We start from the raw sequence: 230,686 nt of genomic DNA, 5'->3' as shown, positions 1-230,686 counted from the left end.
CTCTTCGAGGAAAGCCGTCCGACAGTGGCAAGCCGCGTACCGTTCACCCTGACCGAGCGGCCCGGAGATGACTTTGACTCGAAAGTCGGAGAGGAGGCGTTAAAGCACCACTTGCAGGTAGGATCGTTGTCAGCCTTTGGTTTCGATGGGCATTCTCAGGCTGTTGGAGCAGCGGGAGCGTGTCTGAGATACGCACAGGCGACACAAAGGGCCGGAGCGGGCCATATCTCGGAAATCACCTATTTCGAGACAAGCGACTTCATGGTTCTAGATGCGATCACGCTGAGGAATCTCGATATTTTCGAATGTCGCGGCGAGAAATCGAAGAATACTCTGTTTGGCGTTTTGGACGAGACCGTCACCGGTATGGGATCCAGGTTGTTACGAGAATGGCTGAGGCGTCCCTCGCTAAAGCAAACCGAGATCCAGACAAGGCTTGCGGCGGTCAGCGAGCTTTCTGACACGATATTTCGGGAGAAGCTTCGGTTGCTGATGAAGGATGTTAGCGACCTGGAACGCCTGATAGGCCGGCTCAATCTCGGGACGGCGACACCGCGCGACCTCGTCGCGTTACGGCGTTCGGTCGGACAGGTCCCGAAAGTAAACGCTGAGCTTTCAGATGTTAGATCGCTGCTGCTGCAGGTGCTGTCCGAGAATATCTTCGAACTGCCCGAGCTTTCGGACCTGATCGATCGGGCGATCGTTGATGAACCGCCTGTACACCTAAGCGAGGGTGGAGTCATTCGAAGCGGCTACCATCCGGAGCTCGACGAGATAAGGACGGTCTCGGTCTCGGCCAAGCAGACGATCGCAGCCTTTGAGGATCAGGAGCGAGAACGGACGCAGATTGGAAACCTGAGGATCCGGTTTAACAACGTCTTTGGCTACTATATCGAGGTATCAAAGGCGAATAGCACGCGTGTCCCCGACGATTACGAAAGGCGACAAACCCTCGCGAATGCCGAGCGTTACACGACACAACAGCTTAAGGAATGGGAGCATAAGATACTTGGGGCGGACGAGCGGATCACGCAACTCGAAGCTGAGTTGTTTCAAGTGGTGCGCAATCGCGTCTGCGAAGAGACGCGCAAGCTGCAATCCACAGCGCGGGCGTTGGCGACACTCGACGCTTTGTGCTCCCTCGCAGAGACAGCCGCGAAGCACAATTATGTCGCGCCAGAGCTTTACGAAGGGGATGCGATCGAGATCAAGTCCGGCCGGCATCCTGTTGTCGAAGTTTCACTCGGCGGCTCCTTCATTCCGAATGATCTTCGGATGAATAATTCGACTGATAGGCTTCTGATCATCACCGGCGCTAATATGGGTGGCAAGTCTACCATACTGCGCCAGATCGCATTGATCCAGATAATGGCCCAGATCGGATCGTTCGTTCCCGCAGCCTCGGCGCGGTTGCCCATTGTTGATCGGATATGGACACGTGTTGGGGCATCGGATGACCTCGCGTCAGGAAGATCGACCTTTATGGTCGAAATGACAGAGACCGCGGCCATCCTTTACGGGGCTACTGCGAGGAGCTTGGTACTGCTCGACGAGATCGGTCGCGGAACGTCGACCTTCGACGGTCTTTCTATCGCCTGGGCGGTCGCCGAGCATCTGCACAACTCACCTGAGCATGCGGCGAAAACACTCTTTGCGACGCATTACCACGAACTGACCGAGCTAGCCGAGATGCTGCCGGGCGCTAAGAACTATCAGATCACTGCGACCGAGGAGGACGGCGATGTACTGTTCCTGCACAAGCTACAGCCTGGCAAGGCGTCAAAATCCTATGGCATTGCGGTCGCGAAACTCGCAGGGCTACCCGCAGACGTAGTCATGCGAGCGAAAGAAGTTCTCGCAAAGCTCGAAAGGTATGAGCTTGCCGTTTTTGCTGACGAAAGGCCGACGGGTCTCGCTCGGGCGGCTGCCGGGCATGCCGCGTCGCAATATTCCCTGTTTGCTATCAGCAATGAATCCACGATCGAAGAACTCCGCCAACTTGAGGTCGCGACACTCAGTCCGGACGAATCGAAAGCATTGCTCACGAAGATCAAGGAGCGCATCGTATAAGGTGACCGACCGACGTACATTCCTCAGAACCTCACTCTTCGGCGCTCCGTTTCTATCGCTAGTCGTTGACGCCGCTGCCGAGAGCGGTGCCAAACCTGTAATTGTCTCAACTTGGGACAGCGGGATACGTGCTAATGCCGCCGGCTGGCCCACGCTTTCTTTGGGCGGCAGGGCGTTGGACGCCGTCGAGAAGGCGGGGATCGCCATCGAGGACGAACCGAGTTGCTGCGTCGGTTTGGCGGCCCTACCGGACCGCGATGGTTTTGTCACCCTTGACGCATGCATTATGGATGAGAGTGCGAACATCGGTGCTGTCTCTTTCCTCGAACGGATCAAACATCCGATATCGGTCGCCCGCGCAGTGATGGAAAAGACACCGCATGTGCTGCTGTCGGGCGAAGGAGCTCTTAAGTTCGCCCTCGAGCAGGGTTTCAAGCTGGAATCGGGGGTGCTTTCCGATGAATCTCAGAAGGCCTGGAAAGAATGGTTAAAGAAGAGCAACTACGAACCGCAGATAAATGTCGAGAACACCCGGTCAACGGGACGCAAGGTGACAAAACCACCCTACTTCTTTGAGGATGGTTCGCCTAATCACGATACGATGGGGACGCTCGCGATGGATATGAGGGGCAACCTCGCGGGTATGGTCACGACGAGTGGAATGGCGTTCAAGATGCGTGGGCGCGTCGGCGATTCGCCGATAATCGGTGCCGGGCTTTTTGTCGATAACAAGGTCGGCGCGGCGACTAGCTCCGGTATCGGCGAAGAGGTCATCCGCATCTGCGGAACTCATACGGTCGTTGAGCAAATGCGGCTTGGTTTGACTCCCGAGTTGGCCTGTCGTCGGGCTGTAATGCGCATTGTTGAGCATGATCGGGTGAAAGCGCAGAGTCTACAGGTCGGATTTGTCGCGATCTCAAAGGCCGGTATGATCGGGGCCTTTTCCATCCAGAAGGGCTTTAGCTATTCCGTCACGAGCGCCAATATCAACAAGACGTTCGCTGCTCACAGCTATTTCAATTAGTCCTTACGATGCTGCCATCACTGGAATCACTATCTTTAGAGCAGAAGATCGGCCAGCTATTTTTTGTTGGCATTTCCGGACCAGAACTGGACGCATCGGCCCGCAGCCTGTTGAGCGAAGTTCCGGCGGGCGGCATTTGCCTCTTTTCACGCAACATCCGTGATGGGCTTGGGTGCCGCGAACTCCTTGATGCCCTTCGCGGCTTCTTGCCCACGGTGCCGCTTCTAAGCGTCGACCAGGAAGGTGGCCGCGTAGATCGCCTGCGTCGGATCATGTTGCCAATGCCGGCTGCCGCCCGGCTTCGGAACGAAGAGGATGCCCGCGTCCTCGCGCGCATCATTTCAGAATCGTTGCGGATACTTGGGTTCAACATGAATTTTGCACCGGTCGTAGATGTGATCGACAAGTCTCGGGCGGCGAACAACAATGGGCTTTTCTCGCGTGGATTCGGTGCGTCGAGCGCGGATGTCGTGCGGATGGCCGGGACTTTTCTCGATGTACTGCAAGGCAACGGGATAATCGGTTGCCTGAAGCATTTTCCCGGACTGGGTGCATCGGTAGTGGATTCGCATGAGGAACTTCCGTTGGTCGAGATCGATGACGACACTATGCGATGCGTAGATCTGGCCCCGTATGTCCAGATACCTGACATCCGAGCGGTTATGGTCGCTCATGCGGCGTATCCGCAAAGCCGTTTGCAGGAGGCTGGTGAAAGTGGGAAACTCTTACCTGCATCTCTCAGTCATAAGGTCCTTACGGGCCTGTTGAGAGATGAGTTAGGCTTTCAAGGCCTCGTAATCACCGATGACCTCGAGATGGGAGCGATTGTCCGCAATTTCGGTATAGGTGAGGCCTGCGTGCTGGCGCTTGATGCCGGCTGTGACATGCTCGCGATCTGTGCCGACGCGGATGCAATCAGGCGAGGTTTCGCAGCGGTTTGCGCCGCCGTCAACGAGGGGCGAATATCAGATGAACGCATCCATCGATCCCTAGCGAGGATCGCACGGATCAAAAGGATGCTTGCACCGTCGCCGGAGTTCGATCTCGAACGGCTTGACGAACTCTGCCATGAGATCACTACGTTGGAGGCGAAGCTGTCAATCACACCTGGGGAGAAATGACGAATCTGCGTAAAACCGTATTTTGGATGTTGCTGTTGGTGTTGTGTGTAGCGTCGGCAACGTGCCGCCGAAAGAATTCAGGATTCGTGACGGTTGCCATCCCTGAGAAATTCACGACACTCGATACGCTGACGACGACCCAGTCCGATTCGGCATCTGAGCGCATAAAGAACCTAATGCTCAATACGCTGGTTCGCAAGGATGAGAAGTTTGATTATGTTGGCGAACTTGCTAGCGACATCACAACATCGCCTGACGGCCTGACGTTGACCTTTACGTTGCGGGATGGAGTTAAATTCCATAATGGAAAGGTGCTGAGTTCGGCCGACGTCAAATATACCTTCGACGAGTTATTCAAAGCCGACGGAAACAAGGCGAAGGCCTTTTACGATACGGTTCCCGCGGACGATGCGAAAATGGGCAAGCTAGCAGCTCCCGTTGAGGGATCTGACGCAAATACTACCCCAAAGGCCGAGCCCAAGACGAAGTCGGTACCGCACATTACCTCGATCACGACACCCGACGAGAGAACGGTCGTATTTGTCATAGCCAAACCGGGCCTGCGGACACAGTTGTTGGCGAACCTGGTTGCCGTCCCTATCATCCCGGAGGGCACTGTCGGACAGCAGAAGGATAGCCCCGTTGGAAGCGGCCCCTTCAAATTCGTCCGGCTTGATGCATCTCAAGGCGTCCTTGAACTCGAGGCATTCCCGGACTACTGGGAAGGAGCTCCAAAGATCAAGGAACTAAGGGTCAAATCGATTACCGATGCGACCGCCCTGACCGCCGAACTCCAAACGGGCGAGGTTGATATCGCTCCGAATCCAACGAACCTTCCGCCCGACATCCTGAAATCCATTCAGAGTGCCGGACAACTCAACCTTCTTCAAACTGACGGATCGAACATTCAGTACCTCGTTTTCAATGTATCCTCGGGCCCGTTGGCGAATGTTAAGGTCCGGCAGGCGATCGGCTATGCTCTCGATAGAGAAAAGATCGTTAAAGAACTGCTTTCGGATCAGGCGAGAACCGCTTCGTCGATCCTTCCGGCTCAATCTTGGGCTTTTGCACCCGGAAAAGAATATTCTCATGATCCGGCCAAGGCCCGACAACTTTTGCTGGAAGCCGGCTACAAGAATGAGCCGATAGTATTTAAGTTTAGGGCAAACAGCGCCGCCGTGTCTCAGTATGCTCAGGCCATCCAGAGTTCGCTAAACGATGTGGGCCTCAACATTCAAATCGAGACTCTCGACGGACCAACTATCCTCCAGCACCTTAGACAGGGCCAGTTCCAAATGTACACAGGCATTTGGATAGGTGGCAATCAGGACCCGATATTTCTGCGCGACCTCTTTAGCTCGACGAAGATACCGAGCACTACCGTTTCGTGCTGCAACCGAAGCAGATACTCCAATGCTGAGGTTGATAAGCTTGTCGAAGATGCCCTCAACGCCACCGACAAGGGCGTCGCGAAACAACTCTATGCCCGCGCGTGGGACATTGTATCGAACGATTTGCCGCTGATCCCGCTCTGGTATCCAGCTAATATTGTCGTGTCGAATAAGCGCATAGCCAACGTCCAGATCAGTCCCAGCGGCGACTGGACGTTTCTAAAGGACATTACCGTTTCGCCCTAGTTGTTCGGGCGCGAACCGGCTTGACAATTCAGTGCCAGACGGTAGAATTATCATTTGCCGCGGGAGTAGCTCAGTGGTAGAGCGCGACCTTGCCAAGGTCGAAGTCGCGAGTTCGACCCTCGTCTCCCGCTCCAGTTTGTAGGGGCCAAGGCTGAAGGATAAAGGCTTGATCGTGCCTTTCTTCTTTAGCCTTTCTCCTTTATCCTTCCGTTCATGGCGGCGTAGCCAAGTGGTAAGGCAGAGGTCTGCAAAACCTTTATTCATCGGTTCGATTCCGATCGCCGCCTCCAACTCAAATCTAAAGAAGAACGTATTTATCCGCCAGATGCGAGTTCCAATGTAGTTCTGCCCATGCTCTCATCCAGGTAGGGGTCATTATATGGGATCAGTCTGTCCGGATGCAGATTCCTGATAAGGAAGCTCACAAAAAGTGCCGTGAAGCCAAGTAAGACCGCGATGTCGACCCAGCCTATCATTGGACTGCCAAATATGGGCGGAAAGATCATCACGTAGAGGTCTATCCAGTGTCCCAAAAGGACGATGCAACAGGCCGCCAGCATCCATCTTGTGTTCATCTTTACTTGGCGCGGGAGGAGCATTACAAACGGAATAACCCAATTAAGGAAGAGGTTCACGAGAAAGACAGCCATCCACCCGTTTGACGAGGTACGCCGATAGTAGTAGATCGTTTCTTCTGGTAAGTTCGCATAGTAGATCAGCAAATACTGAGAGATCCAGATATAGGCCCAGAATGTAGCAAACCCCAAAACGAGTTGTCCCAGTTTGTGCAGATGGCTGTCTCCAACAGCCGCCAAATAGCCTCGCTGTTTTAGGAGGATGACGATGACTGTAATCGCAGCAACGCTGCTCGTAAGGGTGCCGGCGATCACGTAGAACGCGAAGATCGTACTGTAGAACAGGGGCTCGATTGACATGATCCAGTCAAACGATGCGAGGGAGAACGTAATGCCAAAAATGACAATAAAGATCGACGAATAGATCTTTCGCTTTCTTGTATGAGCCAGATTGCCGTCGATATCCTGCTGCGATGACGTTCTACGGATCAAGTAGATCAGGCCAGACCAGATTGCCAGGAATAGGATCATTCGAATGAAAAAGAATGGCACACTTAGCCAAGCGTGCTTGAAGCCGAGTTCGAGGCCAGCCTCGTGTGCCGCGGTGACCGGACGCGTCCATTCGTAGATCGCACTTCGGCCGAAGAACACAAGCAACATACTGACCGCGCCGATCGGCACATAGGCCATCATCGCTTCCGGTACCCGGCGCAGAGCGGTTGCCCAACCAGCATTCGATACTGCATTGATCGTGACAAAGAGGGCGGCGCCGAGAGCGAGCGTTAGAACAAAAAATGCATTTTGCAGGAAACTGAACCAGAAACGCTCACCCGAGAGGAAACCCAACGTGCCGCCGACCAAACCAATGAGCAGAATTACGAGGAGGATGTTCTGTTCCCGTTTATCAAGAAATGCATTCTTCGCCATAGTTCACTTTCCTTGCAGACTTCGAATAAAAAGAATCACTTTCCAACGGTCTTCTGCCGATACTTGGGCCGCATGCGGCGGCATGTTGTTCCTTCCTAGCGTGATAATGTGAAACATCGTCCCGTCGGCCAACGCCTTGGAGGCGTCGGTTTGGTAGGAAGGTGGATTTGGGTACTTTGGAATGACGGACCCGTCGCCCGCGCCCGACGAACCGTGACAGACGGAGCAGGTGTTCGTGTAGATGTACCGTCCCCGTTCAAGATTTTCCTGAGTTGGCTGAAAGGGATTGACCAGTTCCCTTCCGGCCCGCAAGGCTTCTTCTGGGGTCGCTTGGTAGTGAAATGGCATAAATTCGCGCGGCACAGTTCCCTCTACCGGCGGCTGCAAAGTCATCCCATTCGGCAAGACGGGATTTACTGTTTGTGACAGGTACGCAGGAGAATACTGCATTTGTGTAGGGATCTCGCGATTGCGCCTTGTGATGTCACGACGCAATACGATCATTCCACCGATCACGACCACCGGCAGAAGGATGAACAAGATCACGGTCAAGGATTTCTTCATACAAACCTATCACCTTCCATTACATTAATAGCGTGATACTTAGTAAACAGACGCGCTGCCTTCTCGGCGTCGAACGAGGCATCCTCCTGTCTTAGGACCAATACGAACCGATCGTCCGTTACGCGTTCAAATATCTGCTTCTTGCTGAAGATCCATAGCCGATTCAGCATGAAGAGAACGCCGATCGAGATCAGGCCGGAGAAAAGGACCGTGAGTTCGAACATGACCGGAACAAAGAGCGGAAATGAGTTGAAGGGCTTGCCCCCGACATTGAGAGGCCAGTCATAGGCGGAGGTCCATACCTGCAGAAGAATCGCCGAGATCAACCCCAGCGCACCGGCTATAAAGGCTATCCACCCTAATCGCGAGCGTTTCAACCCAACCGCCCTGTCCATTCCGTGGATTGGGTACGGTGTAAAGACATCCTGTATGACAAAGCCTCGAAGTCGAGCCTCTGCCGCGATCCCCATTAGATCGTTCTCGTTGTCGAAAAAGGCTGCAGCATAACGCACAGTCTTTTCGCCCGGTTCAGTCGCGCGCATAATGCAATACCCCCTTGACCTCGTTGATAGAAATAGCGGGAAATAGCCTTAAGAAGATCAGGAATGCCGTAAAGAACAACCCGAAACTTCCGACCAAAAGGCCGACGTCCGTCAATGTAGGTATGAACATAGCCCAACTCGATGGTAGATAATCTCTGTGCAGGCTCGTAACGATGATGACGAAGCGTTCAAACCACATTCCGACATTCACAAGAATACACAGCATCAATATCAGCGGGATCCTTGTCCGGAAGGCCTTGAGCCAAAAGAGCTGCGGTATAAGCGCGTTGCAGCTAAACATCACCCAGTAGGCCCATGCGTAGGGTCCAAGCATGCGGTTAACAATCACCGCAATTTCATTCGGATTGCCACTGTAGAACCCGGTAAAAAGTTCTGTCAGGTACGACAAGCCTACGATCGAGCCGGTCAACAGCGTGATCTTGCACATGTTATCCAGGTGCTGGATAGTGATGTACGCTTCAAGGCGCATGACCTTTCTTACCGGGATAAGCAGCGTTGTGACCATCGCAAAGCCTGAAAAGACCGCGCCTGCGACAAAATAGGGCGGAAAGATCGTGGAATGCCAGCCCGGTACAAGCGAGGTTGCAAAGTCAAAACTGACAATGCTGTGGACGGAAAGCACCAGTGGCGTCGCAAGTGCGGCGAGCACGCCATACACCGTCTCATACCGTGACCATGTCCGGTTCGAACCGTTCCACCCCAAACTCAGGATCGTGTAAAAGGTTTTTCGCAGCTTACCTTTTGCTCGGTCTCGCGCTGTCGCCAGATCAGGCACTAGTCCCAGATACCAGAAAACGAGCGAGATCGTAAAGTAGGTAGAAATGGCAAAGAAATCCCAAAGCAGCGGCGAACGAAAATTCACCCAGAGTGATCCACGGGTGTTGGGATAAGGCATTATCCAATAAAAGAGCCACGGGCGGCCCATATGCAGGATCGGAAAGACACCGGCACACATCACCGCGATCAGCGTCATTGCTTCAGCGGAACGGTTGATGGACGTACGCCACTTTTGTGCGAACAGATACAGAATTGCAGAAATGAAGGTTCCGGCATGGCCGATGCCGATCCAGAACACAAAGTTCGTTATGCCGAATGCCCAACCAACGGTTTTGTTTAGCCCCCAAGTCCCAATACCGACGGTTACTGTGTTGATGGCGGCAACAACCCCGATCGTCAAAAGCGTGACCGATATACCAAACAGTATCCACCAACCGGTGCCGGGAGATCGTTCGAAGAGGGCGCAAATATCCCCAGTAACGTCTGAGTATGACTTATTGTCATCAATAAGAGGCTCTCGAAGGCGAGAATACACCGTGTGGGCCGTGATCTTGTCTATCTCGGTCCGAACGCGATCCTCTTCGTCTGATGTCTGACGCCCAATGTCTTTCAAGACTGCTGCCATGCCAAGGTTATCCCTCCAGGTTCTCGCCGTCGTTGCGCACCTTAGCCAGATAGGTAAGGCCGGGGCGGAGATTCAGTTCTTCGAGTAAGATGTAATTCCTTCTTGTGCGATTGAGGGCCGCAACCCCACTTTGCAGATCTTTCAGATCACCAAACTCAATTGCGTTCGCAGGACAGCTTTGTTGACACGCCGTCCGGATCTCGCCGTCCTTGATCGGACGGCCTTCGTTGCGTGCACGGATCTTGCCCTCTTCGATGCGCTGAACACAGAAAGTGCACTTTTCCATGACCCCGCGTGAGCGGACGGTCACGTCCGGGTTAAGGGCCAAGTTTGCGACAGGATCGTCGTGAGCGTAAAGGAACCAGTTAAACCGCCGAACCTTAAAGGGACAGTTATTCGCGCAGTACCGCGTTCCGACACATCGGTTATAGGCCTGCATATTCAGTCCTTCGCTGCTGTGGACCGTTGCGAGAACCGGGCACACCGTCTCGCACGAGGCATTGTCACAGTGCTCACAGGTCATCGGTTGGAAGCGGGTTGTTGTTCCGTCAGGCCTTTCGTCGTAGTAGCGGTCGATCCTCATCCAGTGCATTTCACGCCGACGCCCCACCTCTTCTTTCCCTACGACCGGAATATTGTTTTCCGCCTGGCAACTTAGCACACATGCGTTGCAGCCGACGCAAGCGTTTAGGTCAATCACCATTCCCCATTTGTGTTCGGGAAAATCGTGCGGGGCCCACAGGTCCTTGTATTCCTCGTTCTCTTCGTGCAGGTGGCCGCTGATCATCTCGGCCAGTGAAAATTCTTTGATCAGGGGCCGTCCTTCGGCTGAATCGTGTGTTTGGGTCTTTGATAAAGCAACACGATTCGTGGTCGGCTCGATCGAGACACCTTGCACCTGATACTGAAATGTACCGTTCGAGAACTCTACGAACGGAAAGGCATTCGCACCGACATTGTTTCCGACCTTCCCGGCCTTGGACCGCCCGTAGCCGAGAGCGACCGCGATACTATCGTCACTCTGCCCGGCTTGGATGAGGACCGGGACTTCTATCGCAGCCGTGTTCTTTCTCAGTCGGACGATCTGTCCTTCGGTGAGATCCAGCCTCGCTGCCGTCTGCGGCGAGACGCTCGCGTAGTTGTCCCAAGTCGCCTTACTGACAGGGTCAGGGAGTTCATGGAGCCACGGGTTGTTCCCGAAACGGCCGTCACCCAATGTAACCTTTGGATATAGGGCAAGGGCCATCCCTTCGGTTGAACCCGGCAAAGCGGTCAAGCGAGTGGCGGCCTCTCCCAAGCCTTCACCGTTGAACGCCGGTGTCGGGCTTTCTGCCTTTGGGGATACATAGACACCGTCGTGAAGGGCCCGGTCCCAGAAATCATCAAACGTCTTGAACTTACTCTGCCCGGGGAAATAGCTGGTTTGCCACCGAGTACGCAGAGCCTCGTAGTAACTCCGACTATCACCGCTCCAGCGCATCAGGCTTTCCTGGTATGCACGAGTTCCAAAGAGGGGTGCGATGGTCGGCTGATTCAAGCTGAGTATCCCGCTCACAGCCTCGGCGTCATCCCATGCTTCAAGGAAATGATGTGTCGGGCATACAACGTCTGCTAGAGAAGATGTTTCGTCTGCCGTAGGACTGAAGGCGACCTTGAGCGGAACTTTGTCCAACGCACTTGCGAACTCCGCGCTAGCAAAATAGTCGTAGCTCGGGTTGGTATTCAGCATGAACAGGGCTGAGACGCTTCCCTCCTTCATTTCCCGGAGAAGCGTTTGCATGTCTTCGTCCCGGCTCTGGCCCTGCAACACTGCTAAACCGACGTCTATCGTAGCTCCATAATTACCAAGTGTCTGATTGATGAAATTGACGATGTGCTGCTTGTCCGTATCATTTGAACCGCACAGTACGATCGACGCCCCCTTTGCCCTGACGAGTTCATCGGCAACCTTGTCGAGGGCCGACTTAGTGTGTTCAGAGAGTTTGGTTGACTGGTGAGTTGCGATCTCGGCCGGAGTACCGCTACCGATTGCAGCTTTGGCGGCGATGAGCTTTGCCAAGTGGAGAACTGCGTCGGCCTCCTCCGCGAATGTTAGCTTAACTCGCTTGTCCGCGTTTGCGCCGGTTAACGACAATCTTGACTCGAATTGAATGTGACGCAGCATTTCGTGCCTACCGCCCTTGAGGTCCCGAGCCTGCGAGTAGGCCCGAATAAAGGAGGTAGGAGATATCCACGTTCCTAAAAAATCGGCACCAAAGCTAACAAGCAGTTTTGCCCTTTCGAATCTGTAATCCGGAACCCCTTCGATTCCGTGGGTGCGCTTATGGGCAAGTCGAACGGCCGACGTTGAGATCGGTTCGTAAACTATGTGCTTAGCATCCTTGAATTGAGCCAAAAATGTGTTGACAGTATCAAGCGCGGTTGGGCTAATGATCGTGTTGGAAAGAAAGCGGACCTTTGCACCGGAACTCTTGATCGATGTGAGTTTCTGCAAGACCGTTTCGTCAATTTTGGTCCACGTTGTCGGTGAGCCCCCAATGAGAGGCTGTTGCAGACGCTCGGAGTCATAGAGTCCGAAGATCAATGAATGCGATACCGGACAGAGTCCGCCTCTGCTTACGGGGTGTTCAGGATTGCCCTCCAATTTGATCGGGCGGCCGTCACGAACCTTCACAAGCGTTCCGCATCCCGCGCTGCAGCCCCCGCAGGTTGACGCGTACCAATTTGCAACGCCCGGGGTCAATTCGGGCGGCTGCTTCAAAAACGGAACGATCTTTTGCTCCGGAGCGGTACAACTTGTCAGTGCAATGGCAGCCGTTGTATAGCCGATTAACTCCAGAAACGTGCGGCGCGACAGGCCAGTGTTCGCCTGCAGCACCGGCAGGCTGCGCTCACCTTCGTCTACAAATTCTTTCCAAAGCTTCTCTTTCATAGCCTTCACGTCAGTGGTGACAAACCGAACAATCAGTCGAAGCCATCAGTCGCTTCGGAGTATTCTCTCTTGAGATCTGTGGCCGGCCGGTCTCATCCAATGTCACCTCGCGATGCGAGCGATGGCAGCTGACGCAGTCCCCCATCGTGAAGGCGTTCTGCTGTGAGACGCGCTCCATAGTTTCGATCGGACCATGGCAGGCCTGACAGTTGATCCCCGATGTCACGTGCCGACTGTGATTGAAAGTGGCCAGGTCAGGAAGATCGTTCACCTTGACCCATTCGATCGGTCTGTTCTCGTTTAAGGCCGTTGTGATCTTCTGGATCTCTGGCGAATCCGGCAGGATCTTTGTGTGGCAGTTCATGCAGAGCGATGCACTGGGTATACCCGCGACCTTAGACTTGTCTGCCGAAGAATGACAGTAGAGGCACGAAATCTTGTTATCACCGGCGTGTAGCTTGTGTGAAAAGTTGATCGGCTGGATCGGTTCGTAACCGAACTGGTCTCCAAAAACACTAAAAGTGCTCGTCTGCCACACGAAGACAGCACCTATGACGGTTATTAGGATCGACAGGATCTTAAGCGTTCTGAGACTCATGGATCACCTCGATAAAGACGCCGGATACTGGGCCCGTGTCTTTCGCCGATTCCAGTTCCAAATTACGACCTGATATGGCCGCCACAGATAAGTCAGCGGTATCGAAACCATGTGGACAAGTCGCGAAAATGGGAAGATCGCAACAAGCAAGAACGCATTGATAATGTGAAGCCTAACGACAAGGGGCATCGGCAGAATGTTGGCGAGATCAGGCTGAAAGAAGAACAGCGAGCGAAGGTATGGTACAAGTGAAGCTGCGAACCAAGACGAACCCCAACGATAGAAGAGCGCCGTGTAAACACCAAGCACTACCTGTGCAAACAGAAGTATCAATACGACCGTATCGACGGCGGAGGTGACCGACCGAACTCGGGAAGTTGTGATCCGCCGCCACACCAGCGCGACGATGCCTATCAGAGCCAACAAGCCAAAGACGAATCCCGTAGTTTCGAGTACATAAAGCCGAAGCGGAACGCCGTTGAACCAAAGGACCTCTTTCGGAAAGAAGAAACCGATGACGTGACCCGTGAGAGCTCCTATGATGCCGATGTGCCAGGGAACGGACCCATAGAAGAGTTCGTCCCCTTCGAGAAACTGTGAGGACAAACTTGAATACGAGAACTTGTTCGTGACATATCGATAGATCGACACGACGACAAGCAGAGTCACAGCGATGTATGGAAGAACAATGAAGAAAAGATAGTCCATCATAGCTTTACCTCGACCGGCTACGCGGCAGCACGCGGCAGTCTGTTTGCGATTACCTCCTCAAGCGTTGACAGCAACGCGCTGACCAATTGCGCAAATGGGTTGTGCTCCTTGAGGGCGGCAGCTACCTTTCTAAGCCCGGGAATCAGACAGTAGCCTGCGAGGGAACCTCTTAACTCGTCATCCTCAAGATAAACGAGCAATCTGAGCAATACCGGCAAGTAGTCTGGCAACTGTCGCTCCTGTCCAAGCTCAAAGGCACTTTCGGCCTCACGAAGATTTGCAAGGAATGCGCCCCGTTTGTAGTCTTCTCCAAAAAGGTGATAACCGATCTCCAAAGCGCAGTTCGGATTGAGGTCAAATGACTGGGCATAAAGCTCTTGGAGTTCGATCAGTGACATCGAGCCTATCTTCAGACAGAACCTCTCAAAGGAGTCATATCGGCAAGAGGTGCCGGACAAAGCTGCGGATAGGGCAGCTACTCGTTGGGGCCAGTCATCACCCGGATACTCGAAGATGTCGGCGAAGCTCGCAGGCAGGCGGACGGAGTCCCTCGAAAGAAAAAAATCCGCGGAGGCATCGGCCGACTGAGATTCAGCGTACCGAACCGGATCGGCGACATGTCTTTCACGGGTGATCTGGATGGTTTCTTCTCTCACGCGTCTCCTTTATGCTCCTCTGGCCGGGGCTTCGCGGAAGCCGAAGCCGGCCGAACCTTTCTGTTCCCACATGTTGTCGTCGAGCATTGCCATGGCTTCTTCTCGATGCGACGGCGGAATCACAACCCGCTCGTCCATGGTCGGCAAAGAGGTGAGCCGATAGATCGCCTCAGCTTCAGCCTCGTCCATTCCGCACTCGGCCAAGGCTTGCCTAACTACAGCGGTGTCAACATCGCCAACGGTCTCTAAGCGTTTGAACATCCGAACCGCATATTGCTTTCGGAGTGCATAGCTGACGTGGTCGGTGTTTCCCGCCGAGAAGAGGCTTGCGAGATACTGTATAGGCAGACGAGCCTTGTCGATCGGACTGAATAATTCTTCGTTCGCCGCATCGTAAACGCCGTCCTCCGTCTTAGCCATTACCGGCAACAGAGGCGGAACGTAAAAGAGCATGGGCAGCGTGCGGAATTCGGGGTGGAGCGGCAGAGCCAATTTCCATTCCTTTACATAGCGATACACCGGTGAGCGCTCGATAGCCTCTAAGGTTCGTTCATCGATTCCATTCTTTTTTGCGTTTGCCCGGACAACCGGATCTCGTGGGTCGAGGATCAGGTCTCGATGGGCGTCGACAAGGTTGGTATCGTCCACCTTCAGTGAATCCACGAGCCTGTCGGCATCGTAAAGCAATCCGCCCAGGTAGCGGATGCGTCCTACACACGAATGGAAACAGGCTGGTGCCTGACCGGTCTCGAGCCGCGGGAAGCAGAGGATGCATTTCTCACTTTTGCCGGTCGACCAATTGTAATAGGTCTTCTTGTAAGGGCATGCCGAGACACACATGCGCCAGCCGCGGCATACTTCCTGGTTGATCAGGACAACGCCATCTTCGCCACGCTTGTAGATCGCTCCTGATGGACAAGCGGCAACACAGCCCGGATTTAGGCAATGGTTGCAGATTCGCGGCAAATAGAAGAAAACAAGACGCTCGACGTCGAATAGCTCCTGTCGCTGCTCGGGCGTGAGGCCTTCAAGATTAGGGTCATTTTTGGCGTACACCGGTGACCCCCCGAGGTCGTCATCCCAGTTTGGCCCGGCCTCGATATCCATGAACTTGCCGGTGACCATCGATATCGGACGAGCCGTCGGTTGGTCGGCCCCTTCCGGTGAATCGAAAAGGTCCTCATATTTATAGGTAAACGGTTCGTAGTAGTCATCCATTCGCGGCAGGGCGGGGTTGTGAAAGATATTCAGTAGCCTCGATGAACGCTTACCCATTTTGAGTTCGGGTTTGCCACCGTTCTTTTGTTCCCATCCGCCTTTATATTTGCCCTGGTCTTCCCATGCGGTGGGGTAGCCGGTCCCTGGCTTTGTTTCGACATTATTCCACCACATATATTCGGCACCTTTGCGATCGGTCCAAACATTCTTACAGGCGATAGAACACGTGTGACAGCCAATGCACTTGTCCAGATGGAACACCATTGAGATCTGTAGTCTGACGTCCATAATATTGTCCTTGTCTACCAGTTCAGCTTGTCCAGCTTCTTCACCAAAATAAAAGTGTCGCGGTTGACGCCCGTCGGTCCCCAGTAATTGAAATGGAATGTGTATTGGCCGTAGCCACCCATCATCAAGACCGGTTTCAGTCTCACTCGAGTGAGGCTGTTATGGCCGCCTGCTCTGCGATTTCCACGCATCGGCGATTTTGGAATGCTGATCGTCCGCTCTGGTGAGTGATACTGAATACAGACGCCGCGAGGTATGCGAGCGCTGACAACACAGCGAGTGCAGACGACACCGTTATCGTTATAGGCCTCAACCCAGTCGTTATCGTTGAGCCCCATTTCAACAGCATCTTCATCGTTGACCCACAACGGCTCAATGCCGCGCGAGAGCGTCAGCATTCGGTGGTTGTCATAATAGGTCGAGTGAATATGCCACTTGCCATGTGGCGTCAGATAGTTCAACGCAAGCGTCTTAGCTCCCTGAGGACTGAGTTTGATATCGCCAAAATCGGTCGGTTTCGGTGAAGGCTTATAGGTCGGCAGGTTCTCGCCGAACGCGACATAGCCTTCATGATCTTGATAGTAATGCTGTCGTCCCGTGAGCGTACGCCAAGGGACCATTCGTTCGTAGTTGTACGTGAACGGTGCGTAGGCCCTTCCGTCGCTTGTAAGGCCCGACCAGATCGGGCTATTGAGTAGTCGCCGCGGTTGCGCCTGCAGATCCTTGTACGTAACACGAGCGTCACGCGCCTTCTCGGCGAGATCAGCGAGCGGAAGTCCGACCTTCTTTTCGATATACTGATACGCTCGATACGCCAACTCGCCGTTCGTTTCAGGCGCGAAGAGCAGGATCATATTAGCAGCCTCTTCGGCCCGCTTGAGCGATGGATACTTCTCGCCGTTCCATTCCACGATCGGATAGGAACGAGAATTCACGACCTCGTCATAGACATCGGCGATCTCATACTTGACGCCGTGTGCTCCCATCCCATTATTCCGGGCAAGGGGGCCAAGCGAGATAAACTGGTTGTAGAGATTGGGATAGTCTCGCTCAACGACCTTAAGGTGCGGCATCGACCGGCCCGGGACGGGTTCGCATTCTCCCTTTGACCAGTCCTTGATCTCCGGCTGAGTGATCTCATCCGGCGAGTCGTGCGACAAAGGGACAGCTACCAGATCCTTCACTGGCGACGGCAGGTGCTTCTCGGCCATCTCACTCACCTTCTTGGCGAGCCCCCGGAAGATCTCCCAGTCGCTACGCGACTCCCAAGCTGGCGGCACTGCTTCTGAAAGTGGATGGATGAATGAATGGAGGTCAGTCGAGTTCAGATCGGCCTTTTCGTACCACGTCGCAGCTGGCAGGACAATATCTGAATAAAGAGCTGATGTGTCCATTCGGAAATTCAGATCTACAACCAGATCCATCTTTCCCGGGGGCGGCTCGGTCTCAAACATGATGTCCTTGACCGACCCTTCCGCGCAGGGCTCGGATATCTTGTTGTTATGAGTGCCCAGGTAGTACTTAAGAAAATACTCATGTCCCTTCGCACTCGACATAAGAGCATTGCCGCGCCAGATGAACCAGACACGGGGGAAGTTCTCAGGCGCACCCGGATTTTCAACCGAAAAGCGTAGTTTCTTTTCTTTAAGGTCGTTGACCACCCGGTCAATCACACCGGCGTCGTCCTGACTTCCGTCGGCCGCGGCTTCCGCGATCAAATCGGTATTCTGTTTTTCAAACTGCGGATAGAATGGGAGCCATCCATTGCGAACAGCCTTCACTTGCACATCAGCTGCGTGAATGTGAGCGATCTCACCGGTTTTATCGCTCACTGCCGTGTTGTCGGGCACGGTGTGATACTCCTTGAACTCTCTCTCGTAGCGCCACTGCTCACTCATGATGTAATGCCACGAGGGAGCGTTCTGTAGCCGCGATGCGGGAACCCAATCTTTAGCAAAGGCCACCGTCGACCACGGTGCTACCGGGGCGAGTTTCTCCTGCCCGACATAGTGGTTAAGACCACCGCCGTTCTTGCCGACACATCCGCACAGCATTAGGGCCGTGATAGCCGAACGATAGATCAGATTGTTGTGGTACCAATGGTTGATACCGGCGCCGATAATGACCATGCATTTGCCTTCGGTCTTCTCGGCGGTTATGGCCCATTCGCGGGCGAATTTGATCACGGTATCCCTGCCGACACCGGAGAACTTCTCCTGCCATGCGGGTGTGTACGAATGGGCCTCGTCGTCGTACCCCTTTGGGTAGTCGCCGCCGAGACCACGGTCAACGCCGAATTGGGCCATGAGGAGATCGTAGATCGTCGTCACCAGGACTTTTCCGTCTTCGGTATCGATCGTGCGGGTGGGCACGCCTCGCTTGAAAAGGGCATCCGTTCCAAACTCCCGACAGATCACCTCGGTTGCCTCGTCAGGTTCATCGATCAATGACAGTTGCGGAAGAATGTCGTCACCGTTTGCCGGATCCCTGAACTCCAGGTTCCATCTTCCGCCTTCTTTCTCCCACCGCTGGCCGACCGTGCCGCCCGGCATCCGCGGCGAGCCTGAAAGCTCATCCCAGACAAGGAACTTCCAGTCGCCATTCTCCTCATTCTTGTACCGCGACAGCCGATTTGCCCGGACAAGCCGTCCAGCCTCATAGCCATTTTCTGTTTTGACGAGTTCGATAAGGAATGGAGAATCAGTGTAGCGTTTCGAATAATCCAGAAAATATTCGGTTTGCTTCTCGTGATGAAATTCTTTCAAGAGGACATGATTTACCCCCTGCCAGAATGCCCCGTCCTGCCCGGCGTGGACAGGTATCCACTGATCCGCATATTTTGAGACCTGGCTGAAGTCCGGGGCCAGCACGACCATCTTTGTGCCGTTATGACGTGATTCCGCTGCAAAGTGACAATCGGGCGTGCGGGTCATGTTCAGGTTAGACCCCATAACCGCTATGAATTTCGAGTTATACCAATCGGCACTCTCACAGACATCGGTCTGCTCACCGAAGATCTCCGGTGAAGCCGGCGGCAGATCGGAGTACCAATCGTAGAAGCTGAGATTTACGCCGCCTAACAGCTGCAGGAACCGCGATCCGGCGGCATACGAAAGGAACGACATTGCAGGTATCGGTGAGAAGCCGAAAATACGATCCGAGCCGTGCTGCTTGATCGTGTAGATCAGCGAAGCTGCTATGATCTCATTCACTTCATCCCAACTTGCCCTGCGAAATCCACCCTTACCGCGCGCACGCTGGTAACGGGCTCGCGATTCGGGATTTTGAACGATCGACGCCCATGCCTCGACAGGATCGGCGTGCTTCTCTCTTGCTTCGCGCCAAAGATCCTGAAGAGCTCCGCGGAAGTACGGATACTTCACCCGGATCGGGCTGTAGAGATACCAAGAGTAAGAGATTCCCCTCTGGCAGCCCCTCGGCTCATACGGCGGTAAACCATCTTCCAGCAGTGGATAGTCCAGCGCCTGCATCTCCCAGGTAACAATTCCCTGTTTGACGTATATGTTCCAACTGCAGCCGCCCGTACAGTTCACGCCGTGCGTGCTGCGGACGATCTTATCGTGCTGCCAGCGATTGCGGTAGAATTCTTCCCACGACCGTGTCTTGGGACTAATGAGATCTTTGATCCAGTTCATATCTTCGACCTCCGAACAAGTTGTTTTCTAACCCCATGAGATCGTTTCCGCCACATCAGATTCATGCCTATGAGAGCGAGCGTGGTCACGCCGAAGCCGAGGATCAGGAACCGTGGCTCGATAGTCGCCGCCGGCTGCGTGGGCACAACCCTTGCCTCCGGGTTCGTTTGCTTCAGATGCTGTAAGTAGGCGAAGACCTGGACGACCTCCTCGTCCGTGAGCTTTCGGTCCTTAAAAATGGTGTTCATTGTCGGAAAATTAGGATTCTGCAAGATCGTTATCAACTCCGGATCACGGTACTTTACATTAGCTGCGGTCAGGTCGGGGCCGAGCGTCCCGCCCCCAAGGGCCCCGGTTCCGTCCACGCTATGACAGGAGTTGCAGGCCGCCGCGCCGTTCGCAAGTCTTACTTGCCCGGTGAAAAGTCTCTGGCCAGCCGGAATATCGTCAGGGACTATGTCCCTCGCCAATTTCGCCCCGGCCGGAACAAACATCTCATTCTTGGTCGAGAGGTCTTTGATCAAAGCGATCAGTGCTGCGAGTTCTTCGGGCGTTAGCGACTGGTCGGGCATTATCGTCGGAGAATACTTCTGAAACAGTTCAGCGGCCACAGGATCCTTACCTTTCATGGTCACCGGTGACTTTGTGAATTCTCCTATCCATTCGCTGGTGCGTCTGTCGGTGAGCCCTTTCAGGTCGGGCCCCTGTTTGTCGCCGCCGCCGATGTTATGGCAGCTATAGCATCGGCTTTCAAACAGCTTCTGGCCGTCAGCTTGCCCCCAATTCGAATCTGCGAGACATAGAACCGTTCCCATCACGAGAGCAGTGCGGGACAGTCGCATCATTAATGCTAGCGTCCAATGTCGATCGACATGCCTACCTATGAATTTCATTCTTTTGGCCTCATGCGTTTCCATAGATCTCCGACTCATGAATTTTTTGCACACGGTTCTGCGTTCTCAGCGTGTCCGCTATCTGAGCGATGGTCGTCGTCTCCAAAAGGTCGATGTAGTCCTCTCGGATCTTCTGCCATTTCTCATGCAGACCGCAGGCCTCGCCTGGCTGACAAAGTCCGAGGCCCAGGATGCATTCATCGAAATATGGATCTGGTGCTAGTATCTGGTTTACTTGCCAGACGGTAATGGTCTCGGGTTTTCGCGAGAGTGCATATCCGCCATGCACGCCCTTTATCGAGCGCAGGAGACGATGCCGTCTTAGTTCACCCAGGACCTTTCGCAGATAGATCGGAGGGATAGCTTCGGTTTCAGCGATCTCCTGAAGTCCGCAAACACTCGCATCATCCTTTCCGGCAAGATATGCCAAGGCTTTCACTCCATAACCGGTGGTTTTGGACAGGATCATCAGCGAAACTCGGAATAAGCTATATTTTTGTCCTAAAATAATCTTTGGCTAAGGGTGAAAATTCGGCAATGGTGGTTTAGTATCATTTTTATAGTGGAGATAGGTGGTGCGTCTTAGAGGTATCCAGGAGCTTGTAAAGGGAACGGCTGATGCCGCCTTCGCGACGGATAGCTCGGGATACGTCGTCGCATGGAACGAATCGGCGAACGCCCTCGTCGGTATAGGTGCCGCAGAGGCAATCGGAAAACAGTGTCATCATCTGATCAAGGGTATCGATGAATGCGGCAAGGTATGTTCGGAAAACTGTTCTATTAAACAAGCTGCCAGCAAGCGGCATCCAGTTCATCACTTCGATCTTCAGGTCGACACCCCTGACGGAAGGCGTTGGTGTAATATGTCCGTCATCATTGCCTACGAAAATGGCTCCAGAGACCCATTCACGGTCCATATTCTGCGACTAATCGATGTCCGGAAGCGATTAGAGCTAATGGTCAGAGATTTTCTCGTAACTGAAGTCAAGATCCCCCAAGATGAAGCGGTTTCGCTGATCCATCAGAGTCACTCGGCCATCATTGAGACCGAGTTAACCGCACGGGAGCGCGAGATTCTCAAGTTGGTCGGCGTCGGAAAACCGACGCGGGCCATCGCCGATTCCCTGCACATCAGTCCAAATACCGTTGATAATCACATTCAGCATATCCTCAAGAAGCTCAATGCACACTCGCGCCTCGAAGCCGTCCGTCGTGCCGAACTATCGGGCTTGATCTGAACCAAAATAATCCCAGGCCTCGTATTTGGATCGGCCTTTCGCGGCCTGTTGTGGTGCACTTTTCGAACAAAAAGCCCTCAGGAACCACCCTTCTTTGCTACCTATGACCTAAGTCATATTCTTACGTCGCTTTCGAACCTAATGTTGTTATTTCTGTTTCCCATTTCGGCCTGTGCGTACCCATACTTCCGAGATAGAAATGGTGAAGCGTTCAAATGCTCAGGACACACGATTGATGGCGGACGACCATGTATCAATTAAGCCCGATGTAGCGGCCGCGATCTCACAGCCACGGCAAGTCCCGAAGTCAAAGATCGCTCGATGGCGCGCCGCGGTCCTGATCACACTCAACCTGCTCATGATCGCCCACATCGTCCAATGGCGAATGATGGGTGAGACCGTCGCGCCGATAGAGCCGGCTGAGGCAATGTACACGCTACAGCGAGGTGCAATCAACGCAGGGCTCATCTTCTTCTCACTTGCCCTCCTCACAACGCTTGTCGCAGGTCGCTTTTTCTGTGGATGGGCATGTCATATGGGCTCGCTCCAGGACCTCTGCACATGGATACTGGGAAAGCTTGGCTTAAAGCCAAAGCTGTTTCGGTCAAGATTGCTCGTCTGGATTCCACTGATGGCCGGCCTCTATATGTTCGTCTGGCCGACTGTGCTCCGATATTTCACAAAACCGAAGGCCGAACCGCTGATACCGCAATTTACGAATCAACTTATCACCACGGAGTTTTGGGCAACCTTCCCGCCCGTCGCCGTTGCCATTCCTTTCCTGTTCATATGCGGTTTTGTGACCGTCTATTTTCTTGGATCTAAAGGCTTTTGTACCTATGCGTGCCCGTATGGCGGGTTTTACACGCTTATTGACAAGCTATCTTTCGGTAAGATCCGCGTTACCGATGACTGCGATCAATGCGGCCACTGTACAGCCGTTTGCACGTCAAACGTGCGTGTCCACACCGAGGTCAAGCGATTTGGGATGGTAGTTGATCCAAACTGTCACCGCGGCATGGATTGCATAAGCGTGTGTCCGCAGGACGCTCTATATTTCGGCTTTGGCAAGCCCGCGATCGCCGGCCCGGGATCAAATCGTTTGAAGCAGGCATATTCGCTTACCTGGCCGGAAGAGATCCTTGGTGCCGTCGTCTTTTTTGCAAGCCTGCTCGCTGTTTGGAGCGTTTACCAACTCGTTCCGATGTTGATGGCCCTAGGGATCGCACTTGTCACGACTTATCTCGTGTTGCGAGTATTCAGGCTGCTTCAGGTTAGCGACCTTTCCTTCTACCGATATAGCTTGAAAACGTCCGGCAGGATAACTAAGGCCGGATGGGCATTCCTTGCCTTCGCCGCCTTGTGGACGGGGCTTAATGGACACAGTGGATGGATACATTATAATGAACGAGCTGGTGCCAACGCGTTTGAGAGTATCAGGGTCCCTGACGAGTTGGCCCTCGCCGAGGCCGATCCTCGTCAGTGGCTGTCTGCTGCCGATCTCAAGAGTATCGACAACGGACAAGCGTATTTCGACCGTGCAGCGGCGAGTGCTCTGTTCGTGAACAAAGAGTCCATCTCAAAGCGGGCATGGCTCGAATATCTGTCCGGTGACGCGACGCGGGCGGTCGAGCTATTGGCGGAATCCGCCGAACGGCTTACTGGACGAGAAAGGGCCCTTATCCTTCATTATCGCGGATCGATCCTCAATCGTCTCGGCCGGCCTGAGGAGGCATTGGCGGACCTCGTCCAGGCGCTTTCCGAACGTCCCGATCTCGCGGTCGCCCGCGAAGAAAAGGGCGAGGCCCTGTGGCGGCTTGGCCAAAAGCAGGCTGCCGTGGAGGAATGGAACTCTACGATCGAATCGAATGAAGGCCTTGTATTGGCCCACCTAATGCTCGCCGGGGCCGCCTCCGTGGCAGGTGACGAAGAGAAAGCGGACGTTCACCGGAGGGATGCGGCAGGCAAAACGCCAAACGACCCTCGTTTCCACTGGATGCTCGGCCTTCGGCTTAACAACCTCGGGATGAAGGACCTTGCAAACATCCACTTCGAACAGGCCAGACGCTTCGATCCAAAGTTCCGTTTGCGCAAGAATCCGGCCTATTAGTCCAAAGAACGTAAAATTGTCAAAGATCTAGCGAAAATCGTGTGACACGACCTCGGTCGCGACCTCATTGACCGGCGTGAAGTGCAGAGCCTTCAGCATTCCCCGCTCCTCAAAGATGCCGCGGATCATCAGAAAGTCGTTCGTGTTGATGACCGAGCGGTATTGCTCGAATTTGTCAGGCATAACGACAAAGTTGGCAAAGCCCGTCTCATCCTCTAGCGTGATAAAGACGACGTTGTTAGCCGTCATAGGCCGTTGGCGGATGATGACCGCTCCAGCGACAGAAACGACCTGATTCTTTTTGAGGTTTAACGACTGAATGGCCGTTATAACGCCGCGCCGCGTCATCTCATCTCGAACGAACGCCATTGGGTGCTTGCCGATCGAGATGCCTGTCTTTCTCAGGTCGGCATCAACGAGGTCGATGCCCTCCATGCGGTGAAGAAACGGCGTGTCAGTAGCCCGACCGTAAGGGAGGGCTCCGCTGCGGATCGCAGGCCGTTGCTTATGCCCTTCATCGCAACATGTCGGTTGTACCTGAGCTCCCGCTATTTGATCGGCGCCCTCCCTTACGGTCGGGCTACTGACACGGCCGCTCTCGAAGAGTTCTCCACTCGGCTGTATCTCCAACTCCGATTGCCACAGAGCCTCGCGACGATGGACCGTGTTGTCTAAATTGAGCGCACCGGCAATGCTGAGTGCTCGGATCTCCTTCTTATTGATCTCAGGCACGCGTTCTATGAGGTCGGCGATGGAGGTGTACCATCCGCATCGGCACTGCGGCCCTGCCGCTCCATTTGCGGAAAAGCTATGCTTTTCCGGGGGCTGATCTATAAGCCTTGCGGCTATGCCGCTGCTGTTCGCGGAGAGCGGCGGCGTAGCCACCAAAGAATTGGTAACATCGCCGGCGAAGCAAGCTTCGCCGCAAATAGAGCGACGAATCCGCGAAGGGGCCTGCCGTTCGGCCACGATCGCTTCACCGATCTCTTTACGTAATCCCCGAACGAACTTCAGCCCGACACGTACATCGCCTTCTTCGTATTTGAAGATATAGTCCGACCGATTTATGTCCAATGGGCGAAAGTGCAAGCCGTGCCGCTGCGCGTCTTTGACGAGCGTTGCTGCGGAGTAGAAGCCGAGCGGATAGTTATTCAGCATCGCGGCCATAAAGCACGCGCGGTAGTGGATGATGAAATACGCCGAGGCGTATGCGAGCAGGGCGAAGCTGTAGGCGTGCGATTCGGGGAAACCATAGTTGGAGAAAGCTTTTACATAATCGACGATCTGCTCCTGAACCTCTTTAGAAATACCGTTTTTGGTCATTCCGGCCCGCAGATTCCGGCCGATCTTCTCTAGCTTGATGTCAGGCCGCTTAAAGCCCATCGCCCGCCGCAGTTCCTCGGCCTCAGAGCCTGTGAAACCGGCGATGTCCATCGCCATTTTGAGCAATTGTTCCTGAAACAGCGGCACGCCCATCGTGCGTTCGAGCACGGGCTTTAGCGATTCGTGCGGATATGTGACCGGCTCCAGGCCCTGCCGACGCTTGATATATGAATGCAGCATATGCCCGACGATCGGGCCCGGCCGAATGATCGCGACCTGGACGACAATGTCGTAAAAGTTTGCAGGTTTCGATTTTGGCAAGAACGCGATCTGCGCTCGGCTCTCGACCTGAAACATTCCGACCGTGTCGCCTTTTTGCAGGGCATCGAAGACCGCAGGATCATTGTATGGCAGTCTGTAAAGGCTGAGGTCCTCGCCGTGATGTTCCTTTATCAGCGTGATCGTGTCGCGGAGGACGGCCATCATGCCGAGCCCCAAGAGATCGATCTTGACGATCTTTAGGGCCTCGCAATCGTCCTTGTCCCACTGGATGATCGAGCGGTTTTCCATCGACGCAGGCTCGATCGGCACGATTCCGTCGAGGCGCCCGAGCGAGACGACCATGCCGCCTGAGTGTTGGCCGAGATGTCGCGGAAAATCGAGGATTCGCTGATATATCTCGGCAAATTTGCGTAACGCCTGATCGGCCGTCGGGTCAAAGCCCGCCTCCTTTAGCCGATGGTCCAACTCCTTGCCTTTAAACGTCTCATAATGCGAATTGAGTTTTGAGAGACGCTTCAGCACGTCGTCGCCAAAGCCAAACGTCTTGCCGACCTCGCGGACAGCCGATTTGCCGCGATAGCAGATGACATTCGCCGTCATCGCCGAGCTGCGGCGGCCGTATTTGGTGTAAACGTGCTGGATAACGCTCTCGCGGTCGTCGCCCGACGGCAGATCGATGTCGATGTCGGGATATTGCTCGTATTTCTCTGAGAGAAAACGCTCAAAAAGCAGTTTGTTGCCGATCGGCTCGACTGCTGTGATGCCGAGAGCGTAGCAGACGACCGAATTAGCCGCCGAGCCGCGCCCTTGCGAGAGAATATTACTCTCTTTGCAAAAATCCGAGATATCGCAGACGGTGAGGAAATAGCCCGCGAGCTTTTTCATCTCGATCACGCGAAATTCCTTTTCCAGCCGGGCCCGGACCTGCGACCTCAAATGCCATGTCTTGTCGCGATACCGCTCGAATGAACGTGCGATGGCCTTCTCACGCAGCACGGCATCGGCCGTTTCGCCGGCGGGCACAGGATAATCAGGAAAGTTGTAGGACAGCTCATCCATCGAGAAATCAATACGTGAGACGATCTCGTTCGTGACCTCGACAGTTTCAGGCATGTCGGCAAACAGCCGCAGCATCTGCTGTTCGTTCTTGAGATACCGCTCACTGTTCTCGCTCAGTAATTTGCCCGCCTCGTATATCGTCGTGTGATTCTTTATGCATGTAAAAACGTCAAAAAGCTCGCGGTCATGCTCGTCGGCGTAATACGCTCCATTACTCGCAAAAATGGGAAGTTTCAGCTTGTGCGCGTAACCCAGCAACGTCTGATTGATATGCTCTTCGTGACGAAGATGATGCCGCTGCAATTCGACATAAAGCCGCTTTTCAAAGACATAATTGAGCCACGCAAGGTCGGTGAGTCCGCGGCCTTGTTTGATGCTGTTGTGGATAAATCCATCGGCTCCGCCTGTGAAGCACAGTAATCCGGCCGAGTGTTCCTCAATATCATCTCGCGTCGCAAAATGCTCACCCTTTTTGTGACGGAGCTTGATCGTGGTGATCAATTTACTGAGATTTTGGTAGCCAGTGAGGTTCAGCGGGACGAGCGGAAGCAGGCTGCCGTCGTCCATCGTGATCTCGGCGCCGATGATCGGCTGGATTCCATGTTCCTTCGCCTCGAAATGAAACCTCACGGCCCCGGCGACCGTGTCGCGGTCGAGCAGTGCGACGGCCAGAATTCCCAACTCAGCGGCGCGCGTCACTAATCTCTGCGGCTGCGAGCCGGAAGAGAGAAAACTAAACGCCGAGCGAGTGTGCAATTCCGAAAACATAACCTGCCAATTCCCTGTTGTATCAATGTTTTATCGTCATTTCTTCAAGTTTTACCTTTGCCCTGCTGTCCCGCAGTGTCCCGCACCCCCACAGGACACTCTAAACTCCCTATCTAAATGAGTTATCAGCGTAATTTGGGTCTGTCCCGCCACTTTTGAAGAAAAATTCTCAGTCATATAACTTCCCCTCTGCTGACGTTCGGTGTCCCGCTAGTGTCCCGCACCTGTGTGGGACAGTCTAAACCTTGCATCTAAATGAGTTATCAACGCATTTTGGCTCTGTCCCGGTATTTTCTGAAAAAAACTTTTTTAGTCATATTCACCCGTCAAAAACCACTCATCTCTTACCTTGCAAAGGCGATAAACGCCTTGTCCTTCGACCTCGATGTCCCATTCCAGTGTCCGCCACGGCTGGTCCCACCATCGTGAATTCCCTTTCCAGACGCCGCTGTAATTGACTATATGAGCGGCAAAATGGCGTGCTTTGACGAAAACCAGCCGTTTGTCTCTAACGAGCACTTCGGCGCGGACTGGCGGGCGATAGTGAATAAAGGAGATGGTGGATACTAATGGCGTTGTTTCTCGCGGCTTTGCCGCTCTATCTGCGGAAAAGCTCTGCTTTTCCGAAGGCTGGTCACTATTTCCTGCGGCTATGCCGCCGTTTTGGTGAGGCGGCGGCATAGCCGCGAAGGAAGTGGGTCGCTCCCGGAAAAGCGGAGCTTTTCCGCAAATAGAGCGGCCGAGCCGCATTTCTCTGCTTCGTTTACTCGAAATGTCGGTATCTACACCGGGAATAGCCTCGGCATCCAATATAAACGGCTTAGCTGCACGCTGATCGAGTAATACAGGCACTCCGACATTCTCCTCGCCGACAATCTTTCGCAGTTTGTTGACCGTCAGCAGCAGGTTTTCAGGCTCAGGGCGTGAGACAGCATACAAGCCGCGTTGCGCGGGCCGCGCGCGCGTGAAATGGACCACGACATTGACTGTCGTGATCGATTCTTCGGGCGGATCGAGCGCCGCACGCAGGTTTATTAGCTTGAGCCAGAAGCTGCGCTCCATTGTCGGGAAAGACGTTTTTATCTCATAGGACCTTTCTGTCTTATTTCGCAATTTGAACTTGAGATCGAGATGCTCGGTGCTGAAGCCGGCGTGATCGACTTGTGTAAACAGCTGTTCGATGCCGTGATTGAGCAGGAAGATCAATTGCCCAAAATCCTCAACCGGATTGTCCAGTTCAAAGCTCCAGGACACACGATTCTCTTTGATATTCGGCGTAATGAGCGAGCGGCCTTTTTGTTCGAGCACATCGATGACATCGGTAAACTGACGGCCGTATCGTCCGACGAGGTCGTTGTGAGGCACCGCAAGCAGGTCGCCGGCGGTATGTAAACCTAACTCGCTAAAGACGTTAATCGTATCCTGCTCGATCGCGAGATCTTTTAATGGCAGTTGAGAAAATCTGTCTGGGGTATTCAGAACTTTAGCCTGTTTTCCTCCTTGCCGCGCCAGCAAAACTGCCGTATCGACCGAGTCCGCCACGGCGACACAGCCCGAGACATTCGCAGCTTGCATCGCTGCGAGTATTCGCTGCTCGATGCGGTTCCGCTTGCCCATCAGCCGCTCAAGGCCGCTGACGTCGAATACGATGCCGTCGTCGGTGGTCTGGATCGTATGAGCAAACTGTTGAGCAACGGCGACGAGGTCACGTTTGTCGTTGGATGAGATTATGCAGCTGTACAATCTGGACATATTCTTTATCAATTGCCTCCAGGTTCTCGGCCCAGAGCGGCCGAGTGCTAAAGCCGTAGCTGGAGGTTAAAAGCTCATCCACATCTTGGCTTTAGCCAAATTTTTGGGCTAAAGCCCGAAGTCAAGTAGGACATTTACCTCCACCTAAAGGTGGAGGCAATTCATAAGGACTAAACTTCCGAATAATCCATTTCTATCCGTGTCGTCAGCGGACAGCCGATCTCATTGCGCGAGTAAAGATCGAGGTGCAATTCCCGCAGCAGCTTGAAATTTCCCGTCCCTGACCAAAGCGTGTTTGTGCGTGTTGCCGTGAACGACCGCTGTGACGCCGAGCCCGTAAGGTGTTCGGCAGCGGTTACCAGTAAGATCGTCGGCGTTTCTTTGATCCGGGTGCGGTAGCGGAACCAGTAGCTCTTTGGCACCATGCGAAGAGTGCGTTCAGAGAGGCCGTTGAGATTGAGCCAAATCGCCCCGAATCCTTTCGCCTGCACCAGATGATCGGCAGCCATGAATGCCCTTTCGACATCGCCGCCGCAGCGGATCCACAATAGATTCTGAAGCTCGACGCCCGCTAAAACCGCCGTTGTCGGATCGAATCCGCCGCATGCATCGACGGCGGCACAGACTTCGCCCTCGGCCGTGAGTTTTGCAAGCAGCGACAGCGCGACGCTTACTTTGCCCGTGCTTGGCCCGCCCGAGACCTCGGTTATCGCCCCACGGACAACGGCCAGCCCATACGCATCGAGCGATATTTCGTCCCAATGCCGCTGTTCCTGCTGCAGTTGAGAGGTACTTTTTACAAGGGCAAGTGTGGTCGGCATACGTTATGCAACATACGTTGCAACACTGCAACGTATTGAATAGAATAGCCCGCCTGCCGCGATAAAGCAAGCATTCATCTGTGAAATAAGGTGAAAGTCTACTTGTCGGAGTTTTTGCCGCCGTTACGGATGTAGAACATCTCTTCGGCGGGCCTCAGCGGGCGTGCCAGCCACAGTGGCCGCCGCAAGCCGTCAGGGCCGGGAGCGGGACGAGTCATCGCGAGCCATTCTTTGTAGATCTCGAAAGATCTGTTCGTATCGACAAACACGTCGCCGTGCTCATCGCCCTCGTGGGCGAGTTCGACGGTGACCTTTTGGTGCCAGCAATGCATTCCTGAGACTGGATCGGGATGGACAGGAAAAGTAATGTTCTGATGTACGCCGCCGTCGGTCCAGAAGATGCGTGATGTATCCGGGTCGGCGCTCTTGTAGGGGCCGATTCCCTCAACCACGTGCATCTTCCACTTGCCGGGCTCCTCTTCGTAAACCTTGACCTGATTGGTGGACCAACGGTTTGACGGAGCATCCTGTTTACGTCGCCATCGGCCGATGTGGTGCGAACACGCTACAACTGACGGGCGCATTCCTTCGGTTACCCAGGCGCGGTTTACAAAATAGCCGATATCTGTCGAGATACGCACCAGATCGCCGGTCTTTATCCCAAGCCGTTCGCCGTCGGACGTATGCATCCAGAGTGGGTTGCGGTTTGATATCTCGGCGAGGTATTTTGCCTGGCCCGACCGTGTATGGATCAGCGTCGGCAGACGAAATGTCGGCACTAGGACCATTTCGTTCTCGTTGAAATGGTCGGTGTGGATGTGGCTCTTCACGTATGTCGGGAACGCGTATTCCGGCCAGCCCCAATCGACGGTGGTCTGTGAGAACAGCTCTTGCTTTTTCGAAGGTGTATTAAATCCAACGCGCGGTTTGTCATCAACTATTGCCGCGATGATCTTGCCGTTCTTACGAGCATCGCCGCGTTCCGCGTCAATTTCGGCGTCGGCCACCGCGTTTTGCGGGACGAGGTCCATGTGTTTTTCGAGAACGGCCCTTTCGACCTCAAACGCGCCGTATTTGCGCATGTAGTCGAGCGGCGTAAGCCCTTCTCTCCCTGCGACTTCGGGCAGGCCCTTTGTGTTCTCAAAGATGAACCGATAATACTCGTCGATAGTGATCTTCTCGCCCGGCCGATACGGCGACATGAAGTGCTGCCTTATACCAAGCGAGCCGTCCGGATCGATCCGCCACGACAGTTCGAACCAAAACTCGTCCTCTTCCCAGACCTCACCGGGGTTTGTCTCGTAGGTAAAGGCCGTCTCGCGGCCCTGCCGTCGCGCAGCTTCTCGTAAAACTGGCTGTCGAAACGATATCCACATTCCCGAATGCGTTTCATAACTTGTCAGGTCGTGCCGCTCGCTGCCGTGGCCCATGGGCAGGACGTAATCGGCGAAATAGGCGGTTTCGTTCCACGTCGGCGTTAGTGCGCAGTGCAGCTCGATCTTGGACTCGTCCGAAAGGGCCTCGATCCAACTAAAGCCGTCCGGATAAGTCCATACGGGATTGAAGACGCGTGTGAAATACGCCGCTAACTTCCCTCTTCCGTCTTTCAGGAAATGCGGCAGCAGAAAGCTCATTTCGTAATGAGCGAGCGGATACTCGTTGGGAAAATGCAGTTCGTTCCAAAACTTCTGCGCGGGCGGCGTCGAAAAGCCCGCCGGCTTGAACTTGTTCCAGGCGCTTGGCAGCGTGCCGCCCTCTGTGCCGACGGCACCGACAAGGACGCTGAGGAAATGTATACATCGAGCAACTGCCCAGCCGCCCAGATTCCCGGCACCGGCCGAGCGCCAGTTGTGGCAGGAGAATCGAGTTCCCGCTTTGCCGATCTGCCGCGCGACCTCGATGATCGTCTCGGCCTTGACACCGCTTTCCTGCTCGGCGAATTCCGGTGTGTACTCCGAATAAAAAGCATCGAGTTCCGCGATAAAGTCTTCGAACTCGGATGGAGCGCGGACACTCTTGTCCGCATCGCCGGTTCCTCCGGCGAGACCCGACGTCGCACCCGGAGCGCTAGTCTTGTTTGATGACTTCGGCTCTTTTTCGTGCTTCGCACTCATGCGGACAGGAGTGCCCGCACTCCGAAATGCTTCAAGCGAATCCTGCCAATTCACCCAATCGCGCAAAAACTTTTCGTTGTATAACCGCTCGCGGATGATCACCGATGCCATCGCCAGCAAAACCGCCGCCTCGCTGCCCGGATACGTCGCCATCCAGTAGTCGGCCATGGATGCAGTGTTAGACAATCTCGTGTCCATGACGGCGAGTTTGGCGCCGTTCATCATTCCCTCGATGATGCGTTGGGCGTGTGGGTTAAAGTAGTGGCCCGACTCGAGGTGAGACGAGATCAATAAGATAAAACGTGCATTCGCATGGTCGGGCGAAGGCCTGTCGTAGCCCTGCCATATCGCGTAACCGAATCTCGCTCCCGCCGAACAGATATTCGTATGGCTGTTGTGTCCGTCGACGCCCCACGCCTGCAGCACGCGGTCGATAAAGCCCTCGTGCCCCGGCCGCCCGACGTGATAGACAACCTCGTTGCGTCGGTCCTCGACCAGTGCCTTGCGAATCTTCGCCGCAATGTCGTCGAGCGCCTCGTCCCATGTCACGCGTTCCCAATCGCCGTCACCGCGCTTCCCTTTTCGCCGCATCGGATAAAGAATGCGGTCCTGGTCGTTGATCTGATTGATCGTCGCCGGCCCTTTCGCGCAGTTTCGCCCGCGGCTGCCGGGATGATACGGATTGCCCTCGAATTTGCGCACACGCGAACTTTCCTTGTCCACATACGCGAGCAGCCCGCAGCCCGCCTCGCAGTTAAAACACGTCGTCGGAACGATCTGATACTCACGCTTCTCCCGCCGCTGCCCGCTCGTCGCCTCATACTCGACCCAATCGTCCCACCGCTCCGGCGGCGGATAATCCGTCAAATTCCCCGCCTCCCGAATCGGCGGAATATCATCCTCACCCGCACCATGAAGGCTCGGTATCAGATGAAGCGTCTCCGCCAGCCGTTCGATGAATGATGGTGTGTGTTTTTGCATTGAATGTTGTTACGACAGGTCGCAAGCGTTCCTCATCTGTTCCTCGAAAGCCACTCGTTTGTTTGGATAACGTCCCGGATACGCATAATGCCAAGTCTGAATGACAGGTATTCCCGAACCTGCAAGCGTAAACTGAAGCAGATCGTGAACCTTCTGTCCAAACGTTATGATTCTCGTCGGTTGAACGATTTCAAGCTCTCGATCAAAAAACGCACGGTCAGCGCGGATGTCATCGGGATACGGAGCACCGACCTTGCCGCGAGATTTGATCACATCGGTCAAATGAGCGTTTGCCGCGCCGTACTTCTCCATTAACGCATACAGCAATTGGTCAGGAGTCCGGAAGAACGTTCCTGTTGAAGGTCTCTCCGCAACGATCATGATCGGCCCAGTGCCCAGAAAGCCTTGCACCTTACCGTTTGACGGGAAAAGCCAAGCCTTTTCTATCGTCGCGTAAATCTCTTCTTGAAGCTCTTCCAGCTTCGCGCGTTTTTCCGTGTCCATTAAGCCATTCTACGCGGCCTTCTCGGTTTCCGCCAACGCTTTCTCGACCGTCGCCAAAGACTTTTCGAGGTCCGACAGCGGCGTTTCGAGACGAGCCGCTCCAATAACGAAACCAGCCGATCAAATATCACGTTCCGATCAACAAAAATCGCGGCCCGACGAACGAACCGCGACGTTTGACAGAGACTTTTCAGGCCCGGACAAAGGCCCAACGAGTTAGCGTTTCTTAAATTCGAGGCCGGACACTTGGTCGTATTGCGGCGACGACGCTCCGTAGAGCGATTTCACATACTTTTTGACAAGGCCCGCACGGTCGCAGAGGTTGTCTTCGTTGGCATAGAGAACGGCGTTGCGGTCGATGCGCGAGTTGCTGAGCGGCACGGCTGAATCGGTAACGTCAGTGTTGGCGGTTTCCATCGCGGCGAGCTTTGCCTGAAGCGTGGCGATCTGCAGATGCGTCTCATTCGGCGTGTAAAGCGGCTCGGCTTCGGCGATCTCGATCATCTGGCTGAACGCCTCGGCGATCTGGACATAGCTCTGATGCGAAACGCTGTTGCCCTTGCTCTCGTCCTCGGGCGTCGAAGGGTCGTCCGGCGGCAACGCCTTTGCCCTCGCACCGTGCACCTGACGCTGGTAGGTCTTCATATTGTCAACCTTGTTCGCCGACGCGCCCGACGCCTCGAACGCCGCCAACACCTGCGTCGTCAACGGCCTGATGCCTTCGTAAATATTCTCTCGGTCGGCCACCTTGTTCTTCCACGGCGCGAGCTTCGTCTGCACATCATCCAACGCCGCCTGAGCCTGCGCCAACAACGCCTGCAAATTCGGCACCGTGATCAACGCATTCGAAGGCTTATAGTCACCACCATAACCCTCGCAAAACGCGATCAACGTATCAAAATTAGCCACATTCCGCGCATGTCCTGTCTCTGCCATATCTATTAAGCCCTCCCTTGATGCGTAAGAAATATAGACTTGGATGTCCAAAAAATCAAGCTGATGTTTTGTGTTGCACCTGCGGAAGATTGGGTGTATAACGCTCGATATCCGTTTTTTGCAGCTTGGAGGAAAAATGTTAACCGTAACTCGTTACCTATCCTTTGGAACACTAATATTCGCGATTGTGGCTCAAGTTCAAGCCCAACGCGTCCAACCGACCGCCCCGATCGAGGCCACTGTCGGCGGGTATCTACGTATCCGAGTACAGTCCGAATCACAGGGGGCCTTATCGTTGTCCAGTTTTCAAAAAACTAACGGCTATGCCACGGCATTCAATTTATACACAATAGAATGGCAAGCAGACATAATTGCAACGCGGGATTGTTATAAGGCCGGCGATCCCTTCGAGGGGATTTGGCGCCACTTTGGGGTCGTCTACCAACCTGTTGGTGGTTTGGACACGTTGATTGCACGTACGGAGCTTCTCAGAAAAGGTACGCGAGTACGCCTCCGAGGAACGTCCGCACTACGTAACACAGAAAAGGGGTGGCGAATCGAGGATTTCTCTGTAAAAACTTGGCAATCGTTCGCTCCGGCACCGCCACCTGTTCCGCTCGAAACCCAGCTAGGTACAGCTGCCGAAAAAGGCGACCTGACCACGGTACGGCGCCTGCTTTCCGGACGCGTGAACGTCAATGCTACCGACAAATTATCTGGTCAAACTGTACTGATGAAAGCGGTTTCTGGCAACCACCTTCATATCGTTAAGCTTCTCCTTGCAAAGGGCGCAAAGACAGAGATAGGCGTTGGGGGCGACGGAGAGACACCGCTCATTGTCGCGGCTCGCGACGAACATTTAGATATCGTCCAAGCACTGCTTGCCGCAGGAGCTAAGGTCGATGCGGTCAATGCGAAAAGTTACTCGGACGGCACAGCCCTATATTGGGCTGCACAACGAGGAAATTTGCCAATCGTGCAATTGCTGATTGCAAAAGGAGCCGACGTGAATGGAGGAAGAGGCCAGCCACCGCTCCTAGGTGCGGCGATGGCGGGGAGCTACCCGGATAACGCGAATAGGCCTAACCACCTGAATGTAATCAAGTTTCTGCTTGATAACGGCGCAGATGTTAGCAAGCGAGGTATAGATCAATCAACATCGCTCATTTATGCAGTCGCCCACCAACCATCCACGGTACATGAACAGACTGCCCTGTCAGGAACCGACGAGGCACCAGGCGGTTCGTTGCCGATTGTTCTCTTGCTGTTAGAAAAGGGCGCAGATGTGAACCTAAGCAATGACATTGGATGGACAGCGCTGATGTACGCCGCAAATCATGGCCATTTGACTATCGTTGACGCACTACTCGTGAGAGGAGCAAGCATTGCAGCAAAAGGCGATGGCGGTTTTACACCTTTGATGCTTGCGGCCGAGGGCGACCGAAGTGCGGTGGTTAAACGCTTGCTTGAGAAAGGAGCAGATCCTAACGTCAAAAATGAAGAGGGAAAGACGGCGTTAGATATAGCTCGAATTGCCGGGGCAAAAAGGACTATACCGATACTAAAGAATATTGCCGGTTATCGTCAGGAATCTTTTGGCTCCCTTGTCGTTGGCAGCTGGCAGGACGAGAACAGCCTATGTACATACCGTGCCGACGGGAGTTTCGTTTGCAAATACAGGAACGGCGCAATCAACGGGTCTTGGAGAATCGAAGATGATGTCCTAATCAAGAGGAATATAGTCGAAAAGGGTAAGTCAGTACAGTATTCTCAATCGATCCTCATGTTGAACGAGGCCAACCTGATTCTTCGAAGTGAAGATCGTCGAGAATGGACTGCGGTTCGTGTTACCACTGCTCCGTCCGCGAACGAGAAACCATTTTGGCAATCGACTAACTTCAAAGTTACCGTGGAATCACTGTCAAAGACGGGTAGCGGATACGTTGCGACACTCACCTTCGAAAACCTGACTAGTAAATCGCTCAAGATCGGATGGGAAGAAAAGAATCGCCTGCTGTCGACCGCCGTCGGCCCATATCTGATCGATGAGAATGGTGCTAGGTACTTTGCTGAAGGATATGACTCCGCCAATATCATTCGAAATAGCATGATAATGGGCACAAACTCTGAACAAATTGAAATTCCGCCCAAGGGGACGGTGAGGTCTCGTTTTGTATTCTCGGGCAGCGGTAGTGGCACTGTCTTCCAATTGAATGCAGAGGAAATTCATTGGCCAGCGGGCACGCCCGTAAAGATCGACGGTTTACGGCTCAACTCAGCTGAACCGATAGCTACAATCGGGAGTGTCAGTGGTCCGACAAGAGTCGAGAAGATATCCAGTGAACCGAGACGAGTTCCATCTCAGCTACCTTGGAAAAATTCCGGGCTGCCTTATGGATCGAACGAACTTCTTTACGGCAAGAATGTCGACATGCCTGTTGGAGGTCTGCAAAACCTAATTGACGACGTTGAGGCCGGCGAAACGATTACTATTCCGATACGACTTAATTCAGGTGCAGGCATTAACAACATGGTAAACGCTGCGGTCAGCGTAACGAAAGGAAACTTGTCGTTTTCAGCAAGTTGTTGTTGGGGCGATTTTACTGTGTCATATGACAAAGTTCTCGATCTAAAAAAGGAAGTAGAGGGAAATCAAGGAAGACCCATCTTTCGGCTTCGTCTTAAGGTCTTAATCAAGAACAAAAAAGGTGATAAAGAGGATAAGAAAGACTTCTACTTTTACAATACGGCGGCGCAGGTACAAAGTGGAACTGGTGGCTACGGCCCGATAATTTGTGCTGGCTGTGATGATTCGTTGGATGTGCTGCTTGCTATCATAATGCGCTTTCGCAATATTTAGTGCGAGATCAAATGATAATATTCACCTAACTCAACGGCACCAGTTGCGGGGCTTTTACCCAGATGTGTTCGCCGACGAAAATTAATTGAGAAGTGAGATGTGAAAATTAAGAATTTACGACCATCTTCCGTCTCCTAACTCAATGGGATCGTTTGAGGGGCTTTCACCCAAATATGCTCTCCAAAATACAACCCTATCAGAACTAACATTCCTGCCGGGACCGTCGCAACTTCGGGACCAAAAATAAAGAGCAGCAGCGGCATGATGTGGCCCGTTAAGATCGTGCCGAGCCAGAACTGGCGGCTGAATTGGCCGCGGGTGATCATTTTGGCGACGGTGGCGGCGTCGTTGGTGGCGTGGGTTGTCGTCAACTCGATCGTGGTGGCGATTAGGTTGAGGATCAGGAAGAGGCCGGTGAACATCTTTAGCCCGCCGATCCATGTGCTGCCCCAATTGAAATAAAGATCCGAGACGATAAATGCCGCTCCGCCGGCGATGAGCGAATGCAAGACCATATGGATCGCGAGCATCGGCGATTGCCAGAAGTCGCGGCCCTTGGCCTGGGCGAAAAGGAACGCGGTGTAGACGGCGGTGAGCAGGGCGAAGGCGACGCCGAGCGGTTCGATGACGGTGAGAGCAGTTTGCCAGCCGAGATAGTTTGCCGCTAGCCACGCCGTGAGCAAGCCGCCGTAAACGGTGATGATATAGCCTCCGCGCGTGAGCCACGAATTCCATTGCGGCCGAAGAAGGACGTAGAGAAAGCGTTCCGGGCGGCCAAGGTCTTTTGTGAGCAAGCCGCCGGTGATCGCTAAGAAGACAATCGCCACGAATGCACTAATGAGTTTTAGCTGCTGCGGAACTTCCGTGAACCATCCCGCAGCGACCGGCAGGACGAACGCGCCGGCCGCGATCGCCTTTGTCCAGACATAGGCCGAGACCTCCCAGCCCCAGAGCACGCCTTTGTTGGGAGCGTCGTAAACACGGCGTGGAGCGCGGACACTCTTGTCCGCAAGGCCGTCGGCTTCGGCGGCCTGATTCCTCCGACGTTGCTCGATCTGGACGTACCGTTCGGGCTCCGCCCCCATGCGGACAAGAGTGTCCGAACGCCTCCGTTGGCTCGACCACATGTAGTCGCTGTCGGGATGGGCGGCGTTCGGGTCGAGCGAGGCTTTGTCGCCGTCAATGTAAAAGAGTTTCGGGTTGGTTCCTTTTTCGGGTTTGCGGACGGAGACGGTTTCGCGCGCAAGTAGCTGCGAGATCTCGGACGAAGGGTTGTCCATATCGCCCGAGATAATCGCGTGTTCGGGGCAGACGTTGACACAGGCTGGTTCGAGACCGATGTCGACGCGATGTGTGCAGTAGTTGCACTTGGCCGACGTGTGATCGTCGGGGTGCATGTAGATCGCATCGTAGGGACAGGCTTGCGTGCACGCTTTGCAACCAATGCAGCGGCGGTCGTCAAAATCGACGATGCCGTCCTTGCGTGTAAACAGCGCCGTCACCGGACATATCTCCACACACGGCGCGTCCGCGCAGTGATTACACCGCATCACGCTGAACAGCCGCCGCGTATCGGGAAACGTCCCCTTCTCGATGTACTTGACCCAAGTGCGGTTAACCCCGACCGGCACCTCGTGCTCGGCCTTGCACGCGACCGTGCACGCGTGGCAGCCGATGCACTTTCGGTTGTCGATAATGAAGCCGTAGTTCATTGAACGGAGTATTTTCCCACGAAATACACGAAAGACACGAAACAACAACATGACTTTTGTTTAGTGTATTTCGTGTGTTCGTGGGCAATTCTTGTCCTATCGATGTGATCTAGGTCATTTTACACATTTAGTGCCCCGAGCGACACTGGCGTGTATGCATAACGTTGACATTGAACTTGTCGATATGACGCTGGATGTAATGAAATTTGCCATCCAGCGCATCACGAACGCCGATCCGCCGCTTGGAATGCCGAGGACTGAGGAGGAACTCAAGGCGGACTGCGGAGATACCATCACGCCGACGGGCATCACGGGCGAGAGGGCATTCAAGCTGTTCCGCGAGGTTCTGCTGCCCGCAAGCATTTCAATCGATCATCCGCGGCATTTGGCTTTTGTCGCCGCGGCACCGAGCCGGGCCGCCGTGATGTTCGACCTTGTGACCTCGGCGGCAAGCGTGCACGGCGCGTTCTGGCTTGAGGGCGCGGGCTGTATCTTTGCCGAGAACGAAGCGATCAGGTGGCTGGTTTCGCTGACGGGATTGCCCGATGGAGCCTTTGGGGTATTTACAAGCGGCGGCACCGAGGCAAATCTCTCCGCAATTGTAGCGGCCCGCGAGGCATGGCGAGAGCGACAGATCGAGGGCGGGCAAGAGAAGGGACTGATCTTGACATCGTCGGGTGCCCATTCGTCCGTGAGTGCGATGGCACGTGTCGTCGATGCCGAGTTGCGCACGATCCCAACGGAGAACCGTTTTGAGGGCGTAATGCTGAGGGATGAACTCGATGGCTTGAGCAAAGAAGACCGTGACCGACTGTTCGCCGTCATCGCCACCGCGGGAACGACGAATGCCGGGATCATCGATGACCTCGAGGGCATAGGAACGATGTGCCGTCAAGAAGGGATCTGGTTCCATGTGGACGCCGCCTACGGCGGCGGAGCTCTAGCATCGCCCAAGCTGCGGCCGTTATTCAAAGGGATCGAGCTCGCTGACAGCGTGACTATCGATCCCCACAAGTGGCTGTTTTCACCGTACGACTGCGGCGCGATCATCTACCGTGACCCTGAGATCGCCCGACGCGCGCATGCCCAGAGCGGATCATACCTGGACATCTTCTACGATAAGGCCTATCAGGGCTTTAACCCGGCGGATTATCAGATCCAACTAACGAGGCGTGTGCGGGGCCTGCCGTTGTGGTTCTCTCTCGCTATGCATGGAACGGACCGCTACGCGAAGGCCGTCGAGGATGGCGTCGAACGGGCACAAACCGCTGCCCGACTAGTGGATGAGGCCGATCATCTCGAACTCGTTCGCGAACCCAGTCTCTCCTGCGTGCTGTTTCGACGCACAGGCTGGAAACATGAGGACTATGTCGCATGGACGCTCAAGAACCACCGCGACGGACTGGCGCTGGTCGCCCCGACGAAATGGTCTGTTCGAGGCGTTGAAGAGTCGGTCGCGCGGTTCTGCTTTATCAATCCCGACACTACCGAAGACGACATCCTACGGATACTCGCGACGACCAAATAGACCTCAGCGACACGGTCATGCCGACTCCGGTGTGGCCCTTCGGCGCGAAAAAGCTCGCAAGACCCCAAGGGTTTACGTAATTTTCCGCGCATGATCGCAGGTATGTAGCCGGAAGGGCCTTTGGATCACGCAGGAATAGAATTTGCGTCGATCATAGGCGAAGCACTTCAGACAGGAGGATCGGAAATGAAAATATTGATAGCCACTGACGGTTCGGATTATAGCAAAGCAGCGATCGAAGCAGCATGTGAAGACCTGGTTCGGCCTGAGAGTTCGGAAATCTTGGTCGTTTCCGCATTTGAGGACGCACCCCCGATCACGGCCGAGCCATTCGCCATCTCGGCCGAATACTATCAGAAGATCGAGCAGGCCGTCATGGATCAATGCAAGACCTTTGTCGAGGAGGCAAGGGAGATCATCGAGAACCATTTCGGATCCGTCAAGGTTTCACTTGCAACAGAGATCCTCCGAGGATCACCTGACCATCAGATCGTCGAGAAGGCCAAGGAATGGGGAGCCGATGTCATCGTTGTCGGTTCGCACGGCCGTGGCTTTTGGGGACGTTTGCTAGGCTCAGTGTCGGACGGCGTTGTCCACCATGCACCGTGTTCAGTTTTCGTTGTCAGGAAGTAGCAGTCGGCCCTTCGCGAAGATGCGGCCAAAGCATTCGATCAATGCCCTGGCCGAGTAGGGCTTGAGCAGGCACTCATCAACGCCGAGTGATGTGAGTTCAGCCGTCTGCGTGTCAGTGATCAAGCCGCTCATGACAACGATCCTAAGGCCGGGCCTCAATTGTCGAAGCTCTGTTATCAGGGCAAGACCGTCCATGCGCGCCATTGCGAGGTCGGTCAGAACGGCTGCGATCTGTGTGGCATTCTCTTTGTAGATGCGGAGCGCGTCGGATCCGGTTCCTGCCTGCAGCGTACGGTAACCAAATTTGGCGAGAGTAGCCTCGGCGACCGAGCGGATGTTTGCTTCGTCGTCAACGACGAGGATCATCTCCCCGTTACCTCGGGGAAGGACATCTGCCGCAGTGCTCTCATCAGAGTCGCTCGAATCCTCAGCGGATGGGAGGTAGATCGAAAAGCGAGTGCCAAGGCCAGGATCGCTCTGGACACCGATGAAACCGCCATGGCTGGTGACGATCGTCATAGCCGTCGCGAGTCCGAGGCCGGTTCCCTTTCCGATGTCCTTAGTTGTAAAGAACGGGTCAAATATCCGCTTCAGTATCTCGGGTGGCATACCGGTCCCTGTGTCGCTTATCGTGACGAGTACGTAGTTCCCCGGTTCGGCATCGAAGCCGGGTGGCGCATTACCTTCGTTGATCGTTGTATTCTTGGCGTGGATAACGATCGTTCCGCCCTCCGGCATCGCGTCGCGGGCATTGATCGACATATTCAGAAAGACCTGATGGATCTGTGTCGGATCAGCCGATATTGTCCAGAGTTCGGGGTCGACCGAGTATTCCAGGGAGATCGATTTTGGGAGCGTCTCGGTGAGGACGGCGACAAAGTCCTTTAGAATGTGTTTCAGGCGGACCGATACATGTTCACCGACCATGCCCCGTGCGAAGGTAAGCACCTGCCTGATAAGGTCTGCACCGCGTTCTGAGTTCTCTCGGATGATGCCAAGCCAGCGTTCAGTCTCACGATCAGGCCCGCTCAGCTGGAGCATGTCAACCGCCATCATGATCGGCGAGAGGATGTTGTTCAGATCATGAGCGATACCGCCGGCAAGGGTGCCGATCGATTCCAGGCGCTGGGCACGAAGCAGATGCTGCTCTGTACTCTTCCTCTCCGAGATGTCCGTGTTGGTGATCAGGTAGTAATCAGGAGTTCCGTCATCAGCGCAAACAAGCGCCCAGCGGCTTTCGACGACGATCTTGTCACCGTCACGAGTGTAATTGATCGCCTCGGTCTGCCATTCGTCGTGATCGGAGAGATAAACGCTTGCTTCGATAATGAACGCTGGATCGCCGCCGCATAACAGGTCTGCCGCGAGACGGCCAAATGCCTCTTCTGCCGACCAGCCATAGATTCTCTCGGCGCTCTTATTCCAGTAAAGCACTTGGAAGTTGAGGTCGCAGACGAAGATGGCGTCGCGGGCTTTATCGAGTAATGAGGCCTGCTGCCTGATTCGATCCTCGGCCAGCTTCCGGTCCGTGATCTCATAGCGGATCGCGACATACTGGATCGGACACCCTCTTTCATCCAGAAGCGGGATTATCGTCGTATCAACCCAGTAGAGTGTCCCGTCTTTCGCTCGATTTCGGATCTCTCCCCGCCAGACGTCACCGGCGCTGATCGTCGCCCACAGGTTGCGAATGAATGATTTCGGATGGTATCCGGAGTTGATGATCCTGTGGTCACGGCCGAGTAGCTCCTCACGGCGATACTTTGAAACCTCACAGAACCTATCGTTGACGTAAGTGATCCGCCCGGTGCGGTCCGTGATGGCAACGATGGCAGATTCATCGAGGGCCCGCTTAAGGTCAGTGAGTTCCTTGAGAGCACCTTGATCTTGGGACTCTTCAAGGGAGCTTGGCTGAGACGCCACTCTCATTCGACCTCCATATGCGACGAGTCGATACCCGCCTTCTTGAGCTTGTAACGGAGTTGGTCACGCGAAATATCGAGCAGCTTGGCGGCACGCGTCAGATTGCCGCTGGTGCGTTCTACAGCTTGACGACAGAGTTCTATCTCGACCTGACCGAGAGCGACACCGTTCTTGGGCAGATGAATGGCTCCATGGCGACAGGAAGGGGCCGAATTCTCGTCGTCAAGCATGTCGACAGGCAGGTGCCTGAGCGAAACATGATCGCCATCTTCGAGTATTGATGCGCGCTCGATCACATTACGCAATTCGCGAACGTTGCCGCTCCAGCGGTAACGACGAAAGGTGTCTTCTACCTCGGGCAAAAGCCCTTTTAGCGGTTTTCCGCGGCGTTTAAGGTTAACGGCACGGATATAATGCTCCGCAAGCTCCAACACGTCATCTTCCCTGTCTCGGAGCGGAGGTATATCTACCTGGATCACGGACAGGCGAAAATACAGGTCGAGCCTAAAGAGTCCTTTCTCACTTTCTGCCTTGAGGTTGCGGTTCGAAGCGGCGATGATGCGGGCGTCGAAGCCAATGTCCTTGAGGCCGCCCACCCGCCGAAACGAACTCTCCTCAAGCACTCGTAAGAGCTTTGCCTGTAGCGACAGTTCCATCTCGCCGATCTCGTCCAGAAATATTGTTCCACCTTCGGCCTGCTCAAGAAGCCCTTCTTTTCGTTGCTTGGCATCGGTAAAAGCGCCTTTCTCATAGCCGAACAACTCCGATTCGATAAGCGTCGCGGGCAGCGCGGCACAGTTGATCGCCATGTACGGAGCATCCGCGCGATCCGAAGAAAAATGGATCGCGCGCGCGAAAAGATCCTTGCCGGTGCCGGTCTCTCCGTTCAGGAGGATCGATGTGACATCGGAAACGGCAACGCGTCGGGCGAGTTCCTTGGCGGCACAAAGACTTTCGGAACTGCCGATAATCTCATCGAAACTGAAGCCCCGAGACCGCTCTGACCTTGCATGCATGACCTCTCGACGAAGTTCACGCGTCTCGAGCGCGTTTCGCAGGGTAATGCGCAGCTCCTCAGCCCGAACGGGCTTGCCGATGAAGTCATGTGCACCGCCACGCAGGGCCGCGATCGAGTTTGAGACGTCAACATTCCCGGTGATCATGATGACGATGGTATTAGGTCCAGAGGTCTTTATCCTCTTTAGCAGATCAAGGCCGGAACCGTCAGGAAGATCGATATCAAGCAGGATAACACTAGGTTCGTCTCTGGAAATGGCCTCTTCGGCCGTCTTGATCGAGTCCGCCTGGATCGGTTCGTATTCCCACGTTCGCAGGGCTTCCGAGAGCGCCATCCGGACGTACCGGTCGTCGTCCACAATGAGTATTCTGGCGGTTGGTTTGGTCATTCTAACGCCGACGGATCAAGCTTAACCGAAGTGTAGCAATTTTGGTTGCGGCACCGCAAAAAACCTGTGACTCAACGGGCGTATGTGGGCCGATGCGTGTGATTTCTATCACAGGTTCCTGCGAGGGGAGTGCGCTATCATTCAATCGCAACTCCAGTGAAACTTCGGCGATCGACTATAGCTTTAGTTATCCGACTGTTCATTGTCGGCACGATCGTGGTTTTCGCTGCGGGAATCCTAATGGATGCTTCCGTGACTTTGGTCGTCGGGGCGCAGAGGACGGGCCAGCGTTCGGTTGGAGCGGCATCGAGACAATACGACGCCTTTTCGCACACAACCGATGGCCATCGAAAAGAGTGTGCGTCGTGCCATTCCTTTCCTTCGAGCAATTGGAAGACCATTCGGTCGGGTGACGGAGCGTTCCCCGACGTGACCGACTTTCCAAAGCACGAATCCTGCTTGAATTGCCATCGGCAGCAATTCTTCAGCGGGCGTCCGCCCCAGATCTGCTCGATCTGTCACCAGATGACGTCGCCCGAGGGAGGTATAAGATACCCGTTTCGGAATCCGAGGGAACTTTACGATAAAGGGCCTAAGGCGTCGCCGCGCGAATCTGCCTTCGCGGTATTCTTTCCGCACGACAAACATGTAGGGATCGTGAGCGAGAGCGGAAAGCCAGCGTTAAATGGTGTATTTCTGAGTGCCCGCCTTGGGCCGGACGAGACATCGTGCGCCGTCTGCCATAGTACGATAGGGATCTCAAGCGATGCAGATGATGGGTTTATCTCTGCACCTCCGAAGAAGTGGGGTGCGCGGTATTGGCCGAAGGCCGGTACTCTTAAGTCCTCACCTACGGGCCACCAGCAGTGTTTTACATGTCACACACCTGAGTCTGGCATGTCACCTGTACCGGCGGATTGTGCGGTGTGTCACAAGCCGAGAGGGCCGATGCCACGTTCAGATATTGATCCGCAATTGCCTGCAGATATTGCCGGATTCGATCGTGAAATGCGGCTAATTTCGGGCAGGCGGATCGCCTCGGGAAAATTTAGGCATGGGTTTGCAATGCACGCCGACCTACCCTGTTCGACGTGCCACGCGGTCGAGTCGATAAAGACGTTAGAGGCGGAAGCCGGCCGTGTGACGATCGCTGCCTGCGTGATGTGTCACGTGACCGGGACCGCGGCAGACGGTGGAGGATTGAATACCGAGAATGCAAGGCGTAAGGGGGACCGTAAGTTCGATTGCTCAATGTGTCACATCTCATTTGGCCGTCTGCCTGTGCCCGAATCTCACAAGTTGGCGGTTACCGGAAACTAAGATCTGATGCGTTCACGAATCACGAATAACCGGCGCCGGGGCAAACTACTGATCGCGGCGCTTGCTTTGCCGGCCTTTCTCGCGGGATCTCTGTCCTCCTGCACGAGTTCAGTCACCGAGAAGAAGGAATCCGAGAGTCCGTTCAAGCCTCTGCCTGAAAACATGGTATCGACGGACGAGATGGAAGACGTCGATTTCTCGAGGTTCCGCCATGACAATGAAAGGCACAGAGACATTCCATGTCTTCTGTGTCATCAGCAGAGGGACGAGGCGTTCCGTCCGCGGTTCGCGTCGCATACGCCGTGTGCGGGCTGCCATACGCCGCAATTCGAAAACAAAGATCACCCGATCTGCTCGACCTGCCATACGGGGCCCGACACGCCGGAGCTTAAGGCGTTCCCATCGATCAGCAGCTTTCGGACGAAGTTCGACCACACGTCTCACATTCGATTGGCGTCCTGCTCGACCTGTCACTCGACCCAAGGCGACGGTATGACGGTGCCGTCCGGTGGCGATGCGCATGCGTCGTGCATGTCCTGTCACACGGCCGACAAGGTCGTCGGCGACCGAAATATCGGCTCGTGCTCGACTTGCCACGAGATGGGCCGGGCGGATCGCATAGTGGATACGACCGCGCGGATCGGCTTTAACTTTAACCACGCAAATCATGCCCGGATCTCGTGCGACAACTGTCACAAGCCTTTGGGCGGAAATAGGATGTCCGAGATCGCGGTCTCGGAACACAAGAACCTGGCGAATAGCTGCGCGACTTGTCATAACTCGAAACGAGCGTTCGGGCCGGCACGAATGGCCGACTGCAAGCGGTGCCACACTGAACTTCCGTCATCCGGGCGGTTTGGCGTGCAGTTCAGCCACGCCCTTCATGCCAAAAACGACTGTGCCTCCTGTCACAAGCCCGGCAGCGCCAATTTTGCTGTGCCGAACGGGCAGAACGCCCACACGACGTGTTTTCAGTGTCACGCACCGGGCAAGGAGGCTGCGGCCAAGAGCACTTGCTTCTCATGTCACAAGATCGGCGGCGGCATCGATATAAAGCCGTCGCGTGCGGTCATTCCGGGCAATTTTGCACATTCAAAGCACGATTTTCTCGGCTGCGACTCGTGCCATGCCCCTTCCGGCGTCGGGATGACGGCACCAACGGTCAGGATGCATAAGGCACCTGGTGCGGGAACGAACTGCGCGACGTGCCACGACAACCAAGGTGCATTCGGTGAGGAATTTGCCAACTGCAGGAGGTGTCACACCGGCGGGCAGTTTGGCCGGTAGATAAAGGGAGGCGTTATGAACAACAGCCTGAAGCTCGGATCCGCGGTCGCGTTTCTCGTCATTTTGGCAGTCTTGTCTCTCACTCACGGTGGGCTTTCGACGGCCCAGAACGGGCCGACCGCTACGCCACCGACGCAATTTTCCCATACGGTAAAACTTGAGTGCTCCGGCTGCCACGGACCGGGGACGACGCTGCCCAAACTCGGCGAGGGCGAGCAGTTTCACAAGGATGCTCACCGGCAATACTTGTCGAGCATTCATGCCAAGCTGCAGGAAAACGGTAAGCCCGCCGCGGTTTGCACCGATTGTCACACGGTAGGCGGCGACATGACGACGGACTTTCCGCCGAGCGATCCGCGGTCCACGGTCTACGCGACAAAACAGGAGCAGACCTGCGGCAAATGCCATGAGAACGCGTACAACTCATTCCACGACAGCATTCACGGACGTCTTCTTGCCGAGGGCGACACGCGGGCGGCGTCGTGTTCCGACTGTCACGGACGGCACACGATCCAGTCAACAAAGGCCGACAATTTCCGGCTCGACAGAAACCGTCTCTCAAAGGTTTGCAACACCTGTCACTCGGGCATCGTGCCGCAATGGGAGACGAGCGCGCACGGCAAGGCGTTCAAGGAGGGTAATACCAAAGCTCCCATGTGCATCGATTGTCACGAGGCCGTCTCTCACAAGCCAGCGCCGGCGACGACACGCGATTTCGCGATGCAGATGGTGAACCGATGCAGCGAATGCCATGAGAGTCAGAAGCCGACGTATCGCGATACTTTCCACGGCCAGGCGACCGCCCTTGATTACAGACTTGCCGCCACCTGCGCGGATTGTCATACGCCGCACCACAACTTGCCGGCATCCGACCCGACGTCGTCAGTAAACCGGGCAAATGTGGTCCAGACGTGTGCAACCTGTCATCAGAATGCCACGGCGAACTTCGCGTCGTTCAACCCTCACCCCGAGCCAAACGATCCGGCGAAGGGCTTTTGGACGTATGCGATCAATACGTTCATGAAGTGGCTGTTGACGCTGGTGTTCGGCTTTTTTGGCCTCCACACGGCCCTTTGGCTTCAGCGTTCGATCGTTGCGATGATACGCGGCGAGACGCATAAACGCATTCGTGAAGAAGAGGACCAATGGGTCGAGCGGTTCTCTCGACGCCACCGCATAACGCACCTGCTGATCATCCTCAGCTTTCTCGCTCTGGCCGCAACGGGGCTGCCGCTGATGTACTCGTTCACCGACTGGGGCAAGTGGCTAGTTGAGGTCCATGGCGGGCTCGACGTTACGCGTTTTATTCACCGGTTCGCCGCTGTGATCACATTCGTTTACGCTGGCTACCACTTGTTCTTCGTGCTCAAAAAGGCATTCGTTGAACGCGACTGGTCAGCGTTCAAGGGCCCGACAACCATGATCCCAAGGTGGCAAGACGTTATCGATGCGTTGCAGATGTTTCGCTGGTTCCTATACCTCGGACCAAAGCCCAAACTCGACCGGTTCACGTATTGGGAAAAATTTGACTACTTTGCGGTGTTCTGGGGCGTGCCCGTGATCGGACTCTCGGGCCTCATGCTGTGGTTTCCCGGTTTCTTCTCATGGTTTCTGCCGGGTGAGGCGTTGAACATCGCCATGATCGTACACAGCGAAGAGGCACTGCTGGCAACGGCATTCATTTTCGCCTTTCACTTCTTCCACAATCATCTTCGGCCCGAGAATTTCCCGATGGACATTGTCATGTTCACCGGCCGCGTTCGGCTGTCGTGGTTCAAAGAGGAGAGGCCGGTCGAATATGAGCGGCATCTGGCCGCGGGGACGCTCGATACGATCATCGTACCGCCCCCTTCGAAGTCATTTAGGGCCGTTGCCCGCATTTTCGGATTCGCTGCTTATTTTATCGGGCTGTTCCTTGTTATCGCGATCTTTGTGACTTTATTCACGGTCAAGCACTGACTCGTGCGGGATTTTTCGCGCCGGGTAGATGCTGAGAGGCGGCGCCACACGAAAACCTGACCGTTTACCGCCGGTTATTCGAAGTTGGGATGGCATATCGATTGCTTATAGATAAACTGAAGGCGTGGACCCAAGACGCCGCAAGAAACAACTTTGATTCAGGAGAATCTCATGAAAAGCAATCGTATAAAGTTGATAGCGATCTTGATCTTTGCTGCATTGGTAGGACTGTTGATGTTCTTCAGGTCAACACCGGTGCGCGGTGCCGCGATGCCCGACACCGCGGCCGACCTTTACAAAGCCAAATGCGCGATGTGTCATACTCCGGTCGCGACAAAGTTCTTCGACCCGGCGAAAGCAGACGAGGAGCTTGTGAAGGCCATCTTGACTGGGAAGAAGGCCGAGAAGCCGCCAAATATGCCGTCTTACGGTGACAAGGGCGTTGACGAAAACATGGCCAAAGCTCTGGCCGCGTATATGAAGGACCTGCGACAGCCAAAGTAGTCCGCCGTTTATCGGCACACGGCTGATCGGCAGGGCTGCCAGTTGGTGATCCACCTGGCGGCCTTGCTGCATTTGCAAAAGGAGCGATCTATGAGCGACGAAGCAAAACCTCACGGATATTCATCAGGGCTATTGCGCAACTACATCAGTTTCATCGGTCTCGCAGTCGCAGCGGCGGCTTTCACCAGCTTTCTACTGCTGTTTTTGATCGAAACTGTAGGCGGGACAGAAAACCCTTATGCGGATCTGATCACCTTCATTTTTGTTCCTTCGGTGCTGGTCTTAGGCTTGGCGGTAGCAGGCGTCGGTGCCCTAGTCGAACGCCGACGGCGCCGTACACGTTCACCCGGCGAGGTGCGTCCATATCCTGTGCTTGATCTGAACGACCCACGCCGCCGTCGGCGACTTGTCGTAGTTGTTTGTTTCGGGTTCTTGTTTCTTTTTATGAGTGCATTCGGCAGTTATCGGGCGTTTGAATACACCGAATCGGTAACATTCTGCGGACAAGCATGTCATAGCGTAATGAACCCCGAATACGTCGCTTATCAGGCATCGCCTCACGCGCGCGTTCGATGTGTGGAATGCCACGTTGGCAGCGGTGCGGATGCCTACGTCAAGGCTAAGTTCTCGGGTGCAAGGCAGCTCTTGGGAGTGGTCACCGGACACTATAATCGCCCTATCCAGACGCCCGTTCACAACATGCGATCCGCGACGGAGACCTGTCAAAAGTGCCACTGGTCGGAAAAATACCACGGCGATGTGCTAAAGGTCTTTAGCCACTATGCTTACGACGAGGGTAATTCCCTCAACCGGACGAGTATGTATCTCAAGGTCGGCGGTGGCGATCCAGATTCCGGTGCCGTCGGCGGCATTCATTGGCATATGAATATCTCAAACGAGGTTACCTTCGTTGCCGCCGATGAGAAGCGGCAGATCATTCCGTGGGTGCAGATGAAGGATGCGACGGGCCGCATTGTGGAGTACAAAGCAAAGGATTCGGCAATGTCAGCCGGTGAGATCGCAAGTGCTCCGAAACGGACGATGGATTGCATCGATTGTCATAACCGGCCGGCCCACATTTACCTGTCGCCGAGCGAGGCTATTGATCGATCCCTGGAAGCAGGACGCCTCGATCAGCAGCTTCCCTACATAAAGGCACGGGCCGTTGAGGTCCTCGCGACACCTTACGAAACGAATGAGCAGGCGGTAGAAAACATTTCCCATCGGCTCGATGAGTATTATCGTAATACTTATCCTGACATCTATTCCGAACGTTTGGCGTCGATACGCTCAGCGGTGGCTGAAGTGCAGCAGATCTATCGGACGTATTTCTTCCCCGAGATGAAGACCGACTGGCGCGCCCATCCGAATAACATCGGGCATTACAATGCCCAGGGATGTTTTCGCTGCCATGACGGGCAGCACTTCTCAAATGACGGACAAGTGATCCGAAATGAGTGTTCGGTCTGTCATACGACGGTCGCCCAGACCTTCAATGGTAGGATCGTGAACCCAGCGGACGGCCTATTCCGGCACCCTGTGAATCTCGGTGACAAAAATACATGGCAGTGTGCATCATGCCACCGAGGTGACCGGCCCTTTAGTCACCCAATGAATCTTGGTGATATCTCCCAATTCCAGTGTGCCGAATGCCACAAGGAACCTCTTCAGATGGGAAACAAGTGAATGAAAGCCGGCGGCCCGAGAGCCGCCGGCCGGCGAGGACGATCGTCTTCTGCTATCGGTCTAAGGCACGAGAGCCGAAATAGACCTTGACCGAAGTATAAGGGAGGTGAGCCCGATAGTTCTGCACAGGTGTTTGAACGTCCTTAAAGTTGTAGTACTGATAACCGATATTCCAGTCTATCCTGTCGTTAAGGCGAATGGCAGCCCTAATCTCAGGCGTATCAAATCGCATCGGATATGAGGTAATGACCTGCTCGATCACCGAGGATGCTCTTGATCCCTGGCCGAGGTCGCGGTTTACACGATAGGCACCGAAAAAGGAAAGCCTGGAAGAGACCTTGGCGGTCATTTCCGCAAACCCATAATGATCGCGAACGAAGAACTGGCTAAAGCCCTGTCGGAGCACGTTGCTGACAGGGACGATAATGGGCGTATAACTTGTTAGATATCTATAGTTATATCCGCCACTAAAGCCAAACCTGCTGTTCGGCGTCCAGTCGAGCGTTCCCGAGACGTTCCTATGTCTGATCCGAGTGACAAAGTCGACGGTTGGTGCCACGATATTGAACGTCGGGTTCGTGTTGTCCTTGGTCATCGCGGATACGTTGATCGTAAAGTCATTTAGTGTCCAGCGGCTCCTGGCCCGAAAGTTCGTATAGTGGTAGTTCTCAACACGCGTGAATACGTTGTCCGCGCTTCCCTTCTCAGCGTCGGCAAAGATCACCCAGTTCTTGGTAGGCTTGATCTTCACACCGCCTATGCCCGCGTGCGTCGTGTTGTGCTCCTCAAAGTTGATCAGAAGCGGATTTGTTGGCGATGGAGCTGAGGTTAATACATTGTCAACGCCGGCTCCCTCTACATTGCGTTTCGTATACCGATATCCAACGTGAAACCCGAGGCGGTTGGAAAACTGATAATCAAACTCTGCCGTATTGGTCAGCCGCCGATAATGCTTCAACCGGTATCCGGTAGAACGCGTGACCACTGTCGCAAGTGGATTTCCCGCAGCATTTCGACGGTAGAACGCCTCCTCAAAGTTCTCATCGCCGCTAATCGAGAACCGGTCGAATGTTGTGGTATTTGAGACCCGGGCTGCATCGGTGATCATGAACGTAAACCCGACGTCCGAGCGAAACTGGATCCGTTTCGTTTTGGCGAATATGGCGAAGCGGTCAAGATCGACGAAATTATTGCTCTGGTCACGACCGGTTATTCTCTCGATCATTTCCATTTCTGAGCGGCTGACCGAGTAGATGGCGCGCGCCGTAACATCGAATCTCTTGGAGAATGTTCGATGGAGGCGGGCATTCGTATAGGATACCCTGCCGTTCGTTGGAAAAACGCGACTGAATGTGGCGAGGGCTGAAGTATTCGCAGGGTTATTCCCCGGTGTCGGAGCAATAATACTGAACTTCGATAGATCGCCGAAATCCCTAAGGCCTTGCGTGACGCCCCAGTTGAATCCCGCTAATGTCCCCTCTGCACCGAACCGATAGTCGTTACTTCTGATCTTCGCATACGTATCGACCGGAAATTCGTCCCCGTATGCACGGGTCGTATAGACCCCGGGGCCGCGACTCAATCCGTAGGATGTACCAAAGAGAAGCCGAAACGTCTCACTTTGCGGAAAAAGTGTGATATCCAGGTCGGCCATCGTGCGGCGCGTATTCTGTGTATGCTCATTCAGTACATGATTCGCCAAATTATTAAAGTACTGGATCCGCCGAACCGTAAGATCGGCTTTGTAAACGCCAAATTTGTCGAGCTTGATCCGTGTAAGCCCAGTGGGGTCAGCCCCCCAGCCGCTGACGGACACAAGCATTGAGTCGAACGGCTTCCCTTTCGAGTTCTCGGTCTCCAGGAGCAAGTTACTGTCGAAGACCCGAAAACCGGATTTATAGTTCAGATCGCTGCGGAACTTATTCTCGCTGCCATTTAGGTCTTTTCCCCTAAAACCAAATTCGCTCGACGATGTGACCTTATATCCGGCGAAGCTCGCGTCCGACCCATTGGGAGACGGGCTCGGTGATTGTGCCGGTATGTTCACGGATGCGGTGGCCAAAATGGACGCCGCTATCATCGTGAGGCGTAGGAGACTAGCGTTGAAGATCCTGCAAACATGTGCTTTTTTCATCTCAGTTAACCTCCATTACCTAAAGAACGCCTTGTGGGCGTTTGAGCCGTGTATTGCCGCATGACAGACCGTACAGTCCTTCCATCGCACGTTGGCCTGATCATGAAATGACGGCGTGCCCGGCACCACTTGGGCAGTGATCGTACTGTGACACTCCATGCACAGTTGGCGGGCCGAACTCCGGTTGAGCAGCTTTGGATTGCTCGTCCCATGCGGCGTGTGGCAAGCCATGCATCCCTCGGTTTTTAACGGTGCATGTTCGAAAACGAACGGCCCTTGCCTGTTGGAATGACAGCCAATGCAGGATATGTCAGCCCCGACGGCGAGCTTTGTCTGTTTCGCTTCAAAGCCACCATGAGCGTTGTGACAGCTGCTGCAGTTCATCGCGCCCTCCAACACCTTATGATGGAAGGGTTTTGTGAATTGAGCTTTTGTCTCAGTGTGACAGCCGATGCAGAGTTGCGGCTCGTTCTGTCGCAGCATAGCGGTATTGGCGACGCCGGGATTCTGGTTTGTCGCCTGCCCAACTAACGTCAGTGAGCCGGGACGCGAGTCAGGCATGGGCGACCCGTGCGCACTATGGCAATCGGTGCACCCCACATCGGCCCGCCAATGTTCGCCACGTCGATAATTGCTGTGGGCCTCCTTGCCGGCATGGCAGGCAAGACAGGTCTCGGATATTTGTTTAGAACTCTTGTTCCTGAATGAGATAATGCCCTTTGGATTGGTTGAGTCCTCAACGTGCAGGCGGCCCGGCCCGTGACACGATTCGCAACCCTGGGCCTTATTCTTCCAACTCGCGATCTGCCCGAGCTTGGCATGCTTCGTGCCCGTAAAACCCTTGGATTGATCTTCGTGGCACGCTTGGCAGGCCTCGCTTCCGACATAATCGTCCGGATTGACACCTGCGGGAAGCGGAAACTGCTCGGCGGACCAGTTGGCCGCATCGCTCCTTTCAAGTCCGTGCATCACCCAGCCCATGAAAAGGAGTGAGAACAGCACTAGCAGGGCAAGCTTGATACTCTTGTTTGAAGCTATCATATCGCCTCCTAGATCTAATGTGTCTATCGAACTACGTGCCAGTCTAGCCTAAGCGTTTGTGTTTTGTCTGTGAGCAAAATCACAGCTTGATCGCATTTTTTATGCCGCATCGGAGCCCGGTTTTGCGATGGCTGCAAGCCTCGCTCTGTTGTGGATCACAAGAGATTGCCCCCTGAGCGTCGCTACATTACTTTCCTTGAATCGCTTAAGGGTCCGCGTAATCGTTTCTCGAGAAACCCCGAGAGTTTCTGCAAGGATCTCGTGAGTGAGGGGCTGATCCATGCTGAGAGCCAGAGTCTCCTGGTCCCGATTTTTATCGAGATCCAATAGCAGACGCGCCAGTTTGTTCGCTACGGTATCCGAGGCAGCAAGGGAGCAGATCCGCTTGACCGCACTCTGATAGTTCTGACTTGTCTGACGTAATGCGTTCAGACAGGCGGCCGGGTGTGTCAAGAGAAACTGACGAAGTTCATCGCGGGCGATAAAATTCACCTGACAAGTCTCAAGCGCCTCGGCGGTAACCTCGTACTCGCCATCAGAGATTGCAGCACTCAATCCGAGCATCTCACCCGCAGTCGCGGTTCCGAAGCTCACTATTCGTCCGTCAGCAGAGGAATTTCGCAATTTTAAGCGTCCCTCGCATAGAATAAAGGCACCATCAGCGCGCTGCCCCTGAACAAAGAGTGTTGTGCCGGCCGGGCAAATCCGTCTGAATCTCAGATCGTCTAGATCGCTCAGGTCCGAACTCCGAAGTTCACAAAATGACTCCGTCTGACTAACACTGCAATGAGTGCAACTCGTCAAGGCATACCCATTTTTTGTCGTGTCCATATTAACCCCGCATCTACCACTCTGCTTCCACAGCAATCGGCGTTCCACTCAGCGTCCTGAGGAAACCCATTAGTTATCGGTATAAACGGCAACCAGGGATAGCAAGAGGACCCTACTTTCAGCTAGATATTCAGGTCGATGCGAAGAAGTTCGCGCTTGTCGCGGATTTTACACGTTATCAGGATCTCTTGCGAATACACTGCCGAGACGCTCTTCCAGTAGTTTTGCTGAAACTGTCAAGAAATCATGTGCGGTAACGAGACCCACAAGTCGTCCATCACGGATCACGGGCAAGCAGCCGATATTCTGTTCGCGCATAAGCTCCAGAGCCGTCAATGTGGGCGTTTCGGGTTCGACGGTAACCAGGTCCGTCGTCATGATATCCCTGACCGATATCGGGCGCCTGCTGTCGAGGTATCCTGATGCCATCAGCTTTATAAGGTCACGATGCGAGACGATGCCAAGGAGCCGACCGGCATCGTCCTCAACGGGTACATGGCGAACGTGTCGCCAGTGCATTAAACTGGCCGCCAGATCCAAGATGTCTTCGGGCCTTACTGTAAAGAGGTCAACGGCCATGAACTGTTCGACCGTCTTGTAATTATCTATCCACTCGGACCTGTCCGGTATCTCGGCCAGGGGCCATTCGTGCATCGGCTTGCCGCTTTCTTGCAAAGATTTCATTGCTTTCGTGAGTGTGCGCATTCGAACGTTGAGTTTTGCTCGCGGGTCCATGCTAGCGACCGAATCCAGCATCCACCGGGCGCCGGTCCTTTCGGCCGCGACGCGTCGCTCAATAACGTTGAGATACCGGTTCTGATCACAGGGGTCGATCCCGGCCCGCTCAAGACCTTTGCGTGCGCGAGGAAGCAGCTCCTCAAGGATAATTCGCCCTACGCGTCGGCTTTGTCCGTCGAATCCGCGGATCTGGCCACCCAATCCGTAACGTGCTGCGTTGAAGAAATTGTTCTTCGCATCGTCGAATGACATGAACCGCGTTATGTCACCGAACTCCTCAGGAAGCTCGACCATCAGCCCGAAAAAGAAGGCAGCATTCGCCATCTCGTCAAGGATGGAAGGGCCGGCAGGCAGGTAGCGGGCCTCGATCCGCAGACTTGGTTTTCCTTCAACTATCCCATAACAAGGACGATTCCAACGCCATATCGTACCGTTATGCAGCCGCCATGCGGCAAGATCAGGGATCCGACCATTTGCGAGCGATTCGAGTGAGTTTTCCCCAACCTCCTGTGTCAGCAGAACTCGAAACCGGACCGCGTCCTCCCGCAGGATCTCGATGATCGAACCATCGACCCACCGGTCGCCGAAATTCACACGCGGCGGTTGATTGCGCTCCTTGTGTGCTTGTGATCGAGTGTCCGTCGCGTGCTGAAACAGGGCGAGCCGCGTCTCATGCCAAAGACGATGATTGAGCAAAAGCGGTGAGTTGACCGCCGACGCGAGGACCGGCGCCGCAATGGCTTGGGCCCAGTTGTAATAGCGGACAAAATCCTCTGCACTGAGTTGAAAGTGGATCTGGAAACTCGTATTCGCAAACTCGGTGAATGTGTCCTGCAAGGTAAGCTGAAGTTCGTCGAGCCCCTTGATCTGGACAACGCGGTTCTCGCCATGGAGCTTCGTTACAACGCGGTCGATCTCGTGATAACGAGGTAGCGGCGTGAGGTTCTCGCGCGTGAGGTCAGACGCCTGTATTGTCGGAAGGATCCCGGCGAGGACCATGCTCGCATTAGACCTTGCTGCTGCAGTTCTGACGATGCCGGTGAGTTCGCGGAGTTCGTTCTCCATTTGACGGAGACAGCCGCCCGTAAAGACCTGAGGCGTCAGGTTCGCCTCAAGGTTGAACTTTCCAATCTCAGTTGTAAGCCGGGTATCGCCGGCCGCCTCGATCACATCCAAAGCGACGCCCGCGGGATGCATGGCCTCGTCGACAAGGAACATCTCTTGCTCGGCACCGATCCGAAGGACGTCATCGAAGAGGTCGGCGTCGAGCATACGTTGAAAGGCCTCGAGGTCGTTCAGCACCGCGAGCGTGAATGCCCGCATCTGTTCGTTGTCGTAGCCAGCGTTGATATGCTTTTCGCCCATGATACTTAGTCGACGAATGGACTCTTGAAGTCGTGTCGCCGCCGACTCACGACAAGATCATCGCCGTGCCAACGACGTTTTCTGAAGCCAAGTAGGTGGAATATCTGCAATGGAAACAACCGCGCAACGCGGGTGTTTACCTCAAGCGTATAGGGATCACCTTCCTGCCTTTTCACGCCGGGAAGCAGCGGCAGGGCCTCGGCTAGGCGGAGCCTGCGCAACAGGCCGGACAGCCAGAGCCAAAACGTCCTTACCTTCCTAACAAGAAAGTAGCCGTCTTCACCTTGCTTCTGATACAAAGGCATCAGGATCGCCCCTGACTCTGGCGGTTTGATCGGGCCGGTGCGGTCATTGGCAATTATCTCGTGGCGTCTGATGCGGTCGAAGTTGCGGTAGCCTGGACGCATCTCGAACTTATCATCGATGGTAACGGGATGCCGATAGCGAACCTCATAGATCTTGCGGCCCCCCGTATTCTGTCTGAGCAATTCCCTATACCGCTCAGCTTGTAATGTCTTGCGCCGAACAATCCCGGCGTTCTCAAGCGCGAGCATGGTGAGAGCTTCGTGGTTATCAACGGTTTCGGGGGCCAAGTGCTGGCCTCCCTCAAAGCCAAACGTCACCGCGCCGAGACTATTCAGGAACTCAAGCATGGTCCCATCCAGTTGTTCCTCGATCCCAAGGACAATAGTGACAGGAAACCTACGAGCGAAAGCGCGATTACGCAGCGTATCGCCAACAGTTGCGAACGGCCTCCCTCCCGCCGATGTCGAATGCAGGTCAAGAACATAGACCTCGTCTTTAGCAGTAATGAGAATGTGATCGAGAATCGCCTGCAGCTCTGCAAGTTCTGAACTCTCAATCGGTGCCGATGACCTTGTACCTTCGGCTTTTGATAGATTAGAGCTCGTCCAGATACGGTTGAGATCAGCATCGATATAGCGGACTCGCTCCGTGAGCGCTCGCGTATTTCCCGCAAGTAGATACACCCTTCCGTTCAATTCGTGATGGGCGCAGTCCAGGAGCTTTGCGACGCGCAGCAAAGCGTCGACGCCGGCCGGTTCATTTCCGTGAAGTCCGGCGACAACGATGAGTGTCGGCCCTGTGCTGTCACAAGAGAAAGCAGCGATCAAGTGCTGTCCGTGGACTATTTCTCCGCCGGAAACCGGCAGGCTGGGCCGTTGTACTCCGTTCACCGTTTCAGATTGCATCGTTGTTTCCACGCAATTGACAGCAAACCTTATGCCGAATCCGGAGCGTGCGATTTTAGGATACACGAGTTCGTCGAGTAGGGAGAAAGTGTAGGACAGCGGGGAATTTTCTTGCCCTGTGCGAAATACTTCGCACTTTTGTCCTCGAAAATGAAGTTTTCGCTTGAATTATTGGTGGCATACTGTTTGCCCACAGAATTGGCCGTGAGGCTTTTTCGGGTTCGCTCCCCATGACTGGCCACAATGCGGATCTTACTTTGCTACAACGGTTCGAAAACCTCAAAGGCTGCCGTCCAGAGCGTTGGCCAGATGGGTCTTTGCAAAAAAGATTCAGTAATTGTGATCTCCGTCACAGACATGCATAAGGCCTCCGGTCAAAATAGAGATGTAAGCATGCTGGCCGCGAGGGCGGCCGACGAGTTGCGAAAGGCTCTTCCCGTATTGGAAGTTGCCACTCTAACGGCTCAAGGCTCGCCTTCGGACGAGATCGTCGCTGCAGCCAGTGCCTTCGATATTGACATTATTGTGATCGGTGGGTGCGGGGGTCGCATTTTCGGCACTCCATCGACTCTCAGCCAAACCGCACAGAGAGTACTGAGTTCGGCTGAGTGCACGGTCCGCATCGTGCGCGTTCCGTACCGGGCGAGTGACCATATTGAACGCCTGCTCGTAGCGTTTGACGGGTCGGTGGGCTCAGTCAACGCTGTCAATAGTATTGTCGAGCGAAGCTGGCATTCTCCGGCGACAGTGCGGCTGCTGGCAGTCGCTGACAGTTCGGTTCTGGGTTCGATCGGTCGATTTATGCCGCAGATGCGTGACTCGGCCGTTAGAGAGCAGTTTGCTGAACAATGGGCCGAAACCCTCGCTTCGGCGTCATTGAGACGGCTCCGCACAGCCGGCATTGAGTCCAGTGTCTGTGTTCGGTTTGGAGATCCGAGGTCCGAGATCATCCGTGAGGCCGCTGATTGGCACGCCGATACGATATTTCTCGGGCCGCACGCACGATCGGGATCGGCCGAGAGATTGGTTATGGGCAGCGTGTCGACGGCAGTTGCGTCCGGGGCCCATTGTTCAGTAGAGATTGTCCGCAGCTAGAATGTTCCCCATGCGGACATAATGCGAATAGCACGCCTTGCCCCTCCGCATTACGTGCTATTCGCCTTTTTGCGCATCACACTAACGCAGAGCCGAGTTGAGCTTGCTTAAGGCATCCGAGCCGGGACAAAGCACATCCTGAGAAAGCGCATTGAGCGGGAGATCGGACGTATTCAAAAGCGAATGCAGGTCGCTCGATCCCTCATCGATAAAGAGTAAACCGGTAAGGATCTCGCCCTTTACCTTTGCGGCGTGAATCGCATTGATGGCCGACAGTCGGTCCATCGGGTCCCAGTCCTTTTCAAGTTTGTGAAGGTGGAGCATCGAGCCGTCGTGCATCTCAAGCTCTCTGATCGAGCCGGCTTCGTATGTGGTCAGGATCTCTTTGGCTATGGGCACAAAATCGACTGTAGAGATGGCTTCCATATGCTCGCGGACGTAATCATATGACTTGGTCGAGCCGGCGTTGTTGTTGAACGTCACGCAAGGTGAGATGACGTTCAATAATGCGAAGCCTTCGTGCTTCATTGCCGCTTTGAGCAGCGGGACAAGCTGCTCCTTATCGCCTGAGAAACTTTGGCCAACAAAGGTCGCTCCCAGCTCAATTGCGAGACCGGCAAGGTCGATGGCCTCGAACAGGTTCACGCTTCCGGCTTTCGATTTAGAACCAGCGTCCGCCGTCGCGGAGTCCTGCCCCTTCGTCAGGCCGTAGCAGCCGTTGTTCATCACGAGGTAAACCATGTTTAGATTTCGCCGCACGACGTGGACAAACTGTCCCATTCCGATCGACGCCGTGTCGCCGTCGCCCGAAACGCCGAAATAGATCAAGTCACGGTTCGCCAAATTCGCACCCGTCGCCACGCTCGGCATACGCCCGTGGACCGAATTAAATCCATGCGAGTTAGACAAAAAATACGCCGGCGATTTCGACGAGCACCCGATGCCCGAAAGCTTCGCCACCTTATGCGGCTCGATATTCATCTGCCAACACGCCTCGACGATCGCCGCGTTGATCGAATCATGCCCGCACCCCGCACACAACGTGCTCAAGCTGCCCTCGTAATAGTCGACCGTGTAGCCGAGATCATTCTTCGGCAACGCCGGGTGTCTAAATGTTGATCTGACGTAGGTCATTTAAGCTTACCCCACTGGTCGACCGTTATAGCGCGATCTAGGATCGAGGCGACTTCTCGCAACATCATCTTCAACTGCGGAACTGAATACTCCGCATTCGATGGAACAGTCAGGCGATGATTCTTGAAAACAAGAAATTGGTGTCTCGAACCCGAATACGGCCCATCAAAACCAAGTCGTCGAAGCCTTTGAATGAAGTCCGCGCGTTTACACGGATGCCACTGGCTCATATGTTGGGGCGCGGTTCAGATTAATATTCGAGAGGACCGGTAATTCGTGACCGAGTTTAAGACCGACGAGGACCCAATCTTCAAGTGTAGAGCGCAACTCGCTCTCACATTCTCGTAACGTCGCCGCGAATGCCACGACGCCTTTGCACGACGGGATTCGGCCGGCAAATGTGCTGTCCTGTAGCTTGTCGTACTCAGCCTCTTGCAAGGCCAATTCGACATAATCGCTCAATATGTAATTCCCTGACATATCGTTATTCTAGCACGCCTCGACGCTTCGCCCGTGACGTGAATCATGCCCGCACCCCGCACACAACGTGCTCAAGCTACCCTCATAATAATCCACCGTGTAGCCGAGTTCATTCTTCGGCAATGCCGGATGTCTAAATGTTGATCTAACGTAGGTCATAATTAGCGATTGAGTCCGAAATCCGGATGTTGTTTGTGATGACGAACCGTCGTCACTCGGAGAAGAGTTTTGTTCACAATTCGGTAAACGATACTGTAAGGAAATCGGTCAAGTTCTACGCTCCTAAGACCTTTAGCGACAATTCGATACCACTCGGGATTTTTCTTTATCTGCGCGAGTTTTGCTTCGATCCGGTCGATAAAATCATCGGCAACGTCGGCTCCGGCCTCTCTAAGGTAATAATCTAGGGCTCGCTTAACGTCGCGTTCAGCAGCCGAACTTAATACGGCTCTCATTTGCGAACATACTCTCGCAGCGACGTAAAGAATTGTTCTTCGGTAAGCACGGTTTCAGGTTTTTCGTCCATCTCTCGGTCTCTGCGCAATGCTTCCTCTACCCAATCTTCGTCCTCAGCGACAAAAGGCGAAGGAAGCGAACGTATCATCTTACCAATCAATTCTGCGCGCTCCTTTTCCGAGAGACTGAATACCAATTCCTCTGCTTCGGCTACCGTTGACATTCCTTTACCTCACTGAAGAGCTATTTTACCACGAATCAAAAGCCGCAATCAGGAATTCGAGATCCGCAATCAGTTCGCCGCAGCCGTCGCCACCAAGGCAATCAGCATCCCGACGATCCCATACAAATTCCCCCGCCGCGCCGTCTCCTGCTGGCTCAGCCCCCCCCAAGGCTCAAAATAAACAACGCACTCGCGGCGATGTATGCGATTGTGATCAGGCTTTGTTGCATTTAATAAGTTTCGACCGCCGCGAGCAATGCAGCAGCGAAGTCCGCAAATAATGAGCGTGGATGCAGCGTGTCCGTTGGCGACGTGAATGAGCCGTCGAGTTTACCGGACTCGCGGTTCGACAGTAGCAAGCATCCGGACGTATACCACTTCTCGGATAACAATCTTTCGATCAATAGTCGATATCGCTTGGCGTAGGATGAATCTACAAATTCCGGAAAGATCTTGAAATGAGATTCGTCAACTCTTACACGGCTCGTCGAAGCGGGGCATTCCTCAAGCAACATCAAGTAACCAAGAAAAGGCGGTTTGCTGTCTGAAAGTTGAAAAAGTCCTTCTTGTTCGGGCACACGATACCCGCTTTCGCGATGCGCCGTCCAAAAATCAACCGCAGAACCTATCGATTCTTCGGAACGATTGTTGAAGTTGTTTCCGAACGATGGGCCGACCTGTGACTTTAGCTCAAAGGCGGCGACAAGATGACGCTTGTAAACGACCAAAGCGTCCCACATCTTCGTAGGTCGAAAATAGCCGGGAATAGTAAGTTTTGACTTGCCCGTAACAATGATGTTCTCGGAAGGAATACCTGCATAGAGCGCTACGTCACGGATCAATTCTGAAAAACCATCAAGGTTTTTTCCGGCGATCACCGAACCTCGACCGCCCTCTTGAGTAGTTATTGACGAACTAAGCCGTCCCGTCCAAAATTGCTGAACGGCTCGGCTCACTCTTTCATCAAAATCAGGCGGCAACAGTTTGCTCATGTGGTACCTTCGCGTAGTTCAAATAGATCGTCTCGCTATCAAACATTCCGAATGCTTTCTCGAACCGCTGACGGGCTTGTTCAGCATAAGTTTTATCAACCTCTATTCCGATAGAGTTTCTTCCAACTTTCGCTGCGGCGAGCATCGTAGTGCCTGAGCCGAGAAAGGGATCAAGAACGGTATCGCCGACAAAGCTGAACATTCGAATAAGTCTGTGCGCGAGCTTTTCGGGAAAAGGTGCCGGATGGCCTTTTTGTGTTGAAGCGCCTGTTAAAGTCCAGATCTGTTGGAACCACTCGTTAAATTCCGGTTCGGAAATCACGGATAGACGACGTTGCTCGGGAGTCGGTGTTCGGTAGCCGCCACCTTTCCTTAGCATAAGGATATATTCAAGGTCGTGTTTAATTACGGCGTTTGGTTCATATGGCTTGCCCAAGAATTTACTATTTCCTTTGACCTCAAAGCTTGCGTTGGCGATCTTGTGCCAGATGAGAGGCGCCAAATTGTCGAAACCGATCTTTTCGCAACGAACTTGAATGTCAGCATGAAGCGGTACAACCTTATGACGACCATGTTCACGCCTCGATCTCAACACGTCCCCCACGACCACAACCATTCTTCCACCAACTGCGAGCTTCTGATAACAGCCCCGCCAGACCGAATCAAGTTTTTCAAGAAACGTCTTATAATCGTCAATGTGACCGAGTTGCTCTTCGTGGTCGTTGTATTCCTTCAGATTCCAATAGGGCGGCGATGTGAGAACAAGATGGACCGACTCGTCGCGAATGAACGAAATGTCCTGTGAATCGCCAACAAGAATCGAATGAACTGTTTTTTGCGTAGCGACTTCTTCCTGAATCCGTTTCAATTCAGCTTCGTCCCGCGCTAACTTCGGGATTAGTTTGTCTAGTTCGGGTGAACTTAATACACTCATTCGCTCTTTTACCTTATCCATTTCGCAACCTACGGAGTTGGTGCCTGTTTCTTTGGTGCTTTTTCGACGAGGCTGGCAGATATCCATGCGGCGAGTTTGCCCGGATCGTTGGCGTAAACGTTGCGGACGATGCCGTCGAGGATGCGGACCGTGACCATGCCTGCCTGGATTTTCAAGGACGTGTCGGCGGTTGCTGATTGTTCGATCACGCCAAGCTCGCAAAGACTGCTGCGTGCGCGGCGAGTGTCCGTTTCACCTTCAACGGCAGTTCAACCATATGAAAACGATCTGCGGCAAAAGCATAATCTTCCCCGCTCTCGTCTATAACGCGCAAATAACCTTCCTTTTCCGCTGCCTTGTCGCGAATGACCGGATAAACCTTGCCGACTTCAAGCGATGCCTTATAGCCATCGTTGTCTAAACAAAGTGCTAAAAACTTTCCTTTCATATCAATCTAAGAACGGCGGCTTTAATTTGAATTCCTTCTTTCCGATGCCGTGAGCTTCATACCAATGAATTTCAGCTAGCCGTATTCTACCACTTAGCAATCTTACTGACGCAGTCCCTTTCAATTTCCGCCAACGAGTTCCACCATATTGCTTTTTCAATCTCGCTCGATCGCGAATGCCGGTTCCGCTCGCTATTGTTTCGATGTCAGTTATTTCGCTGACGATCTCAAAATCTATCACGACTTTTCCTTTATCTGCCTATAAATATTATCCGCTGTGATCGGCATGCCGTCGTAGTTGAGGACGGAGATTAACTTGGCGGCGTCGGTGCCGAGTTCGATTATTATCAGGCTGCGGAATTGGGCGTCGCGGTTTTGTTCGATGACGAAGATGCGTGAATGCGACGCGACAAACTCGCGGAACGATTCGCCAAACGGAAAAGCCCGCGGGCGCATCGCGTCGAGATGGAAGCCGTCAGCTTCGAGAAGTTCTAGAGCTTCTAAAGCGGAATCCGTAGTTGTACCAAAGAAAATTACACCGTCCTTGTTTGTAGTGAGAACCACCCCGTCAGTCGAAGCGGCTGCCACCCCTTCGTAAGGAGGGGAGCTGTTGTAGAACTCCGGCTCAGGAACAAGCTTCTTCGCGGTTTCCCATTTCTTCGCCAATCTATCGACGTTTCGTTGATATGCAGCTCCGTCTTCGGTATAAACGCCGTACTCGTCGCGGGACGAACCGCGTGTGACAAACGCTCCGCGTGTCGGATTTGTGCCGGCGATCGTGCGGTACGGAATGCCGTCGTTATCAATGTCGAGGTAACGGCCCCATTTGCCGTTGAACTGATCGAGGAATTCTCCTGCATGCTCGGCTTCTGCGTCGGGCTGCGATTCGATATGGGCGCCGTTTCCGTTGCCGTTCGATATCGCTTTGTAGATGCGATCGAGTTGCACCTGTGTCAATATCTTGCCGCGATCGTACTGCCTCGAATCGTCCCAAACCAATGCATCGGTGACATGATCGTTCATACCGAGATCGAGGTCGGTCATGATGATGACGGGCGTTTGCAGACGTTCGGCAAGATCGAAGGCATCGGCGGTCATCTCGAAACATTCTTTAGCAGTCGCCGGGAAAAGCAGCGGATGCTTGGTGTCGCCATGCGAGGCATACGCCGCGAGAAGAATATCCGATTGCTGCGTCCTCGTCGGCATTCCTGTCGAAGGGCCGGTTCGCTGCACATCGATCAGAACGCACGGAACTTCGGCAAAATAGCCCAAACCTAGGAACTCGTTCATAAGCGAAACGCCCGGTCCGCTCGTTGCCGTGAACGACCGTGCGCCGTTCCACATTGCTCCCATTACCATGCCAATGGCTGCGAGCTCGTCTTCGGCCTGGACGATGGCGTAGTTGTTTTTGCGGGTCTCAGGATCGACGCGATATTTTGCCGCGTATTTCGCAAACGCATCTACGACGCTCGTCGAAGGCGTGATCGGATACCACGCGGCGACCGTCGCTCCGGCGTAAACCGCACCAAGCCCGCACGCTGAATTCCCGCCAAACAAGATCTTGTCTTTCAGAAGATCACGGCGTTCGATGCGAATATCTAATGGACATTCGAAATTCTCCCGAGAGTATTTGAGCCCGATGTTAAGGGCCTTGATATTCGGCTCGATCAGTTTCTCTTTGCCCTTAAACTGCTCGCCGATCATGCCTTCAAGCACCGCAAACTCAATGTCGAACAACGCCGTGAGGGCTCCGATGTAGATGATGTTTTTGAAAAGCTGCCGCTGTCTAGCGTCGGTGTACTCTGTGTTGCAGAGGTTCATCAGCGGGATGGGAATATGCGTGATGTCGTCGCGTTCGTATGTCGGCGGCAGAGGCTTTGACGAGTCGTAAAGAAAGTAGCCGCCCGGCATTACGTCCGCATAGTCTTTCTTCATCGACTGCGGATTGACGGCGATCATCATGTCCACACCTTCGCGACGACCGAGATAGCCTTTCTCCGACACGCGAACCTCATACCATGTCGGCAAGCCCTGAATGTTCGATGGGAAAATGTTCTTCGGCGTAACAGGCACGCCCATGCGAAACACAGCCTTGGTAAACAGAGCATTCGCCGAAGCCGAACCGGTGCCATTTACATTCGCGAATCTAACTATAAAGTCGTTGACCTTCATTGCTTATTCTTCTCGTCCCAAGCCATCGGCTGCCAAAGTTCTACTTTGTTGCCGTCAGGATCCATTATCCAGGCGAACTTGCCGTTCTCAGCCAGATCCGGCCCGCCGACGATCTCGACGCCGTTTTGCTTTAGCCGGGCGAGCATTTCGTCCATATTATCTATGCGGTAATTGATCATGAACGAGGATTCACTTGGGTTGAACCACTTTGTATCGTGGTCCGCCGCGTTCCAGACCGTTAGCCCGCCGTCGTCGGCCTTATCGTCCGCCCAACGCAATATGGCTCCGCCCCAACTTTCAAGCTCGATGCCGAGGTTTTCCTTGTACCACGCCCCAAGATCGGCTCCTTTTCCTTTACTTTTGAAGAACACGCCGCCAATTCCTGTAACTTTTGCCATAACCTCTCCTCAGTGTTCGCATTCTACCGCTTTCGGAGCCTTCGCACCACAGAGTAGGCCACGGCGAGGATGTTTAGCTAGGTTTTTGGGGCTTTGCGGCGAGGATGTTTAGCTAGGTTTTTGGGGGCTTTGCGTCGAAGAAGTCGCTGATCATTGGGATGATGACGGCCATGCGGTTCATCAGCGTGACGTGCGTCGTATCGGGGATGATGGCGAGCCGCGATTCCGAACGCGGCATCATATCGCCATGGATATGGCCGCCACCTTTGAGGCTGTACATTTCAGCGATATGCTCGATCCGCACACCGTCGGCGTCGCCGAAGATGAAAAACATCGGCGCTTTGGTGGCCTTGAATTTATCGGCACCAAAATCCCACGGGCGCATCGCCGCCGCTTTGATGTGAGCGAAAAAAGCGGGGAAGCTGCCGGGAATTGGATTAAGCTTCTCGCGCTCGGTTTCGGCGGGTGTTCCTTTCATCATTTCTAACGAGAAGTTTGGCCAAAAGTCGTTGGCAGCCTGAACCCAACCGTCGCGGCGGATCGGGTGCGAAATGCTGACAACCTTTCGCACCTTTTCCGGGTGGCGGATCGCCGTCATCATTGCCGTACCGGCACCGAGGCTGTAGCCAATAATGTCTGCTTTTTCGATCTTCAAATAGTCAAGCAGCCCGGCAACATCGTCCGAAAGGTTTTCATAAGCAATATCGCGTTTGATGTCCGCCGTCCGCCCATGACCCTGCATCTCGACCGCGATCACCTTCCGCGTTTTGGCAAGCTCGTTGATCAACACACTCCAGTTGTCGTCCGAGATCGCCATAAACGCCCCATGCAGCAAAACCACCGGCTCGCCGCTGCCGTGTATCTCGTAGTACATCTTCAACCCGTTGACCGGTGCATAACCCGCCGTTGGCTTGTGCTGTGCGAATGCGACGGTTGACAGGAGCATTGTTAGAAAATAAGTTATCGTCTTCATAATCTTTCGGGCTCTTAGTTCCAGTTCAATTCTTCCAGCCGAAGTTTTTTCGATAAAACTCCCCATGTGGAGTCCGATATCAGGCCTTTTCGTCGCCACTTTCTTAAATCGTGGAGGCCATCGAATGAGGAGCAAGCCGCTAGATTCAGGAATAACAGTGCATAGTCATCTCTAATGCCGTCCGTCAGAGATTTCATTAACGGTTCCGGAATCGCACAACTATTCCCCCCGATCTCGTTGTGCAGATGTTTTTCGATCGTCTTCGCCGCGTTCTTGTCACCACAAGAAATGATAAAACGGTCGAAGCCAGAGTTATTAAGTAGACGATATATCCTTACCAACAACGCCTTCAGGTGGGCAGGAGTCTTACGGTTAAGATCATCAAAAATTACCGCGGCCCTGTTTCTTTTTCCGTGACCAACGACTATGGCAATGTTGTTGTGCCCCAATACATAAACCATATATTCATTGCCAGGAATAGAATTTCTGTCGTCAAGCCGGATAACGCGGTCAGGATACAAATGATTCAGCGTCTCTTCGAGAGGTTCCATGAGGTTAGATTCCGGCGACCTTATTCTAATCGTTCTCTTCTATATGAGGGGCGCCGGTTTTTACGTCGGCATCTCATTCGTAGTTTAACTTGGTACTGGCGTTTGGCGAGATCTGGGTCTCAGTTGGCTTGAGTGTAGCCAGGCTTTGCCCAAACCGCTTTTCGCGGCAATTAGCCACGCCGTTTACGGCGTGGTCAGATTGTCAAATTTTATCGAAGGGCGTTTTAACGTCCTTCTAGATCCGGCTTTTAACAGTTCGGTTCTGCAAATTTGTAAGGACGATAAATCGCCCTGACCGAATATTCGCGATACACTACCACGTGCTAAAGCACGTGGCTAGTTGCCCTGCGGGTTTATTGTATGCTCATTTTCGTTTCGATTTCCACGCTGGCACTACACCTTCATTACACTCAACTTCGCGACGAAACGCATTTTACTCATCCTCTTTTATCTGCGGGCCGCCGCCGGATCGTACATCGCCGTCGCGTTCGTAGGAGGCGATGATGACGCCGTTCGGGCTGATCTGGCTGCTTACGACCTTGAATGACGCGGGGATCGTTCCATCGGCAAACAGGCGTTTGCCGGGGCCAAGCGTGATCGGGAAGATCATCAGTTCGAGTCCATCAACTAGATCGTTTTTGAACAGCGTCTGGAGCATATCAGCGCTTCCCATTACGTGAAGGTCGGGGCCGTCCGTTTGTTTCAGCTTGCTTACATTTTCCGCAAGATCGCCGCTCAGGAAAACGGCGGGCTGCCAATCGCTTGAGTCGCGCGTGTTTGAAGCGACGTATTTCGTCGCGGTCATGCAGTTCGGCCAAAAGTTCGAATGCGTCGGCCAATACGTCTCCCATGCGGCAAACGTCTTTCGTCCCAACAGCAGATCGACCGGTTTCGCCAGCCGCTCCTGCACTACCGCTCCGGTCGCCTCGTCCGCATACCCAAAAAACCACCCGCCCCACTTAAACCCGTCGCCGTCATTTTCCTCATTCTGTATTACGCCATCGAGCGTCATAAATTCACATGCGATTACTTTTCTCATCACTCTCTCCAGTAGTTGTCACTGTTTTTTAGCGAAGCTAAGAGCTTGCCTCACTTTCCGGTCCAACCAGTCGTTTCTTACCTCGACCAGCCCTAATTTATTCTTTCGAGGATTCCAAAGAGCATTGGTCGTGGCTGTTGCGTTACTTTCTGCGATGTCGGCATAAGCCCTCGCCTTTTTTTGGTCACCTTTCGAACCGTAGATGACGGAAAGAATTGACGAACTGACGTACCGTTGTTCCGGAAAGAAGAATCCGCCTTTCTCGATCTCAGTAACGAGAAGCTCCTCTACATCGTCGTACAATTCGCTCCGGCCGTCTTCAACAACGATTTCAGCAAAACTCAGTCGAGCACCTGTGATGACGTTGGGAAATTCTTTCTCGAAATCGACCGCCTGCTTGAAGTAATCTAATGCTCTACCGTTGTTCCCACGAATTCGGTAAATTGCCCCAAGTTGACTCAGAGTCATACTTTTTTGAGTTCGATCATCTGGATAATCGGTCAAGATCCTGTTAAGGAGCGATTCGGCCGCCTCTAATCGCCTCAAATCTCCACTTTCAGCTAGATGGAATGCCTGAATCCTTAGGTACTGGGCACGCCCTCCTTTTCTTGCGCGACCCAACTTAGCAAAGAAGTGTTCCTCTTCGGCTCGTGTCCACGACTCACATCTATACCATTCAGTCGCCATATTTAATTTTCATTCCTATTCTCAAACCCAAATCGTATTGCCGCTTCGAGCACGTCGGTGTTTATATCCTTGATTGTCTTGAACCTGATGCAATAGCCGGTGACGGTGGCTTTGCCAAGGGTTTTGCTATAGGTTTCGGCGAGGTATTTTTTGTCTTCGATACCGAGGATATAGACCGAGATACCGGTTTTATTGCCGCTCAGACCGATCTGATAAAACTCGCTGGTCGTTCCATCGGCGTATTTGTGGTCTCGTGAGCCGTAGCCGATATTCGGATTAGAGACAACCTTGCCCGTGTCGTCCTTGCCGTCGAGGAACCATAATTTGCACTTCGGCTTGATGCGCAAGATCATTTCGTGAAGCTCTTGCATCTCGCCACGTTTTGGCTCAGGCAGGCTGGCGATGTAGTTTTTGATCTGTTGTTTTACGTTCATGTAATAATCAAGAAGCAGGAAGCCGCGAATGCACGAATTCCTGATATTCTATTCGTGCATTCGTGGCCAGATCTTACGCTGCTCCCTTTGAGGCTGATAGGATCGCCAAGAGATCTTCCAAGTTCTTCAACTGCGCTTCGGTTCCCTCGGTAAAGCCGCTTTCCAGGATGCGTTCCATGCGTTCGAGCGATTCGTTGTAGATCGAGACGCTGACCTTCGTCGTATCGCCTTGATCGGTGAAATTGAAATCCCAATCCGAGCCGGGCAGTTGAAGATTCTCATCGGCGTCGGCGAAGGCGTTAAAGAACTTGAAATTGGTTTTTGGTGTGATCGAAGTATATCTCTGCACCGCCCAACGCTCGGCTCCGTCGGGGCCGACCATTGCGTAAAATCTGCGTCCGCCGACTTCGAAATTGAGTACCTTCGTGCGCGAAGCAAACGGCTTTGGCGCCCACCATTGATCAAGCAATTCAGGTTTCGTATATGCGTCCCACACCAGATCGATGCGGGCCAAAAACTCTTTTGTTATCGAGACTGTCTTCGCCTCTATATCTACAACAAAATCCATTCCCATGTTACTCTTCCTCTTTCTTTAATCTTGCAAACATTTCATCAAGCTGGTCGTATCGCGTCTCCCAGATCTTGCGATATTGCTCCAACCATTCGTCGATCTCTTTCATCTTGTCGATCTCCAAACGGTAATAGACCTCGCGGCCGCGGCTGTCTTGCGTTACAAGTTCGCATTCGGTCAGTATCCGCAGGTGCTTAGACACCGCCTGCCGCGATGTCTCAAAATGCGAAGCAATAGCATTCGGCGTCATCGCCTGCAAAGCGATCAACGCGATGATCGCCCGTCTTGTCGGGTCGGAAATTGCCTGAAAAACATCTCGTTTCATAACGTCGAACAGAAGTATGCAACCACTCGGTTGCATATGTCAAGCGCAACCGAACGGTTTCGCGAAAATTGTTCTTGTCTTGAGAGAAGGGACTCTGAAAGGCGTCGTATTCGTGTGATCGTAGCCGTAAGCTTCAACCCGTGGAATAAGAAGCAAATTTGATATAGTTGCGTCAGCGGGATATCAGCTATCCACAAACGCAAAAGTTCCGCTCGTTGCCGAGCGGAACTTTCTCTTTGAGAAGACCGGATGTCTGCTACAAATGTTGAAAAATCAGCCTGGGAAGCCGATCTTAGGATCTTAACTTCTTTGCCACACCTACGAGGTTAGCTGCCGGGCTAGGAACGAAAGAGTATCCCTTCATCTTGCGATGATTCGCCCCCGTTTCCCGAGTGCTCGGGATCAATGGGTCCCCCGCTTCCGGCACAAGCCGGAATTCGGTGATCGAATTTTCAACAATGAAATAATAGCAGTAATCGCCGGTTATTTCAAGGAGTTTGATGCTCGGGCCAAAGATTGGGTTGTTCCAGCGCTACTTGCAACGCAGAGACGCTACGATGCGAGAAAAGATCATCGGGAAGGATAGAGTTGATAGAGTATCAAATATACGACTACGCCGGTGACAGATACATACAGCCAGATCGGATAGACGAGCCGAGCGAGCTTCCGGTGAGCATCGAACCGGCCTCTTAAAGCTCGGTGGAGCGTCATGATAACAAATGGGGCGACAAGCGCGGCTAGTATCGTGTGTGACGTGAGTATCGTGAAATAGATCGGGCGGATAAGACCTTCACCGGTAAATTTCGTCGGGCCGAGACCAAAATAGTATGTTCTCAAAGTATGATGTGTTATGTAGCTAATAAGGAACAACGCCGAGATGCCGCTCGCCGCCAACATGCACAAGCGGTGCTGATGAATACGCCGCTTTAGGATAAATACAAAGCCCGTCAGTAGGAACAGCCCGCTAAGGCCGTTGAGCGAAGCGTTGATGTGTGGAAAGATATGGAGCAGGTCCATCACTTCCAGAATCCGAGCAAGATGAACAGCACGAGCCACAGCGCTCCGACTACGTGCCAGTACCAGCCGACGACCTGAGCTACTGAACGGCGCCTCAGGAGTTCGTCCTCGATCGATGTCGGATTCCAGACGCGAAGCAGTATCGAGCCGAGCGCCGCAACGCCGCCGATCACATGGACGGCGTGCACGGCCGTCAGGATATAGAAAAAGCCTGCATAAGGATTCCCCGAGATGTAGAGGCCGCGCCGCGTAAGTTCAATCCACGCCAGGATCTGTGACGAGATAAAGGCCGCGCCGAGGACCGTGGTCGCGATAAACCGGCGTTTAGCCGACGGCTGGTCGTTGCGTTCCGTCGCGAGCTTTCCGAAGTGATAGGTAATGCTGCTTGCAATAATTATTACCGTGCTAAGCCACACCTGGATTGGCAGGTCGAATGGGTGCCATTCGGCGACGTTATTCGTGGCAATCACCACATAGGCCGCTATCAAGCCGCCAAAGGTCATCACGACGACGAGCAGCAGAAAGCCCGTAAAGATACGCGATTTTTCGGGAGCAAAGCGATCTTCCGCGTCGCCGTCATCGGGCCGGTCGCCGCCCGGACCGTTCGGGCCGCGGCCTTTTCCGTTGCCGGGTTTGTTTGAGCCGCCGATACCTGAGGTCCGACGCTTTCCGGGTTCAACGATCTCTTCGACAATGTCGGCGGTCCCGATCTCCATCAGCGTTTGTCAGCGACCATCAGTATGAAGAGCAGAGGAAGGTAAATAACAGAAGCCAGCAGGAGGAACCTCGCTTGCGCGTTCGTCCGGGCGATGGCGGCCCGGATACTGATAACCAGGAACGCAACGCCGAGAGCGGCCGCTCCAATCAGAAATACCATTCCCGACACACCGAAAAAGAACGGAGCGAGGCTGACAGGCACAAGCATTATCGTGTAGAGGATTATCTGCCGCGCCGTGATGCGGCCGGCCGGTTCGACGACAGGCAGCATAAGGATGCCGGCCTTGGCGTACTCGTCGCGATACAGCCATGCGATAGCGAGAAAGTGTGGGAACTGCCATAAATACTGCATTGCAAACAGCGCCCATGCCATCATGCTGATCTCGCCGGTAGCAGCCGTCCAACCCATCAGAGGCGGCAAAGCACCGGGAATGGCACCTACGGCAGTCGAGATGCTAGTCCGGGTCTTTAGCGGCGTATAAACGAAAACGTATCCGACGATCACTGCCAGCCCGAGCAGCGCGGTAATCTCATTTACAGCCACAAGTAGGTAAATCTCCGCAAGCACACACTGCAGAATTCCGAATACCAATGCCTCCGCGGGCGTGATCGTTCTCGTCGGCAAAGGTCGCTCTGCAGTGCGTCGCATCAGCCCGTCCAGGTCACGCTCCCAATACTGGTTAAGCGTCGCAACGCCAAACGCCAGCAGCGCGATCGCGATCATCGAGTTGGCGAAAAGCACCCAATCGAAGGCTCCCAATGAACCGAGATAAAACCCTGCCGCCGACGTCAACACGAGCAAAAAGGCAATTCGAGGCTTTGTGAGTTCTATATAAGCCGCGATCCGGTCGCGCATGGTGGCCGCCTTTTGCTCGTCCAGATTGGCTGTAATACTGTCCATCTATGCTAGAAACCGTAACTGTCAGAATAGCGTCTATTTACTACATTGCAAAGCATCCTCGTATGACCATGGCAGCCGACCGCTATTTAGCAAATCTTATTTTTCCGTAAGTGACAAAGCAGAACCGCTAAGCTATTCTGAATGCGTAACATGTCCGCGTCTGAACAGACCATAGACCCTAAACCCGCTGCACGGCCAACAGCCCCTTTTTTGAATCGCGTTCTCGACTCAATAAGTTCGGTTCGAGTCGGTGTAGTCACCCTCTGTATCCTCGTTGTCCTTTCAATGGCGGGGATGATCATACTGCAGCAGAATGTGCAGGGATTTGATGCGTACTATGTCTCGCTGACGCCGGCCGAGAGGATGGTATTCGGTGCCCTTGGGCTATTCGATATCTACCACAGTTGGTATTTCAATTTTGCCCTTCTCTTCCTCTCGCTGAACATCATTCTCGCCTCGATCGACCGATTCCCTTCTGCGTGGAGCTATATTGCAAAACCAAAGGTCAAGGGCACCAAGGGCTGGCTGATGAATCGTAAAGAGCACGAAACGCTCGGCCTCAGGATGGACGTTGACGAGGCAATTCAAAAGGTCGAGGATCAGTTCAAGACCGCAGGGATGAAGACGACCGTCACTAACGAGGCCGATGCGGCATATGTCTTCGGCGAGAGCGGACGTATCAACCGGTTAGGTGCATACATTGTTCACGTGTTTCTTCTCGTACTGTTCCTTGGTCATTTCGTCGCCCTGACGACGGGCTTTGACGCCGACGTGAGGATGATCCCGGGATCCAAGACCGATCAGATCGAAATGATCCAATTCGACCTCGAGAAGAAGGAAAAGTTCAGCGTCAAGCTTCCCTTCACGATGGAGTGTACGGATATTCAGCAGAGGCTTATCGATGAGCGGGTCGGGATCGATGTGAATAACACGCTTGACTGGCGCACGCAGATGAAGATCAGCGATCCGGCGTATGGCGACTTTCTCGCCGATGTGAGCCTTAACGCACCGGTCACATATCGCGGATACCGCTTTTTTCAGGCACAAACGATCCCGATCGGGCACGCCCGCGTGATAACGCTCGAACTTACTCCGCAGAATGGCGGCGATGTTCAGCGAGTGACGATTGATCGAAATGGGAATTCGACGCTCGCTGACGGGACGACTGTCGAGTTCACCGATTTTATGCCTGATTTCACGATGGGCAGCGACGGCAATCCGGACACGCGAAGCGGTGATTATAACAATCCGGTCGCGATCCTGAATGTAACGCCGACCGGCGGCGAACGGACGCGCGTTTTCGCATTCAATCAGAAGCTGCCGGACAACGCTCCGGTAGCAGCGGCAAAGGCCGGTTACAAATGGCGGCTGACAGAGTTTGAAAAGTCGCCGATGGCCCACATTCTGTCGATCAAGTACGACCCCTACAACGCCTCATTCATAGCGTGGTATATTGGCGGATTTGGGCTGATCGGAGCACTCGGCTTCGTGTTCTTTTTTACGCACAAGCGTGTGTGGGCGAGGATCGAGAAGACGGACGACGACACCAGCGAGATCCTCCTCGCCGGCGAAGCGAACCGCAACCACTTTGGATTTACGGACAAGTTCAAGACGATCGTTGAGGGCATAAAGCCCCCTGACGAAGGCAGGTAGTTATGCAGGAACTGGACAGATTGGAAAACCGCGTGACCTTCAAATCGCTGCTGCCGGTGGTCCTCGTGATCGCCGGCTCGTTCGCAATGCTGGCAATGCGCGTCCAAATGGGCGACCGATTCATCTCGGACGGTGCCCTTATGATGATCGCGCTTGCCTGCTACATCCTCGCGGCCCTGTTCCAACTGACCAATCTCTATGCGCCATCGGCCATGGCTGAGAAGATAGGATACTTTGGCGCGGCGCTAGGCGTTTTTTTCAATTTCTCAAGCTGGCTTGTACGGTGGGACGCAGCTTACGACCATGAGATCGCGATCATGCGCGAAAGCGGCAACATGGCGAGTCCCTGGGTCTTTCGGTATATTCCGTTCGCAAATCTTTACGACCTGAGCCTGGCGTTTGCATTCGGAGCCGGCATTGCTACGCTTCTCTTCGCGCAGAGAAAGAGTTTTAGAATACTCAGTGCATTCACGTTGCCGTTGGCGGCCCTGATCCTCGTCCTTGCCCGTTTTATTGGAGGAGAATTCATCGACCTGCCGCCGGTTCTCGATTCATACTGGCGGCCGATACACGTTGGTGTTGCGAGTCTTAGCTACGGCGTTGCTCTGGTGTGTTTTGGCGTCGCCGTGATCTACCTGCTCAAGGACCGCGTCAAGGTCGAAGCCATGGCAATCTGGTCGAGTATCTTCGCTATCGCCGTGATCGGTACGGTGAGCAAGTTCTCTGTCTTTACGGAATTTGTCTATCGCGCCGGCCTCTTCGTGCCGAGCGAAGGAATGAAGAAGCCATTCTCGGCCCCGTTCCGGCTAGAGGTCCCAATGGCCGGGCCGGCGTTGGCCGTCGCAGGCATTTTGCTGGCTGCTGCGATCGTGGCATTCCTTCTTTACCTTTATCAGAACAATGCAAAGGCAAGGCCGATCGGCCACTGGCTGCTGCGGGCGGGCCTCGTCGCTCAGGCCGTCTCGTTGGCCATCCTCGTCGTCGGCATCCGTTCGAATGACAATGTCCCGGCCCGTCTGAAAGCTCAGTTGGCTGCAGACCCAAACCAGTATATCGTGGCCGGAATGGCGATGGCCGAAACGCAGAATCTCACGGTTCAGGAGCTTCAGCAGATGACGCCGACGCAGTACGAGCAGATGGCGCGCTCGTATATCCAGATGAGCGGCGACAAGATGTTCCTGAGCCTCAACACAAATCCGGTCGAGGTCGCGGCACTGATCACGGCGCTGGTTGCGACGCTCTTTGTGATCTTCTTCTCATTCCGCACCGAGAAGATCGTCGAACGCCTGCCAAGCCTCGATTCGCTTGACAGCCTGATGTACAAGACCGCGTGTCTCGCGTTCGCGGGCCTCGCTATGCTGCTGATCACCGGTGCGATCTGGGCAAACGAAAGTTGGGGACGGCCGTGGGGATTTGATTCAAAAGAGACCGGCGCTCTCGTCGCCTGGCTCACCTACGCTGCCTTTCTCCATACCCGAATCGCCCGCGGCTGGAAGGGCCGCAGCTCGGCATACTTTGCGATACTTGGGTTTTTGCTGGTCATATTTACTTATCTCGGCGTGAGCTATCTGCTAAAAGGACTGCACAGCTACGCGTAGCCCAAGAAGCAGTGATTCCCTCATCCCCATGAGGCTGAAGAGCGACCGGCCATCGGTGGGGGAACCGCGGATGGGGACAAGAGTGTCCCCGCTCCGATACTACTGCATCGTCACCTTCGCAACATCCAGGATAGCGTAACGCGTCACTGAACCATCCTTACCAACGACAGTCAGGACTCCTTTGTCGAAGCCGAAACGCTGCACGCCGGTCATTGGAAGCCACTGAACAGTGCCGTCCTTAAGCTCTATAACGAGCCGGACATTGGCCAGCGGGTCTGGCTTTGACTCGGGCGGCGGCCTGACAGCGGTCGAGGCTTCGACCGACGTCTTCGGCTTCTTTGCTGGCTTTTCAGTTTTTCCGGTCTTACCGGCGGTTGACGTGGGCGGATTTGTATTGGCCGGCGGAGCGGGTCTCTTTTTGGGCAGTGTTTTTGCTGTCGGCAGCGGTTTGACCGCTTCCGTTACGACGACGACCGGCGGCTTGGCCAGAGGTTCAGCTTTCTTTAGGGGTTCATTTGTCGCGGTCTTGCCCGCCGCCGACGCTGCGGGTGTTGCCTTTTTGGCGGACGATTCGGGTTTCGGCTTAGGGGCTTTTGTCGTGGGCGACGGGCCGTCCGATGTTGCTGGCGGTTCTGCCTTGGCGACCGGATCGATCTTTCTGGGTGATTCGGGTTTCGCGATGACAGCGACGATCGTTCCGACGGAGTTTACCTTGATGCCGGGCTCGTTCGGGTCCTGACGGGCGAGCGTCGGGCCGTCGTCCGCGGCCTTCTCGGTCGAAGCAAGGAAGCTGCCGCCGAGCTTTATGCGGAATGTAGCGGAATCATCGTTTGGCGTGCGGCCCTCGACGCGGAGTATCAGCTTTTCCGGCTTTCTGAGATAGATCAAGCGTCCCGTCTCGCTTTCCGACGAGTCAGCAAAGACTACCATCTTTGTCATTGGCCGCAGGCCGTCCGCAATGAAAACATCCACGTCGCCCGCGAAGTTCTTCGTGACCAGATTTATGAAGATGTCACCCTGGCCGCCGTCGAATGTGTAGTAGTAAGATGTCAGTCGAGAGTCGCCGATGTCGCGTGCGGCGATAATGCCCGTGATCTCGTTGATCACGACCGGCGTAGGAAAGTTTACATCTCGCGATTGCGCCGCGGCTGAAAGGCAGGCAGCTACTAGAAAAATGGCCGCAAGGGCAAAAGGGCTGGAACTCGTTCGATTCACTTACGCAATGACTTTCCTAAGGTGGACGAGCCGCGAGGTCTCATGATATCCGAGGCTGAGATGCGCCCGGAGGCTCACTTCGTTGTCGATCTCGGCATCTGAGGCCATCTCGGTCGAGCCATGCGCCCGCGCCCACTCCTCAGCATAAGCGACCAATTGTCGCCCGACACCTGAATGGCGGTAGGCCTCCTCGACGTACCAGCCTTCAAGATAGCCGACGTTCTCTGTCTCACAGTCCTCAACGTGCGAACGAATGCTCGCCTCGAGAAAGCCCGCGAGCCGCCCGCCGCCGACATCGGCCACCGCCACAAACTGTGTTTCAGAGTGTTCGATGATATCGAACATTTCTTCCTTGTGGTCGTCCTCGGTCGATTCGTCCCAGAGCAGCTGCCTGAGCCTAAGCCACTCTCCGAGGTCACCCTCGTCGAGCGGCCTGATCATGACATCGCTGATCGCCATTATCGTCAGATAATAACAGGGATGCGGCCGCAGGACAATGCATTCATGAAAACAAAGGGCCGGACATTCGTCCGGCCCTTGAGCTTAAGTTCTAAGCCGGCCTAGCCGGCTTTGGCCCCAACAGCCTTGTCTTGAAGGAGTTCGAGCGCTTTCTTGAGCTGCAGGTCCTCTACTGCTTTTGGCGCCGGTCTCGGTTGCGGAGTGGCTTGTGGCTGCGGCTCGCGCTCATTCTGCTCGTCTATCATGGTCTCTACCGCGATCGGCTCCGGAGTGTCAGGACGCTTTACCTCGACAGACGGTTTGACACCGGTCGTGGCACGGTCTTCGCCAAGAAACGGCGTTCCCCCCGGCGATGCCCACTTGGCAACGGTCAAATAAAGCCCGTCGCCGCCGCGGAGCGTGAACAACTTCTGTTCGGTACCCGCCCCAAAGCTCTTTTCGCCCACGACCTCGCCCCGCTTGCGTTCGAGCACGGCGGAGGCGACCGCCTCAGCCGCACCCGCCGTGCCGCTATCGATCAACACTACCAGCGAACCGTCGAAGATCGCCTTTGCCGGGTCGGCCGTGTAGGTATTCAGGACCTTATTGTCGCGGCCGATCACTTTGGCGAGTTCACCTTCGCGGATGAACAAGTTGCCCACAGCGACGCCTTCAGTCAGCTTCCCTGCGGCGACGCCGCGGAGGTCAAGGATGATCTTCTGCACGCCCTGCCTGGTCAGGTTAGCCACTTGAGTGCGAATATCGTCCGCCTCACCATCCTCGAGGCTGTAGACCCTTACGACGCCAACTTTACCCGCCTCGGTGCGTACGTCGGCCGAAGGGACCTTGTAAGGGCCGCGCTCGACCTTGATCGTCTGCGGCTTCTCACGGGTGCGGAGGATGCGTAGGCTGACGCTGCTGCCTGCGTCACCATTTACGAGCAGCCGAGCGTCGTAGAGCGAGATGTCACGGGTCGCCTTGCCGTCGATATACTCAATTACGTCGCCGGCCTTGATACCGGCCTTCTCCGCCGGCCCGCCCTTGATCACGGAGATGACGTAAAGATAACCGCTGATCTGCGAGAATTCTGCCCCGATACCGGCCTTACCCGACAGAGAGCCGTTCTGAAATGTTTTTACCTGTTCGGCCGTGAGAAATGACGAATACGGATCGAGGCCGCCGGCCAACCCCCGGAGGGCACCAAGGCGGACCTTTTCCATATCAGGTTCATCAACATAATCATTCTTGATATGGCTGAGGACGGACTCAACGATCCGTAGTTGGGCGTTTGGGTCGTTGACGGTTTGCTGGGCCGATGTTGTGAGCAGGCTGCCGACGAAAGGCAGTCCACCAATGACCGCATAGATCGCGATCAGGCCGGAGATAGCAAGAACCCAGAGTTTACCGCGAAATGACATAAAAAACCTCGTATGATACTACTGACCGTGGATACCACGAACGGCGACGTCCGTTTGTTTGCCCTCGGCAGAAACTAGATTATCGCGTAACGACACGATCGGGTGCAAGAAAAAGAAATAGCTAATCACGGGGACGTTGCAGATGTTTCTCGCCTTCCCGCCACCGGACGGATAATCGGGATCGACCCGGGCACGAAGCGGTTCGGCATGGCTGTTTGCGATGAGATTCGCGTTACCGCTCGGCCGCTTGACGCAATCGAGCGAACCAGTTGGAAAAAACTCCTCTCAAATATCAAGAATTCGGTCGCGGAGTTTGATGCGGTCGCGGTGGTCGTTGGTTTGCCGCTCGGATCGGACGGCAGCGAAAGCATCATGTCTGTCGAGGCCCGCGACATTGCCCGCAAACTGCATCTCTCGCTCGACGTGCCCGTTTTCCTCCAGGATGAGCGTGTGACCACCTACGAGGCACGTCGCCGGATCTGGGCACGAGGTGAAACCGTGGACGCCGTGGATAGCGAGGCTGCCGCGGTCATACTTGGCGATTTCCTAGACAGAATGCGGCTCTAGTCCTTTGGCTTGAGCGTCACGAAGCCGACGCGTGCCTTTTCAACTGCCGCCGTCGAAAAAGGAAAGATCGTGGGCGTACCGGTTCGCCATGCATCAAACTGGTCCCTAAAGAACAATGACGTCGGATCGCCGCTCTCGCCCAACGGAATAACAAAGCGTGTCGCGTCCCAATTGCCCGGACTCACAATGTGCCGCATCGACACAGAAGAGCCTACGTTCGGAGTCTGTCCGCTGCCGTCTATCGGCACCGACGGGCCCGCGAACTGCATCCCGATGAGCGGGACCTGAGCCAGCGGATGCGGAAATCTTGACTGCCACACGCGTCCCCACGTCCATTGGGCCGGGTCCATGCCAAATCTTTTTGGGTCCGAAAGGCTCGCACGCACGGTCGAGTCGCATGACCTAAAAAGGGCAGGATAGCTTCCCACGCCCGATGGCAGCCATCGTCGCAGGCCTTCACGCACGGCACGATCGAGGACGCGCTCCCGGATCAGATAGGCGGGAACGGATTTGTTCTCCGCCGCGATCCTGTCAGCGGCACACAAACGGATCTCATTCGCCAACAACGCACCCCGCGAGTCCGCCTTCATCCTTCCGTCCCATGTTCTGAGCACTGCCAGCGTTTCTGCCGAGGCCGCATTTTGCGACACGATCGCCTTAGCCAGGTTATTCAGCGGGATATTGAGCGTGTCATGCTGCACATCGCGGACGAGATCAAAGGTCGCCCTCTTAATCGACGAAAGCTCGTCGAAGATCCTTCGGGCCCGCCAGGGCGAGGCTGCATCACGCGACATCTGGGTATATTTGTAGGCAGTGCCCACAATGCGCTGGTTAGCGGTAACAATAAGGCCGCTTGAGGGATTGTATAGATTTGGCAGCTCCTCAAACGGAATAGATCCTACCCAATCACCATCGGTCGTCGCACCGTCATAGGGCAGAGCTCCGTCACCTTTGCGTCGGATCGGGATCTTGCTCGCCGCGTACCAGCCGATGTTGCCTTTCGTGTCGGCATAAACGAAATTCTGTGCGGCCCCGCCGTAGGTCCTCAGGCCCGCAATAAATTCATTCCAGTTCCTGGCCTTGTTTGCACGGAAGAACACCTCAAACTCATTCGTATGCGGATCAAACGCCGTCCATTTCAACGCATACCGCTTGCCGCCTTCTTCGAGGATGATCGGGCCGTTGCGAGTCTCCGTCACGTCGTATGCCACCGATTCTGTGTCAGGTGACATCAAATTCTTCCGCACCTTGATCGTCTCCGTCCTGACAACCGCGCTTTCCCAACCGGCGGGCGTCCTATATTTGCCATCCGCGCCGAAGGTCTCGATATACAGGTCCTGCACGTCAGGCCCGACGTTTGTGGCTCCCCACGCGATATGTTCATTGTGGCCAAGGACGACTCCCGGCACGCCCGGCAGCGTGACGCCAGCGACTCGCATTGTTGGCGTGGAAAGATGGATGAGGTACCAAATGCCCGGCGCTGCCGGCGCGAGATGCGGATCATTCGCGAGGATGGGCCTTCCGTCTGCCGTCCGCTTGCCCGAAATAACCCAATTGTTGCTTGCGGCCAGTTCCTCCGCGTAGAGGCCGACCATCTCCAGCGAACGGCGTCGAACTTGCTCGTCTTGGCCAGCCATCGCTATCAACCCGTCGGAAATATGGCTCGCCGAACGTGCCGCACGGGCACGCGGGGCGGAGGCGTCCTTGCCAAACAGAACGACATCATATGGCGTCACTGGATCGGTGAGGTCTGCCAGCTTCTCCGGCGGCAGGCCTTGAACCGATGCCCGCAGGAGGTCGTTGCGCCAAGTCGAACTTAGAGAATCAGACATTATCTTGCCGATTACGATCGTATCTGCCGGTTTCCACTCGCGCGGAGAATATTGGAGCAGCCGGAATTCGACGGGCATTGTCTCAGGTGTCAGCGACGCGATATACGCATTAACCCCGGCTGAATAACTCTCGAGCGCAGCGATCAGGTCAGGCCCGAGAAATTTGAGGTTTTCTTCAGCAACCTTCGCAAAATTGAAGCGGCGCCAGCGTTTATCTTCTTCGAGCGTGAGCTTTCCAAAGAGTTCCGCCGTCTCGCCGCGGCCGACGCGACGCATAAGGTCCATCTGCCAAAGGCGGTCGCCCGCCATGACGTAGCCTTGGGCAAAATACAGGTCAGCGTCCGTCTTGGCCTCAATATACGGGATCGATCTGGCGTCTCGCCCTACCGTCACAGGGCCCGAAAGGCCGTCAACAGTGGTCGATGTCTGAGAATATAGAGTTCCTGCGAGTAGAAGTACGAGTGTGAGGATCGGAGTAAAGATGAATTTCATATGCTGAAGTGAGACACGAACGTTGGTTCTGTACTTGACGATACGTTAAACTCTTTCAAAGTTCTAGCCACAATTCGGAGGAGTCAATGAGATCATTCGCGTTCTGTTTTTCTTTAGTCGCAGGCCTCGTCTTTTCGATCGCCTGCAGCGGCCCGACGCCTGCACCAAACGCTGCCAAAACACCTGTCAATGTCGCTTCAGCCCCTTCGCCTCAACCATCAGTAGCCGACGGCAAGGAACTTTTCGCCATGCACTGCATGATCTGTCATAAGGAAACAGGCAAGGGTGGCAAAGTGACCGTCAAAGGCAAGAACCTCAAACCTGAGGATCTCACCTCTGCCAAAATGAAAGGCAAGACCGACGAGCAACTGGCCAACTACATCACTGACGGTGTGCCCGATGAAGGAATGCCCGCTTTCATTGACGAACTAACCGAAGCTCAGATCAAGCTCGTCGTCGGCCACGTCCGCACCTTGCAGGCAAAATAGACGAGCCTTGCAAAGCCCCGTTCGACCAAATAGAATCAATCCGAGCGTGCACCCTTAGCTCAGTTGAATAGAGCGTCTGACTTCGGATCAGAAGGTCGCAGGTTTGAGTCCTGCAGGGTGTACCATTCGCTTCGCTCAGATTTGAGATCTCACCGCCAGTCACGGACAATTCCTAGGGCCGCATCGATGTGTGGCTTCATATACTCATCCCTTTCAACAAAAGGTATGCGACTGCGTATAGCATCATAGATAGGCAGCGTGCCGCGACCGAGTGATCTGTCTTTTCCGATCTGCTTCTTGCGAAAGTCGATCCCTTGTGCCGCACACATAAGCTCGATAGCGAGGACGTGTTCGACATTATTGGCGACCTGCCGCAGCTTTACTGCAGCCGTAGCTCCCATCGACACGTGATCTTCGACATTTGCCGACGACGGGATCGTATCGACGCTCGCCGGATGAGCGAGCACCTTGTTCTCCGTACAAAGGGCGGCGGCAGTGTATTGCACGATCATAAATCCGGAGTTTAGCCCGCCGTGTTCAGTCAAAAATGCAGGCAGCACATGCGAGTTCGATGCCTCATCTGTAAGGCGCATTATTCGGCGTTCCGAAATGTTGCCCAACTCTGCCAAGGCGATCGCCAGATAATCGAATGCCAGAGCCAGCGGTTCGCCGTGGAAATTACCCCCGCTTACTACCTCGATATCGGCACCGTCCGCAAAGATCAACGGATTATCCGTAACGGCATTCAGCTCAAGGTTTAGCAGCCATTCGGTATATAGAACTGCATCGCGGCAGGCTCCATGGACCTGCGGCATGCACCGCAGCGTGTACGCGTCCTGAACATTTGTCGGGTCAAATTCGCGGACAAACTCGCTGCCGTCGAGTATTCTTCTTAAATTTGCCGCGCACTCTATCTGTCGCGGATGCGGGCGCAAGGCGTGGATGCGCTCGTCAAACGCAAGGATCGTCCCATTCAGCGCTTCAAGGCTCAGGCAGCCGCTGACGTCCGCAAGCTCGGCGAGCTTCCTGGCCTTCGCGGTTTCGAGAATGCCGATCGCGGTCATCACGGTCGTGCCATTCGTCAGGGCGAGGCCTTCTTTTGTGGCGAGCGTCACCGGCGACAGCCCTGCCTTGGACAGGGCCTCACCACCTGACATCGCCACGCCCTCAAACTCCGCCTCGCCCTCGCCGATCAGCACGCACGCAAAATGCGCCAACGGCGCGAGATCGCCGCTCGCACCGAGACTTCCCTTTTCGGGAATCACGGGATGAACGCCGCGATTCAGACATTCGAGGATCAGTTCAAGCGTCTCGAGCCTGATACCTGAGAATCCGCGGGCCAGCGTATTTGCCCGGATAAGCATGACCGAGCGCACTGTCGCCGTATCAAGCGGATCGCCGACGCCAACGGCATGGCTTACGACCACGTTGCGCTGGAGCTGCCCAACCTCTTCACGGCTGATGATCTTGTCCTTAAACGCGCCAAAGCCCGTCGTGATCCCATACGCGATCTCGCCGCGGTCAAGCAAAGTCTGCACCGCTGCCGCACAAGCGTTTACCTGTTGTTTTGCTTTTTCAGACAACGCAACACGCGGCTCACCCGGCTTACCGTAAGCGACCGACACGACTTGTTCAAATGTCAGGCTCTCGCCGTCGAGAACAATTTCGTTCATTCGTTTTTAAGTATAGGCCTCCAAGATACGTGAAAAGTAGTAAGTGAAAAATGAGATGTCCCTTTTCAAGTCTAACTTATCACTTTTCCCTTATTCCGGCGGAGTTATGCGTCCCGACTTCAGAACTGTCGCAACCAGATTACCGCCAAACTCGTAGGTGATCTGACGATAATCTCTACATTCACAGATCAGCAGGTCAGCCCGTTTGCCGACTCCGATCGAACCATGAGTCGCTCCCAAACCGATGGCGTGGGCGGCATTTATCGTCGCAGCATTCAGCGCCTCGCTCGGCAGCAGCTTTTGATAACGACAAGCTATCGCCATTGCCATTGGCATCGACGGGCATGGGGCCGAGCCGGGATTGTAGTCGGTCGTAATGGCTACCGCACAGCCGGCGTCGATCATCTTGCGCGCCGGTGCGAATTGCGGTTTTGCAGCGTTGAAGTTCTCGGTCGGGATCACGACGCCGACGGTCTCGCTCCCAGCAAGCCGCTCGATCTCGTCGCCTGAGATTGCATCGAGATGATCGACAGAGATCGCTCCAAGCTCAATGCCAAGCTCCGAGCCGCCGAGATTTATGAACTGATCGACGTGGGCTTTAGCGGTGAATCCGATACGTCTCGCAGATTCAAGCACTCGCCGCGATTGCTCCAGATCAAAAGCATTTCTCTCTGTGAAGACGTCGCAAAAGAATGGCCGTCTCTGCTTCGCAAAATGCGACTGCTCATACCATTTCCACGCCAGCGGCAGCATCTCGTCGCAGATCAGGGCGACGTAGGCGTCGGGATCGTTCTTGAACTCAGGTGCTATCGTGTGGGCCGCCAGGAACGTCGGCACGATGTCGATCGCGTGCGTGTTATCAAGGATCTCGATGACCGCGAGCATCTTTAGCTCGGTCTCGGTGTCGAGGCCGTAGCCGGTCTTGATCTCGCAAGTGGTCGTTCCGCAGACGAGCATCTTGTCGAGCCTTCGTGTTGCCGATTCAACAAGTTCCTCAACCGAAGCCGCACGCGTCGCCTTTACCGTCGACAGAATACCGCCGCCCGCCGCGAGTATCTCAAGATATTCGGCGCCTTTGATCTTTAGCTCAAACTCATTCAGCCGGTCACCGGCGTAGGCGATATGCGTGTGCGGATCAACAAAGCCCGGGCAAACAACTCGACCTCCGACGTCTATGACTTCATCCGACTCGTACTTCCCCAAAACATCGTCGGATGGCCCAACAGCCGCGAAAAGCCCTTCCGATATGGCGACCGCGCCGTTCTCGATTATGCCGACATCGCGCATCGCTTCGCCGCGTTTGGGCAGGCTCGCGGAGGCGCAGGTGACCAACTGCCCGATGTTCGAGATGATGAGGTCTGCTTTCACGGAATTTACGATCTGGATGGCACTCAAGAATGAAATACTATCACAACGCTCCCGGCAATTAGGCACCTCGAAAAATCAAATTCTGCCGTCATTTTTGTTATAATTCGCGGGCAAACACGCAATAGGAGAAATTAACCATGAGTCATCCCGACCCTTCACCCATCTGGCAGATAATGACCGGATTTCAGCAATCGGCCGCATACAAAACGGCCATTGAGCTGGAGATGTTCACAAAAATCGCTGAGGGCCACAAAACGGCCGCCGGAATTGCAGAAGCCTGCGGAGCGGCGGAACGCGGCATTCGCATTCTGGCCGACGTATTCACCGTCCACGGCTTTTTGACAAAGACTGGTAATGAGTATGGCCTCTCGGAGATGGCGGCTGTATTTCTGGATAGGAACCAGCAAACCTATTTGGGGTCGACGGTGGAATTCCTTATGTCAGAAGGCCAGGTTCGGGGCTACGACGACCTTACAAATGCGGTGCGGGCGGGTGGTTCCAGAATCCAGGGCGAAGCTTCGATGGATCCGGACAGCCCGATGTGGGTTACGTTTGCAAAAGCGATGATGCCGATGATGGTGCCGTCGGCGATGGCTATAGCCAGCAACCTCGGCTACAAACAGGACACGAAGCTGAAGGTTCTGGATATCGCCGCCGGCCACGGTATTTTCGGCATCACGATCGCGCAGCAGTTCCCGAATGCCGAAATCGTCGCAGTCGATTGGGCCAACGTTCTGACGGTGGCGACCCAGAATGCGAATCAAATGGGAGTTGGCGACCGGCATCACCTGATCGAAGGAAACGCGTTCGACGTGGATTTCGGCGACGGGTATGATGTGGTGCTCGTTACCAACTTTTTGCACCATTTTGATGCCGAAACCTGCACGGTCTTTATGAAGAAGGTGAATACCGCTTTGAGACCTGACGGCAAGGCGATCACTTTGGAATTTATCCCCAACGACGACCGCGTGTCGCCGCCTGCGGAAGCTCTCTTCTCGCTAGTCATGCTGGCCGCGACGCCAGCCGGTGACGCCTACACCTTCAAAGAGTTAACCATAATATTTGAAGACGCCGGATTCAGCAAAAACCTGCAAATCCCGCTGCCTCCGACTCCACAGCACCTGGTTATTTCAGAGAAATAGCACTAAAGGGCCTTTTTTGCGACTTTTTTATGAGCTTCATTGATCAGCATCGTCGCTGCTGATCCGTACCAGGGTGTTAATTCGGCAATCATCATTCCAGATTTGATTACAGGATCCGTATCCACGAACTTGCGAGCTTCCTCAACCGTCGTAGCATTTAAGATAAAGATGCCTCGATAACCGCGATCATTGGTGCTAAACGGGCCGGCCAGCGCAAGCTTGCCTTCGTTTGCGAGTCTGCCCATGTTTGCCATATGTCCCGCGAAGATCTCATCCCGCTGCTTTTTGTCCGTAATGGATGCGTCCTTGGGGCCGGTCTTCAATATGCAGAAGATATAGTTGCGCATCCCGTAATCGTCGGCACCGACCTTTTTCGCAAGCTCGGCGTCGAAAACGGATTGTGGGGTATCGACAACCTGAGCAGAGGAGACGCAAGAAAAAAGCAAGGTTAGCGATACCAATAGAATTGTTTTGCACATACGGGTTATTTTCTCTCCAACGCTGTGGTGAATCTTACGAATATTAGCACGCAATCTCATTGGAATGATTGGAAAAAAATTGACCTTTCAAGGATAATCACCATTGCCGCCACCTATCGTTTATGACAGTTCGAACTATTAAAGCGCCGGTTGGAACTCAACTCTCCTGCAAAAACTGGCTGATTGAAGCAGCCTACCGAATGATCCAGAATAATCTCAACTCCGAGGTTGCGTTCGATCCGGAGAATCTGATCGTTTATGGCGGACGCGGGCGGGCCGCGCGAAACTGGGAGAGCTATGACGCAATACTGCGAAGTTTGCGAGAGCTTGAACCTGACGAAACTCTGTTAATCCAATCCGGCAAGCCGGTTGGTGTGTTCAAGTCTCACACCGATGCACCGCGAGTTTTACTCGCGAACTCCAACATTGTTCCGCATTGGGCGACACAAGAGCAGTTTGATCAATACGAACGCGACGGACTGATGATGTACGGCCAAATGACGGCCGGTTCATGGATTTATATCGGCACACAAGGCATCTTGCAGGGAACTTACGAGACCTTTGGTTCACTTGCAAGGCAGCATGGCTGGGGTGATCTTGCGGGCAAACTTGTTCTCACCGCCGGACTAGGCGAGATGGGTGGAGCCCAGGCGCAGGCGATCACATTCAATGGCGGCGTCGGATTGCTCGTCGATGTCGATCCGTGGCGAATTGAGAGACGTTTGCAATTGAAGCAAGTCGATGTCGCGGCGAAAGATCTCGACGACGCAATTGCCCAGGCTCAAGCGGCGGTCGCCGCAAAAGAAGCAAAGTCCATTGCGCTCTGCGGCAATGCGGCAGAAGTGCATTGGCAACTGCTCGAACGCAGCATTTTGCCGGATGTCGTGACTGACCAGACCAGCGCACACGATGTTTTGATGGGCTACATCCCTGTTGGTTACTGCGTCGAGGAAGCAGCCGAATTTCGCAAAATGGATCAACGCGCGTATGAACAAGCTGCGATGGACTCAATGGCAAGACATGTCGAGGCGATGCTCGAATTTCAGAAGCGAGGATCGGTCGTATTCGATTACGGCAATAATTTAAGACAGCGTGCAAAAGACAACGGCGTTGCCAACGCATTTGATTATCCCGGCTTCGTGCCCGCATATATCCGACCTCTGTTTTGCCAAGGCAACGGGCCGTTTCGCTGGGTTGCTCTTTCAGGGGACAAAACTGATATCTACAAGACCGACGAAGCGATCATGAGCCTATTCCCGGAAAACGATCATCTCGCACGCTGGTTGACCATGGCGCAGGAGCAGGTCGAATTTCAGGGACTGCCCGCCCGGATCTGCTGGCTCGGCTACGGCGAGCGTGCGAAAGCCGGTTTGAAGCTAAATGAGATGGTTGCGAGCGGCGAGTTGAAAGCACCTATCGTCATCGGCCGCGATCATCTCGACTGCGGCTCGGTCGCTTCGCCCAACCGGGAGACCGAAGCGATGCTCGATGGCAGCGACGCCATAGCCGATTGGGTGTATCTCAACGCGATGATAAACGTCGCCGGCGGCGCGACATGGGTCTCGCTTCACCACGGCGGCGGCGTCGGCATCGGCTACAGCCTTCATGCAGGGCAAGTAATAGTTGCGGATGGCACTCCTGAGGCTGCGAAACGGATCGAACGAGTACTTACCACCGATCCCGGAATGGGGATCATCCGCCACGCTGACGCCGGCTACGAGGCGGCGATCGGGTTCGCCGACGCGAACAACGTGAGAATCCCGATGAGAAGGTGAGGTCGACGGACTCAGCAGGTTCTAGACGCAGTATTTTTCGGTGATCTGACGGAAATGATATCCCATAGCCGCGAGCGTCAGGCCGTGCGCGAAGTCGCGTGGGTAAAACCGGACCAGCTTGTAGAAATACTTCCAGAACTGAAGGCGGGCCTCATCGCGGATCCCAAGCGTCACGACGATCCGATAGAAGGCCTTTAGGTCCTGAATCAGAGATGATTGCCTCGGTTCGATGCGATTCTTGTGAAATCGCGAGAGACAGTCGAGAGCCCTTGCGTAATATTGCCGCGGGCCGTATATGTTCTTGAGGACCGACTGGAAGCCTTCGATCAATCTATCTCGGTTCATCTTTGGAACAAAATTCAAAGAACAGTCGGTATTGTTCCCGGAGTGGTAGCCATTAAGCCGGCCCTCTTTTTCCAGCCTGCGCCACAGCTGCGTATCGGGCAGGGCCGACAACAGGCCGACCATAGCCAGCGGGATCGCACTATCGCGAATGAAATCCATCTGCCGCTCGAAAATATCTTCGGGGTCGTTATCGAAACCCACTATAAAGCCGGCCATGACCTCCATTCCGTAGCTCTGGATCTTATGGATCGAATCTATTAAGGCACGCCGCGTATTTTGTCCCTTCTGAGCTTCTTTCAGGCTTTCTTCGACGGGTGTCTCGATCCCGACGAATACGCGCCGGAACCCGGCATCCTTCATTTGCTTGAGCAACGCATCGTCCTCCGCGAGGTTAACGCTTGCCTCTGTGATGAATGAGAATGGAAATCCATTCGTCCGTGACCAGTCGACCAGATCAGGCATGAAGAGCCGGACGTTCTTCCTGTTTCCAATGAAATTATCATCAACAATAAAGACCAGTCCGCGCCAGCCCCCATCGCGTAGAGCGTCAAGTTCAGCGAGCATCTGATGGTTGGTCTTGGTTCGTGGGACGCGGCCGTAGATCTCGATAATGTCGCAAAACTCGCAATTGAACGGGCAGCCCCGCGAATACTGCACGCTGAGCGCGCTGTATTTGCTCATATCGATGAGCCCAAAATCGGGCGGCGGCGTCGCGTGAAGTGACGGACGCTCGGCCGCCCTGTAAACTTTCTCGGGAATGCCAAGCTCAAGGTCGCGAATGAATTCGGGCAGGGTTTCTTCGGCCTCGCCGATGAAGATATGATCGGCATCCGGAAGGCTTTCAGAACTGGTCGACACGTAAGGACCGCCGACGACGATCCTTTTCCCAAGCGAACGGACACGCCCGGCAACCTTCTCAAGCGAGACGTTTTGCACGATCATTGCGCTTAGGAATACCATGTCGGCCCATTCGATATCGGCGTCGGTCAGTTCACCGACATTCATGTCAATGAGCCGCCTCTCCCATGCAGGCGGAAGCATCGACGAGACGGTCATCAAGCCAAGCGGCGGGAATGCTGCACGCTTTCCCTCGAATGCGAGAGCGTGCTTGAAACTCCAGTATGTGTCGGGAAATTCAGGATAGACGAGAAGGACCTTCATAGGCTCACGGTACTCCTATGCTCTCTTGGGCGCAATGCCTTTTGGAAAGTGTTACAAAACAAATACAGATGGCGACCGGCCAACTGGCTTAGGTTACCCGCCGGGCCTTGCTGGATTGTCCTTGATGTACTGCTCTAACTTCGCCTTGTCCGGATAGTCGGGCACCTTCGTCAAAAAGGCCCGATATTCGGCTGTCGCTAAGTGCTTCGCGCCGGCGAGGTCGTAGAGGCGTGCTTTTAGCAGATGGCATTCAGCCATGCCTTGCGGGTCGAGTTCGAGGGCCTTGTCCAGAGCGGCTAAGCCTAGTGTGCCTTGTTTGTTCTGCAGATATGCTTCGCCAAGCAGCCGATAAATGCGGGCTGAGCTCGGGTCGGTCTTGATCGCCTCCTGAAAGAGCACAATCGCCGCCGGATAGTATTTCTGAATCGCCGCCACGGTGCCGAGATTGACCAATGCCGGCGTGTAGTCGCCTCGGACCTCCAACGCGCGGCGAAATGCATTCTCGGCCTCCCTGAGCGCGCCACGCCCTAGATATAGCGAGCCAAGCTTGGACCAGGCAACAAAATCGTCACGATCAGTGCCGACGATTTCCTTAACCGCCGCGATCGCATCATCAATACGTCCCGCCGTCTCAGCCTCGGCCGCCGCGCGATAAAGCGGCACCGTGCGATCGTTTGGAGGCCGGTAGAACTTTGCCGAAATGACCGACGGCGGCAGTGCCTGGGCCTGGCGGACCTCAAGTTCAAAGTCCTCCCGATGATGTGCAGGGCCAACGGAAGAAACGACGCGACGGGCCGTTTCCGTTCCCTCGACCTCTACGATCAGCGTCCCGCCGAGCGAGCTTCGGCGAAAACAGTAGTTCCCTCGCCGATCGACGGCTATTCGTCGGTTGGCCTGCTGCGGATCGATAAAGTTGATCGTCACCGACGGAAACTTTGCATTCGGCTCGACTCCTTTCACAATGACGCGGCCGAAGACATACGGTGTCTTCAGAAGCTGAAAGTCGAGTGTGGGCGTGTATCCGAATTCCCTGCAGATGTCGTCAACCTGCGCCGTCGCCGCTGAACCGAGAAGGAATATGGCCGCGAACGTGAAGAATAGCTGACACCGCATAATTCCTATTTTCGCCAAAGGCTTTCGCGTGGTCAATGCGGTCAGCGGTAACGCGTCTTGTAATCATCGGCCATCGGACGGGCCTTGCCACATTCACCGCGTTGCGCCAAGACCGCGATCTCCAGGATCGACTGGAAGCGGCCAAGATTCTTCGACCGTTTGGCGGCGTCTCGTTCGGTTTGTGCCCAAGTATAGACGTCTCTACACGCGGATGGGTCAAACTGCACTTTAGGATTGCGCGCCTGCCCCAATGCGGCGTCGTAAACCTCCAGGCTATAGTAGCCGACTGCGATAACACCGCTCGCCGGCTCCTGCCCCCTGTAGATCAGCGCCAATGTCTTTATGCCGCCAAAGTACTCGACAAACTTGCCTTCCCTGGTCTTCCCTTTCTCCTCCGGCTCCTCCGGCAGCGAAAGCGAACGTATCATCGCAGAGCGCGTGACGGCCCTTGCGAACCGGCGTTCTATCCGATCGACAATGCCGTCGGAGCGATACTCGACAATTATCTTTCCGGATACGCCTGCGACGCTATATTCAAAGCTTCGCTGGTCGGTCGTCGCCACAGGCTGCCCCAGAACCTTCTCAGCCTTTTCGCGAGTGCTCAAGCCCGGCTGAATACCCATGTAGGTGCTATCGGCAAACACGGCCGTAAGCTGCGCGAGTATCACGACGGCAAGCATGGTCAGTCTATTAGCTGAACGTCCCATAAGAGGATCCCAAGAAAAGGCCAATAAGAGAATGCCGTCGCGGTGGTTACGACGGCATAAACCGAAAGCCTATTCTCGACCGTCACAAGGTCATTGCGTCGCGGCCCTCTTCTTCGGGCACCCGGCGACGCTTGCGTCCCAGAGGCCATACCACTTGTCATCCGTCCATTTCCCCTTCATCCCGATGCCAAGGGGGAATATCCTCGTTTCGGAGATACCATCGCATAGGTCCTTCTGCGCATCCGCGATGGTCAATCTCGGGGTCGACAAGCGCATTTTAGTAACTGGTGGTGCCTTGCATCCCCGAGGGCCGCCCCCGACAAAGTCGCAGCTCATCTTGCCAATGAAATCGTCTTCGCTCCCGACGAACAGCCCACCCGATGCGTTGGTGATCACGTACACGGCATACCGGGCCACCTTGACCTGGCCCGAATTCTTCTTGATATCGTCCGGGGCCTCATCGGTCGGCGTGTCATCACCCGCTGGTTTGACCGGTGGCTTTGGATTTTTCACCGTCGGCGGTTTTGGCTTATCCTCGAGCTCGTCATCAATGTCCTCGATATCGCCCAGTTCGTCCTGTTGCGTCCCTTTTTGCGGCTTTGTGGGCTTGTTCTGTTCGTCCTTGATCAAGTCCTCGAGCTCATCGTCGTCAGCATTGGCGGGCTTTTTTGTGACTGGCGGTTTGGGTTTGCCGTCATCAAGTTCGTCGTCTATCAGATCGTCGAGGTCACCGGGCTTGGCATTCGGGTTTGACCCGCCTTTCTGCGGCTTCGTCGGAGGTTTGTTCTGCTCTTCATCAACGATTGCGTCGAGTTCGGCATCGAGATCGTCCTGAGGCTTCCCCGGATCGGTCTTGCCCTTTTTCGGTGGCGCCGGCTTGGGCTTTGCGCTGCTAGATCCTTTCGTCGTGTTTCCTTGTGCATAGGCTGATGTGGTCCCGACACCGGTGAAGAGCACCGTAACGACGACAAAAACCACAACTTGAAATATCCTAATTCTGCTCATAACTCCTCCGTTCACTGCCTATTGGTCCGGCAGGACGCCTTGGCCCGGGCCGGTCGGCTGATTCATCGGCACGATCGTCGCAAGCCGCGTCTTCATCTTCTGAAAGTCCTTGCTGTCCAATTGCATCTCGCGATCGAGTGGAAAGCTCTCGAGATAGTCTGTCAAGTAGATCGCACGGTCCGGCACGGGCGGGTGTGTGCTCAAAAGCTTGATCGGCTGCTTGGGATTGGCCTTGTAGAGCTTGACAAAAAAGCTCGACATCGCCGTCGGGTTATACCCGGCGTTGAACAGGATGTGTGCCCCGTAAAAGTCCGCTTCTTTCTCCTCCGAGCGGCTGTAGGCTCGAGCCAGGAGGTCAACAACGAAATTCGATCCCAGCCCGGCCGCAAGCTGCGCCCAACCGCCCTGCGGTGCCACCGCCGCCACTATCGCGTTCGCAATGCTCTGATTTTTGTACTTGCTGAGCACAGCGCGGGCCTGATGGTGAGCATAGTTATGGGCGAGTTCGTGCGAGAGCACGCCCGCAAGTTCAGATTCGTTCTCGGCGAAATCAAGCAGTCCCGTATAAACGACTACGTGCCCCGGCGGCGTCACTGCGTTGACCTGCGGCGAGTTGACGATCGTCAGTTTATACTCGAACGGTGAACCGGGCGACTTATTCACCAAGCGGTCGACCAGTTTCTGGACATACTCCTTTACCTCGGGGTCCTCGACCTTCGGGGCCTGCGCGGCTATCGCGTTAAATCCCATACTCCCGAGGTTCATCTCCCATTCCTTGGTCACCGAAAAAACAGGCTCCGGCCGCCCGGTCTGCTGGTTGTAGCCCATTATCCTCGAGTCCTTCGACTGATAATAATCGGCGTGCCGATTCCAACTCACAAGGAACCTGTTCTGGCTGTCGGCTAATATCTTTCGAACGGATGCCGCGGTCTCGGCGGGCACGTCCATCGCAAGGAACTTGTTGAGCCACCGGATGCTCTCGCTATGCTCACCAGCGTTGTAGAGAGCATAACCCCGAAGGTAGGTCATGCGGAGATTGGAGGGAAACCGTTCCAAGCCCTCCTTGGCGGACTTTAGGCAGTCGTCATAATCCTTTGAGAATCCGAAATACGTTTGGTAGAAATATGTGCTTGTTAACAATTCTGCACATTTTTCGCACCACGCATCTTCCTTGATCGCTTTCTTGAGGATCTTCTCAGCCTCGTCAAGTCCCTTTTTTGCTGACTTCTTTGTGCGGTCGTCCTTTGACTTCAGGTAGTCCAAGCCATCCGTCCTGGCCTGCTGGATCAAGGCTTCAGCCTGCACAACGACGTCATCCCCGATCGAGCCGTCCACATCGGAAACAAATACGCCGAATAGGAAACAGACGGCAAGAAGACCCGTCGAAAGGCTCCTAATACGCATTGTAGCTACCTCCAAATCCTCACTGACGACATCGGCCGTCAGGGCTACATTGATCTGATGTGGGTGTGTTCACGAGCAATCTAGCACCAACGCAAATCGAAAGCAAGGGGAAAATTCGTACATTGTCGCTTAGGTCTTGACCTTCGACACTAGGAAGATGCCGAGAAACGTGAAGATCAATAATGGGGCCCAAACTGCTGCTCCGGGATTGAGCTGTCCGTTGAGGCCAAACTGGTCAAATACGGCCGCCGTTCCAATGAAAAGCAACCATAGGGCAACCGCACCGGCGATACTGCCGCCGCGACCGCGCGGGACTAGGGTAACGGAGAGCGGCGCCGTGAATAAAGCCATGACGAACGGAAGAAAAAGCGTTGTATAGGATCTCTGCAGGGGCACATCGACCGCACGACGGCCAACATCTGACTCGATCGTAGAGCGGCTTTGTCGCAGTTCGGCTGAGTTCATATGCGTAGGTTTGCGCTGGATCGTCGAGAAAGGATCGCCCGATTCTAATATCTCAAGGGTCGGACTATCCGATGTCACGAGATTCCCTTCGTCAAGCGAGAATCTCTGAACTCCGCTCGCCACAACGCGCCCGTCGCGCCAGGTCGCCGCACCTGCAAAGATCACGGTGCGGAGGGCCTTGCCGCCGGCATCAAACTCGAAGACTTGCACGTTGACAGTTGCCGGGATATCGGAGCCAGGACCGGCCTGTTCGTTATCAGACGCAGGCGTGTACGCATAGAGACGGCCGTCACCCTTGCTCCATCGCTCGCGCGTTCCGGACGGCAACTTTCCTCCGGTAAGAATATAGTGTCGCGTCTCGTCTTGTATCCTGTTAGCTCTCGGAAGCACAGTCTCCTGGATGCCATAGGTCGCCCCGCCGATCAGGAGCATGATCGCAAAACCCGGCAAAAGCAGCCGATAGACACTTTGACCGGCAGCGGCCCAAGTTACCAACTCATTTTGACGAGACTTGATCACATATGTAGCCATAACGGCGACCATCGCGGCCGTTGGAACCAACTGTGTAAGCAGGTATGGAATGAGGAAAACCAGATACTTGAGCAGGTACGACCATCCACCGTCTATTGCAGCCGCTCGGCGCCATAGATCGAGCGTGGTGAAGATAAGAAACAACGCGAGCAGAAACGCCAGGGCCAGAACCAGGTTCTTGATCAGATCTCGAACCAGGTCAAAATCACGTAGGCCAGTGGTTAGGTCGATGAATAGGTCGCCCGCCCCGAGCCGTCCCCTTGCCTCCGTGAGCCGGCGAATGCCTGTTCGGATCGGCTGGACCAAGGCGTCTAACAATGTCCCGCCACGCCTATGGCCAAACCACCAGACCGCGACGACACAGCCAACGAGCGGGACCAACGCACCCGCAAAAATTGGAAGCACGCCGGTGCGCGCCATCTGTTCCCCGATAAACGTCAAGATATAGAAGAGTATCAGGACGCCCAGCGACACCGCGAGGCCAAAACCGCGCCCTCCGCGGCTGAACCGCAGCACGATAAATGTGCCCAAAACGCTGAAGAGGAGCGGTGTCCCCGACAGCAGTAGCTGCCGATAACTCAGTATCTGCCTTTCTCGCCTTTCCTCCACTGACAGAGTGAGTTCCGCATCGGGATCATCCAATCCAAGTGCGTCCGGGCGAAGCCCCGATCTGTTAAGCTCGGCGATCAGATCATCTCGTTTAGTCCGGATGGCCAGCCGAAGCTCGCCAAGATTCTCGAATACTGCCCCACCTTCAGTCGCTCGCTGCGTTGGAAGGCTCCAGCCTGTGGCATCCTCCAAAACCAGCTCAGATTCCCGCTCAGACGTGTCGATGCGGCCCCGCCTTGCCGTTATCAGACGCAGGCGTCCGCTCGATATATCTTCTACCTGAACGAAGATGTTCTGCCAATGGCCGGTTTCAAGGTCGCCCCCGCCAACATAGATCGCAAAACCCGCCAGTTCGGTATTGATCACCCCAGGCTCCACAGGCGATTCGAGTTTCTTGATGGCGGTCTCAAGGGCGATCCGCTTGACGAGTCTTGTTGCGAGCGGTACTCCCTTATCGTTCACGATGTACGCAAAGATCGAGAATACGATGCCGAGCAGGATCAAGGGTGCCGTGATCTGCCAATTCCCTATTCCAGCCGCTCTGATCGCTACTAATTCGCTGTCGCCCTGCATCTTTGAGAGGCCGATAACGGTCCCAACCAAGATCGCAGCTGGGCATGTGAATGAGATCACGTTTGGCACAAGAGCCAACGTCAATTGCCAAGCGAGCTCAGCCGGAATGGAAAGATTGAAGAAGATGTCAGAAAAACGGCTTGCCTGCTGGACGAACATGATCATCGACAAAAGCAGCCACGATAGCAGGAAGTACGGAACTATCGTCGCAAGCAGATATCGAGAGACTATGTGGCCGACGCGATGCATTCTATCTCTATCGCTGATCTGAGAACTTCATTTCACCCATTACTTTTCGACCAAGCGAACGGGACGCGATCTCCCTCAGCACATCCGAGAGTTCGTCCAGTTCCCTTATCTCCATTGCACAGCTTCGGGCAAATTCCTGGGGACCTTTGCTTCTGATCGATGTCGCCATCATTCTTGCAGTTGCGGTGAGTGTCCGATTCCCTGCGGTTCGCCGACACTTACCGCAGATAAGGTGCTGATCACCCGTCACGCCGACATCCTCGTTATAAGGGAGTTCCCTTCCGCAAGCCCTGCACGTGCTCCAATCAGGAAGAAATCCCGCCAGCTTCAACAGCCAGAGCTCAAAATAGACTCCGACGGCGCTCAGGGCCGCCGGATGAGCAACAGCAGTCTCGATGCAGGCCTGCGTCATTCGGAAAAGCGTCTCATTCGGGTCGTGCGGCGGTAAAAATGCCATCAGGAGATCCGTCAGGTACGCGAATTTGCCCAGAAATGAAGGGTCGGTAGCAGCCGCGAAATTCGACGCCAACAACTCCACCCTCTCAATCGATACAAGCTCGACCGTTTCCTTCTCAAAATATGTGGCCACAACGAGCGAAAACGGCTCCAAACTGCTGCCAAACCTGCTCTTCAGCCTCTTTGCACCTTTCGCCACACCACGCACAATGCCATGGTCCCGGGTTAGAAATACTATGATCTTATCCGCCTCAGACAGATTATAGCTCTTAAGGATGAGGCTCTCGGATTCGACCAATGGCATCGGTTTACCAAGGGATCAGATAGAGTAGCCAAGCCAGAACAAGGCTAATGATGACGAATTGAGCGAACGTCTTGACGCCGTAGACCGTGCGCTCCTTGGCGGTGCCACGGCCAAATATCGCAAACGCTACAGAAACAAAGAGTCCAAAGCCCACAAGGTATAAAAAATGGATCATCGTTTCCTCCCGAGCGCAATATCGACAGCATCGATCGCCGCCAGATAATTGAGTAATCCGGCGACCTCGAGAAACCGGCCGCCGTACTCGAATGTCGCGAGCTTTGCCACGTCGGGCGTGGGAGAGGCCGCAACTAATAGGCTTATCACCGCCCCCAGCCCGCTGCCCAACCGTGCAAAGATGTTAAGAAGGTAGAGCAAGGCCCCATCCTTAAAGTCAAATCCGGGATAGTGAGCCCCACCGCTCAAGAGGGCAATAATGAACATTCCCCAGATGACAACACTAAGAACCCCACCTCTGATGATCCGCCCTTGCGCGATGTGGCCGGCCCCTGGGAATATCCATGCAACTGTTCCTACTAATAGAGGATTATCCATGTTCAATTTACTTGATCTAGTACCTCATAAATACCCTATTATTGTTCTGCTAAAGGAAGTTATCGCTAGACTTAAGAATCTACATTAACTATCTTGCATGCACTTCTCTACGAACAGACAGAACAATTCCCGTGAGATGCCGTCATGGCCCCGCGTAAGTTCTGGATGCCACTGGACACCGACGATAAATCGGCCCTGCCTCCTGTCCTCAACGCATTCTACAACCCCATCCAGCGCCCATGCCGTCGCCTTCAGGCCTTTGCCGAGATTATTAATAGCCTGATGATGCGATGAATTTACGCGGATACCACCGTCCGCTGTCCGCACCGCATTCAAACCGTTCAAGACGCTGCCCGGAGCGACCTTAAGCCCGTGTGAATTACGATGGGCCGGCACACCTTGTTCATGCTTATGACTTCCCTTTAATTGCGACGGAATGTCCTGGATCAACGTGCCGCCACGCCACACGTTCAATGCCTGCATCCCATAACATATCGCCAAAATGGGAATCTTCAGCCTTTCGGCCTCGGCCAAAGCGAGCCTTTCGGTCTCGTCCTTGACAGGGATCACCGTACCAAGAGCGTGATGAGGTTCCTCCCCGTAATAGTGCGGATCAACATCGCTATTGCAGCCCGGCAACAGGATGCCGTCAAGTCCCGCCAGAACATCGCTAACATACTCTGACTTCGGTATCAGCGCAATATGCACAGGCACGCCACCCGCTTCCTCGACTGCCTCGCTGTAGTCACGTCCGAGATAAAACCGGCCGGTCTCAAGCTCCAGACGCATTGTGATGCCGATTCGCGGCCGTCGCACCATAAACCCCTTAATGTTGGCTAAATCGACCTTTGATGTCAATTTGAGCATTGGTTCTCAAACACTTATCATTGCCATTAATGCCGGAAATCTCGCAAAAGCAGCCGATACGCTCGACGACAGTGCTCTTCGTTCGCCGCGACGGCATGGGGGCGATGGCGGGCGACGGACAAGTGACGCTGGGCGAAACGGTAATAAAATCTAGCGCCCGCAAGGTCCGACGCATATCGAACGGCAAGATCGTTGCCGGATTCGCCGGCTCGACCGCTGATGCGTTTGCCCTGCTGCAGCGGTTTGAGACCAAGCTGGAACAATTCCAGGGCCAGCTCGAACGAGCGGCGATAGAACTCAGTAAAGACTGGCGCACGGATAAGTATCTAAGGAATCTCGAGGCGCTGTTGATAGTCGCTGACGAAAAGGATGCGTTCCTGATCTCAGGGAAAGGCGATGTCATCGCCTCGGACGATGGCCTGCTTGCTGTCGGCTCAGGCAGCAGCTACGCCCTCGCTGCCGCGCGGGCATTGATCCAACACACGAGCCTGGCAGCCCATGAGATTGCCCGTGAATCGCTTAAGATCGCCGGTGAGATCTGTATCTACACCAATGCAGAGGTCATTGTCGAGGAGATCTGATGGCCTTTTATTTAGGCGGAGAAACCGCCGCAGCCAAAGCCAGTTTTGATGATATGACGCCGCGACAGATCGTAGCCGAACTCGACAAGTACGTCGTAGGCCAGGACGCTGCAAAAAAGGCCGTCGCGATAGCGTTGCGAAACCGCGTTCGCCGTCAAAAGCTCGATCCTGAGATCGCTGACGACGTTTTGCCCAAGAACATCCTGATGATCGGCTCGACCGGCGTCGGCAAGACGGAGATCGCACGCCGACTGGCCAAGCTCGCAAATTCTCCGTTCATCAAGATCGAAGCTTCCAAATTCACTGAGGTCGGATATGTCGGCCGTGACGTCGAATCGATGGTCCGCGAACTTGCCGACACGGCCGTCGATATGGCCCGGCAGGCCGCATTTGACGACGTATTGCCGCGTGCCGAGCAGAACGTCGAGGAACGCCTACTCGACCTGCTGCTGCCAGCACCGCCGCCAAGCTTCGATACGCCTGAGAACGGCGACAGCACGGCGGAATCAACCGAAAAGTCGCATCAACGCACCCGCGAAAAGCTACGCGAACAGCTTCGACGAGGTGACCTCGACGAACGTCTGGTCGATATCGAAACGCAGGATCGTTCAACCGCGACCATCGATTTTATCGGCGGCCAGGGCATGGAGGAAATGGGCGTCAACCTGCGTGATATGTTCGGCAATATGTTCCCGTCCAAGACGGTGCAAAAAAAGCTGACCATCGGCGAGGCCCGCAAGATAATGCTCCGCGACGAGCAGGAAAAGTTGGTCGATATGGACCAAGTGACAGATCAGGCCTTGGGCCGCGCCGAAACGGCCGGGATCATCTTTCTCGACGAAATGGACAAGATCGCCGGCCGCGAATCCGGCTCCGCCGGGCCCGACGTGTCGCGCGAGGGCGTCCAACGCGACCTGCTGCCGATCGTCGAGGGCACTAACGTAAACACAAAATACGGCATGGTCGCTACCGATCACATCCTATTTATCGCAGCCGGAGCATTTCACGTCTCAAAACCGACCGACCTTATACCGGAACTGCAGGGCCGCTTTCCGATCCGCGTAGAATTAGAGGCTTTGACGGTCGAGGATTTGAAGAGAATACTCGTTCAGCCCAAGAATTCACTGATCAAGCAGTATCAGGCTCTGCTCGGCACTGAAGGTATCGAATTGGAATTTACCCACGACGCGATCGACCGACTCGCCGAGATGACAGCCGAGATGAATCGTTCGACCGAGAACATCGGCGCCCGGCGGCTGCATACGCTGGTCGAAAAGCTGCTCGAGGAGATCAGTTTCGAGGGCGCTGAGTTGGAGAAAAAGCACCAGCGAATCGATGCGGCTTATGTTGATGAACGTTTAAGCGGTCTGGTCGAGGATCGAAACCTGCGACAGTACATCCTATAAGCATGTTTCGTTAAGCACCTAAGCGGCAGAACGGTCGATATGTTAAACACGGCAGTTAAACAAATTCTACATAAAACGCCGTTAGTGCTGTTAGCGCTTTGCGCGCTTAACTTTATCGGCTGCGGCAAGCGAAAACCACCGCTGCCGCCTCGCGAGCGGGTGCAGCAGCGAGCCGACCTGAAAGGCTTCCAACGTGGCAATCAGGTGGTACTTTCGTGGAAAATGCCCGTCCGGAATGCCCCTGCAGACAGCGTCCTAAATATCAGCAGAATTGATATTTACCGCCTTGCTCAATCACAGGCAACACCGCTTGTCCTGTCAGAGGAGGAATTCGCGGCCGATGCCACGCTCATCGCAACAATGCCGGTTCGGGATGCCGATTTTGGAGCAAAGACACTTCAGTTTAAGGACACACTCAAATTTGCCGGCCAACCGGTCCGTCTGCGCTATGCGATGCGGTTTGTGAATGCCGCGGGCCAAAAAGCCGCATTCTCAAACGCTCTGTTGATCGAACCCGCAGGAAAAGTGGCCGCGAACCCAGCCGATCTAGTCGTAACCGTCTCTCAGGAAGCGGTCCATTTAACATGGCAGCCACCAACACAGAACATTGATTCGAGTAGTCCGGCAAGTATCATTGGTTACAATATTTATCGAACAACATCTGAGACACAACCTGCACGACTCTTGAATACCTCACCTATTACGTCAACGACGTTTGATGATGAATTTTTCGAATTCAATAAGGATTATTGGTATTTCGTAAGGGCGGTTTCTGTCGGCCTGGCGGCCGAACCCGTAGAGAGCACGGAATCGAACATCGTAAAGGTGCGCGGAATCGACAAATTTGCCCCGTCTGCTCCCTCGTCAATCACCATCGCCGCGGCTCCGGGCACGATATCTATCTTTTTCGCGATAAATCCCGAAAAAGACATCGCCGGCTACCGCATTTACCGCTCCGAGGACCGCGATGCCCCGCTCGATAAATGGCCACTGCTTACGCCGGAGCTGCTCAGGATGTCAACCTATCAGGACAACCGCATCGAATCGGGCAAGACCTACCACTACTACATCACCGCCACCGACACCGCGGGCAACGTATCGGCCCCGTCCGAGATCGTCAGCGAGACCGCGCCCTAATGATCCGGATATACATGGCTGAAATCGACCCCGATCGAGCGGTAGAATGCCTTCATCTCCGACAGGCTCTTGATCCAGTACATAGATCCGTCCGGCATTATTGCCGTTAGCGGTTTGTCCGGGCCGACTTGCGGGCCGTAATTGCCCCCGGAAGCGACGGGATCATTACGCAACGGCCACTCGTCGTGCGGGCCGTGCTGAATTCCGCGATCGAAGAAGCGGCACTGGAGCTTCTTGAACAGCGAATCGCTCCAGCCCGACGTTCCGTCTAGATTATAAACTCCGTGCAAGTCCGTGTCGCTGTAATACATCTCGCCATTCGGGCCGCGGATCACTTTGTGTTCTGCGACGGATCCGATCGTGTAGCCTTTGCGCTCCAGAGCGTTTCGTTCGCCAACGGTGAGCCCTTTTGCTGAGGCAAGCCCCGCAAAACGCTCCTGGTCAGCGGGCGGCAGGTCTTCGGCCCTAAGCGTTTTGCCTTTCACGTCCATCGGTTTTGGCTTATAACCATCGCGGCCAGCCCATCGCATCGACAATCGATACGAATCACGAACGATGAACACCTTGCCCTCGGTCGCTGCGAGTTCCTGCAGAAATTTCTGGTCTTCGAGCAGCAATCCGCGCATTAGCGGACTCGGGGGAGGCGGCAGCCGCGGCCGCGGCACCTTTCGAAGCGCCTGTATCTTGCCGATCACGGGCCGACACACCCTGACCGTTCCGCGGACAGCGCAGGCGGTTCCGCCCATCACGCATTTTCCACCGGTCGGCAGCAGAGCGTACATGCACACTCGCTGAGCTCCCTGCCGGCCGCGTTCCCAATCGGACATCAAGGGCTGGCCCGGCAAAATGCCGTGAGAATTGCTGTTGAGGTCCTGCCAGATCGCCTCAAGCATCGCCGCCACGGCCCGGGCCCCGTCGTGTTCTTTCGAAGCCCCAAGCGTTTCGGCAGCCGTTCGAAAATCGTTGCGTTTCATCGCGGCGATGGCTCGGTCAATACGGCCGGCCAGTTCGCCGAGGCCGTTCTTGCACTCTTCCATGCCAAAGGCGAACCCGTCCCAATAGCCGCGCTTTGGTGTGTTTACGCCGGTCCCACCCGTCTGTGTGCCGGATGGGTTCGAGTCGCCCTGCCCTCCCGTATTGGACTCTCCTGTCCTCGGCCCGCTTGGCTGGCCGCACCGACCTCCGCCGCGTGGGCAACACTGCTCGATATATGCGACCTTACATTCATGCCGCGTTTGCTCCTTTACTCGCTCGGCGGCGATATCGCTCAAGCGATTCTTGTGCCGATTATTCTCAAACGCCCGCGTCGAAGCGTTGTAGGCTCTCTTTATATTTGTAGCGTGGAAGCTGTTCTCGTGTGCCTCCCAGTCATCGATGACCGAATTATTCCGATCGTTCGTTTTTTTCTCCAACTCCAGCAGAGCCTTCCTCTGCGACGCCTTCTCACAGGTACATTTGGCGTTTGACGTCGAGGTCGAGAATATGTCGCCAGCCCCCGGGATCCTGACCCGTTGAGCTGCCACCCCGGATCCCGCGGCCAACAGAAAGACTACAAGTACCGCAACTCTCCTCATCGGCTTACACCTGCCTTTTCTCACGATTCTATCACGTCAAAGCAGCGGCCTCATCGTTTCTGCACCCGCAGCGGCTCACGGCCGAACCCGATTCACCCGCATGGTCATACGAAAATACGTCCCAGGGATGAGCGTTCAGCTGCCGCTTCGCTCTTTTTGGCGTGGCGTGAGAAAATGTGACTTCGGATCGCGTCTCAATCTCATGCATCTCGACATTTCAACCATCGCACCGTCAAAGATCGTCTGTGTCGGCCGCAATTACGCCGGGCATGCCAAGGAGTTGGGAAATGATGTACCAAAGGAGCCGCTGCTGTTTCTAAAGGCACCGTCGGCACTGGTTTTGGACGGCGGCGACATCGTATTGCCGCCGTATTCACAGCAGGTCGAACACGAGGCAGAGTTGGCCGTTGTGGTAGGCAGGACGTGTTCGCGGCTCGGCGACAACGACGACGTGAGGCCGTATTTGCGGGGCTTCACATGCCTCAATGACGTCACGGCTCGCGATCTGCAACGTAGCGACGGGCAGTTTGCGAGAGCAAAATCATTTGATAGCTTCTGTCCTGTAGGCCCGTGGATCGAGACTGACCTCGATGTGAGGGATCTTCGCATCACGGGTCGCGTTAACGGCGATATCCGACAGGACGCGCGAACTAGCGACATGGTGTTCGCACCCGAATTTCTGATACGATATATCTCAAACATGATGACCCTGTTGCCCGGCGACATCATCGCCACCGGAACGCCCGAAGGCGTCGGGCCATTGAATGCAGGCGACGTCTGCGAGGTCGAGATCGAAGGCATCGGAACCCTGAGAAATCAAGTAAGAAGTGAGGTGTGAGAGAGAAGAACCGTGCTTGACACATACTACTCATATCTCATTTTTCATATCTCATTTCTCACATAAATACCTATGAAATTCTTTATAGACACAGCAAACCTGGATGAGATCCGCGAGGCAAATGAGCTTGGACTGATCGACGGCGTGACCACAAATCCGAGCTTAGTCGCCAAGGAGGGCGACGTTGATTTTAAGGAGCATGTCGCAGCCATTTGTAAAATTGTCGCGGGTGACGTGTCCGCCGAGGTCACTGCGCTCGACACCGAAGGCATGCTCAAGGAAGGCCGAGAATATGCCGCGATCGCCAAGAATGTCGTCGTCAAATGCCCTTTGACTCTTGAAGGGCTCAAAGCGACGCGCACACTCTCTTCTGAAGGCATCGGCGTAAACGTAACGCTCTGTTTCTCGGCCTCACAGGCCATTTTGGCCGCTAAGGCTGGTGCGAGGTATATTTCGCCGTTCATCGGCCGCCTTGACGACATATCGACTGACGGCATGGAACTTATCCGTCAGATCGTCACGATCTACGATAATTACGGCTTTGCGACAGAGGTCTTGGCCGCGTCGATCCGCCACCCGATGCACATAGTTGACTGCGCCCTCGCAGGAGCAGACGTGGCGACGATCCCCTTCAAGGTCATTCAGCAGCTTGTCAACCATCCTTTGACAGATAAGGGCTTAGACGCCTTTCTCGCCGACTGGAAGAAAAGTGGACGAGCGTAAGGCTCTAGCCGTTCTCCGCGCGGGCTTTAGCTGTTACACAACATTTCGTTATCAGATGCTGGGCTTTAAGAGTTGCTTTAGCTCGCTGTGCAGCATCGCCGCCTGCGGGCTGCGGGTCAAAGAAAACTGATACTTCGCCCTGAAGTAATCGTCCGTTTCGGACATGTGGACAAGCTCCCGGACCTGATTCAGATTGGCCTCAACCTGAGCGTCAGTAATTCCCTCTTTTGTGTCAAACATCTCATCGATCTCGACGATCAGCATTGAGAATCTCCGCAGCCAGGCCAGATCCTCGTCTTCGAGCAGTAGATTCAAAAACGCTCCCGCCGACTGACGCCCGTGGATGCCCTCGTACATCTCGCGTTCGAGATCGACCATAGATTTATGGAGTTTTAGCAGGATGTCCCTTGCCGTCTTAAGCAATTCCGACTTGTTCATAATCAAATCTTAGCCTACTTTTGAAACTAATAATACCGTGCTACTGTTTGTTTATTAGCCTGCTAATTGTTTATAATTAGCAGGCTAACAATAAACAATTAGCAAGCTACCGGCATTTACTTAGCGGGCAAAGTGTTTGCATAAAGCACACGAAACACAACGGTTATGGCGGCGTTAATCAAATTTGAAGATACGGTCAGCTACCGGCTCGGGCGCGTGACGACGGCCTTTCGCAGTTCCCTAGAGCGCTGCATGGGCCAGATCGGGGTCCATCACGGACTCCCCGGCCGGCTTCACGGTGGACAGGTATTTGTGCTTTTTGAATTATGGGGTGAGGACGGCCTCAAGCAGCGCGATCTTGCCGATCGTCTTAGCGTCGCAGCTCCGACGATCAATAAGATGGTTGCAGGCCTTGTCAAGCTTGGCCTCGTCTCGAATTTCCGGATCGAAGACGATGCCCGCTCGACCAGGATATTCCTCACCGATGCCGGAATAACTATCCGCGACGCTATCGAACGCCAATGGGTCGATCTCGAGGAGAGCTGCCTTTCAGGCCTGACCGAGACCGAGCGTTTGATCCTGCATGAACTGTTGGGAAAGCTCAAAAGCACCTACACCGGGCGAAGCGAACCATCCGACGAGGAAGACTGACGCTTCAATTCATTGAAGATTCGGGCTAGACTACGAGTATAGCTCGCACATCTCTAAATGCAGGAGGCAATGACATGAAGGTCCTATTGGCGACGGACGGGACGAAATTTGGCGACGCGGCTGTCGAGATGCTTGGCAAACTTGCTCTCGGCACAGGTGATGAGGTCCGCGTGATCAGCGTAGTGGACTTTGCCGTGCCCTTGGCCGTGGACATCTATGGCGGCTATATGCCCGACACAACCGAGGTGGAAAAACTCGGCCGTGAGAACGCAGAGAGGGCCGTGAAGACCGCTTGTGACAGGATCAGGAGCATGTTTCCGGCCGACAAGATCAGTGTCGCGTGCGATGTGCTATTTGGTTCGCCCGACAGCCGTATCGTCGAAACTGCCGAAGAGATGGGTGCCGACCTGATCGTCGTCGGTTCGCATGGCTACAAGCGCTGGGAACGTCTGCTGCTCGGCTCGGTGTCCAATTCGGTCGCTCACCACGCTCACTGCTCCGTTATGATCGTGCGCTCGGACGATGATTAGATGCGGGCCTCCACACCGGAAACATCACTGATCACGGTAAATTCGCGCAAGTTTGACGGCAGCATCCGACGCAGTTGGTCGGCGGGGTTGGCCAGCCGGTCGCATGAGCAGGTGATACTCGTCGGCCGATTTGAGCTTGATGTGGAACATAATGATCTCGGCCGCATCGCGGCTGGCACGGTCTCATTCGAGCATTTCTGGTTCGAGCGCTGGTACAACATCTTTCGCTTTCACGAGCCGGACGGCAGTCTCAAGGCTTGGTATTGTAACGTCGCGATGCCGCCGACGTTTGATGCCCACGTACTTGATTTCGTCGACCTTGATATAGATGTCGTCGTCTGGCCCGACCTGAGCCACGAAGTGCTCGATCTGGATGATTTTGCCAAGAATTCCCGTTCGTATGGTTACCCGAAGGATGTTATCGAACGGGCGCAGAGATCGGTGGATGAGATCGTCGGGCTGATCGACGGCGGCGGGCTGCCGCGAGCCGCCTAGGTCGGTTGGATACGCAGCATATAGCTGCAAACATTGAGCGGCAGGCCCGGCGTCACCTGGATGCGCTGGCCGGCGGGCAGCTCGTAATTATTGATCGCGGCCGGATTCTTGCCCTCATTCACAGCCCAAAAGTTCCCTGCACCATCTGTGACGATACTGAGATGGCGGCGGCTGATCTCGACGTCGCCGGCAAGCGGAATATCGACCGGCTTTGACTTTGAGCCGCGGCCAATGACGATCTCTCTCTGGTAGATCGGCACGACATTCTGGCGGACGCCGCCGCGCCAGATCTCAAGCTTGTATAGCTCGGTCAGACGCGATTTTACCTGCGTCATCTCCTCGCCGTCGTCCTGCGGCTGGACGGGCACGGCCTGCGGAATTACATTCGGATACGTCGGCGGGGCCTCGGCGGCGGGCAGCGGATGGATTGGCTGAGGCGGAAAGGTCGGCCCCTTAAGATTCGGCTGTGTCGGCGTGGCCTTCTGGGGGACCTGTGGAAACGCTGGAATATCCGGCAGTGATTTTGGACGCTGGAGCACGCCGGTCTTGCCGCTGGCGGCGTCTTCCCAGTTGTGCTGCACGCGGACGTCGCCCTTTTCAAGCGTGGCGTCGATCCTTAGCTCGATAACAAAAGACTTTGTCTCAAGTTTCTTCTTCCCGGCCAATTCCTTGGCCCGCTCGGCGAGGATGTGATAGAGGCCTTGTTCGAGCCCCTTTCGCTTGACGCCTTTCCATTCCTTGTCGTCCTCGTCGTTGAGGAAAATAATATATTCGCCCGGAATGATCATGGTGCCCTGCGGCAGCGGGACCATCTCGCTCTGCATGACGGCTTCGACCTCGCGGGCGATCTGCACGATGAATCCTTCTGCCCGAGAGCGCGGTTTGACGGCGGCATCGCGGGCAGCCTCTTCGAGTGCGAACTCCGCGTTGTCGCCGTCGATCCATTTTCGGACCTTATCCAGAATGCTCAAATCGCATGTCCTCCCGTGGGGTCAATCGTCTAGGTCGAGATACTTTCCATTGAGCCAGCCGCGTGTTGCCAAGTTTGGCGTCGGGCGAGCACGGCCCTGCTCGATAACATCAACTTGATACCAATTATTTTGCGAATTTACAATGCGCACTTTTGAATTTTTTGTCACGAGGCCGACCGGCGTGTTGTCGGTATCGGGCGTCGGTCGCAGATAAATGTCAGTATTTGCGGTCGCCGTCTGCACGCGAAACGGATTTCTGATCTCCGGCAGAATGCCGCGGCCGCGCATGTATGCCGCCGTTGCATACAAGAGTCCCGTGAACAGCAGCAGCGCCGCCAGAAATGTAACAAAACGCCGAACAAAGCCCCTTTTCCGCACCGTTTTGCCGGCTACCGGCACGGCAATTCGGCGGTCGGGCTCAGGCGGGGCCTTTTCGGGCGACGCGGCAACAGCCGGCATGTAGAGCGCGGTCGTCGGACGGGCGGCGCGCTCAAATTCAGGCGCCGCCGGTGCGATCGGTGAATAGCCGCGGGCGACGTGCGGCTGAGGCGTGGCCGTTTTTGGGCGGATCACGGTGGCCATGTCTCCGTCAGCGGCGATATCGCGGACGCCTGCGAGATCGGCCCAGAATTCCTCGACGCTCTGATGCCGCTCGCCGGCCGCGATGGAAGTCGCGCGGCGGGCGACGCGGGCAAACTCGACTGCCCAATCCTCATCGCGGCACGCAGCGGGCAGTTCGCCGAGCGGTTCATTGACAAAAGAGCGCGGCGCTACGCCGGTGACGAGCGTGTAGGCTGTTTTTGCAAGCGAATACACATCGGCGGCGGGCGTCAGGCGAATGGCGCCGGTATGGCCGGTGAAATACGGGCTGTGTTCGGGCGGTGCGTAGATATTGGTCCCGACACGGGTGATGGGCGAATCGCCGAGATCGAGCCGAGCGACGCCAAAATCGGCGATCTTGACGGTCGAGAGGTCGCCGGTGAGCAGCAGATTTTGCGGTTTGATGTCGCGATGGATGATGCCGCGCTCGTGGGCGTGGGCGAGGCCGGCGCACGTCTGCTCGATATAGCTTAGCGCCCGTTTGAGTTCAAGCGTCTCTCGCCGCACGACAGCCTGAAGGTCGCCGCCGGGCAGATATTCGAGCACCATAAAGTGAAACACGGTGCCCTTGAGGTCGCGTGCCGTGCCGTGGCCGAGGCGGCTGATGATATTCGGGTGGCGAACGCGGTCGAGCGCGACGGCCTCGTTCTGAAAGTTCTCGACGAGCGTGCGTTCGAGGTCGCGGTCGAGGTCGTCCTGCAGAAAAACATTGAGTGCTTTTACAACGACCTCGCTGTGCGGCGAGCCGGCCGGAGAAAATGTGTCGCGGCCCAGAAAAACCTCGGCATAACTGCCCCGCCCGAGCAGTTCGCGAATGTCATACCGCCCAGAGAGTCGGCAATTTATCAGGCTAAGTTCCCGCAACGTGTCTCCGGTCAAAAATACGATATCACAAGACGGAAGTTCATAGGTTAGTTGCCCGGGTCGAGTCCTGCGGCTTGCCGCTCTATTTGCGGCGAAGCAGAGCTTCGCCGCAAATAGAGCGGCAAGCCGCAAAGAGCCGCAGGCTCCAAGGCTCCTTCCCGACCTTTCACGGATAGACCGCACTTCCGCTGGTTCCCCAAGCATCACGAACATATCGATGGACCGCTCCGCTGGGCTTGAGGCCGTAAAAGACCTTGGGCAGGCCGCGTTCATCCCGGCTCTCAACGAGTATTTCCCTTCCGCGATACATTTCGGGCGTTAATTTGGGATCGAGCCAATCCGGCCAATCCAGGCTTCCGGTGTCGCGAGGTGGTGTTGGCGGTATTTCCTTGGTGTCAAGCTCCTCATCGTCGAGAACCACCCCGTCAGTCCCGACAAAAGACGTCGGGACTGCCACACCTTCGGGAGCCGCATGGACATTTTCCTTCTGGTCCAAGTCCCGGCTATCACTGTCGGTGCCTTCTTCGTCATTTTCCTCAACCACCGGAATGTCCTCAGGCCGGACGAGATCAGGGCGCCATTTTTTGAAGAGGCGATGTGCGCGTGAGACCGGTATCCCAAGATCCTCCGCGATCAGGCGAAAGCTTGCCCCTTCGTCGTGGCGGTGTTTGATAGCGACGATCAGTTTGCGGGTTTCCTCGTCGTATTCGGGCAGGAACCGGTCGTCAAATTTGAACGCCAGATTGCCGTCATCCGTTTTCGACATCCGGCAATACGGCAGTTGCCCGCCGGTCCAATAGAGGGCGTCGGAACGCGATCGGATCTGCATCAGATACCGCCACGTGCGGTCGGTCGGGTGCACGCCGAGGGCAAACGCCGAATCGGCGGTTTCGCAGAGCACGCGCGAGCGCATCAGATCGTTCTCGGTGACCATTCCGGTAATGCCCGGCTGACGTGACGATGCGATGACCAGCACTGATATACCCAGTTCCCGCTGCAGCCGCCTGAGCTGCCGCATCACAATGAGCGTCTCGCGCGTGCCATCATAGGTCGAGCGAAACTCGGATGCGTCGTCGATCACGACGACCGAAATGTGCTTTTCGGCGATCTTTTCACGCAGGTAATCACAGAGCTGTGAGGTATCGTGAGGGCAACCGATATAGAGGTTCTCCGAGTGGCGAAACCGCTTCGCCGGGCTGTAGTAGTCCTTTTCGAACGTGTAGCGCTCGCCAAACTGGTCCTCGGTGAGCTTCATATCCACATACAGCACGCGGCGGCGGTCTTCGGGCATATTAAACCCGTCCATTGGCCGACCTCGGGCCAGCGCGTCGGCTACCTGCACCGCCAGCACGCTCTTGCCGACACCCGCCGGCCCAAAAAGGACCGCAAGCTCGCCGTCGTTCCAAAACTCGTCAAATAACGGCCCCCGATCTTCCCTTGCGACACATTCGTTCGCCTTCTTTATCGTCCCAAGGCCCGTGTCTCGTGTTGTTCTCTCGTTTGTGACATTGTCGTGCATTTTGTTCCTCGCGTTCTATTGTTGCTCTCGCGTTCCGCCTGTGTTCCGGCCCTGTTCCGGCAGTAGGCGGAACGCTGTAACTATTGCAGTGATTCAGGTTGCAGCCTTTTTGGGGCCGTGTTCCACAGATTCCGCGCAAAAAAGTTTTGACATTCCTATCGTTGCGAGTATGATACGCTGTTGCACTTGAATTGTCAACACCCGACGCTATTTGAGTTTTTGTCCCCTTTCGCGGGGGCACCGCGCGAAAAGGCCGCGAACGTGATGTTCGCGGCCCTTTTTTGGCTTTGTAAAGCCCTAATCGTTGGTCCGCTTAAAGCCGGTTACTTGAACGTACTGGAAAAACGGCGTTCCGGGCGGCATACGTGTCGGATCGAGAAAGGTGCTGTCAAAGACCCAGTTGCGCACAGGCGGATCATAGACCGTGTTGCAGCACTTGAATGCGCCGTCGTTGTTGCGAGAGTTATAGAGATTGATGAGCGATCCCGCATAGTCCAGCCGCCTGCCCGTCCACTCCTCAAGGAATCTCTTAAAATTATGTACACCGCCGTTCATCCGAGGGTAACCGCCGCCCTGATGCGGTGTCAGTTCGCGCGACGCTACCGTGTCGCCCGAGATCAACGCGAACCGGTCAGTGGTATTACTGGCCAGACGGCCGCCCTGATCGTAAGGCGAAGCAAAGCTGTTTGCGTCTTTCCAGGCATTGGACAGGACCGTAACTGCGTCACCCGCGATCGAAGCGGGAATATGCGTGGCCGAATTCTGCGGAAGATAATCATCGAACGGCGTGTTGCCGGTCGAAGGAACGCTGGCGACACCCGTCGCATTATAATTCCCCTGCACATAAACGCCATTCTCAGACGCAAATGTAAAACCGCGCGTATTCGACGGCGTCGATGAGTCGTAAACGCCCGGCAGCACCGTCGCGTTGATCAGCCGCACGCCGCGGCGATAATATTTGTGGTCAACCACGGCCGCGCGGTCAGGCACGATGGCATTTGTATTGTATTTTTCCGTCTCGGCGCGTGCGTCATTCCCGGCGCCCCAATACCTGGCCTCGAGGGCGCCATTCTGGTTTACGTCCTCGCTCGCCTGAAAGCTTCCGGTATTTCCCGGCGCAAGACTGAGCACGTCTTCCATATCGAGCTCGCCATCAAAATCGGCGTCACCTCGCCTGTCTGAAAAAGAAACGACCCAGCCTTCGCGCTGTGGGACATCGGTGCTTTTGAGCCCAATGTTGCCCCGCGAGATCGCATACGGAGTGTTTGTCGGAAACAGGTTGTCATAATCCCCGCGCAGAAAGCGTCTGAGATTTGCAACGTCGATATCAATTATGCTCATTACGCCGTTACGCGTGAGCTTGCTCAGGTTCGAATAATAGCTCGTGCTGCGGGAATCGTAGTATGTCCCCTCACGTGTATCGAACATCTTTATCGGGAACGGCACGATCGCAACATTCGCTGTGCCGTTGACCGTCGCCCGCTTCAGATGCGCATAGCGCTCCATATCGGGCGTAAAGCTGTCGCCAACCATGGCCGAATTGCCGGCCGTACAGCCCGAAGTACATCCGTTGTTCACATTGGTATCATTGGTGCCTACGGCCGTGAACCTCCGCACGACATTCTCGGAGCCATAAGAATAGAGTACGCTGCTCCCACCCGGAATCGCCGGACCGGGTATCATGAACCGCTGCAGTTTGATCACCGACCGGCTGTCGGGATAGGTGGAGGCCGATTGAACGCTCGTACTGGTAAGATTCGTGCTTGGACTGGTCGCGGTTCCATTGATCGAGCTTTCCTTGGTTCCCGATGTATAACCGGCGTGGGTCATCGTGATCGAGTTCGGAACCTCCTCCGTAACACCAAGGCTCAGAAAATCCTGCGTGATGTCTATGGTCTCAGGGATAAGTGTCGTGCTATTGATCGATACCAGCTCGACCTTTATCCACACCTGCTGTGTCCGCCCAGACGGCATCATGCCCTGCGTATAGAACCGCTCGCCATTCAGGCGCGTTGGTTTGTAGTTGAAACCCGTGTCGCTTGTCGAAGTCTTCATCGGTCTTGGTTCATAACCACGGACACGATCTGCCATCGCGGCCGGAGACGGACTCGGTTCGGCCCCATCGTTCCCAGGATCGCGGTTGCCGTCGAGGCGAATGCCGCACGGCCCGGTGACGGCGGCAGTTCCACTGCCGGAAGCGCAGCCCGGAAGTTTCGCCTTGCTGTCTGCCAGACTGATACGGATCCCGGGCTTGTTCGCATAACGCTCCGAACGCATGATGTCGTCGTCCTGAGCACCATTTACGACGGGTGCCAGATTGCCGCTGGAGTCCTGATAGAGGTCGCCACCGCTCCCGGTTGCAACATTCAAAGGCCGCTTTATCAACTCAACGAGGCGATCAAGGTCGTTCGGGTAGCCAACCTTGATCGGCAGGATAAGCCGCGGCACATGATGCTGCAGGTTGCCGTCAAATATCGCCGCCTGTGTTGCAAAACTGCTGTTCGCCCTGCTCGGCGGCATGTCCGGCTGCGACGCAAAGATGTTGTTAGCCGCCCCCTCAGAGGTATTCAGCACGCTGCCCATCGACCGACGCAGCTGCTTGTTTACCCCTGAAGCATTTTTGATATAGGTGCCCTCGTAGGAATCCCCTGTGTACCAATTACGCCATGTCTCGGTAACGATCTCACCGACAGCGGTCACCTTTGAATCAAAATAGACGCCGTCGTTGCCGGGCGAGACGAAAAAGTTTCGGTTGGAATGAACGCGCCCCCCAAATGAGAATCTCGGCGGGCGGAAGAGTTCAAGATCGTCCTCAAAGAAAATGCCGAACTGAAAGATCGGAATGCGGCTGTTAAGGATGTTTCGCGTCAACTGGGCCTGAACTCCCTGATTGTCGGTCGCCGTTGTGCGCAGCCGCCAGTTGTCACGGATCGCATAAAGCCCGCTAAACGGCCCGCCACTCAACACGACCGTCTGCCGGGTCGAAGTAGGATCGAGTTCCTGATTGAATGTGTAGTTTGAGAGTCCGGGAACTCCTCCGCTCCTGATGCTGTTGATATCGGCCGTCGTCGGATTCAGCTTCACCTCAAACACCTTGTTGAAGTTCCGCGTCATGGTCTCAAGGCTGCCCTGAGCCGCATAGAATGTACGAGCTTCGGCCGTCTCGTTACCAACGGCAAAGGCCTCGGCCGACGTACGCGATAAAGCTAAGGCGACGAAGACCGTGATCAGCGCCAGCACAAAAAGAGCAATGACTATCGCCGAGCCTCGCTCACCGGATCCCCTAACATCTGCAGAATATTGCGCGTTCATCTTGACCTTCCCTGTTTGCTAGTTAGCGTCGTAACCTAAATTCCTGGTACTGAATGTGGAGCTCATGTCCAAACGGTAAAACTGGTCGGCGGCGTTCTTCTCGGTCGACCGAACCTTGACCGTGTAGCGGATCTGCCGAACGGCTGCGAGATTCGCCGGCGTATCGTCCGCCGTGCCAGCAATACCATCGGGGCCTGCGGACGGATTATTCAATGTAGTCCCGTCATCCATTAGATAGACGATCTGGAAGTCCTCTACGCCGTAAACCAACGGTTCATCGACAACGCCTATCGGCAGACCGACAGGCGGGACGTTTGCGTACTCACGGCGTGTAAGCGTCCCGTCGCCGGTAACAAAATAGGTCACCATGATCACGCGCTGCATTGCCGCCGGCGTCACTATGCCGCGCAACGGGCCTGAACTCCCAGTCTGGTTAAATCCAAGAACGTCACCATTTGCAAACTGGACCTTGTTCGTCCCCAGAAGAGCTGTAGAAACACCCAGTGTCGAACCGTTCGCCCCCGTAACCAGATAGATATCGTTACGCCGACACACCCCGTTGCTGCCCGAGATGGGAACGATCTCGTCAATACCAGTGCCACTCGTGGTCGCTGCATTGATATTCAGAGGCTGCGAAACGCCGCCCGCATCAGGATTGAATGTGGTGTCCTTGAAAAGAAATGTTACCTGGTCAGTGCGGACGCCGGCCACAGTATTGTAGGTGTTGACGGTTATGTTGTTACCGGCAATGATCGGCGGAACGGTGTCACGCGAGGTATCAATGTCGTTCGGGATGGCGAGCAGAGCAGACACACGATTGTCAGGCAACACAACCGTGTTTCGCAGCGGATATCCGTAACCCGCATTATACGTATCCCGACCCAGGAGATTCAGTGCGAGCCTGACGTTCTTGCTGAGCGAGGTATTCTCGCTGACAACAGTTCGACTTTGCCGAGCAACCTGTAACAACCCAAAGATGGAACCGGTGACAATCGTAAACACGACCATTGCAATGATCAGTTCGAGAAGCGAAAAGCCACCTTGGCCGGCGCGGGTAATACGAGGTCTGTCCATATTCTTAATTCTCGACTGCATAATCGGTTAGAACCGTCGTCAATTGCTCCTCACGCGCGAGAGAACCAACGAAGTATCTGACCTTGACTTGAACCGATCGGATGCGCACCGCCGACGGGCCCGGTATCGGACAGTTGTAAGAGGGACGGTCAGGGTCACATTGATCCGTAATCACTATCTCGCGTTGCAGGCTGACCGACGGAGTCCCGGTATCGTCCGACGTTCCGAGTATCTGGTCAGGCCCCGCATCCGGAAAAACATTCTGCATGCCTGCCACGAAGATGCCCTGCGGCACACCGTTGATCGGATTGGTCCCGACATTGCCGATCTTGGTCCACCCCATACGATCCGGATCGGTCTCCTTTACCGACATGATCGACTCCATTGTAGAAGCGGCAGTTTGCTTGGCGATCATTTGTTGATCTTGGCCCTTCGCATGCAGAACCGCTGCCGACATGCCGGCCATCAATGCAAGGATCCCGATCGTGAGGATCACGATCGCGATCATAACGTCAATATAGGAGAAGCCGGCTTGTGATGGTTGTTTCATAATGCGGTTCGTCATCAGGTCGCGATAAAAGTCGTACCATTGTGCTTCCAGTACCGGATCGCCCCGCTGCCGCCGAAGATTGTGATAGCTCGAACCTCGAGTTTGTTGCGAGGCGTCAAACTGCCGCCGGAGACGGGTGGCCATACGTAAAGATTCGCACTGACCGGATTGCCCGCACCATTGACGACCGATCCGTCACTTTGATACCGGGTAGCCCAAACTGAATGTCCTATTACCGTCGTACTCCCGCGTTTGTGGCCAGTGGTGTCGATCGTGTAAGCAGCATCAGCATAATTCGGGGGATTCGGTTTACTGACGCCGTTGGGAATCACGTCCACCCTAATGTCGGATGCCTGATCTAGTGGAACCATCTTGACCAACTCGTCGTCGGACGCGCCTGTTCCTCGTTCGTCGATGATCAAGACTGCATTGTCAGTCAGATCGATCTCAAGGCGCACGGAACGACGGCGAGTGAGCGCGAGTTGTCCCGCCTCACGCATCATATCCATCATTCTGATCGCCTGATCGTCCGACCGATAGACCTTCCTATAATTGACAAGATACGGAATAGAAATGGCGGCCATTATGATGAGAACAGCGACGACCACCATTAACTCGGTCATTGAAAAGCCACCTTCGCGTTGTGGGTGTTTTTTTGGGAAAACAAGTCGACTCATAGAACCATGGAATTTCCTCAAAAGAGTGTCAAGATTCTTGAAAAATCAATATCCATAATTTCACGATATAGGGAGCCCTATGATAGGAAAAGATCAATGCTCAAGCTTTTCCAACACTATTGTAACTGTTTGAACACAGTCAACGCAATGCTTTGATTACTTTTTTTTGCTTTGCTGTTCAGTTAATATTCGAGAAGTACTCGATTAAAGGCCTGACGTGACTCAAGAGCGATCAGTTCCAAAGAAAGGGCTTTCGGCAGATTGGCTGGTGCGTGGTGTGCTCACGCGCATTGGCGATACCGTCGATCGCTTTACCGGACGGCGCTGGACGCCATCAAGCAGCATCGCCACTAGCGAGCTTATCGAGCGGATAAAGAAGTTGTTGGATGCTGAGGCCAAGGACGTTCCCGGCAAGGGCGTGGTCGTCCCTCACAATATCAAGCTGCGCATGCAATGGGATCGTTTCTCATCGGACGCCGAGAGTGCCCTTGCGGCGTTGGAGAGCGAGTTGCTGGTGGCAACCGTCGACCACATCAACGACTCACTTTATTACACCTACGCACCGGTGACCATGGACGTCAAACCGGACTATTTCATTCAGGGCGTAAAACTCATGGTGAGCTTTGAGCAGTTCACTGATGAGGACCGCGACGTCGAGATGAATGTCACGGTGCCCGCGATGAATCTCTCGGAGATAATCGAAAAGGTTGCCGAGCCAGAGGTTGCCGCTCCGGGATACATCGCCCGATTCCAGCACAACGGTGAGGATAGAGAAGTTGAGTTGAAATTCCCTCCCGGCCAAAGCCGTGCGGTCGGCCGCACCGGCGGCAACGACCTGATCCTAGATCACACCAGCGTTTCGAAGACGCACGCCTCGCTCGCGATAGGAGCTGACGGCAAGCTTGCCGTGGCTGATACGGGGTCAACGAACGGAACGTTCGTCAACGACGAGCGTATTGCATACGGCAAGGCGATCAGCGTATCCGACGACGACAAGGTGCGCTTCGGGACAGTAGCGGTGGCCTTTGAATACGTTCCGGCACCGGTGATCATAGCTCAGGAAACGCAGGCTGAAGAAGGCGAACCGTCCGGCGAGACGGTAGAGATCGACGGCTTCGAATTCCGAGGGCGTGAAGGGCCGGAGAGCTCTCAGGAAACGGATGACCAGAGCGATGCTGAAGGAGAACCGGTCACCGTAACTGCTGTGGCTTCGGCGGCTCCGTTGACCGCTGACAACGAAACCGAGACAAACATCACCGTTGCCCGATCGGCGGAACAGGACGATGATGAGGCCCCGGAAACTGTAACGAGCCTGACGGAATGATGCTTAAGCTCTTTCTTATTGACCTGTCCCGTTTTCGACCTGAGAGTATCTTTGGCGGGCAGATACTCGAGCGCACGCCGGCCGGGCTATCGATAATATATCTCTTCGCGGTCGCGATCCTGCTCGCTTTTTTGATCCTGACGTTCATCGAGAATTTCCGTCGCCGAAAGTTCACGTTTGAGCGCGACCTGCCATCAAAGGCTGCTCGCAAACTCACCCAGACTATCGCTAACCGGAGCTTGATGGTCTGGCAGGTCGTCTTCGTTATCCTTGCATTATTCGTCTTCGGATCACAGTTCTACTGGGCCTTCTACGCGGATGAATGGGATGAAAAATTCAGTGAACTGAGTTACAAAGACCTTCGCAACCGCCGGATCAATGCCGCTAGCCTTCGCGGCTGGATGCTCGACCGCTCGGGTACACTGCAAAACGCACTTGCGTATTACAAGCTCGATAAGGACGGCAATATAGACCGGACCTTCTCTCTCGACAAAGAGATGGCCCACCTGCTTGGTACTGAACGCGGCTCGCCGGGCCTCGAGCGTTCGCTCTATAAACAGGAAGCCGATCCGATGCCCGAGGCGTGGGAGATATTGACCAAATACAAGAAGCCTCAGCCTGAGAATCGCGACGTTAAGATCACGATCGACAAAAATCTGCAGGCTTTCGTGGCGAAGCAGCTCGGCGACCGTAACGGGGCGGTCGTTATCTTGAATCCGCAAACGGGAGATCTGCTGGCCGCATACTCGAATCCCAGTTACAAACTTTCGGACGCTGAATCGCTGGCTGGATGGCTGAAGCTCGAAGCCGACAAGAAGAACAAGCCGACGCTCAACCGGACCCTGCACGAATTCTATATGCCGGGCTCGACGTTCAAGACCTTCACGATGATCTCGGCCTATCGGGCCGGTAAGCAGAATGCTGATCTGCCGCAGGGCGTCCCCGGCGAACCCTGCTATACGCCGTTCCGCGGCTCAAGGCCGATCTGCGACGGCCACGGAGGATGCCACTCGTGCGGTGGCCCGATCCGGGATGCTTTTCGGCAGTCGAGCAACCAGTTCTTTTCGCGTATGGCCAATGCTCTAGGACGCGAGCGAATGGCCGAGACGGCGACTGTCTTTGGCATAGCACCGGTTGAGACCAGCGAGGACGCGTTGAAGCAGGGACGCTTTGCCGACATTTGGAATGTCAGCAACCGCAGGCTCGCCAACGCTCTCGCCCCGGCACGCTCGGCGATCACCACAGGGGCCAAGCTTAACCTATATGAATCTGCGATCATCGGTATGGGACAGGGCGGGGCCGGAACCGTGACACCGCTGCAACTGGCTCTGATCGCCTCAGCCCCGGCGAACATGGAAGGCAGGCTAATGAAGCCCCGCATCGAGATGGATCAGCCGCCCCAGGCTTTTTCACAGGTCCTCAGCCCACAGCAGGCCCGCGAGATCCGCGACATCATGTCAACCGTTACGCAGGAGGCCGGCGGCACCGCGACCAGGGCTCTCGCAAAGGTGATGGGAGCCGGTATTTCAACCGGCGGCAAGACTGGGACGGCCGACAGAGACGTGCCTAAATACGACGACAAGGGCAAGGTGGTTAAAAGGCCTGTTCGAAAGAAGAATCAAGAGACGGGCGAGTATTACGAGGAACTCCAAACCGTGCTTTGGCAGAGATGGGACGGTCTCTTTTTGTGCATAGCGCCCGTTGAGAATCCTCTGATAGCTATGATGGTAGCTGTCGAGAATATCGGCGAAGGCAGGTACGGCGGAGATACTGCCGCGCCGATCGCAGCAAATATTTTGCTTGAGGCAAGGCGGCTCGGCCTGCTTGGCGGCCCAGCGGCTCCGGCTCGGCGTTGATGTAATGAAGAACCGCACCTCCTCACATGTCCTGATCCTGATGCTGATCGTCCTGATCACGGCGATCTCGCATTATTCGATCTACTATGGCGGGCTAATTCGCGGCTACGAGGCATCGACGCTGGCCGGTTTTCGCAACATCATGCTGCTCGCGGCCCTTGCGGTGTTACCGATCTTGATAAAGCAATTTCTGCGTTTCGACGGCAACTGGACGATCTACACGTCGGCAGTGCTGCTCTTTTCGATCGGCCTGACGATGCAGTACCGACTGTTTACCGACCCCGAGTACACGTCGCAGAAAGACAAGGCTGCGGCCCGGCAGGCAAAGATCAAGACCCTGCAAATGCACTACATTCAGGAGAATTATCCTCCTGAAAAGAAGAAGTTCATGGGCCTCCCCGAGACGCCGCCGACGCCGGTCGACCTCTCGACCGAGAAGCCGCGGCCGCCGGAGGACACCGTGCGATCGGTTTTCCTGAGCGGCCGTTTTTACAATCCTGTTTTGGGGTTCATAGGGTTCCTTGTCTTTTTTATCGTGTTTCGACGCAGCGATATGCTCGAACGCGTCCAGCAAAAAGGCTTCCTGATCGTCCTTATCACGGTTCCCCTACTGCTGGTGCCGGCCGGGCTCGCGGAACGCGGAAAGTTTCTCGGCATGACGCCTTGGGAATTGGCCAAAGTCCCCTTCCTGTTGGGCTTTGCGGCGATCCTTGCGGTGCTGTATAAGAACCTTGCCAACACCTATTGGGGCATTCCGCGTGCAAAAGATGTGCTCCCGTTGGTCGTCATGGCAGTGATGCCGTTCTTACCGTTCTTCGTCCTGCATGACTTTGGCCAGATGATGGTTTTCAGCGCGGTCTATGCCACGCTGTATCTGATCGCGGTCAGGCGCTTCCCGCAGCGGCTGGTGCTGGTCGGGAGCGTCGTCCTGGTCATCTCGATCCTTGTCGTCGGGGCCTTGCCGGTAAAAACCCAGGAGAGCATACCGCTGCTTCCGAGCGTGGCCGCGCCGGTCAAGAAGATACTGCCGAACCGCATTCAACAGCGATTCCATCTCTGGCTCGACGGATTTAATCCGCCGACGCCCGAGACCGAGTGGTGGGCCGCCGACTACCAAAAATGGTACAAGAAGAACGTAGAGAACAATCCTGATTTTCAGGCGGATATCGAAAAAGACCCTGAGGATGCGCAGAAAAAGATCAACGTCGAGGCCTGGTTCGATATCCTCGCGTTTCAACCCGCGCAGGCGACGTTCGGACTCGCATCGGGCGGTGTCACGGGACGCGGGCTTGGGCTTGGTTACCCCGAGTTGATACCGGTCGCTGACTCAGACTACATATTTGCGGCCCTTGCAGAAGAGCTTGGACTTTTTGGAGGGCTGTTGGTAACCTTTGCCCTGATCGTCTTCGTCGCCGCGGGCGTCAGAACGGCTCGTGATTCGCGGGATATGTTTAGCAAGCTTTGCTGCGTCGGGCTGGCGGCATTTATCGGCTTTCAGGCCCTTGTAAACATCGGCGGCATCACGCGTGCACTGCCGATGACGGGCATCACGCTACCGTTTGTGAGCCACGGCGGCTTCAGCCTCATTACGAGCTTTCTGATGCTCGGAATGCTGATGGCATTTTCGCACCGTAACGCAATTGACCGGCGTCGCGACATGGTCGAAATAAAGCCGCAAACCATCTGATCATCTATGGACACAGTCGTCCACATCTCATCGGCCTCAGTGTCGGACCGCGGCCTAAGCAAGAAGCGGCCGCACAATGAGGATTCGTACCTTGAACTCGCCCAGCGCGGCATCTTTGCCGTAGCTGACGGCGTTGGCGGAGCTCAGGCCGGCGAGGTGGCGTCGCAGATGGCGATGGACATTCTGGGCGAGGCATTTGCAAATGCCGGTAATGGCGATGCCGAGACCGTGATGCGGGCCGCCATCGAACGTGCCAACACTGCCATCCACGATATGGCCCAGGAGCTGCCCCAGCTCTCGAGCATGGCGACGACAGTAGTCGCCGTCCACCTGAACGGCAACATCGCAACTATCGGCCACGTCGGCGATTCGCGTGTTTACAGGCTCGATCGTGACGGTGAACTGCACCGAGAGACTGAGGACCATTCGATGGTCGCCGAGGAGGTGCGAGCCGGGCGGATGACCGAGGAACAGGCCGAGAACCATCCGAGCCGCAACATCATCAGCCGCGCACTCGGTGCCGAATCGACGGTCGAACCGGACCTCAAGACGATCATGGTCGAGCCGGGCAACGCATTCCTTCTCTGCTCTGACGGCATCACGCGGCACGTCAACGATCAGGAGATCAAGGGTGTGCTGACGTTTGGCGGCACGCCCGAGGACGTATGCGAGTACCTAAAGGAGCTCTGCTTCGAACGCGGGGCTGAGGACAACCTGACTGCCGTCGTGATCCGCCTCGCTGCCCAAGTAGGCGAGATCGATACGGCAAGCCCTGATTCACCCGAGCCGGCAGAAACACCGACGGCTGCGACCGCGCGAAAGCCTGCTCCTGCGGCGGATGACCAAGTTCTGGAGATCGAAACGGGCCGACTCGCAGCGCAGGCAACGACCGAGGATCTTGATGAAGCCGAACATGAGACTATCTCGCTTACACCTGAAGAAAAGGCAGCCGTGACAGCCGCGGCGCCGGCGATAAAAGCCGACGTACCGCCGACAGTTCCGTCGTTCAGGCACGAACCCGAAGATATCGGTGTCGCCAGATCGAGCCCATCCGCGTCATCAGCCGGCGGCAAGGTGCTGATCGGCATCGTGATGCTGGCCTTGGGCGTCGTGATCGGAGGTGCTGCGTCGTACCTCGTGCTGAAGGCCCGACAGGCGGAAACGCCGACGATGCCGACAGAGATGCGCTCAGGCAATGCTCCCCTCACGGCCTTCGAAGAGAATCGCCGCACGGTGGATCGAACGCCGGCTGCCGCCCTCGCCGGATTTGGTGCTGATCCGCAAACTGCGGAAGATTATTTCCTTGTCGGGAGGGCTCGAGTGCTTCTCAATCAATATGTCGAAGCAAAAAATGCTTTCGACAAAGCCAAGGCATTACTCGCATCTGGACAACCGGACGCATTCGACCCAAACAATGCCAGAACGCTGGAGATCGAGATCGCTATTGCGATGGCCGCTCTGAATAACACAACCGGCCATACCATCCTTCGCAGCGAACTGGATAAGGTCACTAAGCGTGTGGAACCTGCAAACATCAGCTCCGTTACACCGCTCCGCTAGTCCGGCAACAGATCTGAAGTTGATACGTTGTTACTCCGCGCAGATCCCACACTGCCGCCTCGCCTCAAACATCAAAATGCCCGCAGCTACGCCCAGATTGAGGCTTTCGACGTCGTTCGCGAGCGGTATCGAAACGGTTTCATCCACCGCCGCCAGTTCCTCGTCGCTCAGGCCGTGTGCCTCTGATCCGAGCACCAGCATTCGTGGCCGCTGCCAGTCGAGATCGACATAGCTCGCCGAAGCACCAGCCATAGTCGCCGTTGGCAAAAGGCCCTTCTCGCGTGCCCACGCTAACGCCTCGTCAAACGCCACGCCCTCGACTATCGGCAGCCTGAGGTTCGCGCCCATTGCTCCTCTCAACGCTTTTGGCGAATACGCGTCCGCCGAACCGCTCGACACGATCACGCCCGCCACGCCTGCGGCCTCGGCCGTGCGAAATATCGCACCGAGATTCGCGGGGTTATTCGCCTCTTTCAGGAACACCACGACCGGCGCCGCCGCTGAGGCGACACGCGCGGCCACATCGTCCGGCGTATTCACAGGCCGCCGTGCGATCAGCACGATGCCCTGCGGAGTGTCAGTGTCGGCGACCGACGCAAACAGCCGGTCCGCCACGACGCTCACCTCACACCGCGCGGCCGCCGCATCGATCAGTTCCCTGTCCGCGAACGATTCCGCGATCAGACATTCCTCGATCGCCACGCCCGAACGCACCGCTTCGCCCGCCAGCCTGCGGCCCTCGACAAAGATCGAATCCCGCACTCGCCCGTCCCGCACCTTCCGTGCGTTGACGAGCCGCGCGTTGTCCCTGCTGGTTATCACCTCGCGTTGCATTTCCGACCCTAGGTTAGCGGGACACTGCACCGCGAAGCAAACGTTCGCCGTCATTCGGTAGTGGTTTAGTTTAACGACCTCGCCTCTCCGCGAACTCTGCGATTCATCTCCGCGTTCTCGGCGTGGAGAAAACCTTGGCAAATATTCCACGCAGAGAATTTCGCAGAGGTCGGAGAGCGGCGGCGGAAGTGGGTGGTCTCTTAAGCTGGCTGCAATATACGAACTTCGCGGATAAGTCGGCCCTTGAGTTTGTCTTTTTCGGTTTCGAGGTCGAATCGCGTCTGTAGGTTGATCCAAAACTGTTCAGACAGGCCAAAGTACAGCGACAGCCTGAGAGCGGTGTCGGGACTGATCGACCGCTTGCCGAGGACTATCTCGTTGATCCGACGCGGGGGCACGCTTATGTCGGCCGCGAGTCGGTATTGTGAGATGCCAAGTGGTTTGAGGAACTCTTCAAGCAATATCTCGCCAGGATGTATCGGTTTTAGCTTTGGGCTCATAACAACTCCTAGTGATAATCAACTATCTCGACCTCGGCGGCATCGTGGCCGTCCCAGCAGAAACAGATGCGCCATTGGTCGTTTATTCTGATGCTGTAACTGTCGAGCCGGTCGCCTTTCAGTTTCTCTAACCGATTGGACGGCGGAACTCGTAGATCACTTAACGAACTCGCGGCGTTCAATATTTCAAGTTTCCGGCGCGCGATAGCTTGGATGTCGCCAGGCAGTCGTCGCGACCTTCGCGGCGAAACAGTTTCTCGGCTTCCTTATCTCGGAAACTGATTATCACAAGCCGATGATAACGCTTGGCGTTATCATTTGCAAGTGGTCTTCCATCGCGCCCTTATGCTTTCAAAACAAGGATAAAATCGCTACACTTATGCGGGATGAAGCCCGAGGCAAAGACAAAATCTAAGATCGAGCAGCTTAAGGAAAGGTCGGCGGCGGCTGAGGAAGGTGGCGGGGCGAAGCGCGTTGAGAAGCAGAAGGCGCAGGGCAAGATGACGGCGCGCGAGCGGATCGATTTCTTTCTCGACGAAGGGTCGTTTGAGGAGTTTGACAAGTTTGTCGTGCACCGTTCGACGGACTTTGGGCTTGACGAGCAGAGGTTCCCCGGCGACGGCGTCGTTACGGGCCACGGGCTGGTGGACGGACGTGAGGTGTTTGTCTTTGCACAGGACTTTACGGTGTTTGGCGGCTCATTGAGCGAGACGCACGCCGAGAAGATCTGCAAGGTTATGGACCTCGCGATGAAGGTCGGCGCACCCGTCGTCGGGCTGAACGATTCGGGCGGTGCGAGAATTCAGGAAGGCGTCGTCTCGCTCGGCGGCTACGCGGACATCTTTTTGCGAAATACGCTCGCCAGCGGCGTCGTGCCGCAGATCTCGTGCATCCTCGGCCCATGCGCCGGCGGCGCGGTCTATTCGCCCGCCATTACGGACTTTAACGTGATGGTCAAAGACACGTCGTATATGTTCATCACCGGCCCCGACGTGATCAAGACCGTCACGCACGAGGACGTGACCAAGGACGAGCTCGGCGGCGCGATGACGCACAATGCCAAGTCCGGCGTCGCTCACTTTGCGGCCGATTCGGACGAACACGCTCTGCAGATCACTCGCGAATTGCTCTCGTTTATCCCTTCGAACAACGTAGATGATCCGCCGTTCGTGGCGACAAGCGACCCAAGCGATCGCACGGACGAGGCATTGAACACGATCGTCCCCGAGAACGCAAATCAACCCTACGACATTCGCGATATCGTCCACTCGGTCGTTGACGACGGTTATTTCTTTGAGGTGCAGGAGCATTACGCGCCCAATATCGTCGTGGGATTTGCGCGTTTGGGCGGCAATTCGGTCGGGATCGTGGCGAATCAGCCCGCGTTCCTCGCCGGCGTGCTCGACATCGACGCTTCGGTCAAGGCGGCGAGGTTTGTGCGGTTCTGCGACTGCTTTAATATTCCGCTGATCACGTTTGAGGACGTGCCGGGATTTTTGCCCGGCGTCGGCCAGGAACATCACGGCATCATCCGCCACGGAGCGAAACTGCTGTTCGCATTCGCAGAGGCGACCGTGCCAAAGATCACCGTCATCACCCGCAAAGCCTACGGCGGCGCGTATTGCGTGATGGCCTCGAAGCACATTCGCACGGACATCAATTTCGCCTATCCGACCGCCGAGATCGCCGTCATGGGCGCCGAGGGCGCTGTGGACGTGCTCTACCGCAAGCAGTTGGCCGACACGACCAATCCCGACGAAAAACGCGAACGCATCATCGGTGAATTCAACGAGAAATTCGCGAATCCATACGTCGCGGCCGAACGCGGCTTTATCGACGAGGTGATCGAGCCGAGATCTACGCGGCCAAAGCTGATACGGGCGTTGTCGCTGTTAAAGAATAAACGCGACACAAATCCGCCGAAGAAGCACGGGAATATTCCGTTGTAGGTGGATTTCATCGCGTAGCGATGTTTGATTGTAGGCGTGGGTTTCAACCCACGGTCAGAGACAAACGATGGTTTCCGTCGCGTAGCGACGGTTGACGTTTTCGAACGCATTTCAATCGTCGCAGACGCGACGGCAATTCATGTTGACGAGTTCCGTGGGTTATCACCCACGGCTACAATCACCGGATCGCTACGCGATCATTCGTTTAACGTCACGACCTTCATCATCTAATGGCCGACCTGCCCAAACGTCCAACCGCAACCTACATCGACCTCGACGCGCTCGCGTTCAACTTTCATTCGTCCAAACAGTTCATAGGCGAGGACGTCGAATACATGGCCGTCGTCAAGGCCGACGCATACGGCCATGGAGCCGCTCGCTGCGCGCTGCGGCTGGAAAAGGAAGGTGTCGATTGGTTCGGCGTCGCAATACCGGAAGAAGGTGTCGAGCTGCGCCGCGCCGGCGTCACGCGGCCGATACTGTGTCTCGGTTCATTCTGGCCGGGGCAGGAATCGCTCATCGTCGAGCACAACCTTACACCGGTCATCTTTAGCCTAGATACCGCGCGGCGGTTGTCGGAGTTCATCGTCGATAAAAACGTCGATATTCACGTGAAGATCGACACCGGCATGGGCCGAGTCGGCGTGAGATGGCCGCGGGCCGGAGAATTTGCGGCTGGTTTGCGCGAGTTTGCGAACCTCAGCGTCGTTGGCGTAAGGAGCCACTTTGCATCGGCTGACGATCCGGCACAGGATGAGTTTACGGCGGGACAGATCGAGCGGTTCGACGCGGCGTGCAGAGCGTTTGAGCAAGCAGGCCATTCGCCGACCGTCTTTGACATAGCCAATTCGCCCGGCTCGATCCGCTGCGACGGTTCGCGACGCGGAATGGTGCGTCTCGGCGGAGCGCTGTATGGATTGCTGTCTGACATTTTGCCTGAGTCGGCCGATGGGCCTGAGCTACGACCTGTGATGTCACTGCGCTCGCGCATCGCTCATATCAAGGATGTGCCCGCAGGCGAGGGCCTCGGCTATGGCCGAACATTTATCACGACGCGCGCCTCGCGCATCGCGCTCGTGCCCATCGGCTACGCCGACGGCTATCCGCGTGCGATGTCGAACGCCGGCCAAGCGGTGGTCAACGGAGCATTCGCGCCTGTCGTTGGGCGCGTTTCGATGGACTGGACGCTGTTGGATGTGACGAACATCGACGCCGCCGTCGGCGACGAGGTCTTTCTGATCGGTGGCGACGGCGATGTTTGTGTGATGGCCGCCGACCTCGCACGCAAGCTCGGGACGATCGCCTACGAGATCACCTGCGGCATCAGCCCGCGCGTGCCGCGTGTGTATTTAGGATAGGCTCCGCGGCCTCGGCGTCTCTTCCTCAGCGTTTCTCCGCGTGGAATCTTATGAAAGCTGGGTTCCACGCAGAGGACGCAGAGATTTTCGCAGAGAACGGAGAGAAGAGAACCTAGTTATTCGATGACAGCGAACTTTGAATGGAAGCGCTTCTTCTCGCGGCTGTATGATGTGTCGTTTGACGCGGATATCTTCAGCCGGGCGGCGCAGGTGGCATTCTATTTCTCGTTTGCGTTGTTCCCGCTGTTATATTTCCTGGTTTCTCTGTTTGGCCTGCTACTGGAATCGTCCGACGGGCTGCGGAACGAACTGTTCACGTATTTGAAGCAGATAATGCCCGTAACGGCGTTCGACCTCGTGAGGAAAACCGTCGATGAGATCGTCGCCAACAGCACGGGCGGCAAGCTGACGCTCGGCCTCGTGGTAACGCTCTGGTCCGCATCGGCGGGCGTTGATGCAATTCGGAACGCCTTGAATGCCGTGTACGGATTTGTCGATCAGCGACGTTTCTGGTGGACAAAGCTCCAATCGCTTGCCCTGACGCTCATCGTCTGCGGGCTGACCATGGCGGTGCTCGCTATCGTCTTCTATGGCTGGCAGCTCGTGCAGTACTCGACTGCCGCCGTGGGTTTTGAGGTCACCTCGCCATTATTGCTGATCATTATCCAATGGATCTCGACCTTTGTGGTGATGCTGGCTGCGTGTGAGGTGATCTACAATCTGCTGCCGGCCTTCGGGCGGTTTCGGTGGATATGGATCACTCCGGGCTCGCTCGTGGCCATCGTCCTGTGGATATTGCTCACCACAGCATTTCGGACATACCTGGGCTACTTCAACTCGTATAACAAAGCTTATGGCTCGCTCGGGGCTGTGATGATAATGATGCTCTGGCTTTATCTTACGGCTCTGGCGCTGATGATCGGCGGCGTTATCAATGCCATGCTGCATGAGATGCGCGCCGCTCCGATGGACGTCACCGGCGAATGAAAAATGACAGCTCGACCCTAACGGCCATCGTCGAATGGACATTTCTTGTCCTAGTCTTTTCACTCGCGTTCATGCGGCCGACTCTCATAGTGCTGGGCAGTGCAGCTGTGCCGACGGACCTAATCTTCCTTGTATGTCTCGGCCTATTTGCCGTCTCGGTGGCGTTTCGCCGGGCTGAACTTGAGGTGGACAGCATCTATCTCTGGCTCGGCCTGTACGGTCTGGCCCTGACGCTCTCGGCACTATTCTCGATCGATGTCGGTAAGAGCCTTAGACGGCTACCGGCGGAACTCTACCTGATCGCTCTTGCGGCCCTTACCATCAATATCGTCCGCGACGAGCGGATGCTGATCCGGACGCTCGCTGTGTGGGTCGCTGCCGCGTCGGTCGCGGCCGCCGTCACGGCATTGACGGCAGCTTCGTTCTTTGCCGGCTGGCAGAACGCATTGACGGCCTTCGCTATGCATCATTACGGCACGCTCCCGCCGGGCAACTATCCCCGGATTCAGGGCACGTTCGAGTATCCGGCGATGCTTTGCAATTACCTTGCCGTCGGGCTGATGTTGCTGCTCGCGTTTTGGCGAAACGGGTCGGTAGGCAAAGGGCTATTCTATTTTCTGCTCGCGCTGTTTTCGATTGCTATCTTCTTCACGCTCACGCCGGGAATCGGCGGTGTTCTGGCGGCGGTCGGGCTATGGTTCTATTGTGCGACGCGAGGTTCGAGCAAAAGCTCGTTATCCAGACTTGCACTCGTCGGTGTGTCTGGAATGCTCGCGGCATTCGTCATCATCTCGTCGCTGACACCGTTCGGTTCGGCCGGGCCGGTGTATTTCTCATTCGCGGGATATGACATCACACCGACCGCGCGGCTGTTGGTTTGGCAGCAGGCGTTGGGAACAATCGCGGATCACCCATTATTCGGTGTGGGCCTGGGACTGCCGGTTGTGGATCTTCCCTATCGGGTTCCCGCGGGCGGATGGACCCTTATCACTGACGCTCACAATGTCGCGCTGAACGTTGCGGCACAGGCCGGCGTGATCGGACTCGGTACGTTGGCGGCTGTCGTCGTCGCGGTGATGCGGCGGACGCAATTCGCTCTTACGGACCGGATGTCGTCGTTACGGCTCACGATGGGTATCGCGTTCGTTTCGTGCTTTCTTATCCAGGGTTTCGCGGGTTCGTTCGAAAATGCCCGCCATCTGTGGGTGCTGATCGGATTGATCGTAGCGGCTGACAGGATCAACCAGACGAAGCCGCAGACAGAAGAGCTTCACGCATAGCACCGGCCGTTCGCCAGCGCATTTCGGGCTGTTTGGCCAGCGAAGTTTCGATCACTGAAGCGACGCGGTCGGGTATGTCAGGGATACGACTGCGAATAGGGATCACGGGCCGCTCGAATATCGCCTTTACAGTCTCGGCGATGCCAGCCTTTGGCGCGATGTCGAGTGCGTGTGCACCTGTCAGCAGGCTGTAGGCCGTCATCCCGACAGCATAGATATCGGACGGAGGCCTTACCTCCTTGAAGTCGCGGATCTGCTCGGGCGGCATGTAAGCGATCGTGCCGGCGACGTCGCCGACCATCGTAACGCCTGACATACCCGTTTCCTTAAAGCTCTTGGACAGTCCAAAATCGGTCAGTTTCGCGGTAGAGCCGGGAAAGTCACCCGCAACGAGGATGTTCTGTTCCTTGATGTCACGGTGAACAAAACCGAGGTTGTGGGCAAAATCAAGCGCGGCCAGCGTCTGCTCAACCACCTGAACCGCCTCGCGAAAATCAAGCTTGCCGCCGCGATGACGGGCGAGTCGAGAGGCATCCATTCCCTGAATGAATTCGGTGACGAGATAGACCAAGCCGTTGTGAGTGCCGTGTTCGACGTATTCAACGATGTTTGGATGCTTGAGCGAGGCCGCGACCTCGATCTCACGCATGAACCGCTTGAGCGATTGCTCACTGACCGCAACCTCCGGCAGCAGCGTCTTGATCGCCACGGCGCGCCCGTCCGCCTCAGAGCGGCCGAGCATCACACTGCCCATGCCGCCCTGGCCTATCACGCGGATCATCTGATACTTGGGTATCGGCTGAGGATTTGTCTTGAGTTTCTCGCGGCAATCATCGCAGACGAACGACAGCTTGGCCTCAGGATGAGTCGCTTCGACGGCGGCCGGAACGCTGCAATTCAGGCATGTTACGTTGACGACCGACGGATGCGAAAGAAGTTCTGCTGTGTTGGCAAAATCCTCAAGCCCTGTCGTCACCACCACCTCGAGAACCGTCTCTCCGCCCTGGATGCGGTCGCCGCTCTTGAGATGCGCCTCGGCAACGCGGACACCGTTAACGTAGGTGCCGTTCGTAGAATTCAGATCGCGAAGAAATGCCTGCGGAGGCGCGATCTCGATCAGGCAATGGTGACGCGAGAAGAATCTGTCATGCGGGAGGCAGAACTGGGCGTCCTCGCTCCGGCCGATCAGAAATGTGTCGTGCTGATCGAAACTGAAGTCGCGGCCCGTCTGCGGCCCGGCAACGACGTGAAGAGTAACTCGCATGTTCGCCGATGAAGCTCCGTCAATAGTTTAACTTATGCTGCCGCCGATGAGAGCGAGCCCGTAGATAATAAAAAGCAGGACGTATATCGCCAGCGATACGGCTCCCATGATAATGCCGCCGATCGCCATGCCGCGGCCGCCATACAACTGCGGCTCCTTGTCGGCCCGCGATTTTGCGAGCACGCCCGTGATGAGGGCCGCCGGAGCCAGCAGCAGGCCGATATAACAGCACCAGCCGACGGTAAGGCTTGAAATGCCGAGGATAAGAGCGACAACCGCCAGCGTCTGATTGGGCGATGACATCGCGTAGGCACCAAAGGGCGCCTGCTGCACCGCATTCTGCTGCCACTTAGCGGGAGGCTGGGCGACCGGCGGCTGCGGCCAGGTCGTTGGATTTGTGACCCGCGATTGGTCAAGAAGGATCGTCGGCGGCGTCTCATCGGCATACCGGCCGAGTGGCGGCTCCTGGGCAAATGCCGTCAACAGTTCGCCATCCTCAAGACAGAAGTTGAGAGACGGGTCGCTATAGGTCTGCTTACAACGCGGGCACTGCTTCATACGAATTGAGAATTTAGAATTGAGAATTGAGAATTAGAGTCTGTCCACTGCCATTTTCCATTCTCGATCATCAATTCTCAATTACTTCCGGATCTCCAGGTTCTTAAAGCCGATCTTGATGCCGTCACCGGCGTATAGGCCGACGACGCCGCTCGAATAGCCGTATTGGTTCTTGATCGAATTGACCTTTTTGCCGTTGATGTAAATGTCGACGGTGTCAGTCTGGTCGCGGACCTCAAGCGTATTTTCTGACGTGCCGTCAAGGATCGCATCGGATTTGGTCCAGTTGATGACCGGCGTCTCCTTCTTCGGCTCATGATGCACCACACGGTAGCGCTTCTTTGTAGAATCGATCAGCAGTGCATAGCCTTGCTGCAATGGCGTCGTCTTGCTGTGAAAGACAAGGCCAAACCCAAGGTTGGTCCCTGCATTATCGATGTTCCGAACCGTCACCATTGAATCAGCATTTACCGATCTTTGGTCGTCGGTCCCCGCAAGTACATAGTAGTAGCCCTTCATCTTTGAAGACATCGTAAATTCGCCGTCCGCATAATCTGTATCGCCGTAGCTTTTGTCCGCGGGCTCCCATCTCGCAAGATCGAGCTTCGTTATCGAGGTCCGCCCCGAGGACGTTGAGCTATTGGAGTTCTTGTTGCTAAAGCCCGATGAATTGCTGTTTGTTGCCGTGTTATTGCCCGGCTTCCCATCATCCTGGCTGCCGATATAGACGAGGCCGGCAAAACCACCGCCGCACAACAAGACAAGAACGCCGAGAATCAACAGAACCCAAACCCACGCCTTCGAGGACTTCTTCGGCGGCTGCATCGAATATGGCTGCTGGGTGCCCACATTCCATCCCGCCTGCCCGACTGTCTGGCCCGGTGACTGCTGCGTCGAGAATGGCTGCTGCATCTGCACCGTCGGCGGCGGCGCAACGCCGGCCATCTGCGTCAGAGTCGAGCCGTCCTCAAGGCAAAAATTAAGACTGTCGTCGCCGTAGGTCTTCTGGCATCGCGGGCAAATTTTCATCGCTCAGGTCCCCGTTTAGGTCGGTTTTATCGGAACGAAATCATTATAACCATAACCGAGTGGAAAAGGCGACTTTAATGCAAAGTCAACCCGCATTTACCGCAAAAACGGATATGCGGCGGATATGCCGTGTTGCAGCGGCGGCAGACGCGTGAGACCTGCTGCGCAGGGGCCGTGAAGTACTGCGGCGATTGGGCCGTGGATTGCGGGCTGAATGACGGCGACTGACTGGCGTGAATGCCGCCGGGAGTAATGGTCATACCACAGCGGCCGCAGAAGCGCGAATTCGCAGGAAGCGGAGCCTGGCAGCGCGGGCATGGAAAACCGGAGGCAGCGGCCTCGCCCGGACTGACCATGACAAATCGCCCGCCGCCGCAGCGACCGCAGAATCGGACGCCCTCAGCGAAGCGCGAACCGCAGTTGCTGCACGCGACGATGCCGGGCATGACGCTGGACGCAGGAGCACCGCTCGATCCGGCACCCTGCGATGATGAGGGCTGGCTGCCCTGCGGCGTTTTTAGCTGTGCCTGGATGACCTGTTCCTGGGCTCCCTCGCGTATCTCGATAACACGCTCATCGTCGCGTTCGCCCGCTTTTGAAACGCGAAGGATATGCTGGCCGGCCGGTATGTCCGTCAGCACGACGCGGCCTGAGCTGCCGACGCTCGCTTTCCGCTCGTCATTGACATAGACCTCGGCATTGGCCGGTGCGAGCACGACAAGCCGCGACATTCCGCCGCGTTTCGCCTCGGTTACGTCCTCAGCAGCCTCTTCGAGCTCCGTGATCCAATCGCTGACCGACGCCGGCCTGTCTGACGGGGCGATCTCGAGCGAACGCATTATCACGCGGTCAACATCGGCCGGGATATCCGTTCGTATCGACGACAGCGGCGGCGGCCGATGCATTATCTTTTGCATCACGAGCTGCATCAGGTCGCCCGTGAACGGCGTCTTGCCGCCGAGCATCAGATAGGCGATCGTGCCGAGGGCATACAGGTCAGCCCGCTTATCGACGCCCATCTCGGGCTGCATCTGCTCGGGCGACATAAATTCCGGCGTGCCGATGATCCCGCGCGAGGACGGCGTAGCCTGTGAACTGATATCGGTGACGGTCTGATTGACGATCTTCGCCAAGCCAAAATCGCCGACCTTTACAAAGCCGTCGCCTTTGCCCTTCATGATGAAGATGTTTGCCGGCTTGAGGTCACGGTGCAGAATGCCTAATTCGTGGGCCGCCTCCACGCCGTCGGCGATCTGACGCAGCAGGTTCACAGCACGCTTTACCGGCAAGGTGCCTTCGCGACGGAGCAGCTTGTGCAGTGTCTCGCCCTCGACGTATTCCATGACGAGATAGAAGACCCCTTCCGGCGTCTCGCCAAAATCCGTCACGCTCACCGTGTTTGGATGCTGGATCGAGGCCGCGGCCTGGGCTTCTCGCTCAAATCGAGCGATCGCCTCGCCTTCCTGCAGGTCTTCGCTCGACAGGATATCCTGGCGAACCGTCTTGACCGCAAGCCTTTTGGTCGCAAATTTATTGTCCTTTGCAAGAAAGACGTAGCCCATCGCGCCGCGGCCAAGCCGGCGTTCGAGTTGATACCGGCCGTCGAGCAGCGTCGGCCCCGGCATCGCGTGGCGCGTCTCGGTCTCGTCAACGAGACATGTTGCTGTCTCGTCCGGATAGACCAATTCGCATTTGGGACACTCCTTCATTGGATCAAAACGATATTGTCAGCCAGAAAGGCGCAACAATGCAATGCCGCTGCCTGCAAGAACGCCGGCGAGAGTGAAACTTGCGGCTCTTGGCGAACAAAAATGCCTTTGCTATACTCTCTTTTTGCTTCTGGGTCGGTAGCTCAGTTGGTAGAGCAGCGGACTCTTAATCCGCGGGTCACAGGTTCGATCCCTGTCCGGCCTACCAGATCAAACAAAAGGCAAAGCCGCTTGTCGAGCGGCTTTTGTCGTTTACCAGCCAACTCAAACCTTGTCTCGCCAAGCAAGGACCTCGTCGCGCAGGATCGGATTTTGCTGAAAGCTCCCAGTCTCGCCCTGCGCGGCGGTCGCCCGCTGGATGTGCCAATAGCTCAAGCCGAGTTTGCCAATTGCCCGAACGTATCGTGCACGAGGCTTGAACTTGCCATTGAACAGCCCGCCAAGCACCCATCTCGGACTCTTGAACGCCGATGTAGCGATCGTCGCGTGTTCCTGTGGTATCAACCCGCGAGCTATATCGAGCGCCAGCATCTCGGTCAGTATCTTGTTCTGCCGCCGCATGATGTAGAGCGAAAAACCCACGAAGACCAGGAAAAAGGGCACCTCGAGAATGATATACCCGACCGCAAAGCCGCCGAGGCCGCCCAATACTGCCATCGCATTCCAGATCATATGCAGGATAACTGCTACCGCGTAGCCAACAACGGGCAGTATCAATCGAACGGCCATATTGTGCGATTCACGAGCAATGCCGACGCCGATGCCGGTCATAGAAGTAAACGTTACGTGGGCAAAGGGTGACAATATCCCTCTCAAAACGAACAGGAAGATGACGATCTTGACGCCTTCACGAACCTCGGCACCCTGAACAAGGACCTGATCGATTGCTTCGCCGATCGCTCGCCCGTAATAAAGGACATTCTCTACCGTGGCAAAACCGAGGGCTATCACACCTGCAAAGACGATCCCGTCCAGCACATCGTCAAGATAACGCCGGAAGAAGATCAACAGGATCACAAGGCCGAGTCCTTTAGAACCTTCTTCAAAGATCGGCGCCGAAATGACGGCGCCTACAAAACTAGAGATGAAGCCGGCATCATCTCTTGAGTATCCCTGCGCCAGGGCCACGTTTGCGGCCGTCGCACCGATCACGGTATTCACGATGAATGACACCACGACTGCCACCAGAGCTCCCCAAGCGAATGCCGTCGCCAGCAGCCAGAGTGGTTCCGGATCATAACGGTCGAGCCAGACGAGCGGGACCAGATACAGGAACGCCGGCAGAAAGGCCATCACCGCCGCCAGAACAGCGGGGATAAATCCTACGCTGCCAAGCATTAGCAGCACGACCACGAGCGAAAGAAAGATCGCTGCAAAGATCGTGATCGCGATTCCGATATAGCGACCGGTGCTGCGCGTTTCAGGCTTGACCGCGGGCATGCTGCTGAGGCCGAAGTTGGCGAGCGACGCCTGCAGTCCCTGCGGCTCGCGGGCGGCAACGACCGTGAACTGTTCAAGCTGGGCCGAGCGAAACTCGTCCCTATCCATCTGTCCGCCGGCGGTATCGATCCGGACGGCGGCCGTCACCCCGTTCGCGCCAAACTGTATCTGGTCACCGGAGTTTAGCCGGACCGAATCGACACGTTCTCCGTTGACGAATGTCCCGTTAGTACTTTGATTGTCGGTGAGGTAGAATCCGTCCGCGCGGGCCTCGATAAAGCAGTGCTGCTTAGATGCAATGCGTTCGGTCAGCGGGTCGAGGCGAACGCTGCATGTATCACTGCGGCCAACAGTGAGAAAGCCGGTCTCAAGATCGAATGTTCGTCCCGCAAGCGTGCCGCCGCCGATCGTCAGGTTGAGTTTCATACTGCAATCATAGAAACAAAAAGCCCAAAGTCAAGCAGTTGACTTTGGGCTTTGTCTGGAACGGCGGCGTTCCTAATTTGGCTGGACCGATGACGGTGCAGGCTTATCGCCTGTCGCACCAAACGCCTGAATAGCGAATCCGCCGTTCGTACTGTTTATACGAAACCATGTGTTTGACGACGGACGAAAGACCGCCACATCGCTCTTACCGTCGCCATCGTAATCGGCTGGGACGGCTATGTCCTCAGTCAGGCCGAATGCGTAGCTCTTGAACGCACTCGTGACAGGGTCCATGATGTACCAGTAACCCGTCGAAGGCCGATAGACCGCCAGGTCCGAAACACCATTGCCGTCGAAGTCGGCCATGAGCGGTTTGTCGCCTGCTGTACCAAAGGCCCTGACCGCCGGGATCGTCGACGAACTCTGGAGCGTGTACCAGAATCCATTGGCCGGACGCCAAACGGTCATATCCGCTTTACCATCATTATCGTAATCGCCGATCATCGGCTTGTCAGAGCTCGATCCCCACTGAGCGGCCCGGAATCCAAGCGTGCTCTGCACCACGTACCAAATGCCCGTGGACGGACGCCAAATGGCGAAATCCGTTTTTCCGTCGGCGTCATAATCGGCGGCTACCGGAACGTCGCCATTGCTTCCAAACTGAAATCCAATAAATCCCAATGAACTCCGCTCGGCATACCACATCCCGGCTGATGGACGGAAAACGGCGAGATCGACAACCTGATCACCGTCATAATCTCCGGGCGTAATGATATCGCCCGGCAAGCCAAAATGGGGGTCGATAGCGGTCTGGCTGCTGCTCAATTCGATAAGCCAATCGCCGCTGGACGGCGTCCAGACGGAGATGTCTGTCCGCCCGTCCCCATCGTAATCAGACACCTGATTTCGGGATTGCGTCGTCAAATGACTTGCGTCAACGATGAACAGGCCTTTCGCCAGGTCACCAACCAGGACGCGATCCTCGCCGAGGAACGGATAGACCGCCCACGCCCCTTGATATCCGGTCACGCCCAGATCCGTGCTCAGGCTGCGGCCGCAGACCATGTCCCAAGGTTCAAAAGCATCGATCTCTTTCTGATCTTCTTTCGAGAACGCCGGTTGATAGGTATCGTATTGACCGACCCGCTGCGGGTTGGTAGGGTCGTCTGACAGATCGAACACCTGAAGGCCGGCGTGATACCACGAGACGTAGAGTTTGTCGCCCTTGACCACCGGATTATGCGGCGTCACTGCATTAATACCGATATCGACCATTGAGATCTTGCGGATCAAAAGCGGTTGCGCCGGATTCTGTATGTCGTAAACACGAATATCACCCGGGCTCGTCGCATTGCTATTCCCGATCTCACGCGCGCTGTAGAGGTAATGCTGATCCTCGCTCGGCCACGACGAGTGCATACTGTTGCCCGCAGTGATCCCAGTCTGGTCGTCAATGAATCCCAAAAGCGTGGCCGGCTGAGAGGCGATATTGGCGATCTGATAGATCTCCGTGCGGCCCCGTGATGAGGTGTTACCCCAGCCGGATGTGTAGAGCCGGTCGCCCTTGATCACCATCGCGTGCACCCATTGCGGTTCCGACGGGTTGAGGTCCCGGATGAAGATCGGAGCCCCCGGATCGGAGACGTCGATGAACTTCATTATCTTGTTCGACGTGCCGTTAAAATTCTCAAGCAGATACGTCTTGCCGTCCTGCATGAAGATGACCATCTCGTGGATCGAGTTGTGGCCGCCGCCGCTCGCCGAGGTGACCCTTCCCATCAGGGCCGGCTGGTATGGATTCGCAAGATCGACGATATACACGCCGCCGCCGTTCCCGCTGCCGAAATAACCGATGCCATTTAGTATGACGGCCTCCAAGAATTGTTCGTGGGTACTTGAGGTGCCCGGACGGATCGGATCGTAGTAGTTCGCCAGGACCGGAGCTTCCGGATCTGAGATGTCGTAGATAAAGGCTCCGCGGCAGCCATAGCTGCCCTGCACCGCGATCTGATTCTCACCAAACAGGTCCGCGTATCTTAACGAATCGCCTTGACTGCTGCTGCATGGCGGCGCCGTCTGTGAACGAAGCCGGACTGCCTGTGCCGATGCTCCGGCCGCCGCCGCAGCGATGAACAGGGCAAAGAACAGGTACCACCTAACAGCTTTGCAAACCATTGAGCAGGAAGTGAACATACGAGTCCTCCAGTGGGCGGAATAGAAATATAACCTAACCTTTCTACGCCGTTTTACACCGAAATGCAAGGTCTGAAACAGTTAAATGATAAGTCTAGGAGGCTGCCTGAATGGCCTCGCGCATGACGAGATCAAAGGTGCCCGGGCCAACCTTTCGAAATCGACGGTTGCGGCTGAGCGACACGGCGACCGAGATCGTGGGATTGTTGCCCTTAAATTTCATACCGCCGGCGATGAGCAGGTTATAAAGCTCGTTCACGTGCAGCGGCCCTGCTGCCTCTCTAAGCAGCAGTGTGCATGCCTGCGTGATCGTCCGGTCAGCAAAGCGATTGCTCACCGGCTCGAATTGGTTTCGGATGGATGGGATATTGCGGTGCTGATTCTGGTTCAGATAGGTTACGGTGTTATCACGCCCGGGAGCGCTTAAAGGGTCAGCGGCCGGACGTCTGCCAAGACTCAGCGGAAAGACCTCGTTTGGTTCATCAATGATCGTTGGGGCCGTCCCAAGGCCCGAGGGTCGCGAGCCGGAACGCATCGCTACCAGAAGACTATCGATGGCCTTCTCCGTCTGCGCCGCACTATTCTCAAGCGCTCCGATCTCAAGCCGGAGCATCTCAACCTCATTCTCGGCTTCGCGAAGACGGCCAATCAGGCGGTTCTGGGCATTGCGGGTCTGCCTAAGCGATTGCTCAAGTGTTGCTATAAGATTCTCATCCATAGTGTTGAAAATAGAGAGCTTAACAACTCACTTAAAGTAACAGTCTAACTATTTCTGGCCATCACGAATTGCAAAGTCGTCTCCAGACAAGAACGATACTCTGATTCCGGCAAAACTGCAAGACTTTTTCTCGCGGCCTCGGCATGGCCCGCGATTCGTGTCCGAACGCCGTCAAGAACGCCCTTACTCGCCAGCAATTGCCGCACATCCTCTCGTGAAACCTGCGCATATTCCCCGTCGAACATTATGCGTTCAATATCCTGCTTAACGTCGGGATATTCCTTAAGCAGATATATAAGCGGCAGGGTTACTTTGCCCTCGATCAGGTCCGAACCGGCCGCCTTTCCGAGCTGCTGCGTTTCGCCGGTGAGGTCAAGCAGATCGTCCGCCAACTGGAATGCAATTCCCAATTCCATCCCAAAATCACGAAGGGCCGCCCGCCGTTCATCGTCCGCCCCGCCGAGGATCGCTCCGACCTCGCCACAGGCCGAGAACAGGAACGCCGTCTTGCGCCGAAGTATGTCGAGATATTCTTCTTCTGTAATGTCGATGCGTCCGATGCGCGTGAGCTGTATCAGTTCTCCCTCGGTCATCTTGCGCGTCAGCCGCGTCAGTATGTCAAGTATGTCGAGCGAGCGCTCCTTAACCGTCGTCTCAAATGCCGACATATACAGCCAGTCGCCCATCAGCACGGCCGTTTGATTACCAAACCTCGCATTTACCGACGACCTGTTTCGGCGGATATCTGCGTTATCAATAATGTCGTCGTGCACCAGCGTCGCCGTGTGGAGCATCTCCATCACCGTCGCCAGCCGAATGACGTTCTCCGCATCGCCACGACCGCCGACGGCGTAATTCGCCATTATCAACAACGCCGGCCTGATCCGCTTCCCGCCTGACGAGCGAACATAATCGCCCAAATAATTGACAACTTGAATATTCGATGACACCTGCCGCTCATACTCGGCCTCGACAAGCGACATCTCGCGGCCGATCACGTCAAAAGCGCGAGCGGCCGATGCCGGCAGTGATTGACCTTTTGCGAGTGCGAATCGTTGCATGAAGAAGTTAACCGCGAAAAAGGCTAAAATATCTAAATACGATCTGTGTTGGCAATATTTCGGTGGTTTCGTTCGTGTTTCGCTTGCGCCTGCAAGCGAAGAGTTTCGGACGCGACTATTCTTTCGTACTGGACTTTGGGATAGTGACCGAAGTTCACGAGAAGGGCCAGGTCGTAGCCGGTTGCCTTAAGATAATTCATCACTTGAGCACGATGCTCATCGGCAAGCGATTGAACTGCTTTGATCTCAACAATAATCTTGTCGAAACAAACGAAATCCGGTTTATAGATACTGGTCAACCTCCGCTCGCGATAGAAGAGACTCAATTCCTGCTGTCCCAGATACGGAATACTGCGGTGTTCGAACTCGATCGCAAGACACTCCTCATAAACCGCCTCAAGAAAGCCGCATCCCTTGTCCTTATACACTTCGAAACACGCTCCCATAATGGCATAACTCTCATCCTTAAAGATCAATTCAGCCATCTTTCGCCTTTTTCGCGTATTTCGCGGTTATTAATTCCTGTAATTATCGAACGTCATATCGATGCCGAAGTCTTTACCCTTCAATGCCGCGATCACCTGCTGCAGCGTGTCGCGGTCTTTGCCGGAGACGCGGACGGTTTCGCCCTGGATCGAGGCCTGGACCTTAAATTTGGCATCTTTGATGAATCGAACGACCTCTTTGGCCTTCTCGATCGGGATTCCCTGCTGGACTTTGACAGCCTGACGGACAGTGCCGCCCGCGGCCGGTTCGATCTTCTGATAATCGAGGGCTTTGAGCGAAACGCCGCGTTTTACGAGCTTTGACTGAAGAATATCGTTCATATTCCGCAGCTTGGTCTCGTCCTCGGCTGACAGCATCAGGTCCTTGCCCTGCAGTTCGACGGTGGCGCGGCTGCCCTTAAAATCGAACCGCTGTGACACCTCTTTGGTCGTCTGGTGGATCGCGTTCGTGACCTCAGCGTAGTCGGTCTTAGACACGATATCGAATGAATTTTCTTTTGCCATAAGGGGTTATTTTGCCACAGAGAGCACGGAGAACGCAGAGAAGTTACAGAAACTAGTTGATTCTGAAAAGGCGGTGAAAGTTCCTTGTCGTCTGTTCGGCCAGTGCCGCGAAGTCCACACAATAGAGGTCAGCCAGGAATTGGGCGGTGTGAACCACAAACGATGGCTCATTACGTTTCCCGCGATGCGGCACCGGCGTCAGGAACGGGCAATCGGTCTCGACAAGCAGCCTGTCGAGCGGAACCACTCGGGCCGCGTCGCGCAGGTTATCGGCCTTTTTGAACGTCACATTCCCCGCGAACGAGATCAGAAAACCGATCCGTATCAAGGCCTCAGCCATCTCCGGCGTTCCGCCAAAACAATGCATCACGCCCGGCCTGTTATCAGTTATCAGTTCTCTGTTATCAGTTATTCCGGAATATTCCTCGGTCAATATCTCGACCGTCTCGTCATTTGCATCGCGGCTGTGAACGATTATCGGCAGCCCCAACCGCTTTGCCGTCCTGATCTGCCGCCGAAAGACCTTGACCTGCACGTCGCGCGGGCTGTGATCGTAATAAAAATCCAGACCGATCTCGCCCCAGGCGATGACCTTTTCACTTTTGGTCAAACCAATCAGATGCTCTTCCGCAGCGTCGTCGTAAAGCTTCGCGTCATGCGGATGCACGCCGACACTGGCGTAAACGCATGGATATTTTTCAGCTACGGCAACCGCCCGCTCAAAATCGTCCGTCCGCGGATCGCCCGTACCGACATTGAGCATCAGCTCAACACCGGCGTCCCTAGCCCGCTGGACAACCTCGTCCCGGTCCGCATCAAAATGCTCACCGTCGATGTGGCAGTGCGAATCGATGAGGATCATTCAGGAACGATCTCGGAATTGTTCTGCTTGGTGATGCGAATGAGAAAGCGAAGCGCCTCGTTGACTGACTCAGAGGTAGGAAAGACCTTTGCAACATCCACGTCAAGTTGGATCTGGTTCATTAGCCGACGCCCTTCACCCACGCGCCTGACCTTGAACTGAGTCAGATCGTACTCGGGCCGCAGGTCATCATTCAAAGTATCCGTGCTCATAATCTCTTCGTTCTCGCGGAGTTAGTTCCCTTACACTAATTATTCTAACGCGGTTTTCGCGTTCGGTATAAGAAATAATCAGGAGCCTGCCGCTGCTCGACTCGCCCACCATCAGAAAGCGATTCTCATCGACGGAATGCAAATGGTCAAAAAGATCAATGTGGAAAAGATCGTCCCATACGGTTTTCGCTTCATCAAAGCCAACTCCATGCTTTCTCAGATTCAGGGCTGCCTTTTCTTGATCCCATTCAAATTGCATCTATTTCAACCTAGCTCCGATCTTCACATCCTCCAGGAACGTCGCGATCGCCGGCGTATCGTCCTCGGTCAGGGAGGCGGCGCAGATCATGCCTTGGGATTCGAGGCCGCGCATTTTGCGGGGTTTTAGGTTGGCGACGACGACGACCTTGCGGCCGATAAGCTTTTCAGGGTCGTACCACTCGGCGAGGCCGGCGAGGATCTGGCGCGGGCTTTCTTCACCAAGATCCACCTCGAAACGCAGCAGTTTGTCGGCGTCGGGCACCTTTTCTGCGACCTTGATCTCGCCGACGCGGAGTTCGACCTTGATGAAATCGTCGATGGTGACATAGCTCGGCTCTTCTGACTGGACCGCAGGCGTCTCGCCTGCAGGCTTGTCGGTCTTGGGGGTTAAGCCACCCGCTACCGCAGGTGGTTCTGACTGTATCTCATTCATAACTTTGTGTTTGTCTATTCGCGGGAACACCGCGACGGTTTCGCCGATCTTTGTCGCGGCGGCGAGGCCGCCCCATGCGAGGTTGGAGGGATCGAATTTCGAAATATCGTCGTCGAGGCCGATCTGGGCGTAGATACTCTGAGCCGATTCGGGCATAACGGGATAGAGCAGGATCGAGAGCCAGCGGAGTGTTTCGCTCGCCCGATAAAGGACGGCGTTGAGGGTTTCGGCCTGTTTGTCGTCTTTGATCAGTTCCCACGGCTTTGCGTCGGAGATCATCTTGTCGATGCGGGCGATGACGGTCCAAAGCGTTTCGAGGGCCTGGCTGAACTCGAAATTCTCGAACCGCCGCAAAAACTCGCCCCGAGCGTGCCCGAGGATCGACACCAGCTCTTGATCGTCAGGATTTATGCCCGCTCGCTTGGCGTTGATGTAATTTTCCTCACTGATCTTACCGTCCGGGATCGCGCCGTCACGGTACTTGGTGATCATCGAGAACGTGCGGCTCGCCATGTTCCCGAGGCCGCTCGCGAGGTCTGCGTTGGCGCGTTCGATGAGGTTTTCGTAGCCAAACTTGCCATCCTGGCCAAAGACCATATCGCGCAGCACAAAGTAACGCACTGCATCGACCTGGAAGTATTGATGTAATACATCAACTTCTATCACGTTACCTATGGTTTTACTCATCTTACGGCCGTCCGCATCCAGCCACATTCCGTGAGCATAAACACTCGTTGGCAGGACAAGCCCAGCGGCGTGGAGGAACGAAAACCAGTAAACCGTATGAAAACGCAGGATGTCCTTACCGACCAAATGAACCGCGGGCCAGTATTTGTCCAAACCCGAACGCTCGTCATTCCCGTAACCTATTGCAGTTATATAGTTTGAGAGCGCGTCGAGCCAGACGTACATCACGTGACCTTCGTCGTCGGGCACAGGAATGCCCCATGAGACGGACGATTTGAGCCGGCTGATCGAAAGATCCTGTAAACCTCGGCGAATAAAGGCCAAAACCTCGTTTTTCCGAGCATCCGGCCGGACGAGACCGTCCGTACTTTCTATCACATCAATGAGCCATTCTTCATAGTCCGAAAGACGGAAAAACCAGCTTTCCTCGGCTATTTGGTCCAGCGGACGCTCGTGAATGAGGCAATTCGGCACATCCGAACCCTCCGGCGTCGTGTATTCGTCCTCGGTCTTAAAGGCCGCACACGGAGCACAGAACCAGCCCTCATAAAAGCCTTTGTAAATCGGCTCACTCCCTTTGGGCGTCTTGTTTTTCGCGATCTCACGCCATAAATGCTGCACACCGGCGTAATGGAACGGTTCGCTCGTGCGCATAAACACGTCATAGCCGCCGTGCTCGCCATCGAGCCGAAAATCCGCGAACATTCGCTTTAATTCGCCAGAAATGTAGTCAACCTGCTCCTGCGGGGTCCTTCCCTCACGCTCGGCCGCACGTTGGATGTTAATGCCGTGCTCGTCGGTTCCGGTCAGGAAATAAGTCTCAAACCCCCGCTGCCGCTTATGCCTTTGAAGCACGTCCGCCACGATGGTCGTATACAGATGCCCCAGATGGGGCAGGCTGTTGGCGTAGTAGATCGGGGTTGTGATGTAAAAGGTGTCGGCCATCAGGAAATGTCACGGAGTCTTATGGTATCGACATCGTATTGGTCGAATACCGCATCCTCGGAGAGCAACGTCATATCCTCGAGTTTGGCCTGCGAGACAAGCAGCCGGTCGAACGGATCACGATGTATCGGCGGCAGGCCATGCACGTTTGTAACGTGCGTCAGGTCAATCGGAAGATGAGTATAACCCGCACGTCTCACCCGGTCAGGGAAAAATCGCTCAGGAGCCTCGGGTAGGTGTAGCCTCCCTTGACCATATTTTATTGCCGCCTCCCAAGCGCTTACGTCTGAGAGATAGAACCTGTTGCGATCGATATTTTCGACGAACGCGATCGCTTTATCCGGGAGTCGAGGCTCATTTCTACAGATCCAAAGAAATATGTGCGTATCAATTAGAATTTTCATCATCCGGACCGTTCTCGTCGGGGAATATCTTTGGATCGCTCATCAGCTCAAGCATGTCTTGCGGCCATTCATCAAAATCGTCTGCGATCCATATCTTGCCCGCGTCCATCCCTACCCAACTTTTTCGTTCGGGCTCATAGGCGGTCAGGCGGGCTTCTGGCTTTCCGTTCTTCGCAATGATAACTTCCTCGCCGTTTTTTGCGAGTTCTATCAGTTTGCTTAGTTGAGACTTCGCCTCGTGAACATTTACTTTCGTCATCGCACGATCCTTCAATTACTATTCTCTCATGCTTAGCTAAGCCAAGTCAATAGCCTGGCTAAGCTACTTAAATCTCTTCTTGTCCGCCGCCGCGAATTCGTCCGTGTCGTCGTATCGCGGCATTTTGCGCTCGTTAGCGATCCTGACCGCGATGGCGAGGCCGAGTTCGGCGTTTTGGACCATTGCCTCAGTATTCCACCACGGCTTGTATTCATCGGACGGCTGGTGATAGTACTTTGCCGTGTAGTCCTTAAAGAAATTCAACGCATCGCCCGTCAAAGCCGGCGTGAACTTAGAACCGTGACGCAGCGAGATCGCAGGCACGCCAACCTTTGCGAACGGAAAATGGTCGGAACGGAAGAAGAAGCCCTGCTCGGACCGCATATCGCCCTGAAGCGTCATGCTCCGCTCCGCCGCAACCGTCTGAACGTGGATACCCATCAGCGTCGAGCGTTCAACGCCAAGAGCCGAGAAATCCTCGGTCTTGCCAAAGAAATTGACGCCGTCAATATTGACGTTCGCGGCTGTCTTTGCGAGCGGGACGAGCGGATGATGCGAATAATATTCGGCCCCGAGCAGGCCTTGTTCCTCAGCTGTGGTGAAAAGGAAAAGGATGGATCGTTTTGGCCGCTTATTCTTCGGCATTTTCGCAAGAATGTCTGCGATTCCGAGGATCGCCGACACGCCGGAGGCGTTGTCATACGCACCGTTGAAGATCTTATCGTCGCGGGCGTCAGGTGAGCCGATGCCAAGATGGTCCCAATGGCCGGTAATGACGACAAACTCTTTCGACAGCTTCGGATCGCTGCCGTCCACGATGCCGACGACGTTGGGCGAGCCAAGAGTCTGGACCTCGCTTTTGAGATTGAGATGTGCAGTAACTCCAAGGTTAACAGGCTTGAAATCACGACGCTGCGCCTGTTTTCTGAGGTCATCGAGGTCGTGATGGCCGACCTTGGCGAGGTCCTCGGCGGCCTCATTCGTCATCCAGCCGCGGATCGGCAGGAATGGCGTTTTATCACCGACGCCTCGCGCGAGTTCGTATCGCCAGTTGCCGTTCGATGTCCGGACGACATTCCAGCCGTAGCCGGCAGATTGATCCGTGTGGACCAAGATGACGCCGGCCGCACCACGACGGGCGGCTTCCTCGTACTTGTATGTCCAACGGCCGTAGTATGTCAGAGCCTTGCCGCCAAACAGATCTGGTTCCTTGTCGGTTGCGGGCGGATCGTTGACCATGATCATCAGGACCTTGCCCTTGTACTGGTCGGCGTCGCCCTTGTAATCATTCCAGTTATACAGCGGAGCGTCGATACCATAGCCGACAAAGATAACCTCGGCATTCACGTTGGCCTCGGCTGTCTGCGTGCCGGTCGTCACAACAAAATCATCACCGAAATCAAAATACCGGTTCGTTGGGCCCTTTGTGATGGTCGCCGTGAGCCGCGTCTCGGGATCAGCCTTAACTCCGACGAGCTTGACGTTCTGAAAATAGCTCTTGCCGTTGCCCGGCCTGACGCCGCTTGCTTTCAATTGATCGGCAATATATTGAGCCGCCCGCTTGCCGCCAGCCGTGCCGGGTCCGCGGCCTTCGAGATCATCGGCCGAGAGTCGAATCACGCGTTCGCGCATCTTCGTGGCGTTGAACTTTGAGGTCCAATCCTGGCCAGAGGCCGCGGTCAACGCGAACGCGAATACCAGAACTAAAGCAGTTAGTTTTCTCATTCTCATCCTTTTATCAATGCCATTGCCTCAGATCGTGTCCTTGAATCCTTCCTAAATCCGCCCAAGACGGCCGACGTGATCGTTATCGCTCCGGGTTTTTTGACCCCTCGCAGCGTCATGCAGGTGTGCTCGGCCTCAATGACTACCATCACACCGACAGGTGCGAGGTTCTTGAACAACGTTTGAGCGATCTCCTGAGTGAGCCGCTCCTGCACCTGAAGCCGCCGTGAGAATACCTCAGCGATCCGGGCGAGTTTCGAAAGACCGATGATGCGGCCGTTCTTCGGGATATATGCGATGTGGCATTTGCCGACGAACGGTGCGAGGTGATGCTCGCAAACGGACGCGATCGAGATGTCCTTGACCAGCACCATCTCGTCGTGGCTGTCACCGGGCAATGGAACGATGTGAGACGAAGCATCGACCCACATGCCCTCGGTCAGCTCGGTGTAGAAGTCGGCGACGCGCTCGGGCGTTCGCTTCAGTCCTGCACGATCCGGATCTTCGCCGATGCCCTCGAGCATCAGGCGGACGCCCGCTTCGATCTTCTTGCGGTCGGGTTTTCGAGATTTTTTCGCAGCCATTGTAAATGATTGATTTTAGCGTTTATCAGAGAAAACTGAAACGCGGCGGCCATTTTCGGTTTATTATCGAAGGCAGGCTCCCGCCACGGCCGCAATGTACGAAAAACTAAGAAAACACCCGCGCATCAGCCTGCGAACCGAACTATGGATCGGACAGGACGGTATTTTTACGCGAACGGACGAATTCCTGCGCGACCTGAGCGTCGGCGGAGCGTTCGTTCAAAGCAGGCAGGTGTATTCGGTCGGCACTGTCATCAACCTAAGATTCAAGATGCCGAGGAGTGCGAGCCTTGCAACCTGTTCGGCTATTGTCCGCATATGCAGCATGGCGACGGCTTTGGCGTTCAGTTCCTCGACCTCTCCGGCGACAACCTGCGGCTTGTGCAGAGCCATATTGATGAGACGCTAAGTCCTAGCGTCTAACTTTGTAGTGTCTTAACTTGGGTTTATTCGTGCATTCGTGGCCTATTCTTACGATCGCAAGAATAGCCACGAATGCACGAATTAAAACGCTCCCTCTGACTTCCCTTCCTACACAAACCGGCCATCGTCGCGATATACTCTGGTTTTTGCTTTTGGAGCGAAATATAGAGTGAATTTATCTGAAATACAAGCCATTTTGCGAAAAACGGTCATCGAGGCCGCGCGCCGCGAGTTTGGCATTGAACTCGAAGACATCCCGCTCGAGGTCCCGCCGAAAACCGAAATGGGCGACGCCGCGTTCCCTGTCGCATTCGAACTGGCAAAGCTGATCAAACAACAGACGGACGAGAAACAGAACCCACGAGCAATAGCTGAAACCCTGAAAGCTTCGCTCGAAAATCTCGAAGCGGTTGCCCGCACCGAGATCGCCGGGCCGGGATATCTCAACGTATTTCTCGACAGGGCGGCATTTCTCTCGGTCAACGCCTCAGCCGAACCGCTGCCAAATAACGGAAAGCACGGTCAAAAGGTCTGCGTCGAGCACACATCCGTCAATCCGAACAAGGCCGCGCATATCGGCCATGTGCGCAATTCGGTTCTCGGCGACACTTTCCAGCGCATCCTTACAGCGACCGGAAAACAGGTCGAGGTGCAGAACTATATCGACAACACGGGCGTTCAGGTCGCCGATGTTGTAGTTGGTTTTATCTATTTGGAAGGCCGCGATCTTGCATCGATCAAAGCTCTCGATTCACAGATAACGGCCAAAGGCGAGTCTTTCGACTATTACTGTTGGGATCTCTACGCAAAAGTTGGTCAGCAATATCAGACGGACGAAGCCCTGAAGGAAAAACGAGCCGAAGTTCTGCACCTTATTGAACAAGGCAACAACCCAACGGCGGAGCTAGCCGACTACGTCGCGACCCGCAATGTCGAATGCATCACCGCGACGATGGAGCGTCTGTCGATCCGCTACGACCTGCTGCCGCGCGAGAGCGAGATACTGCATCTGCATTTTTGGGACAAGGCATTCGAGCAAATGAAACAGCTCGGTGTGATTCACTATGTCGATGACGGCCCGCATGCGGGATGCTGGGTGATGCCCTGGGAATCGCACGAGGGCAGCGATGAACACGAGGCCGACAAGATACTCGTTAGATCGAACGGGACGGTCACTTACACCGGCAAAGACATCGCCTATCAAATGTGGAAACTGGGCATCCTTGGGCTCGATTTTAACTATCGCCTTTTTCATACATACGGCGACGGCAAAGAGATCTGGATCACGACTCCCAACCCGGACGACCATCAGCACACACATTTTGGCGGTGGCGAGACAATCTATAATGTCATCGACACGCGACAATCTTATCCACAAGAGGTAGTTAAAAAAGGCGTCGCGGCGATCTCGCCGGAGCGAGGCGAAAAGGCGAGTGTCCATCTCGCCTACGAGATGGTCGCGCTTTCCCCCGCAGCGGCAGAGGAACTCGGCTTCGTGTTGAATGAAGAAGACCGCAAACGCTCATTCATTGAAATGTCCGGCCGCAAAGGCCTCGGCGTAAAGGCCGACGATCTGATCGACCGACTCGAAGCAAATGCCCATATTGAGGTCGAGTCGCGACATCCGGACGCGGACGAAGACGAGAAGCGACACATCGCGCACCAGATCGCAGTTGGAGCGTTGCGGTATTTCTTGCTCAAGTTCACTCGCAATACTGTGATCGTCTTCGATTTTAAGGAGGCTCTTTCATTTGACGGTGAGACTGGCTGCTTTTGTCAGTATTCTGCCGTCAGAGCAAATTCGATATTTCGAAAACTGGACGAAAAGGGCGAAACCATTCAGGAATGCCGTAACAGGCTTGCCGATGCTGCGTCTGTCAGCGAGATATTTGCTTCAGAGGCCGGCAACGAGATATGGTCGATGGCCATGATGGCGGCACGGCTAGCCGAGACCGTCGAGCAGGCTGCGAACGCCAACGAACCCGCGATCCTTGCGAAATATTCCTTCAATCTGGCAAAGGCCTTTAACCTCTTCTATCACAACCACAAGATCATTGCCGAGACCGATGATGTGAAGCGGGCCGTCCTGGTGGTCGTCGCCGACATGACGCGTCGGGCGCTTACCGCGGCGCTGGCAACGCTCGGGATCGAAGTTCCGGCGCGAATGTAAGAGTTTGAATTTGGCAGTCTCAGCATTTATGTTTGTAACTTTGCTAAGATTGGCGGTATAGGTTATTTATGCTCATCGTGATGAGGCCGGATACGACGGCCGAGCAAATAGAAAACGTCCTCAGAGCGGTCGAAGCGCTCGGCTTCGAGGCACATATCGTTCCGGGCCGCCGCCAGACGTCGATCGGGGTGACCGGCAACAAAGGCTCGATCGATCCGGGAGCATTTGAGAATATCTCCGGCGTCGCAGACGTCATGAGGATCACGCAGCCTTACCGGCTTACCGTCAAGAACGGCCGTGCGGCGTCAGTAGTTCCGATCGGAAATTCATCGATCGGCGGCGGCGATCTTGCGATCATCGCGGGGCCGTGCGCGCTCGAGGATCGTGAACAGGTATTGGCGACGGCCGAGGTCGTGGCGGCAAGCGGAGCAAAGTTCTTCCGAGGCGGTGCTTTCAAGCCGCGCACGTCACCATATGCTTTTCAAGGACTGGGAATCGAGGGGCTGAAAATGCTCGCCGAGGTGCGCGACCGGCATGGCCTCAACATCATTACCGAAGCGATGGACGAGCCGGGTGTTGACGCCGTTGCCGAATACGCCGACTGCATCCAGATCGGAGCGCGGAATATGCAGAATTTCTCGCTGCTAAAATACGCCGGCCGTTCTGGCAAACCGGTTCTGCTCAAACGCGGCCTATCGGCGACACTGGACGAACTGCTGCTCGCCGCCGAGTACCTGATGGCGGAGGGCAACGAGAAGGTCGTCCTTTGCGAACGAGGGGTGCGCACCTTCGCAGGCCATGCCCGAAATACGCTCGACCTCTCGATCGTCCCGGCCGTAAAACGCGTCTCGCACCTTCCGATCATCGTCGATCCTTCGCACGGCACCGGCCATAATTATCTCGTCGCCCCAATGGCCCGCGCCGCCGTGGCGGCAGGCTCGGACGGCCTGATAATCGAGGTCCACCCGCATCCGGAAAAGGCCCTCTGCGACGGCGCACAGGCGTTGACGCTGACGCAATACTTAGAATTAGCCGGCGCACTCACAAGAATTCACGAAGCGGTAGCTAACACCGTGGCCGCAGCGGTCGTCTGAAGCTGTAAAATATTTCTTGACTTTCGTAATAACGTCGTTATAACATTACTTCATGATGAAGAATCTCGTGGCGATAGGTAACAGTCTCGGTATCATTATCGAAAAACCTATTCTTGATCTTCTACGGATCGAGCGGGATACCCCTCTCGAAGTCAGGACCGACGGCGACCGCCTGATCATCGAGCCACTCACGAATGAAGCTCGTGAGAAACGGTTGCGGTCGGCGGTGAAGCGTGTGATGAAAAATCATGATGAAACGCTTCGCAAATTGGCTCAGTGATCGAGCCTATCTTCCTGACTGTCGCCGAAGTCCTGGAAATTCACAGCGAACAACTTGATGCCTACGGAGGCATTCACGGGATTCGTGACCAAACGCTCCTCGAATCGGCGGTGATGACGCCACAGGCGAGTTTTGGTGGTGAGTATCTGCATTCCGGTATATTCGAAATGGCGGCCGCTTACGCGTTTCACATCGCGGAGAACCAACCCTTTCTCGACGGGAACAAGCGAACGGCGTTGGTTTCGTGTCTTGCGTTTCTCGACCTCAATGGAATCGTGATCCTCGATCCCGATAAGCGGCTGTACGAGATTCTAATCGATATCGCGAATCGCAAAGCCGGCAAGAGTGACCTTGCCGAACTTCTTCAGTTGCTTCCCGCAGAATAGAAAAACCCGCTCGTGCTCCCGAGACACGAGCGGGTTTCTGCTATTTCGCCGCAGCTCCCTTTGCCTATTTCGCCGGGCGAAGTCTCAACAGACCGTAGAACTGAACATAACAACTGATCATCGTGGTCAGTATCAGGAATGTCATTGGCATGAATCGCAGCGACGCGGGCAAGCCGACATCGATGCCGACCGTCAGGGATGCACCAAGAACGAGCCCCAAGGCCATTATGCCGGTGCGGCCCATCAGCCAATTAAAGAACGCCGGCCGCTGATAATTTGACGGCAAAAAGTATGGCAGCACGACGATCATTGCCATCGTGATTGCCATGAGAATTCCGTCCAACGTCAGAACGCGGACCGCGCGGCCGTATTCCAGTGCCAAAAAGAACAGCACCACCGCCGTGTCGATCCCAAAAAACCAGCGAAAGTTCCTATCATTCGTGTGTGTCATATTTTTGTCTCTCGTGTAGTTTTATCGTCTCGTTTGGTTTAGCTATTTCCTCTTACCCGTCTTGCTGAACTGCTTGTAGGCGACGCGGAAAAGCTCCGACAGCGCCTCGGCCGTTTCCGGGGCAAGGTTCTTATCCGCGCGAAGGTGGGCCGAGATGATCTCAGTCGTCGGTTCGTGCGGGTAATAGATCACCGGTTCGACGCCATCGGTCGAGTGCTTCATCAGGCGATCGACGGGCATGTTGAGCCAGCGTGTGATACGGGCGATGTTGTCGGTATCGGGACGTCCGGTCCCGTTCTCGATACGCGAAAGGGTTGATGCCGATACCTCAATGACGTCAGCGACATCGCGAAGGCTCATTTTCAATTCCTCGCGGCGGCGCTTGATCGCCTTGCCGAGATCGGCGGTGTTGATCAAACTTTCATAACTGTTGTCTGCCATAGTTTCCTCCTGGTATTTCCTAGAGTGTCACGGATGCTTTTTCGCATTCACGAATAAAACATAACACATGATTTTTCTTAATGCAACATAAAATTCATGCTTGCAACGAAAATATTTTTTTGTTACTCTGTTGCACAGATGCAAGTACAAGGCATCTTTTGACAAGTAAAAGCTGAGTCGCGGCAATGTCTGAAGCGCGGCGAACAGCGGCCACCGATATCATCTATTCGGGAATTTTCAGACAGCCCGAAAGGAAATAGTGATAGAGGCGAGCCGAGCAACACAACGAAGGAGAACACAGAACAATGAAACGCAACACTAACGAAACAACCACCACAGAAACAACTGAGATCGCTAACAACGTTCTCGATTTTTCGAGCACGCTTAAGGAGCTCCGCAAAACAGTCGATCCCAATCTGATCCGCCAGCGTGCCGGACGCCGCGACCGCAACGGCAACGTCCATATGGTCGAATATGTCGAGTGGCACACCGTCGCCGACATCCTCGATGAGACGGCACCGAACTGGGGCCACACGGTAAAGGACATACGAGCGATCGGCGAGATCATCACCGTCACCGTCGCGATCACGATCGACGGCGTGACACGTGAAGGACTGGGCACCGGAAAAGCGTTTAGCGAGACTGGCATCAAGAAGGCCGAGCACGACGCGCTCAAGCGGGCGGCCGTAAAATTTGGCATCGCCCGTGAGCTGTATAAAAAGGAGTTTGACTCAATCGAGCAGAACGACGAGCCGCACGCCGTCGGGACGCATCCCGTAAACACCGACCCGATGGCCAAAAGCCTCAGCGACATGGTCACGGCCAAACAGATCGGCATGATCCGCGCGGTCGGCCGCGAGTCAAAGATCGACGTTGACGCCGAATGTGCCGCAGCGATGCACTGTGCGGTCGAGGAGTTGTCGAAGCGTGCCGCTTCGGACCTGATCGCCCACCTGCAGGGCATGCAGCGGAGCATGGCACCCATTCGCCGGGCCGGCTAGGCAGCAGCCGCGACAGAGTTTTGGATCGCCGCCCGGCTTATCCTGCCTAATACGCCGGCTCCCACGCCGCGATCCAGAACCTTTTTTGAACTAATAGGCTACAAACGGCGTAGAATGACCTATTCGCGGACAATTCAGTAACACTAACTAAGAGGAGAATACTTTTATGTCAGAAGCAACCGCAGCAGAAGGTTTCGCGGGCCCGTGTCACGGCAGTTTTTGCTGGACCGAGATCGCGACATCCGACGCTAAGCAAGCTATGGACTTTTACACGAACGTGTTCGGCTGGAAATTCCAGACGAACGAGGCCATGACCGATGGCTTTCAGTATCACGAATACTCTACCGGCGGCGATTATCCGGCCGGCGGGCTTTATCAGATCAGCCCCGAATTTTTCCCTGAGGGAGCACCGCCGCCTCACTTTATGACCTACATAATGGTCGATGACGTTGACGATAATGCCCGACAGGCGGCTGAGCTCGGTGCGACGGTCCTAAAAGAGCCGTCAGATATTCCCGGTGCCGGACGTTTCGCCGTGATCCAGGACCCGACAGGCGCGATATTTGCGACGTTCAAGATGGCGGAAGGAGGGCACAATGGCTAGTTTTGACATACCAAATGCCGGCGAGATCTGCTGGCGCGAATTGAGGACCAAAGACCTGCCCGCCGCGATGGATTTCTATTCGAAACTCTTCGGATGGGAGCTGCCGCAGACACAGATCTCGCCGATGGATTATAAAGAGATCGTCCTCGGCGGCACGGCCTACGGCGGCATGATGGGCATGGAAGGCGATGATTGGGGCGACGCCCCGTCACACTGGGCAACGTATGTCGCCGTCGATAACGCTGACGCAACGGCGGCAAAGATCACCGAGCATGGCGGCAGCATCACCGTCCCTGCCTTTGATGCGCCGGGCGTCGGCCGCATGGCCATGGTCGCCGACCCATCAGGAGCCGAATTCGCGATCATCCAATTCGAACAACCGCAGTAAGAATCAACCGCGAAAATCGCGAAAAGAGCTAAAAAGGTATCGATTCCTATTTAGCCTTTTCCGCGTTTTTCGCGGTTAGTTTCCTTTCTTATTCCCGTCCGTGTCGAATATCTCGACCGTCTCAGCGTAACTCTCAGCCTGCGGCCGCACTTCGGCGGCGTCGCCGACGATGACAATTGCCATCTCGTCAGGGCGGACATATTTTTGCGCGGCGTCGAGAACATCGTCGGTCGTAACAGAAGCAACGTGTTCGCGATAGGTTTGCAGGTAATCGTCCGGCAGGCCGTAAAGGTGCTGGTTGACGATGAGGTTGGTCAAGCCTTCCTGCGTTTCGGCGCGGATAGGAAAGACACCCGTGAGGAAATTCTTTGCATCCGCGAGTTCCTCGTCACCGGCCTTCTCGTTCCTGATGCGGTCGAGTTCATAGAAGAATTCTTTCAGCGAGTCGCCGGTGACCTCGTTCCTGACCTCTGCCGTGGCCTCTATGTCGCCGATGAGGCGTTTTGAGTTGAGCCTCGTGTAGGCTCCGTAAGTGTAGCCCTTTTCTTCACGCAAGTTCATAAAGACTCGTGACGACGCTCCCGCACCGAGCACCTGATTCATCACGATGACCTTGAAATAGTCGGGATCCGTGCGGTTTATCGCGGTGTTGGCCATCACGATGTTCGACTGGGCCGAGCCGGGACGGTCGACGATGGTCAGCGTGCGTTTGTCACGCGTGGGCGCGTCAGCAAACGAATGCGTCGCCACCTCGCCCGGCTGCCAGCCGCCGAAATGGTCGCTGAGTTGCGCGATGAATTCGCCCGCATCGATGTCGCCGACAGCGATCAGCATTGCGTTGTTAGGAATGAGCGTCGCGGCGTGAAACTTCGCCAGAGCTTCCCTGTCGAGCTTCTCGATGTCCGCGGCCGTTGGCGATATCGTTGCGTAAGGATGCTTGCCGTAAACCAGCCTCGCGGCCTGTTCGCTCGCGAGGAACGGTGGCTGAGAGCGTTGGAATTTCAGGTGCTCGACGGTATTGCGGCGATAAAGGTCGAGTTCCTCTTCGGGGAACGTCGGCCGCAGCACGGTCTCGGCCATCAGGTCGAGCATTTCGGACGCATACAGCGACAGTGCCGATGCCGACAAGATCGTAAAATCATCCGACGCGCTTGCATGGAGCGAAGCCCCAAGCCGCTCGACCTTGTCGGCAAGCTGCAGGCTCGTGTAATTCTCGGTCCCCTCGGTGATCTGCGCGGCAATCGCCGACGTCAGCCCCGTCGAGCCCATCGGATCGTGAATGTCACCCGAAAAGAACGCCAGCCGATAGCTCACCAAGGGCAGCCGCTTGTTCTCAAACACGACAACGCGCAGCCCATTGTCCAGCGTCGCCGTCGTCGGCCGACCTATCTCAAATGCCACCGTGGCCAGCGCCTCCGGCGGCGATTTCCTAAAATCAAGAGTCATAAATCAAATTCACCACAGAGCCACAGAGATCACAGAGACAAACATAACTAAATCCTCCTTATCTCTGTGCCCTCCGTGCCTCTGTGGTGAGTCTTCCTTTTCCTATCTCTGCGCCGCCGGTACGACGTCGAGAAGAGCTCGGTTGTCGGTATTCAGGTAAACGCCGACGGCGTGGCGGATCTCTTCGGCGGTGACGGCGAGCAGCTCGTCGAGATCGGTGTTTATCAGCCGCGGGTCGCCATCATACAGCGCACACTCGGCGATCGCTTGTGCCCGCGACATCGAGGATTGCCGCATCCGAACCGAATCGTTAACGAGCTGGTTCTCGATCTTTTCCATCTCCTTGGCGGTCGGGCCGTGGGCAGCAAGATCGTGAATTTCCTGCATGATCCTCTCGCGGATCTTACTCAAATCCTTGTCCGGCTTCGGTATCGCGCCGACAAAAATGCTCGACGGCCCACGTCGCTCGTCGGTGAATCCAAACAGTTGGATCACGCTCTCATCGCCCTTGACCAGCTTCTGATACAGCCTCGAGCTGTCGCCGTCGTAGAGCACCTTGCCCGCGAGATACAATGCGTTAAAATCCGGCGAACGGCGTTTCGGTATCTTCCAGCCGATCAGGAACGCCGGAAACGGCGCGAGCGAATCGTGCCATTCGCGATAATTCGCCGCGACCTCCACCGGCTCGCTGACGTCGAGTTCCGGCGGCAAAGCCTGCGACGGAATGTCGCCAAAGTATGTCTCGACCAGCCGCTTTGCCTCGTCCGAGTCGAACGAACCAGACAAAACCATCACCGCATTGTTCGGCGCGTAATAAATCCTAAAGAACTCCTGCACGTCCTCGACCGAGGCCGCATCGAGATGCTCCATCGAGCCGATGGTCGAGTGCGAGTTGGCAAAATTCTTGTAGATCATCTCGTTGATCAGGTCGAATATCTGCCCGTAAGGCTGGTTGTCGTACCGCAGCCGCTTCTCTTCCTTGACGGCCTCGCGCTGGTTGTCGAGGTTCTCCTGCGTGACCGCGAGCGACTTCATCCGGTCGCTTTCGAGCCACAGAGCAAGCGGCAATTGGTCCGCCGGCAGCGTCTCATAATAGTTCGTCCGCTCGCTCGATGTGGTGCCGTTCATCGTGCCGCCCGCCTTCATTATGTGCTGAAAATGCCCGGCTTTCGGCACGTTCTCTGAGCCCTGGAACATCATGTGCTCAAACAAATGCGCAAAGCCCGTCCTGTCCTCACGCTCGTTCCGCGAACCGACGTTGTAATACACCGCCACCGACACCACCGGCACCGCGTGGTCCTGATTCAACACCACCCGCAGCCCGTTCGACAAAGCAAATTCCTCGATCTCAAGCGGCGGTAATTTGAATAATTCGGACATAAGAAAAGCCAAAACCGGGAGCAGTAGCGACCGGTTTCTCTACGGTTCAATGAGAACACTTCGCCAGATAAAAATCAAAAAAGAGGTTTTTGCGTCAATCCGCTTCGAAGAACCGCGTATAGTCCCGTGCAGAATGGATCACGCGAAGAATGACTATCTCATCCGCGCGTTCTGTGTAGAAGATGAGGATTTTGGAAAAGTCGCGAACAAACCACATCCGAACATCCATTTCGCGAAATCTGCGAACCGCGCCCATCTTTGGCGTTCGGCACAGGTCATTCAGCGTTGCCTCAAACGCATCGAAGAACCGGTCGGCTGTTTCAATATCATCTTCCGCCAGATATTCGGCGGTCTCGATCAGGTCGGTGAGTGCCTGCGGGAGTTTGACGAGCCTCATTTGACGAGGCTGCGAGCGGTTATGCGTTCATTAACAATACGGCGAGCCTCAGCAAGATCGTCCGGCGTCAACGGCGACGGCTCGCCGCTCTCGAACGCCTCCGCAATCAACGAGTCGAGCCGCCCTGCCTCATAATCACCGGCGATCTCCTCATCCCAAGCCCGTGCCTGATACTCCTCCAGCCAGGACATCAGCTTGTCCACCTCCCCACGCGGGAGCCTCTCAATAGCAGCTTCGATCTCGGTAATGCTCATGCGATGAATGTTATTTTAGTTTCCATTTTACGTCAACAAGGAAACCAATAGCGGACCTAAAAGTTAACCCGCATTCCGACTTCGCCTGCCCGTCCGATGATCATCCGACCACCCTGAAACATAAAGGCAGCGGCCCCGCGACCTAATGCCTCGAACCGCTGATTTTCAAGTGAAACAATACTTCCACCCAATTGGTAGACCATATTTCCCCTGTCAATCAGAAAACGGAGGCCGGAATACATCATATCGAGCCTCTCGATGGTCAGTCCGACGTCCGGATTACAGAGAATCTGAGCCGCGACTCGTCCTGCCTCAGCCCTTAACGTTATTCGGCCTCCTGAAGCCTCAATATCCCAGATGCCTGTTCCCGCTCGCCACTCGTTCTCTTCAATATCAAACAAGAGACTGCCTTCGGAATCGAAAAACCGCCCAGAAAGCCGATACGGTTGCCCGTTCTCGTCGGGAGGGAGAACACTGAGAAGCACTTCGTCCTCAAACGCTAGGATTGTATCGACATTAATGAATTCATTACTCCCAAGTGTGATTCGCACCGGCCCCTTAGAACCGATGTCAAATGCAGCGTGGCATCGGCCCTTCTTAATACATTCGGGCAACCTCTTTGCAGTAATGACCTTATCTTTCGACCAAAACTTTCGTGTAACCGTGTCGTGGCATCCACCACACAAATAGGCCATCGCGGCCGGATCATGAGTCCTCGCCTCATGAAACTCTGGATCGATATGTTCATAGGTCGCAATCGCTAATCCACAGACGACACAGCCGAAACCTGCCTCTTGTCTCAATTGACGTCTCACATCTTCAGGAATATGTCTCGAAAGGCCGTATTTGTTCATGGTCAATCTCTTGATGAAAATGTTAGCACGTTCTCTTTCCCTGCAAGATCAAGCAACTTGCTGCGTTCCCTAATTGTCAAACAAGCGTAGAGTTACTCCGCGCGTATTAACAATTTGGGAGAGATCTATGAAATTACGCAGTATTTTTGCACTGGCGGTCGCGGTTGTCGCGCCGCTTTTTGTCGTTCAGAACGCTAACGCGCAGGGCGTTATTGTGCCGCTGCCGTGCGACTTTAGGCCGTGCAGGCCGAGGCCGGTACCGCCGGCTTTGCCGAACGCTTTGCCGGTCAAGTCCATTGAGCTGGACACAAAGATCGAGGGCCAGGTGGCGACCACGCATGTTGAGCAGGTGTTTCGCAACGACACGCCGTACACGCTCGAGGGCACGTACTTTTTCCCGATCCCCGAAACGGCGTCGGTCGTGGAGTTCGCGATCTGGGAGAATGGCAAAAAGCTCGTCGGCGAGGTCCGCTCGCGCGAAGAGGCCCGCCGCATCTACGACGAGATCGTCCGCCGCCAACGCGATCCCGGCCTGCTGGAATACGCCGGGAAAAATCTCTTCCAGGCGTCGATCTTCCCGATTCCGCCAAACTCCGACAAGAAGCTCGAACTGACATACACCGAGATCCTAAAAGCCGAATCCGGCACCGTCGCCTACCGCTATCCGCTCGGCGTCGGAGCGCGGACACTCTGGTCCGCTCGTGACGCGCGTAATGCGGACAAGAGTGTCCGCGCTCCGCAAACCGTCTCAGGCAAGATCGAGATCGTCGGTAAAGAAGCGTTGCGGAACATCTATTCGCCCACGCACTCGATCGAGACAAAGATGAAGGGCGAGCGCGAGGCGAACATTTCGTTTGAGACAAAGAACAACGACAGCGACTTTCAGCTCTTTTATGGCTTGTCGAATAACGATTTTGGCATGTCGCTGATCACGCACCGCGAACCGGGCAAGGACGGCTACTTCCTGCTGCAACTGTCGCCAAAGAACAACATCTCCGAACGCGAGCTGGTCAACAAGGACATCGTGTTCGTGCTAGACACCTCCGGCTCGATGGCCGACGAGGGCAAGATGGACAAGGCCCGCAAGGCGTTGCTGTTCGGCATCAGGACGCTGCGCGACGGCGACAGGTTCAATGTCATAAATTTTGCCGGCGAGGAACATCTGATGGAACGCGGCCTGATCGCCGCCAACGCCGAGGGCAAGAAACGCGGTGAAGAATTCGTCAGCAAGCTGAATCCGACCGGCGGCACGAACATCAACGACGCCCTGCTCGAATCGCTAAAACAATTCGAACGCGGCGACCGGCCAAAGATGCTCGTATTTATGACCGACGGCCTGCCGACCGTCGGCGAGACAAATACAGAGAAGATAATTTCAAATCTTAAATCTCAAATTTCAAATTCAAAAGCCGACGGCATTCGCATCTTCCCGTTCGGCTTTGGCTACGACGTCAACACGACGCTGCTCGACCGGATCGGCTCGGAGAACAGCGGCATCTCGGATTACGTCCAGCCCAAGGAAGACCTCGAGATCAAGGTGTCGAACTTCTTTGCAAAGGTCAGCGCACCCGTATTGAGCGACCTCGAACTCGATTTCGGCCCGGTCATCACCGAATCAATGTATCCGCGCAAGCTGACCGACCTTTTCCGCGGCATGCAGCTCACGATCGTCGGCCGTTACAAGAACACGAACGACCTGAATAACATCACGCTGCGGCTGACGGGCAAGGCGGGCAAGGAATCGCGGTCATTTACTTACAGCGATCTCGACTTCCCAAACCGCGAGGACGATAACAACTTCCTGCCGCGCCTATGGGCGAGCCGCCGCGTCGGCTGGCTGCTCGAACAGATCCGCGCCAACGGCGAGACCAAGGAAACCCGCGACGAGGTCATCGACCTCGGCACGCGATATGGTTTGGTCACGCCCTACACGTCATACCTCGCCACAGACGGCTCGATGGCAAACATCCGCCGCGACGCTCCAATGGATGAGCGAGCGGCCCTTCCTGCCGCAAAGGCGATGAGTGAAAAGAGCGGCGCCGGGGCCGTGCAGATGAGTGCTCGCCAGAATTCAATGCAGGAAAACACTTTCGTCATCGACGGCGCGAGCGATGGCGACGTGACCAGGCAGATCATCGTTCGCAACTCGCGGCAAAACCAGTTCGTCGCGAACCGTAACTTTATCAACACGAACGGCGTGTGGGTCGATTCGGAGTTTGCCGAGGGCTCGAAACTGCCGGAGGTGAAGATCAAGTTTGCGAGCGACGAGTACTTTAGGCTCGTGGCGGCGACGCCCGAACTCGCTCCTTACCTTTCACTAGGCGAGCAGGTCGTCGTCGTCTGGAACGGCAAGGTGTATCGGATAACGAACTAGTGAAACGGGGCTTGGCTGCTAAAGCGGCTTGCCGCCCTATTTGCGGAAAAGTTTACTTTTCCGGGCTGCCCACTAATCAACATGCGGCTATGCCGCCGCCGAAAGATACGGCGGCATAGCCGCGATCTTTAGGGAGACTCGATGGAGAAGCAAAGCTTCTCCGCAAATAGAGCGGCAAGCCGTAAGAAGAATTGGCAAGCGGTTGAGGTGATTTTGCACTACTGAATGTTCTATTCTTATAGAACGGAACCACAGAGTTCTCGGAGAGTGTAGTTTGAAAAAGATACTGTTTTCCATTGCCATAGTTGTATCACTTGCCGGCAACATGACGGCCCAGAGCTCGTGGGCCGTGGGGCCAAAGAATACGAACGGCGACCTGATCGCGGTTTTTTTTACGTCCGCCGATAAGGGTTGGGTGGCCGGCGATGACGGATATCTGGCTTCGACCACAGACGGCGGCAAATCTTGGACGCGCGTCCCGCTGAACACCACCGAAGATATCAATGAGATCTACTTCCGCAATGACGACAATGGCTATCTCGTCGCGGGCCGCAAGTTTTTTATCACCCGTGACGGCGGCCGCACCTGGCAAGATGTTCGCATCTATCGCACCGGAGAATTTGGCGGCGGGCGGCCGGAGTTCCTTAGTATTCGATTCTCCGACAAGAAGCGCGGTTATGTTATTGGCTCGGTTCTGCGCAGGAGCGGCGACGATGAGGTTGTGGTCGATTCCCTGCTGATGCGGACCGAGGACGGCGGCGATACTTGGCGGCGGATCGTCGTGCCGACCAAGACGGAATTGTTCCACCTCGATTTCAGTGGCAGTTCCAACGGTTGGATCGTCGGCGATAACGGCGTCATTCTCGCAACCACTGACAATGGCTCGACCTGGTCCAAACAAGTTTCAGGCACGAGAGTGCCGTTATACAATGTCGAGTTTCGCGACGACCGCGAAGGCTATGCCGTCGGCAAGACGGGCATGATATTGCGAACGTCTGATGGCGGTTCGACATGGGAGAAGGTCGCGACGAACTTCCGCGATACGCTGATGCGTGTCGATTTTGCCGACGACAAGAATGGTTGGATCGTCGGTTACGGCGGCAGCATTCTCCGCTCGACCGACAAGGGCCGCACATGGGGCCGGGTTGATGCCGACACGCGGTCGCACCTCTACGGCTTGTATATGGACAAGAAGTTTGGCTGGGCGGTCGGAGCGAAGGGAACCGTTCTGTATTTCAAGCGATAGTTACCGCTGCCTAGATCGCCTCGCCTGATTAGCACGGTTTGCAAGCTGGGCCGCTCGCGGCAGGGCGTCAACGGCTCGTGCAACCTGCGGATCGTCCTCGATCAGGACTTGGCCAGCAGAAGTAACACCGTGCAAACCCATTACCAGATTATGCCGAAGCCGCATTTTGACGAACGGGCCATGTCCGACAGGCGGCGGTGCAAAAGCCTCACTGTTCGCACTCAAATAGTCTGTAAAGCGGGCCATCATTGCGGGCGTCACGATCATATCACCGGACAGTATCCTGCGAGTTGACGCTCCGGCAACCGGTTCAATTGAGATTCCCGGCACACGTCCATTTAGCAGGTCGCGTGTAAAGAAGAATAGCGGATCGAGGAGCTTGGCCTCGTCGGGCGTAAGGCGGGGCAGCGTTACGGCTTCGTCGGGATGCACGCCATCGCCGCCGACGACACGTCTGTCTGTGATCGTCCGTGCCTCAAAAAAAGCACCGGCGGCCGCCGCCTGCGACCGATGATGATAATAGTCGTATCGGTCTGTCCTAACGTAATCGCGCTGGATCGACCGGCCCGACGGTGTCAGGTATCGCGCGGTCGTCAACGTGAGGCCGGTCCGGCCCGGCAGTTCGATAACGCTCTGGACCAGCCCCTTGCCAAACGTCTTTTCTCCGATGATCAGCGCCCGGTCGGTATCCTGAAACGCTCCTGCGACGATCTCGGACGCAGAGGCGGTCTCTTCGTCAACGAGGACGACGAGCGGCAGCGTTTCGGGGTTCGGATCGGACGAGCGCCACGTGCGGTTGTCGAGGCGTGTGCGGCCACGCTGCGTCACAACGACCGTTCCGGCAGGAAGAAACCTCGACGCGACCTTCACTGCCTGGTCCACGATCCCGCCGCCGTTACCGCGAAGATCGAGGATGAGTGAGGTCATGCCCTGCCGCTTCAGGCCGGCAAGCGCCGTGTCAAATTCGCCTGCGGTCGTGTAGTTGAATCCCTCTGACAGGTCGATATAGCCAATGCCCGGCCGCAGGATGTATGCGTCGGGTATCGACGGCTGAGCAACACGGCCGCGCCTGATCTGAAGTGTGACGTGGCGAAGGTCCGACGCCCTTTCGACCGTCATTCGAAACGAACTGCCCGCCGTCCCGCGTATCTTGTCGCGGACCACGTCTGAGGTCTTGCCGACCATCGGCTCGCCGTTAACCGCTACGATGCGGTCACCATAACGCAAACGAGCGTCCGCCGCGGGCGAGCCCGCAAACGTTGATACCACGAACGTATCGATAACGCCGCCACGCTCAAAGTTCGCTATCGTCGCACCGATGCCCGTGTAGCCGCTACGCTGTTCGTCCATCAGGTCCGTCCACTCGGCCCGGTCGTAAAAGTTCGAGTGTGGATCGAGAGCGTCCAGCATGCCCGTGATCGCATTTTTTGTCAGGTCAGCGGGCTTGAGTTGATCGCCGTCTATGTGTTGTCCGGCGATGATCCGCTGCGCCTCAAGGATGTCAGCAGCGATCGGTGAAGGCCTGGAGCCCAGCCCCTCGGAACTACCACCGGATGCAGAAAACGTGCTTCCCTGCTTGAGGATGAAAGACGCTGCAGGGCCGTCAAATGGAGCCCTAACCTGTCCGGCAGCGAGGATAACGAGAACAAACTGCAGTAATACACCTATACCGGTTTTGATCATTCGGCTCCGTCGTCAAAGAAACAACTATCTCACTACCGACCGGGCGGTCGATGCGAGAAAAAATGATCGGCGACGGCTAACGGCACTCAGGCATCGCCGATCAACAGTTTTGTTTGACTAACTTATATACCGAAACGGGTGGAATTTCCAGTAATCAAGATCGTCCGGCTCCTAATTCTCCGGCTCATCGTCTTTTAGAAATGAGTTTTCGATGTCCCTTTCGAGCTTCAGCCTGAGCCGTTCGACCATTTGATCGGCCCTTTGGACATTGTCTGCGAGGTTGGAACGGGCGGCCTCGATCTCCGTGAGGAGAAGCTGCAGGTTTGTCCGCTCGGCTGCAATGCTTCGGCGGCGAGAATCGCGAACCTCTTCGGGCCGCAGGGAACCGGACAATTGGAGTGTCCGCTCAATGACCTCAGGCCGGGAATCATATTCGAGTTGCTCGAGCCGTGTTTTGATCGCGCTCTCCTTCTCGATCATCTCAAAGTGCTGCTTCCTCAGAGACTCGGCTCGCTGCTCGGCCCGCGTGAGGATGTCGAGGTTGAGGAGCATTCGCTTCTGTTTTTCGTCGTAAGGGTCTTTTCGATTCGCCTCCAGCCTCTTTATTCGTTCCGTTAGTTCCCTGACTGTCGTGTTCGTCTCAGCATCGTCCTTATCGCGAGGCTCGATGTCAGGCGTGGAGCTTCGAGACGGGGCCTCAACAAGCTCGCCCGCCCGGCTGATGATCTCGGCTCCGGTAACGGTCGGCGGTGGCGTAGCGAGCGGCCTCGGGCTGGCTTTCGGTTGCGAACCTTGCGCGGACACACCAGCCGTAACAAGGCCGACGACGGAGCTGATAAGTAAGCAATAGATGATCCGGAACATAACTATCTCCTGCAAATGCCGATAGGATGCAAATCAGTTTATACTTGCACTATTCGGATGACAACGGGCACCTATAGTTTGCACGCCGCCCGCCCGCAGAAGTTCCGATCACGATCGAGATGCCTCTGAGATTAGACTTGCTTTCCCGCCGCTACGGCAATACATGGGCCTTGCGCGACATTTCGTTCGAGGTTGACGATGGCAGTGTCATCGGGCTGTTTGGCGCGAGCGGATCGGGGAAATCGACATTACTGAAGGTGCTTGCCGGCACAGCAAAAGCGACGAGCGGCCGGATCGAACTCGACGGCCGCGACATCACGGGCCTCAAACGTAAGGACCGCCGCCTCTCACTCTATTCAGGCAGTTTCGCAAGGACGCTCGTCGAATCGTTAAAGGGGGCCTTTGAGCGAGGAGCACAGGGAGCCATCGAGAAAGCAAAGTTCGAGGGTGCCGCGGAAACGATAGACCGTGTGTGGCTTCTGGACGAACCGTTCGGGCAAATGGACGCGGCGCAGCGAAGCGCATGTTTTGAGCTGATCCGCCGTTCGGCCAAGGCACGCGGAAGGATCGTGATCTTCGCTTCGAGTTCCTTTGATCAGATCATTGAGCTAACGGACGAAGTGGCCGTGATCGATGAAGGCGAAGTAATTCAAAGCGGGACGCCGCAGGAGATCTACGACGAACCTTTATCCGTGAAGATAGCCCGCGCAACAGGCGAGATGAATCTGATAAAGGCACGCCGACTGACATCATCTGACGCTGACCTGCCGGAATTCTATACGATCGACGGCGCCCACCGGCTGTTTGCCCAGCAAACCAAGAAAAGCCGTTTGGGTGCGATAAACCAAGACGCAACGCTTGCGATCAGGCCCGAACAGGTCTCGATGTCGCTCGGTTCATCCTTTCCTGAGGACAATCTGCTGAGGGCAGTCGTCACCGCGATCAAGTTCCGTGGACCGACGTCGATCATCGAGTTTGATGCCGGTGGACTGCGATTGATGACGCGGGTGTTCCGTGTTGTCGGACTGCAGATCGGTGACGAATGCATGCTCGGATTGCCGCCGCATCGCGTGGCGATCCTCACCGCATAAAAAAGGACCGGCGATCTCGCCGGCCCTCTCAGTAACGCCGCTAGGGCACATATTTCCTCGGCACCGGAATATCTGTGCCGAGGCCAAAAGCCACGCCGGCAAATCCCGCAGAGGAACGAAGCATGTACCACGTCCCGTTACGGAAAACGGCCGGATCGTCTCGTCCATCACCGTCATAGTCACCCGGAACGGGAATGTCCCCATTCGCCCCGAATTGAACAGCTATTGGGCCCCACAGGCTTGACAACACATACCAGATGCCTGATGTTGAACGGAAAACGGCGATATCATCCTCGCTATCTCCATCATAGTCGCCCGGCACAGGCTTATCACTGCTAATACCGAAGGGCACTGCATAAAAGTTCTGCGACGGCACTCCGGTCGGCTTTGCAATGTACCAGGTAGCATTCGCGGGACGGAAGACGCCGATGTTCGATTTTCCGTCGCGTTCATAGTCCATCGCCAGCGGCATATCGCCGGCCGAGCCAAAGCTGTCGGCGCTCGAACCGCCAAGGCTCTTCTGGATGTACCAGGTATTGTTAGACGGCCTGAAAAGGGCATAGTCGGCCTTGTGGTCACCGTCATAATCGCCTGTGACCGGGACATCGCCCGTAGTGCCCCATACCGCGTAACCAACTGTGTTCGTCAGGCTCTTCAATACGAAAAAGTCAGGATTCGCCGGATTCGCGTCAGCGCGGAAAACGGCAAGGTCGGTGCGTCCGTCACCATCATAGTCGCCCGGGACAGGCACGTCGGAGCTGATACCGAACTGTTGCCCGATGTAGCCGTCAAAAGACCTTTGCGTGTGCCAGATCCCGCCCGTCGGACGATAGACCGAGACGTCCGTGCGGCCGTCGCCGTCAAAGTCTGCCCTCGCTGACGGGTACGTCGCATAATTGTAGGCAACAAGGGCAAAGTCCTGGTCAGTCGGATCGCCGTTGCCGGGGACGCCGTCACCGTTAAGGGCGGTGGCGACGACATTAATGGAAAACGGCGTCCCGGTTGCCGTTCCCGCCGGAAGACGGACCATCTCGACATTATTTATGGTGTCAGCCGTTCCGCCAGCTGTCGATATGCCGCCGGTGAAGTTATTTCCACGATATGTGACACCGCCGAGCGTGACTGTTAGGTCGAGGTTATTGACGAGTGCAGGGTTTGCGTTCGGAGCACCCGCGGGATCGGTCCAGACGAGGGCGACACGGATCGGCTTTGTCGGGTCGCCGACAAATCCGATAATGTTCGAATTCCAACCGGGAGCGAGCAGAGCCCCTGACTGTTCGAGGAATCTCATCGGCACGCCGGTGCGGAGCATGTACTTCAAATTGATCCGGCCCCATCCCTCATTGCCATTCGGGATAGCGGTGCCGACATTGACGCCGGTCATCTCCTGGCCTGTATTAAGGATCGCTGCCTTTATCAGGGCCGGACTCGGATTGTTCCCGCTGTTATTCTCCTTCCATGCCTGCGTGAACAATGCCGCCGCACCTGCAACCTGTGGAGCGGCATGCGACGTTCCGCTGCTGTAGAGGATGTTGTTCGATGTGCCGGGCACAAAACCAAATGTCGAGGCCCCGCTGCCTGCACCTCCACCGGTGATATAGCCGCCCGGTGCCACAATGTCCGGCTTGACACGCCCATCTGCCGCCGGCCCGCGGCTCGACGTGTTGACGAGGTCCTCCATGCTGTCAGCGCTGGCTCCGCCAAGCTCAGTCCGCAGGTTCTCCGAATTGCCGGTCGCGATCACATTCTTTGCGGTCTTTGGCCTCGTCAGTCCGCTGGCACCAGAGTTCCCGGCCGAGAAAATGATGTTGATCGGATCGACCGTGCCCGCCGAGGATGCGTCACGGACAAATCCATCAAACCCTGCGGTGTATGCATCGTAAACATTGCCGTTTGTCCCGTTTCCCCAGCTATTGTTGCTGATCGAGCCTTTCACACCGTTAGCGCCGAATGTGCTGACGGTATCATCGAAGTTGTTTGCGTCCGTTCCCGTATAACCATTGACGAGGAAAGGAACATTTATGATATTCGCCTTGCGAGCGATCCCGACGCCGTAGTTGTAGCCGGCCGGGTCCGCCGACGTGTAAAACGGCGTATCGCCCGCGATAATGCTCGCATTGATGTGGCCGTGGCCGCCTGTTGCTCCGGCGGGGGCCCCACGCATCGGGCCATTTATCGTGTTCGCAGCCGTGATATAGAATCCGCCGTTGCCCGGAATGCTAATGCCATCGTCCGCCACCGCAACCGTCACGCCGGAGCCGTCACGGCCAAACTGCGTGAGCGAACTCCATCCCGGAGCGCTTATCGTCGTCGCACCGGTGTAGTTGCCCGAGACGATGTGAGCGGCCCGCTCATCCTCGGCCTGCGGACGCGAATATGCATCCATGGTGATCACGCCCGGTATCTCAGCCACCCGCATGATCTGATCCAGTGATATTTCAGCCCGGATCATGTTGAAGTAATTGGCCGGCAGAACGGAGCGGTTGATGACGGTGGCCCCGTAAACCGACGTTAGCCTCTCGGCGACCTTGTCGAGCGGCTCCGTCTTAAAGACCGCTACGTCAAAAATGGCGCGATCCGGCGCCGTGAACTCGATCGGAGAAATTCCGCCCGCAGGCGCTCGTCCGGCCTGTGCCGCAAATAATTGCTGAGAGAGCACGGATGATATCTTATGCTCCGGAAGGAAAGCTCCGGCCCATCTAACGTATTCCCGTGCCGCCGCGGAACCTATCGCCTGTGGTTTCGCCCTGACATAGAACGCGCTTTGTGGCACATACTGAAGTACTTCAACGCCAAGAGAACTCAGGTCGTTCAACAGGTCATCCTCGGTCGGACGGTTAAGCTGAACAATATAATAACGATATTCATTGCCCGCCGGTGCCTCGCCCGGCCGAACGGTTCCTGCGGCCGTGGTCTTTACCGGATCGAACTTTGCCGAAGGAAAGCTGATCTCGAATTGATTGCCTTCCCCGCTCGTCGCCGTCGGCGAAGCGGACGGCAGTAGAATCGCAAGTATTGCACCTGCAGCGACAGCAAATGCACCTATCCATAGACGGACATTAAGTATCCTCTTCATGTTCTGGTCATCCCCTTTTCAAATCTAATGATCAGCGATAATTTAACATATTTCGACCGTCCACGGCTGAAAAACTTTTCCACCGCGGGCTCGATCCTCGTGATCTGGAATGTCTTACTATTGAGGCAGCACCAGGACGACTTGCAGTCGACGGTTCTTGGCGCGGTTCGCCGGTGTCGTGTTTGGGGCTATCGGCGCCGTCGAGCCAAAGCCCTTCGCCAAGATGCGTCCCTCCTCGACACCGAGCGAGGCAAACTTGTCTGCGACAGCATATGAGCGCCTTTCGGTCACTGTTTGAATGAGGTCCGGATCACCGCTGCTGTCAGTATGGGATTCGACCGAAATGCGGTAATTCGGGTGGTTTACAAGCAGTTCCGCCAGCGACGTCAATTTACCGTCTGACTGGGGCAGCAAGTTGCTCGATCGCGGCCCGGCCCAAATAGACTCAGGCAGCGTCAACACGATTCCGCGTTCGTTCTTTGTGACTGCTCCGTATTTCTTCAGCGATGCGATCAGGCCATCTTCGGCTCCACGGAGTTTGGCCTCAGCCGCCTCCTTGTCGCGAGCGTCTTGTTCCCGTTGCTTTTCCGCCTCTAACGCTGCCAGCCGGGTCTTCGCAGCGTCCATTTCGACGCGCATCTTCCCGATCTCCTCGCGAAGCCGTCCGTTCTCATCCCGAAGCTCACGGACCTGATTTGAATAGTTCAGTGAGTCCCGCTCGGCAAGTTCACGGTTACGCGTCTCGCGAGCGAGTTCTGCTCGCAGGTCAGTAAGTTCATTCTGTGCCGAAGTGAACTTCTCTTCTGCGGCCCGGATCTCCTCGTCGGCTCGCGTCTTCTCATTGCGCTTTTCACGGGCGGCGCGACCCTGGCTTGCCGCAGCCTCTGCCTTTACGGATGCCGCAACGGATCTCCGCGCCGTCATATCAACCGTGTCCGAATCCCGTCCGGCCAACCAGCCGTTCTTAGCGTTCTGCAAGAGCGTTTCCGCCTCGGCCAGATCAGCAGGCGCATCGCGCTCGGCACCAGCAAACTTCGCCAAGGCCACCCCTTGGATCGCTTGAAGTATCGCCGCCGGTGTTTTCGCGTAGTCGGTTTCGGCGATCTCGGGCGTCCTTGGATCGCGAAAGTAATCGCTCGAATTGCCAAAATAGCTGATCGCCGGCATCGTATTGATGCGCTTGCCGTCCGTCGTGGTCGGATAGAGGTTCTCGAGCATGATCTGCTGGCTGGGCCGGGCGACCATAAAATGCGGTTCGGCGGTGATTATTATCGAGAAGGTCTGCAATGGCGTCGTGACATTGATCTTGGAATTGATAAAAAAGAGCCCGCTCCGCTTTATCTCGCCAAGATTGTCCACTTGGCCGGTGGGCGAGATGGCCCACACAACATACGTCGCATAACCGGGCCCAAGTTCAAAAGGACGCGGCATATTATCGACTGACAACTCGACGCGCGTCCCCGTCCGGTTCGTCCGCTTGACCCTCGCATTGCCTTTCATCCTCGGAAATCTGGTCGTGCCCCGAAACGACACAAGGACCGTGTCGTCAAGCGGGTAGGTAATGGCCGTCGTCTTTCGCGCGACATCTACCTGGGCCGACGCAACTGCTGATAACACAAAGGTTAGAATGATACCGGCCGCGGCGGTATTCCTGCGGGATCTGGTCATAGATATGTCTCCGAACATTGTTAAGAAGATGCCACAGCTCTATCTCACGTTGCAACCAACACACTTTGGACAGGTGCCGCAAAAGTAAAGTATATTCAAGTCTTTACGTTGAATGAACGATCTTGCCCGCCTGCTCAAATACGTCCGGCCATTCTGGTTGAGCTTTGTGTTGGCGCTGGTGGCGATGGTCCTGGCCGCAGTGTTCGAAACGGCGATCGGAGCATTGCTCGTCCCGATCTTTGACCAATTCTTCTTCCAAGGCCCGGCTACTGAGACAAAGACGCTCTTCGACCTCAACAAGCTCATTCCGCGCGATGATTGGTATCGCGCCTGGCTGGTCATATCAGGGCTTTTGATCGTCTTCTCTATTCTAAAGGGCATCGCAGAATATTTTTCGACCTACCTGATGGCGCGCATCGGGCAGTCGGCCGTCCTCGACCTTCGCAGCGAGTTGTACTCGCACCTGCTCGGCCAATCAATGGCGTTCTTTGAACGTCACCGGACGAATCACCTGGTTTCGAGGCTCGTTGTAAGCTGTTCTGCGATCGAGGCTGCCGTTTCGTCCAACCTCCGCGACGTGATCCGTGAGGCTGTGCTTTTGATAGCATTCCTCTCAGCCGCTCTTTATTTCAATTGGCGGCTTGCACTCGGCTCGCTGATCCTCCTGCCGGTCATCGGATATCTGACCTCGACGGTGAGCAACCGAATGCGAAAGCTCGCCGATGTATCGCTCGCGGGCAATAAAGAGATAACCGACACCGCGCAGGAAGCCCTCGCAAACAATGTGATCGTAAAGGCCTACAGGGCTGAACCGCGAGAACACAAACGATTCTTCAGCGCGGCGGCGACGATCGCTCGTGCTAATCTCCGCTCGGCTCGCATCTCAGGCCTCTTTCCACCGGCCTTTGACATCATCGCCATTGGCGGCATTATCGTCCTCTTCTATTTCGGGCTCCGTGAGATCAATGCGGCCCGGATGGAAGCGTCGCAGTTCTTCACTTTCCTCTATTTTCTCTTTCGCAGCTTTGACCCGCTGCGCAAGATCTCGCGGCAGCATAATGAGATATCCAAGGCGTTCGCGGCCGCGGGCGACGTCTGGAATATCATGGACGATAATGAGGTGATCCCCGAAAAGCCCGACGCCGTAGATGTCGGGCCGCTCGAACGTGCGATCTCGTTCCGCAGCGTGTCCTTTCGCTATCGCAGCAACCGAAAGCCGATCATAGACGGGATCGACCTCGAAGTGCCGCGCGATTCCGTGATCGCCCTGGTGGGCCGAAGCGGCGGCGGAAAATCGACTGTAACGAAGCTCGTCCAACGCCTGTACGACCCGATACAGGGCAGTATCTACTGGGACGACACCGATCTCCGCGATGCAACGCTTGCGAGCGTCAGGGGGCAGATAGCACTCGTAACTCAGGAGACCGTACTTTTCAACGACTCTGTCCTCCGGAACATTTCATACGGCCGGCCCGACGCGAGCGAGGATGAGGTGCGCGAGGCCGCGCGGATAGCACTTGCAGACGAGTTCATCGAACAGCTGCCCGAGCGATATGACACGATACTTGGCGAACGCGGCACACTGATCTCCGGCGGCCAGCGACAGCGGATAGCGATCGCACGGGCCGTGTTGATGGATGCTCCGGTCCTGATACTCGACGAGGCAACATCGGCTCTGGACACAGAGAGCGAACAGCTTGTGCAAAAGGCACTCGCCAACCTTATGCGCGGCCGTACATCGATCGTGATCGCTCACCGGCTGTCGACGGTTCGCCGGGCCGATCGAATTTTTGTTCTCGAGAAGGGCCGCATTATCGAGTCGGGCAAGCACGCCGACCTCATCGAGCAGAAAGGCCTCTACAGCCGGCTGTACGAGATGCAGTTTGCGGATGATCTAGGGTGAGGTTTCTCTATGACAAGCATCAATGGAATGAGTATTACGAGATAGGCTTATGAGATCAATGACAGGCTTTGGCCGCGGAACGGCCGCGGGCGACAAATTCAACATCACGGTCGAACTCAGATCGGTCAATAACCGCTTCCTCGACCTCAACCTTAGGCTCCCGGCCGAACTGCAGCTGCTCGAATCGAACATCAAACAACATCTCAACGGCCGCGTGGCACGCGGACGCGTCGATGTCAATCTGCAATACGACCGCACAAGTGAAACGGAGTTCGAACTCAATCGGCCGTTGATCTCGGGCTTTCTCGCCGCGATGAGAGAGATGCAGCAGGAGTTTGGCCTGGCCGGCGAACCAGATATGAACGTCATCGCCAGGCTCCCAAACGTCGTGAGCACAAAGAAGGAGGAGCCGAGTAAGGATTTCCTGGCTGCCATCGAGGCTGCATTTCAGATGGCCATCGATGACCTCAACGCGATGCGGGCGAACGAAGGAGCTATGCTCGCCGGTGTGTTAGAGAGCCTGCTCTGCGCGATCGAAGCCCGCGTACCGACGATCGAGGGCGAGGCGGCAGCCGTTGCGGAGGAATATCGCAGCCGCCTGACCAAGCGCGTGAACGATATGATCGCGAAGGCCGAATCACAGATCGACCTCGATCAGGGCCGGCTCGCCCAGGAGGTAGCATACCTAGCCGACAGGGCAGACATCTCAGAGGAGATCGCCCGGCTGCGAAGCCACATCGAGCATTTCCGACAGATCATTGCCGAAGATAAAGATGTCGGCAAGCGCCTCGATTTCCTCACCCAGGAACTCAACCGCGAAGCCAACACGATCGCTTCGAAGACAAACAATATGACCGTAAAGGAAAACGCTCTTGCGATAAAGAGCGATATTGAAAAGATCCGAGAGCAAGTGCAAAATATCGAATAATGAAGGGGAATTTGGTTATCATCAGCTCTCCGTCAGGCGGCGGAAAAGGCACGCTGATCAAAGAGGTACGTGACCACCTGCCCGACCTCGGCTATTCCTGCTCGCACACGACGCGGCCTCAACGCTTTGGCGAGGAAGAGGGGCGCGAGTATTTCTTTATCAGCGAGGACGAATTTCGCCGCCGCATCGATGCCGGCGACTTTCTCGAATACGCTAACGTCCACGGCCATCTTTACGGGACATCCCTCGCCGAGAGTCGAAAGGTTTTCAACTCGGGCCGTGATCTCATCGTCGAGGTCGATGTGCAGGGGGCTTTGCAGATCATGGAAAAGGACGAGCTCGCCGATTCGCGGATCAGCATTTTTATCCTGCCGCCCTCATTCGAGGTCCTTCGTGCCCGCCTTACCGCCCGGAATACTGAATCCGAGGAAGGTCTTCGGACCCGTCTTCGAAATTCATTCAACGAGGTTATGCAGTTCGCAAAGTTCGACTATGTCGTGATCAACGATGACCTGACGGTTGCCGCGAGGCAAATGGCGGCGATAATCCTCGCGGAACGACAAACTGCAACTAGACAAAATGACGCGATTCGGAGTATTCTTGATAGTTTTGATGCCTCGAGGCACCTATTCGAAGGAGAATGACCCACTGAATGGCCGACGAAACCAAAGCTATCAAAGAGATTGACGAGAACGCCGAACCCGAAGAAGAGATCATCGATCCGCCCGATATCGATTCGAAATACCGGCTCATCATCCTGGCCGCACAGCGCAGTAAGCAGCTTCAGCGTGGTGCCTTGCCCCGCGTTGACGCCGATCTCAAGAAGACCAAGCCGACCCGCGTCGCGATGAAGGAATTTCAGGAACGCAGGATCAATTTCCGCTTCACCGACCAAGCCGACGACGAAGCCCAGGCCGCTGAATAAGAAACTTTAGCCGCAGAACACGCGGATAAGACGGATAAGAAATCGCTGTTTCTTATCCGTCTTTTTATGTGCTTATCAGTTTTAGCCGTGTGATCCGCGACTATTTCTTTTACATTCCCTTATAGTTTGGCCCGCCGCCGCCTTCTGGTGTGACCCAGTTGATGATCTGGTAGGGATCGGCGATGTCGCACGTCTTACAGTGAACGCAGTTCGAGAAATTTACCTTTAGCTCACGGCGTCCATTGACCTCTTCCATCTCATACACCGCGGCCGGACAGAACCGCTGGCACGGATTGTCGTATTCCTCGGCGCACCGCGTCGCGCAGATCTCGGTATCGAGCACATGCAGATGCGATGGCTGGTCCTCGTCATGGGCGACCGCTCCATAAAACACATCCGTGACCTTATCAAACGTCAACTCCTTATCAAACGGGACATCCGCGTAACGACCTCCGTTCTCCGTTCTCCGTTTTTCGTTCTCGGCCACCGTTTGCATTCTCTCGTGCCCTGCCACATGATGCTCCTTCGGCATAAAGCCCCACGCCATGCCGCGGGTGAGATATTGCAGGCCGGTGTTGATCAACGCCGACCAGCGGCCTTTCTGGAACGCGGCATGAAAATTTCGCACCGGATGCAGCTCGTCATAGATCCATGAAAGGTTTACCTTCTCCTCGTAATGCCGGAGCGTCTTTGACGAGAAATCCTCATGCTCGAACGCGCCGACGATCGTCTCCGCCGCGAGCATTCCGGATTTCATCGCAGTGTGGATCCCCTTGATCCGTTGCCCGTTCAGCATAGACGCCGTCTCGCCCACCAGGAGCACGCCGTCGGCATAAAGCCTTGGTTGAGTCCAATAGCCGCCGGCGTTGATGGTCTTCGCTCCGTATTTGATCATCTTGCCGCCGGCAAGCACGGCGGCGACCTTTGGGTGGGTCTTGAACTTTTGAAACTCCGCGTGCGGGTCGATCATCGGATCTTCGTAATCCAGGCCCGTCACATAGCCGATCGAGACGACGTTGTTCTTCATCCCGTAGATCCAGCCGCCGCCGTAGGTCCGCGTGTCGGACGGGAACCCGAGCGTGTGGACGACCATTCCCTCGGCGAAATTCCCCGCGGGCACTTCCCACAACTCTTTCACACCAAGCGAATAGACCATCGGTTCTTTGCCCTCAGTCAGGCCAAGCCGCGACATCAGTTGTTTCGCGAGCGAACCGCGAGAGCCTTCACCAAGGACCGTGACCTTAGCCAATAGATCAACGCCCGGCTCGTAGTTCGGTTTCTTATGGCCTTCCTTGTCAATTCCCTTGTCGCCGGTACGGACGCCGATGACGGCGTCGTTATCGTCATACAAAATCTCTGCTGCCGGAAACTCAGGAAAAATGTTGACGCCCGCTTCCTCGCACTTCCCGCCGAGCCATTCGCAGATCTTGCTGAGGCTGACGATGTATTTGCCCTTGTTCTTCAACGGCGGCGGCGTGATCGGCGCGACAAAGCCGCGTTTCTCGGTCAGATACCAAGCCGCATCGTCCGTCACGACTGAATCCACGGGACAGCCCTGGGCGATGAAATCTGGCATTAGTTCGCGGATCGCCCTGGGATCCATCACCGCACCGGACAGGATGTGTGCTCCGACGAACGAGCCTTTCTCCACGATGCAGATCTCGAGATCGCCAATCTTTCGACCCTGTCTGAATCCCTTATCAACCATCTCGTCGTGCCGCTTGATCTCCTTCTTCAAGTGCAGAGCGGCCGCCAAATTCGCCGGCCCCGCCCCGACAAAGACCACATCCATCGGTATCTGTTCGCGTTCGCTCATAAAAATGAATGGCTATTCAGTAAAGGCGCGAGTATATCACAGGCGGAAACACGACCGGTAGGGAGTGTGCCCCCGCGTGATACACTCGTCCGGTGTCACCAGTACGCAACGCCTTACTTACTCTCGTCTTCGTCGAGGCACTGATCTTCGTCAACTGCAGTTCGCCCGCTAGGACACCAATCGCGCCCACCGAGATGCCGCAGAAAATGCTCTGGGCGTGGGAGCGCGAGGAAGATCTCAAGTTCATCAACCCGGCGGAGTTCGGCGTCGCCTTTCTCGCACAGACGGTCTTTCTTGAAAACGACCGCGTCATTCCACGCCAGCGTCGCCAGCCTCTGGACGTGCCAACAGGCACCTATCTGATCGCCGTCACACGGATCGAAACGAACAGAGAGACTGTTCGCCGCCCGAGGCTCGACCTTGCGATGGTGAGCCAAACCGCATTCCTAATCAAACGAACACTCGATCTGCCAAACGTGCGCGGCGTGCAGATCGATTTTGACGCGGGAGCGTCGGAACGTGATTTTTACCGCAAGCTCGCCGCCGACGTGCGAAAGCAGCTCCCGCAGGGCGTCAGCTTTACCATTACCTCGCTCGCCTCCTGGTGCACCGGCGACGCGTGGTTTGGGGACTTCCCCGTTGACGAAGCGGTCCCTATGGTCTTCCAAATGGGTGCCGACAGCGAAACGATCAGAACTTACCTAAAGAACGGCAACGACTGGCAGGAACCGCTGTGCCGTGCGAGCTATGGGGTCTCACTCGAAGAAGGCCGATTCGACGGGATGCAAAACGGCCGCCGCATCTTCTATTTCAAAGATTCTCCGTGGTCAAATGCCGATATTCAAGGCCTGCAGTGACAGGGCATTGCATCTTTCGACACGCGCAGCGGCCTGTCGTTCCTCAAAGCATCTGTATCGACGTTTCCGGCATCTGTATCGACATTTTCTTGGATTTGGTGCAAACAATTGACATTGTTTTGCTGATCTTCCCACAATTCGCATCGTCGTAACAAATTTGAGCAGTTCGCATACCATGACCAATTTCCGCCCTCGGCTTTTCACTTCCCGAGCGATGCGGCAACTGCCGACACAGAGTACTCGGAAGCGGCAAGTCGGGTGACTTGACCGGTCTGTTGCATCTGTGATATGTTTGTTTCATGACAAGAAATTGGGAAGAGTTCGACGAGCCGAGCACCCCGCGGATCGCGGACCTGCATGTATCGCTATCGCCTCAGGGGACGTTCCTGCTAAGCCGCAAGGCGTTCGAGGCATTGGCCAGCCCTACCCACATAGTGCTCAAGGTCGAAAAAGCGACCGGGACGATAGGCATTCAGCCTGTGCCGCCAAGCACGCTCAACGGTTTCAAACTTTACGACTCGGGCCGCGCCGGCGCTTACCGCTTTCACGCCCTGCGCTTTATGGTCAAATACAACATCCAGCTCAAATACACCGTCCGCTTCCCCACCGCAAGGATCGAGGACGGCATCCTGCTGCTCGAACTAAAATACCGCGTCCGCTCACCCCGCGCCGTCAGGCCGCCGCCGCCGAGGACTGGGTGGAAAGTCAAAAATGAGCGAAAGAACAAGATTTAGGGCGATCACGATTCATTGGAGTCGCCACCGAAGCGATCAGCATCCCGACCATTCCATAAACCGCTCCCCCGCCGCGCCGTCTCCTGCTGGCTCAACCCGCCGAGCGACAAAATAAACAACGCACTCGCGGCGATGTATGCGATTGTAATCAGGCTTTGTTGCATAAAGTCGCGTAGCGACGTTTGAATTTAGCCGTGGGTTTCAACCCACGGAAACGCGAATATAATGATCCCCGTCGCGTAGCGACGATTGAATTAATCGAATAAAAACCGTTCGTCGTAATCGATCCCGTGCAATTTCAATAACGAAACATATTCGTCTTCAAAACTCTGCTTCGCATGATGCTTACGTTGATTCTTGATATATTCGATAACCTCCGGCACGTTCGATTTACTCACCGAGAATACTCCGTAACCGTCCTGCCAACCGAACTTCGAAAGATGTGGGAATTCTTCGTGAATCCACTTCGACGACTCGCCTTTTAACCATTGTGCGATCTGGCTTGGTGCATGAACCGGTTTTGCCATCGTCAATGCATGAATGTGATTCTCAATGCCGCCGACCTGCAACGCGGTCAAGCCGTGCTTGCGTGCAATCCCGCCAATGTACGCCCATACGCGGTTCTCAATTTCTTGGTCTACGAAATCGACACGGCCTTTTGTGCTAAACACAATGTGATAAAACAAATTCGAATATGTGTTGGCCATTTTTCAATCGTCGCTACGCGACGAGGGCGTTTTTTTCATCCTTTCCGCGGGTTGAAACCCACGGCTAAATTCATCATGTCGCTACGCGACTGGAATCCGATCATCCGAGCTTTCTCAGTTCGCGATCGACTTCAACTTCGATCTTCCTAACAGTCTTCTCCAGACCTTCTAACTCTATGATTTGACTCTTGAGGCGATGATCCTGTGCAGCCTTGATAGGTTCGGCGAGTTTTAGTGCGGCCAAGCGCTTTTTCTCGTAGGCTTCTTGGCGTCGAGCATTTTCGGCCGGCTTCTCGCCGTTCGCCTTGACGGCGCGTAAATGTGGAGCGACCTGCTCATAGATCATGACAATAGTAATAATCAACCAGATTACGCCAACCAGCAGAAATGCAATTCTTCCGGCTGACGCAGAGAACGAGCTAATGATCCATGCCACGATTAGACCCGGAATACAGAACATCGCCCACCCAAACGGCATCAGAACCAAAAAACTGAGCGCTGGATTTTCGCCCCAAAGATTCGGCACAGGCTCCAATCTCAAGAGTTCAGGCGGCTCCGGAAGTTCTGCATATTTTCCGACATCCCAGGTCAACTGGTCTTTACAAGACTCCTTCATTCCGTTGTAGTTCGCCAGAGTTTCTCGGAGTATTGATAAATCCGCCTCTACCCGGCGTCGCGTAATGGTTTGGTCGCTAACGCCGTACGCTCCGATTAGTCCCATGGTGCCGCCGCGTTCGACGACTACGCCACGGCAATGATCGCAAACAGGAGCCAATGCTAGCACCGAGGTCTCGCTCAGCGGGCCGCCACAGCTGGGACATCTAGCGATATCAGGCATACGTTCTCCTACGACGTTGGTGTCTGTTTCTTCGGCGCTTTCTCGACATGCGAAGCTGAAATCCATGCAGCCAGCTTGCCGGGGTCGTTCGCGTAAACGTTGCGGACGATGCCGTCGAGGGCGTATTCCATCGACTTTGCGGCACTCAAGTTCGCAGAACCCATCGCCCCGCTAGGACGGTGTTTGTTGTCGGGCGTAGTGACCTTGTCCATCGAGAGTTCTCGTAAGTTCCCGGGTAACGGGCTGTAGATTCGAGTGTGTCGAGGATCATATAACCGTTTTGGGGGAGGGTCAAATTAGTGAACAGTTAACAGTGAATATTCAAGGATAAGAGTCTAGGAGCTAAACCGTTCGGTGTAGCCGTCGAGGTCTTTGTGGAGCTTCATGGTTCGATTGTAGCCGCGTTGGAAGATTGAGGCCGGGATGGTCGGATGATTCGGGATTTTTTGTCCTCTGTTACCGATTGAATCTCTCGGGGTTTCCCACGCGGAAGAACTCGTCGGGCCAGTACTCCTCTTTGTCGAGCCACCATTTCTGAACTTCGACGTTGATCTCGTCTTCGGTGATGGCCGGGTTTGAACGTCTTAATTCGTTCACATATTCTTGTTCGGCAAGCTCGTTGAGCTCCGAGATTCGCCTAAACTTGGCCGCATAATCGACAGGTTCCATTAACCTATTTATATTACCAAACTTCGGACTTTATTTGATCCACTTAATGGTATACCTGCCTACGGTGAAAAACCCAGTCGCTACCGCTCCCGGTTCTGACTATGACCCGAACTGAGCCTTCAAACTCTCGATATACGGTGCTCTCGCGACGCCTTTTTCGGTGATTATGGCGGTGACGAGGTCGTTTGGGGTTACGTCGAAGGCGTAGTTCGAGACTTCCGCGTTATCGGGTGCGAGTTGGATGTCGCGGACGTGGGTGACTTCGCGGATATCGCGTTCCTCGATGGGTATGTCGTCGCCGGTTGGACAGTTGAGATCGACGGTGGACAAAGGGGCGGCGACGTAGAATGGGATGTTGTGGCGTTTTGCCAGGACGGCGACCATGTAGGTGCCGATCTTGTTGGCGACGTCGCCGTTGGCAGCGATGCGATCTGAGCCGACGACGACGGCCTGGACATTGCCTTTTTTCATTACGTGGCCGCTCATGTTGTCGGTGATGAGCGTAACGGGAATGTCATCCTGCATCAATTCCCAGGCCGTCAGTCGCGCTCCTTGCAGATAAGGGCGAGTTTCGTCGGCTATTACAGCGATGTGCTTGCCCTGATCGACGGCGCCGCGAATCACGCCAAGAGCGGTGCCCCAAACGCCGCCGGTAGCGAGAGCTCCGGCGTTGCAGTGCGTAAGTACGGTGTCGTTGTCGTTCAGTAATTCACCGCCGAACTTCGCGATCAGTCGTTGTGCCTCAATGTCTTCGTCGTGAATGGCCTTTGATTCGTTTTTGAGGATCTCCTTGATCTCGCTGCCCGACTTTCCGTCTGCTTTGGCGGCCTGAAACGTCCTTTTCATCCGGTCGATGGCCCAGAACAGGTTCACCGCCGTCGGCCGCGTCTTGCCGATAACCTCAGCCGCAAATTCGATCTCATCCTCAAGATCGACGACGTTCGTTCCAACAAAATTCTTTGCTGCCAGCGCGATCCCATAAGCCGCCGAAACGCCAATGGCCGGAGCACCGCGCACGACCATATCTTTGATTCCGGCCGCAACGGCGTTGTAGTCGCGCAGCGTGAGCCATTTCTCTTCGGTCGGCAGCAATCGCTGATCGAGCATCAGCACGCCTTCGTCAGACCATTTGACAGGGATAATATCGAGTTTCATAGAAAGTCAGAACCACCTGCGGTAGCGGGTGGTTGAACGTGTGTGACACGAAATACAAATCTTAAGGAAATTCCTGCTCAGGCTCAAATACGATGAAACTTCCGATTATGATGTGCTCGTTACTATACCGTTCAACCACCCGCTACCGCAGGTGGTTCTGACACGCTTATGAGACTCGAACACACCCTCGACGCCCTCCACGTATCAGTAACTAGACGCCGCTGGACTCAGCTCTTCACCGCATTCGTCCGTTGTCTGCTGGCACTCGGCTTTATACCGCCAAGCATTCCAAAGATAATGCATCGCCCGTTCACGGTGCTGCCGGACACAAATCCTGTTGGGGCGTACTTTAATGCACTATACAACACGGGCTTCTACTACGAATTCATAGGCTGGTCACAGCTCATTGCGGCGATATTACTGCTGATACCGCGAACATCGCATCTTGGGGCAATGATGTTCCTGCCTATCATCGCCAATATCGCGGTGCTGACCTGCTCGGTCGGATTCGTCGGGACGTGGCTGATCACGCTGCTCATGGCCTTTGCCGCGGCGTGGCTGGTGACATGGGAATATGATCGTCTCAAACCTATCGTTTTCAGAACGCGCGAGGACAGGCCGCGTCGAGTACGCTTCGGGTTCATCGCGATCCCGGCCTTTTTTGCCGCAGGCGGTGTCGCGATGTCGGTGTTGTGGTGGGCGATAGGGCTTGGGAATTTCTCGAATTACCTTTCGATCGGCGTCGCTCTGGCGGTGATCGGTGCGGTGTTCGGGCTGGTGGTGGCTCTGCACCTCCGTTATATGCCCGTAGGACACCTGTCGGAACCGCCTGCGTAAGCGGGCGGCCAGTTTCTAACCTCACGTTCTGCTTTGACGATACCGAGCACACTCGGTATCGAACTGACCGCCCGCTTACGCAGGCGGTTCTGACTGGTTGATACCTTTGGGCTGGTTCGTTATATTCGTTCCATACCAGAAAAGCATTTATGACGGAGGTCGCTACCGATATCTCAGCACAACCAACTACCGCGAAAGAGCAGCCAGACTTTAGAGAAAACTTCTCCCTGAACCGAAAACTGCCGTGGGCACTAGCGGAACTCGACCGAATCTCGATGAACTTTTTCTGGTCGTGGCAGCCCGACGGAGCGGCCCTGTTTCGCGATCTGGACCCGATCCTGTGGGACAAATGCGAACAGAATCCGAGGCTGTTGCTCAATCAGGCAAGCAACTTACGGCTGTGGCAGCGGGCGAATGATGCAGCGTATTTGGCGAGACTCAGTTCGTTCACCGAGAAGCTTGATTCGTACCTGTCGGCTGCGGGCGTTCAACCACCCGCTACCGCAGGTGGTCCTGCCTGCCTCGCATATTTCTGTGCCGAGTTCGGCATTCATAATTCTTTACCGAACTATTCCGGCGGCCTTGGCATTCTGGCGGGCGACCATCTCAAATCTGCCAGCGACCTCAATCTCCCGCTGACGGCCATCGGCCTCTTGTATCGCTACGGCTATTTTCGACAGTCACTGCGGCATGACGGGTGGCAGGAGGAACGCTATAACGACATTTTTCAGTCCGAATTAGCGCTAACACCTGTTGTTAACGAGGACGGAGAACGCCTCACCGTCTGCGTTCACATTCGTGGCCGCGAGGTCACGGCACAGGCATGGCTCGCCCGTGTCGGACGCGTCTCGCTCTACCTGCTTGACACACATCTGCCCCAGAATAGTGAAGTAGATCGCCTGATAACGGGCCATCTGTACGGTGGCGATACCGAGACGAGGATCGTGCAGGAAAAGGTCCTCGGCATTGGCGGCGTCCGGCTGCTGAGAAAGCTCGGCATCGAACCATCGGTTTATCACCTCAACGAAGGCCATGCCGCGTTTTCGACGCTAGAACTTGCCCACGAGTACCTTGCCGCGGATCCGAAACGCACCTTCGCCGACGCCGTCGAATCGGTCCGGCGGAAGTGCGTTTTTACCACGCATACGCCGGTCGCGGCGGGAAATGATAATTTTCCGCCCGATCTGCTGATCGAGTGCTTCAGCGATGAGTTTATCGACTCTCTCAAATTGACCAAAGGCGAGTTTCTCGCCCTCGGACGCGCCGATCTGACGGACGACAAAGAGTTTTTTGGGATGACGCCGCTCGCGATCAGGATGTGCCGCTCGTCAAACGGCGTCAGCGAAAAGCACGGTGAGGTGTCACGGGAATTGTGGTTGAAGATGTTCACCGACTTGGCTGACGCCGGCGCCGTGCCGATCACGTCCGTCACAAACGGCGTTCACCCGTCGACCTGGATCGCTCCGCTCTTTCAGGACCAGTATCGAAGACATTTCGGCGAGGCGTGGCATGAAAATATCCGTGATCCAAACGCTTGGGCGGAATATGTTAACTCACTTAACAACAAAGACTTATGGGCCACTCATCAGTCGCTCAAGGGGCTGCTGATCGCCTTCATCCGCAACCGGACCCGGACCGACGACATTGGCGACATCGATACGATCCATGAACATGAGAGCACCAAAGGGCTGTTCTCGCCCGACATCCTTACTATCGGTTTCGCACGGCGCGTCGCGGCCTACAAACGCTGGGACCTGATCTTCTCGGACCTTGAACGCCTGCTCAGGCTCGTCGACGATGTCGGTCAGCCCGTGCAGTTCGTTTTTGCCGGCAAAGCCCACCCGCAGGACAACACCGCCAAAACCATCCTGCAGGAACTGATGTCCATCAACCATGATTCCAATTGGCAGCGGCGGGCCGTATTTATCGAAGACTATGATCAGGAAATCGCTCGCCATCTCGTCCAGGGCGTGGATGTCTGGATGAATGTGCCGCGTCGCCCGATGGAAGCAAGCGGGACCAGCGGCATGAAGGCGGCAATGAACGGCGTCCTGAATTTCTCGGTCCTCGATGGCTGGTGGATCGAAGGCTATAACGGTGAAAATGGCTTTGCCATCGGCGCGCGCGACGTTGACGCCGATGCTGAGATGGACTCCGCCGATGCAGAATCACTCTATTCAACGCTCGAAAACGAGATCATCCCGACCTATTACGACCGCGGCCCGGAAGGCTATTCGGACGCATGGCTCGCTATGATGAAAGATGCGATCGCCACGCTAACCCCGCAGTTCTCGAGCGATCGGATGCTCAATGATTACCTGACGAGGATCTACGACGCAGAATGACCGAGGCAGAATTCACACGCGGGCAGATACGCCCTATCGAATGTCTCAAAGAGGCATGGGAGCGAATAAAGCCCGATTATTGGATGCTCTTTGCGATCTCGATCGTCGGTGCATTGATCGGCGGCATCTCGATGTATGTGCTGATCGGCGCAATGATCTGCGGCATCTTTCACTCATATCTAAAGGTGCTCGACGGCGAGGGAAAGCCGTCGATAGATGACCTTTGGGTCGGATTCAAATTCTTTTGGCCGAGCCTGCTGGTGACAGCCCTGATCGTCATCCCGATCGTCGTTTACATTCTGGCGCTTTTCGTCACGATGTATCTTCCCCTGATAATGAAGGCGGCGGGCGGCTCGCGCGTCAGTGACGAAGAGATGATCGGCAGTGTTCTCATGGTACTCGCCGTCGATATCGTCATCGCACTCGTCATGGTGACGATCCATTCGCTGTTGATCTTCAGTTACCCGCTGATCGTTGACCGTGGGCTATCAAGTTGGGATGCGATCAAGCTTAGCGCACGCGCAACGCTCAAGAATGTGAGCGGTGTCGGCGGCCTGATCGTCGTCAACTTCTGTATCGCCATTGCCGGGTATCTGGCATTCTGCATCGGCCTGTACCTCGCGATACCGCTGATGACCGCGACCAACATCGTCGCCTATCGCCGCGTTTTCCCAAAAACACAATGATCGAACCAATCCAGATCGTCGAAGAATCCAACCGCGAGATATCGATCAAATGGTCAGACGACAGCGAGACCAGCTACACCGCTGCTGCGCTCCGCCGCTCATGCCCGTGCGCCGGCTGTGTCGATGAATGGACCGGCAAAAAGACGCTCGACGACAGGAATATCGCCGACGACATCACTATCACCCACACATCGATCGTCGGACGGTATGCGTTGAATTTTCACTTCTCTGATGGGCACGATACGGGCATTTACAGCTTCAAATACCTTAAGGGACTTTTCTAGGCACGCCAATTTGGCCGCGGATTATCACAGATAAACGCGGATCAGAAAAAGACGTTTTAGTCCGGTCCTCTTGATCCGTCTTATCCGTGTAATCCGCCGCCAAAATGACTTTCGCGACCGTTCAACCGTATAATGTCGGTATGCACGAGCGGGATATCTTTGATGAGAGGCAGGAAACTAAGAAGGCGAGTTTTTCGTGTCCTTTCTGCCGCGAGCGGGCCGAGTACGACGTTCGCTGGCTGAAACGCACCAAGAAAAAAAATGCACCGCGAAATCTGAGCGACCACGACCGCGCCAGATTTAACAACTCCCGCGACTATATGGTCCGTGTGGACGACATGCTCGCCTGCCGCAATATGCGATGCCGCAAGCGGTTTGAGATACCCACATCACAATCTGTCGTTTTCATATAAAAAAGACGGGCCGATCAGGGCCCGCCTTCCCCACAATCGAGTTTCAGATCAATAGATCGAGAACGTATATTCGATCTGCTTTGTGACGGTTTGGCCGATGCCGTCGCGTTTCGCTGGGTCAAAACTGATCCGACGCGCTGCCGCGATCGCTTGCTCAGTTAGGCCATTAGGCAGTCCCTTTACGGTCGAAATGCTGCCGATACCGCCGCTGCCGAGAAATGTGACGCGCAGGATCACGGTTCCCTGGATGTTTGCCTGTCGGGCCGAGTCAGTGTAGCCGGGACGCGGCTTTGAGAGAATCTTGATGCCCTGCGTCACGCCCACCGGACGTGAAGGAGGTGGTGGAGGCCCGCCGCCGCCGGGGCCAAATCCGTCACCATTGCCGTCTCCGAGTCCGCCGCCGCTGCCCGAGCCGTCGCCTGAGCCTGTTCCGGTCCCGCGGCCGCTGCCCTGGCCCGTGCCGGCCCCGGTTCCCTGGCCGCCGCCTGTTCCCGGACCGTTGCTCCAGTTTGAGAAGCGTCCGTTGGGGTCACCAAAGCGGTCGTATTTCTGCTCAAAGGTTCTATTGCCCTGCGTCGAGGCGGGCGGCAGGATGAGCGAAGGATTCTCCAGCCTCGGAATTGCCTGAGGCGGACGGACCGGGTCCTTTGTCTGATTGGCAAGGTCGCCGAGCGTCGTTTCCTCTTCCTCACGGCCGCCGCCGCCACCGCCGCCGCCGCTGTCTTTTTGCTGCTGCTGCTTCTCTTCCTCGATGGCCATGGGGACCGCGTCGATCAGCGAAGCAAGATACGTTTCATCGCCGATCGAACCTACGTCGAGGTCCTTGCTAAAGATCCCATAGACCAAACCCGAAAACAGCGCCACGATCATCAATGCCGACGCTCCCATCAAGAGGCTGTTACGCGTGCCCGTATCCTTCTCTTCGATGACCGTCAGATAATACTGCCCGTCGGACTGTGCCTGCGAATGGGCATCCGAGAGCGAAATGGGCTGGCGATCGATATCGACAGGCGCCGTCTGGACAATGACCGGCTTCTGGACAATGACGGTCTCGACCTCAGGCTTGAAAACTTCCGGCTCAAGCGTCTCAACAGGTGCCGTTTCGATCGCGGCGGCCTCGATCGTCGGTTCCTCGATAACTTCGGTTGCCGGATCTACTAATAGAGGCTCAACGACTTCCGTCGGAGCCATCTCCTGTGGCAGTTCAACCGTTTCGGCGGCAGGCTCGATAAATGTCGGTGCGAGCGGCTCAACTGCGGCGATAACCGGATTCATCTCAAAGGCCGTCAGCCCCTGCCCGCAATTTGGACAAAAGCCGAACTTCTCGGCAAAACCTTCATCGCACGAACTGCAAAACTTTACGATCTTTCCCATCTCAGCCTCTCGATTCCACGCCCTCCATGGGGCGAGCGACATATGATAAAACGATTATATCGCGTTTATTTCAGAGTTTCAGCCTGATTTTCAACGCGTGCCGAGCGGCCCGTAGATGGGCCTAATTTCTCATTCCTGATAGATGCCCCTTCAGTTTGACGCGATGCCCGCCCGCATTTAATAATTTCCATTGCAAGCTGGCCATCGCGCCTCTCGGTTTACAACGAGTTTCATGCCTGCGGCAACTAATTTCTTGAGCATACTTGCCTCTCACAAAGCTATACGATGAAAAATCGAGAACTATTCGTAAAGATCGTCTTCATCGCGGTTATCGCGCTCCTGCTGATCTCACTTGTCGCACCGGTGATATTCTCGCAGACGCCTCGCGAGGAGAAGCTACTCAACGGCCTCAAGGTCCTGATGTGGCCCGACGCAAAGGCAGACAAGGTCGCTGTCAGGATCCGCATTCACTCAGGCTCCGCATTCGATCCGCAGGGCAAAGAGGGCCTGATGCAGATGCTGGCGAATAACCTCTTTCCTAATCAGGAGATTCGGGAGTATTTTGCCGAGGACCTCGGCGGCAGTCTCGACGTCAGCGCCACATACGATTACATCGAGGTTTCGGTGTCCGCAAAGCCCGAATTCCTCTTGCAAATGCTCGAAACTGTCGCCGGCGCTGTCGCGACACCTCCGATCGACAAGCCGACGACCGTCACGCTTCGCGATATGCAGATCGCAAAGGTCAAGGAGCTTGAAACGGACGTTGCCTACGTCGCCGACCGAGCCGCCGCAAAGCGGCTCTTGGGCGATTTCCCCTACGGACGCCCACATATGGGCAACGTCGCTTCGCTCGGCAAGATCGAGTACGCCGACCTGGTGGATGCCCGACAGCGGTTTCTGACTGCAGACAACGCAACCATGACGATCAGCGGCAATTTTGACCGTAAGTATGCGTTCCTCGCGATCCGACGCCTGCTCGGCGGCTGGCAAAAGGGAGACAAGAAGGTGCCATCGACGTTTCGTCAGCCCGACGAGCCGCCGGTTGCGGTGCTGACGGTGCCGTCGCCAAAACCCGAGGCATGGGCGATCCGGATGGCAATGCGAGGTGCGGCTCGCAGCGATAAGGATTTCGCGGCATCGCTTGTGTTCGCCCAGATCCTTGAGTCACGGCTTAAGGCGTCGGTTCCCGACGAACACGCCAAGGATGTAATTGTCGTCAGCGAAACGCACGTTCTCCCCGGACTCTTTCGGATCGCCTTCGGTGCAATCTCGAAGGACATCACCAAGGTCGAGGCTAATGAGATCGTCCCCAGAGCCTTGTCCGCTGCCGTTACCACCGCTGAGTTCCAGGCTACTGCACCAGAACTGAGATCGATCTGGGCAAAGCGGCCGGTCGAGACCTTCTGGCTCGACGCCGACACGCTGCGGATCACAGACGTCGACGCGTATCGTAAGGCCTTTGAGTCAGTCACGCTCGCGGACGTCAATGCATTTGCCGAGCGCCTCCGCCGCCGTCCCATCGTAACCGTTCTTGCCAACACGCCGCCCGCCGCCAATTGATGCCCGCCGAACTTTCAGCAAAAGAGGCGGAACACTCGCGAGAGGTAAAGGCGATGTTCTCGGGCATAGCGGGCCGTTACGACCTGCTCAATCACGTTCTCTCTCTCAATATCGATAAAAGCTGGCGTCGTCGCGTAAAACGCGAGCTAAAAGACATTTTGGGCAATGCCGACGCCGTCGTTCTTGACGTCGCTTGCGGCACAGGTGACCTTTCAGTCGAACTTCAACGAGAGTCGAAAGCGACAGTTATCGGAACGGACTTTTGCCGCCCGATGTTGGCGGTCGCAAGAACGAAGAACGGCGCGGCAAACCTATCGATCGACTATGTCGAGGCCGATGCTATGGAACTAGCTTTTGCCGACGACACCTTTGATGCGGTCACGATCGCATTCGGGCTGCGGAATCTGCCCAATTTCGAGAATGGCCTCGTTGAATTGCGGCGTGTACTAAAGCCCGGCGGACGGCTCGTCATCCTCGAGTGCTCACACCCACGGCTGCCCGTGTTTCGCCAGGCATATGAGTTCTATTTCTCGACGCTGCTGCCGAGGATCGGAGGCCTCGTCAGCGGCTCACAAAGCGCATATCGATACCTGCCGCAGAGCGTCTCAAAGTTCCCCGACCAACGCTCGCTTGCACAACTTATGGAGAAGGCCGGTTTTACAGAAGTTTCTTACCAAAACCTCACTGGCGGCATTGCGGCATTGCACTCAGGGGCAAAGCCGATTTAAAGTTTAGTGTTCCGTACCTCGGGAATTTTCTGAAAGAATGCAAACTCTGCGTGCCCTCAAGGAGAGATTAGGCTGAAATACAAGCTCGCCAACCTCGCTCGCCGGCTTGGCCTGATGCTGCTCGTCATCTGGACGGCGGTATCGCTTGTCACTCTCTTGATCGAGATCGTGCCGGGCGAACCCGCAACGGCCATTCTCGGCGAGACCGCAACACGAGAGCAGATCGACAGTTTCAACTCGAAGCACGGCCTTGACCGGCCGGCGTTCTTCTTTTCATACGGCGACGGAGGGATCGTCTGGAACGGGGCAGATAATCGATATGCGGACTATTGGCTGGGCCTTTTTCGCGGCGACCTGGGCCGGTCCTTCCAGTCCGACAGGCCCGTGCGCGACATGATCCTCGAGCGCTATCCATCCACGATCAAACTCGCGATCGCGGCGATGCTCGTGGCAATCGGCATTGCGATCCCGCTCGGCGTGCTGGCAGGCTCGCGACAAAATTCGTTGATCGATAACTTTGCGTCCGTCTTTGCCCTGCTCGGCATCTCGTTGCCGACATTCGTCGTAGGGCCGTTTCTGGTCTATTTCTTCGCGGTCAAGTTCGGTTGGTTCTCGGCCACCGGAAGCCTGTATCCGGAGGACATCGTGCTGCCCGCGTTCACGCTCGGGGCCGCCCTGTCCGCGATCCTGACACGAATGGTCCGTTCGAGCGTGATCGAGGAACTCGGAGAGGATTACGTCCGCACCGCCCGAGCCAAAGGCGTCGGCGAGCGAATGGTGCTTTACAAGCACGTCCTGAAGAACGGCCTGATACCCGTTGTGACGATCCTTGGCCTGCAGCTCGGCGTACTGCTCGCCGGCGCGATCATCACGGAGAGGATCTTCAATTGGCAGGGCCTCGGCCTGCTGCTTCTCGAGGACGGCATCGGCAAGCGCGATTACCGCCTTGTGCAGGGCTGCGTGCTGGTAATCAGCGTGACCTTCATACTGGCAAATTCGCTGACCGACCTTGTGTATCGCAAGCTGGATCCGAGAATCAGACTCAGTTAAGAACTAAAAACTAAAAGTTAAAAATGAGGGAATCGATCTTGAGAGATAAGAGTTACGCATTCGCGATCAGAATAGTTGAACTTAATAGATATTTGTGCAGTGACATGAAGGAATTTGTGCTCAGCAAGCAACTGTTGCGATCTGGAACCGCTGTTGGTGCCTTAATTCGAGAGGCTGAGTTTGGCCAGTCAAGAGCCGACTTCCGCAGCAAAATGACGATCGCACTTAAGGAAGCTAACGAAACCCAATACTGGCTCAGCCTTCTAAAAGACACGAAATACATTGACGGAAACGGGTTTGAAAGCCTGTCGCATGACTGTGCTGAGTTGATAAAAATGCTTGTTGCAACAGTCAAAACGACAAGTATGCCCTCAAAATAGGTGGGCGTTTCTTGCTCTTTCACTTTTAGTTGTTAGTTGTTAGTTTTTAGTTTTTAGTTTTTCGATGAGTCGATTGGGTTACATAGGTTTGGTGATCGCGGCGGTATTTATCCTGGCCGCTATATTCGCGCCGCTGATCGCGACACACGATTTCACGGTCCAGAATCTGGAATTGCGTTATGCATCGCCGGGCGCTGAGCACTGGTTCGGCACGGACGGCGTGGGGCGTGACGTGTTCTCAAGGACCGTCTATGGAGCGAGAATATCACTCGAGGTAGGCATCTCGGTCGTCGTCGTCTCAGCTGTCATCGGCATCATTATCGGGGCGATCGCCGGGTTTTATGGTGGCTTCGTCGATACTTTACTGTCTGGCTACATCTTTAACGTCTTTCTTGCATTTCCCGGCCTGCTGCTCGCGATCGCATTGGTTGCGTTTCTCGGCGCGGGACAGGGCAAGCTCATCGCAGCGCTGTGTGTGATCGGCTGGGTCGGTTATGCGCGCGTCATGCGCGGACAGGTCTTGAAGGTACGCGAATACGATTATGTAATGGCCGCTCGCGCCCTCGGCGCGGGCGACATGCGGATCCTGTTCACGCACGTTCTGCCCAACGCCATACAACCGCTGATCGTCCAGTCATCACTTGGCATGGCCGGTGCTGTTTTGTCCGAAGCGTCTCTCTCTTTTCTCGGCCTCGGCATCCCGCCGCCGGCACCGAGCTGGGGTACGATGATCGAAGAGGCAAGGCTGTTTTTCAGTGTTTCGCCGCACGTTCTGTTCTTTCCCGGTGCCGCCGTGGCCTTGACGGTGCTTGCGTTTAACTTTATCGGCGATGGCCTTCGCGAGTATCTCGATCCGAAGCAGCGGCGGCGGTAGTCCCGCGTCGGCATTCGAGAATTTATCAACCTTTTCTGCGTCCGGGCGCATCAAAAGTTGACGGACAGCCGCTTGATCTGATGTCAAAGTACGCCATACGTCCTGTGATCATCCTCGTCGCCCTGTTAGCACTCGCAGGCGTGCAGTTTGCTCAGTCGGGACGCAGGATCGACGCCAAGCCAACACCGTCGCCGCAGTCGCCGGTCGAGACTCCTGATCAATACTCGGAATCTACGCCCCGGCCCGGACGCGTCGCCAGGCCAACCGATCGCTCAACGACGCCATCGACAACCGATGCCGCGGCGTCTGACCCTAACGATGAGATCCTTCGCGTCGAGACCAATCTGATCACGATCCCTGTGTCCGTCTTTGATCGTAACGGCCTGTATATCCCGGGCCTGAGACAGTCAGATTTCAAGATCTTTGAGGACGGCGTCGAACAGGATATAGCGTATTTCGGCACGTCTGACAAACCTTTCACGATCGCACTGGTTCTCGATACGAGTCCTTCGACCGAGTACCGGATCGACGAGATAAAACGCGCTGCTGCCGCGTTCGTCAATCTGCTCGAACCGCAGGACAGCGTGATCGTCATCGAGTTCAATTGGGATGTAAAGGTGCGCACAAAGGCCACGACGGACCGCGAAAAGATACTCAAAGCCATCAACAAGGCGAATTTTGGCCAGGGCACCTCGCTTTATACAGCTGTCGATGAGGCCCTTCGCAAGCAGCTCGGAAGCATCCCCGGCCGCAAGGCCGTAGTTCTCTTCACGGACGGTGTCGATACAACATCGGGAAAACGCACCTACGACAGCACGCTAAGTTACGCTGAGGAGTCCGATTCGCTGGTCTTCCCTATTTACTACAACACCTATTTCGAGAATCGCCGCCGCAATCGCAGTTCCTTTCCGGACATTTTCGGCGGCGGGCCGATGATCGGAACGACCGCTGCGGACTACGCCCTCGGTCGGCGATACCTTGAGGACCTGGCGAATGCGACCGGCGGCCGCGTCTTCCGCCCCGAAGCAACGCCGGGCGGACTGACCAGGGCGTTTGAAGGCATTGCCGAGGAGCTTCGCCGCCAATACAACATCGGCTACGTGCCGCGACGCGAAGGAATTCAGGGCCAACGCAAGTCGATCAAGGTCCGGGTAAACCGCCCCAACCTCGTCATTCGCGCTCGCGACAGCTATGTCGTTGGTGCCGCACCGGCCGCACCGACCCCATCTCCGTCACCTTCGCCATCAAATTGATCTGCCAGAAAAAAAGGCACCAAAACGGTGCCCTTTTACGATCTTGGTGATCCGACCAGGACTCGAACCTGGGACCCAATGGTTAAAAGCCACTTATTGACGAAAATCGCTTCGGGCTAGAATCGCCATTTAACCCCATATTTCCTTTATTTTCAAGCTATTCTCGGTTTATACTATCCTTCTAAACTAACTCGAAATAGTTAGAAAACAGTTAGAAATAGTTAGAAAATAGTTAGATGGGACGGAGAAAAGCTGGATACGTTTGGACTGATAAGAAGACCGGGCATCTGTATGCCCGAGTACAACTTCGCGACTCAAACGGAAAAGTAAAACAGATCTATAAAAGAGCTCTCAATCCGACCCATGCCGAACAACTGGCAAGTGAAATCTTAGAAGAAAGCGATGCTCGCGGTCAAGGTTACATCGAAGGCCGTAGTATGACTTTCCGTAAACTCGCCGACTGGTATAAGAAAGAATACGTTATCCCTCCTGTTTACTCTGACGGTAAGAAGGTCGAAGGCATGAGGACATGGGAATCTGAACGCCTAAAGATCGATCGTATCGCTGCAGAACTCGGCCGAGAATTGATCAACGAAATGGATGAGACCATCTTCAGGAAATACAAACTGAAGCGGCTCAAGTCTGTCTCGATCACAACAGTCAATCGGGATTTCGAGTCGGTTCGCGCGATGTTCCGAAAGGCCAAGAAAAAGAAGTGGATCAAAGAAGTGCCGGACTTCGATGGGCTTATTGACAAATCCCTGGAGAATCGTCGGACAGTCACCGTCACCAATATTGAAGAAAAGAAGATCCTCAAGGAGGCCAGAAAGCTGATCACCACCTCTGCTCCTCGTCTTTACGCTCTTATTATTTCACTCCGAGACTCCGGAGCCAGACCTAACGAGCTTTATCCGGTGAATGATTACAGCGAAGACAAGTCTAAGTACGAACCAATTCGATGGCGTGACTTGTTTGACGAGAGGGGACAATTTCGCAATATCACAAGGTTGGTTTCTTACAAGGGCAAACTACGCGAAGAGCGTTTGGCCGTGATTACCGAACGTATGAAAAAGGCGTTTCTCGAACTTTGGCGATTCCTGGAGCATTCAAAGAATGTAACGCCGGCCAATGCCGCACGTCTCGACAACATGGTTTTCCCACACACAACTTATAAGAAATCCTGGGAAATTGTGCGAACGGCCGCTGGCTACCCCGATCTTCGCCTACGCGACCTCCGCCGTGACTGGATAACTAGGTTAAGCCGACTCGGCTACTCTGACAAACTCGCCCAACGCGGAGCCGGACATAAGAAGATGCAGACCAGTTTCGAATACACCGAATTTGACGAGGCCGCTGCCCTGCAAGCCAAAAAGTTAATCGATAAGGATAATCTATCGTGATTGAATTCCGATCCATCTGCTGGTGCTTCGGCGCGAACGAGGCGTAGATGTAGCGGAGCAATAAAAAGCGATTTACGAAGCCGATCCAAGCCTAGTTGAATGAGGTATTCGAAACTCGCGCCCTTGAAAAATTTGAAGCCTGCGGGGTAATGCGAACACACTTGCTCCTATTCGCCCTAGCGGTAAGGATCGTTAGCACGCTCCCGTAGAAAGGCATGGAAATCGATTCTTCCCAAAATTCCTTTCCTCGCTCAACGTTGTCGTTTTCGGTCCACGAACTCGCAGCCACGGGTCCTTCGAGTTGCTGAGTGGCACCGTCTTCAAACAATTGCCCGGCCAAACAGTCCTGTCCAAGAATCATTGCCGGAATATTATAATGAAATGTCTCGCTTTTATGAACCCATTTGACCTTACGGTTCACACTGCAGATCACGGCGCAGGACTCTTCCGTTACGTCCACGGACTTTACGGTCGTCGCGGTTAGCGATGTGTCGAATTGAGCGGCAAGTTCTTTAATTCGCGCAAGTGTAAGGTCACGGGAATTCACGATCGGATACAGGACTCTCGACGGCAGCAGAAGTTCTGAGGCGAACCGGTTTGCTTCATATTCCTGTCGGCGGATAGCGTCGTTCCGCCAGGATTCTATCTGGGCGCTTGTGCAATAACATTCGTCCTGTCCGTGCCCCGGCAAGATAAAATGGGCGACTTCATGTAAGACTGTAAACCGCCGCCGGGCAGGCTCCCTAAAATAGTTCTTAAGAGCGATAATTCCTTCCCGGCTCTGCGGAATCCGGACGAGGGCTCCTTCGAAATTCGTCGAAGACACTTCCCGTATCGACAGCCGAAGTTGCTTCGCCGCTTGCTCAACGTCATCGACCCTCTCGATCTTCAGATGCGTCAAGAGGGCTCGCGCATAATCCTCGGGGCTGTGAGTCACTTGTTTCCCTTGCTCCCGTCGAGAAGTTCGCGCTTCAGATCATCAAGGATCTGCTTGTCCGAGTCCGGGAGTTCCCCGTCCTTTCGCTCGCGGAAGGCATAGCTCACCGCAGTGGGCGGTGTTATCAACCCGTCAAGCAGCTTCGCGATCCTTTCCTTGGGAGTGAGCCTTTCGCCCGTCAGACCTTTCTGATAATCTCGAACGTTTCGCAGCAGGCCTCCAAGGCTCTTTGCGTCATCGGAATCCGCAGGAAGCTCCTGCAGCCTTTTTGACATCGACGCCTTGAAACTGTCGATCAGATCGTTGTCGGTCAGGCCGTAGAGTCCGAGAATCTCGGTAGCCGATTCGTTACTCATTTCCTCGTCGCTCCCGAGGATCGCATCGATCATCTGCTCGTGTTTGTTCTTTTCGCCGGATGATTTCACTTTTCTATTCATTATTCATATTCATGTTGGGTTAATCGCTATGTGAGCGCCCGTCGTCAGCATGAAATTTATAATTTAGACGGTTATTTCGCTTTGAGATCTCGTCTGCGGACACGCTGAGCAGATCAGCGATATCACTCCGCTTCAGCGGTTCCCGCTGGTTCGTCGCAAGATAGGCAGCGGCGTCTATGACGTCCTTCAATTCCTGATCCCCATCGACATATCGATAGAACTTCTTCGCCAGATCCTCGGCATCAAAGACACGCTCAGGATCGTCGGACGGTGGAGCAGCAAAGGTCTGCCAGTCTTCATCCGAAGTGGCCTTCGTCGTCGTATAAGCGTGATTCTTTGAAACGGCATCAACGAAGTCGCGCGACATGATCCTGAACGCAACGGCAAAGATCTGGTCTTCGGTCTTCGCTTTAGGGTAGGTCGCACGATTGGCATAGAACTCCGTAAGGGCATCTGCCGCAAGATCGGCCGGAGACTTCCCAAGGCCCTTCAATACCGGATCCCAGTCCTTGCCGCCGAACAGTCGTTCCTGCCCAAAACGGTTTAGAGCGACCGCCGTAAGCTTTCGAAGGACGTTTAGCCAGACCTGTTGATTTAACGCCGAATCGGCCATGTTCTATTACCTTAAGCGATCCAGTCCCCCAAAAATCCCGAAAATCGAAATTTTTTTTCGGTTTCCTCATTTTACCTCCTCTCATTCGCTTATGTAGGTGAGGCGGGAGGAAAACTACCATACCGCTCGATCAAGATGCATTGCCGGCGAATCCACGCTTTCGATGCCAAACATTTAGAGTCAGGAAATTAGGAGATCTAACAATGAAAGACATAGAGCCAAAAGAGGTTGAGAAAGAGGACAAAAAGGACGACGTGGTGACGCTGATCGTGAACGCCAGGCGAAAGCGATGGGACGAGAAGCACATAACATTCCGGGAGGTAGTCGTGCTCGCCTACGGGCAGTTCGAGGACAATCCGGTAATCGAATATACGGTTGCGTATAGCAACGGACCGCGCCCCAATCCACGCGGAAGCATGGTTGACGGCGACCGGGTAAAGGTGCAGGAGAGGATGAATTTCAATGTCACAAGAACTGATAAATCGTAGCGGCGACCTAAAAAAGCTGCGGGACGAAGGGCACGAAGTCGAGGTCCGGGACGCCAAACTTCTTGTAAGCGGCGTACCCTACCTTGATCGAGACGGCGAGATTCGCCGAGGTACCCTCGTGTCCGAACTGACACTCGCCGCGGATTCAACGACAACACCCGGAACACATGTGATCAACTTCATCGGCGAACAGCCATGCCGCAAGGATGGAACCGAGATCGAGTCGATTAAGCACCAGGTTGGCGACCAGAACCTTGGCGATGGCGTCGTGATAAACCGCTCATTTTCGAACAAGCCGCCGAACGGCTACGCCAACTACTACGAGAAAGTGACCAGGTACATTGAGATCATCTCAGCACCGGTCACGTCGATGAACCCAGATATAACCGCCCGGACCTACAAGGTGATCGAGTCGAAGGAGACCGAATCGGTCTTCCATTACGTCGATACCAATTCAAGCCGTGCCGAGATCGGACGCATCGCCGAGAAACTCAAGTCGGAAAAGATCGCAATAATCGGGGCGGGCGGAACCGGTTCATACGTTCTTGATTTCATCGCGAAGACGCCAGTTGCGGAGATCCATATCTGGGATGCGGACAGATTCCTCCAGCACAACGCATTTCGGTCTCCGGGAGCCGCCTCTATCGATGAGCTTCGCCAACAACCGTTGAAGGTGGCACGTCTGGTGGCGATATATTCGAGGATGCACCGGAACATCATCGCCCACGAGGAGTTCATCGATCCTGACAGTATTCCATCCTTCGAGGGATTCACTGCGGTGTTCGTCTGCATCGACAAGGGTTCAGTGAAAAAACCGTTGATCGAATACCTTGAAACGGCCGGGATCACGTACCTCGATGTCGGCATGGGCGTCGAGATCGCCGATGACTCGCTGATCGGCACGCTGCGGGTGACGACCGGAACGAGCGATTTCGGGGCGCCGATCCACGAACGCCGTCGCATTACGTTTCACGATACTGACGACGAGGATATATATGACTCGAACATTCAGATCGCGGAGCTTAACGCGATGAACGCCTCACTGGCTGTTATCAAATGGAAAAAGTTCGTTGGATTTTTTAACGATGTCGTAGGCGAGCACAATACGCTGTACACGATCAACGACAATCTCTTGCACAATGATGATGTGGACGATTGAGTTTACCGAGTACATCCCGGATGATCTCGCGAACGACACGATATACATTTCGATAGAGCACCGTACGATCATTCACCTGTGCGCGTGCGGCGCGAAATGGAGGTCGTGACCCCCTTGTCTCCGACGGACTGGCGAATGACGTACGATGGCGAGTCGATATCGCTCTACCCTTCGATTGGAAATTGGAGCTTCCCCTGTCGGTCGCACTATTGGATCAAAAATAGTCAGATCGTATGGGCAGAAAGATGGTCGGAAAACGAGGTGCACATTGGACGCTACAGAAACCGGCAAAATAAGGCCGATTATTACGCGGATCTTGACGCGAGAAATAAGAGCGATCAGCGTGACGACCAACGACCCGACGTTGTGGGCGACGAGTCCTTGATCTCAAGGTTCAAGAAGTGGTTCGCGAGGATATGGCAAAAATGAGCCCTGATGGTTTCACCAAAACAACCTGCCGACACTGGAGGGGTCATGGAAGGCGTCATGCGGGCATGATGTTGTGTTGACTAACAACTCAACACCATGTTATGTTTTTCGGTGAAAGCTTGATGGGTAGAAATATGGGACAAACATTTGGGGAAACATTGCGTGAAATTCGTCGCTCACGAAATATTAGTCAGCGAGAACTCGCTGAAAGGGTCTCCGTCGACTTCTCTTACATAAGTAAGGTGGAAAACGATCGCATTCCTCCGCCGTCGGCGGACACCGTTGAGAAGTTCTGCACGGTGCTCGAGATCCCTTCCGAAACGCTGCTCAGTCTTACGGGTAAAATCACGACGGAGGCCAAGCAAATGCTGAGCACGAGCGAAGCGGCTCAGCAGTTTGTGAAGCATGCACAGAACATGAAACTCTCTGATGACGAGTGGCAGAAACTTACCAAGAGTTTGAAATCATTACGAAAACAGACACGATGACCGATCCGCTTCAAAGCTCACTTTTCGATCTGATAGACCCGGGGCACTCGCGGGCTCCGGCTCCAAGCAGGCCTGTAAAGTGGTCCCATTCTAGGAGAAACGGTTTTGAAAGTTGCCTCTTGCAATATTACTACCGCTACTACGGGGCGAGTTCGCGTTCAGCTGTAAATGAGCCTTTGAAAGGTCAACTTAAGTTTTTCAAAGACCTGAAGTCGATAGCCCTCAGACTTGGGGACATCGTCCACTTTGTCGTGAGCCAGCATTTTGAACGGCTCCGCAAGGATCCCGATAACCCGAATACGGGTATCGAATCCTGGGCAAGGGACATGTTTAGGAAAGATCTTGAGGCCTCCCTCGCTTATCAGAGTAGTGGCCGGCTACCCGCCTCCCAGTACACCTCCCTTCTTTCTGAGTTTGTATTTAACGAAGATAATGCACGGGAGCGCTGGGACGCGGCGAATGAAAGCCTGACAAAGTCAATCCGGAATTTTCTCGGATCGCAGAAGTTTGAGGCGTTCCGGTTCGGAGGAGTATCCGATGAGGCGATCATCGAGAAGAAGCTTCCGATCGCATTCGGGTCGAATACAGCGAGCGGAAAGATCGACCTAGCATACGGATCGGCAGCCGAGATGGTGATCGTGGATTGGAAGACCGGCACGTCAACGGCGTCGGATGATAGTTTGCAGCTTCTCTCATATGCACTGTTGATAGCTAACAACTTAAAAGTGGATCCCGAGTCTATAAGGGTCTACAAGGCATATCTTGAACTAGATTCGGTGGTCGAAGAACTCGTCACAGCCGAAGGCATGCTCAGAGCCAAGGGCCGGATAATTCAGGATATAAGACGTATGGAAACGATGGACGGGTATGGCTTCTCGGGCCTTTCGGCGGCATTTACGCCGTGCGGCCAGGTCGGAATATGCCGCATGTGCCCGTTCCGGACGGTCTGTCCGGAGTTTCCTCGGAGTAATTGACCATGATTGAGACAAACCTTCGGATCGTTCGATTCGGAAAAGAATTTCGGCTTGACGTTCGACGAGTCGAAGTAACCGGACATGTGACCGCGCCGGAGCTGTTGGAGAAGGCGTGTAATAAACTTTCATCACGTTACGGTCTCTCCGCGGTCCGCGCTCCATTCGGGACGGATGAGATCCTTGTTCTATCGAATGTGCCGGCACCCAGCCTCGCTATCGAGGATGAGAATTGGAGACTGGATATTCGGGACGTTGGCACACGCCGCCTCTCGTTCAGGAATGAATCGGAAAGGGACGCGATTGCTTCCCTAGTCGAAAGAAGCCTGATCCGAAAGGTATTTAATAGCCTTATCTTTTGGAACCTCGATAGCTACCGGATCTTTTATGCCAAAGAACCGTTATGCGTAAAAGACGGCATTGAGGTGTTCCGAAGGTTCGAAGTCGCGACAATTCCGATCGACGATGTGGGAATAGGTATCGCAATCGATATCAGTACAGCTTTTTTTACTGAATTGAGCGTTGCGGGTTTCTTCGACGCGACGCTCCCCGCCGAAGAACAGAAGACTCTGAAACGCAGATTTAGCAGGTTGTCGCAGCGCCAAGAGGGCAGTAAAGGAACGCTGCTTTACGAGTCGAAACCTGGGCAGTTCTCAAAGTGCTATTTCGAGGGAATGATCGAGAACGCAACGATCGGCAAACCCGAGGTTCAGCGAATACAGGGGGAGACCTATGCATCTCTCAGGGAGTACTACCAACGAAAACACGGCTTGAATCTTGCTGGCAACGAGACTGTGGCCAGAGTGTCATTCCACGGAATTCCGTACTCGGTGCCGGTTGCGGCGAGCCGGCTGCGGTTGAGGGTAATGAATGATGCCCTTCCACGGTCTCTGAGCTCGATCGATAAGATCCCGCCGCGCGAACGTAAGGAGTTGATCGAGTCATTTTGGGAAAGCGTAGGGGATAAGAACCTCGGTTCCGGAATACCGGGCCTCGCGGACGGATTTTGGAGGCCAAACGAAACCCACGTGTTCAAATCGGTGGCCCCCGACCTTTTGTTCGGTGACGGAAATATCCTCAAGGCGCCACCTAACGGCAATGTCCGTGAGCATCGGGATTACTACAATGAAAGACTGGCCTATCTTTCGAGGTTCGGCTGCTTTTCGTACCCCGGGTCAGCTCCGCGTACGCTTTATGTTGCAGTGCCCGAAGAGTTCGGAAGCGATGTTGCAGACGCACTCTCCAATTCAGTCGCCGATCTGTATTCTGAGCTGACGCGAACCAACACCGAGATAGAGTGCATACGGTACAAGTCCCAAGACGAGGCGATAAGCAAGCTGCAGTCGGAAAGATTCGGCGGCATGGTCTTGTTCGTTTTCGATGACGACAGCCCTGCAGCCTACTTCAATGTCGAATACGAGCTCAAAGGCTGGAGAATCAAGAGGATCAAGAAGTCGACTTTCGGTCGCTACGCCGAGGAGTTCCGGTTTGAAAAACGAAGTGATGGGACGGTCGTTCCCGTCCAGTTTCCCCGGCGATGGAAGGGCTTTATCGAGCTCAATGTGATGGGTCTCGTGCAGCAGATCGACGGTGTTCCATGGACTTTGAATAACCACCCAAAGTACCAGGTGCGACTTGGGATCGACGTAAGCCAGGGACACAGGTTCTTCGCGGTTTCGCTACTCATCTTTAGACCGACATCGCCGGTGCCGTTCCGAATGGAGACCGAGGTCGAGAACAAAACGGACTCGAAGAAGGAAACGATCAACGAGATGATCCTTGAGGATAAGATCGTGCAGCTGGCGGAGCGGGCCGTCGCGAGCGGATTTTCCGACTTGGAATCGATGCTTGTGATCCGGGACGGGCGGCAATGCGGCAATGAGATTCAGGCGATACGAGCAGCCGAGGCTCGCCTTAAGGACGCCGGCCTACTCAGGAGGGACGCGATTACGGACATCGTCGACTTCCACAAGGAAAGCATCAAGAACATTCGGATGTGGGATGTGCTTCGAAACGGCGAAGCCGCTCATGCTATTGAAGGGACCGGTGTCCGTTTGACCTCGAACTCCGTCGTGCTTGCAAACACCGGAGCCGCGACCCTTCGGCAGGGCACTGCCGAACCTGTGATGATCAGATCTGTCACCTCAATGAGCGATATCGTGGAGGCTGCTAATGATCTGCATCAATCATGTCATTTGAACTGGTCGAATCCGCGCGTTGCCCAAAGACTTCCGATGGAGATCAAGAGAACGGACGAAGAATTGACCAGTAGAGCAGCCCAGGAAGTTCGGCGGATCAGATGACCGTCGGCCGGAGGAGATTACTATGAGCGTACGATGGTTGTCCTACCAAAGCTTTCAATACAGTCAGCAGCTGATCTCCGCGCTGAATACCCTTATCATCGACCTAAAACTCCGGGAATCCGGCAAGGTCTCCGGAGAGATCTCGACGAAAGTGGCTGAAGCTTTTGAAAGCGTCGATGGTTTTTTGGAGGCGTTCGACTCAATCGTAAGCCGTGTTGAGCAATCACAATCGTCGTCTCCGCTTGGGACCAGCGCGCGTATGCGCGAACTCGGGATGCGATATCTTAAGGCCCGGCGGAACTCCAAGAAATTTCGCTCGGAGCTATTTACGCAGACGATAAGCCGGTTCCGGGGTCAGCTGCAGTCGCATACTTCAGGCGACCGGAAGACTTTGATTTCGGGGCTTGAAGAAATGCGTACTCTCATTGAGGAGCATTTCAACGAGGACATTTCGGAGATCGTAGGAGAAGGATAGGTGAGAGACATCCTTGTCAGCAGCAATCAGGACCTATTGTACGAACTCGAAATGGTTCGTAACGCGTTAGCGTCAAAGGACGGACTTCCGCCGGAGCTTAATGGTTATAGAGAGTGGCTTATTCACAACTGCGACTTTCTCACTGGAGCGATCAAAGAGATCTTCGACATTCTTTCGACAGCAGATGATTCGATCCTGGTCGATTTGTTTAGTCAGACGAACGTGATAGCACGCCACTTGAATTTTCTGAACTCGACCTTCGTCAATCCGGTGCTCCGAACAAAGGACACTGATTTAATGGCGTTGAGGGTCTTGTCATGGCTTCACTCGTCTCATCAGTCAACCAAAGACACCTTCTTCGCCGTTAGCGGAGGAATGTTCGCTTGTCTTCCGTTTCCCGGGTGGCCCACCATATATTTTGCCCCGTGTTCGGCTCACAGCCAACTCCTGTATCTTCCGCTCTTGTTACACGAGTTCGGTCATCTGCTCTATGCGGTTCACAGAGCGGAGATGGACGCCCTGGTGAAAGAGCTTCAGCAAAAGATCGCTGCATCGCTGCAGCCGACCGTGATCAGAAACGACAAATACTCGCAGGATGCGACCAGAAGGCGTGATGAGATCGTGGTGACCTGGTTCGACTGGACCCAAGAGCTGTTCTGTGATGCGGTAGGGCTCTCGATAGGCGGGCCTGCTTTTCTACACGCATTCTCGATGTGTTGTCGAAAACTAGGGCGAGAGGAATTTCATCTTCCACAGGAGTCATTGGTATTTCGGACACATCCCGTCAGCTGGATAAGAATAAAGGTTCTCGCCCTCCGGGCCGAGGAGATGGGATACTCCGATATCGCAGCGGAGTTGCGAGAAACCTGGGCGGAGATCGCGTCTTGCTTCAACATAACCGAGGAATACTTCGGATTTTTCTCCGATAATTTTCTCGCCATGATCAACGGAACTATCGACGATATGCTCGTGGAGGCGGAACCGTTGGATCTGCGTACAGCTGCCGCCGACGGAAATTCGCCGGTATGGCTATTCAACCAGGCATGGGACAGGTTCCTTTGTAAGACTGCAGATTTTTCGGCTTGGGAAGACAATGCGGTTAAGGAATTCTTGGCTGGATCCGAATCTCGTCGGATGACCCCGGTGGCTGAAGTGGTGGCCTTGTCGCAGTAATGATCTCGATCCTCCTTTCTTTTATCGATGGATTCTCTACTCTTGTTTAGAACTAATTTAACGGATGGCTTTGCAAACCAGTGGCAGAATGTGCCGGACGTGCGTTTGGTTATATTCGTCAGTCTTATCTAACAGTCGAATATTATTGTTGTAACTGTCTATTAGCTACTTCAATAAAGAATCATAATTCCCCGCACTTGCGTCCGAGCCTTTAATAATCGTGTAATTCATCTTGCTTGCTGCAGCGAGTTGGCGAGCGTAAGCCGCCTTTGCTTGAACGACTGAAGCCTCGATCAAATTGTCTCCTTTCACTTCAACGATCAGCCATGAGTCGTCTTCGAGCTGCACAAGAAAATCGGGGTAATAGCGTTTGACCGTGTGCGAGTCGGGATCGATGTACTGAATGTAGAAGTCAGTCTGGCCGTGCGTGAGCATCCCGGTAAAATAAATCTTCTTGACGCGTTCGTCGGCCAGTAGATCGCGAAACAAAACGTTTTCCGGGTTCGAGTCGAAGCAGTACGCATCGAGATGAAAACTCTTGGAAACAAACTCGGCGATCTGCGAATCGATATTCCGCACAATCTTGTCCGGTTCGGCACGAACGGAATAGAAGTCCTTTCCAGCCGGTGGCGGTTTCACGAGTTCGATCTCGTGTTCATCTTCACTCTTAAATTCGCGCAACTCGTAGAGCGAATCGAAGATCTTTGGTATCACCGCATCATAGAGAAGTTCGTTGAATTCATTAACACTTTCAAGAATTCCGTCAATGCCTTCTTTGGTTTGAGCAAGGATTTCCTCGACCTGGAGAGGCCGAAGGTTCAGATATCTCGCAATCTCGGCGACAAGAGTTATGTCGCTAAACGATCGTCTTTCGCGCTCAGCGGTCAGGTCCTCTACCTTTTTGAACGCGGCATTCCGGTGTTCTTCCAATCCTTGCTGCTCGATATGCAGAAGGCGGTACTTATCTTTGTCAACCTGTTCAAGACCAAGTGAGAATCCTTCTTCAATCGTTTTTTCCCGCATCTCGAACCGAGACGAGATTCGTTTGATCTTTATCTTGACTGGCGGCGGAACGACACGAACTTCGACAGTTTCCTTATCCTTTCCGGCGTTCTCCAGGTCGTCGCCGCTGATCCTGAAGTTCTGCTGAAGCTCGTCCTCTAGGATCTGAAGGTTTTCGTCGCTTAGGTAAATCTGTCCGGTGTACTGTTTATCTCCAATCGACCGGAGGCAGCGCATCGTCGCCTGAAGCACAAAAACACGTGACTTCGGCTTTCGAAATAGCGCGACGCCAAACAGAGAACGACAGTTCCAACCCTCACGGCCCTTATTCACCAAGAGGATGAATTGTTTCTCCGATGTAGGTTTGTCGAGATTGTTAAACTCACGGATCTCGTCGTTCGAGGTCAACTTTGGATCGCCAACATTCACGAGAATCTTTTCGGCCGAGTAGCCATGCTTCGCGATTGCTTTCTCGACGGCTGGGCGTAGTTCGGAATTGAGGTCTTCAATTGTAGGAGCGAAAAACGCGATCTTCGGAAGTATTCCTTCCGGACGCACAAATTCTCCGTTTTCCTTTACGCTCTCAATGAAGTTGTCTATCGCAAGTTGAACAAATTCTTCTGACCGAGGGTTTGTATAGCCGTGCCGTTTGACCTTCTTGAGCAATCCTTTTTCGATCGCTTCTGTCAGGCCGTAAGCATAGATCACTTCTGGCAGCACTTGGTCTCCGATGTAGGGCGTACCGGTGTAATTGAAACACGCAACGATCTTGGTCCCGGTTCGCTCGAGACTCGCGGCGAGTTCGTCGATCGTGAGCCGAAGGCTTGTCTTCGAGGTCTTGACACCCATGTCCTTAGCAAGAGGGTCGCCAAAAGCGTGGTGAGCCTCATCGACGTAGATACCCAACTGCGAAAGACGTTTTAGTTTTTCGAAGCGTTGGTTTGTTGAGAGTTCGCCTTCTTCTTCTGGCTCCTCGGCTAGGAGTTCCGAGATCTCGTCGTAAACTGACTGTTCGACCGGGGCCTGACGCTCATGGGTTTCTTTCTCGCTGCCGAATAGCGAATCGGTCGCGGACTTCTCCTTGTGCTGCTTTTTGAGAATGATCTTTTGGGTGTTCGATATGACGATATTGAACTTAGAGCGATCAAGCAGGTGACCTGCTCCCGTAAAATTACCCCAAGTGGAAAGCAAGAATCAAATAGAATGGAGGAAGGTTCTTGCAATGAGGAAAAAGTATACGGAAGAGCAGATCGTGGGGATCTTGCGAGGGGCGGAGGCGAGCGGGAAGGCGTTAAGGAATATTGCCGTGAGAAGGGAGTGCACGAGACGACGTTCTACGGGTGGAAGAAGCGGTTTGGGTCGATGGATGTCGAGGAGGTACGGGAGTACCGAACGCTGGTGCAGGAGAACGCACGGTTGAAGCGTCTGCTGGCTGAGCGCGATCTTGAGATCGACGCGATCAAAGAGGTGCTTAAAAAAGTGGTAGGCGTGTCGGACCGGCGAGAGGCAGTGAGGATAATGATCGGTGCGGGTATGAGCGAGCGGTTCTCGTGTGCTTTGTTGGAACTGGAGCGAAAGAGCTATCGGTACGAGCGGCGGAGCGAGCACCTGACCCGATCTCAGAGCGGATAAAGGAGTTGGCGCTTGCTTATCCGCGATTCGGGTATCGGCGGATATGGGCGATGCGACGGGCCGGAGAGGTGGTGAACATCAAGCGTGTGCATCGCTGGTGGAAGAAGCTGAAGGTGCACTTGCGAGGAAAAGGCCGAAAAGACGGCGTCAGGACGTGCAGATGATCGTTCCAAAGGCCGAGAAGGCGAACCAGGTGTGGACTTACGATTTTGTATTCGATCAGGCAGTTTCGGGGCGAAAGCTGAAGATGCTGACGCTGGTTGATGAATACACGAGGGAATGCCTTGGGTCGAGGTCGCATCATCGATCACGGCGAGGGCGTGAGACGGGTGCTTGAGCGGGTTTGCCGCGAGAGAGGATGCCCTCAGATGATCCGCTCGGACAACGGCAGTGAATTCATCGCCGGGGCGACCCGCGAATGGCTCTCGGCAAACAACATTCAGCCGATGTTCATCGCACCGGGCAAGCCTTGGCAGAACGGCAAATGCGAGAGCTTTAACGGCAAGCGCGATGAACTGCTGGGCCAAAGGTGGTTCAGTTCGATGTGGGAAGCACGGGTAGTGATCGAAAGCTGGCGGAAATTCTATAACACGACGCCCGCATTCGTCGCTTGGCTATCTCACACCCGCCGAGTTTGCTGCCAGCCTCGCCTCCGGCTCGGCTGCCACCAAACTCGATCACGATCCGACGGCAGTTAGACCAAAAACACTAGCTTTCCACTTGGGGTAAAAACAGGGGGCTGGACACAGGTTGAGCGTCGTGCCGGCGTCGTCGAGAAAATGAAACTTGAGATGTGAATCCAGCCAATTCACATACTCCTTTGGAACGACCAAACTCTTGTCAAACTCCACTATCTCGCGAAGCGAGTGCAAGACCGTTTTGTCGGGTGCGAAAACCAATGCGTTGTGGCAGTAGTGCTCATCGAAAGGAAACTTGTTGGCGAGTAGGAATTCGTAAAAGATGCATGTGGCCATCAGGATCGTCTTTCCGGTGCCCATCGTAAGCGCGTAGATGTAGTTCGAATATCTACGCGAATTCTTCTGCATCTGCTTGTACAGCCCTTCGAACTGCTCCTCTGTGACCGTCTCAAACAACGGTGCTTGGCCTCCACGGGCGGAAACGTTCGCGCGTTTTTCAAAGAGGTCTCTTCGCTCAAGCCATTCTCGGAACAGCCGATGGACGGGAGCGTTGTTGCAATACTCCTTGATGAAGATGTACATCTCCAGTGCTTCGAACTGTGGGATCCGCAAATAGGCATCGTTATCTTTCGGATCGTTAAAGTCGAGAAATTTCTTTGAAAGGTCTTTGTAATGGCTCCGGATGTGCCGGCGATTCTGGACGTAGAAATCTCTCAGCGCCGTAAAGAACGCAAATTCGATGCTGACTTGTTTCTGCTTCTTCGCCATTCTCTAGGCATCGACCTCCAGCGATTCGCTTAGGAGGTCGGTTATTTTTACGCGGATGTTGCCTGCGTCGGCTGGGATCTCGTATTTGCCGGTGACGAGTTCCTTTTTCTCCGGAATGTCGAGCATCGTGGGTTGAAAGATAGCTCCGTCGTAGTTGAAATCGATCATTACCGATTCGACCAACTCGCGCCAATCTTCGACGTTCTCCTTGAACAGCGAGAGCTTTTGCAGCAGGTTCATCGGATAGAATTTCTCGATGACCAGTTCGGTCTCCGTTGCTGAGATCTTTGCTTCTGAATCGCGTTTGAATTCGAGTTTCGAACGATCGCGGAGGATATCAACCACTTCAACGTCAACTTTAAACGGTGCTAGGGCCAATTTAAGCTGTGCCGCCAGGTCGGGTTCGTGTCCCATGCAGACAAGCAGAATTTTCTCAACAACCTTGTTCGGATTTTCGTTCTGCTTCTGTTCGGCTGATTTGTAGTCAAAATTGGCGATCAACTCATTCAGGTCCGCCCGAGTTGCGAGCCGGTTCACGGGCATGATCTTTACCAAGCGGCCATCTTTTTCACCGTCCCAGACAAGTGACACCGGCAAAGGTTGGATTTCTAATGATTCAAGCAAAAGTTCCTTTGCCTGCGCCGGATTTCGGAAAACGTCGTAGTGGTTAACATTGTAAACCTCGAATCCCTTAAATATCGGTTCGTCGGTCACCTCCAATTCTTGTGACAACTCGTCGGCTAAAGAAATTAGTCTCTTTGTCGTTGTTTGAAGAGCACCCAGATTTATGTCTGCACCAATGAATTTCCGGCCCAGTCTCATAGAAACAGCTTGGGCGGTCCCACTCCCCATAAAACAGTCAAATACTAAATCACCGGGATTTGAGGCTGCCTCTATTATCCGTTCAACAACTGACTCAGGTTTCTGGGTGGGATAGAACAAATTCTCGGTACGGTCAGCGGGCTGAAGCATTGAAAGCCTCCAGACATCGTCAACAGTTTTATCATCCGTTTCAATGTAAATGACCTTTCCGTCATCTCCCTTTGCGTTGACTAATTTTTTCGATGCCTTGTCCCAAACACGCTTGATTTGCTTGGTTGTTGCGTCTCTCTTTTCCTGAATCTTATTGAACGTGAACTTAGTGGCTTTCGAGTAGAAAAGTATTGTGTCGTGATTCGAGGCAAAACGGTTAATATTTCCTTGCATCTTGTTGTAGTAATGCCAAGTGATCTCATTTCTGAACGATTCACTGCCGAAGACTTCGTCCAAAATGATGCGCAGAAAATGATTCTTATGCCAGTCGCAATGAACGAAAATTGATCCGTCATCTGCAAGAAGCTCCCGTAAAAGAACGAGTCTTTCGTACATGAACTGAAGATATTCATCGTTTGTCCATATATCCGTGTACTGCTTCTCTTCAAATGCATTCTGATCATTCGATATTGCCTGACCTCGAAGCTCAATCTTTTTCTTGTAGTCGGCCTTGGAATCAAAAGGTGGATCGATATAGATAAGATTGACCTTGCCGCGAAACTCTTTTAGCAGGTGCGACATCACCTGAAGGTTGTCACCCCAGTAGATTCGGTTACGCCAGCCATTCACCTCAGTTCCGTAAGTTTCCTTCAACTGCGCCGGATAATACTGAGTCGAAGTAAAAGGTGACCTCCCTCCATTTTCAGCGCCGGTCTAAATTGGAGAAATTCGAGTCTCTAAGTATTGCTTAACCACCTCGTTCGGGGTCAGGCCGCACAGCGCGCTGTGCGGCCTGAAGCCGTTGTAGTCATCCTTGAACGCCGCGATCTTTTCCTTCGCGTCGTCAAGCGAAAGGAACCAGTTGACGTTCAGACATTCGTCCCGGAAGCTCCCGTTGAACGATTCGATGAACGGGTTATCCGTTGGTTTTCCGGGCCGGGAGAAGTCGAGCGTGACTTTGTTCTCGTACGCCCACCGGTCGAGTACCTTCGAAACGAACTCGCCGCCATTATCCACCTGGATCCGTTTTGGCACAATACCTCGTGCCAACTTGATCCGCTCCATTACGTCGACGACGTCGAACCCCTTCAAGCTTTGCCCGACCTCGATCTCGACGCATTCACGACTAAAATTATCGACTAAAGTTAATGCCCTGAATCTTCGCCCGTCGAACAACTGATCCGCCACGAAATCCATGCTCCAACACTCGTGCGGACCGCCGAGCACCGGACGCTCCATCCGGTGTGCCGCCGCCTTCGACCTTCGCGGCCTCTTACTTCGCAGATTTAGCCCTTCTTCCTTGTAAATACGGTATGTCCGCTTCCGGTTGTCCGCCCAACCTTCCCGCCTGAGCAGTATGTGTATCCGATCGAATCCGTATCTCACTCTCGTCTCCGCGATCTCTCTGATCCGCTGCCTTATCGCCTGATCGTCACGCCTGTGACCGACATAATGCAACACCGTCCTCGATACCATCATCACCGAGCAAACTTTCCGCTCCGAGATACGGTATGCATCCAGCAGCTTCCTTACCAACTTCTTCCGCTCTCCGGCCTTCAGACACTTTTTTTTAACACGTCCTGTAGCATCTGCTTGTCCAGCGTCAGATCCGCCACGATCCGCTTCAATCGGGCGTTCTCTTCTTCGAGTGAGCGCAGCCTTCGCAACTCCGCCGTCCCGAGCCCCTCGTACTTCTTCTTCCAGTTGTAGAACGTCGCCTCGCTGATCCCCATCTTCCGGCACACTTCTGCTACCGAAACCCCTGTGTCCGCCTGCTTCAACGCGAACACGATCTGCTGCTCCGTGAACTTCGATCTCTTCATGGTAATTATGTCTCCTCATACTGTCACAATTACCCGAATTCCTCTATTTTACATTGGCACTGTTTTTCGGGGGGAGGTCAAAGGCCGCTTCCCTTTCCAATAGAGCATCGGGTAGCCCTTAATCGGTTCGAACTCGATCTTGTCGACTGTTTCTGTTTCTGCTGCCTTTTGCTTCATCAATTTGATTGATCCCGTTTCTCTTTTGCGTCGCAATAAAACCGAATATCGCAGTTGCGGCAAAGTTTCTTCGGCCGCTCCGCGATCGCAAAGTCCTTGTTTTCTATCCTGGAAACTACTCCATCAAAGCTCTCGATCGTCTTTCCGATCGCAGCCTCATCGTTCGGGAAGGTGATATACGGACTGCCCGATTCCTCAGACGTATAATATAAATGCATCCGGCTGACGTTCAGGCCCGTCCGTTCCTGAACGATGTGCGAATAGACTTCGAGTTGCCGTTTGTACCGTTCGATCTTCTCGCGTTCATCGAACAGATCCGGTTTCTTTTCGGACTTGAAATCGACGATCTCGACGGTGTTCGGTGCCGCATTCTCGTCTCTTATCAAGTCGATGGTGCCGGCAAGAATGTACTCGTCCTTTACAAGCGAGACATCGACTTCGGCCTCTTTCAGCCGCGACCAGTCGTGGTTCTCGCGGCGGTAGTACCTGAGAACCTGTTCGAGCGCCGCCATCTTCGGATACTCCGAAAGATAGACCCGTTCCTTCTTACTGAGGGCTGCATAGTTGATCTCAAACCAGTTTCGGATCCGGTCCTCATTGATCGTGCTCTCTTCTCCACGCAACACGGTCTTATGAATGTCTTCGATCGTTTGGTGAACCAAGGTTCCGAACAAGATCGGACTCGTGCGTAGAGGTGCGAATTCAAGCTGCCTGAAGAATCGGTACTGTTCGGCACAGTTCTCGAATAAAATAATGTCTGACGTAAACGAGTACTCCCGTTTCAGGTTTACGGTCTTCACCGGCTCAAGCTCAAGCAATTCGGGCCGGAAAACAGGCTCCTTCCAATCCGGCAGGGCGTTCCAGATACCCTCGAGATAGGTCGAAGGAACTCGCCGCTGTCCACGGCCGGGAGCCTTGGTTTCGGCCGTCAGGACAAGCAGATTCTGTGCTCTCGAAAATGCTGTGTAGTAGAGCCGCCAGAAATCGTAATATTTGGTCTTCTCGATCGGCTCGAATGGCGGTCGGTGGTAATACTCTGACTCGAGGATCTCGTCGATATCGCTGTGCTGCTTATATGGCACGGCTTCCATCGATCCGACAAACACCACCGGAAATTCAAGTCCTTTCGATTGGTGGATCGTAAGAAACGACACGCAGCCGGACGGTGCGTACTCGGAAACGTCCTCGTATTCATTGATGCCGCCGTCTTTTAGGAATCTGAAAAACTGATTAAATAGCTGCGTAACTTTATCGTCAACGTCCTTCGGCTGAAGAACTACTACGTTGTGCAGATACTGAAACTTGCTGAGCAGCTTCGAAAGGATCGCGAGATTGCGGCCCGCCCTTGATTCACGCACATCGCCAGTCGCTTCCTGACCGAGAAACCGACTAAACATCGGAAACTGAAGCAGCTGATAGAATAGATCAGCGAACGCATAATCAGTGTTCTGCGCGAGCTTCTGATTTCTGCGAGCTAGCGGGACTATCCACTCTCGCATCTCCTGATTCTCGGGTAGCTTGATCTGCTCAAGGAACGGACGAACACATTGGTTGTCGAAATAGTCCCAGATGCTGAGGTCGATTTCCGGATGCCATTTCCTGATCGATGAATACTGCGGAAAAAGAAAGATCAGTGCCCCGAGCATCAGCCGGATCTCTTCCCGGTCAAAAAACATATTCGACCTCGGCGAGTAGACCGGAATGCCGCTTTCTTCAAGGAATTCGGCCAGGGCGACTGCCTTGTCATTCTTGACTGATCGGAACAGAAACGCGATCTGATTCAAATCTTGGAGGCCGCCTTTCTCGCGAAGAGTGTTGATTACATCGAGCACCTCATTGTGCCAGGCCTCCGGGGAGTGAGCCGAAACTCGCAGCGCGGTTGCCGTCTCAGGAAACTGTTTGTCACGTCTCGGCTCTATCGTTTTCTCAAGTCGAAAGACCGAACCGTGATGATCTCAGAAATGGCCTCCCATCCAGGTGTCGTAACGATGAACAATGTCGGGATGCGAACGGTAGTTCGTCGAAAGCGTCACCTCCGCGCAACCTTCGGAGAACTGATCTCGGAACTGAAGGATGTTTCGGATCGACGCTCCTCTAAAGCGGTAAAGTCCTTGATCGTCATCGCCGACCACGCAAAGATTTGGATTATCGCCGGTGATCTCTCGGAGAATTAGCTCCTGAATCGTGTTGGTGTCCTGATACTCGTCCACCATCACGTATTCGAATCGTTCTCGGAGAGTTTGTTTGATCGATCCGTGGCTTCGGAGAAGGTTGAGGGTCTCGAACTGAATAGTTGAAAAATCCAGAGCATTCTCTTCAGCTAATAGCTGCTGATAGAGATTGCACGCTTCACCGAGTGCCTTGATCTCAGGGTGATGCGATCTTACGAGTTCGTTAGGATCGATGGCCTCTTCAGATACCTTATTGATCCAGTTGAGAAGCCTGTCCGACAAGGCCCACGACGACGTTCTACCAGGATCTCCGACAACTAGCTCAAGGTTATCTATCGCTTCGAACTTCTTCTGCTTTTGATATACGAAATACTGCTGGTCGAATTCGTCCATCAAGGAATAGTTCCTTCTGAGACGGGTGAATTCGCGGAATTCTTCCAGGATACGGAGACAGATCGAATGAAACGTGCCGAGATACATCTCGTTGAGATTGAACCTGATGTTCATCCCTGTGAGGCGATTTGATATGCGGGTTCGTAGTTCGGCGGCCGCTTTGTCAGTGAATGTGAGAATTAGGAGCTTGTCCGGCGAGACATTGTGATTCGAAATAAGATAAACAACGCGCTCGACAAGTGTGAACGTTTTACCCGAGCCGGGGCCAGCAATTATCAGCACTGGCCCGGTCGTATGCCGAATCGCCTTCTGCTGATCTGTGTTCGCAGTACTCTGAAATAAGGGAGCAATGTCCATAATTGTCGAGCTTATCGCTGTTCATGGTCTGCTCGTCCCTTTCTCGAAGTATAAAATCAACTACCGAATGAATCGTTCCCCACTTTGTTTCTAGACTGTTCACAGGGTTTTCGCAGAAAATAACCTAGATTTATAATACTAGTTAAATAAATTTGAGGGAAGTATGTGAGTCTCAATTCATCTCACGACATCACCAACCGTTATCAACTTTAAGAAGATCCAGGACGTGGTGACCTTAGTGTTTAGAATTATTCCTACTATGGCACTTACAGTCTAATTTATCTCATAAATATAAACCATGCCTTGTCATGGGTTTATAGTTTCTGCAATAATGGAACTGTGAGTGCCATAAATACAAGCAAACTACACCGCTTACTAACTTCACAGCCTAGTGGAATTGTATTTCAAGCGAAGTGGCTTACCGATCAAGGATATAGCGGCCATCTTCAAAAGAAGTATCGGCAAAGCAATTGGCTTGTTTCGATAGGAAACGGGGCGATGATACGCGCCGGTGATCAGGTTGGTTATGAAGGCGCGATATACGCTCTCCAAGCGCAAACCGGATTGACGGTGCATCCGGGTGGGCGAACAGCCTTATCTCTGACCGGAAAGGCCCACTATCTCGAAATGGACTCCAAAAAGGTCACTCTGTTTGGGAAACAGGGCGAAAAATTGCCGACGTGGTTTCGAGAATACGATTGGGGTGTAAAAATAGACTTTTATCCCTCTTCATTCCTGCCTCCTGATCTCGGCATGACTGACATCGATTTCAGGACATTTTCAATAAAGGTGTCCGGCGCGGCCCGAGCAATGATGGAATGCCTATACCTAGCCCCTGACAAGCAAGATCTGATGGAATGTTACGAACTGATGGAAGGATTGAATAATCTGCGGCCGGATCAGGTACAGATATTGCTGGAGAAATGTCGGTCAATAAAGGTAAAGCGCCTGTTCCTTTATTTGGCTGAAAAATGCGGACACGGCTGGGTTGAATATTTGGACCTGAAGTACGTAGATCTTGGCAGCGGAAAACGCAGCATAGTAAAAAACGGGATATTTGTAAAGAAATATCAGATAACAGTTCCGAAGGAATTCGAAGAAAGTGGAAAAAGCAACCTATAGAAATCAGGTCTCACTGCTGTTGAACGTGCTTCCTGAAGTAGCCAAAGAAAAGTGTTTCGCACTTCACGGTGGCACCGCGATCAATCTTTTCGTCAGGGATATGCCGCGTCTTTCCGTTGACATCGACTTGACCTATGTTCCGATTGAAGATCGAGCGACTACAATGTCGAACATCAAGGCAGCTTTGGGAAGGGTGAAACGGAATGTAGAAACGGTTCTCAAGGATGTAAGGATTTCCGACAGAAGCGAGGCCGGAAAACTGCTCGTCTCGCAATCAGGTTTTGGAATAAAGATCGAGGTCAACTTGGTTGCCAGGGGAACAATTTCCGAACCGACTGAGATGACATTGTGTAAAAGAGCTCAGGAAGAATTTGAAGCTTTTTGTGTAATTCAAGTTTCACCTTTTGGTCAACTTTACGGCGGCAAAATATGCGCTGCCCTTGACCGGCAGCATCCGAGAGATCTCTTTGACGTAAAGTACCTACTTGAACACGAAGGATTTTCGGATGAGGTTAAAACCGGATTTCTCCTTTCATTGATATCCAGCGATCGGCCCTTACATGAGGTTATTCAACCAACCTTTCTGGACCAGCGGGCGACATTGGAAAATCACTTCATTGGAATGAGCAGCGAGCAGTTTACCTACGAGGACTTTGAAAACACTCGATCGAGATTGGTGGACTCGATTCACCAAAGATTGACGAATGAAGATCGCGAGTTTCTTTTAAGGGATCAATGGCTTGGATCCGAAATGGGATGACCATGATTTCCAGAAGTTTCCGGCGGTTCAGTGGAAGCTACAGAATCTTCGGCACCTGAAAGACAGTAATCCCGCCAAATTCAAGCAACAGTATGAATCTCTGGAACGAATCCTAACTATTTCGGCGAAGTGAGATGATGCGTTGATTTCGGGAGCCTATGTATTCCCCTGCATTCTCCATAAGTTGTCTGATGAATGGACCGTCGATCAGGAGATCGATATGAGTGAGGATGTAGTCAACGCTTTTATCTTTTCTGCCGATCAGCGTGTCCATGGTGTTTCCGGTATAAACGGTAATGTGTACGCCGAGTTTGTTGAGCCGTGATACAAGTTCTGCAACTGACGCTGCTTGGTCGAACGGTTCACCGCCGAGAATTGTCACTCCGTCGTGTTTTGAACGATTGGCAACGATCTCGTTGACAATTGACGATATCGGAACAAGCGATCCGTTTTCGCGCTTATGCGTTTCTGGAACATAGCAGCCGGGGCAGCGCAGAGAGCAACCGGCCACACGTATGACGCTTCGCCTACCGGGGCCGTCCACAACTGAGTTGTGATAGAGACCATAGAGCCAGATCGAAAATGCGTCGTCTTCAACTGCTTTGGGAGATGGCCGTGTAAATGCCGCATGAACCGGTCGTCCGCAGTTAAAAGATGTTCCCTTTCCAATGACGGTCTCAAGTTGTCGGACAGTTCCATTTGAAACCCCTGAGACTTCGACCGTTACTCGTCCCGTATCGGGTTCAACAATAAATGTGACAGCATTCTTCATTTCGCCTCGATTCGCCGCTTTTGCTGCGGCCTAACGTAATACTCTTTAGTTTTTGTGTCTTTTGATGGGCTTCCCAGAACCTGTTTCAGTTGCTGTGCAGTCTTTTCGCAAGCCGGTCCGTGAACACCTTTGATCTCGGTGTCACACTTTCCGGTGTCGGTGTCGATAGTGAATTCGATTTCGGGCATAGAGCCTCCTTTTGGCTAGAATTTGACTCTGATCTTGACTGTTTTGCCGATCAACTCACGGGTGAGAGTGCCGCCGAGTTTCTTTGCCATTTTCCGTGCTGCGGCCTCGTGGTAGCTTGTTTGGAGTTTGGTTATCCAATCGCGTCCAAGCTTGTAATTGAGATCCATGTCGTCGATGACCGCGACATATCCCGATGCAGTTTTTTGAAAACCGATGTCGCCCAAAAGTCGCTTGTCCTTCACACCTGAACGACGAATAACGATGTCGGCGGTACGCTTATCGCGTCTGTCCCAGCCTTCAAGTACAAGGCCCTGTCCACGAGCAACTTCGGTAAAACCAAGATCGGAAAGTGCCTCGATCAGAAGATCAGCGCTCTCAAAGGCTTGCGAATCGAATGTCATGTATTTGCTCATAAAGCCTCTTAATTAGAATTCGTAAATGCGATTGGAGTGTTGTCCAGTAAGCTGCGAGCCTTCAGGTTTTGCGGAAACGCCTTTTATGTTGTTTCTCGCCCATTTGCGAATCTCTTCAATCTTCTCGCTCATCATTTGGGCTGTCGGGGTGAGCTTTTCGGCAGCTTTGAGAATGTCGCGAGTCTCGGCTTCGCGGTCGCCGTCGATAAACGCTTCGAGAACGCCGTCCTTTACCGTTTCCTCTATCTCGGAACCTGAGAAGTCATTGCTTTTTTCGACAAGCTGGTCGATATCGAACCTCTCAGGATCAAGATGGCGTTTTCTCAGATGAACTTTGAATATCTCCTCTCGGTCTTCACTCCCCGGAAGATCGACAAAGTGGATGTATGAGAACCTGCCGATCCTGAACTGTTCTGATTCGAGTTCGCGGACGTCATTTGCGGTCGCAAAGACCAGAACGTCCTTGTTGTCCTGCATCCAGTTGAGAAGATACGAGATCGTTCGTGCCGTCTCGCCGCCATCGGTCTTGTTGGAGGACTTCATGCCTGACACAGCTTTTTCAAACTCACTGATCCCGAGAATGCCCTTGATCGTTCCGGCTATTGAAAGGGCTCGTTTGATCGACATCGCGGACGAACCGATAACACCGCCGCCTTCGCCCATGATTGAGCCGAAATCCAGGTCAAGCAGAGCACGATTGGTAATGCTCGATGCCACACGTTTACAGAGGTCCTTGCCGCAGCCGGGCAAGCCCACAAGCAAAATACCCTTGCAAGGTTCTACATGACGAGCTTTAGCTCTAGGACTGAACGTGTATGCAGCACGTTCGAGTATCGCCCTTAGAGATTTGTAACCACCAAGATTGCTGGCCGGTTCCGGATGAACATAGGTCAACGAACCGCTGCCGCGAATTACATTCTTCTTTTCCTCAAGAATTACGTTGATAGATTCCTGATTGAGACCGTTGCAGCTGATAACCGCCTTAGCGATCACATTGCTGATCTCGCCTGCGGTAAGTCCCAGAAGGGATTGAAGCAAAGCGTCCTGCGTATCTTTTGTAAGACTGATATCAAGCCCGTTCGCCCTAAGATTGTCGAGCTGGAGTTCTATCGAATCGTCGATCTCGGTTTCCTTTGGAAGCCCAAGCTCGATCTGAGTCACTTCTTTTTCGAGTGTTTTTAACTCTGGAAAGTTCGGACCGGCAAACAGGACAGTCGCCTTGGTTGATTTGAGCTTCCATGCGATCTCCCTAAGCCGCCGGACCAGCAAAGCATCTTCCTGACCGAACGGAGAGATGTATGGTGCATAGTCACAAAGCAGAAAGATGCCCGTTTTCTGTTCGCTTATGTATCCGAGCACGCCTTCGGGATCCTCCGTGTCAAGAACCGGAGTAGGGGGCTGAAGCAGCCCCTCCTTCGGATCGACGATCCTTTGCAGTCCAGTAGGACGGCTCCAGAAGAAAAGTGGCTTTTCCTTGTGCCTCTCCTGAAAGACGAGATCAAGAAGTGCGTCTTTCACTCGATCTTCCTCATAGGTGTTGATCGCGATAAGCGGATATCTTGCCCGAATCCTGATATCGAGCTCGTTTAGGAATGTGCCGATGCTGTCCGCATCGGTTTCTTGCTGCGTCATTTGCTTTTGGGATTTACGAGACGGACTGCACTACCTGCTGGCGTCCGTTCTGATGGTTTGTGGCGTTTGAATTTCCGTTCGGATTTCCATTTGCGTTGGTCATCCGCTGCACCTTTTGCATCTCTTCGCGGGAAGCGATGCCGTTCTCGATCGCAAAGCCAAGGTTCGCGAGTGCACGGCCTACCGCACTGGTCTCTCCGTTCTCGATGTGCGAAGTCGCGTTCACATACCCCTGCCCGCGAATCTCAAATGCGTGTCCGGTCGCGCTTGGCTCTGCGTCATCACGCTCGCGGAAAACGCTTGCCTTGATACACACAAATCCGCTGTCCTCGTTCAGGCGGACGAGTTCCGTGAGAATGCGACCATCGGGATACTTCGTGTAAAACTCAACGATGCGAGTATGTACCGGAATATAGTTACTAAGATCAAAACTTGCCATTATGTTGGTTCCTTACAATTCCAGAGCCGATAGCCTGTCCTCATCCAAGAGTTTCTTTGACTGGACAGAAGTCAGCCTGATCAGGTCACTAAGAGCAGATTGCATCTCGTGAGTCGTTCGCTGTTTTACTTCACGACCGGCGGCATTTTGGAGTTTGTCTAAGACCTCTTCGAGCGATGTGTCACCTGTGAAATTCATCAATTGATACCATTCGCACATCTGCCTTGCCCGTTTTGCAAGCGAGCCGGAAACAAAGTTTGCCCCCTTAAGCTTTTCCGACATCTCGCTGGCGGCCTCGAAGATCTTCGCGGTCAGCTGCGAAAGCCCTTCCTTGATCGGCGACACCGCTTCTTCAGCCTCGCGTCGTGCAGCCTCGATCTTCATATTGCGAATGCGTTCCTTAACTTCCCTTTCTTGACGGGTTTCTTCCTCGACCTGGGTCACCTTTATCTGTTCGACCCGACGTTTCGAATCCAATTCCAGTTCGAGCGAAACACGCTCAGCATCGACCTTTGCAGTTTCAAGGGAAAGAGTTTTTCTTAGGTTCTGTTCGGCAATCATCTCGGAGCCGAGAACGATCACTTTTGGCTTCATCGTGATAGTAAGTCCATCGCGGATCATCTCGCGCGTCGGAACCATCCCAATCGCCTGAGCAGCTACCGCATTCACGAACTCCTCCCTATCGAAGGACTCGTCACTGGTCGCTTCGAAACGGTCGGCCGAATCTCTCGCAAGCGTGTAGAAACTGTCCTGGAGTATGCCAAGGATCTCATCATAATTCTCAAGTACTTCAGCCTTTGCTTTACTCAGAGTCTCGCAGGCTTTGTGATATGCCTGCTCGAACTGCTCGAATGCTGTCCACGGAATCCATTTATATTCGCTTGTTCCCCAGACGGTTTCGCAGAGCGTAAACTTGAATCCGTATCTTGTGAGCGCCTGATGGGCACGCGCCGCACCGCGCATAAGCTTGTTGCGGTAAGCGTCCGGCAGCAGTCCGGCACGAGGCGGGCTGACATGAACCGCCGCGTTTTCGGGCAGCTTAACGCCGAGCGTTTTCCACTCAAGCTGCCTGACAAGCGCTCCGAAACCACGGCAATCGATATTCATGAATATGCCTTCACTTTCGAGGATCGAAAGATCGAACGGCAGAGATTCGACTTCGTTTGCGTCGATTCCAAGTTCAACAGCAGCCTTTTCCTTTCTCGAATCGAATCGCTTGAGAATGTCTTGGGCCAAATCAGCTGGTTGTGTACTTTCCTGCTCATCCGCTCGATCAAACACCTCGTCGGTTTTTCTATAGCCGTTTTGTCCAAAGATATTCGCCAGAACGGAATTGGCGAGCGATTGTGGAGGAGTTTCCAAGACTTGTTCACCGGGACCTGAGTTGTAAGTTTGTGCTTCCATTGACACTCACATGCCCGCCGCTTGTTTTTTCAGTTCGCTTAACGGAGTCGGGATAAAGTCCTCAACTCGTTCGATCCTGAGGCCGTGAATATCCAGTTCTTCGAGTTCGCTCAACGCGAAATACCCCCATTCGGATTCAAAACCGATAACGAATCCGAAGAAAATAAAATCGTTTGCTTCCGGCTGCCCTTTGGTAACAAACCATGTCCAGCCGCTACATGGGAAGAAGTACACGGCATAAACTATCGGATCTTCGGAGTTCTCCTGCTCTCTGAACCCGGGCAATCGCTCTTTCAGTTCTTTAGTAAGCAGTTCCTGCATGACGGTTATTTCTACCTGTGAATCGCGGACGCAACCTGTGCCGGAGTGCAGTAAAGCGAGCGTGAAGTCCCGCTTTCGAGATCGAAGTAAGATGCAAATCGCTTAAGCGACCTTGTCAGGAACATTGCCGACAGCATTTCAGCGATTTCGACTGCTACACGCTGATTGATGTTGAGACTTTGCTCCCCGAGCCTTATTCGATCCGGACAGGAAAGAGCTTCGTTCGTTTCAAAAGTTACCTTTGTCTCAGGTTCAAGAAGATCAGGATGCACAAGCGACGGAGCCGGGAGCGAGCGGCAGATACTTGTCCCCGCAAAATACTGCTGAGGCTTTAACCGTCTTGTATTTGAACCGAGAAGAACCTGTCCGGACATTCTGCCGTTTCCGGCATCTATCCACCAGGTACCGGGTGCGTCTGATGAGCCATAGGTTTTGAACTCGTCGATAGCGCCGTGAATATCACGCCTTGCCAAGTGATTGTCAACGCACCCGACAATTACGGTGAGGCTGCGATAATCTCGCATTGACCGACGCATGTGCTTTTCGACATCAAACGCTTCACAGGAATACTCGATTTCCATTCCCCAAGCCAGAGTGATTCTTTCTGCAAGAGTCTGGGCCTTGTATCGACCGATCTCAGCGGCGCAGAAGTTGCTTCGCGGTATGTTGCCGCTCTCGACGACATCGGGATCAACTATCAACATCTCGACCTGACCTGCTCCCGTAAAATTACCCCAAGTGGAAAGCAAGAATCAAATAGAATGGAGGAAGGTTCTTGCAATGAGGAAAAAGTATACGGAAGAGCAGATCGTGGGGATCTTGCGAGGGGCGGAGGCGAGCGGGAAAGGCGTTAAGGAATATTGCCGTGAGAAGGGAGTGCACGAGACGACGTTCTACGGGTGGAAGAAGCGGTTTGGGTCGATGGATGTCGAGGAGGTACGGGAGTACCGAACGCTGGTGCAGGAGAACGCACGGTTGAAGCGTCTGCTGGCTGAGCGCGATCTTGAGATCGACGCGATCAAAGAGGTGCTTAAAAAAAGTGGTAGGCGTGTCGGACCGGCGAGAGGCAGAGGATAATGATCGGTGCGGGCGTGAGCGAGCGGTTTTCGTGTGCTTTGTTGGAGTTGGAGCGAAAGAGCTATCGGTACGAGCGGCGAGAGCGAGCACCTGACCCGATCTCAGAGCGGATAAAGGAGCTGGCGCTTGCTTATCCGCGATTCGGGTATCGGCGGATATGGGCGATGCTGCGACGGGCCGGAGAGGTGGTGAACATCAAGCGTGTGCATCGCTGGTGGAAGAAGCTGAAGCTGCAGCTTGCGAGGAAAAGGCCGAAAAGACGGCGTCAGGACGTGCAGATGATCGTTCCAAAGGCCGAGAAGGCGAACCAGGTGTGGACTTACGATTTTGTATTCGATCAGGCAGTTTCGGGGCGAAAGCTGAAGATGCTGACGCTGGTTGATGAATACACGAGGGAATGCCTTGCGGTCGAGGTCGCATCATCGATCACGGCGAGGGGCGTGAGACGGGTGCTTGAGCGGGTTTGCCGCGAGAGAGGATGCCCTCAGATGATCCGCTCGGACAACGGCAGTGAATTCATCGCCGGGGCGACCCGCGAATGGCTCTCGGCAAACAACATTCAGCCGATGTTCATCGCACCGGGCAAGCCTTGGCAGAACGGCAAATGCGAGAGCTTTAACGGCAAGCTGCGCGATGAACTGCTGGGCCAAAGGTGGTTCAGTTCGATGTGGGAAGCACGGGTAGTGATCGAAAGCTGGCGGAAATTCTACAACACGACGCGCCCGCATTCGTCGCTTGGCTATCTCACACCCGCCGAGTTTGCTGCCAGCCTCGCCTCTGGCTCGGCTGCCACCAAACTCGATCACGATCCGACGGCAGTTAGACCAAAAACACTAGCTTTCCACTTGGGGTAAAAACAGGGGGCTGGACAGCCAAAACTTCCTTTTGAGTCACGTTATGATCAATCGCCTCAAGATCTCTCTTATTCTTACGCCTCTGGCACTTGTGCTCGTGGCCGGAGTTTATATCTATTCGCTCTGGGCAACGGAGATGAAAAACCAGGCAGACCTGCCTTTTGAAGCGGTGGATAGGATGATGCGGGATCTGTTAACGTTCAATCAAAAAAGAGGAGCCTTCCCCAAAGATCTAAAGCAAATGGAAGGAGTTGTCTGGGATCAGAAGCAACCAAGAAATCTTTCTAATGACAACAGAACGCTGAATCGCAGGAATTACTACTATCTCTATACTGCCGTCAACGCCAAATATGTAACGATCTGGGCAATTCCCACGGGTAAACTTCGCGATGAGGCTCCATCCTGGTTTTATGTATTAACCCCGGAACAATGCCGAAGATGGAAGGGCCCGGCCATAGAGTTTGATCAACTCAAGAATGTATCCGGCACACCAACGCCCGAGCAGCTCGGAATTCTTGGACTTACGGAACAGGGCCGCATACAATTCACAAATTCAAATCCTTAATAGAGCTTGGTTAGTTGTAAGACGCTCTATGAACATCAGTACGCATACACTTGATCACATCCTCGTCTTCAGCGTAGTTGTTCCGAAAATATTTGTATGCATCATCAACATTGGTTGGCAAACCGCAGCGAATCAGTTCAATTTTGTAGAGCAAATGCTCGATAAGTTCCTCTTCTTCAAAGGCATTGCCACAACAGTCACATCTCACAATCATTAGGTCGTGAATTACAGATAACGCGAATTTCTCAGATTTCTCCTGAGTATTACAATGAAGTCCAATCGAGGCCGGGCAACGAGAGTAACTCTCCAATCTGCAGACTGTTTGAGCCCGTCAAGTTTCTAGGACAAAAAACTCTTTCGATTTCATGGGAGTTATAAGAAGAGCTATGGGAGGACCCTGACAACTCAACATGATCAACCGGACTGAGGCATTACAAATCGCCTTCCGTCTTGTCTGACAACAATCTCAAAATCCATATTGTATAGCCGTTTAAGGTTGGCCTTGGTTACTAATTCGGCTACGGCCCCAAAAGCGTATTGGTTCTCATCGAACATCATCAAAACCTGATCAGCACACTCCGTCACATGATTAATGTCGTGGGTCGTGATCACCACGAGTGCGTTCTGTTTAGCTGCGATGTCAACAATCAATGATAAAACCCGGTACGTGTTCCTGATATCCAAAAATATCGTCGGTTCATCCAGAAGGATAATTTTCGATTGCTGACATAGTGCCAGACCGAGCAGAACCAATCTACGCTCGCCTCCACTTAGTGTTGTATAGTTCCTATACCGCAGGTCTATGATCTGTAACCGCTCCATTACGGATTCGGCGATAGCTCTATCGTCTTTCGAAGGGAAGCCGAGCGCTCGAAGGTAGGGGGTTCGACCCATCAATATCAAGTCTTCGACGGAATAAGAAAAGGCCGGATGGTGCTCCTGTGGAACCAGCGCTATCGTCTTAGCCCGTTCGATATGAGGTGTTTCGAATACGGACCTTTGGGAAATAAGAACGTCTCCGTCTATCGGGTTTAGGAAGCCAATCATCGTTCTTAACAATGTGGACTTCCCGACTCCATTGGGGCCGAGAATAGCGAGGACCCCGCTGCTCACTTGGAATCCAAGATTCTGGATGATGATCTTCTTTTTAAGCTGAACGCGTAGATTTCGAACTTCGAGGTCTACCATACAGTTTGCCTCCCTCTGTGGATCAGGTAGATAAAAAAAGGACAGCCCACCAACGCCGTAATGATGCCCACCGGAATTTCAAATCCGTACAGATTTCGTGATAAGAAGTCAACAATTATCAAATACGTGGAGCCCAATCCGATGCTTCCGAGAAGAATATCCCGATTGTTAGCGCCAACGAGAATTCTGACAATATGCGGGATGATCAGTCCTACCCAACCAATGGGGCCGGCAACAGAAACAACGGAAGTGGTCATCAACGTCGTTATTAGAATAAGTAGCAACCGGAACCTTTCCGGGTTGACGCCTAGTGATTGAGCCTCCTGATCCCCCAAAGAAATGACATTTATTCTCCAGCTTAGGAAAGGCAGCAATAGACATCCGACGAGTACAAAAGGGATTACTTGGACAATATGTCTCCACTGCGATGACGAGAAGCTGCCCATCATCCAGAAGACTATTGCCTGAAGCTTATCCTGTTCGGTGAAATATTGAAGAAGCGCGACGAGGGCAGAAAAAAAACTCGTGATAATGACTCCTGACAGCACCAGAATCGTATTATCCCTTTGTCCATACATTTTTGAAATTAGGTAGGCACCCGTCACAGCGAGGCCACCGAAGACAAACGCAGAGGAATGGATTAATAATGGATTGAACGAGTTAAGAAGAACGATGACAATTGAAGCTCCGAAAGAAGCCCCGGAAGAGATACCAAGCAGATAGGGACTAACCAACGGATTCCTGAAAACGGCTTGAAGGACGGCACCGGCAACGGAAAGCGTCGAACCAACGAGTGTCCAGCCCCCTGTTTTTACCCCAGGTGGAAAGCTAGTGTTTTTGGTCTAACTGCCGTCGGATCGTGATCGAGTTTGGTGGCAGCCGAGCCAGAGGCGAGGCTGGCAGCAAACTCGGCGGGTGTGAGATAGCCAAGCGACGAATGCGGGCGCGTCGTGTTGTAGAATTTCCGCCAGCTTTCGATCACTACCCGTGCTTCCCACATCGAACTGAACCACCTTTGGCCCAGCAGTTCATCGCGCAGCTTGCCGTTAAAGCTCTCGCATTTGCCGTTCTGCCAAGGCTTGCCCGGTGCGATGAACATCGGCTGAATGTTGTTTGCCGAGAGCCATTCGCGGGTCGCCCCGGCGATGAATTCGCTGCCGTTGTCCGAGCGGATCATCTGAGGGCATCCTCTCTCGCGGCAAACCCGCTCAAGCACCCGTCTCACGCCCCTCGCCGTGATCGATGATGCGACCTCGACCGCAAGGCATTCCCTCGTGTATTCATCAACCAGCGTCAGCATCTTCAGCTTTCGCCCCGAAACTGCCTGATCGAATACAAAATCGTAAGTCCACACCTGGTTCGCCTTCTCGGCCTTTGGAACGATCATCTGCACGTCCTGACGCCGTCTTTTCGGCCTTTTCCTCGCAAGTCGCAGCCTTCAGCTTCTTCCACCAGCGATGCACACGCTTGATGTTCACCACCTCTCCGGCCCGTCGCAAAGATCGCCCATATCCGCCGATACCCGAATCGCGGATAAGCAAGCGCCAGCTCCTTTATCCGCTCTGAGATCGGGTCAGGTGCTCGCTCTCGCCGCTCGTACCGATAGCTCTTTCGCTCCAACTCCAACAAAGCACACGAAAACCGCTCGCTCACGCCCGCACCGATCATTATCCTCGCTGCCTCTCGCCGGTCCGACACGCCTACCACTTTTTTTTAAGCACCTCTTTGATCGCGTCGATCTCAAGATCGCGCTCAGCCAGCAGACGCTTCAACCGTGCGTTCTCCTGCACCAGCGTTCGGTACTCCCGTACCTCCTCGACATCCATCGACCCAAACCGCTTCTTCCACCCGTAGAACGTCGTCTCGTGCACTCCCTTCTCACGGCAATATTCCTTAACGCCTTTCCCGCTCGCCTCCGCCCCTCGCAAGATCCCCACGATCTGCTCTTCCGTATACTTTTTCCTCATTGCAAGAACCTTCCTCCATTCTATTTGATTCTTGCTTTCCACTTGGGGTAATTTTACGGGAGCAGGTCACGAGTGCGCACAGCAATATCCGAGGCAACCGAACATATAGCAGTACAGTTTCATCCGAGCTACTCCATGTTCGCTCAACAGGAAGGAGCGTCGAAAGCAGAATTTTTAGAATATCTTTAAGTTCTAGAGAGTATGCTCCGTGTAACAGTGATACTGAACCAGCGAAGATGGGCAATAAGAGCAGGGCTACTAGGAGGGGTGCACGATTCGGTTTCATTCATTGAACTCACGGATTAGGTTCTCAAAATCTTCAAATTCTTCAGAAGCATCCAAGTCGCGAAAAATATCGGGATGGAGCCATTTCGCTTTCTCGATTATCCCGAAAACTGCCTCCATTCGGAATTCAATCCAACCGGAGTGTTCTTTGAAGACCTGGTTGTTCTTGACCGCGTCCAGATCGCTGAGTCGACTGTCCTGCAAAATATCTGCTGGGGTAAGTGGCGACCTATCTCTGATAATTATCGTGGCCGGATTCCATTGAAGGAGGTTTTCAAGCGAAATGGTCACCGAATAGGGACTAAAGTCAACATCAGCTACGTTCTTTCCCCCGCATATTCGGAAAATCTCATTGTGCCCGGGGTCATTTACCGTTGTCAGAAGATCTGAGCGCACATAGTACAGCTTGCGCAGTTTTTCGTCTGGAAACCCATCGGTGCGTTGTCGTACCTTTTCGACAGCTTGCCTTAGATGTCCTTCCAGTTTTCGGGAGCGGTCGTCGGCTCCGGTTAGGTGACCTAAGGCTCTTATTTCGGCAAATACATCGGCTAGTCTTCTTGGAAAGAGTGCAATGGTCGTAAAGCCAAGATCTTCTAAATTTCGAATATTTTCTTGTTGATTTTCACAAATAATCAGATCCGGCTTTAAGCCGATCACCCTCTCAATGTTAATATCCTTACCCCGACCGATCTGCGGAAGCAAATAAGTCTCAGGCATGAACTTATTCAGAATATAAGATTGTGGAGACTTTGAATCGTTGTGAATGAAGCCTATTCCAACAATTTTGCTTTTCATGCCTAAAGCGCAGAGTATTTCGGCTTCGACATAGTATGTCGGAATAATCCGTTCGGCAGGTGCGCTGAGTGATACTGAGCGACCAAAGTAATCATTGATCTGTAAGGACTGTTTTGGTTGTTCCTGACGGCATGATAGAGATAACCAGATGAGGGTGAATAAGAAGAAAAAAGTGCGGGGGAGTCTCCGTGCATTTCGTGTGTTCATTATCACTTCTCCGTGACTTGCCTAAATGAGTCATACCCCACTAAAAACTGAATCTAACCCC

The 230,686-nt window shown here is 54.6% G+C and carries 201 protein-coding genes, 4 tRNA genes and 10 pseudogenes (1 of these 215 only partly in view); 82 read left to right on the top strand and 133 right to left on the bottom strand.

Annotated elements, in window-relative coordinates; genetic code table 11:
* The 6 genes from mutS to IPM59_10445 all read left to right on the top strand — a co-directional run.
* Positions 1 to 2,070: the 3' portion of a DNA mismatch repair protein MutS gene (gene mutS, locus IPM59_10470; GenBank protein MBK9216003.1), read on the top strand. 591 nt of this gene lie to the left of the window's left edge; 2,070 of the gene's 2,661 nt are visible here — the last part of the coding sequence; its start codon lies beyond the left edge, outside the window; its stop codon occupies positions 2,068 to 2,070.
* A complete protein-coding gene (locus IPM59_10465) occupies positions 1,970 to 3,094 on the top strand; it encodes a N(4)-(beta-N-acetylglucosaminyl)-L-asparaginase (GenBank protein ID MBK9216002.1) in 1,125 nt (374 codons plus the stop codon). The genes mutS and IPM59_10465 overlap by 101 nt, the downstream gene beginning before the upstream one ends.
* An 8-nt stretch (positions 3,095 to 3,102) precedes the next feature.
* Positions 3,103 to 4,215, top strand: coding sequence for a hypothetical protein (locus IPM59_10460; GenBank protein ID MBK9216001.1), 1,113 nt, complete (start codon positions 3,103 to 3,105; stop codon positions 4,213 to 4,215).
* On the top strand, positions 4,212 to 5,852 hold the full coding sequence (locus tag IPM59_10455) for an ABC transporter substrate-binding protein (GenBank protein MBK9216000.1): 1,641 nt from the start codon (positions 4,212 to 4,214) through the stop codon (positions 5,850 to 5,852). Before IPM59_10460 ends, IPM59_10455 begins: the two co-directional genes overlap by 4 nt.
* Positions 5,853 to 5,911: 59 nt before the next feature.
* A tRNA-Gly gene (locus tag IPM59_10450) sits at positions 5,912 to 5,986 on the top strand.
* A gap of 81 nt (positions 5,987 to 6,067) precedes the next feature.
* A tRNA-Cys gene (locus IPM59_10445) sits at positions 6,068 to 6,142 on the top strand.
* 24 nt (positions 6,143 to 6,166) lie between these two features.
* Here IPM59_10445 and IPM59_10440 read toward each other — a convergent pair.
* The 12 genes from IPM59_10440 to IPM59_10385 are packed head-to-tail and all read right to left on the bottom strand — an operon-like array spanning position 6,167 to position 21,304.
* A complete protein-coding gene (locus tag IPM59_10440) occupies positions 6,167 to 7,354 on the bottom strand; it encodes a hypothetical protein (GenBank protein ID MBK9215999.1) in 1,188 nt (395 codons plus the stop codon).
* Positions 7,355 to 7,357: 3 nt separating this feature from the next.
* Positions 7,358 to 7,918 carry a cytochrome c gene (locus IPM59_10435; GenBank protein MBK9215998.1) on the bottom strand — a complete coding sequence of 187 codons (561 nt, stop codon included), beginning with the start codon at positions 7,916 to 7,918 and terminating at the stop codon, positions 7,358 to 7,360.
* Entirely contained in the window at positions 7,915 to 8,460 is a 546-nt protein-coding gene (locus IPM59_10430) for a DUF3341 domain-containing protein (GenBank protein ID MBK9215997.1), read from the bottom strand. Before IPM59_10430 ends, IPM59_10435 begins: the two co-directional genes overlap by 4 nt.
* Positions 8,447 to 9,883 carry a polysulfide reductase NrfD gene (gene nrfD, locus IPM59_10425; protein MBK9215996.1) on the bottom strand — a complete coding sequence of 479 codons (1,437 nt, stop codon included), beginning with the start codon at positions 9,881 to 9,883 and terminating at the stop codon, positions 8,447 to 8,449. The genes IPM59_10430 and nrfD (IPM59_10425) overlap by 14 nt, the downstream gene beginning before the upstream one ends.
* Positions 9,884 to 9,890: 7 nt before the next feature.
* Positions 9,891 to 12,815, bottom strand: a complete 2,925-nt coding sequence (locus IPM59_10420; protein MBK9215995.1) for a 4Fe-4S dicluster domain-containing protein — start codon at positions 12,813 to 12,815, stop codon at positions 9,891 to 9,893.
* Positions 12,816 to 12,825: 10 nt separating this feature from the next.
* Positions 12,826 to 13,413, bottom strand: coding sequence for a cytochrome c3 family protein (locus IPM59_10415; protein ID MBK9215994.1), 588 nt, complete (start codon positions 13,411 to 13,413; stop codon positions 12,826 to 12,828).
* 3 nt (positions 13,414 to 13,416) lie between these two features.
* The gene (gene narI, locus IPM59_10410; protein ID MBK9215993.1) at positions 13,417 to 14,124 is read right to left on the bottom strand and encodes a respiratory nitrate reductase subunit gamma; all 708 of its coding nucleotides are present in this window, start codon (positions 14,122 to 14,124) and stop codon (positions 13,417 to 13,419) included.
* Between the two features lie 17 nt (positions 14,125 to 14,141).
* Positions 14,142 to 14,780, bottom strand: coding sequence for a hypothetical protein (locus IPM59_10405; GenBank protein ID MBK9215992.1), 639 nt, complete (start codon positions 14,778 to 14,780; stop codon positions 14,142 to 14,144).
* 9 nt (positions 14,781 to 14,789) lie between these two features.
* Positions 14,790 to 16,286, bottom strand: a complete 1,497-nt coding sequence (gene narH / locus IPM59_10400; GenBank protein MBK9215991.1) for a nitrate reductase subunit beta — start codon at positions 16,284 to 16,286, stop codon at positions 14,790 to 14,792.
* A gap of 14 nt (positions 16,287 to 16,300) precedes the next feature.
* Entirely contained in the window at positions 16,301 to 19,942 is a 3,642-nt protein-coding gene (locus tag IPM59_10395; GenBank protein MBK9215990.1) for a nitrate reductase subunit alpha, read from the bottom strand.
* The gene (locus IPM59_10390; GenBank protein ID MBK9215989.1) at positions 19,939 to 20,787 is read right to left on the bottom strand and encodes a c-type cytochrome; all 849 of its coding nucleotides are present in this window, start codon (positions 20,785 to 20,787) and stop codon (positions 19,939 to 19,941) included. Before IPM59_10390 ends, IPM59_10395 begins: the two co-directional genes overlap by 4 nt.
* A 58-nt stretch (positions 20,788 to 20,845) precedes the next feature.
* Positions 20,846 to 21,304 (bottom strand): Rrf2 family transcriptional regulator, encoded by a 459-nt coding sequence (locus IPM59_10385; GenBank protein MBK9215988.1) that lies wholly within the window; start codon positions 21,302 to 21,304, stop codon positions 20,846 to 20,848.
* 394 nt (positions 21,305 to 21,698) lie between these two features.
* Between IPM59_10385 and IPM59_10380 the strand changes: the two genes are divergently transcribed.
* The gene (locus IPM59_10380) at positions 21,699 to 22,073 is read left to right on the top strand and encodes a LuxR family transcriptional regulator (protein ID MBK9215987.1); all 375 of its coding nucleotides are present in this window, start codon (positions 21,699 to 21,701) and stop codon (positions 22,071 to 22,073) included.
* A 199-nt stretch (positions 22,074 to 22,272) separates the two neighbouring features.
* Positions 22,273 to 24,183 (top strand): 4Fe-4S binding protein, encoded by a 1,911-nt coding sequence (locus IPM59_10375; GenBank protein ID MBK9215986.1) that lies wholly within the window; start codon positions 22,273 to 22,275, stop codon positions 24,181 to 24,183.
* A gap of 27 nt (positions 24,184 to 24,210) precedes the next feature.
* Here IPM59_10375 and IPM59_10370 read toward each other — a convergent pair whose 3' ends face one another.
* From IPM59_10370 to IPM59_10345, 6 genes are all read right to left on the bottom strand, one after another.
* On the bottom strand, positions 24,211 to 27,615 hold the full coding sequence (locus IPM59_10370) for an error-prone DNA polymerase (protein ID MBK9215985.1): 3,405 nt from the start codon (positions 27,613 to 27,615) through the stop codon (positions 24,211 to 24,213).
* Between the two features lie 309 nt (positions 27,616 to 27,924).
* A complete protein-coding gene (locus IPM59_10365; GenBank protein MBK9215984.1) occupies positions 27,925 to 29,367 on the bottom strand; it encodes a hypothetical protein in 1,443 nt (480 codons plus the stop codon).
* A 170-nt stretch (positions 29,368 to 29,537) separates the two neighbouring features.
* Positions 29,538 to 30,188 carry a hypothetical protein gene (locus IPM59_10360; GenBank protein ID MBK9215983.1) on the bottom strand — a complete coding sequence of 217 codons (651 nt, stop codon included), beginning with the start codon at positions 30,186 to 30,188 and terminating at the stop codon, positions 29,538 to 29,540.
* A gap of 98 nt (positions 30,189 to 30,286) precedes the next feature.
* On the bottom strand, positions 30,287 to 33,283 hold the full coding sequence (locus IPM59_10355) for a molybdopterin-dependent oxidoreductase (GenBank protein MBK9215982.1): 2,997 nt from the start codon (positions 33,281 to 33,283) through the stop codon (positions 30,287 to 30,289).
* Positions 33,284 to 33,292: 9 nt separating this feature from the next.
* Positions 33,293 to 33,787, bottom strand: a complete 495-nt coding sequence (locus IPM59_10350) for a uracil-DNA glycosylase family protein (protein ID MBK9215981.1) — start codon at positions 33,785 to 33,787, stop codon at positions 33,293 to 33,295.
* Positions 33,788 to 34,003: 216 nt separating this feature from the next.
* Positions 34,004 to 34,723 (bottom strand): hypothetical protein, encoded by a 720-nt coding sequence (locus IPM59_10345; GenBank protein ID MBK9215980.1) that lies wholly within the window; start codon positions 34,721 to 34,723, stop codon positions 34,004 to 34,006.
* 136 nt (positions 34,724 to 34,859) lie between these two features.
* On the opposite strand from IPM59_10345, the gene IPM59_10340 reads away from it, so the two are divergent.
* Positions 34,860 to 37,583, top strand: coding sequence for an ankyrin repeat domain-containing protein (locus tag IPM59_10340; protein ID MBK9215979.1), 2,724 nt, complete (start codon positions 34,860 to 34,862; stop codon positions 37,581 to 37,583).
* Positions 37,584 to 37,717: 134 nt separating this feature from the next.
* Here IPM59_10340 and nrfD (IPM59_10335) read toward each other — a convergent pair whose 3' ends face one another.
* Positions 37,718 to 39,295 carry a polysulfide reductase NrfD gene (gene nrfD, locus IPM59_10335; GenBank protein MBK9215978.1) on the bottom strand — a complete coding sequence of 526 codons (1,578 nt, stop codon included), beginning with the start codon at positions 39,293 to 39,295 and terminating at the stop codon, positions 37,718 to 37,720.
* Between the two features lie 154 nt (positions 39,296 to 39,449).
* Here nrfD (IPM59_10335) and IPM59_10330 point away from each other — a divergent pair, with 154 nt between their 5' ends.
* The gene (locus tag IPM59_10330; GenBank protein ID MBK9215977.1) at positions 39,450 to 40,823 is read left to right on the top strand and encodes an aminotransferase class V-fold PLP-dependent enzyme; all 1,374 of its coding nucleotides are present in this window, start codon (positions 39,450 to 39,452) and stop codon (positions 40,821 to 40,823) included.
* A gap of 186 nt (positions 40,824 to 41,009) precedes the next feature.
* Positions 41,010 to 41,456, top strand: a complete 447-nt coding sequence (locus IPM59_10325) for a universal stress protein (protein MBK9215976.1) — start codon at positions 41,010 to 41,012, stop codon at positions 41,454 to 41,456.
* On the opposite strand, the gene IPM59_10320 is transcribed toward IPM59_10325, so the two are convergent.
* Both IPM59_10320 and IPM59_10315 read right to left on the bottom strand, forming a co-directional pair.
* Complete coding sequence (locus tag IPM59_10320) at positions 41,433 to 43,385, bottom strand: PAS domain S-box protein (protein MBK9215975.1); 1,953 nt, start codon at positions 43,383 to 43,385, stop codon at positions 41,433 to 41,435. The genes IPM59_10325 and IPM59_10320 overlap by 24 nt on opposite strands.
* Entirely contained in the window at positions 43,382 to 44,785 is a 1,404-nt protein-coding gene (locus IPM59_10315) for a sigma-54-dependent Fis family transcriptional regulator (GenBank protein ID MBK9215974.1), read from the bottom strand. Before IPM59_10315 ends, IPM59_10320 begins: the two co-directional genes overlap by 4 nt.
* Positions 44,786 to 44,941: 156 nt before the next feature.
* Here IPM59_10315 and IPM59_10310 point away from each other — a divergent pair, with 156 nt between their 5' ends.
* The 5 genes from IPM59_10310 (at position 44,942) to IPM59_10290 (ending at position 51,541) form a co-directional block, all read left to right on the top strand.
* Positions 44,942 to 46,105 carry a hypothetical protein gene (locus tag IPM59_10310; protein MBK9215973.1) on the top strand — a complete coding sequence of 388 codons (1,164 nt, stop codon included), beginning with the start codon at positions 44,942 to 44,944 and terminating at the stop codon, positions 46,103 to 46,105.
* Between the two features lie 6 nt (positions 46,106 to 46,111).
* A complete protein-coding gene (locus IPM59_10305; protein ID MBK9215972.1) occupies positions 46,112 to 47,392 on the top strand; it encodes a hypothetical protein in 1,281 nt (426 codons plus the stop codon).
* Between the two features lie 15 nt (positions 47,393 to 47,407).
* Positions 47,408 to 49,351, top strand: coding sequence for a cytochrome b/b6 domain-containing protein (locus tag IPM59_10300; protein ID MBK9215971.1), 1,944 nt, complete (start codon positions 47,408 to 47,410; stop codon positions 49,349 to 49,351).
* Positions 49,352 to 49,522: 171 nt separating this feature from the next.
* Positions 49,523 to 49,855, top strand: coding sequence for a cytochrome c (locus IPM59_10295; protein ID MBK9215970.1), 333 nt, complete (start codon positions 49,523 to 49,525; stop codon positions 49,853 to 49,855).
* Positions 49,856 to 49,945: 90 nt separating this feature from the next.
* On the top strand, positions 49,946 to 51,541 hold the full coding sequence (locus IPM59_10290; GenBank protein MBK9215969.1) for a NapC/NirT family cytochrome c: 1,596 nt from the start codon (positions 49,946 to 49,948) through the stop codon (positions 51,539 to 51,541).
* A 52-nt stretch (positions 51,542 to 51,593) separates the two neighbouring features.
* On the opposite strand, the gene IPM59_10285 is transcribed toward IPM59_10290, so the two are convergent.
* The 5 genes from IPM59_10285 to IPM59_10265 all read right to left on the bottom strand — a co-directional run bounded on the left by IPM59_10285 (position 51,594) and on the right by IPM59_10265 (position 58,861).
* Positions 51,594 to 53,675, bottom strand: coding sequence for a hypothetical protein (locus IPM59_10285; GenBank protein MBK9215968.1), 2,082 nt, complete (start codon positions 53,673 to 53,675; stop codon positions 51,594 to 51,596).
* Positions 53,676 to 53,690: 15 nt separating this feature from the next.
* The gene (locus IPM59_10280) at positions 53,691 to 54,716 is read right to left on the bottom strand and encodes a cytochrome C (protein ID MBK9215967.1); all 1,026 of its coding nucleotides are present in this window, start codon (positions 54,714 to 54,716) and stop codon (positions 53,691 to 53,693) included.
* Between the two features lie 99 nt (positions 54,717 to 54,815).
* On the bottom strand, positions 54,816 to 55,547 hold the full coding sequence (locus tag IPM59_10275; protein MBK9215966.1) for a Crp/Fnr family transcriptional regulator: 732 nt from the start codon (positions 55,545 to 55,547) through the stop codon (positions 54,816 to 54,818).
* A 168-nt stretch (positions 55,548 to 55,715) separates the two neighbouring features.
* Positions 55,716 to 57,650: a CBS domain-containing protein gene (locus tag IPM59_10270; GenBank protein MBK9215965.1), complete on the bottom strand. Its 1,935-nt coding sequence runs from the start codon at positions 57,648 to 57,650 to the stop codon at positions 55,716 to 55,718.
* Between the two features lie 5 nt (positions 57,651 to 57,655).
* Complete coding sequence (locus tag IPM59_10265) at positions 57,656 to 58,861, bottom strand: succinylglutamate desuccinylase/aspartoacylase family protein (GenBank protein ID MBK9215964.1); 1,206 nt, start codon at positions 58,859 to 58,861, stop codon at positions 57,656 to 57,658.
* Between the two features lie 243 nt (positions 58,862 to 59,104).
* On the opposite strand from IPM59_10265, the gene IPM59_10260 reads away from it, so the two are divergent.
* The gene (locus tag IPM59_10260; GenBank protein MBK9215963.1) at positions 59,105 to 59,956 is read left to right on the top strand and encodes a universal stress protein; all 852 of its coding nucleotides are present in this window, start codon (positions 59,105 to 59,107) and stop codon (positions 59,954 to 59,956) included.
* An 81-nt stretch (positions 59,957 to 60,037) separates the two neighbouring features.
* On the opposite strand, the gene IPM59_10255 is transcribed toward IPM59_10260, so the two are convergent.
* The 21 genes and pseudogenes from IPM59_10255 to cyoE form a co-directional block, all read right to left on the bottom strand.
* A complete protein-coding gene (locus IPM59_10255; GenBank protein MBK9215962.1) occupies positions 60,038 to 61,090 on the bottom strand; it encodes a 2-oxoacid:ferredoxin oxidoreductase subunit beta in 1,053 nt (350 codons plus the stop codon).
* Between the two features lie 207 nt (positions 61,091 to 61,297).
* Positions 61,298 to 61,570 (bottom strand): type II toxin-antitoxin system HicB family antitoxin, encoded by a 273-nt coding sequence (locus IPM59_10250; GenBank protein MBK9215961.1) that lies wholly within the window; start codon positions 61,568 to 61,570, stop codon positions 61,298 to 61,300.
* Positions 61,571 to 61,731: 161 nt separating this feature from the next.
* Complete coding sequence (locus IPM59_10245; protein ID MBK9215960.1) at positions 61,732 to 62,025, bottom strand: type II toxin-antitoxin system RelE/ParE family toxin; 294 nt, start codon at positions 62,023 to 62,025, stop codon at positions 61,732 to 61,734.
* On the bottom strand, positions 62,022 to 62,249 hold the full coding sequence (locus IPM59_10240; protein ID MBK9215959.1) for an addiction module protein: 228 nt from the start codon (positions 62,247 to 62,249) through the stop codon (positions 62,022 to 62,024). The genes IPM59_10245 and IPM59_10240 overlap by 4 nt, the downstream gene beginning before the upstream one ends.
* A gap of 69 nt (positions 62,250 to 62,318) precedes the next feature.
* Positions 62,319 to 62,479, bottom strand: a pseudogene (locus tag IPM59_10235) (NAD(P)(+) transhydrogenase (Re/Si-specific) subunit beta).
* On the bottom strand, positions 62,480 to 63,241 hold the full coding sequence (locus tag IPM59_10230) for a restriction endonuclease (protein MBK9215958.1): 762 nt from the start codon (positions 63,239 to 63,241) through the stop codon (positions 62,480 to 62,482).
* On the bottom strand, positions 63,219 to 64,196 hold the full coding sequence (locus tag IPM59_10225) for a site-specific DNA-methyltransferase (GenBank protein MBK9215957.1): 978 nt from the start codon (positions 64,194 to 64,196) through the stop codon (positions 63,219 to 63,221). Before IPM59_10225 ends, IPM59_10230 begins: the two co-directional genes overlap by 23 nt.
* 8 nt (positions 64,197 to 64,204) lie before the next feature.
* Positions 64,205 to 64,384, bottom strand: a complete 180-nt coding sequence (locus IPM59_10220; protein ID MBK9215956.1) for a hypothetical protein — start codon at positions 64,382 to 64,384, stop codon at positions 64,205 to 64,207.
* Complete coding sequence (locus IPM59_10215) at positions 64,381 to 64,623, bottom strand: hypothetical protein (GenBank protein ID MBK9215955.1); 243 nt, start codon at positions 64,621 to 64,623, stop codon at positions 64,381 to 64,383. The genes IPM59_10220 and IPM59_10215 overlap by 4 nt, the downstream gene beginning before the upstream one ends.
* 237 nt (positions 64,624 to 64,860) lie before the next feature.
* On the bottom strand, positions 64,861 to 66,795 hold the full coding sequence (locus tag IPM59_10210; GenBank protein ID MBK9215954.1) for a 2-oxoacid:acceptor oxidoreductase subunit alpha: 1,935 nt from the start codon (positions 66,793 to 66,795) through the stop codon (positions 64,861 to 64,863).
* The gene (locus tag IPM59_10205) at positions 66,792 to 67,193 is read right to left on the bottom strand and encodes a VOC family protein (GenBank protein MBK9215953.1); all 402 of its coding nucleotides are present in this window, start codon (positions 67,191 to 67,193) and stop codon (positions 66,792 to 66,794) included. The genes IPM59_10210 and IPM59_10205 overlap by 4 nt, the downstream gene beginning before the upstream one ends.
* Positions 67,194 to 67,305: 112 nt before the next feature.
* Positions 67,306 to 68,166 (bottom strand): alpha/beta hydrolase, encoded by an 861-nt coding sequence (locus IPM59_10200; protein ID MBK9215952.1) that lies wholly within the window; start codon positions 68,164 to 68,166, stop codon positions 67,306 to 67,308.
* A gap of 14 nt (positions 68,167 to 68,180) precedes the next feature.
* The gene (locus IPM59_10195; GenBank protein ID MBK9215951.1) at positions 68,181 to 68,717 is read right to left on the bottom strand and encodes a hypothetical protein; all 537 of its coding nucleotides are present in this window, start codon (positions 68,715 to 68,717) and stop codon (positions 68,181 to 68,183) included.
* 433 nt (positions 68,718 to 69,150) lie between these two features.
* Positions 69,151 to 69,756 (bottom strand): dihydrofolate reductase family protein, encoded by a 606-nt coding sequence (locus tag IPM59_10190; protein ID MBK9215950.1) that lies wholly within the window; start codon positions 69,754 to 69,756, stop codon positions 69,151 to 69,153.
* 18 nt (positions 69,757 to 69,774) lie between these two features.
* Positions 69,775 to 70,443 carry a hypothetical protein gene (locus IPM59_10185; protein MBK9215949.1) on the bottom strand — a complete coding sequence of 223 codons (669 nt, stop codon included), beginning with the start codon at positions 70,441 to 70,443 and terminating at the stop codon, positions 69,775 to 69,777.
* 2 nt (positions 70,444 to 70,445) lie between these two features.
* A complete protein-coding gene (locus tag IPM59_10180) occupies positions 70,446 to 70,877 on the bottom strand; it encodes a DUF1801 domain-containing protein (protein ID MBK9215948.1) in 432 nt (143 codons plus the stop codon).
* 73 nt (positions 70,878 to 70,950) lie between these two features.
* Positions 70,951 to 71,451 carry an SRPBCC domain-containing protein gene (locus IPM59_10175; protein ID MBK9215947.1) on the bottom strand — a complete coding sequence of 167 codons (501 nt, stop codon included), beginning with the start codon at positions 71,449 to 71,451 and terminating at the stop codon, positions 70,951 to 70,953.
* 1 nt (position 71,452) lies between these two features.
* Complete coding sequence (locus IPM59_10170; protein MBK9215946.1) at positions 71,453 to 71,773, bottom strand: winged helix-turn-helix transcriptional regulator; 321 nt, start codon at positions 71,771 to 71,773, stop codon at positions 71,453 to 71,455.
* Positions 71,774 to 72,343: 570 nt separating this feature from the next.
* Positions 72,344 to 72,790, bottom strand: coding sequence for a DUF420 domain-containing protein (locus tag IPM59_10165; protein ID MBK9215945.1), 447 nt, complete (start codon positions 72,788 to 72,790; stop codon positions 72,344 to 72,346).
* Complete coding sequence (locus IPM59_10160) at positions 72,790 to 73,506, bottom strand: heme-copper oxidase subunit III (protein ID MBK9215944.1); 717 nt, start codon at positions 73,504 to 73,506, stop codon at positions 72,790 to 72,792. Before IPM59_10160 ends, IPM59_10165 begins: the two co-directional genes overlap by 1 nt.
* Positions 73,506 to 74,408 carry a protoheme IX farnesyltransferase gene (cyoE, locus tag IPM59_10155; protein ID MBK9215943.1) on the bottom strand — a complete coding sequence of 301 codons (903 nt, stop codon included), beginning with the start codon at positions 74,406 to 74,408 and terminating at the stop codon, positions 73,506 to 73,508. Before cyoE ends, IPM59_10160 begins: the two co-directional genes overlap by 1 nt.
* Positions 74,409 to 74,618: 210 nt before the next feature.
* On the opposite strand from cyoE, the gene IPM59_10150 reads away from it, so the two are divergent.
* Positions 74,619 to 76,061, top strand: a complete 1,443-nt coding sequence (locus IPM59_10150; GenBank protein MBK9215942.1) for a cytochrome c biogenesis protein ResB — start codon at positions 74,619 to 74,621, stop codon at positions 76,059 to 76,061.
* Between the two features lie 2 nt (positions 76,062 to 76,063).
* Positions 76,064 to 77,659: a cytochrome c biogenesis protein CcsA gene (ccsA, locus tag IPM59_10145; GenBank protein MBK9215941.1), complete on the top strand. Its 1,596-nt coding sequence runs from the start codon at positions 76,064 to 76,066 to the stop codon at positions 77,657 to 77,659.
* Positions 77,660 to 77,758: 99 nt separating this feature from the next.
* Here the strand turns inward: ccsA and IPM59_10140 are convergent, their stop codons facing one another.
* The 3 genes from IPM59_10140 to IPM59_10130 all read right to left on the bottom strand — a co-directional run bounded on the left by IPM59_10140 (position 77,759) and on the right by IPM59_10130 (position 80,730).
* A complete protein-coding gene (locus IPM59_10140; protein ID MBK9215940.1) occupies positions 77,759 to 78,874 on the bottom strand; it encodes a hypothetical protein in 1,116 nt (371 codons plus the stop codon).
* Positions 78,875 to 79,333 (bottom strand): GNAT family N-acetyltransferase, encoded by a 459-nt coding sequence (locus IPM59_10135; protein MBK9215939.1) that lies wholly within the window; start codon positions 79,331 to 79,333, stop codon positions 78,875 to 78,877.
* A gap of 101 nt (positions 79,334 to 79,434) precedes the next feature.
* Complete coding sequence (locus tag IPM59_10130) at positions 79,435 to 80,730, bottom strand: PDZ domain-containing protein (protein ID MBK9215938.1); 1,296 nt, start codon at positions 80,728 to 80,730, stop codon at positions 79,435 to 79,437.
* A gap of 207 nt (positions 80,731 to 80,937) precedes the next feature.
* On the opposite strand from IPM59_10130, the gene ruvX reads away from it, so the two are divergent.
* Positions 80,938 to 81,297, top strand: a complete 360-nt coding sequence (ruvX, locus tag IPM59_10125; protein ID MBK9215937.1) for a Holliday junction resolvase RuvX — start codon at positions 80,938 to 80,940, stop codon at positions 81,295 to 81,297.
* Here the strand turns inward: ruvX and IPM59_10120 are convergent.
* Positions 81,294 to 83,621 carry a penicillin acylase family protein gene (locus tag IPM59_10120; GenBank protein ID MBK9215936.1) on the bottom strand — a complete coding sequence of 776 codons (2,328 nt, stop codon included), beginning with the start codon at positions 83,619 to 83,621 and terminating at the stop codon, positions 81,294 to 81,296. The genes ruvX and IPM59_10120 overlap by 4 nt on opposite strands.
* Positions 83,622 to 83,707: 86 nt before the next feature.
* Here IPM59_10120 and IPM59_10115 point away from each other — a divergent pair, with 86 nt between their 5' ends.
* Together IPM59_10115 and IPM59_10110 are read left to right on the top strand one after the other, a co-directional pair.
* A complete protein-coding gene (locus IPM59_10115; protein ID MBK9215935.1) occupies positions 83,708 to 84,109 on the top strand; it encodes a cytochrome c in 402 nt (133 codons plus the stop codon).
* Between the two features lie 48 nt (positions 84,110 to 84,157).
* Positions 84,158 to 84,234 (top strand) — tRNA-Arg (locus IPM59_10110).
* Between the two features lie 24 nt (positions 84,235 to 84,258).
* Here the strand turns inward: IPM59_10110 and hutH are convergent.
* Entirely contained in the window at positions 84,259 to 85,782 is a 1,524-nt protein-coding gene (gene hutH / locus IPM59_10105) for a histidine ammonia-lyase (protein ID MBK9215934.1), read from the bottom strand.
* A gap of 90 nt (positions 85,783 to 85,872) precedes the next feature.
* Positions 85,873 to 87,150, bottom strand: coding sequence for an imidazolonepropionase (locus IPM59_10100; GenBank protein MBK9215933.1), 1,278 nt, complete (start codon positions 87,148 to 87,150; stop codon positions 85,873 to 85,875).
* Between the two features lie 137 nt (positions 87,151 to 87,287).
* Between IPM59_10100 and IPM59_10095 the strand changes: the two genes are divergently transcribed.
* A complete protein-coding gene (locus IPM59_10095) occupies positions 87,288 to 88,292 on the top strand; it encodes a class I SAM-dependent methyltransferase (GenBank protein ID MBK9215932.1) in 1,005 nt (334 codons plus the stop codon).
* 2 nt (positions 88,293 to 88,294) lie between these two features.
* On the opposite strand, the gene IPM59_10090 is transcribed toward IPM59_10095, so the two are convergent.
* Positions 88,295 to 88,771, bottom strand: a complete 477-nt coding sequence (locus IPM59_10090) for a hypothetical protein (GenBank protein MBK9215931.1) — start codon at positions 88,769 to 88,771, stop codon at positions 88,295 to 88,297.
* A 122-nt stretch (positions 88,772 to 88,893) separates the two neighbouring features.
* Between IPM59_10090 and hutU the strand changes: the two genes are divergently transcribed.
* The gene (hutU, locus tag IPM59_10085) at positions 88,894 to 90,546 is read left to right on the top strand and encodes a urocanate hydratase (protein ID MBK9215930.1); all 1,653 of its coding nucleotides are present in this window, start codon (positions 88,894 to 88,896) and stop codon (positions 90,544 to 90,546) included.
* 21 nt (positions 90,547 to 90,567) lie between these two features.
* Here the strand turns inward: hutU and IPM59_10080 are convergent, their stop codons facing one another.
* The 10 genes from IPM59_10080 to IPM59_10035 all read right to left on the bottom strand — a co-directional run bounded on the left by IPM59_10080 (position 90,568) and on the right by IPM59_10035 (position 100,887).
* On the bottom strand, positions 90,568 to 92,052 hold the full coding sequence (locus IPM59_10080; protein MBK9215929.1) for a B12-binding domain-containing radical SAM protein: 1,485 nt from the start codon (positions 92,050 to 92,052) through the stop codon (positions 90,568 to 90,570).
* Between the two features lie 93 nt (positions 92,053 to 92,145).
* Positions 92,146 to 93,165, bottom strand: coding sequence for a tetratricopeptide repeat protein (locus IPM59_10075; GenBank protein ID MBK9215928.1), 1,020 nt, complete (start codon positions 93,163 to 93,165; stop codon positions 92,146 to 92,148).
* Between the two features lie 41 nt (positions 93,166 to 93,206).
* Positions 93,207 to 93,872 (bottom strand): hypothetical protein, encoded by a 666-nt coding sequence (locus tag IPM59_10070; protein ID MBK9215927.1) that lies wholly within the window; start codon positions 93,870 to 93,872, stop codon positions 93,207 to 93,209.
* Between the two features lie 90 nt (positions 93,873 to 93,962).
* Positions 93,963 to 94,877, bottom strand: coding sequence for a hypothetical protein (locus tag IPM59_10065; protein ID MBK9215926.1), 915 nt, complete (start codon positions 94,875 to 94,877; stop codon positions 93,963 to 93,965).
* 18 nt (positions 94,878 to 94,895) lie between these two features.
* Positions 94,896 to 96,281 carry a M48 family metalloprotease gene (locus IPM59_10060; protein ID MBK9215925.1) on the bottom strand — a complete coding sequence of 462 codons (1,386 nt, stop codon included), beginning with the start codon at positions 96,279 to 96,281 and terminating at the stop codon, positions 94,896 to 94,898.
* A gap of 129 nt (positions 96,282 to 96,410) precedes the next feature.
* Complete coding sequence (locus IPM59_10055) at positions 96,411 to 98,708, bottom strand: LptF/LptG family permease (protein MBK9215924.1); 2,298 nt, start codon at positions 98,706 to 98,708, stop codon at positions 96,411 to 96,413.
* A gap of 7 nt (positions 98,709 to 98,715) precedes the next feature.
* Positions 98,716 to 99,468: a DNA repair protein RecO gene (gene recO / locus IPM59_10050; GenBank protein ID MBK9215923.1), complete on the bottom strand. Its 753-nt coding sequence runs from the start codon at positions 99,466 to 99,468 to the stop codon at positions 98,716 to 98,718.
* A 4-nt stretch (positions 99,469 to 99,472) separates the two neighbouring features.
* Complete coding sequence (locus IPM59_10045) at positions 99,473 to 99,643, bottom strand: hypothetical protein (protein ID MBK9215922.1); 171 nt, start codon at positions 99,641 to 99,643, stop codon at positions 99,473 to 99,475.
* Positions 99,640 to 100,020 carry a hypothetical protein gene (locus IPM59_10040; protein MBK9215921.1) on the bottom strand — a complete coding sequence of 127 codons (381 nt, stop codon included), beginning with the start codon at positions 100,018 to 100,020 and terminating at the stop codon, positions 99,640 to 99,642. Before IPM59_10040 ends, IPM59_10045 begins: the two co-directional genes overlap by 4 nt.
* Positions 100,021 to 100,104: 84 nt before the next feature.
* Positions 100,105 to 100,887 carry a gamma-glutamyl-gamma-aminobutyrate hydrolase family protein gene (locus tag IPM59_10035; GenBank protein ID MBK9215920.1) on the bottom strand — a complete coding sequence of 261 codons (783 nt, stop codon included), beginning with the start codon at positions 100,885 to 100,887 and terminating at the stop codon, positions 100,105 to 100,107.
* A gap of 29 nt (positions 100,888 to 100,916) precedes the next feature.
* Between IPM59_10035 and hslV the strand changes: the two genes are divergently transcribed.
* From hslV to IPM59_10020, 3 genes are all read left to right on the top strand, one after another.
* Positions 100,917 to 101,468, top strand: coding sequence for an ATP-dependent protease subunit HslV (hslV, locus tag IPM59_10030; GenBank protein ID MBK9215919.1), 552 nt, complete (start codon positions 100,917 to 100,919; stop codon positions 101,466 to 101,468).
* Positions 101,469 to 101,521: 53 nt separating this feature from the next.
* A complete protein-coding gene (gene hslU, locus IPM59_10025) occupies positions 101,522 to 102,874 on the top strand; it encodes an ATP-dependent protease ATPase subunit HslU (GenBank protein MBK9215918.1) in 1,353 nt (450 codons plus the stop codon).
* 84 nt (positions 102,875 to 102,958) lie between these two features.
* Positions 102,959 to 104,011, top strand: a complete 1,053-nt coding sequence (locus IPM59_10020) for a hypothetical protein (protein MBK9215917.1) — start codon at positions 102,959 to 102,961, stop codon at positions 104,009 to 104,011.
* On the opposite strand, the gene IPM59_10015 is transcribed toward IPM59_10020, so the two are convergent.
* Positions 104,008 to 105,585, bottom strand: a complete 1,578-nt coding sequence (locus tag IPM59_10015) for a hypothetical protein (protein MBK9215916.1) — start codon at positions 105,583 to 105,585, stop codon at positions 104,008 to 104,010. The genes IPM59_10020 and IPM59_10015 overlap by 4 nt on opposite strands.
* Before the next feature lie 100 nt (positions 105,586 to 105,685).
* On the opposite strand from IPM59_10015, the gene IPM59_10010 reads away from it, so the two are divergent.
* Both IPM59_10010 and fsa read left to right on the top strand, forming a co-directional pair.
* Positions 105,686 to 106,423, top strand: coding sequence for a fumarylacetoacetate hydrolase family protein (locus IPM59_10010; protein ID MBK9215915.1), 738 nt, complete (start codon positions 105,686 to 105,688; stop codon positions 106,421 to 106,423).
* Between the two features lie 72 nt (positions 106,424 to 106,495).
* Complete coding sequence (gene fsa / locus IPM59_10005) at positions 106,496 to 107,146, top strand: fructose-6-phosphate aldolase (GenBank protein MBK9215914.1); 651 nt, start codon at positions 106,496 to 106,498, stop codon at positions 107,144 to 107,146.
* Between the two features lie 51 nt (positions 107,147 to 107,197).
* On the opposite strand, the gene IPM59_10000 is transcribed toward fsa, so the two are convergent.
* A complete protein-coding gene (locus IPM59_10000) occupies positions 107,198 to 107,584 on the bottom strand; it encodes a hypothetical protein (GenBank protein MBK9215913.1) in 387 nt (128 codons plus the stop codon).
* 165 nt (positions 107,585 to 107,749) lie between these two features.
* On the opposite strand from IPM59_10000, the gene IPM59_09995 reads away from it, so the two are divergent.
* From IPM59_09995 to IPM59_09985, 3 genes are all read left to right on the top strand, one after another.
* Positions 107,750 to 108,235 carry a winged helix-turn-helix transcriptional regulator gene (locus IPM59_09995; GenBank protein ID MBK9215912.1) on the top strand — a complete coding sequence of 162 codons (486 nt, stop codon included), beginning with the start codon at positions 107,750 to 107,752 and terminating at the stop codon, positions 108,233 to 108,235.
* Positions 108,236 to 108,309: 74 nt separating this feature from the next.
* Positions 108,310 to 108,765, top strand: a complete 456-nt coding sequence (locus tag IPM59_09990) for a universal stress protein (protein ID MBK9215911.1) — start codon at positions 108,310 to 108,312, stop codon at positions 108,763 to 108,765.
* Entirely contained in the window at positions 108,766 to 109,260 is a 495-nt protein-coding gene (locus IPM59_09985; GenBank protein MBK9215910.1) for a DUF402 domain-containing protein, read from the top strand.
* Here the strand turns inward: IPM59_09985 and IPM59_09980 are convergent.
* From IPM59_09980 to IPM59_09950, 7 genes are all read right to left on the bottom strand, one after another.
* Positions 109,257 to 110,231 carry a DUF3662 domain-containing protein gene (locus tag IPM59_09980; GenBank protein ID MBK9215909.1) on the bottom strand — a complete coding sequence of 325 codons (975 nt, stop codon included), beginning with the start codon at positions 110,229 to 110,231 and terminating at the stop codon, positions 109,257 to 109,259. The two genes, IPM59_09985 and IPM59_09980, sit on opposite strands and share 4 nt — an antisense overlap.
* 21 nt (positions 110,232 to 110,252) lie before the next feature.
* Complete coding sequence (locus IPM59_09975) at positions 110,253 to 111,695, bottom strand: protein kinase (protein MBK9215908.1); 1,443 nt, start codon at positions 111,693 to 111,695, stop codon at positions 110,253 to 110,255.
* A 166-nt stretch (positions 111,696 to 111,861) separates the two neighbouring features.
* Positions 111,862 to 113,214 carry an AAA family ATPase gene (locus IPM59_09970; protein ID MBK9215907.1) on the bottom strand — a complete coding sequence of 451 codons (1,353 nt, stop codon included), beginning with the start codon at positions 113,212 to 113,214 and terminating at the stop codon, positions 111,862 to 111,864.
* A gap of 297 nt (positions 113,215 to 113,511) precedes the next feature.
* Positions 113,512 to 116,526, bottom strand: a complete 3,015-nt coding sequence (locus IPM59_09965) for a hypothetical protein (protein MBK9215906.1) — start codon at positions 116,524 to 116,526, stop codon at positions 113,512 to 113,514.
* An 18-nt stretch (positions 116,527 to 116,544) separates the two neighbouring features.
* Positions 116,545 to 117,600 (bottom strand): prepilin-type N-terminal cleavage/methylation domain-containing protein, encoded by a 1,056-nt coding sequence (locus IPM59_09960; protein ID MBK9215905.1) that lies wholly within the window; start codon positions 117,598 to 117,600, stop codon positions 116,545 to 116,547.
* A 4-nt stretch (positions 117,601 to 117,604) separates the two neighbouring features.
* Entirely contained in the window at positions 117,605 to 118,150 is a 546-nt protein-coding gene (locus IPM59_09955) for a hypothetical protein (GenBank protein MBK9215904.1), read from the bottom strand.
* Positions 118,151 to 118,164: 14 nt separating this feature from the next.
* On the bottom strand, positions 118,165 to 118,773 hold the full coding sequence (locus tag IPM59_09950) for a hypothetical protein (protein MBK9215903.1): 609 nt from the start codon (positions 118,771 to 118,773) through the stop codon (positions 118,165 to 118,167).
* A gap of 271 nt (positions 118,774 to 119,044) precedes the next feature.
* Here IPM59_09950 and IPM59_09945 point away from each other — a divergent pair, with 271 nt between their 5' ends.
* From IPM59_09945 to IPM59_09930, 4 genes are read left to right on the top strand one after another with little or no spacing between them, the layout of a single operon-like run.
* Complete coding sequence (locus IPM59_09945) at positions 119,045 to 120,151, top strand: FHA domain-containing protein (protein MBK9215902.1); 1,107 nt, start codon at positions 119,045 to 119,047, stop codon at positions 120,149 to 120,151.
* The gene (locus tag IPM59_09940) at positions 120,148 to 122,007 is read left to right on the top strand and encodes a hypothetical protein (GenBank protein MBK9215901.1); all 1,860 of its coding nucleotides are present in this window, start codon (positions 120,148 to 120,150) and stop codon (positions 122,005 to 122,007) included. The genes IPM59_09945 and IPM59_09940 overlap by 4 nt, the downstream gene beginning before the upstream one ends.
* A gap of 4 nt (positions 122,008 to 122,011) precedes the next feature.
* Positions 122,012 to 123,694: an FtsW/RodA/SpoVE family cell cycle protein gene (locus IPM59_09935; protein ID MBK9215900.1), complete on the top strand. Its 1,683-nt coding sequence runs from the start codon at positions 122,012 to 122,014 to the stop codon at positions 123,692 to 123,694.
* A 6-nt stretch (positions 123,695 to 123,700) separates the two neighbouring features.
* Complete coding sequence (locus tag IPM59_09930; protein ID MBK9215899.1) at positions 123,701 to 125,254, top strand: serine/threonine-protein phosphatase; 1,554 nt, start codon at positions 123,701 to 123,703, stop codon at positions 125,252 to 125,254.
* 30 nt (positions 125,255 to 125,284) lie between these two features.
* Here IPM59_09930 and IPM59_09925 read toward each other — a convergent pair whose 3' ends face one another.
* The 3 genes and pseudogenes from IPM59_09925 to IPM59_09915 form a co-directional block, all read right to left on the bottom strand.
* Entirely contained in the window at positions 125,285 to 126,088 is an 804-nt protein-coding gene (locus IPM59_09925; GenBank protein MBK9215898.1) for an RNA methyltransferase, read from the bottom strand.
* Between the two features lie 200 nt (positions 126,089 to 126,288).
* A complete protein-coding gene (locus IPM59_09920) occupies positions 126,289 to 126,588 on the bottom strand; it encodes a HigA family addiction module antidote protein (protein MBK9215897.1) in 300 nt (99 codons plus the stop codon).
* Positions 126,589 to 126,596: 8 nt separating this feature from the next.
* Positions 126,597 to 126,877, bottom strand: a pseudogene (locus IPM59_09915) (type II toxin-antitoxin system RelE/ParE family toxin).
* Between the two features lie 97 nt (positions 126,878 to 126,974).
* Here IPM59_09915 and IPM59_09910 point away from each other — a divergent pair.
* From IPM59_09910 to IPM59_09895, 4 genes are all read left to right on the top strand, one after another.
* The gene (locus IPM59_09910) at positions 126,975 to 128,537 is read left to right on the top strand and encodes an acyl-CoA carboxylase subunit beta (GenBank protein ID MBK9215896.1); all 1,563 of its coding nucleotides are present in this window, start codon (positions 126,975 to 126,977) and stop codon (positions 128,535 to 128,537) included.
* Between the two features lie 230 nt (positions 128,538 to 128,767).
* Positions 128,768 to 129,895: an alanine racemase gene (alr, locus tag IPM59_09905; protein ID MBK9215895.1), complete on the top strand. Its 1,128-nt coding sequence runs from the start codon at positions 128,768 to 128,770 to the stop codon at positions 129,893 to 129,895.
* Positions 129,896 to 130,018: 123 nt separating this feature from the next.
* A complete protein-coding gene (locus tag IPM59_09900) occupies positions 130,019 to 130,882 on the top strand; it encodes a YihY/virulence factor BrkB family protein (protein MBK9215894.1) in 864 nt (287 codons plus the stop codon).
* The gene (locus IPM59_09895) at positions 130,879 to 132,162 is read left to right on the top strand and encodes an O-antigen ligase family protein (GenBank protein ID MBK9215893.1); all 1,284 of its coding nucleotides are present in this window, start codon (positions 130,879 to 130,881) and stop codon (positions 132,160 to 132,162) included. Before IPM59_09900 ends, IPM59_09895 begins: the two co-directional genes overlap by 4 nt.
* Here the strand turns inward: IPM59_09895 and IPM59_09890 are convergent.
* From IPM59_09890 to IPM59_09875, 4 genes are all read right to left on the bottom strand, one after another.
* Positions 132,122 to 133,426, bottom strand: a complete 1,305-nt coding sequence (locus IPM59_09890; protein MBK9215892.1) for a protein kinase — start codon at positions 133,424 to 133,426, stop codon at positions 132,122 to 132,124. The genes IPM59_09895 and IPM59_09890 overlap by 41 nt on opposite strands.
* A gap of 27 nt (positions 133,427 to 133,453) precedes the next feature.
* The gene (locus IPM59_09885) at positions 133,454 to 133,984 is read right to left on the bottom strand and encodes a DUF4190 domain-containing protein (GenBank protein MBK9215891.1); all 531 of its coding nucleotides are present in this window, start codon (positions 133,982 to 133,984) and stop codon (positions 133,454 to 133,456) included.
* 81 nt (positions 133,985 to 134,065) lie between these two features.
* Positions 134,066 to 135,013 carry a hypothetical protein gene (locus IPM59_09880; GenBank protein MBK9215890.1) on the bottom strand — a complete coding sequence of 316 codons (948 nt, stop codon included), beginning with the start codon at positions 135,011 to 135,013 and terminating at the stop codon, positions 134,066 to 134,068.
* A 74-nt stretch (positions 135,014 to 135,087) separates the two neighbouring features.
* Complete coding sequence (locus IPM59_09875) at positions 135,088 to 136,722, bottom strand: protein kinase (protein MBK9215889.1); 1,635 nt, start codon at positions 136,720 to 136,722, stop codon at positions 135,088 to 135,090.
* 132 nt (positions 136,723 to 136,854) lie between these two features.
* On the opposite strand from IPM59_09875, the gene IPM59_09870 reads away from it, so the two are divergent.
* Positions 136,855 to 136,930: transfer RNA gene (locus tag IPM59_09870), tRNA-Lys, on the top strand.
* 56 nt (positions 136,931 to 136,986) lie between these two features.
* Here the strand turns inward: IPM59_09870 and IPM59_09865 are convergent.
* The 14 genes from IPM59_09865 to folE all read right to left on the bottom strand — a co-directional run bounded on the left by IPM59_09865 (position 136,987) and on the right by folE (position 149,942).
* Positions 136,987 to 138,588, bottom strand: coding sequence for a PrsW family intramembrane metalloprotease (locus IPM59_09865; protein MBK9215888.1), 1,602 nt, complete (start codon positions 138,586 to 138,588; stop codon positions 136,987 to 136,989).
* 72 nt (positions 138,589 to 138,660) lie between these two features.
* The gene (locus IPM59_09860) at positions 138,661 to 140,781 is read right to left on the bottom strand and encodes a hypothetical protein (protein ID MBK9215887.1); all 2,121 of its coding nucleotides are present in this window, start codon (positions 140,779 to 140,781) and stop codon (positions 138,661 to 138,663) included.
* 94 nt (positions 140,782 to 140,875) lie between these two features.
* The gene (locus IPM59_09855) at positions 140,876 to 141,499 is read right to left on the bottom strand and encodes a hypothetical protein (protein ID MBK9215886.1); all 624 of its coding nucleotides are present in this window, start codon (positions 141,497 to 141,499) and stop codon (positions 140,876 to 140,878) included.
* A 44-nt stretch (positions 141,500 to 141,543) separates the two neighbouring features.
* Positions 141,544 to 142,560, bottom strand: coding sequence for a polyprenyl synthetase family protein (locus IPM59_09850; protein ID MBK9215885.1), 1,017 nt, complete (start codon positions 142,558 to 142,560; stop codon positions 141,544 to 141,546).
* Positions 142,561 to 142,592: 32 nt separating this feature from the next.
* Positions 142,593 to 143,045 (bottom strand): GxxExxY protein, encoded by a 453-nt coding sequence (locus IPM59_09845; protein MBK9215884.1) that lies wholly within the window; start codon positions 143,043 to 143,045, stop codon positions 142,593 to 142,595.
* Positions 143,046 to 143,075: 30 nt separating this feature from the next.
* Positions 143,076 to 143,570 carry a YajQ family cyclic di-GMP-binding protein gene (locus IPM59_09840; protein ID MBK9215883.1) on the bottom strand — a complete coding sequence of 165 codons (495 nt, stop codon included), beginning with the start codon at positions 143,568 to 143,570 and terminating at the stop codon, positions 143,076 to 143,078.
* A 52-nt stretch (positions 143,571 to 143,622) separates the two neighbouring features.
* Positions 143,623 to 144,429 (bottom strand): TatD family hydrolase, encoded by an 807-nt coding sequence (locus IPM59_09835; GenBank protein ID MBK9215882.1) that lies wholly within the window; start codon positions 144,427 to 144,429, stop codon positions 143,623 to 143,625.
* The gene (locus IPM59_09830; GenBank protein MBK9215881.1) at positions 144,429 to 144,644 is read right to left on the bottom strand and encodes a hypothetical protein; all 216 of its coding nucleotides are present in this window, start codon (positions 144,642 to 144,644) and stop codon (positions 144,429 to 144,431) included. Before IPM59_09830 ends, IPM59_09835 begins: the two co-directional genes overlap by 1 nt.
* The gene (locus tag IPM59_09825; GenBank protein MBK9215880.1) at positions 144,622 to 144,903 is read right to left on the bottom strand and encodes a BrnT family toxin; all 282 of its coding nucleotides are present in this window, start codon (positions 144,901 to 144,903) and stop codon (positions 144,622 to 144,624) included. Before IPM59_09825 ends, IPM59_09830 begins: the two co-directional genes overlap by 23 nt.
* Positions 144,904 to 146,973 carry a methionine--tRNA ligase gene (gene metG / locus IPM59_09820; protein ID MBK9215879.1) on the bottom strand — a complete coding sequence of 690 codons (2,070 nt, stop codon included), beginning with the start codon at positions 146,971 to 146,973 and terminating at the stop codon, positions 144,904 to 144,906.
* Positions 146,970 to 147,377 (bottom strand): type II toxin-antitoxin system VapC family toxin, encoded by a 408-nt coding sequence (locus IPM59_09815; GenBank protein ID MBK9215878.1) that lies wholly within the window; start codon positions 147,375 to 147,377, stop codon positions 146,970 to 146,972. The genes metG and IPM59_09815 overlap by 4 nt, the downstream gene beginning before the upstream one ends.
* A complete protein-coding gene (locus tag IPM59_09810) occupies positions 147,358 to 147,633 on the bottom strand; it encodes a type II toxin-antitoxin system Phd/YefM family antitoxin (GenBank protein ID MBK9215877.1) in 276 nt (91 codons plus the stop codon). Before IPM59_09810 ends, IPM59_09815 begins: the two co-directional genes overlap by 20 nt.
* A gap of 63 nt (positions 147,634 to 147,696) precedes the next feature.
* Entirely contained in the window at positions 147,697 to 149,358 is a 1,662-nt protein-coding gene (locus tag IPM59_09805; GenBank protein ID MBK9215876.1) for a M28 family peptidase, read from the bottom strand.
* Positions 149,359 to 149,360: 2 nt separating this feature from the next.
* The gene (gene folE, locus IPM59_09800; protein MBK9215875.1) at positions 149,361 to 149,942 is read right to left on the bottom strand and encodes a GTP cyclohydrolase I FolE; all 582 of its coding nucleotides are present in this window, start codon (positions 149,940 to 149,942) and stop codon (positions 149,361 to 149,363) included.
* Between the two features lie 94 nt (positions 149,943 to 150,036).
* On the opposite strand from folE, the gene IPM59_09795 reads away from it, so the two are divergent.
* The 5 genes and pseudogenes from IPM59_09795 to IPM59_09775 all read left to right on the top strand — a co-directional run bounded on the left by IPM59_09795 (position 150,037) and on the right by IPM59_09775 (position 154,295).
* Entirely contained in the window at positions 150,037 to 150,351 is a 315-nt protein-coding gene (locus tag IPM59_09795; GenBank protein ID MBK9215874.1) for a PilZ domain-containing protein, read from the top strand.
* 243 nt (positions 150,352 to 150,594) lie between these two features.
* Positions 150,595 to 152,535, top strand: a pseudogene (gene argS, locus IPM59_09790) (arginine--tRNA ligase).
* Between the two features lie 68 nt (positions 152,536 to 152,603).
* Positions 152,604 to 153,629: a 3-deoxy-7-phosphoheptulonate synthase gene (aroF, locus tag IPM59_09785; protein ID MBK9215873.1), complete on the top strand. Its 1,026-nt coding sequence runs from the start codon at positions 152,604 to 152,606 to the stop codon at positions 153,627 to 153,629.
* Positions 153,630 to 153,681: 52 nt separating this feature from the next.
* Positions 153,682 to 153,909 (top strand): AbrB/MazE/SpoVT family DNA-binding domain-containing protein, encoded by a 228-nt coding sequence (locus IPM59_09780; protein ID MBK9215872.1) that lies wholly within the window; start codon positions 153,682 to 153,684, stop codon positions 153,907 to 153,909.
* Positions 153,906 to 154,295, top strand: a complete 390-nt coding sequence (locus IPM59_09775) for a type II toxin-antitoxin system death-on-curing family toxin (GenBank protein MBK9215871.1) — start codon at positions 153,906 to 153,908, stop codon at positions 154,293 to 154,295. Before IPM59_09780 ends, IPM59_09775 begins: the two co-directional genes overlap by 4 nt.
* Positions 154,296 to 154,359: 64 nt before the next feature.
* On the opposite strand, the gene IPM59_09770 is transcribed toward IPM59_09775, so the two are convergent.
* Both IPM59_09770 and IPM59_09765 read right to left on the bottom strand, forming a co-directional pair.
* A complete protein-coding gene (locus tag IPM59_09770) occupies positions 154,360 to 154,746 on the bottom strand; it encodes a hypothetical protein (GenBank protein ID MBK9215870.1) in 387 nt (128 codons plus the stop codon).
* Between the two features lie 42 nt (positions 154,747 to 154,788).
* Positions 154,789 to 155,187 carry a helix-turn-helix transcriptional regulator gene (locus IPM59_09765; GenBank protein ID MBK9215869.1) on the bottom strand — a complete coding sequence of 133 codons (399 nt, stop codon included), beginning with the start codon at positions 155,185 to 155,187 and terminating at the stop codon, positions 154,789 to 154,791.
* A 305-nt stretch (positions 155,188 to 155,492) separates the two neighbouring features.
* Between IPM59_09765 and IPM59_09760 the strand changes: the two genes are divergently transcribed.
* From IPM59_09760 to IPM59_09750, 3 genes are all read left to right on the top strand, one after another.
* Positions 155,493 to 156,188, top strand: a complete 696-nt coding sequence (locus tag IPM59_09760; GenBank protein MBK9215868.1) for a hypothetical protein — start codon at positions 155,493 to 155,495, stop codon at positions 156,186 to 156,188.
* Between the two features lie 166 nt (positions 156,189 to 156,354).
* Positions 156,355 to 156,792, top strand: coding sequence for a VOC family protein (locus IPM59_09755; protein ID MBK9215867.1), 438 nt, complete (start codon positions 156,355 to 156,357; stop codon positions 156,790 to 156,792).
* A complete protein-coding gene (locus tag IPM59_09750; GenBank protein MBK9215866.1) occupies positions 156,785 to 157,180 on the top strand; it encodes a VOC family protein in 396 nt (131 codons plus the stop codon). Before IPM59_09755 ends, IPM59_09750 begins: the two co-directional genes overlap by 8 nt.
* Positions 157,181 to 157,255: 75 nt before the next feature.
* On the opposite strand, the gene IPM59_09745 is transcribed toward IPM59_09750, so the two are convergent.
* From IPM59_09745 to IPM59_09725, 5 genes are all read right to left on the bottom strand, one after another.
* Entirely contained in the window at positions 157,256 to 158,626 is a 1,371-nt protein-coding gene (locus IPM59_09745; protein MBK9215865.1) for an insulinase family protein, read from the bottom strand.
* A 102-nt stretch (positions 158,627 to 158,728) separates the two neighbouring features.
* Positions 158,729 to 160,006, bottom strand: a complete 1,278-nt coding sequence (locus IPM59_09740) for an insulinase family protein (GenBank protein MBK9215864.1) — start codon at positions 160,004 to 160,006, stop codon at positions 158,729 to 158,731.
* A gap of 94 nt (positions 160,007 to 160,100) precedes the next feature.
* Positions 160,101 to 160,403: a type II toxin-antitoxin system RelE/ParE family toxin gene (locus IPM59_09735; protein MBK9215863.1), complete on the bottom strand. Its 303-nt coding sequence runs from the start codon at positions 160,401 to 160,403 to the stop codon at positions 160,101 to 160,103.
* On the bottom strand, positions 160,400 to 160,657 hold the full coding sequence (locus IPM59_09730) for a hypothetical protein (protein MBK9215862.1): 258 nt from the start codon (positions 160,655 to 160,657) through the stop codon (positions 160,400 to 160,402). Before IPM59_09730 ends, IPM59_09735 begins: the two co-directional genes overlap by 4 nt.
* A gap of 56 nt (positions 160,658 to 160,713) precedes the next feature.
* Complete coding sequence (locus tag IPM59_09725) at positions 160,714 to 161,511, bottom strand: hypothetical protein (protein ID MBK9215861.1); 798 nt, start codon at positions 161,509 to 161,511, stop codon at positions 160,714 to 160,716.
* Positions 161,512 to 161,638: 127 nt separating this feature from the next.
* Between IPM59_09725 and IPM59_09720 the strand changes: the two genes are divergently transcribed.
* Both IPM59_09720 and IPM59_09715 read left to right on the top strand, forming a co-directional pair.
* Positions 161,639 to 163,885, top strand: coding sequence for a VWA domain-containing protein (locus IPM59_09720; protein ID MBK9215860.1), 2,247 nt, complete (start codon positions 161,639 to 161,641; stop codon positions 163,883 to 163,885).
* A gap of 274 nt (positions 163,886 to 164,159) precedes the next feature.
* On the top strand, positions 164,160 to 165,131 hold the full coding sequence (locus IPM59_09715) for a hypothetical protein (GenBank protein MBK9215859.1): 972 nt from the start codon (positions 164,160 to 164,162) through the stop codon (positions 165,129 to 165,131).
* On the opposite strand, the gene IPM59_09710 is transcribed toward IPM59_09715, so the two are convergent.
* Positions 165,132 to 166,814 carry a S41 family peptidase gene (locus IPM59_09710; GenBank protein MBK9215858.1) on the bottom strand — a complete coding sequence of 561 codons (1,683 nt, stop codon included), beginning with the start codon at positions 166,812 to 166,814 and terminating at the stop codon, positions 165,132 to 165,134. It abuts the gene before it with no gap.
* Between the two features lie 171 nt (positions 166,815 to 166,985).
* Entirely contained in the window at positions 166,986 to 167,678 is a 693-nt protein-coding gene (locus IPM59_09705; GenBank protein MBK9215857.1) for a hypothetical protein, read from the bottom strand.
* Between the two features lie 119 nt (positions 167,679 to 167,797).
* Here IPM59_09705 and IPM59_09700 point away from each other — a divergent pair, with 119 nt between their 5' ends.
* On the top strand, positions 167,798 to 168,769 hold the full coding sequence (locus tag IPM59_09700; GenBank protein MBK9215856.1) for an ABC transporter ATP-binding protein: 972 nt from the start codon (positions 167,798 to 167,800) through the stop codon (positions 168,767 to 168,769).
* A 40-nt stretch (positions 168,770 to 168,809) separates the two neighbouring features.
* Here IPM59_09700 and IPM59_09695 read toward each other — a convergent pair whose 3' ends face one another.
* Both IPM59_09695 and IPM59_09690 read right to left on the bottom strand, forming a co-directional pair.
* Complete coding sequence (locus IPM59_09695; protein MBK9215855.1) at positions 168,810 to 171,845, bottom strand: S8 family serine peptidase; 3,036 nt, start codon at positions 171,843 to 171,845, stop codon at positions 168,810 to 168,812.
* A 117-nt stretch (positions 171,846 to 171,962) separates the two neighbouring features.
* Positions 171,963 to 173,513 carry an OmpA family protein gene (locus IPM59_09690; GenBank protein ID MBK9215854.1) on the bottom strand — a complete coding sequence of 517 codons (1,551 nt, stop codon included), beginning with the start codon at positions 173,511 to 173,513 and terminating at the stop codon, positions 171,963 to 171,965.
* 112 nt (positions 173,514 to 173,625) lie between these two features.
* On the opposite strand from IPM59_09690, the gene IPM59_09685 reads away from it, so the two are divergent.
* Genes IPM59_09685 through rpoZ form a run of 4 tightly spaced genes read left to right on the top strand, consistent with a single transcriptional unit; the run spans position 173,626 to position 177,269 of the window.
* Positions 173,626 to 175,416 carry an ATP-binding cassette domain-containing protein gene (locus IPM59_09685; protein MBK9215853.1) on the top strand — a complete coding sequence of 597 codons (1,791 nt, stop codon included), beginning with the start codon at positions 173,626 to 173,628 and terminating at the stop codon, positions 175,414 to 175,416.
* A gap of 49 nt (positions 175,417 to 175,465) precedes the next feature.
* Complete coding sequence (locus IPM59_09680) at positions 175,466 to 176,344, top strand: YicC family protein (GenBank protein ID MBK9215852.1); 879 nt, start codon at positions 175,466 to 175,468, stop codon at positions 176,342 to 176,344.
* Positions 176,344 to 176,988, top strand: coding sequence for a guanylate kinase (gene gmk / locus IPM59_09675; protein MBK9215851.1), 645 nt, complete (start codon positions 176,344 to 176,346; stop codon positions 176,986 to 176,988). The genes IPM59_09680 and gmk overlap by 1 nt, the downstream gene beginning before the upstream one ends.
* Before the next feature lie 8 nt (positions 176,989 to 176,996).
* A complete protein-coding gene (gene rpoZ / locus IPM59_09670) occupies positions 176,997 to 177,269 on the top strand; it encodes a DNA-directed RNA polymerase subunit omega (protein ID MBK9215850.1) in 273 nt (90 codons plus the stop codon).
* 109 nt (positions 177,270 to 177,378) lie between these two features.
* On the opposite strand, the gene IPM59_09665 is transcribed toward rpoZ, so the two are convergent.
* Positions 177,379 to 179,085: an electron transfer flavoprotein-ubiquinone oxidoreductase gene (locus tag IPM59_09665; protein ID MBK9215849.1), complete on the bottom strand. Its 1,707-nt coding sequence runs from the start codon at positions 179,083 to 179,085 to the stop codon at positions 177,379 to 177,381.
* Positions 179,086 to 179,177: 92 nt separating this feature from the next.
* On the opposite strand from IPM59_09665, the gene IPM59_09660 reads away from it, so the two are divergent.
* Positions 179,178 to 179,942: a hypothetical protein gene (locus tag IPM59_09660; protein MBK9215848.1), complete on the top strand. Its 765-nt coding sequence runs from the start codon at positions 179,178 to 179,180 to the stop codon at positions 179,940 to 179,942.
* A 299-nt stretch (positions 179,943 to 180,241) separates the two neighbouring features.
* Positions 180,242 to 180,676, top strand: coding sequence for a hypothetical protein (locus tag IPM59_09655; protein MBK9215847.1), 435 nt, complete (start codon positions 180,242 to 180,244; stop codon positions 180,674 to 180,676).
* 19 nt (positions 180,677 to 180,695) lie between these two features.
* Here the strand turns inward: IPM59_09655 and IPM59_09650 are convergent.
* The 6 genes and pseudogenes from IPM59_09650 to mtnA form a co-directional block, all read right to left on the bottom strand.
* A pseudogene (locus tag IPM59_09650) lies at positions 180,696 to 180,840 on the bottom strand (NAD(P)(+) transhydrogenase (Re/Si-specific) subunit beta).
* 90 nt (positions 180,841 to 180,930) lie between these two features.
* Complete coding sequence (gene tnpA, locus IPM59_09645) at positions 180,931 to 181,383, bottom strand: IS200/IS605 family transposase (protein MBK9215846.1); 453 nt, start codon at positions 181,381 to 181,383, stop codon at positions 180,931 to 180,933.
* 100 nt (positions 181,384 to 181,483) lie between these two features.
* Positions 181,484 to 182,221 carry a hypothetical protein gene (locus IPM59_09640; GenBank protein ID MBK9215845.1) on the bottom strand — a complete coding sequence of 246 codons (738 nt, stop codon included), beginning with the start codon at positions 182,219 to 182,221 and terminating at the stop codon, positions 181,484 to 181,486.
* A gap of 8 nt (positions 182,222 to 182,229) precedes the next feature.
* Positions 182,230 to 182,433, bottom strand: coding sequence for a hypothetical protein (locus tag IPM59_09635; GenBank protein MBK9215844.1), 204 nt, complete (start codon positions 182,431 to 182,433; stop codon positions 182,230 to 182,232).
* Between the two features lie 244 nt (positions 182,434 to 182,677).
* The gene (locus IPM59_09630) at positions 182,678 to 182,890 is read right to left on the bottom strand and encodes a hypothetical protein (protein ID MBK9215843.1); all 213 of its coding nucleotides are present in this window, start codon (positions 182,888 to 182,890) and stop codon (positions 182,678 to 182,680) included.
* A 99-nt stretch (positions 182,891 to 182,989) separates the two neighbouring features.
* Complete coding sequence (gene mtnA / locus IPM59_09625) at positions 182,990 to 184,045, bottom strand: S-methyl-5-thioribose-1-phosphate isomerase (protein ID MBK9215842.1); 1,056 nt, start codon at positions 184,043 to 184,045, stop codon at positions 182,990 to 182,992.
* A 168-nt stretch (positions 184,046 to 184,213) separates the two neighbouring features.
* Here mtnA and IPM59_09620 point away from each other — a divergent pair, with 168 nt between their 5' ends.
* The 5 genes from IPM59_09620 (at position 184,214) to IPM59_09600 (ending at position 188,610) form a co-directional block, all read left to right on the top strand.
* Positions 184,214 to 184,882 carry a DoxX family protein gene (locus IPM59_09620; GenBank protein ID MBK9215841.1) on the top strand — a complete coding sequence of 223 codons (669 nt, stop codon included), beginning with the start codon at positions 184,214 to 184,216 and terminating at the stop codon, positions 184,880 to 184,882.
* 149 nt (positions 184,883 to 185,031) lie between these two features.
* Entirely contained in the window at positions 185,032 to 187,227 is a 2,196-nt protein-coding gene (gene glgP, locus IPM59_09615) for an alpha-glucan family phosphorylase (GenBank protein MBK9215840.1), read from the top strand.
* The gene (locus tag IPM59_09610; GenBank protein ID MBK9215839.1) at positions 187,224 to 187,913 is read left to right on the top strand and encodes a hypothetical protein; all 690 of its coding nucleotides are present in this window, start codon (positions 187,224 to 187,226) and stop codon (positions 187,911 to 187,913) included. Before glgP ends, IPM59_09610 begins: the two co-directional genes overlap by 4 nt.
* Complete coding sequence (locus IPM59_09605) at positions 187,910 to 188,197, top strand: DUF971 domain-containing protein (GenBank protein ID MBK9215838.1); 288 nt, start codon at positions 187,910 to 187,912, stop codon at positions 188,195 to 188,197. The genes IPM59_09610 and IPM59_09605 overlap by 4 nt, the downstream gene beginning before the upstream one ends.
* Positions 188,198 to 188,337: 140 nt before the next feature.
* On the top strand, positions 188,338 to 188,610 hold the full coding sequence (locus IPM59_09600) for a hypothetical protein (GenBank protein MBK9215837.1): 273 nt from the start codon (positions 188,338 to 188,340) through the stop codon (positions 188,608 to 188,610).
* A 48-nt stretch (positions 188,611 to 188,658) separates the two neighbouring features.
* Here the strand turns inward: IPM59_09600 and IPM59_09595 are convergent, their stop codons facing one another.
* The gene (locus IPM59_09595; GenBank protein ID MBK9215836.1) at positions 188,659 to 189,984 is read right to left on the bottom strand and encodes a TonB family protein; all 1,326 of its coding nucleotides are present in this window, start codon (positions 189,982 to 189,984) and stop codon (positions 188,659 to 188,661) included.
* A 285-nt stretch (positions 189,985 to 190,269) separates the two neighbouring features.
* On the opposite strand from IPM59_09595, the gene IPM59_09590 reads away from it, so the two are divergent.
* The 7 genes from IPM59_09590 to IPM59_09560 all read left to right on the top strand — a co-directional run bounded on the left by IPM59_09590 (position 190,270) and on the right by IPM59_09560 (position 197,229).
* A complete protein-coding gene (locus IPM59_09590; protein MBK9215835.1) occupies positions 190,270 to 191,544 on the top strand; it encodes an insulinase family protein in 1,275 nt (424 codons plus the stop codon).
* Positions 191,544 to 192,272, top strand: coding sequence for a bifunctional demethylmenaquinone methyltransferase/2-methoxy-6-polyprenyl-1,4-benzoquinol methylase UbiE (gene ubiE / locus IPM59_09585; GenBank protein ID MBK9215834.1), 729 nt, complete (start codon positions 191,544 to 191,546; stop codon positions 192,270 to 192,272). Before IPM59_09590 ends, ubiE begins: the two co-directional genes overlap by 1 nt.
* Positions 192,273 to 192,386: 114 nt before the next feature.
* Positions 192,387 to 193,322, top strand: a complete 936-nt coding sequence (locus IPM59_09580; GenBank protein MBK9215833.1) for an ABC transporter permease — start codon at positions 192,387 to 192,389, stop codon at positions 193,320 to 193,322.
* 23 nt (positions 193,323 to 193,345) lie between these two features.
* Positions 193,346 to 193,702, top strand: a complete 357-nt coding sequence (locus tag IPM59_09575) for a four helix bundle protein (protein ID MBK9215832.1) — start codon at positions 193,346 to 193,348, stop codon at positions 193,700 to 193,702.
* 64 nt (positions 193,703 to 193,766) lie between these two features.
* Positions 193,767 to 194,576 (top strand): ABC transporter permease, encoded by an 810-nt coding sequence (locus IPM59_09570; protein MBK9215831.1) that lies wholly within the window; start codon positions 193,767 to 193,769, stop codon positions 194,574 to 194,576.
* 80 nt (positions 194,577 to 194,656) lie between these two features.
* Entirely contained in the window at positions 194,657 to 195,829 is a 1,173-nt protein-coding gene (locus IPM59_09565) for a VWA domain-containing protein (GenBank protein ID MBK9215830.1), read from the top strand.
* A gap of 437 nt (positions 195,830 to 196,266) precedes the next feature.
* The gene (locus IPM59_09560; GenBank protein MBK9215829.1) at positions 196,267 to 197,229 is read left to right on the top strand and encodes a hypothetical protein; all 963 of its coding nucleotides are present in this window, start codon (positions 196,267 to 196,269) and stop codon (positions 197,227 to 197,229) included.
* A 91-nt stretch (positions 197,230 to 197,320) separates the two neighbouring features.
* Here the strand turns inward: IPM59_09560 and IPM59_09555 are convergent, their stop codons facing one another.
* The 3 genes from IPM59_09555 to IPM59_09545 are packed head-to-tail and all read right to left on the bottom strand — an operon-like array spanning position 197,321 to position 199,216.
* Positions 197,321 to 198,166 carry an ImmA/IrrE family metallo-endopeptidase gene (locus tag IPM59_09555; GenBank protein ID MBK9215828.1) on the bottom strand — a complete coding sequence of 282 codons (846 nt, stop codon included), beginning with the start codon at positions 198,164 to 198,166 and terminating at the stop codon, positions 197,321 to 197,323.
* Complete coding sequence (locus IPM59_09550; GenBank protein MBK9215827.1) at positions 198,163 to 198,603, bottom strand: hypothetical protein; 441 nt, start codon at positions 198,601 to 198,603, stop codon at positions 198,163 to 198,165. Before IPM59_09550 ends, IPM59_09555 begins: the two co-directional genes overlap by 4 nt.
* A 19-nt stretch (positions 198,604 to 198,622) precedes the next feature.
* Positions 198,623 to 199,216: a hypothetical protein gene (locus IPM59_09545; GenBank protein MBK9215826.1), complete on the bottom strand. Its 594-nt coding sequence runs from the start codon at positions 199,214 to 199,216 to the stop codon at positions 198,623 to 198,625.
* A 203-nt stretch (positions 199,217 to 199,419) separates the two neighbouring features.
* On the opposite strand from IPM59_09545, the gene IPM59_09540 reads away from it, so the two are divergent.
* The 7 genes from IPM59_09540 to IPM59_09510 all read left to right on the top strand — a co-directional run bounded on the left by IPM59_09540 (position 199,420) and on the right by IPM59_09510 (position 206,702).
* Positions 199,420 to 199,704, top strand: a complete 285-nt coding sequence (locus IPM59_09540) for a multiubiquitin domain-containing protein (protein ID MBK9215825.1) — start codon at positions 199,420 to 199,422, stop codon at positions 199,702 to 199,704.
* Positions 199,679 to 200,863: a ThiF family adenylyltransferase gene (locus IPM59_09535; protein MBK9215824.1), complete on the top strand. Its 1,185-nt coding sequence runs from the start codon at positions 199,679 to 199,681 to the stop codon at positions 200,861 to 200,863. The genes IPM59_09540 and IPM59_09535 overlap by 26 nt, the downstream gene beginning before the upstream one ends.
* 530 nt (positions 200,864 to 201,393) lie before the next feature.
* Complete coding sequence (locus tag IPM59_09530) at positions 201,394 to 201,780, top strand: helix-turn-helix transcriptional regulator (GenBank protein ID MBK9215823.1); 387 nt, start codon at positions 201,394 to 201,396, stop codon at positions 201,778 to 201,780.
* On the top strand, positions 201,777 to 202,754 hold the full coding sequence (locus tag IPM59_09525; protein MBK9215822.1) for a PD-(D/E)XK nuclease family protein: 978 nt from the start codon (positions 201,777 to 201,779) through the stop codon (positions 202,752 to 202,754). The genes IPM59_09530 and IPM59_09525 overlap by 4 nt, the downstream gene beginning before the upstream one ends.
* Positions 202,755 to 202,756: 2 nt before the next feature.
* Positions 202,757 to 205,054 carry a hypothetical protein gene (locus tag IPM59_09520; protein ID MBK9215821.1) on the top strand — a complete coding sequence of 766 codons (2,298 nt, stop codon included), beginning with the start codon at positions 202,757 to 202,759 and terminating at the stop codon, positions 205,052 to 205,054.
* A gap of 22 nt (positions 205,055 to 205,076) precedes the next feature.
* Entirely contained in the window at positions 205,077 to 205,529 is a 453-nt protein-coding gene (locus tag IPM59_09515; GenBank protein ID MBK9215820.1) for a hypothetical protein, read from the top strand.
* The gene (locus tag IPM59_09510) at positions 205,530 to 206,702 is read left to right on the top strand and encodes a hypothetical protein (protein ID MBK9215819.1); all 1,173 of its coding nucleotides are present in this window, start codon (positions 205,530 to 205,532) and stop codon (positions 206,700 to 206,702) included.
* Between the two features lie 165 nt (positions 206,703 to 206,867).
* On the opposite strand, the gene IPM59_09505 is transcribed toward IPM59_09510, so the two are convergent.
* Positions 206,868 to 208,895, bottom strand: a complete 2,028-nt coding sequence (locus tag IPM59_09505) for a type III restriction endonuclease (GenBank protein ID MBK9215818.1) — start codon at positions 208,893 to 208,895, stop codon at positions 206,868 to 206,870.
* 31 nt (positions 208,896 to 208,926) lie between these two features.
* Here IPM59_09505 and IPM59_09500 point away from each other — a divergent pair.
* Positions 208,927 to 210,065: pseudogene (locus tag IPM59_09500) on the top strand (IS3 family transposase).
* On the opposite strand, the gene IPM59_09495 reads toward IPM59_09500, so the two are convergent.
* The 4 genes and pseudogenes from IPM59_09495 to IPM59_09480 form a co-directional block, all read right to left on the bottom strand.
* Positions 210,014 to 210,742 (bottom strand): hypothetical protein, encoded by a 729-nt coding sequence (locus tag IPM59_09495; GenBank protein MBK9215817.1) that lies wholly within the window; start codon positions 210,740 to 210,742, stop codon positions 210,014 to 210,016. The pseudogene IPM59_09500 and the gene IPM59_09495 sit on opposite strands and share 52 nt — an antisense overlap.
* 3 nt (positions 210,743 to 210,745) lie before the next feature.
* Positions 210,746 to 212,368 (bottom strand): site-specific DNA-methyltransferase, encoded by a 1,623-nt coding sequence (locus IPM59_09490; protein ID MBK9215816.1) that lies wholly within the window; start codon positions 212,366 to 212,368, stop codon positions 210,746 to 210,748.
* Positions 212,369 to 212,428: 60 nt separating this feature from the next.
* A protein-coding gene (locus IPM59_09485; protein MBK9215815.1) for an IS3 family transposase occupies positions 212,429 to 213,537 on the bottom strand; the annotation gives its coding sequence in 2 pieces (ribosomal slippage) (positions 212,429 to 213,273 and positions 213,273 to 213,537; 1,110 coding nt in all).
* 176 nt (positions 213,538 to 213,713) lie between these two features.
* A pseudogene (locus IPM59_09480) lies at positions 213,714 to 216,635 on the bottom strand (ATP-dependent helicase).
* A 348-nt stretch (positions 216,636 to 216,983) separates the two neighbouring features.
* Between IPM59_09480 and IPM59_09475 the strand changes: the two are divergent.
* Together IPM59_09475 and IPM59_09470 are read left to right on the top strand one after the other, a co-directional pair.
* Positions 216,984 to 217,757 (top strand): type IV toxin-antitoxin system AbiEi family antitoxin, encoded by a 774-nt coding sequence (locus tag IPM59_09475; GenBank protein MBK9215814.1) that lies wholly within the window; start codon positions 216,984 to 216,986, stop codon positions 217,755 to 217,757.
* A pseudogene (locus tag IPM59_09470) lies at positions 217,738 to 218,650 on the top strand (nucleotidyl transferase AbiEii/AbiGii toxin family protein). Before IPM59_09475 ends, IPM59_09470 begins: the two are co-directional and overlap by 20 nt.
* On the opposite strand, the gene IPM59_09465 reads toward IPM59_09470, so the two are convergent.
* From IPM59_09465 to IPM59_09430, 8 genes are read right to left on the bottom strand one after another with little or no spacing between them, the layout of a single operon-like run.
* On the bottom strand, positions 218,630 to 219,289 hold the full coding sequence (locus IPM59_09465) for a radical SAM protein (protein ID MBK9215813.1): 660 nt from the start codon (positions 219,287 to 219,289) through the stop codon (positions 218,630 to 218,632). The pseudogene IPM59_09470 and the gene IPM59_09465 overlap by 21 nt on opposite strands.
* A complete protein-coding gene (locus IPM59_09460; protein ID MBK9215812.1) occupies positions 219,286 to 219,477 on the bottom strand; it encodes a DUF2997 domain-containing protein in 192 nt (63 codons plus the stop codon). The genes IPM59_09465 and IPM59_09460 overlap by 4 nt, the downstream gene beginning before the upstream one ends.
* Before the next feature lie 15 nt (positions 219,478 to 219,492).
* Complete coding sequence (locus IPM59_09455; protein ID MBK9215811.1) at positions 219,493 to 219,891, bottom strand: DUF1257 domain-containing protein; 399 nt, start codon at positions 219,889 to 219,891, stop codon at positions 219,493 to 219,495.
* 12 nt (positions 219,892 to 219,903) lie between these two features.
* Entirely contained in the window at positions 219,904 to 221,523 is a 1,620-nt protein-coding gene (locus IPM59_09450; protein ID MBK9215810.1) for an AAA family ATPase, read from the bottom strand.
* Positions 221,524 to 221,536: 13 nt separating this feature from the next.
* Positions 221,537 to 221,962: a hypothetical protein gene (locus IPM59_09445; protein ID MBK9215809.1), complete on the bottom strand. Its 426-nt coding sequence runs from the start codon at positions 221,960 to 221,962 to the stop codon at positions 221,537 to 221,539.
* Between the two features lie 12 nt (positions 221,963 to 221,974).
* Positions 221,975 to 223,324: a hypothetical protein gene (locus IPM59_09440; protein ID MBK9215808.1), complete on the bottom strand. Its 1,350-nt coding sequence runs from the start codon at positions 223,322 to 223,324 to the stop codon at positions 221,975 to 221,977.
* Between the two features lie 48 nt (positions 223,325 to 223,372).
* Positions 223,373 to 223,687, bottom strand: coding sequence for a DUF2958 domain-containing protein (locus IPM59_09435; GenBank protein MBK9215807.1), 315 nt, complete (start codon positions 223,685 to 223,687; stop codon positions 223,373 to 223,375).
* A gap of 11 nt (positions 223,688 to 223,698) precedes the next feature.
* Complete coding sequence (locus tag IPM59_09430) at positions 223,699 to 224,391, bottom strand: ThiF family adenylyltransferase (protein MBK9215806.1); 693 nt, start codon at positions 224,389 to 224,391, stop codon at positions 223,699 to 223,701.
* A gap of 76 nt (positions 224,392 to 224,467) precedes the next feature.
* Here IPM59_09430 and IPM59_09425 point away from each other — a divergent pair.
* Positions 224,468 to 225,618 (top strand): annotated as a pseudogene (locus IPM59_09425) (IS3 family transposase).
* Positions 225,619 to 225,661: 43 nt separating this feature from the next.
* Positions 225,662 to 226,183 carry a hypothetical protein gene (locus tag IPM59_09420; GenBank protein MBK9215805.1) on the top strand — a complete coding sequence of 174 codons (522 nt, stop codon included), beginning with the start codon at positions 225,662 to 225,664 and terminating at the stop codon, positions 226,181 to 226,183.
* Between the two features lie 414 nt (positions 226,184 to 226,597).
* Here IPM59_09420 and IPM59_09415 read toward each other — a convergent pair whose 3' ends face one another.
* The 4 genes and pseudogenes from IPM59_09415 to IPM59_09400 all read right to left on the bottom strand — a co-directional run bounded on the left by IPM59_09415 (position 226,598) and on the right by IPM59_09400 (position 230,625).
* Positions 226,598 to 227,371 carry an ABC transporter ATP-binding protein gene (locus IPM59_09415; protein ID MBK9215804.1) on the bottom strand — a complete coding sequence of 258 codons (774 nt, stop codon included), beginning with the start codon at positions 227,369 to 227,371 and terminating at the stop codon, positions 226,598 to 226,600.
* Positions 227,365 to 228,168: pseudogene (locus IPM59_09410) on the bottom strand (iron ABC transporter permease). Before IPM59_09410 ends, IPM59_09415 begins: the two are co-directional and overlap by 7 nt.
* A gap of 14 nt (positions 228,169 to 228,182) precedes the next feature.
* Positions 228,183 to 229,338 (bottom strand): annotated as a pseudogene (locus IPM59_09405) (IS3 family transposase).
* Positions 229,339 to 229,620: 282 nt separating this feature from the next.
* Positions 229,621 to 230,625 carry an ABC transporter substrate-binding protein gene (locus IPM59_09400; protein ID MBK9215803.1) on the bottom strand — a complete coding sequence of 335 codons (1,005 nt, stop codon included), beginning with the start codon at positions 230,623 to 230,625 and terminating at the stop codon, positions 229,621 to 229,623.
* Positions 230,626 to 230,686: the final 61 nt, after the last annotated feature.

Origin of the sequence: Chloracidobacterium sp., assembly GCA_016715795.1 — a bacterium.
GTDB lineage: Bacteria > Acidobacteriota > Blastocatellia > Pyrinomonadales > Pyrinomonadaceae > OLB17.
This window is presented reverse-complemented; position numbering and strand designations above follow the sequence as displayed.

Excerpts from the sequence above, each read along its gene's own strand:
- IPM59_10465 (MBK9216002.1), top strand. The coding sequence starts at position 1,970 with ATGAATCCACGATCGAAGAACTCCGCCAACTTGAGGTCGCGACACTCA.
- IPM59_10460 (MBK9216001.1), top strand. The coding sequence starts at position 3,103 with ATGCTGCCATCACTGGAATCACTATCTTTAGAGCAGAAGATCGGCCAG.
- IPM59_10455 (MBK9216000.1), top strand. The coding sequence starts at position 4,212 with ATGACGAATCTGCGTAAAACCGTATTTTGGATGTTGCTGTTGGTGTTG.
- IPM59_10440 (MBK9215999.1), bottom strand. The coding sequence starts at position 7,354 with ATGGCGAAGAATGCATTTCTTGATAAACGGGAACAGAACATCCTCCTC.
- IPM59_10435 (MBK9215998.1), bottom strand. The coding sequence starts at position 7,918 with ATGAAGAAATCCTTGACCGTGATCTTGTTCATCCTTCTGCCGGTGGTC.
- IPM59_10430 (MBK9215997.1), bottom strand. The coding sequence starts at position 8,460 with ATGCGCGCGACTGAACCGGGCGAAAAGACTGTGCGTTATGCTGCAGCC.
- nrfD (MBK9215996.1), bottom strand. The coding sequence starts at position 9,883 with ATGGCAGCAGTCTTGAAAGACATTGGGCGTCAGACATCAGACGAAGAG.
- IPM59_10420 (MBK9215995.1), bottom strand. The coding sequence starts at position 12,815 with ATGAAAGAGAAGCTTTGGAAAGAATTTGTAGACGAAGGTGAGCGCAGC.
- IPM59_10415 (MBK9215994.1), bottom strand. The coding sequence starts at position 13,413 with ATGAGTCTCAGAACGCTTAAGATCCTGTCGATCCTAATAACCGTCATA.
- narI (MBK9215993.1), bottom strand. The coding sequence starts at position 14,124 with ATGATGGACTATCTTTTCTTCATTGTTCTTCCATACATCGCTGTGACT.
- narH (MBK9215991.1), bottom strand. The coding sequence starts at position 16,286 with ATGGACGTCAGACTACAGATCTCAATGGTGTTCCATCTGGACAAGTGC.
- IPM59_10395 (MBK9215990.1), bottom strand. The coding sequence starts at position 19,942 with ATGAACTGGATCAAAGATCTCATTAGTCCCAAGACACGGTCGTGGGAA.
- IPM59_10390 (MBK9215989.1), bottom strand. The coding sequence starts at position 20,787 with ATGATGCGACTGTCCCGCACTGCTCTCGTGATGGGAACGGTTCTATGT.
- IPM59_10385 (MBK9215988.1), bottom strand. The coding sequence starts at position 21,304 with ATGATCCTGTCCAAAACCACCGGTTATGGAGTGAAAGCCTTGGCATAT.
- IPM59_10380 (MBK9215987.1), top strand. The coding sequence starts at position 21,699 with ATGTCCGTCATCATTGCCTACGAAAATGGCTCCAGAGACCCATTCACG.
- IPM59_10375 (MBK9215986.1), top strand. The coding sequence starts at position 22,273 with ATGGTGAAGCGTTCAAATGCTCAGGACACACGATTGATGGCGGACGAC.
- IPM59_10370 (MBK9215985.1), bottom strand. The coding sequence starts at position 27,615 with ATGTTTTCGGAATTGCACACTCGCTCGGCGTTTAGTTTTCTCTCTTCC.
- IPM59_10365 (MBK9215984.1), bottom strand. The coding sequence starts at position 29,367 with ATGTCCAGATTGTACAGCTGCATAATCTCATCCAACGACAAACGTGAC.
- IPM59_10360 (MBK9215983.1), bottom strand. The coding sequence starts at position 30,188 with ATGCCGACCACACTTGCCCTTGTAAAAAGTACCTCTCAACTGCAGCAG.
- IPM59_10355 (MBK9215982.1), bottom strand. The coding sequence starts at position 33,283 with ATGCAAAAACACACACCATCATTCATCGAACGGCTGGCGGAGACGCTT.
- IPM59_10350 (MBK9215981.1), bottom strand. The coding sequence starts at position 33,787 with ATGGACACGGAAAAACGCGCGAAGCTGGAAGAGCTTCAAGAAGAGATT.
- IPM59_10345 (MBK9215980.1), bottom strand. The coding sequence starts at position 34,723 with ATGGCAGAGACAGGACATGCGCGGAATGTGGCTAATTTTGATACGTTG.
- IPM59_10340 (MBK9215979.1), top strand. The coding sequence starts at position 34,860 with ATGTTAACCGTAACTCGTTACCTATCCTTTGGAACACTAATATTCGCG.
- nrfD (MBK9215978.1), bottom strand. The coding sequence starts at position 39,295 with ATGAACTACGGCTTCATTATCGACAACCGAAAGTGCATCGGCTGCCAC.
- IPM59_10330 (MBK9215977.1), top strand. The coding sequence starts at position 39,450 with ATGCATAACGTTGACATTGAACTTGTCGATATGACGCTGGATGTAATG.
- IPM59_10325 (MBK9215976.1), top strand. The coding sequence starts at position 41,010 with ATGAAAATATTGATAGCCACTGACGGTTCGGATTATAGCAAAGCAGCG.
- IPM59_10320 (MBK9215975.1), bottom strand. The coding sequence starts at position 43,385 with ATGAGAGTGGCGTCTCAGCCAAGCTCCCTTGAAGAGTCCCAAGATCAA.
- IPM59_10315 (MBK9215974.1), bottom strand. The coding sequence starts at position 44,785 with ATGACCAAACCAACCGCCAGAATACTCATTGTGGACGACGACCGGTAC.
- IPM59_10305 (MBK9215972.1), top strand. The coding sequence starts at position 46,112 with ATGCGTTCACGAATCACGAATAACCGGCGCCGGGGCAAACTACTGATC.
- IPM59_10300 (MBK9215971.1), top strand. The coding sequence starts at position 47,408 with ATGAACAACAGCCTGAAGCTCGGATCCGCGGTCGCGTTTCTCGTCATT.
- IPM59_10295 (MBK9215970.1), top strand. The coding sequence starts at position 49,523 with ATGAAAAGCAATCGTATAAAGTTGATAGCGATCTTGATCTTTGCTGCA.
- IPM59_10290 (MBK9215969.1), top strand. The coding sequence starts at position 49,946 with ATGAGCGACGAAGCAAAACCTCACGGATATTCATCAGGGCTATTGCGC.
- IPM59_10285 (MBK9215968.1), bottom strand. The coding sequence starts at position 53,675 with ATGAAAAAAGCACATGTTTGCAGGATCTTCAACGCTAGTCTCCTACGC.
- IPM59_10280 (MBK9215967.1), bottom strand. The coding sequence starts at position 54,716 with ATGATAGCTTCAAACAAGAGTATCAAGCTTGCCCTGCTAGTGCTGTTC.
- IPM59_10275 (MBK9215966.1), bottom strand. The coding sequence starts at position 55,547 with ATGGACACGACAAAAAATGGGTATGCCTTGACGAGTTGCACTCATTGC.
- IPM59_10270 (MBK9215965.1), bottom strand. The coding sequence starts at position 57,650 with ATGGGCGAAAAGCATATCAACGCTGGCTACGACAACGAACAGATGCGG.
- IPM59_10265 (MBK9215964.1), bottom strand. The coding sequence starts at position 58,861 with ATGCAATCTGAAACGGTGAACGGAGTACAACGGCCCAGCCTGCCGGTT.
- IPM59_10260 (MBK9215963.1), top strand. The coding sequence starts at position 59,105 with ATGCGGATCTTACTTTGCTACAACGGTTCGAAAACCTCAAAGGCTGCC.
- IPM59_10255 (MBK9215962.1), bottom strand. The coding sequence starts at position 61,090 with ATGACCTACGTCAGATCAACATTTAGACACCCGGCGTTGCCGAAGAAT.
- IPM59_10250 (MBK9215961.1), bottom strand. The coding sequence starts at position 61,570 with ATGTCAGGGAATTACATATTGAGCGATTATGTCGAATTGGCCTTGCAA.
- IPM59_10245 (MBK9215960.1), bottom strand. The coding sequence starts at position 62,025 with ATGAGAGCCGTATTAAGTTCGGCTGCTGAACGCGACGTTAAGCGAGCC.
- IPM59_10240 (MBK9215959.1), bottom strand. The coding sequence starts at position 62,249 with ATGTCAACGGTAGCCGAAGCAGAGGAATTGGTATTCAGTCTCTCGGAA.
- IPM59_10230 (MBK9215958.1), bottom strand. The coding sequence starts at position 63,241 with ATGAGCAAACTGTTGCCGCCTGATTTTGATGAAAGAGTGAGCCGAGCC.
- IPM59_10225 (MBK9215957.1), bottom strand. The coding sequence starts at position 64,196 with ATGGATAAGGTAAAAGAGCGAATGAGTGTATTAAGTTCACCCGAACTA.
- IPM59_10215 (MBK9215955.1), bottom strand. The coding sequence starts at position 64,623 with ATGAAAGGAAAGTTTTTAGCACTTTGTTTAGACAACGATGGCTATAAG.
- IPM59_10210 (MBK9215954.1), bottom strand. The coding sequence starts at position 66,795 with ATGAAGGTCAACGACTTTATAGTTAGATTCGCGAATGTAAATGGCACC.
- IPM59_10205 (MBK9215953.1), bottom strand. The coding sequence starts at position 67,193 with ATGGCAAAAGTTACAGGAATTGGCGGCGTGTTCTTCAAAAGTAAAGGA.
- IPM59_10200 (MBK9215952.1), bottom strand. The coding sequence starts at position 68,166 with ATGAAGACGATAACTTATTTTCTAACAATGCTCCTGTCAACCGTCGCA.
- IPM59_10195 (MBK9215951.1), bottom strand. The coding sequence starts at position 68,717 with ATGGAACCTCTCGAAGAGACGCTGAATCATTTGTATCCTGACCGCGTT.
- IPM59_10190 (MBK9215950.1), bottom strand. The coding sequence starts at position 69,756 with ATGAGAAAAGTAATCGCATGTGAATTTATGACGCTCGATGGCGTAATA.
- IPM59_10185 (MBK9215949.1), bottom strand. The coding sequence starts at position 70,443 with ATGGCGACTGAATGGTATAGATGTGAGTCGTGGACACGAGCCGAAGAG.
- IPM59_10180 (MBK9215948.1), bottom strand. The coding sequence starts at position 70,877 with ATGAACGTAAAACAACAGATCAAAAACTACATCGCCAGCCTGCCTGAG.
- IPM59_10175 (MBK9215947.1), bottom strand. The coding sequence starts at position 71,451 with ATGGGAATGGATTTTGTTGTAGATATAGAGGCGAAGACAGTCTCGATA.
- IPM59_10170 (MBK9215946.1), bottom strand. The coding sequence starts at position 71,773 with ATGAAACGAGATGTTTTTCAGGCAATTTCCGACCCGACAAGACGGGCG.
- IPM59_10165 (MBK9215945.1), bottom strand. The coding sequence starts at position 72,790 with ATGGACCTGCTCCATATCTTTCCACACATCAACGCTTCGCTCAACGGC.
- IPM59_10160 (MBK9215944.1), bottom strand. The coding sequence starts at position 73,506 with ATGGAGATCGGGACCGCCGACATTGTCGAAGAGATCGTTGAACCCGGA.
- cyoE (MBK9215943.1), bottom strand. The coding sequence starts at position 74,408 with ATGGACAGTATTACAGCCAATCTGGACGAGCAAAAGGCGGCCACCATG.
- ccsA (MBK9215941.1), top strand. The coding sequence starts at position 76,064 with ATGCAGGAACTGGACAGATTGGAAAACCGCGTGACCTTCAAATCGCTG.
- IPM59_10135 (MBK9215939.1), bottom strand. The coding sequence starts at position 79,333 with ATGGCGATCAGCGATGTCATGATCAGGCCGCTCGACGAGGGTGACCTC.
- IPM59_10130 (MBK9215938.1), bottom strand. The coding sequence starts at position 80,730 with ATGTCATTTCGCGGTAAACTCTGGGTTCTTGCTATCTCCGGCCTGATC.
- ruvX (MBK9215937.1), top strand. The coding sequence starts at position 80,938 with ATGGCTGTTTGCGATGAGATTCGCGTTACCGCTCGGCCGCTTGACGCA.
- IPM59_10120 (MBK9215936.1), bottom strand. The coding sequence starts at position 83,621 with ATGAAATTCATCTTTACTCCGATCCTCACACTCGTACTTCTACTCGCA.
- IPM59_10115 (MBK9215935.1), top strand. The coding sequence starts at position 83,708 with ATGAGATCATTCGCGTTCTGTTTTTCTTTAGTCGCAGGCCTCGTCTTT.
- hutH (MBK9215934.1), bottom strand. The coding sequence starts at position 85,782 with ATGAACGAAATTGTTCTCGACGGCGAGAGCCTGACATTTGAACAAGTC.
- IPM59_10095 (MBK9215932.1), top strand. The coding sequence starts at position 87,288 with ATGAGTCATCCCGACCCTTCACCCATCTGGCAGATAATGACCGGATTT.
- IPM59_10090 (MBK9215931.1), bottom strand. The coding sequence starts at position 88,771 with ATGTGCAAAACAATTCTATTGGTATCGCTAACCTTGCTTTTTTCTTGC.
- hutU (MBK9215930.1), top strand. The coding sequence starts at position 88,894 with ATGACAGTTCGAACTATTAAAGCGCCGGTTGGAACTCAACTCTCCTGC.
- IPM59_10080 (MBK9215929.1), bottom strand. The coding sequence starts at position 92,052 with ATGAAGGTCCTTCTCGTCTATCCTGAATTTCCCGACACATACTGGAGT.
- IPM59_10075 (MBK9215928.1), bottom strand. The coding sequence starts at position 93,165 with ATGCGGTGTCAGCTATTCTTCACGTTCGCGGCCATATTCCTTCTCGGT.
- IPM59_10070 (MBK9215927.1), bottom strand. The coding sequence starts at position 93,872 with ATGGGACGTTCAGCTAATAGACTGACCATGCTTGCCGTCGTGATACTC.
- IPM59_10065 (MBK9215926.1), bottom strand. The coding sequence starts at position 94,877 with ATGAGCAGAATTAGGATATTTCAAGTTGTGGTTTTTGTCGTCGTTACG.
- IPM59_10060 (MBK9215925.1), bottom strand. The coding sequence starts at position 96,281 with ATGCGTATTAGGAGCCTTTCGACGGGTCTTCTTGCCGTCTGTTTCCTA.
- IPM59_10055 (MBK9215924.1), bottom strand. The coding sequence starts at position 98,708 with ATGCATCGCGTCGGCCACATAGTCTCTCGATATCTGCTTGCGACGATA.
- recO (MBK9215923.1), bottom strand. The coding sequence starts at position 99,468 with ATGCCATTGGTCGAATCCGAGAGCCTCATCCTTAAGAGCTATAATCTG.
- IPM59_10045 (MBK9215922.1), bottom strand. The coding sequence starts at position 99,643 with ATGATCCATTTTTTATACCTTGTGGGCTTTGGACTCTTTGTTTCTGTA.
- IPM59_10040 (MBK9215921.1), bottom strand. The coding sequence starts at position 100,020 with ATGGATAATCCTCTATTAGTAGGAACAGTTGCATGGATATTCCCAGGG.
- IPM59_10035 (MBK9215920.1), bottom strand. The coding sequence starts at position 100,887 with ATGCTCAAATTGACATCAAAGGTCGATTTAGCCAACATTAAGGGGTTT.
- hslV (MBK9215919.1), top strand. The coding sequence starts at position 100,917 with ATGCCGGAAATCTCGCAAAAGCAGCCGATACGCTCGACGACAGTGCTC.
- hslU (MBK9215918.1), top strand. The coding sequence starts at position 101,522 with ATGACGCCGCGACAGATCGTAGCCGAACTCGACAAGTACGTCGTAGGC.
- IPM59_10015 (MBK9215916.1), bottom strand. The coding sequence starts at position 105,585 with ATGAGGAGAGTTGCGGTACTTGTAGTCTTTCTGTTGGCCGCGGGATCC.
- IPM59_10010 (MBK9215915.1), top strand. The coding sequence starts at position 105,686 with ATGGTCATACGAAAATACGTCCCAGGGATGAGCGTTCAGCTGCCGCTT.
- fsa (MBK9215914.1), top strand. The coding sequence starts at position 106,496 with ATGAAATTCTTTATAGACACAGCAAACCTGGATGAGATCCGCGAGGCA.
- IPM59_10000 (MBK9215913.1), bottom strand. The coding sequence starts at position 107,584 with ATGAACAAGTCGGAATTGCTTAAGACGGCAAGGGACATCCTGCTAAAA.
- IPM59_09995 (MBK9215912.1), top strand. The coding sequence starts at position 107,750 with ATGGCGGCGTTAATCAAATTTGAAGATACGGTCAGCTACCGGCTCGGG.
- IPM59_09990 (MBK9215911.1), top strand. The coding sequence starts at position 108,310 with ATGAAGGTCCTATTGGCGACGGACGGGACGAAATTTGGCGACGCGGCT.
- IPM59_09985 (MBK9215910.1), top strand. The coding sequence starts at position 108,766 with ATGCGGGCCTCCACACCGGAAACATCACTGATCACGGTAAATTCGCGC.
- IPM59_09970 (MBK9215907.1), bottom strand. The coding sequence starts at position 113,214 with ATGCACGACAATGTCACAAACGAGAGAACAACACGAGACACGGGCCTT.
- IPM59_09965 (MBK9215906.1), bottom strand. The coding sequence starts at position 116,526 with ATGAACGCGCAATATTCTGCAGATGTTAGGGGATCCGGTGAGCGAGGC.
- IPM59_09960 (MBK9215905.1), bottom strand. The coding sequence starts at position 117,600 with ATGGACAGACCTCGTATTACCCGCGCCGGCCAAGGTGGCTTTTCGCTT.
- IPM59_09955 (MBK9215904.1), bottom strand. The coding sequence starts at position 118,150 with ATGAAACAACCATCACAAGCCGGCTTCTCCTATATTGACGTTATGATC.
- IPM59_09950 (MBK9215903.1), bottom strand. The coding sequence starts at position 118,773 with ATGACCGAGTTAATGGTGGTCGTCGCTGTTCTCATCATAATGGCCGCC.
- IPM59_09940 (MBK9215901.1), top strand. The coding sequence starts at position 120,148 with ATGATGCTTAAGCTCTTTCTTATTGACCTGTCCCGTTTTCGACCTGAG.
- IPM59_09935 (MBK9215900.1), top strand. The coding sequence starts at position 122,012 with ATGAAGAACCGCACCTCCTCACATGTCCTGATCCTGATGCTGATCGTC.
- IPM59_09930 (MBK9215899.1), top strand. The coding sequence starts at position 123,701 with ATGGACACAGTCGTCCACATCTCATCGGCCTCAGTGTCGGACCGCGGC.
- IPM59_09925 (MBK9215898.1), bottom strand. The coding sequence starts at position 126,088 with ATGCAACGCGAGGTGATAACCAGCAGGGACAACGCGCGGCTCGTCAAC.
- IPM59_09920 (MBK9215897.1), bottom strand. The coding sequence starts at position 126,588 with ATGAGCCCAAAGCTAAAACCGATACATCCTGGCGAGATATTGCTTGAA.
- IPM59_09910 (MBK9215896.1), top strand. The coding sequence starts at position 126,975 with ATGAAGCCCGAGGCAAAGACAAAATCTAAGATCGAGCAGCTTAAGGAA.
- alr (MBK9215895.1), top strand. The coding sequence starts at position 128,768 with ATGGCCGACCTGCCCAAACGTCCAACCGCAACCTACATCGACCTCGAC.
- IPM59_09900 (MBK9215894.1), top strand. The coding sequence starts at position 130,019 with ATGACAGCGAACTTTGAATGGAAGCGCTTCTTCTCGCGGCTGTATGAT.
- IPM59_09895 (MBK9215893.1), top strand. The coding sequence starts at position 130,879 with ATGAAAAATGACAGCTCGACCCTAACGGCCATCGTCGAATGGACATTT.
- IPM59_09890 (MBK9215892.1), bottom strand. The coding sequence starts at position 133,426 with ATGCGAGTTACTCTTCACGTCGTTGCCGGGCCGCAGACGGGCCGCGAC.
- IPM59_09885 (MBK9215891.1), bottom strand. The coding sequence starts at position 133,984 with ATGAAGCAGTGCCCGCGTTGTAAGCAGACCTATAGCGACCCGTCTCTC.
- IPM59_09880 (MBK9215890.1), bottom strand. The coding sequence starts at position 135,013 with ATGAAAATTTGCCCGCGATGCCAGAAGACCTACGGCGACGACAGTCTT.
- IPM59_09875 (MBK9215889.1), bottom strand. The coding sequence starts at position 136,722 with ATGAAGGAGTGTCCCAAATGCGAATTGGTCTATCCGGACGAGACAGCA.
- IPM59_09865 (MBK9215888.1), bottom strand. The coding sequence starts at position 138,588 with ATGAAACTCAACCTGACGATCGGCGGCGGCACGCTTGCGGGACGAACA.
- IPM59_09860 (MBK9215887.1), bottom strand. The coding sequence starts at position 140,781 with ATGTTCACTTCCTGCTCAATGGTTTGCAAAGCTGTTAGGTGGTACCTG.
- IPM59_09855 (MBK9215886.1), bottom strand. The coding sequence starts at position 141,499 with ATGGATGAGAATCTTATAGCAACACTTGAGCAATCGCTTAGGCAGACC.
- IPM59_09850 (MBK9215885.1), bottom strand. The coding sequence starts at position 142,560 with ATGCAACGATTCGCACTCGCAAAAGGTCAATCACTGCCGGCATCGGCC.
- IPM59_09845 (MBK9215884.1), bottom strand. The coding sequence starts at position 143,045 with ATGGCTGAATTGATCTTTAAGGATGAGAGTTATGCCATTATGGGAGCG.
- IPM59_09840 (MBK9215883.1), bottom strand. The coding sequence starts at position 143,570 with ATGGCAAAAGAAAATTCATTCGATATCGTGTCTAAGACCGACTACGCT.
- IPM59_09830 (MBK9215881.1), bottom strand. The coding sequence starts at position 144,644 with ATGAGCACGGATACTTTGAATGATGACCTGCGGCCCGAGTACGATCTG.
- IPM59_09825 (MBK9215880.1), bottom strand. The coding sequence starts at position 144,903 with ATGCAATTTGAATGGGATCAAGAAAAGGCAGCCCTGAATCTGAGAAAG.
- IPM59_09815 (MBK9215878.1), bottom strand. The coding sequence starts at position 147,377 with ATGATGAAAATTCTAATTGATACGCACATATTTCTTTGGATCTGTAGA.
- IPM59_09810 (MBK9215877.1), bottom strand. The coding sequence starts at position 147,633 with ATGACGAAAGTAAATGTTCACGAGGCGAAGTCTCAACTAAGCAAACTG.
- IPM59_09805 (MBK9215876.1), bottom strand. The coding sequence starts at position 149,358 with ATGAGAAAACTAACTGCTTTAGTTCTGGTATTCGCGTTCGCGTTGACC.
- folE (MBK9215875.1), bottom strand. The coding sequence starts at position 149,942 with ATGGCTGCGAAAAAATCTCGAAAACCCGACCGCAAGAAGATCGAAGCG.
- IPM59_09795 (MBK9215874.1), top strand. The coding sequence starts at position 150,037 with ATGTACGAAAAACTAAGAAAACACCCGCGCATCAGCCTGCGAACCGAA.
- aroF (MBK9215873.1), top strand. The coding sequence starts at position 152,604 with ATGCTCATCGTGATGAGGCCGGATACGACGGCCGAGCAAATAGAAAAC.
- IPM59_09780 (MBK9215872.1), top strand. The coding sequence starts at position 153,682 with ATGATGAAGAATCTCGTGGCGATAGGTAACAGTCTCGGTATCATTATC.
- IPM59_09770 (MBK9215870.1), bottom strand. The coding sequence starts at position 154,746 with ATGACACACACGAATGATAGGAACTTTCGCTGGTTTTTTGGGATCGAC.
- IPM59_09765 (MBK9215869.1), bottom strand. The coding sequence starts at position 155,187 with ATGGCAGACAACAGTTATGAAAGTTTGATCAACACCGCCGATCTCGGC.
- IPM59_09760 (MBK9215868.1), top strand. The coding sequence starts at position 155,493 with ATGAAACGCAACACTAACGAAACAACCACCACAGAAACAACTGAGATC.
- IPM59_09755 (MBK9215867.1), top strand. The coding sequence starts at position 156,355 with ATGTCAGAAGCAACCGCAGCAGAAGGTTTCGCGGGCCCGTGTCACGGC.
- IPM59_09750 (MBK9215866.1), top strand. The coding sequence starts at position 156,785 with ATGGCTAGTTTTGACATACCAAATGCCGGCGAGATCTGCTGGCGCGAA.
- IPM59_09745 (MBK9215865.1), bottom strand. The coding sequence starts at position 158,626 with ATGACTCTTGATTTTAGGAAATCGCCGCCGGAGGCGCTGGCCACGGTG.
- IPM59_09740 (MBK9215864.1), bottom strand. The coding sequence starts at position 160,006 with ATGTCCGAATTATTCAAATTACCGCCGCTTGAGATCGAGGAATTTGCT.
- IPM59_09735 (MBK9215863.1), bottom strand. The coding sequence starts at position 160,403 with ATGAGGCTCGTCAAACTCCCGCAGGCACTCACCGACCTGATCGAGACC.
- IPM59_09730 (MBK9215862.1), bottom strand. The coding sequence starts at position 160,657 with ATGAGCATTACCGAGATCGAAGCTGCTATTGAGAGGCTCCCGCGTGGG.
- IPM59_09725 (MBK9215861.1), bottom strand. The coding sequence starts at position 161,511 with ATGAACAAATACGGCCTTTCGAGACATATTCCTGAAGATGTGAGACGT.
- IPM59_09720 (MBK9215860.1), top strand. The coding sequence starts at position 161,639 with ATGAAATTACGCAGTATTTTTGCACTGGCGGTCGCGGTTGTCGCGCCG.
- IPM59_09710 (MBK9215858.1), bottom strand. The coding sequence starts at position 166,814 with ATGATCAAAACCGGTATAGGTGTATTACTGCAGTTTGTTCTCGTTATC.
- IPM59_09705 (MBK9215857.1), bottom strand. The coding sequence starts at position 167,678 with ATGTTCCGGATCATCTATTGCTTACTTATCAGCTCCGTCGTCGGCCTT.
- IPM59_09700 (MBK9215856.1), top strand. The coding sequence starts at position 167,798 with ATGCCTCTGAGATTAGACTTGCTTTCCCGCCGCTACGGCAATACATGG.
- IPM59_09695 (MBK9215855.1), bottom strand. The coding sequence starts at position 171,845 with ATGAAGAGGATACTTAATGTCCGTCTATGGATAGGTGCATTTGCTGTC.
- IPM59_09690 (MBK9215854.1), bottom strand. The coding sequence starts at position 173,513 with ATGACCAGATCCCGCAGGAATACCGCCGCGGCCGGTATCATTCTAACC.
- IPM59_09685 (MBK9215853.1), top strand. The coding sequence starts at position 173,626 with ATGAACGATCTTGCCCGCCTGCTCAAATACGTCCGGCCATTCTGGTTG.
- IPM59_09680 (MBK9215852.1), top strand. The coding sequence starts at position 175,466 with ATGAGATCAATGACAGGCTTTGGCCGCGGAACGGCCGCGGGCGACAAA.
- gmk (MBK9215851.1), top strand. The coding sequence starts at position 176,344 with ATGAAGGGGAATTTGGTTATCATCAGCTCTCCGTCAGGCGGCGGAAAA.
- rpoZ (MBK9215850.1), top strand. The coding sequence starts at position 176,997 with ATGGCCGACGAAACCAAAGCTATCAAAGAGATTGACGAGAACGCCGAA.
- IPM59_09665 (MBK9215849.1), bottom strand. The coding sequence starts at position 179,085 with ATGAGCGAACGCGAACAGATACCGATGGATGTGGTCTTTGTCGGGGCG.
- IPM59_09655 (MBK9215847.1), top strand. The coding sequence starts at position 180,242 with ATGACAAGAAATTGGGAAGAGTTCGACGAGCCGAGCACCCCGCGGATC.
- tnpA (MBK9215846.1), bottom strand. The coding sequence starts at position 181,383 with ATGGCCAACACATATTCGAATTTGTTTTATCACATTGTGTTTAGCACA.
- IPM59_09640 (MBK9215845.1), bottom strand. The coding sequence starts at position 182,221 with ATGCCTGATATCGCTAGATGTCCCAGCTGTGGCGGCCCGCTGAGCGAG.
- IPM59_09635 (MBK9215844.1), bottom strand. The coding sequence starts at position 182,433 with ATGGACAAGGTCACTACGCCCGACAACAAACACCGTCCTAGCGGGGCG.
- IPM59_09630 (MBK9215843.1), bottom strand. The coding sequence starts at position 182,890 with ATGGAACCTGTCGATTATGCGGCCAAGTTTAGGCGAATCTCGGAGCTC.
- mtnA (MBK9215842.1), bottom strand. The coding sequence starts at position 184,045 with ATGAAACTCGATATTATCCCTGTCAAATGGTCTGACGAAGGCGTGCTG.
- IPM59_09620 (MBK9215841.1), top strand. The coding sequence starts at position 184,214 with ATGAGACTCGAACACACCCTCGACGCCCTCCACGTATCAGTAACTAGA.
- glgP (MBK9215840.1), top strand. The coding sequence starts at position 185,032 with ATGACGGAGGTCGCTACCGATATCTCAGCACAACCAACTACCGCGAAA.
- IPM59_09610 (MBK9215839.1), top strand. The coding sequence starts at position 187,224 with ATGACCGAGGCAGAATTCACACGCGGGCAGATACGCCCTATCGAATGT.
- IPM59_09605 (MBK9215838.1), top strand. The coding sequence starts at position 187,910 with ATGATCGAACCAATCCAGATCGTCGAAGAATCCAACCGCGAGATATCG.
- IPM59_09600 (MBK9215837.1), top strand. The coding sequence starts at position 188,338 with ATGCACGAGCGGGATATCTTTGATGAGAGGCAGGAAACTAAGAAGGCG.
- IPM59_09595 (MBK9215836.1), bottom strand. The coding sequence starts at position 189,984 with ATGGGAAAGATCGTAAAGTTTTGCAGTTCGTGCGATGAAGGTTTTGCC.
- IPM59_09590 (MBK9215835.1), top strand. The coding sequence starts at position 190,270 with ATGAAAAATCGAGAACTATTCGTAAAGATCGTCTTCATCGCGGTTATC.
- ubiE (MBK9215834.1), top strand. The coding sequence starts at position 191,544 with ATGCCCGCCGAACTTTCAGCAAAAGAGGCGGAACACTCGCGAGAGGTA.
- IPM59_09580 (MBK9215833.1), top strand. The coding sequence starts at position 192,387 with ATGCTGCTCGTCATCTGGACGGCGGTATCGCTTGTCACTCTCTTGATC.
- IPM59_09575 (MBK9215832.1), top strand. The coding sequence starts at position 193,346 with ATGAGGGAATCGATCTTGAGAGATAAGAGTTACGCATTCGCGATCAGA.
- IPM59_09570 (MBK9215831.1), top strand. The coding sequence starts at position 193,767 with ATGAGTCGATTGGGTTACATAGGTTTGGTGATCGCGGCGGTATTTATC.
- IPM59_09565 (MBK9215830.1), top strand. The coding sequence starts at position 194,657 with ATGTCAAAGTACGCCATACGTCCTGTGATCATCCTCGTCGCCCTGTTA.
- IPM59_09560 (MBK9215829.1), top strand. The coding sequence starts at position 196,267 with ATGACTTTCCGTAAACTCGCCGACTGGTATAAGAAAGAATACGTTATC.
- IPM59_09550 (MBK9215827.1), bottom strand. The coding sequence starts at position 198,603 with ATGAATAGAAAAGTGAAATCATCCGGCGAAAAGAACAAACACGAGCAG.
- IPM59_09545 (MBK9215826.1), bottom strand. The coding sequence starts at position 199,216 with ATGGCCGATTCGGCGTTAAATCAACAGGTCTGGCTAAACGTCCTTCGA.
- IPM59_09540 (MBK9215825.1), top strand. The coding sequence starts at position 199,420 with ATGAAAGACATAGAGCCAAAAGAGGTTGAGAAAGAGGACAAAAAGGAC.
- IPM59_09535 (MBK9215824.1), top strand. The coding sequence starts at position 199,679 with ATGTCACAAGAACTGATAAATCGTAGCGGCGACCTAAAAAAGCTGCGG.
- IPM59_09530 (MBK9215823.1), top strand. The coding sequence starts at position 201,394 with ATGTTTTTCGGTGAAAGCTTGATGGGTAGAAATATGGGACAAACATTT.
- IPM59_09525 (MBK9215822.1), top strand. The coding sequence starts at position 201,777 with ATGACCGATCCGCTTCAAAGCTCACTTTTCGATCTGATAGACCCGGGG.
- IPM59_09520 (MBK9215821.1), top strand. The coding sequence starts at position 202,757 with ATGATTGAGACAAACCTTCGGATCGTTCGATTCGGAAAAGAATTTCGG.
- IPM59_09515 (MBK9215820.1), top strand. The coding sequence starts at position 205,077 with ATGAGCGTACGATGGTTGTCCTACCAAAGCTTTCAATACAGTCAGCAG.
- IPM59_09495 (MBK9215817.1), bottom strand. The coding sequence starts at position 210,742 with ATGGCGAAGAAGCAGAAACAAGTCAGCATCGAATTTGCGTTCTTTACG.
- IPM59_09465 (MBK9215813.1), bottom strand. The coding sequence starts at position 219,289 with ATGAAGAATGCTGTCACATTTATTGTTGAACCCGATACGGGACGAGTA.
- IPM59_09460 (MBK9215812.1), bottom strand. The coding sequence starts at position 219,477 with ATGCCCGAAATCGAATTCACTATCGACACCGACACCGGAAAGTGTGAC.
- IPM59_09455 (MBK9215811.1), bottom strand. The coding sequence starts at position 219,891 with ATGAGCAAATACATGACATTCGATTCGCAAGCCTTTGAGAGCGCTGAT.
- IPM59_09450 (MBK9215810.1), bottom strand. The coding sequence starts at position 221,523 with ATGACGCAGCAAGAAACCGATGCGGACAGCATCGGCACATTCCTAAAC.
- IPM59_09445 (MBK9215809.1), bottom strand. The coding sequence starts at position 221,962 with ATGGCAAGTTTTGATCTTAGTAACTATATTCCGGTACATACTCGCATC.
- IPM59_09435 (MBK9215807.1), bottom strand. The coding sequence starts at position 223,687 with ATGCAGGAACTGCTTACTAAAGAACTGAAAGAGCGATTGCCCGGGTTC.
- IPM59_09430 (MBK9215806.1), bottom strand. The coding sequence starts at position 224,391 with ATGTTGATAGTTGATCCCGATGTCGTCGAGAGCGGCAACATACCGCGA.
- IPM59_09420 (MBK9215805.1), top strand. The coding sequence starts at position 225,662 with ATGATCAATCGCCTCAAGATCTCTCTTATTCTTACGCCTCTGGCACTT.
- IPM59_09415 (MBK9215804.1), bottom strand. The coding sequence starts at position 227,371 with ATGGTAGACCTCGAAGTTCGAAATCTACGCGTTCAGCTTAAAAAGAAG.
- IPM59_09400 (MBK9215803.1), bottom strand. The coding sequence starts at position 230,625 with ATGAACACACGAAATGCACGGAGACTCCCCCGCACTTTTTTCTTCTTA.